Origin of the sequence: Sulfurospirillum sp. 1612 (genome assembly GCF_036556685.1) — a bacterium.
Classification (GTDB): domain Bacteria; phylum Campylobacterota; class Campylobacteria; order Campylobacterales; family Sulfurospirillaceae; genus JAADIZ01.
On sequence record NZ_CP140614.1, the window covers coordinates 517,664 to 748,349 of the forward strand.

General features: G+C 36.6%; 217 protein-coding genes, 10 tRNA genes and 1 other RNA gene (1 of these 228 only partly in view). 164 read left to right on the forward strand and 64 right to left on the reverse strand.

All coding sequences use genetic code 11. The features are described 5' to 3' along the window. The 4 genes from SFB89_RS02630 to SFB89_RS02645 all read right to left on the reverse strand — a co-directional run. A protein-coding gene (locus SFB89_RS02630; RefSeq protein ID WP_331775398.1) for a hypothetical protein crosses the window boundary here: on the reverse strand, nt 1–43 show its 5' portion. 197 nt of this gene lie to the left of the window's left edge; the window shows 43 of its 240 coding nt (coding positions 1–43); the start codon lies at nt 41–43; its stop codon lies off the left edge, out of view. Between the two features lie 102 nt (nt 44–145). Then, nucleotides 146–1,849 carry an ATP-binding protein gene (locus tag SFB89_RS02635; RefSeq protein WP_331775399.1) on the reverse strand — a complete coding sequence of 568 codons (1,704 nt, stop codon included), beginning with the start codon at nt 1,847–1,849 and terminating at the stop codon, nt 146–148. Further along, nucleotides 1,837–3,846 (reverse strand): EAL domain-containing protein, encoded by a 2,010-nt coding sequence (locus tag SFB89_RS02640; protein WP_331775400.1) that lies wholly within the window; start codon nt 3,844–3,846, stop codon nt 1,837–1,839. The genes SFB89_RS02635 and SFB89_RS02640 overlap by 13 nt, the downstream gene beginning before the upstream one ends. A 113-nt stretch (nt 3,847–3,959) precedes the next feature. After that, on the reverse strand, nt 3,960–4,700 hold the full coding sequence (locus SFB89_RS02645; RefSeq protein WP_331775401.1) for a YaaA family protein: 741 nt from the start codon (nt 4,698–4,700) through the stop codon (nt 3,960–3,962). A gap of 113 nt (nt 4,701–4,813) precedes the next feature. On the opposite strand from SFB89_RS02645, the gene SFB89_RS02650 reads away from it, so the two are divergent. The 21 genes from SFB89_RS02650 (at nt 4,814) to SFB89_RS02750 (ending at nt 22,614) form a co-directional block, all read left to right on the forward strand. Continuing rightward, nucleotides 4,814–4,889 (forward strand) — tRNA-Thr (locus SFB89_RS02650). A gap of 52 nt (nt 4,890–4,941) precedes the next feature. Then, nucleotides 4,942–5,027 (forward strand) — tRNA-Tyr (locus SFB89_RS02655). Nucleotides 5,028–5,037: 10 nt separating this feature from the next. Further along, a tRNA-Gly gene (locus SFB89_RS02660) sits at nt 5,038–5,114 on the forward strand. A 133-nt stretch (nt 5,115–5,247) separates the two neighbouring features. Beyond that, a tRNA-Thr gene (locus SFB89_RS02665) sits at nt 5,248–5,322 on the forward strand. Between the two features lie 187 nt (nt 5,323–5,509). Beyond that, nucleotides 5,510–6,709 (forward strand): elongation factor Tu, encoded by a 1,200-nt coding sequence (gene tuf, locus SFB89_RS02670; RefSeq protein WP_331775402.1) that lies wholly within the window; start codon nt 5,510–5,512, stop codon nt 6,707–6,709. 55 nt (nt 6,710–6,764) lie between these two features. Further along, nucleotides 6,765–6,923, forward strand: coding sequence for a 50S ribosomal protein L33 (rpmG, locus tag SFB89_RS02675; RefSeq protein ID WP_331775403.1), 159 nt, complete (start codon nt 6,765–6,767; stop codon nt 6,921–6,923). 28 nt (nt 6,924–6,951) lie between these two features. Then, nucleotides 6,952–7,028 (forward strand) — tRNA-Trp (locus SFB89_RS02680). Nucleotides 7,029–7,047: 19 nt separating this feature from the next. Next, on the forward strand, nt 7,048–7,227 hold the full coding sequence (gene secE / locus SFB89_RS02685; RefSeq protein WP_331775404.1) for a preprotein translocase subunit SecE: 180 nt from the start codon (nt 7,048–7,050) through the stop codon (nt 7,225–7,227). 9 nt (nt 7,228–7,236) lie between these two features. Next, entirely contained in the window at nt 7,237–7,770 is a 534-nt protein-coding gene (gene nusG, locus SFB89_RS02690) for a transcription termination/antitermination protein NusG (protein ID WP_331776045.1), read from the forward strand. Between the two features lie 148 nt (nt 7,771–7,918). Continuing rightward, nucleotides 7,919–8,341 (forward strand): 50S ribosomal protein L11, encoded by a 423-nt coding sequence (rplK, locus tag SFB89_RS02695; protein WP_331775405.1) that lies wholly within the window; start codon nt 7,919–7,921, stop codon nt 8,339–8,341. A 61-nt stretch (nt 8,342–8,402) separates the two neighbouring features. Next, complete coding sequence (rplA, locus tag SFB89_RS02700) at nt 8,403–9,107, forward strand: 50S ribosomal protein L1 (RefSeq protein ID WP_331775406.1); 705 nt, start codon at nt 8,403–8,405, stop codon at nt 9,105–9,107. Between the two features lie 35 nt (nt 9,108–9,142). After that, on the forward strand, nt 9,143–9,289 hold the full coding sequence (locus SFB89_RS02705) for a hypothetical protein (RefSeq protein WP_331775407.1): 147 nt from the start codon (nt 9,143–9,145) through the stop codon (nt 9,287–9,289). Nucleotide 9,290: 1 nt separating this feature from the next. After that, complete coding sequence (locus SFB89_RS02710) at nt 9,291–9,422, forward strand: hypothetical protein (RefSeq protein WP_331775408.1); 132 nt, start codon at nt 9,291–9,293, stop codon at nt 9,420–9,422. 78 nt (nt 9,423–9,500) lie between these two features. Further along, on the forward strand, nt 9,501–9,980 hold the full coding sequence (gene rplJ / locus SFB89_RS02715) for a 50S ribosomal protein L10 (protein ID WP_331775409.1): 480 nt from the start codon (nt 9,501–9,503) through the stop codon (nt 9,978–9,980). A 138-nt stretch (nt 9,981–10,118) separates the two neighbouring features. Then, nucleotides 10,119–10,490, forward strand: a complete 372-nt coding sequence (gene rplL / locus SFB89_RS02720; RefSeq protein ID WP_331775410.1) for a 50S ribosomal protein L7/L12 — start codon at nt 10,119–10,121, stop codon at nt 10,488–10,490. A 121-nt stretch (nt 10,491–10,611) separates the two neighbouring features. Further along, on the forward strand, nt 10,612–14,763 hold the full coding sequence (gene rpoB, locus SFB89_RS02725) for a DNA-directed RNA polymerase subunit beta (protein ID WP_331775411.1): 4,152 nt from the start codon (nt 10,612–10,614) through the stop codon (nt 14,761–14,763). Nucleotides 14,764–14,840: 77 nt separating this feature from the next. Next, a complete protein-coding gene (gene rpoC, locus SFB89_RS02730) occupies nt 14,841–19,358 on the forward strand; it encodes a DNA-directed RNA polymerase subunit beta' (RefSeq protein WP_331775412.1) in 4,518 nt (1,505 codons plus the stop codon). A gap of 97 nt (nt 19,359–19,455) precedes the next feature. Next, nucleotides 19,456–19,827 (forward strand): 30S ribosomal protein S12, encoded by a 372-nt coding sequence (gene rpsL / locus SFB89_RS02735; RefSeq protein ID WP_331775413.1) that lies wholly within the window; start codon nt 19,456–19,458, stop codon nt 19,825–19,827. Nucleotides 19,828–19,901: 74 nt separating this feature from the next. Further along, on the forward strand, nt 19,902–20,372 hold the full coding sequence (gene rpsG / locus SFB89_RS02740; RefSeq protein ID WP_331775414.1) for a 30S ribosomal protein S7: 471 nt from the start codon (nt 19,902–19,904) through the stop codon (nt 20,370–20,372). A 12-nt stretch (nt 20,373–20,384) separates the two neighbouring features. After that, nucleotides 20,385–22,463, forward strand: a complete 2,079-nt coding sequence (fusA, locus tag SFB89_RS02745; protein ID WP_331775415.1) for an elongation factor G — start codon at nt 20,385–20,387, stop codon at nt 22,461–22,463. Between the two features lie 74 nt (nt 22,464–22,537). Then, nucleotides 22,538–22,614, forward strand: a tRNA-Arg gene (locus tag SFB89_RS02750). Between the two features lie 49 nt (nt 22,615–22,663). Here SFB89_RS02750 and nosD read toward each other — a convergent pair. The 5 genes from nosD to SFB89_RS02775 all read right to left on the reverse strand — a co-directional run bounded on the left by nosD (nt 22,664) and on the right by SFB89_RS02775 (nt 26,569). Beyond that, nucleotides 22,664–23,890, reverse strand: coding sequence for a nitrous oxide reductase family maturation protein NosD (gene nosD, locus SFB89_RS02755; RefSeq protein WP_331775416.1), 1,227 nt, complete (start codon nt 23,888–23,890; stop codon nt 22,664–22,666). A 55-nt stretch (nt 23,891–23,945) separates the two neighbouring features. Next, on the reverse strand, nt 23,946–24,578 hold the full coding sequence (locus SFB89_RS02760; protein ID WP_331775417.1) for an amino acid ABC transporter permease: 633 nt from the start codon (nt 24,576–24,578) through the stop codon (nt 23,946–23,948). A gap of 40 nt (nt 24,579–24,618) precedes the next feature. Then, on the reverse strand, nt 24,619–25,344 hold the full coding sequence (locus SFB89_RS02765; RefSeq protein ID WP_331775418.1) for a transporter substrate-binding domain-containing protein: 726 nt from the start codon (nt 25,342–25,344) through the stop codon (nt 24,619–24,621). After that, nucleotides 25,341–25,892, reverse strand: a complete 552-nt coding sequence (locus SFB89_RS02770) for a CD3072 family TudS-related putative desulfidase (RefSeq protein WP_331775419.1) — start codon at nt 25,890–25,892, stop codon at nt 25,341–25,343. Before SFB89_RS02770 ends, SFB89_RS02765 begins: the two co-directional genes overlap by 4 nt. A 236-nt stretch (nt 25,893–26,128) precedes the next feature. Further along, nucleotides 26,129–26,569: a heme-binding domain-containing protein gene (locus tag SFB89_RS02775; protein ID WP_331775420.1), complete on the reverse strand. Its 441-nt coding sequence runs from the start codon at nt 26,567–26,569 to the stop codon at nt 26,129–26,131. Between the two features lie 232 nt (nt 26,570–26,801). Here SFB89_RS02775 and SFB89_RS02780 point away from each other — a divergent pair, with 232 nt between their 5' ends. Beyond that, on the forward strand, nt 26,802–28,688 hold the full coding sequence (locus SFB89_RS02780; RefSeq protein ID WP_331775421.1) for an AMP-dependent synthetase/ligase: 1,887 nt from the start codon (nt 26,802–26,804) through the stop codon (nt 28,686–28,688). A 472-nt stretch (nt 28,689–29,160) separates the two neighbouring features. Here SFB89_RS02780 and SFB89_RS02785 read toward each other — a convergent pair whose 3' ends face one another. From SFB89_RS02785 to ovoA, 6 genes are all read right to left on the reverse strand, one after another. Beyond that, complete coding sequence (locus SFB89_RS02785) at nt 29,161–30,420, reverse strand: DNA cytosine methyltransferase (protein ID WP_331775422.1); 1,260 nt, start codon at nt 30,418–30,420, stop codon at nt 29,161–29,163. Between the two features lie 78 nt (nt 30,421–30,498). Beyond that, nucleotides 30,499–32,565: an AIPR family protein gene (locus SFB89_RS02790; protein WP_331775423.1), complete on the reverse strand. Its 2,067-nt coding sequence runs from the start codon at nt 32,563–32,565 to the stop codon at nt 30,499–30,501. Next, a complete protein-coding gene (locus tag SFB89_RS02795; protein ID WP_331775424.1) occupies nt 32,558–33,523 on the reverse strand; it encodes a PD-(D/E)XK motif protein in 966 nt (321 codons plus the stop codon). The genes SFB89_RS02790 and SFB89_RS02795 overlap by 8 nt, the downstream gene beginning before the upstream one ends. Then, complete coding sequence (locus SFB89_RS02800; protein ID WP_331775425.1) at nt 33,513–36,215, reverse strand: Z1 domain-containing protein; 2,703 nt, start codon at nt 36,213–36,215, stop codon at nt 33,513–33,515. Before SFB89_RS02800 ends, SFB89_RS02795 begins: the two co-directional genes overlap by 11 nt. Then, the gene (locus tag SFB89_RS02805; RefSeq protein WP_331775426.1) at nt 36,212–37,675 is read right to left on the reverse strand and encodes an ATP-binding protein; all 1,464 of its coding nucleotides are present in this window, start codon (nt 37,673–37,675) and stop codon (nt 36,212–36,214) included. The genes SFB89_RS02800 and SFB89_RS02805 overlap by 4 nt, the downstream gene beginning before the upstream one ends. A 690-nt stretch (nt 37,676–38,365) precedes the next feature. Beyond that, nucleotides 38,366–40,477, reverse strand: coding sequence for a 5-histidylcysteine sulfoxide synthase (gene ovoA / locus SFB89_RS02810; RefSeq protein ID WP_331775427.1), 2,112 nt, complete (start codon nt 40,475–40,477; stop codon nt 38,366–38,368). 242 nt (nt 40,478–40,719) lie between these two features. Between ovoA and SFB89_RS02815 the strand changes: the two genes are divergently transcribed. Continuing rightward, nucleotides 40,720–41,286 (forward strand): YceI family protein, encoded by a 567-nt coding sequence (locus tag SFB89_RS02815; RefSeq protein WP_331775428.1) that lies wholly within the window; start codon nt 40,720–40,722, stop codon nt 41,284–41,286. Nucleotides 41,287–41,296: 10 nt separating this feature from the next. Here SFB89_RS02815 and SFB89_RS02820 read toward each other — a convergent pair whose 3' ends face one another. Beyond that, nucleotides 41,297–41,773, reverse strand: coding sequence for a hypothetical protein (locus tag SFB89_RS02820; protein ID WP_331775429.1), 477 nt, complete (start codon nt 41,771–41,773; stop codon nt 41,297–41,299). A 181-nt stretch (nt 41,774–41,954) separates the two neighbouring features. Between SFB89_RS02820 and SFB89_RS02825 the strand changes: the two genes are divergently transcribed. From SFB89_RS02825 to SFB89_RS02860, 8 genes are read left to right on the forward strand one after another with little or no spacing between them, the layout of a single operon-like run. Then, a complete protein-coding gene (locus SFB89_RS02825) occupies nt 41,955–43,472 on the forward strand; it encodes a 2Fe-2S iron-sulfur cluster-binding protein (protein ID WP_331775430.1) in 1,518 nt (505 codons plus the stop codon). Continuing rightward, a complete protein-coding gene (locus tag SFB89_RS02830; protein ID WP_331775431.1) occupies nt 43,469–44,752 on the forward strand; it encodes a complex I subunit 1/NuoH family protein in 1,284 nt (427 codons plus the stop codon). Before SFB89_RS02825 ends, SFB89_RS02830 begins: the two co-directional genes overlap by 4 nt. Before the next feature lies 1 nt (nt 44,753). Then, nucleotides 44,754–45,260 (forward strand): NuoI/complex I 23 kDa subunit family protein, encoded by a 507-nt coding sequence (locus SFB89_RS02835; protein WP_331775432.1) that lies wholly within the window; start codon nt 44,754–44,756, stop codon nt 45,258–45,260. Then, nucleotides 45,253–45,759 (forward strand): NADH-quinone oxidoreductase subunit J family protein, encoded by a 507-nt coding sequence (locus tag SFB89_RS02840; protein WP_331775433.1) that lies wholly within the window; start codon nt 45,253–45,255, stop codon nt 45,757–45,759. Before SFB89_RS02835 ends, SFB89_RS02840 begins: the two co-directional genes overlap by 8 nt. Further along, the gene (gene nuoK / locus SFB89_RS02845; RefSeq protein ID WP_331775434.1) at nt 45,756–46,076 is read left to right on the forward strand and encodes an NADH-quinone oxidoreductase subunit NuoK; all 321 of its coding nucleotides are present in this window, start codon (nt 45,756–45,758) and stop codon (nt 46,074–46,076) included. Before SFB89_RS02840 ends, nuoK begins: the two co-directional genes overlap by 4 nt. Continuing rightward, entirely contained in the window at nt 46,073–47,956 is a 1,884-nt protein-coding gene (gene nuoL / locus SFB89_RS02850) for an NADH-quinone oxidoreductase subunit L (protein WP_331775435.1), read from the forward strand. Before nuoK ends, nuoL begins: the two co-directional genes overlap by 4 nt. Nucleotides 47,957–47,960: 4 nt before the next feature. After that, complete coding sequence (locus SFB89_RS02855) at nt 47,961–49,442, forward strand: complex I subunit 4 family protein (RefSeq protein WP_331775436.1); 1,482 nt, start codon at nt 47,961–47,963, stop codon at nt 49,440–49,442. Then, on the forward strand, nt 49,443–50,942 hold the full coding sequence (locus tag SFB89_RS02860; protein ID WP_331775437.1) for an NADH-quinone oxidoreductase subunit N: 1,500 nt from the start codon (nt 49,443–49,445) through the stop codon (nt 50,940–50,942). On the opposite strand, the gene nuoF is transcribed toward SFB89_RS02860, so the two are convergent. The 5 genes from nuoF to SFB89_RS02885 are packed head-to-tail and all read right to left on the reverse strand — an operon-like array spanning nt 50,943 to nt 55,212. Continuing rightward, complete coding sequence (gene nuoF / locus SFB89_RS02865) at nt 50,943–52,187, reverse strand: NADH-quinone oxidoreductase subunit NuoF (RefSeq protein WP_331775438.1); 1,245 nt, start codon at nt 52,185–52,187, stop codon at nt 50,943–50,945. After that, nucleotides 52,184–52,675: an NADH-quinone oxidoreductase subunit NuoE gene (gene nuoE / locus SFB89_RS02870; protein ID WP_331775439.1), complete on the reverse strand. Its 492-nt coding sequence runs from the start codon at nt 52,673–52,675 to the stop codon at nt 52,184–52,186. The genes nuoF and nuoE overlap by 4 nt, the downstream gene beginning before the upstream one ends. After that, nucleotides 52,672–54,333 (reverse strand): NADH-quinone oxidoreductase subunit D, encoded by a 1,662-nt coding sequence (locus tag SFB89_RS02875; RefSeq protein WP_331775440.1) that lies wholly within the window; start codon nt 54,331–54,333, stop codon nt 52,672–52,674. Before SFB89_RS02875 ends, nuoE begins: the two co-directional genes overlap by 4 nt. Next, nucleotides 54,326–54,859 carry an NADH-quinone oxidoreductase subunit B gene (locus tag SFB89_RS02880; protein ID WP_331775441.1) on the reverse strand — a complete coding sequence of 178 codons (534 nt, stop codon included), beginning with the start codon at nt 54,857–54,859 and terminating at the stop codon, nt 54,326–54,328. The genes SFB89_RS02875 and SFB89_RS02880 overlap by 8 nt, the downstream gene beginning before the upstream one ends. Beyond that, nucleotides 54,850–55,212: an NADH-quinone oxidoreductase subunit A gene (locus SFB89_RS02885; protein ID WP_331775442.1), complete on the reverse strand. Its 363-nt coding sequence runs from the start codon at nt 55,210–55,212 to the stop codon at nt 54,850–54,852. Before SFB89_RS02885 ends, SFB89_RS02880 begins: the two co-directional genes overlap by 10 nt. Before the next feature lie 162 nt (nt 55,213–55,374). Between SFB89_RS02885 and SFB89_RS02890 the strand changes: the two genes are divergently transcribed. From SFB89_RS02890 to SFB89_RS02960, 15 genes are all read left to right on the forward strand, one after another. Further along, nucleotides 55,375–55,611: a hypothetical protein gene (locus SFB89_RS02890; protein ID WP_331775443.1), complete on the forward strand. Its 237-nt coding sequence runs from the start codon at nt 55,375–55,377 to the stop codon at nt 55,609–55,611. A gap of 4 nt (nt 55,612–55,615) precedes the next feature. Continuing rightward, entirely contained in the window at nt 55,616–56,644 is a 1,029-nt protein-coding gene (locus tag SFB89_RS02895; RefSeq protein ID WP_331775444.1) for an alanine racemase, read from the forward strand. A 107-nt stretch (nt 56,645–56,751) separates the two neighbouring features. Then, nucleotides 56,752–57,381: an NAD(P)H-dependent oxidoreductase gene (locus SFB89_RS02900; RefSeq protein WP_331775445.1), complete on the forward strand. Its 630-nt coding sequence runs from the start codon at nt 56,752–56,754 to the stop codon at nt 57,379–57,381. A 203-nt stretch (nt 57,382–57,584) separates the two neighbouring features. Continuing rightward, complete coding sequence (locus SFB89_RS02905; RefSeq protein ID WP_331775446.1) at nt 57,585–57,857, forward strand: type II toxin-antitoxin system Phd/YefM family antitoxin; 273 nt, start codon at nt 57,585–57,587, stop codon at nt 57,855–57,857. Next, nucleotides 57,824–58,090, forward strand: a complete 267-nt coding sequence (locus SFB89_RS02910; protein ID WP_331775447.1) for a Txe/YoeB family addiction module toxin — start codon at nt 57,824–57,826, stop codon at nt 58,088–58,090. The genes SFB89_RS02905 and SFB89_RS02910 overlap by 34 nt, the downstream gene beginning before the upstream one ends. A gap of 571 nt (nt 58,091–58,661) precedes the next feature. Next, the gene (locus tag SFB89_RS02915) at nt 58,662–59,072 is read left to right on the forward strand and encodes a hypothetical protein (RefSeq protein ID WP_331775448.1); all 411 of its coding nucleotides are present in this window, start codon (nt 58,662–58,664) and stop codon (nt 59,070–59,072) included. A 50-nt stretch (nt 59,073–59,122) separates the two neighbouring features. Beyond that, complete coding sequence (locus SFB89_RS02920; RefSeq protein ID WP_331775449.1) at nt 59,123–59,356, forward strand: hypothetical protein; 234 nt, start codon at nt 59,123–59,125, stop codon at nt 59,354–59,356. A gap of 109 nt (nt 59,357–59,465) precedes the next feature. Further along, nucleotides 59,466–59,924, forward strand: a complete 459-nt coding sequence (locus tag SFB89_RS02925; protein WP_331775450.1) for an RDD family protein — start codon at nt 59,466–59,468, stop codon at nt 59,922–59,924. Between the two features lie 326 nt (nt 59,925–60,250). Next, the gene (locus SFB89_RS02930) at nt 60,251–60,943 is read left to right on the forward strand and encodes a hypothetical protein (RefSeq protein ID WP_331775451.1); all 693 of its coding nucleotides are present in this window, start codon (nt 60,251–60,253) and stop codon (nt 60,941–60,943) included. Then, nucleotides 60,940–61,845 (forward strand): hypothetical protein, encoded by a 906-nt coding sequence (locus tag SFB89_RS02935; protein ID WP_331775452.1) that lies wholly within the window; start codon nt 60,940–60,942, stop codon nt 61,843–61,845. Before SFB89_RS02930 ends, SFB89_RS02935 begins: the two co-directional genes overlap by 4 nt. Before the next feature lie 78 nt (nt 61,846–61,923). After that, nucleotides 61,924–62,835, forward strand: a complete 912-nt coding sequence (locus SFB89_RS02940) for an ankyrin repeat domain-containing protein (RefSeq protein ID WP_331775453.1) — start codon at nt 61,924–61,926, stop codon at nt 62,833–62,835. Nucleotides 62,836–62,976: 141 nt separating this feature from the next. Beyond that, nucleotides 62,977–63,237 (forward strand): AbrB/MazE/SpoVT family DNA-binding domain-containing protein, encoded by a 261-nt coding sequence (locus SFB89_RS02945; protein WP_331775454.1) that lies wholly within the window; start codon nt 62,977–62,979, stop codon nt 63,235–63,237. Continuing rightward, complete coding sequence (locus SFB89_RS02950; protein ID WP_331775455.1) at nt 63,231–63,557, forward strand: type II toxin-antitoxin system PemK/MazF family toxin; 327 nt, start codon at nt 63,231–63,233, stop codon at nt 63,555–63,557. The genes SFB89_RS02945 and SFB89_RS02950 overlap by 7 nt, the downstream gene beginning before the upstream one ends. Nucleotides 63,558–63,889: 332 nt before the next feature. Beyond that, nucleotides 63,890–64,573, forward strand: a complete 684-nt coding sequence (locus tag SFB89_RS02955) for a hypothetical protein (RefSeq protein WP_331775456.1) — start codon at nt 63,890–63,892, stop codon at nt 64,571–64,573. Between the two features lie 26 nt (nt 64,574–64,599). Then, a complete protein-coding gene (locus tag SFB89_RS02960) occupies nt 64,600–65,859 on the forward strand; it encodes a DUF2075 domain-containing protein (protein ID WP_331776046.1) in 1,260 nt (419 codons plus the stop codon). A 115-nt stretch (nt 65,860–65,974) separates the two neighbouring features. Here the strand turns inward: SFB89_RS02960 and SFB89_RS02965 are convergent, their stop codons facing one another. Continuing rightward, a complete protein-coding gene (locus SFB89_RS02965; RefSeq protein WP_331775457.1) occupies nt 65,975–66,817 on the reverse strand; it encodes a DMT family transporter in 843 nt (280 codons plus the stop codon). 234 nt (nt 66,818–67,051) lie between these two features. Here SFB89_RS02965 and SFB89_RS02970 point away from each other — a divergent pair, with 234 nt between their 5' ends. After that, complete coding sequence (locus SFB89_RS02970) at nt 67,052–68,530, forward strand: DUF2779 domain-containing protein (RefSeq protein ID WP_331775458.1); 1,479 nt, start codon at nt 67,052–67,054, stop codon at nt 68,528–68,530. An 8-nt stretch (nt 68,531–68,538) separates the two neighbouring features. Then, the gene (locus SFB89_RS02975) at nt 68,539–71,229 is read left to right on the forward strand and encodes an AAA domain-containing protein (RefSeq protein ID WP_331775459.1); all 2,691 of its coding nucleotides are present in this window, start codon (nt 68,539–68,541) and stop codon (nt 71,227–71,229) included. A 30-nt stretch (nt 71,230–71,259) separates the two neighbouring features. Here the strand turns inward: SFB89_RS02975 and SFB89_RS02980 are convergent, their stop codons facing one another. Continuing rightward, nucleotides 71,260–72,576 carry a DEAD/DEAH box helicase gene (locus SFB89_RS02980; RefSeq protein ID WP_331775460.1) on the reverse strand — a complete coding sequence of 439 codons (1,317 nt, stop codon included), beginning with the start codon at nt 72,574–72,576 and terminating at the stop codon, nt 71,260–71,262. A 70-nt stretch (nt 72,577–72,646) separates the two neighbouring features. Next, nucleotides 72,647–73,846, reverse strand: coding sequence for a cation:proton antiporter (locus tag SFB89_RS02985; RefSeq protein WP_331775461.1), 1,200 nt, complete (start codon nt 73,844–73,846; stop codon nt 72,647–72,649). Between the two features lie 277 nt (nt 73,847–74,123). On the opposite strand from SFB89_RS02985, the gene SFB89_RS02990 reads away from it, so the two are divergent. Further along, nucleotides 74,124–75,515: a hypothetical protein gene (locus tag SFB89_RS02990; protein ID WP_331775462.1), complete on the forward strand. Its 1,392-nt coding sequence runs from the start codon at nt 74,124–74,126 to the stop codon at nt 75,513–75,515. Nucleotides 75,516–75,718: 203 nt separating this feature from the next. On the opposite strand, the gene trhA is transcribed toward SFB89_RS02990, so the two are convergent. The 6 genes from trhA to ribA all read right to left on the reverse strand — a co-directional run bounded on the left by trhA (nt 75,719) and on the right by ribA (nt 79,092). Next, entirely contained in the window at nt 75,719–76,423 is a 705-nt protein-coding gene (gene trhA, locus SFB89_RS02995) for a PAQR family membrane homeostasis protein TrhA (RefSeq protein ID WP_331775463.1), read from the reverse strand. Then, nucleotides 76,384–76,743: a hypothetical protein gene (locus SFB89_RS03000; RefSeq protein ID WP_331775464.1), complete on the reverse strand. Its 360-nt coding sequence runs from the start codon at nt 76,741–76,743 to the stop codon at nt 76,384–76,386. The genes trhA and SFB89_RS03000 overlap by 40 nt, the downstream gene beginning before the upstream one ends. After that, on the reverse strand, nt 76,743–76,970 hold the full coding sequence (locus SFB89_RS03005) for a PP0621 family protein (protein WP_331775465.1): 228 nt from the start codon (nt 76,968–76,970) through the stop codon (nt 76,743–76,745). Before SFB89_RS03005 ends, SFB89_RS03000 begins: the two co-directional genes overlap by 1 nt. Then, nucleotides 76,967–77,548: a 16S rRNA (guanine(527)-N(7))-methyltransferase RsmG gene (gene rsmG, locus SFB89_RS03010; RefSeq protein ID WP_331775466.1), complete on the reverse strand. Its 582-nt coding sequence runs from the start codon at nt 77,546–77,548 to the stop codon at nt 76,967–76,969. Before rsmG ends, SFB89_RS03005 begins: the two co-directional genes overlap by 4 nt. Before the next feature lie 7 nt (nt 77,549–77,555). After that, nucleotides 77,556–78,455, reverse strand: coding sequence for a DMT family transporter (locus SFB89_RS03015; RefSeq protein ID WP_331775467.1), 900 nt, complete (start codon nt 78,453–78,455; stop codon nt 77,556–77,558). 73 nt (nt 78,456–78,528) lie between these two features. Beyond that, nucleotides 78,529–79,092: a GTP cyclohydrolase II gene (gene ribA, locus SFB89_RS03020; RefSeq protein WP_331775468.1), complete on the reverse strand. Its 564-nt coding sequence runs from the start codon at nt 79,090–79,092 to the stop codon at nt 78,529–78,531. Between the two features lie 163 nt (nt 79,093–79,255). Here ribA and SFB89_RS03025 point away from each other — a divergent pair, with 163 nt between their 5' ends. The 14 genes from SFB89_RS03025 to SFB89_RS03090 all read left to right on the forward strand — a co-directional run bounded on the left by SFB89_RS03025 (nt 79,256) and on the right by SFB89_RS03090 (nt 97,781). After that, nucleotides 79,256–80,824: an HD-GYP domain-containing protein gene (locus tag SFB89_RS03025; RefSeq protein WP_331775469.1), complete on the forward strand. Its 1,569-nt coding sequence runs from the start codon at nt 79,256–79,258 to the stop codon at nt 80,822–80,824. A 220-nt stretch (nt 80,825–81,044) separates the two neighbouring features. After that, complete coding sequence (locus SFB89_RS03030; RefSeq protein ID WP_331775470.1) at nt 81,045–82,613, forward strand: HD-GYP domain-containing protein; 1,569 nt, start codon at nt 81,045–81,047, stop codon at nt 82,611–82,613. A gap of 134 nt (nt 82,614–82,747) precedes the next feature. Then, nucleotides 82,748–83,728: a porphobilinogen synthase gene (gene hemB / locus SFB89_RS03035; protein ID WP_331775471.1), complete on the forward strand. Its 981-nt coding sequence runs from the start codon at nt 82,748–82,750 to the stop codon at nt 83,726–83,728. Continuing rightward, the gene (argF, locus tag SFB89_RS03040; RefSeq protein ID WP_331775472.1) at nt 83,725–84,645 is read left to right on the forward strand and encodes an ornithine carbamoyltransferase; all 921 of its coding nucleotides are present in this window, start codon (nt 83,725–83,727) and stop codon (nt 84,643–84,645) included. The genes hemB and argF overlap by 4 nt, the downstream gene beginning before the upstream one ends. Before the next feature lie 334 nt (nt 84,646–84,979). Further along, on the forward strand, nt 84,980–85,471 hold the full coding sequence (locus SFB89_RS03045; protein ID WP_331775473.1) for a DUF2603 domain-containing protein: 492 nt from the start codon (nt 84,980–84,982) through the stop codon (nt 85,469–85,471). A gap of 26 nt (nt 85,472–85,497) precedes the next feature. After that, the gene (gene hemN, locus SFB89_RS03050) at nt 85,498–86,871 is read left to right on the forward strand and encodes an oxygen-independent coproporphyrinogen III oxidase (protein WP_331775474.1); all 1,374 of its coding nucleotides are present in this window, start codon (nt 85,498–85,500) and stop codon (nt 86,869–86,871) included. Beyond that, entirely contained in the window at nt 86,871–88,136 is a 1,266-nt protein-coding gene (locus SFB89_RS03055) for a (Fe-S)-binding protein (protein ID WP_331775475.1), read from the forward strand. The genes hemN and SFB89_RS03055 overlap by 1 nt, the downstream gene beginning before the upstream one ends. Continuing rightward, entirely contained in the window at nt 88,137–88,703 is a 567-nt protein-coding gene (locus tag SFB89_RS03060) for a CopD family protein (RefSeq protein WP_331775476.1), read from the forward strand. A 55-nt stretch (nt 88,704–88,758) separates the two neighbouring features. Continuing rightward, nucleotides 88,759–89,577: a prolipoprotein diacylglyceryl transferase gene (gene lgt / locus SFB89_RS03065; protein WP_331775477.1), complete on the forward strand. Its 819-nt coding sequence runs from the start codon at nt 88,759–88,761 to the stop codon at nt 89,575–89,577. 145 nt (nt 89,578–89,722) lie between these two features. After that, a complete protein-coding gene (locus SFB89_RS03070; protein ID WP_331775478.1) occupies nt 89,723–90,508 on the forward strand; it encodes a fumarate reductase cytochrome b subunit in 786 nt (261 codons plus the stop codon). 3 nt (nt 90,509–90,511) lie between these two features. Next, a complete protein-coding gene (locus SFB89_RS03075; protein WP_331775479.1) occupies nt 90,512–92,491 on the forward strand; it encodes a fumarate reductase flavoprotein subunit in 1,980 nt (659 codons plus the stop codon). Nucleotide 92,492: 1 nt separating this feature from the next. After that, a complete protein-coding gene (locus SFB89_RS03080; protein WP_331775480.1) occupies nt 92,493–93,212 on the forward strand; it encodes a fumarate reductase iron-sulfur subunit in 720 nt (239 codons plus the stop codon). Nucleotides 93,213–93,381: 169 nt separating this feature from the next. Then, entirely contained in the window at nt 93,382–95,763 is a 2,382-nt protein-coding gene (locus SFB89_RS03085; RefSeq protein WP_331775481.1) for a dynamin family protein, read from the forward strand. Further along, nucleotides 95,760–97,781 (forward strand): dynamin family protein, encoded by a 2,022-nt coding sequence (locus tag SFB89_RS03090; protein ID WP_331775482.1) that lies wholly within the window; start codon nt 95,760–95,762, stop codon nt 97,779–97,781. Before SFB89_RS03085 ends, SFB89_RS03090 begins: the two co-directional genes overlap by 4 nt. On the opposite strand, the gene SFB89_RS03095 is transcribed toward SFB89_RS03090, so the two are convergent. Genes SFB89_RS03095 through panB form a run of 3 tightly spaced genes read right to left on the reverse strand, consistent with a single transcriptional unit; the run spans nt 97,778 to nt 100,622 of the window. Further along, nucleotides 97,778–98,821, reverse strand: a complete 1,044-nt coding sequence (locus SFB89_RS03095) for an AI-2E family transporter (protein ID WP_331775483.1) — start codon at nt 98,819–98,821, stop codon at nt 97,778–97,780. The two genes, SFB89_RS03090 and SFB89_RS03095, sit on opposite strands and share 4 nt — an antisense overlap. Beyond that, a complete protein-coding gene (gene ruvB / locus SFB89_RS03100) occupies nt 98,818–99,840 on the reverse strand; it encodes a Holliday junction branch migration DNA helicase RuvB (RefSeq protein WP_331775484.1) in 1,023 nt (340 codons plus the stop codon). Before ruvB ends, SFB89_RS03095 begins: the two co-directional genes overlap by 4 nt. Further along, nucleotides 99,840–100,622, reverse strand: coding sequence for a 3-methyl-2-oxobutanoate hydroxymethyltransferase (gene panB, locus SFB89_RS03105; protein ID WP_331775485.1), 783 nt, complete (start codon nt 100,620–100,622; stop codon nt 99,840–99,842). Before panB ends, ruvB begins: the two co-directional genes overlap by 1 nt. Before the next feature lie 104 nt (nt 100,623–100,726). On the opposite strand from panB, the gene SFB89_RS03110 reads away from it, so the two are divergent. Both SFB89_RS03110 and trpA read left to right on the forward strand, forming a co-directional pair. Next, nucleotides 100,727–101,137: an Hpt domain-containing protein gene (locus tag SFB89_RS03110; protein ID WP_331775486.1), complete on the forward strand. Its 411-nt coding sequence runs from the start codon at nt 100,727–100,729 to the stop codon at nt 101,135–101,137. Continuing rightward, entirely contained in the window at nt 101,134–101,871 is a 738-nt protein-coding gene (gene trpA, locus SFB89_RS03115) for a tryptophan synthase subunit alpha (RefSeq protein ID WP_331775487.1), read from the forward strand. Before SFB89_RS03110 ends, trpA begins: the two co-directional genes overlap by 4 nt. Before the next feature lie 7 nt (nt 101,872–101,878). On the opposite strand, the gene SFB89_RS03120 is transcribed toward trpA, so the two are convergent. From SFB89_RS03120 to ssrA, 4 genes are all read right to left on the reverse strand, one after another. Then, nucleotides 101,879–104,311, reverse strand: coding sequence for an efflux RND transporter permease subunit (locus SFB89_RS03120; RefSeq protein ID WP_331775488.1), 2,433 nt, complete (start codon nt 104,309–104,311; stop codon nt 101,879–101,881). Nucleotides 104,312–104,317: 6 nt separating this feature from the next. After that, nucleotides 104,318–104,899, reverse strand: coding sequence for a Tgt2/MlaC family protein (locus SFB89_RS03125; protein WP_331775489.1), 582 nt, complete (start codon nt 104,897–104,899; stop codon nt 104,318–104,320). 9 nt (nt 104,900–104,908) lie between these two features. Next, nucleotides 104,909–105,646 carry an MlaA family lipoprotein gene (locus tag SFB89_RS03130; protein WP_331775490.1) on the reverse strand — a complete coding sequence of 246 codons (738 nt, stop codon included), beginning with the start codon at nt 105,644–105,646 and terminating at the stop codon, nt 104,909–104,911. A gap of 19 nt (nt 105,647–105,665) precedes the next feature. Beyond that, nucleotides 105,666–106,037: a transfer-messenger RNA gene (ssrA, locus tag SFB89_RS03135) on the reverse strand. An 85-nt stretch (nt 106,038–106,122) separates the two neighbouring features. Between ssrA and SFB89_RS03140 the strand changes: the two genes are divergently transcribed. Both SFB89_RS03140 and SFB89_RS03145 read left to right on the forward strand, forming a co-directional pair. After that, nucleotides 106,123–106,650, forward strand: coding sequence for a hypothetical protein (locus SFB89_RS03140; protein ID WP_331775491.1), 528 nt, complete (start codon nt 106,123–106,125; stop codon nt 106,648–106,650). Between the two features lie 214 nt (nt 106,651–106,864). Further along, on the forward strand, nt 106,865–107,857 hold the full coding sequence (locus tag SFB89_RS03145; RefSeq protein WP_331775492.1) for a DctP family TRAP transporter solute-binding subunit: 993 nt from the start codon (nt 106,865–106,867) through the stop codon (nt 107,855–107,857). Here the strand turns inward: SFB89_RS03145 and SFB89_RS03150 are convergent. After that, nucleotides 107,844–109,406 carry a cache domain-containing protein gene (locus SFB89_RS03150; protein WP_331775493.1) on the reverse strand — a complete coding sequence of 521 codons (1,563 nt, stop codon included), beginning with the start codon at nt 109,404–109,406 and terminating at the stop codon, nt 107,844–107,846. The two genes, SFB89_RS03145 and SFB89_RS03150, sit on opposite strands and share 14 nt — an antisense overlap. Nucleotides 109,407–109,525: 119 nt before the next feature. Between SFB89_RS03150 and SFB89_RS03155 the strand changes: the two genes are divergently transcribed. The 13 genes from SFB89_RS03155 (at nt 109,526) to SFB89_RS03215 (ending at nt 124,576) form a co-directional block, all read left to right on the forward strand. Next, entirely contained in the window at nt 109,526–110,200 is a 675-nt protein-coding gene (locus tag SFB89_RS03155) for a response regulator transcription factor (protein ID WP_331775494.1), read from the forward strand. 150 nt (nt 110,201–110,350) lie between these two features. Further along, nucleotides 110,351–111,343 (forward strand): TRAP transporter substrate-binding protein, encoded by a 993-nt coding sequence (locus SFB89_RS03160; protein ID WP_331775495.1) that lies wholly within the window; start codon nt 110,351–110,353, stop codon nt 111,341–111,343. Nucleotides 111,344–111,370: 27 nt separating this feature from the next. Next, entirely contained in the window at nt 111,371–111,949 is a 579-nt protein-coding gene (locus SFB89_RS03165; protein ID WP_331775496.1) for a TRAP transporter small permease, read from the forward strand. Then, nucleotides 111,943–113,226, forward strand: coding sequence for a TRAP transporter large permease (locus SFB89_RS03170; protein WP_331776047.1), 1,284 nt, complete (start codon nt 111,943–111,945; stop codon nt 113,224–113,226). The genes SFB89_RS03165 and SFB89_RS03170 overlap by 7 nt, the downstream gene beginning before the upstream one ends. A 190-nt stretch (nt 113,227–113,416) precedes the next feature. After that, entirely contained in the window at nt 113,417–114,622 is a 1,206-nt protein-coding gene (locus SFB89_RS03175) for an OprD family outer membrane porin (protein ID WP_331775497.1), read from the forward strand. 215 nt (nt 114,623–114,837) lie between these two features. Continuing rightward, on the forward strand, nt 114,838–116,070 hold the full coding sequence (locus SFB89_RS03180) for an OprD family outer membrane porin (RefSeq protein ID WP_331775498.1): 1,233 nt from the start codon (nt 114,838–114,840) through the stop codon (nt 116,068–116,070). A 230-nt stretch (nt 116,071–116,300) separates the two neighbouring features. Beyond that, nucleotides 116,301–117,413 carry an ABC transporter substrate-binding protein gene (locus tag SFB89_RS03185; RefSeq protein WP_331775499.1) on the forward strand — a complete coding sequence of 371 codons (1,113 nt, stop codon included), beginning with the start codon at nt 116,301–116,303 and terminating at the stop codon, nt 117,411–117,413. Nucleotides 117,414–117,479: 66 nt separating this feature from the next. Next, nucleotides 117,480–118,373 carry a branched-chain amino acid ABC transporter permease gene (locus tag SFB89_RS03190; RefSeq protein ID WP_331775500.1) on the forward strand — a complete coding sequence of 298 codons (894 nt, stop codon included), beginning with the start codon at nt 117,480–117,482 and terminating at the stop codon, nt 118,371–118,373. A gap of 8 nt (nt 118,374–118,381) precedes the next feature. Continuing rightward, nucleotides 118,382–119,389, forward strand: coding sequence for a branched-chain amino acid ABC transporter permease (locus SFB89_RS03195; RefSeq protein WP_331775501.1), 1,008 nt, complete (start codon nt 118,382–118,384; stop codon nt 119,387–119,389). Beyond that, entirely contained in the window at nt 119,386–120,153 is a 768-nt protein-coding gene (locus SFB89_RS03200) for an ABC transporter ATP-binding protein (protein ID WP_331775502.1), read from the forward strand. Before SFB89_RS03195 ends, SFB89_RS03200 begins: the two co-directional genes overlap by 4 nt. Continuing rightward, nucleotides 120,146–120,841, forward strand: a complete 696-nt coding sequence (locus SFB89_RS03205) for an ABC transporter ATP-binding protein (protein ID WP_331775503.1) — start codon at nt 120,146–120,148, stop codon at nt 120,839–120,841. Before SFB89_RS03200 ends, SFB89_RS03205 begins: the two co-directional genes overlap by 8 nt. 71 nt (nt 120,842–120,912) lie before the next feature. Then, nucleotides 120,913–124,056, forward strand: coding sequence for a cytochrome c biogenesis protein CcsA (gene ccsA, locus SFB89_RS03210; protein ID WP_331775504.1), 3,144 nt, complete (start codon nt 120,913–120,915; stop codon nt 124,054–124,056). Nucleotides 124,057–124,132: 76 nt separating this feature from the next. Then, on the forward strand, nt 124,133–124,576 hold the full coding sequence (locus tag SFB89_RS03215; RefSeq protein WP_331775505.1) for a hypothetical protein: 444 nt from the start codon (nt 124,133–124,135) through the stop codon (nt 124,574–124,576). A gap of 15 nt (nt 124,577–124,591) precedes the next feature. On the opposite strand, the gene SFB89_RS03220 is transcribed toward SFB89_RS03215, so the two are convergent. The 5 genes from SFB89_RS03220 to SFB89_RS03240 all read right to left on the reverse strand — a co-directional run bounded on the left by SFB89_RS03220 (nt 124,592) and on the right by SFB89_RS03240 (nt 126,152). Then, a tRNA-Asp gene (locus SFB89_RS03220) sits at nt 124,592–124,668 on the reverse strand. Nucleotides 124,669–124,713: 45 nt separating this feature from the next. Beyond that, nucleotides 124,714–124,789 (reverse strand) — tRNA-Val (locus SFB89_RS03225). Nucleotides 124,790–124,820: 31 nt separating this feature from the next. Further along, nucleotides 124,821–124,896 (reverse strand) — tRNA-Glu (locus SFB89_RS03230). A gap of 10 nt (nt 124,897–124,906) precedes the next feature. After that, nucleotides 124,907–124,982: transfer RNA gene (locus SFB89_RS03235), tRNA-Lys, on the reverse strand. Nucleotides 124,983–125,063: 81 nt separating this feature from the next. Then, nucleotides 125,064–126,152 (reverse strand): CinA family protein, encoded by a 1,089-nt coding sequence (locus SFB89_RS03240; RefSeq protein ID WP_331775506.1) that lies wholly within the window; start codon nt 126,150–126,152, stop codon nt 125,064–125,066. A gap of 136 nt (nt 126,153–126,288) precedes the next feature. Between SFB89_RS03240 and ileS the strand changes: the two genes are divergently transcribed. The 39 genes from ileS (at nt 126,289) to SFB89_RS03435 (ending at nt 167,634) form a co-directional block, all read left to right on the forward strand. Then, a complete protein-coding gene (ileS, locus tag SFB89_RS03245; RefSeq protein WP_331775507.1) occupies nt 126,289–129,048 on the forward strand; it encodes an isoleucine--tRNA ligase in 2,760 nt (919 codons plus the stop codon). A gap of 113 nt (nt 129,049–129,161) precedes the next feature. Continuing rightward, nucleotides 129,162–130,523, forward strand: coding sequence for an Asp-tRNA(Asn)/Glu-tRNA(Gln) amidotransferase subunit GatA (gene gatA, locus SFB89_RS03250; RefSeq protein ID WP_331775508.1), 1,362 nt, complete (start codon nt 129,162–129,164; stop codon nt 130,521–130,523). A gap of 117 nt (nt 130,524–130,640) precedes the next feature. Continuing rightward, nucleotides 130,641–132,089, forward strand: a complete 1,449-nt coding sequence (guaB, locus tag SFB89_RS03255; RefSeq protein WP_331775509.1) for an IMP dehydrogenase — start codon at nt 130,641–130,643, stop codon at nt 132,087–132,089. 14 nt (nt 132,090–132,103) lie between these two features. After that, the gene (gene metX, locus SFB89_RS03260; RefSeq protein WP_331775510.1) at nt 132,104–133,207 is read left to right on the forward strand and encodes a homoserine O-acetyltransferase MetX; all 1,104 of its coding nucleotides are present in this window, start codon (nt 132,104–132,106) and stop codon (nt 133,205–133,207) included. Then, on the forward strand, nt 133,200–133,430 hold the full coding sequence (xseB, locus tag SFB89_RS03265; protein ID WP_331775511.1) for an exodeoxyribonuclease VII small subunit: 231 nt from the start codon (nt 133,200–133,202) through the stop codon (nt 133,428–133,430). The genes metX and xseB overlap by 8 nt, the downstream gene beginning before the upstream one ends. A 24-nt stretch (nt 133,431–133,454) precedes the next feature. Beyond that, the gene (locus tag SFB89_RS03270; RefSeq protein ID WP_331775512.1) at nt 133,455–134,249 is read left to right on the forward strand and encodes a carbon-nitrogen hydrolase family protein; all 795 of its coding nucleotides are present in this window, start codon (nt 133,455–133,457) and stop codon (nt 134,247–134,249) included. Then, nucleotides 134,246–134,920 (forward strand): HesA/MoeB/ThiF family protein, encoded by a 675-nt coding sequence (locus SFB89_RS03275; RefSeq protein WP_331775513.1) that lies wholly within the window; start codon nt 134,246–134,248, stop codon nt 134,918–134,920. The genes SFB89_RS03270 and SFB89_RS03275 overlap by 4 nt, the downstream gene beginning before the upstream one ends. Next, nucleotides 134,921–136,057 carry a succinyldiaminopimelate transaminase gene (locus tag SFB89_RS03280; protein WP_331775514.1) on the forward strand — a complete coding sequence of 379 codons (1,137 nt, stop codon included), beginning with the start codon at nt 134,921–134,923 and terminating at the stop codon, nt 136,055–136,057. It begins immediately after the preceding gene. Next, the gene (gene murC, locus SFB89_RS03285) at nt 136,054–137,364 is read left to right on the forward strand and encodes a UDP-N-acetylmuramate--L-alanine ligase (protein ID WP_331775515.1); all 1,311 of its coding nucleotides are present in this window, start codon (nt 136,054–136,056) and stop codon (nt 137,362–137,364) included. Before SFB89_RS03280 ends, murC begins: the two co-directional genes overlap by 4 nt. Before the next feature lie 13 nt (nt 137,365–137,377). After that, the gene (locus SFB89_RS03290; RefSeq protein ID WP_331775516.1) at nt 137,378–137,722 is read left to right on the forward strand and encodes a hypothetical protein; all 345 of its coding nucleotides are present in this window, start codon (nt 137,378–137,380) and stop codon (nt 137,720–137,722) included. Next, nucleotides 137,719–139,917, forward strand: a complete 2,199-nt coding sequence (locus SFB89_RS03295) for an endonuclease MutS2 (RefSeq protein WP_331775517.1) — start codon at nt 137,719–137,721, stop codon at nt 139,915–139,917. The genes SFB89_RS03290 and SFB89_RS03295 overlap by 4 nt, the downstream gene beginning before the upstream one ends. A gap of 57 nt (nt 139,918–139,974) precedes the next feature. Beyond that, the gene (locus SFB89_RS03300; RefSeq protein ID WP_331775518.1) at nt 139,975–141,459 is read left to right on the forward strand and encodes an EAL domain-containing protein; all 1,485 of its coding nucleotides are present in this window, start codon (nt 139,975–139,977) and stop codon (nt 141,457–141,459) included. 11 nt (nt 141,460–141,470) lie between these two features. Then, nucleotides 141,471–142,565, forward strand: coding sequence for a succinyl-diaminopimelate desuccinylase (dapE, locus tag SFB89_RS03305; RefSeq protein ID WP_331775519.1), 1,095 nt, complete (start codon nt 141,471–141,473; stop codon nt 142,563–142,565). Between the two features lie 9 nt (nt 142,566–142,574). Further along, on the forward strand, nt 142,575–142,952 hold the full coding sequence (locus SFB89_RS03310; protein WP_331775520.1) for a RidA family protein: 378 nt from the start codon (nt 142,575–142,577) through the stop codon (nt 142,950–142,952). A gap of 90 nt (nt 142,953–143,042) precedes the next feature. Beyond that, on the forward strand, nt 143,043–144,383 hold the full coding sequence (locus tag SFB89_RS03315) for an FAD-dependent oxidoreductase (RefSeq protein WP_331775521.1): 1,341 nt from the start codon (nt 143,043–143,045) through the stop codon (nt 144,381–144,383). Nucleotides 144,384–144,386: 3 nt separating this feature from the next. Then, nucleotides 144,387–145,076 carry a class I SAM-dependent methyltransferase gene (locus tag SFB89_RS03320; protein WP_331775522.1) on the forward strand — a complete coding sequence of 230 codons (690 nt, stop codon included), beginning with the start codon at nt 144,387–144,389 and terminating at the stop codon, nt 145,074–145,076. Between the two features lie 106 nt (nt 145,077–145,182). Beyond that, on the forward strand, nt 145,183–146,511 hold the full coding sequence (locus SFB89_RS03325; RefSeq protein ID WP_331775523.1) for an ATP citrate lyase citrate-binding domain-containing protein: 1,329 nt from the start codon (nt 145,183–145,185) through the stop codon (nt 146,509–146,511). A gap of 1 nt (nt 146,512) precedes the next feature. Continuing rightward, nucleotides 146,513–148,327: a citrate/2-methylcitrate synthase gene (locus tag SFB89_RS03330; protein WP_331775524.1), complete on the forward strand. Its 1,815-nt coding sequence runs from the start codon at nt 146,513–146,515 to the stop codon at nt 148,325–148,327. Nucleotides 148,328–148,504: 177 nt separating this feature from the next. Next, nucleotides 148,505–149,953, forward strand: coding sequence for a pyruvate kinase (gene pyk / locus SFB89_RS03335; protein ID WP_331775525.1), 1,449 nt, complete (start codon nt 148,505–148,507; stop codon nt 149,951–149,953). 24 nt (nt 149,954–149,977) lie between these two features. Continuing rightward, on the forward strand, nt 149,978–150,727 hold the full coding sequence (locus SFB89_RS03340) for a TerB family tellurite resistance protein (protein ID WP_331775526.1): 750 nt from the start codon (nt 149,978–149,980) through the stop codon (nt 150,725–150,727). After that, complete coding sequence (locus SFB89_RS03345) at nt 150,724–151,515, forward strand: M23 family metallopeptidase (protein WP_331775527.1); 792 nt, start codon at nt 150,724–150,726, stop codon at nt 151,513–151,515. Before SFB89_RS03340 ends, SFB89_RS03345 begins: the two co-directional genes overlap by 4 nt. A 13-nt stretch (nt 151,516–151,528) precedes the next feature. Further along, the gene (locus tag SFB89_RS03350) at nt 151,529–152,185 is read left to right on the forward strand and encodes a response regulator transcription factor (protein ID WP_331775528.1); all 657 of its coding nucleotides are present in this window, start codon (nt 151,529–151,531) and stop codon (nt 152,183–152,185) included. Further along, nucleotides 152,136–153,326: a sensor histidine kinase gene (locus tag SFB89_RS03355; RefSeq protein WP_331775529.1), complete on the forward strand. Its 1,191-nt coding sequence runs from the start codon at nt 152,136–152,138 to the stop codon at nt 153,324–153,326. The genes SFB89_RS03350 and SFB89_RS03355 overlap by 50 nt, the downstream gene beginning before the upstream one ends. Nucleotides 153,327–153,495: 169 nt before the next feature. Then, entirely contained in the window at nt 153,496–153,879 is a 384-nt protein-coding gene (locus SFB89_RS03360) for a DUF302 domain-containing protein (protein ID WP_331775530.1), read from the forward strand. A 36-nt stretch (nt 153,880–153,915) separates the two neighbouring features. Next, nucleotides 153,916–154,149 (forward strand): SHOCT domain-containing protein, encoded by a 234-nt coding sequence (locus tag SFB89_RS03365; protein WP_331775531.1) that lies wholly within the window; start codon nt 153,916–153,918, stop codon nt 154,147–154,149. 19 nt (nt 154,150–154,168) lie between these two features. Further along, nucleotides 154,169–155,659, forward strand: a complete 1,491-nt coding sequence (locus SFB89_RS03370) for a multicopper oxidase family protein (protein ID WP_331775532.1) — start codon at nt 154,169–154,171, stop codon at nt 155,657–155,659. 10 nt (nt 155,660–155,669) lie between these two features. Further along, the gene (locus tag SFB89_RS03375; RefSeq protein WP_331775533.1) at nt 155,670–155,981 is read left to right on the forward strand and encodes an SHOCT domain-containing protein; all 312 of its coding nucleotides are present in this window, start codon (nt 155,670–155,672) and stop codon (nt 155,979–155,981) included. A gap of 9 nt (nt 155,982–155,990) precedes the next feature. After that, on the forward strand, nt 155,991–158,309 hold the full coding sequence (locus tag SFB89_RS03380) for a copper-transporting P-type ATPase (protein WP_331775534.1): 2,319 nt from the start codon (nt 155,991–155,993) through the stop codon (nt 158,307–158,309). A gap of 10 nt (nt 158,310–158,319) precedes the next feature. After that, nucleotides 158,320–158,742: a c-type cytochrome gene (locus SFB89_RS03385; RefSeq protein WP_331775535.1), complete on the forward strand. Its 423-nt coding sequence runs from the start codon at nt 158,320–158,322 to the stop codon at nt 158,740–158,742. Nucleotides 158,743–158,769: 27 nt separating this feature from the next. Continuing rightward, a complete protein-coding gene (gene dsbD / locus SFB89_RS03390; protein WP_331775536.1) occupies nt 158,770–160,707 on the forward strand; it encodes a protein-disulfide reductase DsbD in 1,938 nt (645 codons plus the stop codon). 52 nt (nt 160,708–160,759) lie between these two features. Further along, nucleotides 160,760–161,392 (forward strand): response regulator transcription factor, encoded by a 633-nt coding sequence (locus tag SFB89_RS03395; protein ID WP_331775537.1) that lies wholly within the window; start codon nt 160,760–160,762, stop codon nt 161,390–161,392. Further along, on the forward strand, nt 161,379–162,431 hold the full coding sequence (locus SFB89_RS03400; RefSeq protein ID WP_331775538.1) for a sensor histidine kinase: 1,053 nt from the start codon (nt 161,379–161,381) through the stop codon (nt 162,429–162,431). The genes SFB89_RS03395 and SFB89_RS03400 overlap by 14 nt, the downstream gene beginning before the upstream one ends. A gap of 83 nt (nt 162,432–162,514) precedes the next feature. Beyond that, nucleotides 162,515–163,090 (forward strand): Spy/CpxP family protein refolding chaperone, encoded by a 576-nt coding sequence (locus SFB89_RS03405; RefSeq protein WP_331775539.1) that lies wholly within the window; start codon nt 162,515–162,517, stop codon nt 163,088–163,090. A gap of 45 nt (nt 163,091–163,135) precedes the next feature. Next, nucleotides 163,136–163,516 (forward strand): c-type cytochrome, encoded by a 381-nt coding sequence (locus SFB89_RS03410; RefSeq protein WP_331775540.1) that lies wholly within the window; start codon nt 163,136–163,138, stop codon nt 163,514–163,516. A gap of 87 nt (nt 163,517–163,603) precedes the next feature. Continuing rightward, the gene (locus SFB89_RS03415; protein WP_331775541.1) at nt 163,604–164,416 is read left to right on the forward strand and encodes an FTR1 family iron permease; all 813 of its coding nucleotides are present in this window, start codon (nt 163,604–163,606) and stop codon (nt 164,414–164,416) included. Between the two features lie 456 nt (nt 164,417–164,872). Then, nucleotides 164,873–165,226: an ArsR/SmtB family transcription factor gene (locus SFB89_RS03420; protein ID WP_331775542.1), complete on the forward strand. Its 354-nt coding sequence runs from the start codon at nt 164,873–164,875 to the stop codon at nt 165,224–165,226. An 88-nt stretch (nt 165,227–165,314) separates the two neighbouring features. Next, on the forward strand, nt 165,315–166,931 hold the full coding sequence (gene merA / locus SFB89_RS03425; RefSeq protein WP_331775543.1) for a mercury(II) reductase: 1,617 nt from the start codon (nt 165,315–165,317) through the stop codon (nt 166,929–166,931). 10 nt (nt 166,932–166,941) lie between these two features. Then, nucleotides 166,942–167,328, forward strand: coding sequence for a hypothetical protein (locus tag SFB89_RS03430; protein ID WP_331775544.1), 387 nt, complete (start codon nt 166,942–166,944; stop codon nt 167,326–167,328). A 9-nt stretch (nt 167,329–167,337) separates the two neighbouring features. After that, nucleotides 167,338–167,634, forward strand: coding sequence for a heavy-metal-associated domain-containing protein (locus tag SFB89_RS03435; protein WP_331775545.1), 297 nt, complete (start codon nt 167,338–167,340; stop codon nt 167,632–167,634). A gap of 267 nt (nt 167,635–167,901) precedes the next feature. Here SFB89_RS03435 and SFB89_RS03440 read toward each other — a convergent pair whose 3' ends face one another. The 5 genes from SFB89_RS03440 to SFB89_RS03460 form a co-directional block, all read right to left on the reverse strand. Continuing rightward, nucleotides 167,902–168,417 carry a TlpA family protein disulfide reductase gene (locus tag SFB89_RS03440; RefSeq protein ID WP_331775546.1) on the reverse strand — a complete coding sequence of 172 codons (516 nt, stop codon included), beginning with the start codon at nt 168,415–168,417 and terminating at the stop codon, nt 167,902–167,904. A 68-nt stretch (nt 168,418–168,485) separates the two neighbouring features. Next, on the reverse strand, nt 168,486–169,166 hold the full coding sequence (locus SFB89_RS03445; protein ID WP_331775547.1) for a copper resistance protein B: 681 nt from the start codon (nt 169,164–169,166) through the stop codon (nt 168,486–168,488). 14 nt (nt 169,167–169,180) lie between these two features. After that, the gene (locus tag SFB89_RS03450) at nt 169,181–171,031 is read right to left on the reverse strand and encodes a copper resistance system multicopper oxidase (RefSeq protein ID WP_331775548.1); all 1,851 of its coding nucleotides are present in this window, start codon (nt 171,029–171,031) and stop codon (nt 169,181–169,183) included. Next, nucleotides 171,018–171,212, reverse strand: coding sequence for a hypothetical protein (locus SFB89_RS03455; RefSeq protein WP_331775549.1), 195 nt, complete (start codon nt 171,210–171,212; stop codon nt 171,018–171,020). The genes SFB89_RS03450 and SFB89_RS03455 overlap by 14 nt, the downstream gene beginning before the upstream one ends. Nucleotides 171,213–171,399: 187 nt before the next feature. Further along, on the reverse strand, nt 171,400–172,080 hold the full coding sequence (locus SFB89_RS03460) for an SDR family NAD(P)-dependent oxidoreductase (RefSeq protein ID WP_331775550.1): 681 nt from the start codon (nt 172,078–172,080) through the stop codon (nt 171,400–171,402). 115 nt (nt 172,081–172,195) lie between these two features. Here SFB89_RS03460 and SFB89_RS03465 point away from each other — a divergent pair, with 115 nt between their 5' ends. Next, nucleotides 172,196–172,597, forward strand: a complete 402-nt coding sequence (locus SFB89_RS03465; protein ID WP_331775551.1) for a TerB family tellurite resistance protein — start codon at nt 172,196–172,198, stop codon at nt 172,595–172,597. On the opposite strand, the gene SFB89_RS03470 is transcribed toward SFB89_RS03465, so the two are convergent. After that, a complete protein-coding gene (locus tag SFB89_RS03470; protein ID WP_331775552.1) occupies nt 172,581–173,831 on the reverse strand; it encodes an SPL family radical SAM protein in 1,251 nt (416 codons plus the stop codon). The two genes, SFB89_RS03465 and SFB89_RS03470, sit on opposite strands and share 17 nt — an antisense overlap. Next, nucleotides 173,771–174,304: a nucleoside phosphorylase gene (locus SFB89_RS03475; protein ID WP_331775553.1), complete on the reverse strand. Its 534-nt coding sequence runs from the start codon at nt 174,302–174,304 to the stop codon at nt 173,771–173,773. Before SFB89_RS03475 ends, SFB89_RS03470 begins: the two co-directional genes overlap by 61 nt. Before the next feature lie 53 nt (nt 174,305–174,357). Between SFB89_RS03475 and amrA the strand changes: the two genes are divergently transcribed. Then, nucleotides 174,358–174,906, forward strand: coding sequence for an AmmeMemoRadiSam system protein A (amrA, locus tag SFB89_RS03480; protein WP_331775554.1), 549 nt, complete (start codon nt 174,358–174,360; stop codon nt 174,904–174,906). 59 nt (nt 174,907–174,965) lie between these two features. Continuing rightward, the gene (locus SFB89_RS03485) at nt 174,966–175,283 is read left to right on the forward strand and encodes an EF-hand domain-containing protein (protein WP_331775555.1); all 318 of its coding nucleotides are present in this window, start codon (nt 174,966–174,968) and stop codon (nt 175,281–175,283) included. Nucleotides 175,284–175,317: 34 nt separating this feature from the next. On the opposite strand, the gene SFB89_RS03490 is transcribed toward SFB89_RS03485, so the two are convergent. Continuing rightward, nucleotides 175,318–175,809 (reverse strand): DUF2062 domain-containing protein, encoded by a 492-nt coding sequence (locus tag SFB89_RS03490; RefSeq protein WP_331775556.1) that lies wholly within the window; start codon nt 175,807–175,809, stop codon nt 175,318–175,320. Nucleotides 175,810–175,961: 152 nt separating this feature from the next. Here SFB89_RS03490 and rplU point away from each other — a divergent pair, with 152 nt between their 5' ends. The 27 genes from rplU (at nt 175,962) to SFB89_RS03625 (ending at nt 196,867) form a co-directional block, all read left to right on the forward strand. Next, nucleotides 175,962–176,270, forward strand: a complete 309-nt coding sequence (gene rplU / locus SFB89_RS03495; protein WP_331775557.1) for a 50S ribosomal protein L21 — start codon at nt 175,962–175,964, stop codon at nt 176,268–176,270. A 98-nt stretch (nt 176,271–176,368) separates the two neighbouring features. After that, a complete protein-coding gene (gene rpmA / locus SFB89_RS03500; protein WP_331775558.1) occupies nt 176,369–176,623 on the forward strand; it encodes a 50S ribosomal protein L27 in 255 nt (84 codons plus the stop codon). Nucleotides 176,624–176,736: 113 nt separating this feature from the next. Beyond that, nucleotides 176,737–177,822, forward strand: coding sequence for a GTPase ObgE (obgE, locus tag SFB89_RS03505; RefSeq protein WP_331775559.1), 1,086 nt, complete (start codon nt 176,737–176,739; stop codon nt 177,820–177,822). Further along, nucleotides 177,812–178,582 (forward strand): glutamate 5-kinase, encoded by a 771-nt coding sequence (proB, locus tag SFB89_RS03510; RefSeq protein ID WP_331775560.1) that lies wholly within the window; start codon nt 177,812–177,814, stop codon nt 178,580–178,582. Before obgE ends, proB begins: the two co-directional genes overlap by 11 nt. A gap of 1 nt (nt 178,583) precedes the next feature. Then, entirely contained in the window at nt 178,584–179,504 is a 921-nt protein-coding gene (fmt, locus tag SFB89_RS03515) for a methionyl-tRNA formyltransferase (RefSeq protein WP_331775561.1), read from the forward strand. Next, nucleotides 179,455–180,120: a biotin--[acetyl-CoA-carboxylase] ligase gene (locus tag SFB89_RS03520; RefSeq protein ID WP_331775562.1), complete on the forward strand. Its 666-nt coding sequence runs from the start codon at nt 179,455–179,457 to the stop codon at nt 180,118–180,120. The genes fmt and SFB89_RS03520 overlap by 50 nt, the downstream gene beginning before the upstream one ends. Next, nucleotides 180,117–180,902, forward strand: coding sequence for a ParA family protein (locus tag SFB89_RS03525; protein WP_331775563.1), 786 nt, complete (start codon nt 180,117–180,119; stop codon nt 180,900–180,902). The genes SFB89_RS03520 and SFB89_RS03525 overlap by 4 nt, the downstream gene beginning before the upstream one ends. 34 nt (nt 180,903–180,936) lie before the next feature. After that, complete coding sequence (locus SFB89_RS03530) at nt 180,937–181,803, forward strand: ParB/RepB/Spo0J family partition protein (protein WP_331775564.1); 867 nt, start codon at nt 180,937–180,939, stop codon at nt 181,801–181,803. A gap of 98 nt (nt 181,804–181,901) precedes the next feature. After that, a complete protein-coding gene (locus SFB89_RS03535; RefSeq protein ID WP_331775565.1) occupies nt 181,902–182,327 on the forward strand; it encodes a F0F1 ATP synthase subunit B family protein in 426 nt (141 codons plus the stop codon). A gap of 11 nt (nt 182,328–182,338) precedes the next feature. Beyond that, nucleotides 182,339–182,860, forward strand: coding sequence for a F0F1 ATP synthase subunit B (locus tag SFB89_RS03540; RefSeq protein WP_331775566.1), 522 nt, complete (start codon nt 182,339–182,341; stop codon nt 182,858–182,860). Next, complete coding sequence (locus tag SFB89_RS03545; protein ID WP_331775567.1) at nt 182,861–183,391, forward strand: F0F1 ATP synthase subunit delta; 531 nt, start codon at nt 182,861–182,863, stop codon at nt 183,389–183,391. 28 nt (nt 183,392–183,419) lie between these two features. Next, nucleotides 183,420–184,937, forward strand: a complete 1,518-nt coding sequence (gene atpA, locus SFB89_RS03550) for a F0F1 ATP synthase subunit alpha (RefSeq protein ID WP_331775568.1) — start codon at nt 183,420–183,422, stop codon at nt 184,935–184,937. Between the two features lie 10 nt (nt 184,938–184,947). Next, nucleotides 184,948–185,838, forward strand: coding sequence for an ATP synthase F1 subunit gamma (atpG, locus tag SFB89_RS03555; protein ID WP_331775569.1), 891 nt, complete (start codon nt 184,948–184,950; stop codon nt 185,836–185,838). A gap of 30 nt (nt 185,839–185,868) precedes the next feature. Beyond that, complete coding sequence (gene atpD, locus SFB89_RS03560; protein ID WP_331775570.1) at nt 185,869–187,269, forward strand: F0F1 ATP synthase subunit beta; 1,401 nt, start codon at nt 185,869–185,871, stop codon at nt 187,267–187,269. A gap of 20 nt (nt 187,270–187,289) precedes the next feature. Continuing rightward, the gene (atpC, locus tag SFB89_RS03565) at nt 187,290–187,682 is read left to right on the forward strand and encodes an ATP synthase F1 subunit epsilon (RefSeq protein ID WP_331775571.1); all 393 of its coding nucleotides are present in this window, start codon (nt 187,290–187,292) and stop codon (nt 187,680–187,682) included. A 150-nt stretch (nt 187,683–187,832) separates the two neighbouring features. Next, complete coding sequence (locus SFB89_RS03570) at nt 187,833–188,294, forward strand: MotA/TolQ/ExbB proton channel family protein (protein WP_331775572.1); 462 nt, start codon at nt 187,833–187,835, stop codon at nt 188,292–188,294. After that, complete coding sequence (locus SFB89_RS03575; RefSeq protein WP_331775573.1) at nt 188,287–188,676, forward strand: biopolymer transporter ExbD; 390 nt, start codon at nt 188,287–188,289, stop codon at nt 188,674–188,676. The genes SFB89_RS03570 and SFB89_RS03575 overlap by 8 nt, the downstream gene beginning before the upstream one ends. Before the next feature lie 2 nt (nt 188,677–188,678). Beyond that, nucleotides 188,679–189,431 carry a TonB C-terminal domain-containing protein gene (locus tag SFB89_RS03580; protein WP_331775574.1) on the forward strand — a complete coding sequence of 251 codons (753 nt, stop codon included), beginning with the start codon at nt 188,679–188,681 and terminating at the stop codon, nt 189,429–189,431. Further along, on the forward strand, nt 189,424–190,695 hold the full coding sequence (gene tolB, locus SFB89_RS03585; protein WP_331775575.1) for a Tol-Pal system protein TolB: 1,272 nt from the start codon (nt 189,424–189,426) through the stop codon (nt 190,693–190,695). The genes SFB89_RS03580 and tolB overlap by 8 nt, the downstream gene beginning before the upstream one ends. 55 nt (nt 190,696–190,750) lie before the next feature. After that, nucleotides 190,751–191,314 carry a peptidoglycan-associated lipoprotein Pal gene (gene pal, locus SFB89_RS03590; RefSeq protein ID WP_331775576.1) on the forward strand — a complete coding sequence of 188 codons (564 nt, stop codon included), beginning with the start codon at nt 190,751–190,753 and terminating at the stop codon, nt 191,312–191,314. Nucleotides 191,315–191,416: 102 nt separating this feature from the next. Beyond that, on the forward strand, nt 191,417–192,313 hold the full coding sequence (locus SFB89_RS03595; RefSeq protein ID WP_331775577.1) for a tetratricopeptide repeat protein: 897 nt from the start codon (nt 191,417–191,419) through the stop codon (nt 192,311–192,313). Between the two features lie 75 nt (nt 192,314–192,388). After that, nucleotides 192,389–192,961, forward strand: a complete 573-nt coding sequence (locus SFB89_RS03600; protein WP_331775578.1) for an FKBP-type peptidyl-prolyl cis-trans isomerase — start codon at nt 192,389–192,391, stop codon at nt 192,959–192,961. After that, nucleotides 192,870–193,715, forward strand: a complete 846-nt coding sequence (locus SFB89_RS03605) for a Fis family transcriptional regulator (protein ID WP_331775579.1) — start codon at nt 192,870–192,872, stop codon at nt 193,713–193,715. Before SFB89_RS03600 ends, SFB89_RS03605 begins: the two co-directional genes overlap by 92 nt. Next, nucleotides 193,712–194,638: an ACP S-malonyltransferase gene (gene fabD / locus SFB89_RS03610; protein WP_331775580.1), complete on the forward strand. Its 927-nt coding sequence runs from the start codon at nt 193,712–193,714 to the stop codon at nt 194,636–194,638. The genes SFB89_RS03605 and fabD overlap by 4 nt, the downstream gene beginning before the upstream one ends. Beyond that, a complete protein-coding gene (locus SFB89_RS03615; RefSeq protein ID WP_331775581.1) occupies nt 194,635–195,399 on the forward strand; it encodes a nitrilase-related carbon-nitrogen hydrolase in 765 nt (254 codons plus the stop codon). The genes fabD and SFB89_RS03615 overlap by 4 nt, the downstream gene beginning before the upstream one ends. Next, a complete protein-coding gene (locus SFB89_RS03620; RefSeq protein ID WP_331775582.1) occupies nt 195,400–196,125 on the forward strand; it encodes a 5'-methylthioadenosine/adenosylhomocysteine nucleosidase in 726 nt (241 codons plus the stop codon). Further along, complete coding sequence (locus tag SFB89_RS03625; RefSeq protein WP_331775583.1) at nt 196,112–196,867, forward strand: ATP-binding protein; 756 nt, start codon at nt 196,112–196,114, stop codon at nt 196,865–196,867. The genes SFB89_RS03620 and SFB89_RS03625 overlap by 14 nt, the downstream gene beginning before the upstream one ends. On the opposite strand, the gene ppsA is transcribed toward SFB89_RS03625, so the two are convergent. Continuing rightward, entirely contained in the window at nt 196,856–199,288 is a 2,433-nt protein-coding gene (gene ppsA, locus SFB89_RS03630) for a phosphoenolpyruvate synthase (protein WP_331775584.1), read from the reverse strand. The two genes, SFB89_RS03625 and ppsA, sit on opposite strands and share 12 nt — an antisense overlap. A 171-nt stretch (nt 199,289–199,459) precedes the next feature. Further along, complete coding sequence (gene recO / locus SFB89_RS03635) at nt 199,460–200,077, reverse strand: recombination protein RecO (RefSeq protein ID WP_331775585.1); 618 nt, start codon at nt 200,075–200,077, stop codon at nt 199,460–199,462. A gap of 153 nt (nt 200,078–200,230) precedes the next feature. On the opposite strand from recO, the gene gltB reads away from it, so the two are divergent. The 9 genes from gltB (at nt 200,231) to SFB89_RS03680 (ending at nt 212,457) form a co-directional block, all read left to right on the forward strand. Further along, on the forward strand, nt 200,231–204,655 hold the full coding sequence (gene gltB, locus SFB89_RS03640; protein WP_331775586.1) for a glutamate synthase large subunit: 4,425 nt from the start codon (nt 200,231–200,233) through the stop codon (nt 204,653–204,655). Nucleotides 204,656–204,661: 6 nt separating this feature from the next. Next, nucleotides 204,662–206,044, forward strand: a complete 1,383-nt coding sequence (locus SFB89_RS03645; RefSeq protein ID WP_331775587.1) for a glutamate synthase subunit beta — start codon at nt 204,662–204,664, stop codon at nt 206,042–206,044. Nucleotide 206,045: 1 nt separating this feature from the next. Then, nucleotides 206,046–206,771: an inositol monophosphatase family protein gene (locus tag SFB89_RS03650; protein ID WP_331775588.1), complete on the forward strand. Its 726-nt coding sequence runs from the start codon at nt 206,046–206,048 to the stop codon at nt 206,769–206,771. Between the two features lie 4 nt (nt 206,772–206,775). Further along, entirely contained in the window at nt 206,776–207,693 is a 918-nt protein-coding gene (gene accD / locus SFB89_RS03655) for an acetyl-CoA carboxylase, carboxyltransferase subunit beta (RefSeq protein ID WP_331775589.1), read from the forward strand. Then, nucleotides 207,653–208,108, forward strand: a complete 456-nt coding sequence (locus tag SFB89_RS03660; protein WP_331775590.1) for a 23S rRNA (pseudouridine(1915)-N(3))-methyltransferase RlmH — start codon at nt 207,653–207,655, stop codon at nt 208,106–208,108. The genes accD and SFB89_RS03660 overlap by 41 nt, the downstream gene beginning before the upstream one ends. 29 nt (nt 208,109–208,137) lie before the next feature. Beyond that, complete coding sequence (gene dksA, locus SFB89_RS03665) at nt 208,138–208,497, forward strand: RNA polymerase-binding protein DksA (RefSeq protein WP_331775591.1); 360 nt, start codon at nt 208,138–208,140, stop codon at nt 208,495–208,497. Nucleotides 208,498–208,508: 11 nt separating this feature from the next. Beyond that, nucleotides 208,509–209,522, forward strand: a complete 1,014-nt coding sequence (locus tag SFB89_RS03670) for a fatty-acid--CoA ligase (RefSeq protein ID WP_331775592.1) — start codon at nt 208,509–208,511, stop codon at nt 209,520–209,522. A gap of 3 nt (nt 209,523–209,525) precedes the next feature. Continuing rightward, a complete protein-coding gene (locus tag SFB89_RS03675) occupies nt 209,526–210,458 on the forward strand; it encodes a tRNA dihydrouridine synthase (RefSeq protein WP_331776048.1) in 933 nt (310 codons plus the stop codon). Nucleotides 210,459–210,582: 124 nt separating this feature from the next. Then, entirely contained in the window at nt 210,583–212,457 is a 1,875-nt protein-coding gene (locus SFB89_RS03680; protein WP_331775593.1) for an aldehyde ferredoxin oxidoreductase C-terminal domain-containing protein, read from the forward strand. 49 nt (nt 212,458–212,506) lie between these two features. On the opposite strand, the gene SFB89_RS03685 is transcribed toward SFB89_RS03680, so the two are convergent. The 6 genes from SFB89_RS03685 to fliN form a co-directional block, all read right to left on the reverse strand. After that, nucleotides 212,507–214,684: a heavy metal translocating P-type ATPase gene (locus SFB89_RS03685; protein WP_331775594.1), complete on the reverse strand. Its 2,178-nt coding sequence runs from the start codon at nt 214,682–214,684 to the stop codon at nt 212,507–212,509. Beyond that, a complete protein-coding gene (locus tag SFB89_RS03690; RefSeq protein WP_331775595.1) occupies nt 214,666–215,034 on the reverse strand; it encodes an ArsR/SmtB family transcription factor in 369 nt (122 codons plus the stop codon). The genes SFB89_RS03685 and SFB89_RS03690 overlap by 19 nt, the downstream gene beginning before the upstream one ends. Before the next feature lie 2 nt (nt 215,035–215,036). Continuing rightward, on the reverse strand, nt 215,037–215,243 hold the full coding sequence (locus SFB89_RS03695; RefSeq protein WP_331775596.1) for a heavy-metal-associated domain-containing protein: 207 nt from the start codon (nt 215,241–215,243) through the stop codon (nt 215,037–215,039). Between the two features lie 67 nt (nt 215,244–215,310). Next, the gene (locus tag SFB89_RS03700; protein WP_331775597.1) at nt 215,311–215,664 is read right to left on the reverse strand and encodes a hypothetical protein; all 354 of its coding nucleotides are present in this window, start codon (nt 215,662–215,664) and stop codon (nt 215,311–215,313) included. After that, a complete protein-coding gene (locus SFB89_RS03705) occupies nt 215,664–216,545 on the reverse strand; it encodes a hypothetical protein (RefSeq protein ID WP_331775598.1) in 882 nt (293 codons plus the stop codon). Before SFB89_RS03705 ends, SFB89_RS03700 begins: the two co-directional genes overlap by 1 nt. After that, on the reverse strand, nt 216,545–216,853 hold the full coding sequence (gene fliN / locus SFB89_RS03710) for a flagellar motor switch protein FliN (protein ID WP_331775599.1): 309 nt from the start codon (nt 216,851–216,853) through the stop codon (nt 216,545–216,547). The genes SFB89_RS03705 and fliN overlap by 1 nt, the downstream gene beginning before the upstream one ends. Nucleotides 216,854–217,063: 210 nt before the next feature. On the opposite strand from fliN, the gene SFB89_RS03715 reads away from it, so the two are divergent. The 4 genes from SFB89_RS03715 to polA are packed head-to-tail and all read left to right on the forward strand — an operon-like array spanning nt 217,064 to nt 224,078. Continuing rightward, nucleotides 217,064–217,801 (forward strand): sulfite exporter TauE/SafE family protein, encoded by a 738-nt coding sequence (locus SFB89_RS03715; RefSeq protein WP_331775600.1) that lies wholly within the window; start codon nt 217,064–217,066, stop codon nt 217,799–217,801. Beyond that, a complete protein-coding gene (gene uvrA, locus SFB89_RS03720; protein WP_331775601.1) occupies nt 217,801–220,608 on the forward strand; it encodes an excinuclease ABC subunit UvrA in 2,808 nt (935 codons plus the stop codon). Before SFB89_RS03715 ends, uvrA begins: the two co-directional genes overlap by 1 nt. Nucleotides 220,609–220,629: 21 nt before the next feature. Beyond that, on the forward strand, nt 220,630–221,430 hold the full coding sequence (locus tag SFB89_RS03725) for an HDOD domain-containing protein (protein WP_331775602.1): 801 nt from the start codon (nt 220,630–220,632) through the stop codon (nt 221,428–221,430). Further along, the gene (polA, locus tag SFB89_RS03730) at nt 221,427–224,078 is read left to right on the forward strand and encodes a DNA polymerase I (RefSeq protein ID WP_331775603.1); all 2,652 of its coding nucleotides are present in this window, start codon (nt 221,427–221,429) and stop codon (nt 224,076–224,078) included. Before SFB89_RS03725 ends, polA begins: the two co-directional genes overlap by 4 nt. On the opposite strand, the gene SFB89_RS03735 is transcribed toward polA, so the two are convergent. The 3 genes from SFB89_RS03735 to SFB89_RS03745 all read right to left on the reverse strand — a co-directional run bounded on the left by SFB89_RS03735 (nt 224,070) and on the right by SFB89_RS03745 (nt 227,233). Then, nucleotides 224,070–224,573, reverse strand: coding sequence for a hypothetical protein (locus tag SFB89_RS03735; RefSeq protein ID WP_331775604.1), 504 nt, complete (start codon nt 224,571–224,573; stop codon nt 224,070–224,072). The two genes, polA and SFB89_RS03735, sit on opposite strands and share 9 nt — an antisense overlap. A 123-nt stretch (nt 224,574–224,696) precedes the next feature. After that, nucleotides 224,697–225,422, reverse strand: coding sequence for a thioredoxin fold domain-containing protein (locus SFB89_RS03740; protein ID WP_331775605.1), 726 nt, complete (start codon nt 225,420–225,422; stop codon nt 224,697–224,699). Nucleotides 225,423–225,529: 107 nt separating this feature from the next. Further along, entirely contained in the window at nt 225,530–227,233 is a 1,704-nt protein-coding gene (locus tag SFB89_RS03745; protein ID WP_331775606.1) for a lysophospholipid acyltransferase family protein, read from the reverse strand. A gap of 83 nt (nt 227,234–227,316) precedes the next feature. Here SFB89_RS03745 and ppk2 point away from each other — a divergent pair, with 83 nt between their 5' ends. Then, nucleotides 227,317–228,129, forward strand: coding sequence for a polyphosphate kinase 2 (ppk2, locus tag SFB89_RS03750; protein ID WP_331775607.1), 813 nt, complete (start codon nt 227,317–227,319; stop codon nt 228,127–228,129). Here ppk2 and SFB89_RS03755 read toward each other — a convergent pair. Further along, nucleotides 228,110–228,733, reverse strand: a complete 624-nt coding sequence (locus SFB89_RS03755) for a M48 family metallopeptidase (protein WP_331776049.1) — start codon at nt 228,731–228,733, stop codon at nt 228,110–228,112. The genes ppk2 and SFB89_RS03755 overlap by 20 nt on opposite strands. After that, nucleotides 228,729–229,859, reverse strand: a complete 1,131-nt coding sequence (dnaJ, locus tag SFB89_RS03760) for a molecular chaperone DnaJ (RefSeq protein ID WP_331775608.1) — start codon at nt 229,857–229,859, stop codon at nt 228,729–228,731. Before dnaJ ends, SFB89_RS03755 begins: the two co-directional genes overlap by 5 nt. Nucleotides 229,860–230,042: 183 nt before the next feature. Here dnaJ and SFB89_RS03765 point away from each other — a divergent pair, with 183 nt between their 5' ends. Beyond that, the gene (locus SFB89_RS03765; RefSeq protein ID WP_331775609.1) at nt 230,043–230,522 is read left to right on the forward strand and encodes a Spy/CpxP family protein refolding chaperone; all 480 of its coding nucleotides are present in this window, start codon (nt 230,043–230,045) and stop codon (nt 230,520–230,522) included. Nucleotides 230,523–230,686 lie beyond the last annotated feature (164 nt).

Consider the following 230,686-nt stretch of genomic DNA (forward strand, 5'->3'; position numbering starts at 1 on the left):
AAATAACATAGACTAAAATAGCTACGATAATCCATTGTAACATTTCATCCTCCTATTATGATGATAAATTTGAAGTGGCATTCTACTATAAATATGCAAAACAAATCAATGGCTTTTATATTAACATGATAGTTTAAACCTAACTTCAATTCTCGCACACAGGCAAGACAATGGTAAATCTTGCGCCTGTTTCTATATTTTTGGCATCTAAGGTGCCTTGCATATTTTTTTCTATGATGAGTTTTGACATATAAAGCCCCAATCCAGTGCCTTGTTGTTCTTCTTTGGTTGAGATATAAGGTTCAAAAATCTTTTGAATCACCATCGCATCAATACCACCTCCATTGTCACTGATTTGAAGGGTGATATTGTCTTTTGTGCGACTCATTTCTATCTCAATAATACCTTTTATATCACTCTTTGTTTGGACTCTTTTGACAATCGCATCGCATGCGTTGGTAAGAATATTGATGATGACTTGTCGTAGCTCATTTTCATATCCACATGTTTGGTAGGCTTGGTCTTGATGATGATGTTGATCGGTGATGATGGTTTGTATATTCTGCTTTTTAAGTTTTGTTTTAACGATGGCGAGGGATTGGTGGATGGTGTCTCTTATATCAAACTTTTCTTTGCTTTTTGAGGGTTTAAAAAAGTCTCTAAAATCATTGATGGTGTTAGACATATAATCCAAGTGTGTTTGGATTTGCTCTGTCAATGGGTCAATTTCACTCTCTTTTAAGAGTCCCCTTTTGAGTTTAAATTGTACCTCTTGAGTCAGGACACCAACGGCATTGAGCGGCTGTCTCCATTGGTGGGCGATGGATGCGAGCATCTCTCCCATGGCGGCGAGTTTGGATTGTTGTATCAACATTTTTTGCTGCTCTTCAATAGCATCAAAAAGTCTTTTTGGGATTCGAGATAAAAAATAAGCCAATATAAAAGAGAGCGGGATGAGAATAAGACTTAAGATGATGATGGCATCTTTAAAGTCATGAATCTTAAAAGGATTACTATTCATAAGTCCGACCCCAAGATAGATGGGTTCATTTTTCAGTTTTGGAAATATCACATCACTGTCAATAAGCGCATGGACATCAAAATGACAGGGGGCGCCTAAGTACTGAGACCATGAAGGAATCTTGGGGTTATTAGAGACAAGCAGGCATTGTTTTTTGTCATAAATATAAAAATAAAACATATCTGAGCGTATTAACATCGTAAGATATTCTTGCATAAAGATATTGACAATCACGATTCCTTTTGCTTTGCCTTTTGAAAAGAGAGGCATAGCAAAGCGAATAACGGGTTTGTAGGGAATCTCAATCTTGTTGTGTTCTACATTTAAATCCAGTTTGGATATATATAGTTGAGATTCTTTTCGTTGCATCGCTGCTTTAAAATAGTTGCGTGATGCTTTGTTTTGGAGTTTGTTTTTTGCTATCTCTTTTGGTTTTGCATTGATATGTGAGCGATCAAATCGTATTTTCTCGTTACCATTTTCATCAATATAACGCAATTGCATGATGTGAGGATTGCTCCATGTGATAGTACGAAAAGACTCAATCGCATCATGATAATTTGTAGCTGATGGATGGAGAAGATACTCTTGGAAAAATCGGTTTTCAATTGTGGCGGTGAGTAAGTTCTTAAATTGTAAAGAGAGATCATGACTCGTCTCTAATTTCAGGGCTAATTCACTAATGGCTTCTTTTTGATCTAGAGATTTTTGTAATCGGGATTGTTCAAAATAAAGGATGGTAAGACTCATAAGAGAGAGTGAAAAGCTTACCAAAATAAACAGTGTCGTAAAGCGTCTAAAATAGTTAACCTTTTTTAAGACTCCCATGATAATTCACTAAAGGGTTTGGGCTTAGCAAAATAGTACCCTTGAAACATGTCGATACCGAGATTTTTGAGCTGTAAAAATGCCTTTTCATCTTCGACATATTCTGCTACGGTTTTGACGCCGATATTCTGAGAAAAATTGACAATAGACTCTAAGATTTTATAGCCTCTGTATTCATGGACGTGTTTGACCAAAGAGCCATCTATTTTGAGAATATCAAGCGGAATATCCAAGAAATAGGCAAAGCTTGAATATCCACTACCAAAATCATCAATGGCGATTTTTGCACCATAATTTTTGACTTCATTACAAAACTCTAAAGTCCGCTCAATATCGATAATCCCCTCGCTTTCAAGTAGCTCAATAGTGATGTTTGCCTCTGGAAATTGCTGCATATAGGAGATGAGAAAAGATACCGTTTCTGGGTTCATGATATCTTCAAAAGAGAGATTGATACTAAATTCTGAGCTGCCATTACCAAAATCTCTAAAAGCATTTTCGATGACTTTTCGCGTGAGCATCGGATAATCTTTAGATTGTTTTGCAATATCCAAAAAATAATATGGCGTTAGGATTTTATCGTTTTCATAAGGGTCTTTAATACGAATTAAAGATTCATATTTGATATGACGCTCATTTTGATCTACTATGGGTTGATAGTAGTTTATCACACCATCTTGTTCCAATGCTTTTTTGATTTTTCTTTGCGTATTGATATTGTGTTCAAAACGTTCTTTGAGATTGCTGAGGTCATTAAAACAGGCAAAAGAGATTTTGCGACTCTTTGCAGCACTCAAAGAGATGAGTGCTTCTGTAAAGATATCATTTTTGCCCAGGCAACTTGCTCCAATAGTCGTACTAAGATTGATAGAAATGTCATTTTTAATTAAAAAAGTGTGCGCTTTTATTTTGTTATTAATCTGCATGGCTAACTGCTTGACAGTTTTTGGATTGGTGCGTGTTTTATCATTGAGAAGGAGCACAAAATGGTCCATATCAGAACGATACAGTAGTTGAGAGGATTGAGACGACCAATATTGTTTGAGGAGATTTGCGAGTTGGACGAGGATCTCATCACCGCCATCAAAACCAAAGAGATGATTGATATGAGAAAAATGGTCAATATCGACAATCAAAATCGCATTTTTTGATTGATTGTCTAAGAGGTCTTTGAAAAGTTTTTGGCGATTTGGCAGCTGGGTGAGGTCATCAGTATAAAGTTTTTGGATTGTATTGTCTTTGTCTGTCACAATAGGAGATATATCGTTGAGAATCAAAGTGATTTCATTAATATCATGATGATGAAATACTGATGCAAATCCGGTGACAACAACCATAAAAGAGTCTCCCGAAAAATACAAAGGAATGGTTTTATTATAGATATTCAAGGCGGTCGTGGTTGTGAGTATTTCCTCGATATCTTTCTCTTGGAAGAGATCACTCGCTTGGTTGATGATGTGATTGTTTTCTATTGGTTTGATATGAAAGTACGTCGCAAACTCTTTGTTGATAGAGGTCAGCACTCCGTGGCGATTGAACGTGAGTATGAGATTCGTTTGTTCGATGGCTTTTTTATAATTTTCTAACTGCTGTTGTTTGATTTTGAGTTCTTTTTTGTTTTGAATGATTTCGCTAAAAACCGTAATGACGTCGATTAATTCAGAAATTTTAATAGGTTTGTTAATAAATTTATCTACTTTGAGTTCTAGTGCATTGATGATGTATTCGGTTTCATTAAATGCTGAGGTAATAATCACAGGGATTTGCATCTTTAAATCGCGGATTTTTTGGATAAGCGTGAGCCCATCCATCTGTGGCATTTTAATATCAGTAATCAAAATATCAATCTCATGAGATTTGAGAAATTCAAGCGCTTCTAGGCCATTTTTGGCAACAGCAATCTGCTTGAAAATTAGCGACAATGATCTCGCGATTGAATTTCGCACCGCATCATCATCTTCAATATAAAGAAGAGAAGTCTCTATAAGTGTGCCCACGTGACGACCTTTGTTGGTAATATATCGTTAGCAAACACAATAGTATCATATTTTCAAAGATATCCCATGATTTTATTATTGATACTTATAATTTGTTGCTATAAAGTACCATTTTAAGTGATTTGGTAACATACCTCAGTTCGCAAGCCTTGTTTTTTTATCTCATAAATATGTAATCCGTCTATATCCATGTGCATGAGTGCGTCAACCGTGTCAATATTTTTCAAAGCAAGCATACGAAGCACGATACCCCGATAGGCCTTAGCCCAATGACTCACGACTTTGCCATTTTTGATAAATTTCAAAGAAAGAAAGGGTTGTTTGATTTTATAAAATTTTTCATAAAATCCGGCTCGAAGGTCCAAAATCTCTTCATCTTTTAAAAAATCATCTAATGCTGGAGTCAGATGTTCTTTGTAAAATTGTTCGAGACGCAGGGCTCCTAATTTCTCTCCTTGTTTTAATTTATAGTCAGGGAGGCCTCTATCACCTGCGAGAATCGGACCGAAAAGATTTGAAAAAATAATCGTATTGTGATCGAGATAATCCTTTGAAGTTGCATTTAATGAAGCATAATCGAGATATTGGAATGCCACACCATCATAACGTTCGATGGCTTTGCGTGTCTTTTGTGTGTAGAGATTAGCCCGATAATAGTCAATCATTTTTTTATCTTTGATGCCAAAAAGTTTTGAGAGTGTGTTAATATCTGCATTATTTATAACATCATGATACAAATCAATCATCTTTTTTCTGTATTGGAAACATTCTGGAAAGAGAAAACTTTGCTTGTGAAATGGGGCATCTGTGCCCCCTTTTTGCTTTGATTCGCTAGGTGAAAAGAGAATTTTCATGAGTTGATACCACCCCTTGTTTTTAGGATATTTAATTTTTTTGATATTGTACCTAAAAAAGTATTGACATTGGCATTTAATTGAGATATAATTTCACCTCACAAATATTGGGTGCTGGTGTAGCTCAGCTGGTAGAGCAGCTGTCTTGTAAACAGCAGGTCGGCGGTTCGACTCCGTTCACCAGCTCCATATTTTTTGTGTTGTAACAGTGTTTGACCAGACAAAAATGGTGTAAATATTAGGTGAGATACTCAAGTGGCCAACGAGGGCAGACTGTAAATCTGCTGGTTTTTACCTTCGAAGGTTCGAATCCTTCTCTCACCACCATTTAACATTTGCGGGAGTAGCTCAGTTGGCTAGAGCATTAGCCTTCCAAGCTGGGGGTCGCGGGTTCGAGTCCCGTCTCCCGCTCCATGTTTATTTACTGGGAGCTGTTGAATTTTTTCTGTTTTTAACTCTTCAGGACAAGTTCATTGCTCACAGACTTAGATATGTAATCAATTTGTTATTTTTTGTATGGTAAACTAAAGCGGTTATTGAGCATTTTGCTCATATGGCTCAGAGGTAGAGCACTTCCTTGGTAAGGAAGAGGTCGAGGGTTCAAGTCCCTCTATGAGCTCCATAACTAATATTAATTATCGACTACGGTCGAAGCTTGAGAAACATGAGTGATACCTGGATTTATCTAGGTTATAAAAGTCGAAAATTTTTCTTAGCAACACCCAAAGCTTAGTGCAATCATTTGCTTCGAGCTTTGCTTGAAGTGAAGAAAACAATCAAATCAAAAACAAACCCACACGGAGGAAGAAATGGCAAAGGAAAAGTACACAAGATCTAAACCACATGTTAATATAGGAACAATCGGTCACGTTGATCACGGTAAAACTACATTAACAGCAGCAATATCAGCAGTTCTATCAGCAAAAGGACTTGCAGATTTTAAAGACTTTGACGGTATCGATAACGCACCTGAAGAGAGAGAAAGAGGGATTACGATTGCAACGTCTCATATTGAATATGAAACAGACAATCGTCACTATGCTCACGTGGACTGCCCAGGTCACGCGGATTACGTTAAAAACATGATTACAGGTGCTGCTCAAATGGACGGCGCTATTTTAGTTGTTTCTGCAGCTGATGGTCCTATGCCACAAACTAGAGAGCACATCCTATTGTCTCGCCAAGTTGGTGTTCCATATATCGTTGTATTTATGAATAAAGCCGATATGGTTGATGATGAAGAATTGTTGGAACTTGTTGAAATGGAAATTAGAGAACTTTTAAGTGCTTATGATTTTCCAGGTGATGACACTCCAATCGTAGCAGGTTCTGCACTTAAAGCGCTAGAAGAAGCAAAAAGTGGTACACTTGGCGAATGGTCAGAAAAAATCTTAGAGCTTATGGCTGCTGTTGATTCATACATCCCAGAACCAGTTAGAGAAACTGACAAAACATTCCTTATGCCAGTTGAAGACGTATTTTCAATCTCAGGCCGTGGTACAGTTGTGACCGGTAGAATTGAAAAAGGTACTATCAAAGTTGGTGAAGAAATCGAAATCGTTGGTATCAAAGATACACAAAAAACAATTGTTACCGGTGTTGAAATGTTCCATAAAGAAATGGATCAAGGTGAAGCAGGTGATAACTGTGGTATCCTTCTTAGAGGAACTAAAAAAGAAGATGTTGAAAGAGGTATGGTACTTTGTAAACCAGGCTCAATCACACCACATACAAACTTTGAAGCTGAAGTTTATATCCTAAGCAAAGAAGAAGGTGGTAGACATACTCCATTCTTTAATAACTACAGACCACAATTTTATGTAAGAACAACAGACGTTACTGGTTCAATCACATTGCCAGAAGGCACTGAAATGGTTATGCCAGGTGATAATGTTAAAATATCAGTAGAATTGATTACTCCAATTGCATTGGATGAAGGTACAAGATTTGCTATCCGTGAAGGTGGTAGAACTGTTGGTGCCGGTGTCGTTTCTAAAATAAACAAATAAATATATAGAAAAACAAGGGATGATTATCCCTTGTTTATTTCAAAAGGACAATTGAATGAGAGTAAAAATCGGTTTAAAATGTAGTGAGTCTGGTGATATTAACTATACAACTACAAAAAATAGCAAGACAACTACTGAAAAAGTTGAATTAAGTAAGTATTGTCCACGACTTAAAAAACACACAGTTCACAAAGAAACAAAGTTAAAAAGTTAAATTCTTTTTGAATTTGATTTTTGATTGTAGGGCAGTAGCTCCAATTGGTAGAGCGTCGGTCTCCAAAACCGCAGGTTGTGGGTTCGAGCCCCTCCTGCCCTGCCACTAGTCTAAGGTATGCGTAATGGAAAAAATAAAAAATTATTATCAGCAAGCAAAATCTGAATTAACGAAAGTAATATTTCCTACAAAAGATCAAATCAGAAATGCATTTGTATCAGTATTTGTTGTTGTGGCTGTTGTTTCATTGTTCCTCGCAATGATAGATATGATTATGTCATATACATTATCAAATATCATATAAGCAGGGTCAATTATGTCACACAAATGGTATGCGATACAAACATATGCAGGTAGCGAACAAGCTGTAAAACGAGCGATAGAAAATCTAGTCAAAGATAACGGTATAGAAGAAAAACTTAAAGGCGTGCTTGTGCCTACAGAAGATGTTATGGAAGTTAAAAACGGAGAAAAAAAGATCAGTGAGAGAAGTTTGTATCCTGGATATGCCTTTGCAGAATTAGATCTTGATACGGCGTTATGGCAACAGATACAATCTCTTCCTAAAGTAGGACGATTTATCGGCGAATCAAAAAAGCCAACACCATTAAGCGAAAAAGACATCAATGTCATATTAGAAAAAGCAAACAAGAAAGGTGCCCCACGACCTAAAATATTTTTTGAAAACGGTGAAAATGTTAGAATTACTGAAGGGTCTTTCGCAAACTTTACTGGAATTGTTGAAGAGTATGACATGGAACATGGCAAGCTACGACTAAATGTCTCTATTTTCGGTAGAAGTACCCCTGTGGAGATTTTATATTCACAAGTTGAAAAGATAGTTTAAAAGAAATTAACGTGAGCAACAAGCAGGTTTGTTGAAGTTGCTTCGATCGATATATCGTGTAGATTGAATTAATCTGCGCTTTTTTTGATCAATTGATTTGGAATCATCTAAGTCAAATAAGATAAATATTGTACAAAGGAATTATAAAATGGCAAAGAAAGTAATTGGTGAAATAAAATTACAAATTGCAGCTACAAAAGCAAATCCATCTCCACCGGTTGGTCCAGCTCTTGGACAAAAAGGTGTCAATATTATGGAATTTTGTAAAGCTTTCAATGAAAAAACAAAAGATATGGTAGGTTACAATATCCCTGTTGTTATTACCGTTTATGCTGATAAAAGTTTTACTTTTATTACAAAGCAACCACCGGCAAGTGATTTGATAAAAAAAGCAGCTGGTATCAAAAAAGGTAGTGACAATCCTCTGAAAAATAAAATTGCTAATTTGACAAAAGAACAAGTACTTGACATTGTTGACAAAAAAATAGCAGATCTTAATACCAATGACAGAGAACAAGCTTCTAAAATTATTGAAGGAAGCGCAAGAAGTATGGGAATCACTGTTTCATAAAAATTGATCAACCCTTTACCGCCAGGTTTCAGGCGGAAGCAAAAAAATGCGGAGATATATAATGGCAAGCAAAGTTACAAAGAGATTTAAAGAATTATTGACTAAAGTAGATACAACTAAAAAATATGCAGTTGAAGAAGCTTTAGCAAATATAAAAAATTTAGCGAGTGCAAAGTTTGATGAAACAATCGAAATAGCACTAAAATTAAACGTGGATCCACGACACGCTGATCAAATGGTAAGAGGCTCAGTGGTGCTTCCAGCGGGTACGGGAAAAACAGTGAGAGTTGCAGTGGTTGCAAAAGATGCAAAAGCTGATGAAGCAAAAGCAGCAGGTGCAGATATTGTAGGTAGTGATGATTTGATTGCTGATATTCAAGCCGGTAAAATTGATTTTGATGTTTTAATCGCGACTCCTAACATGATGGGTATGGTTGGTAAAGTCGGTAGAATCTTGGGACCAAAAGGTATCATGCCGAACCCAAAAACTGGTACGGTTACTATGGACGTTGCAAAAGCTGTTGAAAATTCTAAAGGTGGACAAGTTAATTTTAGAGTTGACAAACAAGCTAATATTCATGCAGGAATTGGTAAAATCAGCTTCACACCAGAACAAATAAAAGAAAATTTTGAAACATTTATAAAAGCTGTCAATAAACACAAACCAGCATCAGCAAAAGGTAAATACATAAAATCAGCAGCTATTTCTTTGACCATGAGTCCTGCGATGGCGCTTGATAATCAAGAATTAATCGATTTAAAATAACACGTTTCACAATGCGAAAGCTTTAGTGAGATGAATTGGGATTGGGCTTTGCTCAAACCCAAGAAGAAAAAGAGGCATCTTCGCAACGCGAAAGCTTTAGTGAGATGAATTGGGATTGGGCTTTGCTCAAACCCAAGAAGAAAAAGAGGCATCTTCGCAACGCGAAAGCTTTAGTGAGATGAATTGGGATTGGGCTTTGCTCAAACCCAAGAAGAAAAAGAGGCATCTTCGCAACGCGAAAGCTTTAGTGAGATGAATTGGGATTGGGCTTTGCTCAAACCCAAGAAGAAAAAAAATAGAACAGTAAATCTTTGATTGGAGATAGTCGAGGTCTTTGACTTAATTTGGAATTTTCCAACTCTGCTTGAAATCACCGGTCGGAAAGGAGAAAAATTGACAAAAAATGAAAAAGTTGACATTGTTAACGCGTTAACTGAAGGATTCAAATCTTCCGATGCATTGATCGTTTGTGACTTTAAAGGTCTTGATACTAAGACTGTAGAAGGTCTAAGAAATAGTGCAAAAGACTTGGATGTTAATGTTCAAGTTGCAAAAAATACTCTTGCTGCTATTGCGCTAAAAAATGCTGACATTGATGGCATTGATTTAAAAGATACTAATATATTCATTTGGGGCGAAGATCAACTCAATGTCACAAAAGTAGTGGCAAAATTTGCTGAAACCAATAAAGTATTCCAAATTAAATGTGGATTTGTTGCTGGTGAAGTTGTAGATGAAGCTAAAATTGATGCGTTGTCTAAGCTACCGTCTCGCGACGAGCTTATTGGTATGCTTTTACAAACATGGATGGCTCCTGTTACCAATTTTACAATTGGCTTGGATGCATTGCGTGCTAAAAAAGAAGAAGCATAAGTTTTGTGTAGAAATACACATTTGAGTTTACTCAGATAGTGAAAATGATATAAATTCTGCACAAAGCGCAAGCTTTCGTGCAATGAAGTTAATATGGGCTTTGTCCATATTTAAGAAAACAATGAAGGAAACAAAAACATGGCAATTACAAAAGAAGATGTATTAGAATATATTTCAGGTCTTACAGTTCTTGAACTTAGTGATTTAGTTAAAGAATTTGAAGAAAAATTCGGTGTATCTGCTGCTCCAGTTATGGTTGCTGGTGCTGCTGGTGCTGCTGGTGCTGCTGCTGAAGAAAAAACAGAATTTGATGTTATTCTAAAAAGCGGTGGAGAAAAGAAAATCAATGCTATTAAAGTGGTTCGTGCAATCACTGGCCTTGGTCTTAAAGAAGCAAAAGAAGCTGTTGAAAGTGCACCAACTGTACTTAAAGAAGGTGTGGCTAAAGACGAAGCAGAAGATCTTAAAAAACAAATCGAAGAAGCAGGCGCAGAGGCTGAAATCAAGTAACGCAATGATTTGGGAGTGTGACACTCCCAAACACACAACGGAAACCAATTGGTCGACTAATTTTCTGTTACAAAACAGACAAACTACATATCCTTTTTATACAACTACACGAGGGTGACTCATGTTAAATAATTTAAATTCGGGAAATCGCCTAAGGGTTGATTTTTCCAAAGTTCCAAAAAAAATTGAAGTTCCAAATTTATTGCAACTACAACAAAAAAGTTATGAAAACTTTTTAGATGTGGGTGAAAATGCAGAAGGCGGTATAGAAAAAGTTTTTAAATCAATTTTCCCAATACATGATCCACAAAATAGACTTACTTTAGAGTATGTCGGATCAGAAATCGGAAAACCTAAATATAACGTTAGAGAATGCATGGAAAGAGGTTTGACATATTCTGTTGGCCTTAAGATGAACATACGCCTTATTTTATGGGATAAAGATGAAAAAACAGGTGAAAAAACAGGCGTTAAAGATATTAAAGAACAAGCGATATTTATAAGAGATATCCCTATGATGACGGATCGCACGTCATTTATTATCAACGGAGTTGAACGCGTTGTTGTCAATCAATTGCACCGTAGTCCTGGTGTAATTTTTAAAGAAGAAGAAAGCACAACGGTTAATAACAAACTAATATATACAGCACAAATCATACCCGATCGTGGATCATGGTTATATTTTGAATATGACGCAAAAGATACACTTTTTATGAGAATCAACAAAAGAAGAAAAGTTCCTATTACTATATTGTTTCGAGCATTAGGCTATAGCAAGCAAGACATCCTAAAATTATTTTATCCTGTTCAAACAATTAGAATAAAAGACAATAAATTTTTTATGGAATATGTACCTGATGATTTTGTAGGAAGAGTAGAATTTGATTTAAAAGATGAAAATGGTAACCAACTAATAGCAGCCGGTAAAAGATTGACCAAAAAACGGGCTGAAAAATTCAAAGAAGACGGTGTCAATTTTATTGAATATCCTGTCGATGTATTGACAAACCGATTCCTCTCATCTCCAATAATTGACCAAGAAAGTGGTGAAGTCCTCTATGATACTCTATCACAACTGGATGAAATTAAACTGGCTAAGATTGTTGAACAAGGCTGCACTTCTGTTGAAATCGCAAATGATTTAGCAAGCGGCGTTGATGATTCGATTATTAATTCATTTTTAGCTGATTATGAAACCTTGAAATTGTTACGACAAACCGAACAAATTGAAGATGAAAATGATTTGGCTACGATTCGTATTTATAAAGTTATGAGACCAGGTGAGCCTGTTACAAAAGAAGCAGCGAAAATATTTGTAAGAGATCTATTTTTTAATCCAGAACGTTATGATTTAACCAAAGTCGGTAGAATGAAAATGAACCACAAACTTGGTCTTGATGTACCTGAGTATGTGACGATTATGACAACCGATGATATTATCAAAACAGTAAAATATCTTATTAAAGTCAAAAATGGACAAGGTCATATCGATGATCGTGACCACTTGGGAAACAGACGTATTAGAGCCATTGGCGAACTCTTAGCCAATGAATTGCACTCCGGTCTCATCAAAATGCAAAAAGCAATCCGAGACAAATTTACAGCCCTTAGTGGAAGCATCGATGAAATTATGCCTCATGATATGATTAATTCTAAGATGATTACCAGTACCATTTTGGAATTCTTCTCAAGCGGACAATTGTCACAGTTTATGGATCAAACCAATCCTCTAAGTGAAATTACGCACAAAAGAAGACTCTCAGCACTCGGTGCGGGTGGTTTGGTAAAAGAGCGTGCTGGATTTGAAGTCCGTGACGTTCACCCTACTCACTATGGTAGAATTTGTCCGATTGAAACGCCAGAGGGACAAAATATTGGTTTGATTAATACGCTTGCGATGTATGCGAAAGTCAACGATTTAGGTTTTGTTGAAGCCCCATACCGAAAGGTAGAAAACGGCGTCATTCAAGATGAAATTGCATATATTACAGCTACGCAAGAAGAGGGACTTGTCATCGCGCCAGCGAGTACCAAAATTGGACCTAATAAAGAAATTGTAGAAGATTTAATTGAAGCTAGAATTGATGGTGAAATTGTTTTGGTCGAAAAAGAAAAAGTCAATATGATTGACCTCTCTTCGATGATGGTAGCCGGTGTGGCTGCTTCTTTGATTCCATTCTTGGAACATGATGATGCCAACCGTGCGCTGATGGGCTCGAACATGCAACGACAAGGAGTACCGTTGATGATTTCACAAGCTCCAATGGTCGGTACTGGTATGGAGGCAATCACAGCCAGAGATTCATGGGAAGCAATCAAAGCCAAACGTGCTGGTGTGGTTGAAAAAGTAGATAATAAAAACATTTATATTTTAGGTAAAGATGAAAATGGTTCTTTTATTGACCACTACATTTTGCAAAAAAATATGAGAACCAACCAAAATACAACCTTTACCCAAAAAGTCATCGTCAAAAAAGATGATGTGATTAAAGCAGGTCAAGTCATCGCGGATGGTCCGAGTATGGACAGAGGTGAGTTGGCTTTGGGTAAAAACGCCATGGTTGCGTTTATGCCATGGAATGGTTATAACTACGAAGATGCGATTGTCATCAGTGAAAAGATGATTCGTGATGATGCTTTCACAAGTGTTCATGTTTATGAAAAAGAGATAGAAGCAAGAGAATTAAAAGACGGTGTGGAAGAGATCACAAAAGATATCCCAAATGTCAGAGAAGAAGAACTCTCTCATCTTGATGATAGCGGTATCGTAGAAATTGGAACGTATATCAAACCGGGCATGATTTTAGTCGGTAAAGTATCTCCAAAAGGTGAAGTAAAACCAACTCCAGAAGAGCGATTGTTACGTGCAATCTTTGGTGAAAAAGCAGGTCATGTGGTCAACAAATCACTGTATGCTTCTCCATCACTTGAAGGGGTTGTTATTGATGTGAAAATCTTCACGAAAAAAGGATATGACCGCGATCCAAGAGCTTTGAGATCCTATGAGGAAGAAAAAGAAAAACTCGATCATGAACATCATGATAAACTTTTGATGCTAGATCGTGAAGAGATGATGAAAATCAACTCATTGCTATCAAAACATGCTTTGGAAAAAGATCAAGAGATCAACAAAAAACAGTACCATGCAGGTGAAAAAGTAGCATCGGAAGATTTAGATCAAGTCAATCGTTTTGCTATTAATAGTATTATCAAATCCTTTTCTAGTGAAGTGGAAGATGAGTATAAACAACTTAAAAATCATTTCCAAAATGAAAAGAAAAAGCTCAAAGAAGAGCATGACGAAAAACTCAATATCCTTGATAAAGATGACATTTTACCAAGTGGTGTTGTCAAATTGGTCAAAATCTATATTGCGACGAAACGAAAACTAAAAGTCGGTGATAAGATGGCCGGACGTCATGGTAATAAAGGTATCGTGTCAAACATCGTTAGAGAAATTGATATGCCTTACCTTAAAAATGGAGAGCCCGTTGATATCGTCTTGAATCCTCTAGGGGTTCCAAGTCGTATGAATATTGGACAAATCTTAGAAGTTCATCTCGGACTTGCTGGTCGAAGATTGGGTGATCAAATAAAAGAAATTTTTGAGACGAAACAAGGTGATTGGATCAAAGAGTTAAGAAGTAAAATGATTGCGATAGCTGATGTTGCGAAGCTCATGAATGCCAAAGAATTTTTAGCTCAAATTGATGATAAAAAACTTTTGGATTATGCCAGAGACTGGTCACGTGGCGTGAAATTCTCTACTCCTGTATTTGAAGGGGTAGATGAAGAAGAATTCAAAAAATTATTTGAACTCGCCAAAATTGATAGCGATGGTAAAAGCGAACTTTACGATGGTAAAACAGGTGAGAAGATGGAAGAGCGTGTCAATGTCGGATACATGTACATGCTAAAACTTCACCACTTAGTTGATGAAAAGATGCATGCAAGAAGTACCGGACCATACTCACTAGTCACACAACAACCTGTCGGTGGTAAAGCACTCTTTGGTGGACAAAGATTTGGTGAGATGGAAGTATGGGCACTTGAGGCCTACGGTGCGGCTCATACATTGAGAGAAATGTTAACGATAAAATCTGATGACGTAGAGGGAAGAGTATCTGCCTACAAAGCGTTGACACGAGGTGAAAACGTTCCTGAAACCGGTGTCCCTGAGACTTTCTTTGTGTTAGCAAATGAATTGAAGTCTTTGGCTTTAGATGTTGAGATATATAACGAGGTAGATGATGATGACAAAACATTATCTTAGTAATAGCCAAGCAACGGTTTTTCTTCGAGCAAGAAAAATTTCGATAGATACAAAATCTTTGAAGAGGGGATTTTAATATGAAAAATTTAGTACCGGTTGAAATATTAGATGATAATAGACCAAGAGACTTTCAAGCGTTTCAATTGCGACTTGCAAGTCCTGAAAAAATCAGATCATGGAGTTTTGGCGAAGTCAAAAAGCCAGAAACCATCAATTATAGAACATTAAAGCCTGAGAGAGACGGGCTTTTTTGTGCGAAGATTTTCGGTCCTGTAAGAGATTATGAATGTCTTTGTGGTAAATACAAAAAAATGCGATATAAGGGCATTAAGTGTGAAAAATGTGGGGTTGAAGTCACAAGTACCAAAGTGAGACGCTCTCGCATGGGACACATTGAATTAGTAACTCCGGTTGCTCATATTTGGTATGTCAATTCTCTTCCAAGTAGAATTGGAACGCTTCTTGGCGTGAAAATGAAAGATTTAGAGAGAGTATTATATTATGAAGCGTATATCGTCAAAGAGCCTGGTGAAGCTTTCTATGATGCCGAAAATACAAAAAAAGTAGAAAAATATGATGTTCTCAATGAAGAACAATACCAATCACTGTTTCAACGATTTGAAGACAGCGGATTTGTAGCGGACATGGGTGGACAAGTGGTCAAAGACTTGTTGGCTGATCTTGATCTTGTTGAGATTTTGGGTACATTAAAAGAAGAGATGTCTTTGACAAATTCTGAAGCAAAAAAGAAAACGATAGTAAAACGTTTGAAGATTGTTGAAGCATTATTGCACAGTCAAAATAGACCAGAATGGATGATGATTACCGTCCTTCCAATATTGCCACCAGACCTTCGTCCTCTTGTCTCACTAGATGGCGGTAAATTTGCGGTCAGTGACGTCAATGACTTGTATCGTAGAGTTATTAATAGAAACTCAAGACTAAAACGTTTGATGGAGCTTGACGCGCCACAAATTATTATCAGAAATGAGATGCGAATGTTGCAAGAGAGTGTGGATGCACTCTTTGATAACGGACGTCGCGCCAATGCTGTCAAAGGTGCCAATAAAAGACCTTTGAAATCGCTCTCTGAAATCATTAAAGGGAAACAAGGACGTTTTCGTCAAAACCTACTCGGTAAGAGGGTTGACTTCTCTGGTCGTTCTGTTATTGTCGTAGGACCAACACTGAGAATGGACCAATGTGGTCTTCCAAAATTAATGGCATTAGAATTATTTAAACCGCATTTGATCGCGCGACTGGAAGAAAAAGGGTATGCGACGACGATTAAACAAGCGAAAAAGATGATTGATAATAAAACCAATGAAGTGTGGGAATGTTTATCTGAAGTCGTTGAGGGATATCCGATTATGCTAAACCGTGCACCATCACTGCACAAACTCTCTATTCAAGCCTTTCATCCGGTTTTGATTGAAGGAAAAGCTATTCGTTTGCATCCGCTCGTGTGTTCTGCTTTTAATGCGGACTTCGATGGGGATCAAATGGCCGTACATGTTCCTTTATCCCAAGAAGCGATTGCTGAGTGTAAAGTCTTGATGCTAAGTTCTATGAATATCCTCTTGCCTGCATCAGGTAAAGCAGTCACCGTACCGACACAAGATATGGTCTTGGGTCTTTATTATATGTCTTTGGAAAAAGTCAATGCTAAAGGGTCTAATAAGATTTTTTCAAATATCAATGAAGTCCATATTGCATTAGATTCAGGTTACTTAGTACCTCAAGCTAAAATCAAAACCGTTGTCGATGGCAAAGTGATTTTTACGACCGCAGGACGCCTTATTATCAAATCAATTTTACCAGAGTTCGTACCGCAAGAGTATTGGAACAAGGTAATGAAAAAGAAAAATATTGCTGAATTGGTTGATTATGTTTATAAAGAAGGCGGTTATAACGTGACGGCTGAATTTTTAGATAATCTAAAAAATCTCGGTTTCAAATACGCAACCAAAGCGGGTATTTCAGTCTCTATTGATGATATCAAAGTCCCTGAAACAAAGGTAGCTAAAATTGGTGCTGCTAAGAAAAAAGTACGAGAAATTCAAAAACAATACAGCTCAGGACTTTTGACAGAACAAGAGCGATATAACAAAATTGTCGATATTTGGACAGACACGAACAACGACCTTGCCAAAGAGATGATGAAGCTCACGGAGAGTGATAAAGATGGCTTTAACTCAATCTACATGATGGCAGACTCTGGTGCTAGGGGTAGTGCGGCACAGATTCGTCAGCTAGCAGGTATGCGGGGATTGATGGCAAAACCAGATGGTAGTATTATTGAAACACCGATTATTTCAAACTTTAGAGAAGGTCTAAACGTCCTTGAATACTTTATCTCAACGCATGGTGCTAGAAAAGGTTTGGCCGATACCGCGCTAAAAACGGCGAATGCGGGTTACTTGACAAGAAAACTTATCGATGTTTCTCAAAATGTCAAAGTAACGATGGAAGATTGTGGTACGCATGAAGGTGTTGAAATCACAGAAATCAGTGAAAGCGGTGAACTCATCGAATCATTGACTGATCGTGCTTTTGGTAGAGTATTAGCAGAAGATGTCATCGATACTATCACTAATGAAGTGCTCTTTACAGAAGGTACTTTGATTGATGAGAAAAAAGCCAAAACACTCGAAGAAGCAGGCGTCAAATCAGTAGTTATCCGAACACCAATCACATGTAAAGCCAAAAAAGGTATTTGTGCAAAATGTTATGGTATTAATCTGGGTGTCGGTACTTTGGTAAAACCAGGTGAAGCTGTGGGTATTATCTCAGCACAATCAATCGGTGAGCCAGGAACGCAACTAACACTAAGAACATTCCACATCGGGGGAACGGCGTCTACTGAAGCACAAGACAGACAAGTCATCGCACAAAAAGAAGGTTTTATCCGATATTACAATGTTAAAACTTATGTCTCAAAAGAGAGTAGAAATATTATTGCAAACCGTAGAAATGCATCGATTCTCCTTGTTGAGCCAAAAATAAAAGCCACTCATGATGGTATTTTGAGTATTGATAATTCTCATGATGAAGCGATTATTACCATCAAAGCCGCAGATGGTGAGAGCAGCAAATATGTGCTTAGAAAAAGTGATCTTGCAAAATCAAACGAACTCGCGGGTGTTAGTGGTAAAGTAGAAGGTAAGTTTTATCTACCATATGGCAATGGTGATACGGTCCATGAAAATGAAAGTATTGTCGAAATCATTAAAGAGAGTTGGAATATTCCAAATCGTATCCCATACGCGAGTGAAGTACGCGTACACGATGGTGATCCGATATCTCAAAAAATCCTCTCAGAAGCATTAGGTACGGTGAAGTATTACAAATTAGCAGGGGATTACCTAGAACGCTACAATGCGGTAGAAAAAGATCATCAAGTTGATGAAAAAGGTCTATTTGCTGTGATTGCGGATGCTGAAAATAGAGAAGCGATCCGACATTATATTCCAAGAGGTTCAATTATTGACCTAGAAGATAATACCGTAGTAGATACCTTGGACACTGTTTTGGCACATCCAAGCAGTGCCGAACAAATCGTGATTGCAGAGTGGGATCCATATTCGGTTCCGATTATATCAGAAGAGTCCGGTGTGATTACGTTCGAAGATATTGAACCTGGTGTGAGTGCGACAGAACAATTTGATGAAATGACCGGTGAGAGCCGACTCGTTATCAATGAATATCTCCCAGCAGGATTGAAGCCGACATTGATTATCGCAACAGATTCAGGTAAGATTATTAAATATCAATTAGAACCAAAGACTGCGATATTTGTCAAAGACAATGAGCACGTCAATATTGCTGATATTATCGGTAGAACACCAAAAGCTGCTGCAAGATCAAAAGATATTACCGGGGGTCTTCCTCGTGTTAGTGAACTCTTTGAAGCCAGACGTCCAAAAGATGCGACGGTTATTGCAGAGATTGATGGAACGATTCGATTTGGTAAGCCACTTCGTTCAAAAGAGCGTATTATCATCGATGCCGAAGATGGCACGAGTGTTGAGTATTTGATTAATAAAAATACGCAAATCCACGTGCATGCGGGCGAGTTTGTTCATACGGGTGAAAAATTAACTGATGGTGTGGTATCAAGTCATGATATTCTAAGAATTATGGGTGAAAAAGCACTGCATTATTATTTAATCAGTGAAATCCAACAAGTCTATCGAAGACAAGGTGTTGCGATTAGCGATAAACACATCGAAATTATCGTCTCTCAAATGTTGAGACAGATTAAAATCGTAGATAGTGGGGACACTAAATTTATCGAAGGTGATTTGATTAGTAGAATTCGATTTAACGAAGAAAATGAAAAAATTATCAAGATGGGTGGTGAACCTGCAATTGCTGAGCCAATTTTATTGGGTGTTACCCGTGCGGCAATCGGAAGTGATAGTATCATCTCTGCTGCATCATTCCAAGAGACAACTAAAGTCTTGACAGAAGCGAGTATTGCTGCGAAAATGGATCACTTGAGAGATTTGAAAGAAAACGTTATATTGGGTCGAATGATTCCAGTAGGAACCGGTTTGTATAAAGATAAATCAATCAAGATAAAACAACAATAAGGTGTTAGAAGGTTAAATTAAGCTTAATTTAACCTTCTTATAAGCTATTTTTAAATAAAATAGCGCGTATTTTTGTAAAAATAGTAAAGGAAAGAATGTGCCAACAATTAACCAATTGGTAAGAAAAGAAAGAAAAAAGGTGATTAAAAAATCAAAATCACCTGCGTTAGTCGGATGCCCTCAAAGAAGAGGCGTTTGTACGAGAGTTTATACTACAACTCCAAAAAAACCAAACTCAGCTTTGAGAAAAGTTGCAAAAGTTCGGTTGACAAGTGGATTTGAAGTTATTAGTTATATCGGTGGTGAAGGCCACAACTTGCAAGAGCACTCTATTGTTCTAGTACGTGGCGGTAGAGTCAAGGATTTACCGGGTGTTAAGTATCATGTCGTCCGTGGTGCACTCGATACAGCAGGTGTTGCAAACCGAACGGTAGCAAGAAGTAAATACGGTACTAAAAAACCTAAATAAATTTAATCCACAGGTATTGTCCGTTTCGATTTGACAATATTTGAGTAAAATTTAAAATTTGAAGGAAACATAAAATGAGAAGAAGAAAAGCCCAAGTTAGGGAAATACTCCCAGATCCAATATACAACAGTAAAATAATCACAAAATTTATCAATAGTTTAATGTACGATGGTAAAAAAAGTATCGCAGCCAAAGTTTTTTATGGCGCTCTTGAACTTGCCGAAAAAAGAAGCGGTGAGATGAAAGGGATTGAAGTATTTAATGCTGCTATCGAAAATGTAAAACCGATTATGGAAGTTAAAAGTAGAAGAGTTGGTGGCGCAACCTACCAAGTTCCGGTAGAAGTAAGACCAGTACGACAACAAGCGTTGGCACTAAGATGGCTTGTTTCATATGCTAGAAAAAGAAGCGAAAGAACTATGGTCGAAAGACTAGCAAATGAATTGCTTGATGCTGCTAACAGCAGAGGTGCTACATTTAAGAAAAAAGAAGATACATATAAAATGGCTGAAGCAAATAAAGCTTTTGCTCACTACCGCTGGTAGGAAGGAAACATTATGGCAAGAAAAAACCCTATTGAAATGGTCAGAAACATTGGAATTGCTGCACATATTGATGCCGGAAAAACAACAACAACAGAAAGAATTCTTTTTTATACCGGTATTTCACACAAAATTGGAGAAGTTCATGATGGCGCTGCTACTATGGACTGGATGGAACAAGAAAAAGAAAGAGGTATTACCATTACTTCTGCGGCTACAACATGTTTTTGGAATAACCACCAAATTAATATCATAGACACTCCGGGCCACGTTGACTTTACTATTGAAGTGGAACGAAGTATGCGTGTTCTTGATGGTGCTGTGGCAGTATTTTGTGCCGTTGGTGGTGTTCAACCACAAAGTGAAACCGTTTGGAGACAAGCGAATCGATATAAAGTTCCAAGAATGGTTTTTGTAAATAAAATGGACCGAACGGGTGCAGATTTTTATGAAGTCGAACGTCAAATCAAAGAGAGATTAAAAGCAAATCCAGTGGCCATTCAAATTCCTATCGGTGCTGAAGAAAATTTCAAAGGGGTGATTGATCTCGTCCAAATGAAAGCATTGGTATGGGAAGACGAAGCAGCAATGGGATCTCACTATGAAGTAGAAGAAATTCCGGCTGATCTTCTTGAAAAAGCACAAAGTTATAGAGAAAAACTCGTCGAAGCAGTTTCTGAAACTGATGATGAACTTTTGGAAAAATATCTTGGTGGTGAAGAATTAACTGAAGAAGAAATCAAACGTGGTATTAAACAAGGATGTTTGGACCTTAAAATTGTTCCGATGCTTTGTGGTACTGCCTTTAAAAACAAAGGGGTACAACCTCTTCTTGATGCTGTTGTTGATTACATGCCAGCTCCAACTGAAGTTGCGGCAATCCGTGGTGAATATGAAGATGGTACTGAAACTATAGTTGAGTCAACAGATGATGGTGACTTTGCTGCATTGGCATTTAAAATTATGACCGATCCATTTGTGGGTCAATTGACATTTGTAAGAGTGTATCGCGGTAAAATGGAAAGCGGCTCTTATGCGTATAACACAACAAAAGATAAAAAAGAAAGAGTCGGTAGACTTCTTAAGATGCATTCTAACAAACGAGAAGAAATCAAAGAATTGTATGCTGGTGAAATCGGCGCGGTTGTAGGATTGAAAGATACCCTAACGGGTGATACTCTAGCTGGCGAAAAAGATCACGTAATCTTAGAGCGAATGGATTTCCCAGATCCTGTTATCTCTGTTGCGGTTGAACCAAAAACAAAAGCGGATCAAGAAAAAATGGGTATTGCTTTGCAAAAACTTGCACAAGAAGATCCAAGCTTTAGAGTTGAATCTGATGAAGAAAGCGGACAAACTATCATCTCAGGTATGGGTGAATTGCACCTTGAAATCCTTGTTGATAGAATGCTTAGAGAATTTAAAGTTGATGCGGAAGTTGGTCAACCACAAGTGGCGTACCGTGAAACTATCAAGAAAACAGTGGAACAAGAGTACAAATACGCAAAACAGTCAGGTGGTCGTGGACAATATGGTCACGTTTATCTTAGACTTGAGCCTAGAAAACCAGGCGAAGGTTATGAATTTGTGAACGATATCAAAGGGGGATCAATTCCAAAAGAGTTTATTCCAGCTGTTGATAAAGGGCTCAAAGAAGCAATGCAAGGCGGTGTTCTTGCAGGTTATCCTGTAGAAGATGTTAAAGTAACACTTTATGATGGTAGTTATCATGATGTGGATTCATCTGAAATGGCATTTAAATTGGCTGCGTCAATGGGTTTCAAAGAAGGTGCTAGAAAAGCTGATGCGATTATACTAGAACCTATGATGAAAGTTGAAGTGGAAACTCCAGAAGATTTCATGGGGGATGTTATCGGTGATCTCAATAGAAGAAGAGGACAAATCAACTCTATGGACGATCGTGCAGGACATAAAATTGTCAATGCATTCTGCCCACTCTCTGAAATGTTCGGATACTCAACTGACTTGAGATCACAAACTCAAGGACGTGCTTCTTACTCTATGGAATTTGATCATTATGAAGAAGTTCCAAGAAATGTTGCAGAAGAAATTATCAAAAAACGAAACGCGTAAATTTAAAAATATAAAAAGCTAGGCACCTCATCACTGAGGTGACCTAGCTTTTTTTTTCTCCATATACCAGATGTGACCCGGTAGCTCAGCTGGATAGAGCACTCGATTCCTAATCGAGAGGTCATGCGTTCAAATCGCATCCGGGTCACCATCACAATTAATTTCCTTCCTTTTAATAATACTTTAAATTATCGCTGTTTTTATAATCTCACCGGTTTGGTTTTGGGTTTGGTATCTTCTATGAGAAGTACCGGCTGGCTAAAGGGGGCAAGGCGCTCTAGAAGGTCGATAACACTCAGTAAAGGGGTAGCATAAAAAAATTTGAGATGTTGCTCAAACTGCCACAGTTGGTCTGCATAGATGAGCACTTGATAGGGAATATCGCTGATTCCATCTTTATCTTTATCAAATCCAACATATCGATCCCAATAATTCATCTCGATGTCATTGTGATAATACTGCCCACCTCTTATGTCTTTGACGACATCTTCAAGATTGCCGATGACATTATTATATTTGATAGTGTTATTTTTGATGGCATTATAAAAATGAAACGCGACATTGTTATTGATGATTTTGTTATATTTTATATATCGTTGCATCCCGATTTCTGCACTGCTGGCATTGATAAAAAATGCCTGAGAATGTCCAGTCAATACATTGTGCGTGACATGTATATTTTTGCCCCCTTCGAGCATGATACCCGTACCGGTTGTGAGGTGAGTTTTGACGATTTGATTGTTTGTAATATCAATATTTTTACTTCCCACACAGCGCACTCCTGCATAATTTGAGTAGATGTTATTGGCGTTGATGGAGACATCATGACTCATATTGATGAGGATACTAAATCGACCATATTCCAAAGTGTTGTGATTGATTTTATTGTGGTTCGACCGATTCAAAGACAAATCTCTGCTTCCTATGAGATGGTTTTTGGCTATGAGATTGTTGTGTGAATTCCACAACCTTATCCCATCGCCTCGATTATCAATGACGCTGTCTTGGTATGATTTTATAGTATTGTTGATGATTTTAGAATGTGAGGTATCAAAGAGGATGATGCCAAAGAGGGTTTTGTAAATATGGCAGTTTTCAATCGTCACATGGTGAGCTTGATCGACTTTTATCCCACTATCAAGGCGATGTCTTTGATGGCCGCTGTTTGTGATGCTGAGATTTTGTATCGTGACATAAGAGCTTTTTATCATGATGACCGTGCCGTTGCCATCGCCTTGGATGATGCTCTCTTTGCCTGAGCCTTCTAATATCAGTGGCTTATCAATCACAATAGGACCTCTAAAGACTCCTTTTGGGAGCGTTATCTTTGATCCTGCTTGGGCATGAGCGATGATGTGATTGATGCTTTGATCTGCAAAGAGGGACAATGTGCAAAAAAGAGTGATAAAAAAGAGAATTTTTTTCATAAAACTACAATCTTTCTGTTGTTTATTTTTTGCTATTGTAGCATATCTTGAAGATTTAGTTTTTGGTATTGCCGTTAATTTTGTATTGCATTCTGCGCTCTAAGTGTTTGGATACAAACGCAATCGTATAGGTCATGATAAAATAAAAGACACCTAAAGTCAGATAGATTTCAAACGGCTCATAGGTTCTCACATAGATGAGTTGTCCCGCTCGTGTGAGCTCTGTGATGGAGAGTACTGAGACCAGGGAGCTGTCTTTGAGTATGGCCGCATAAGAATTCGTCAGCGGCACCAAAACCAGTCGCAAGGCTTGAGGGTAGAGAATGTGTATCAAAGCGGTGAGGGTATTCATCCCCAGGGATTTAGCTGCTTCGTGCTGCCCTTTATCAATCGATTCCATGCCCGAGCGTACAATTTCTGATATATAAGCGGCGTAATTGAGTGATAGTCCTAAAATCGCCGCCTCATGACTGGACATCGTAATATGAATTTGGGGCAAACCATAATAGATAAAAAAGAGTTGAATCAACAATGGTGTACCCCGGAAGATTTCAATATAAACGACAAAAATCTTGTCAAGAATCCATGGGATTTTATAGCTTCGCGCTGTCCCCATCACAATCCCGATACATAAAGCCAACACAAACGAGATGAATGAGAGATAAACCGTGAGCCATGAGGCCTCCAAGAGGAAGCCGATGTTATCCCATATGATACTGAAATTCAAATTATTTTACAGCCAACCATTTTTGGATCAATGCATCATAAGTGCCATTTTTCTTGAGCACATCCAAGGCATGATTGATTTGTTGTGTCAGTTCATCTTGTCCTTTTTTCATGACGACAACCAACTCAGCAGGAGCCAATTTATCGATGATTTTGTATTGTGTTTTAAAATCTTTTTGATTGATGGCATAAGTATATCCGACAACAACGGCATCAATTCGGCCATTTTTTAAATCCAAAAATGCTTCGGGATTATAGTTGTATCGTGCTACTTGTTTGAGACCTTTGAGTTTATCGACGATTTGCTCACTCCCACTTCCTAGTTGTACTCCAACACGTTTGCCTACCAAATCTTTTTTCGATTTGATGGTGTCATTGTTTTTGTTGACGACAATGACATCATTGAGCAAATAGTAAGTATTAGAGAGATTGACATTGTTTTTACCTGCTTCTTGTCGTGCCATCGCACTGATGATGACGTCGAATTTATTGGTTTTTAAACCCCCTAGTAATGCTTGCCACTCTGCATCATGAATGACGATTTTTTTACCGATGATTTGACCGATTGCATTGGCTAAGTCAATATCAAAACCGACGATTTTTCCATTTTTTGCATCGCGTGATTCAAAGGGCGGATAAGCCGCACATAATCCTACATTAATCGTATCTTGGGCCGCATGGGCCAACAATCCAAAAGCCAACATGGCCAGGAGTAATAATTTTTTCATAATAGTTCCTTTAAAATACCCTCTACACTGATTGATGGATTTGCTTCATCAATCGCATAAAAGTTTAATTTGAGATTATTTTGCGCTAATAATTCTTGAAAAATTTCAATAAAAACACCCGCCTCAGGGCTCTCTTTGAGTGTTCCCATAATCTTGGGAAGTTGTGGATTATTACTCAATTCGCCTCCCCAAGCAGCGCTACAGGTGAGATTGACGCCACAGTTTGGACTACCATCCACGCCGATACAGCCGCTAAGCTCATAACCGTTAGCGTGATAATCAAGCAATTGATCGATGATGGGCTCTAAGAGGGCACGACAATGTTTGCGATAATAAGGGGTGTTGTATTGCTCTTTTACCTGTCCCCAGCGCGTCAAACCTTGTGCGAGCAGTTCAGGGCAGGGAAGTTGCACCAGCCCATAACCTCGCGAGATAAGAGGTACCACCAACTCTTGAATGGCTCCTTGATACAGAGCAATACCCTCGATTTTAGAGTTTGCATTGAGAATGCAGTGACTTAAGAGTATTATTTTTTTATTGCGTTGCACGTTGTGCCTTTGGATTGAGTTATTAAGCGGAGTGACTCATGCTAGAAGCAGTCTTGTCGTCCCAAATCTTGGGAATGTGCTTTAAAGATTGTCGGCATTATATTCAGTTTTTTCTTAAGTCATACTTTAAGCAAATACCCCAAAATATCGCTTGAAATACTAGGGTAGATGCAAAAATAGTGTGGAGCAGTAAAGAGACTATTGTATCATGACCGATATAAATCGGTCACGTAGATTTATGATTTTTTTAATTTTTGTATTTGTTTATCAAAAAATTCTTCAAGCAGCTTTTTTTGTTTTGGCTTGAGTATGGCATTTTTATGCATCCATGTGTAATTACTAATCGGCATCAAATCGCGTTTGATGAGATGGTTGACCCGTTTGAGTCTTGAGAGTTTTACTTTTGGATCTATCATGGCCCAATTGGAGAAATTTAGTGCTTTACGCCCTCTGTTGATATGATCGGCCATGAACCAAGATACTGGTGCGATGTTACTATACCATGGGTATTTTGTCTCATTGGAGTGACAATCATAACATGAACTTTTTAAAACCTTCATGACTGGCACACTCGCGTGGAGTTCTTCTTGTGGATTGACTTTGGGATTTGTAAAATCCGGTCTGATAACCTGTATAACCAGTAAGATTCCAAGCACAATAAAAATAGCGTATTTCATCTATATTCCATCCTTTTTTCTAAAAATTAAGGTGAAGATTATATCCTTAAAGATTAAATATTAATAAAACAGATATCCTATTGTTATTAATAATGTGTAAGCTTTAATACAATATCATGATAAGACACACCACGTCTCATCAGCATGACATGAGTATAAAAGAAGAACGAAAATAATAATGAGGTATACTGTCCTTTAAGACAGTAAGATTTATATCAGGGATTATGGAAACATGCAAAACAATACGCTATTTCATATGTTCTTAGATACATGTGAAAAAAATAAAGAACAAATAGCATTTATATATAAAATCAAAAATCAAAAATTTGAAGTCAGTTATGCAAAACTTTTTGATGATGTTGTGATACTCTCACGAGAATTAAAATCTAAAAAAATCACGAAAAACTCAAAAGTGATGTTCGTGTGTGATAATAGATATGAATGGATGGTAACAGACTTAGCGCTTATCTCCCTTGGTGCTATTAGCATACCAAGAGGTAGTGATACCCCTACGCAAGAGTTAGAATTTATCATGAATCACAGCGAGTGTGAATTTTTGATTTTGGAAACAGAAAAATTGTACGAGATGCATGAGGCGATGATAAAAAAATTGTCGTTAAAAGCGATTTTTATCTTAGAAGCTGAAAAAATACATACGATTTTTGACAATCGGTACTCCTATCAAGATATGCTAAAAGAAAAAATCATTTTTAAAAAAGATATCGAACAATTTTATGAGCGTAAAAACAACTTAAATGAAGATGATATCTTTACGCTGATTTACACATCAGGCACTACAGGGACTCCAAAAGGTGTCATCTTGACGCATAAAAATATCATGTACAATGTGCGAGAATTACCCTATCTTATCGGTTTGACACGTGAGGATTTATGGGTGAGTATTTTGCCTTCTTGGCATATATTTGAGCGAGCGGCTGAGTATCTAGCGGTCTCAAAAGGATGTTGTGTTGTGTATTCAAGCATCAAAACATTTGCGGATGATTTGATAGAATTCAAGCCGACTTTGGTTGCAACCGTACCGAGACTTTGGGAATCAATGTACACCAAAATCAACACCAAACTCAAAAAAGAGAATCCTAAAAAAGCAAAAATATTCAATAAATTAGTAAACATATCTTCTGCTTACAATTACAATCTTCGTGTACTCAAAGATGAATTACCCATCTTTTCAAAACAAAATTGGCTGTTGCGATATGGTAAAAAAATCCTAAGTGCCATCAAGCTTGGCTTGCTCTATCCTTTGAATCGTTTTGCAAAAGATAAACTCAAAGCTGTTCAGGAAAAATTTGGAGGGAGACTCCGACTCGCTATCAGTGGGGGAGGAACGCTTCCGGATTTCTTAGACAATTGGATTGATGCCATTGGCATCAGAATCGTCAATGCTTATGGGATGACAGAATGTGCTCCAGCCATCACAGGTAGAGCGCTCAATTGTAATACTTTTTCTACTTTGGGGACACCCATCAAGGGAACTGAGTTAAAAATCATCGGCGAAGATGGCAGTGAGCTACCTCGCGGGAGCGTTGGAGAGATTATCATCAAAGGGGAACAAGTCACTCCTGGGTATTATAAAAATGAAGAAGAAAATAAAAAATCATTTACCAAAGATGGGTACTTTAAAAGTGGGGATTTGGGCAAAGTCACTCTGAAAAATGAGCTTGTCATCACCGGACGCTCCAAAGAGATTATCGTGCTTGCAAGTGGTGAAAATGTTGATCCAAGCAGAATTGAATCGATGATATCCAAGCTCCCTTTTATAACCGATACCGTACTTGTGGGGCAAGATAAAAAAGGTTTGGGTATGTTGGTGGTCCCAGATTTTGAAGAGTTGAAAGAGTACATCTTCAAGCATTTTAATAAAGTGGTTCAAAATATGGAACATGTACTAGAAGATAAGAGTATCGTGAGCAAGATTAAAAATGATATGAACAAACAGTTGAATCGTAAAACGGGATTTAAGCCTTTTGAAAAGCTTCAAAATATTCATTTTTTGAGCGAAGAGTTTAAAGTGGGCGAAGAATTAACCAATACTTTAAAGAAAAAACGCCATATCATAGAGCAAAAATACAAAGGAATCATCGATAAATTTTTGCATTAAAACGTGCTTACAATCACACTCCCTATAGCTTAAAAGCCTTAATATAGGGGCTTTTAAATATCTGTTTTTAAATTGTTTTAAAACTGAACCAAGAGTGGTTAGTGTCGTAAAAAAGTTAAGAGATAAACTATGAGACCGAGAGCGTGCCATTTGTGAAAAAGGCTTTGTAGGCGTGGATTTAATTGCTTAGAATAGGACCGATATTGAATGAAACTTCAAATATATAATTGAAAGTTTATTTTTTTTCATAATCTCTTAAGGTTTGTTGGACTTTGTAGTTTTTTCTTTTTGAACACTTTGTAAAATATACAAAATTAGTATGAATGTTTGGCGTTTCAAAACCTAGAAATTTAGAAGAGACTGCTCAGTATTTTATGTCATATTCAGTGTAATCCGAGCACATTGTTATATTTGGCATTGTTAACCTTTGTGTTTTAATTATGATATTTAATATATAGAGCTAATTGAAGCTCTATAGTAAATCAGTAATTTTTTTTGCAATTTGCTCCGCCATTTTAGGTGGTACAGCATTACCAATTTGTCTAAATATAGATGTACGTGGCCCTTCAAAATAAAAGTCATCTGGAAAACTTTGTAACCTTGCAGCTTCTCTTATAGATAACGACCTTAATTGTTTAATATCTGGATGAATGTAATAATGTCCATCCATAGCCATATGAGCTAAAATAGTATGCGAAGCTTTTTGATCTGATTTAATTACATTAAATCTATTTGTAAAAGTAGTTTTATTTTTATGAGTGCACAAATCAGGTCTTCTTCTTGATAATTCACTATAGCAAAGTCTTTCTTTTCTCTCATCCCATGCAATAATTGCTTCTTGATATATCTCTCTGTCTCTATCATTATGAGGTCTTGTTTCATGTTGAGTTAAAATATTAAAATCCTTTTCCCTTATATGACTTAATTCCAAATATTTATTTGTATTCTCTACATAGAGATTTTCGCCTTCAATTTTATTACCAGGAAGAGTGAAAGGCAAATCCCTTAATACATCATTTACGGTGATATCTTTATCTAAAATGATTTTACTAAAAATAACTTTTGGAAAATTCTTTTGATTTTTTCTCTTTCTTATTCCAACAATTATAATTCTTTTTCTAGTTTGTAAAACACCATAATCACTAGCTACCATTTCTTGTTCTTCAAGATGATAACCAGCATTTTCTAAAGCAATTTGTAAATGTCTATAATATTCACCATTGCCTGCCGTTTTGAGTCCAGGAACATTTTCAAAAACAAATATTTTTGGTTTATATTTTTCTAAAAACTGTACATAAAATTTATATAAAAAATTTCTATGATCATTTTTTACTGACTCTTTCATTCTTGCTCTTCCAACAATAGAATACGCTTGACAAGGAGGTCCACCAATTATAACATCAATCTTTTTTACTTTATTTCTTTTAATATTAATTGATATATTTTTATATATATCATTCATTGTATCTTCTGAAATTGCTTTATTTATAATTTCATGTTCCTCGTCGATATTAGCTAATCTCAATAATTCAGTGTTTGATATTTTATTTAATAAATAATCATAATAAATATCAAGTTTATTTTGCTTTCTTAATTTCCAATATGCTTTTCTTGTTTTTAACGTTTGGCATGCATAGTTATCTACTTCTACGTGTCCAACAAATGTAGCACCTTGTCTAAAAAAACCTTCTGACAAACCACCTGCACCAGAAAACAAATCTAAAACTACCATAATTCTCCATTTTTAAATGAATATTTTTTTTGAATTATAACAGGGGCTCTCTTAATAAGACCTGTATTTAATAGATTATTAAAAATCAATAGAAGACATTCCTTCATCTACAAGTTTATTTATTATTTGTATTATTCTTTTTTGTTCCTTATCTGTGGGTATTTTACCAGTTATATTTACATCTCTAATTTTTTGAAGTAATTTTATTTCTGTTTCAATTAACATTCTTTTTTCATTTCCCCAATTAATTATTTCATTCCAATTATCTGTAGAAATATGAAATAATTTTTTTAGTAAGTGTAATTCATTATCTATCTTTTGTTCTTTTTTAGCTTCTTTATTCTCATAATTTAATTGTTGTTGAGAAATCATATTTTCTTTAAATTCTTTCGATAGAATCAAATCATCAGTATTATTAATAATATCTTTTAATTTAGTCCAACACAATTCTTTTTTACACCATTCAGATATATTTGTAAAATTTTCAGGTGTTTTTGAAATATAAGTATTTATATATTTGCTTATATTCTTGATTTCATCCTCAAAATATTGATCAATTCTTTGATTTTTCCATATATTAGAATAATCAATGCTTAACTTCTCTTTTGAAAGTAAATATGAAATTGTCGATAATGTGTATGCTACAATATTTGCTTTATACCCGCCATACCATGGTTCTTTAAATACAATTTTATCACATGTTTTAAAAATTATAATTTTTGCTATTGCATGCATATAATAGAGATCATTAAACTCTTTATCATTTTTATTCCACATTGGAACAATAATATTACCAAAAGCTAGGAAATTTTTTTGAGCACCTTGACTTACTATATGAGGTTTTTCTTCCCAAACCATTAAATATTTAGCTAAATCAGTTTTAGAGAATAATTGATTTTTTGGATTAATTTCCTTAAATTCTCTTTTTTTTGCATCTGTTAATTTAGATTGTAATTCAAGATATTGACCTCTAGCTCTTTCATAAAACCATTTAGTTTTATTTAGTTGTCCTTCTTGTGCTGGTGCCCAAATTCTTCTTGATTTTTCCTCCATTCGAATATGATAAATATCATTTGAGAAAAAATCAGCATCACTTACTTTATTTTGAGTATTTGCAAATCTTGAAATATTGGGGACAACCTCATTGACATTTTCATCATCGATTATTGTTAACTTCATTTGTACAAATATGTCAGATAAGTCAACTTTATCCATCTTCATAGTATTAAATAATGAAGCTGTAGTTTGTCCACCATTAACTATTTGAAAATTTTTTAGAGATTTAATTTCATTCTTATCGGTAAGTTTAATATCTTCAGCAGTTGCTGTTAATCCATTATTGTAAGCAAAAAACATACTTGGATTATCATTAATAGTTTTTCTAATACCTTTGTTTATTTTAGCTCGGAATTGTAAAAAACTTCTAACATTTGATTCTAATAATTTAGCACCATATTTTTCGTAAAGGCTTGCCAAAACTTTTCCATTGATAACACACAAATATGAACGATAAGGTGAAGAAGAAATATGTGCAGGTAATGATGGTATTAAGCTATTGAAATCTTCTTCAAAATTTATAATCAGTGTTTCATTCTTATTTTTTGAAGTATCAATATCGAAAAATCTTTTCATTTCCCAAATATCATATAAAACTTTATAGTCTTTTATTTGTTCCTTAGGTAATTGTTTAACACTTTTACTTAATAATTTATTACTTATATAAATGATATTTATAGTTTTAAATCTATTTTGATTTTGATATAAAAAATAAGATATTGCATAACCAGGAGATGTTTCTTCTAAATCTTCATATAGTTTTTTTTCTATTGATTGATTGAAAAATTTAATTAATCTTTTGATATTTAACTCAATATCTGAGTTCCTCAATGATTTTAGCTCACAATCATCCTCAAAATCACAAATAAATAAATTTAAAATCTCTCTATCTTCAATAAACTCAAATCCATCTATTTTCATTCCAATTTTTTTAAAGGGTAAATACGTATAATCTTCTACACTACCTTCATCTATTATATATTCTAAAGCTTTATCAAAGAATTGGCTTTCTTTAAAGTCTTCTCCAACATCAGCAGATGTGTAAACTTGTTGCATAAAATCATCATAAAATTCTTCTAATTCATTCATATTTATCTCCATTAAAAATGATAGGAATATCTTCAACCAAAAATTCTTTGCAAGTATCTAAATTTATTTTGTAAGTTAGTTTTTCTACTCCATAAGGAATATTTTTTATTTTAGGAAAATTATCTCTAACATTATAAAACTCATCTTTAATGAATAAGAAATAATATTCGGAGTATTCCTCAATATCCAAAAAACCATAATCCATTAAAAGACTATTAAATTTTTCTTCAAGTAAACTATTTTTCTTTTTTATAATGTTTTTAATATCATTAATAAGGTCAAAAATATTAAAAGATTTATCTTCTTTATCTGTACTTTCATTTAATGTAACCACGTATAGTAATAAATTCTTGTATTCACTATACAATTGTTCAAAAGAAGAAATAGTAATACTATTAACAGAACCTTTAGTTTTAACCTCAACTGCTAAATTATTAAATTCAAAATCTTGAACCGATTTTAAAGGAGCTTTCCAAAAATTTAATGATTCATCAATACTATACCTATGCAGTAAATGTTCTTTTATAAAGATAAGTTCTCCAACTAAACCTTTTAATTGTCTTTTGTCTATGATTTTTTTTGAATTTTTTAAAAAATATTGCCATTTTTCTAATCGTCTAAAAATTATTTTAACTGCTATCTCTTCATTAGTGCTATTTTTAGAAGATTTTATAAGATCTTTACATAGTGTATAAAAGATATCTTTATCTTCACTTGATGAAAGTGTAAATATCAATTGTTCAATATTATTGTATGTCCCAATTTTTAAAGATATTCCATTTAATTTAGGAAGCTTATTAATTGTAAGTTTTGAATTAGTTTTCATTACAAACAATAAACTGCCATTAATATCTTTGGCCCAATAGAATTCTAAGATATTATTTTTATCAGCTAAAATACCATTAATATTACTTTTTTTCCCTGAATTTTTAATTTTTTTCCAAGGGTTATTTGTCATTTTCTTCCTCAATTTCTTCAAATTCATCCCAATAAGGTTTAATATATTCCTCCCACCATTTTTGATTTACTTTATATAAACCTTTTCTGTTACCATCACAAGAATCTCCATTAGAAATTTTTGGAAAACTTATAGCATAAGCAGGAACATTTTTAAATTTTTCTGAATCTTTAACTTCAATGATATATAAAATTAATAATGGTTTTTTTCTAAATTCTCTGTAATGATTACCAATAGGTTTTACTTTAATTAAATGTTCTTCTATTTCTTCATCAGATAAACCATCTCCTTTTAGTTTGTCTTTTTTAAGGCTTATTGCAAATTCAGTGGCTTTTTGAATATCGTCAGGAGTTAAACCTATTTTTTCATCGCTTGGTTGTCCTACTCTATGATTTTTACCACTAATAACTAATACATCATCTTCTTGAGGTGCATTCCTTCTAATCTTTCCCGTCTTAAAACCATTTTTAAATGTATAATTTTTATTGTTTGATATATTTATTAAAGAAACATCCCATATTTTTAATTCTTCAGTTTTTCCTTTTTCAATATAATTAACTAAAGCTTCTGTATCTGTGCTTTGATTTAAAGGATGATTTTTAAAATTATTTAAAAAGTTGATCACATAATCTACAGAAACATCATTCCATAAATAATTATTGGAATTAGGTATTTTATCTTCTCCAAGAATTAGAATAAAATTATCAAAAGATTCAAGATTACTTTCAATTACAGTCAGATTACTGCTTAACACCCTAGTTTCAATAAGCTTATTTGAATAACAAACTTCAACAATTGCATCTCTAGCATTGTGCATTTTGTTTCTAGCTGTTACAATCAAAGATGCAGGATGATCTTTGATTTTTAATCCATAATCACGAGGACTACGCCTATAATATTCCATAATTTTTAGTTCTTCTTTTAATTCTTCAACTACCTCTGCAATATATCCATACCAATCAATTGCTTCTGCTCTCATAAATACTTTACATAAATCCTCGTATTTATCTCTGTATCCAAACCATCTTCCCATTTGTAATAATGTATCATACATCTGAGTATTTCTTAAAAAATAACTTATAGTTAAACCTTCTAATGTAAAACCCCTTGAAAGAGAATACCCACCTATAGCAATAACATTTAATCCTGTGTCATCATAATCACTATATCTTAAAGGTTCATTTCTACTATTAATTACTAATACTTTAGTTAATTGTTCATAATTTACTATTTCTTTAAGAACTTCTTGAAAATCAAATTTATCTAAATTTGAATACTCACCTTCCCATAAGCGATACATTGAGGAAAGTATGTCATTTTTTAGGATTTCTTTTAGAGTTTTGTTATGATTATATTTTATAAAACGTAGCATGGATTGAACATCTTCATAAAGAATATTTTTTATCTGTTCTTGAATATCAATACGAAAAGAAACATTAATTAACATTGAATGATGTTTATTTTTGATTCCTCTTAAGCGCTTTATAGCACCTGATAATAAAAATAAATAAACAGCTTTATACAAACTTTCTGGAAGATATTCAACAATAAAATCTTTAGTATGTTTAACAGGTAAAAATTTTTCATTATCATCAATTTCTATTAAAATATTAGAACTATCATCTAAAAATATTTTTTTAGCCCCTACATAATTAGATGGAGCCTCAAGTGCAATAATGAAATCTTCTGGAAATAAATCTTCGCCTAAAACTTTATCATCATTTTCAGGGTTAATAAATATATTAGCAAATGGTGTTGCTGTATAGCCAACATAACATCTTCTTACAAAAAGTTTTAATATTTCTCTAATTTGTTTATTAATTTTTGTCGCTTCATCTAAATTTTTTTTAGTATTAACAGATGCATTATCTGCTTCATCATCAATAATTAATAATGGATATTCTGATAGTCTTTCTTCTGTTGTTGTACTTCTTAACCATTTTAAAATATTATCAAGTGTTCTATAATTTTTTTTAATAACAAGAATCATTGGTTCTTTATAGTCTTTTGGATCAATACCAAGAGAACGAAGATTTGAAGTTTTAAAATCATTTAGTGTACTTGTCAAACTTCCAGGTCTTCTTTTACAATTTATTTCACCTACCCCGATAATTTCCTTTTCAAGATTATCAAAGCCTATAAAACCTTCATTAATCCTTTTCTGAGTTTGTTCTCGCAAATTATTATGAATACCCGCTATCAAAATTATAAGCTTATAACCTACATCAGCAGCTTTGTTAATCAATGAAATATAATTTGCAGTTTTACCAGATTGCACATATCCCATAACAAGACCTTTTTTAATCCAAGAACCTTCTCGATGGGGGTTCTCTAGATAATCTAGTATTTTTTCATTTTTTTCAAAAATACTATTAACTACTTTTGGTGGATAATTTTCATAATAAAGTAAATAATCTTTGTATCTATCTTCATAGTATCTACTTCTTGTTTCAATTTTGTGTAACCAAGGTTCCCAACCTTTTTTTATTACTTCGGTTCCTAGTGGTATAGAAATTTGATTTTCTGATATAATTTCTTTGATCAATTGTTCTCTATCTAAATCTGATAAATTGCAATTTAAAACTTGCTCAAATAATGGTATTTTTAAATTTAATTCTTCTTTTGTGGGTATCTCTTTATTACTTATAATCAACGTTTTAAGCTGACTTTTTATTTTTTCAAAACAATTCATTTAATATTGCCTTCTTCTAGCTTATTATCAAAAAATTCTTTCCAATCTTTTGTATATTTATTGAAAGGTTCCATTTTATTGAGAACATCTATATTTTCCAATTTAAAGATATTATTTTCATATAAAACTATTGCCTTTTCTTCTAACTCTAAATCTGAAATACCATTGTCTAAATTTACTTCTTTAGGATTATTCCCTAAATCTGAATATAATACATCTTTTGGGAAAAAGCTTGATATCAAGTCTAATATCTCATTTAAATTATGTTTTTGTTCAGTACTTAGTTCTTTAATAAAATTTTTAATCAAAGGATGTTCTTTATTTATTAAATATCTTATTTTCCCTCGGGCTGTTATCCGTTCCCAAAAAGCAACATCTGTTGAAATAGCTTTTGTGCCTCTAGACTTATAAATTCTTGAGGAACTACCAGCAATTTTATCTATAATTTTTTTTAGTCTTTCTCTAATTATCGATGGAGGAGAAGCATAAGATTTTTTTACATCAATTTTCCATAAGTAATCTAAACTATTTGGTAAATCAATTTGAATTCGTGCTAGCTTAAACATTTCTGATTGTGGAATTAATCTAAACCAAGTACCTGAAATCAATAATCTTTTGTTTCTATAAACATAAAAGCCTTGATTTTTTAAATAACCACCTTCTCCTGCATAATAATCATACTCATGTACTGATACTTTTGTATAATGAGGTAAGATATATGGTCTAATTATTATTTTTTTATTATCAATTTGTATTGATTCTTCTGATAATTCTTGAGTTGCAGGATGATTTATATGAAAAGGATCAAAAGGTTTTAGCTGTAAATCATTGATATAAATATTTATTTTATCTTTACCTTTTAAAAACCTATGAAAAACTAATTCTAAATGTTTTTGAAGTAAATTAATCTTTTCATAAACTATATCTTCAGTTAGGGAAGTTACAGTAGTATCAATAATTCTATCTGTTTCTTCCCATAAAACTAAAGTTCCATGTTTATTCAATGATTCAATTTTATAAATATTATTTATCTCATCATCTTCTAACAATTTTAAAGACCAATCTTCAGTTTCTGCAACATAGTCTAAATCCCATTGTGCTGCAACATTTATTGAATAATTTGAAGAGATTACCGTAAGTTTTCTACATTGTGAAAATGAAGCAGTTTTTAAACCTAATCCAAATCGTCCTAAATCATTTTCATCTCTATCATCTAATGGATTTTGACTTCCAGGTCTCATAGCTTCTATTAATTCATCTTTGTTCATACCAATACCATCATCAATAATAGCAATTGACAATTTTTGATCATAAAAGTCAAAATAAATTTTGATATTTTTAGCATTAGCTGTAATACTATTATCAATAATATCAGCAATAGCACTCTCAAATGAATAACCTATATCTCTCAAAGACTCAATAAGTGAAGATGCTTTAGGTAATAGTCTAATTGAATGCAAGCTTTTCCTTATAAAATAAACTTAAAATATATTATTTAAATATCTCTGACAAAGAACTGAAATAAATATAATTATCTCTTAGTAAACAAGATTTTGATTCTCTCTATTTATCTATTAACTTCATTATCAATAGTATTTTCATTTAATACTTGAGTGTTTTTAAAATATTTATTATCATTTTCTCAAGTCTTACAGACATCACTATTTATATCAAGTGGCTATTTTGTATAGAATCTTTTGATTCATTGCTTAAAAAGTCTATCTCTATTTGTTTTACTACTATAAATCTCTCTCCAATATTCTATAATCACGTTAATATCTAAGAAAGCATCTTAACTTATTATAAAATTTCACCTATTCTTCAACATCATGTATTTTCATCAATTTCTCATCTTCCAACAGCTCTAATATTCTTACTAACTGTACGTTTTAGAACTTTCTCTAAATTTCAAACTAAATTGTTCAACTATGATATAATTTTAATTACTATCGACTACAAATGCAAGACTCAGAGATGTCTCGTTTAATTATCAATAGGTTCAAAGTTTCATTTAGATAAAAATAAAACTCTTCCAATTTTGTTCCAACTGTCTCAAAGCTAGACAAGAACTAGATTATTTATAATGGTTACTAAGTTGCCTTTCAAAGGCATATAGTAGTTATTTACTCATTATCAGATAAAATTTACACTTAGGCGCCTTTTTTCTTTTTCCAAACCGAAAATTTACTCAGTGTGTGTTGGAATTTTCTCACATGTTCTTGTATGACAAAGGCGACATCAAAAGGCTCGCTTAATGGCTCAAAATGTTCTTGTAAGATTTCACTGAGCCTATCTTGTGAGTAAATCGCTTTGCCATTTTCCACTTTTCCTCCAAGCCAATTTTCTTTTTTGACATACTCCTCACTCCAAGTAAAAGGGCTTGCTACGATGAAAATCCCCTCATCATTGAGTCTTTTTGAGACATCTTGTAAGAAGAGTTTTGGGTTGTACAACCGATCAAGCAAGTTGATGGCAACGATCATATCATAATGCTCAAAGTGCGGTTTGAGATTGCACGCATCGCCTTGCCAAAATTCCAGTTTGTTAAAATCAACTCGATCTAGTCCCAAATCCTTTAACGTGATCTCTTTTTGTTCTTTGATATCGCCTTCGATTTTCTTCTCATATCTTAAAAATCCGTTTTCTTTCAAAGATTGGGCGACATTGATAAATCTGGCACTAAAGTCGATGCCCGTCACGCGCTCAAACGTTTTGCACAATTCAAACGAAGTTCGCCCGACACTACAGCCGATATCTAAAACGCTTCCCTTGTTGATGGCATATTTCTCGGCAATCTCGGCAATCTTTTTAGCAAAATTTTTGACACCAAAGTGCTCATCCCCATAGTGAAACTCACAATACTGCGAGATGATTTCATCTTTTTCATAATATAATTTATCAAAAGTATTGGTGTAATTGCTTTGTACATAGCGAAATCCGGCATGTTGAAAGAAGTGTCGTCTAAATGCGTAGCGGCTGTTGGTGAGCACTTCATTGCCCGTGCTAGCCCAAGAGCCTCCTTTCATGATATTGTGTCTGGTATCAAATGTTGGCACAGAGAAATCATCATAAAGCGGATGGACTTGAAACCCTTCAAAGCCATCGATTGGAGTGGTTGTCCACTGCCAAACATTGCCTATAACATCATAAAATTTTCCCTGTTTAAATCTGTCAACCGGAGTGGATGAGGTAAAATGCTCAAAGTTTAGATTGGCATCGACTTGAGGTTCGTTTGCGATCTTGCAAGCATCAACGAGACATCGATACATCGCTTCATTGGGGAGTGTGATGTTTTTGTTAAGCTTTTGACTTTTGTAATTGCAAAATGCTTCGGCTTCGAGGAAGTTCACATCAACGGGCCAATTCAGAGGCAAAGGCAGGACTTTGGTGATGCTTTTGTATTGAAAATCTTCGCCATCTTTGATCCAAAATGTGGGGAATTTCGCATTTTTGTACGCTTTCCATTGTTTGCCCTCATCACTCCAATAGCTATCATTTTCATACCCGCCATCACGCACAAATTCCAGGTATTCACCATTGCTAACCAAGTATTTTGAAGCTTTAAAATCTTCGACTTCTTCTTTATAAGTGCCGTATTCATTGTCCCAGCCATAAAAATCAAATAGCTCTCTTTCTTTACCCAGTTTTACTGTTTTGCCTTTGACACTAAGAAGTTCATTTTGGGGATATTGGGTGCTGATGTCTTCACAAATTGGAAAATCAGGATGCTCTTTGACTTTGGCGCTATCGAGTTGTCGGTGCAACACTGAAGAAGTCTCGATATGGATGCGCTCATGTTCGATGCCCATCAAGATGACCCACATGGGGCTATCCCATCCGATAGGAGAGGAGAAATTCACGGAGTCGATGTAATCAAGCACAACTTTCTTGACCGCTTCTCGATACACGCGCACGTCATCAACACTCGGCCAATTGTATTCTACCTTGTCCAAATCATCCCAACTCATCTCATCGACACCGATGGAAAAAATCGATTCAAAAGTAGGATTGATGCGTTTTTGTATCTGTTTGCCAAGGAGTAATTTATTCATAAAAAAAGTGGCGGTGTGTCCAAAATAAAAGATTAATTGATGCCTGAGGGGTTCGGGTTTTTCGTAAAAGACGCTATCATCTGTAAAGATCTCAAATTGCTTTTCAAAGAGAGTATACGTCTTCAAAAAGTATTCTCTAATTTCTGCTCTTTTTGCGGAGGTATCGTCAAATTTTAGTGCGATATTTTTTGTTATTAAGTTTTTTTGCATCATGATCCTTTGTACATCTTTCGTGACTTGATGGTTTTAATCATAACGAAATTTATTAAACAAGCACCGCAATTGTATTTATTATGTATTTAAAATTCTTATATATCTTGACATTGTTACTAATTAGTAATATAATCTTGGAATAGAATTTTAGTTGAACACAAAATCGTAGTCTAAATGACAGCCTTTGTGTTTTCATTGTCAATAACAAGATTAGCTCATGCTAGAAAAAGGGGAGAAAGATGAAGAAGATAAGAGTATTTTTGATGATAATCGCGATGGCTAGTACGCTGTTTGCGAGTCATTATAATTTGGACAAAACCCATTCACACGTCTCATTCAAAGTCAAACACATGATGATATCTACAGTAGAAGGTCAGTTTAATAAATTTGACGGGAGTTTTGTTTATGATGAAAAAACCAAGAAACTCATCTCTATAAAAGGAACAGCCCAAACCGCTTCAATCGATACCAAAGTTCTCAAAAGAGACAATCACTTACGAAGTGCCGATTTCTTTGATGCGACCAAATATCCTACGTTGAGTTTTGTATCGGATAAGATTCAAGGGGATAAAGTCTCCGGAAAGTTGACGATGCACGGCGTGACCAAAGAAGTGACTTTTAAACTCAATGTTGCAGGAACCATCACCGACCCTTGGGGCAATGTCAGAACGGGATTGACACTAAGTGGTGAAGTGAATAGAAAAGATTACGGCTTGATGTGGAATAAAGCAATGGAGGCCGGTGGCGTCCTTGTCGGAGATGATATTAAGATTAATATCGGATTAGAAGGTATCAAAACCAACTAAGACGCAGTGGTTATTTTGTCTTAAATTCAAATATCGCGCCGACACTTCGGTCTGTTTTGTTGGCGATGATATTTGCATTCCATATCATGTTGCCCACGATACAAGAGGGTAGGGTGATATTTCCCTCATAAAGATTTTCTTTGACTTTTTTCAGTGTCGATTCATGAAAGCCCATGTTCATATTGGTTGCATAAACTTTGAGTGCGAGTTGGTCCGTATGGATGCCTTGTGTTACCACTTGAAACTGTAAGGGTTTCATCAAAGGGATGGAACGTGGCGTGATTGAGAGGGTCATCTCGCTTGAATCTTGAAGGGTGACATGACATTTTTCATCATGTAGGTCACAGTTTTTACTTTGTTTTACAAAATTTGTATTACCGACATACCATCTATAAATATCGCTCGAATCTATCAAAAAGTACGCAGATATCAATCCTAGAGCAACAATCTCCAATAAAAGTAATGTATAAAATCGTTTTGTTTTCATGGCAAAAGTCTATCATTATATCGTTAAATATGTATTAAAAATAAAAGCGATATTTTTGTAATATTCTTAGATTAATTATGAATTCTATCATAGATTTGACAGCTAGTTTAAAGTTTGTGCATTGTAGAATACACACAATATTTGAAATACAATACCAAGCTAAACAAGGTTTTAAAATCATATGGTAACGATTACAGTTGACGGAAAAACAATAGAAACTGAGGATGGAGCATTGCTCATAGAGGTGCTACTAGCAAATGGCATCAACATTCCTCATTTTTGCTACCATCCCGCTCTTGGAAAAGATGGAAATTGTAGGATGTGCATGGTGGAGATAGAGGGGAGTAAAAGACCCCAAATCGCATGCGATACTCCAGCAAAAGAGGGCATGGTCATACGAACAAAGGGCGAAAGTATTGAGAGGGTCAAGCGCTCAATCTTGGAGTTAGAACTCATCAATCATCCGATTGACTGTCCTATTTGTGATCAAGCAGGAGAGTGCTCCTTGCAAAACTACTATATGGATGTCGGCTTGTATGACAGTCGGCTTGATACTCCCAAAGTTCATGGTAAAAAACATGAAGATCTCGGTGCCAATGTCGTGCTTGACCAAGAACGCTGTGTCTTGTGTACACGCTGTGTTCGCTTTACTTCCAATATCACCAAAACACACGAACTCGGTGTTCTGCAGAGAAACGACCATTCGGTGATTTCAACATTTCCTGGCACAAAACTCAGCAACCCTTATGCGATGAACGTGATTGACCTCTGTCCGGTGGGCGCACTCACAAGTAAAGATTTCAGATTTCACAAACGTGTTTGGTTTTTAGAACCAGCTGAGGCAATATGTGATGGTTGTGCTCGCGGTTGTTCTTTGTATGTAGATCATCATCGTGATAAATACAAAGATGATATTATCTATCGTTACAGACCCCGGTTTAATGATGATGTCAATGGATACTTTATCTGTGATTATGGAAGATTGAATTACAAAAAAGAGAATGAAAATAGACTGCTAAATGCCTACATTAGGGGAATGGAAAGTGAATTTGAATATGCTAAATTAAAATTAGAGCGCATCATCAAACGATACGGCGCAAAGACGTTGATAGTGCTCTCTAGTAATCTGAGTCTAGAAGAGTACTACCGGTTTAAAAAACTCTCCACAAAACTGAACTTAGAACTCAACGCATACGATAATAATATTGACGAAAAATTTGGAGATGACTTTCTTAAGAAAAACGATAAAACAGCCAATAGAAAGGCCGTTGAACTTTTAGAAATTCCTCATACGCTCAGTGAATTAGAAGCGAGCCTTAAAGATAAGGAATTTGTCATGTTGGTAGGGCGTTCTGATTTCAACATTATCAATAATCTTAATTACAAAGGCTCCATCGGCGTGCTGTGCTCACACGATTTCCAACAAAAAGACAAACTCGATATCGTCTTTCCAATCGTTTCCCACACCGGAAGGGCGGGTTCTTTTATCAATTGTGATGGTTTTGTACAGTTTAGTCAATGTGAAATTAAAAAAGATATATTATCCGCAAAAATATTAGATTTGCTTGCTAGTATCCTCAATGACGGTATTGTCACATGTGAGGATGTCTGGGAAAAAGGTTTGGGAGATGAGCCTTTTTTGAAATCCATTCATTTTGATTTATTGCAAACAAAAAGTCAAAAGATCGAGATGCTATGAGTTCAGTCTTGGTAATTATTGTAACGCTAAATATTCTCTTAGCGATTATATTCTCGTTAGGATTAGTGCCTGTTATGGTCTGGATTGAGCGTCGTGTGGCAGGATTTATTCAAGACCGATTGGGCCCTAATCGTTGTAATATAGGCGGTTTTCGTTTGGGTGGTTTGATTCAGTCTTTTGCTGATATGCTCAAGCTTGTATTTAAAGAAGATTTTAGCTCAAAAAGTATCAAAGAGCGTTTTATTTTCAAATTTGCACCTGCGATTGTGTTTAGTTGTGCTTTTTTATCCTTTATGGTGATGCCATTTGCTGATAATCTCACAATAGGCGCTCACAGTTATATCATGCAAGCCTTACCGGTTGATTTTGGAATCTTATGGTTTTTGGCTTTTGCTGGTTTGGGCGTGTATGGCATTATGCTAGGGGGTTGGTCAAGTAACAACAAGTACAGCCTCTTAGGCGCCATTCGTGCTGGAGCCCAAGTGATTAGTTATGAGGCATCCATGACATTGGCATTGATATCGCTGCTCATCTCATACGGTTCGATTCATCTTGTAGAGATTGTGAATTTTCAATCGGGTACTTTTTGGGGTGTTATTCCTGCTTGGGGTATTTTTATACAACCTTTAGCCGCACTTATTTTTGTCATCACAGCATTTGCAGAAGCCAATCGTACGCCTTTTGATATCGCAGAAGGAGAGAGCGAGATTGTTGGGGGATTTCACACCGAATACAGTGCGATGAAATTTGGTCTATTTTTTGTCGGTGAATATGTGGCGATGAGTGCTTCGAGTGCCTTTATGGTGACGCTATTTCTAGGAGGTTATAATCTTCCTTGGGTCGGAACGGAGCTATTGAAAAGCAATATGGATATCGTGATGGTTGCGATTATTATCATCTTGCCACTGTTAAGTTATAAGTTTAAAAATTGGATTTTTAAAAATAATACCTGGCCAGATGTCGAAGATAGTCGAAATCGAGAAAGTATCTGGCTGGTGCGGATTTTGGCAGGGTTGAATATCGTGATTATTGTACCTCTGGCCTATTTCTTAGTAGTGGGTCTCTCCCCAAATGCGGTGAGTATTGCGGTCATGATCATACAGATTGCGACATTTGCAATCAAGCTCTTGCTGGTGAACTTCTTCTTTGTTTGGGTGCGCTGGACACTACCGAGATTTCGATATGACCAACTACAAAATCTTGGATGGAAAGTATTGTTGCCATTATCGCTTGCCAATATTTTTATCACCGCGACGGTTGTCGTCGTATTTGGAGTATGATATGGGTGTAAAAATAGTACCACGACATGGCAATAGCCTCAAAGAGAAGTTATATTTGCCTGCCATTTATGGTGGGTTAAAAACAACGATATCGCATTTTGTGACCAATTTAAAAGATACATCAAATATCAAAACGATGGCCTATCCTGAAGTGATGCCTGATGATATTACCGATCGATATCGGGGAATTCACAGATTAACAAAACGCAAAGATGGCAGTGTTCGATGTGTCGCTTGTTTTATGTGTTCGACCGCTTGTCCTGCTGATTGTATCTTTATCGAAGCGACGGAGCGTCATGATGGCGTTGATGAAAAGATGCCAGAAAAATTTTCGATTGATTTATTAGAGTGTGTTTTTTGTGGCGGTTGCGTGGAAGCATGCCCTTGTGATGCCATTCGTATGGATACGGGGATTTTCTCATTCATCGCAGAAAAACGAGAGGATTTTGTATTGGATAAAGAGGCACTTTTGGATAATAATGCTTTTGAGGAAAATGGCAATGACTGATGTGATGTTTGGAATACTGGGTCTTTTCGCACTCATCGGTGCCATTGGAATGATATATTTTGCTAATACAGTACACTCAGCTTTGAGTTTTATCGTGACAGTGTTATCGCTAGCTGGGTTGTATGCGCTACTTAGTGCACCATTTTTATTTATGGTTCAAATCATCATTTATGCCGGGGCTATTATTGCATTGTTACTTTTTATTATCATGTTTTTAAATATTCGAGAAGAACACCGTCCCAAAGAGCCCAATAAACTCATATTTATGCTGATAGCCGCCATGGTGCTCGCTCCTATGGATGTCTTATTATTTAAAGCGTTTTCCACGATATCAAATGTGAGTAATTTTGATAAATTAACGGATAATTTTGGATCAATCAAGCGCTTGGGTGATGAATTATTCAACGGATGGCTGTTGCCATTTGAAATGATTTCCTTGCTACTTTTGGTGGCATTGGTGGGATCTATTGTATTGGCACGAAAAGAGGAGAGAGAATGATAGTCGTATCTTTTATGTCTTACATCCTTTTGGCAATATTGCTTTTTAGTATCGGGTTAATCGGTGTTGTGAGTCGGAAAAATATCTTTGTTATTTATATGTCCATTGAGTTGATGCTCAATGCCATAAATTTGATTCTTGTGACACTGAGCCGTCATTTTGCGACGATGGATGGTCAAATCATCTCCATGATGGTGATGGCAATCGCTGCGGCTGAAGCGACGGTATTTTTATCATTAATTGTGAGTCTTTTCAGGGTTAAGCGTTCGATTAATATCGATGATTACAACTCCTTGAAACAAAAGGATACGCTATGAGTTCACATTTCTTAGCTTGGATTATATTAATCCCTCTTTTAAGTGCTTTGCTCCTTGGCGTGTTGTATCTGTTATCTATCAGCGTTAAAAAGCTCCCCAACAAAGTATTTACGCTTTTTGCGATTAGCGCACCACTGATAAGTTTTTTGATTGGTTTATTGTATTTTATCCAATTATATCATGGCAGTGATGTCTTTATCTATGAGCCTTATACCTGGCTTGATATCAACGGACATAGTATTAGCATGGGATTTCTTGGTGATAAACTCTCTATTTTTATGGTGATGTTTATCACATTTATCGGTTTGATGATTCACATCTATGCAAGTGGTTACATGAAAGATGATGAGGGCTATGGCAAGTTTTTCTCATATTTTAATCTCTTTATGGCCTCCATGTTATTGTTGGTGTTAGGGGATAGTCCGATTATCATGTTTATTGGCTGGGAAGGCGTAGGATTGTGTTCTTATTTGCTGATTAGTTTTTATTTTACAGAGCCTCTTAATGTGGTTGCGGGAAATAAAGCTTTTATTGCCAATAGGGTCGGGGATTTAGGATTTATTATTGGTCTGATTGTATTGTTCTTTTATGCCGGTCAATTGGGTTTTAATTATGCTGCATTGGAAGATTACATTCCTTTGGTACCGGTACCGGTTTTGACATTTATCGGCGTGATGTTATTTATCGGGGCGATGGGAAAATCAGCGCAGATTCCACTGTATGTCTGGTTGCCCGATGCGATGGCCGGCCCGACACCCGTTTCAGCTTTGATTCATGCTGCAACGATGGTGACCGCGGGTGTTTATATGGTGGCACGATTTCATTTTTTATATGATTTGATTCCTGATGTGGGTGTGTTTATTGCTTATATTGGTGCGGCCACGGCGCTTTTTGCAGCGGTCATTGCCACCAAACAGACCGATATTAAGAAGATATTGGCTTATTCAACGATGTCGCAACTAGGTTATATGTTTATAGCTGTGGGATTGGGTGCTTATTCAAGTGGACTTTTTCATGTCTTCACGCATGCTTTTTTCAAAGCGCTTCTTTTTATGGGAGCAGGTGCGGTGATTGTGGCCTTGCATCATGAGCAAAATATTTTCAAGATGGGTGGCTTGCGACAACGACTGCCTTTGATTTATATTGTGATGCTGGTTGCTAATCTTGCTATTAGCGGTATCCCTCCATTTGCAGGGTTTTTTAGCAAAGATGAGATTTTGCTCAAAGCATATGAACACCATCAATATTTGATTTACGGTATTGGATTGTTTACAGCGGGATTGACCTCTTATTATATGTTTCGGCTCTTTTTTGTGACCTTTGAGGGCAAAAATTATACGCATCAACATATGCATCCTCTAACTTGGAGCATGAAAGCACCGCTGATTGTCTTAGCTCTGGGAGCGACCTTTGCTGGGTTTGCCGGTTTGCCTGAGATATTTGGTGGATCTAATCAGATAGACGCATGGTTAGAGGCCTGGAGTGGCGCAGCTATGAGTGTGTCGCACCAACAAGAGCTTATCTTGATGGCTTCTAGTGTTATCGTGGGTTTGGCGGGAATATTTGTGGCATATATCAAATTCTATCGATACGATTTCACACAAAGTGTGGAGTATACCGGTCTCATCTATAATAAATTTTATATTGATGAAATCATTGACTTTTTGATTGTCAAACGTTTGCGACAGTTTAGCTCTTTTGTTGCTTTTACTTTTGATGATGGCATTATTGATGGCATTGTCATGGGACTCTCTCATGGATTTATTAACCTAGGTAGGAGAGTTGGGAGGTTGCAGTGTGCCAATACACGAGCGTATGCCTTTTTTATGTTGTTGGGCTTGAGCTCTTTTAGTTTATATTTAATTTACGTGTTAGGATAGTTTGATGGATATTGGGCTTTTATCGATTATAATATTTTTACCATTATTGGTCTCTGTAATACTTTTAATACTTCCCATCAGTATGAAAGTGACGCGAAACATAGCATTTGCCACCACCATTGTCATCTTCTTTTTGTCACTCAGTATCTTTTTTAGATTTCAGCTTGAGGGTTATATGCAGTTTCGAGAGTTTCATCCTTGGATTAAAACCTATGGTATCTATTATAGCCTTGGAGTGGATGGTTTTTCTCTCATGATATTGATGTTGATTACGACTTTGATACCGCTGGCCTATCTCTTCTTGTGGAAAACAAAGAAAGCCAAAGGATATTGGGCGAGTATGTTGATGATCCAAACTGGTGTCACAGGGACGCTACTCTCACTGGATATGGTGCTCTTTTACTTTTTTTGGGAAGCGATGCTATTGCCGGTCTTTATGATTATTGGGATTTATGGCACCGGCAATAGAATATTTTCAACCATCAAAATTACTATCTATACGATTATGGGATCGCTATTTATGTTGGTCTCTATCTTGTATTTAGGTGTGAAATTTTATCAAGAGTTTGGCATTTGGAGCTTTCAATTGAGTGATTTGGTACAGATTACCACACTCTCAAATACAGAGCAAGTTTTGTTATTCTTTGGTTTTATGATTGCCTTTGCTGTTAAAATTCCGCTCTTTCCTTTTCATACTTGGCTGCCTCAAACCTACTCCAATTCACCCACTGGTGGGGTGTTTTTACTCTCTGCTATTATGGCGAAACTTGGGATTTATGGGATTGTGCGTTTTGTATTGCCACTCTTTCCGAAACAATACGTTGAATTTGCGCCATACTTTGTGGCTCTTGGGATTTTTGGATTGATTTATTTTGGAATTGCTGCTTTGATGCAACAAAATATCAAACGGATGTTTGCCTACTCTTCGGCGTCGCATTTGGGATTTATTACGGCGGGTATTTTCTCTCTCAATGCTTATGGTATGATGGGAGCCGCATTTTTGATAGTCGCGCATGCGATGGCTACGGGCGGACTGTTTTTGCTGGTGGGAACCATGGAGTATGATTTGGGAACGCGCACGATTTCAGGACTTGGTGGTATCGCAAAAAAAGCACCTTATTTTACCGTCGCTTTTGCTTTGATGCTCCTCTCCATCGTCGGACTTCCTGGCACCAATGGTTTTGTATCAGAATTGTTGATTATCATGGGAGTATTTAAATACAGCCATCTCGCTGGTGTTATCTCTGCGATTACCGTATTGGTCGCCGCGAGTTTTATGTTTTGGTTATTTCAACGCGCGATACTAGTGAAAACGGATAATGATGTGAGCGGTATGAAAGATTTAGATAAAAAAGAGATTATCGGTATCTTTGCTTTGGCCGCCATTGTCATCGCGATGGGTATTTATCCTCACTGGTTTTTGTATAAGATTGAGCCGACGATACAACACTATTTAGTTGATATATTAAAAGTAGGATTACATTAGATGAAATACGATGATATTATATATTTATTACCGCTTTTATCCGTAGGAGTCGGTGCTGTTGTCTTGATGTTGCTCAGCCCTATTAAAAGATTTGGTATTGGCAAATTGGCAGTAGTGACGATATTTTTCTTGGGGTTTGCACTCTTTTTCAATGCTTTAAATTATGGTGTTTTGTATTCGGTTTATCCTTATAAAGATCTCCTATCTTCGATGTTGATTGAAGATACATTTTCTGGCTACTTTACTACGATTATATTGGCCGGTGGCGTGATTACAGTGCTAGTGGGAACACACTATTTTGAAAAGTCAAAAATGTTGCGAGGAGAACTCTTTTCTTTGCTTCTGTTCTCTGTTTTTGGGATGCTCTTATTGGTACAATCATCAGAATTATTTACATCCTTCATCGCTTTAGAAATTGCATCAATTTCTTTGTATGTCATGATAGGCTTTCAAAAGAACGATCTCAAAAGGGTCGAAGGAAGTTTCCGCTATTTAGTATTAGGCTCTTTGGCGGGAGTGGTGATGCTCTTGGGTATTACTTTGATTTATGCTCGCACGGGAAGTACCAATTTACTAGCAATAGGTCACTATATCAATGCCCATCCTGATGAAAATATGCTCTTAGTAATCACCGGCGGTACTTTGATCATGATCACATTTTTGTTTAAAATATCAGCCTTTCCATTTCAAAATTGGTCTATGGATGTTTATGATGGCGCACCCCTACCGGTGACAGCGTTTATGGCCTCAACCTTTAAAGTGGCCATTTTTGGTTTTATGTTGCGAATAATACTGGTGGACTTTCAACAGTTTAAACCATTATTGAATCATATTTTGATTTACATCACGATACTGACACTACTGTATGGTAGTTTCTTGGCAATCTTTCAAACCAGTATCAAAAGAATGCTAGCTGCATCAAGTATCGTCCACACAGGATATCTCTTGATTGCTTTTGTCTCCATTGGTAGCATTGGAGAGGCATCTGCTACTTCGATTATCTTTTATCTCATCGCTTATTTTCTCTCCTCCATGGGAGCTTTTGGGATGCTCTCTTATATCGCATCAGATGATCATGTACGGGTGACGTATGAAGATTTTAGAGGATTTTCACACATTAGACCTTATATGGCGGCGATGATGGGGATTTTTATGCTCTCGCTTGCAGGTATTCCCTCCACGATAGGATTTATCGGGAAGTTTTATATCTTTGTGGGTGCAATCGAAACAGGCAATACCATCTTGGCTGTGGTAGGGATACTCGCAACGTTTGTATCGGTTTATTACTATTTTAAACTGATTGCGTTGATGTATTTTTATCCAAGTTCTGAGATGACCAATGTCCCACCACTCAAGGGATTACCGCCACTTATCATCGGATTGATGGCCATCGCTGTTATTTGGGGCGGTATTGGTAATAGTATTATTTCCTATTTTCCGGGTGTTGATTTCTTGATTGATACGGCAAAACTGGCTTTTGAATCGCTATTTATTCACTGATTATTTAACCAATGAATAAAACTCATCTTTGAATTTGCTAATATAGCTATCGATGATAAAGGCAACTGATGGGGCGAAGACACAGATGGTTTTGCCATTTAAAACATCACTGAGAGAAATCAGCGTATCCAAATCTTTTTTGGTCCCATGTCCATCTAAGATTTTGCCCATCAATTTGTCACTCCAGCCCACACCCTCACGGCATGGGGTGCATTGTCCGCATGATTCATGATGATAAAATTCAAAGAGATTTTTGACTACACTGGGCATAAAAACCGTATCATCCATCAAAATCATACCACCAGTTCCCAGACTTGAGCCATGTTGTTTGAGGGATTCATAATCGAGCGTGATATCTTCGATTTCATCACCTCTTAAAACCGCACAGGAAGAACCACCAGGAATAATGGCTTTGAGTTTTCTACCATCTTTCACGCCTTTTCCTACTTGATTGATAAAATCCAACATTCCCACGCCAAAAGGAATTTCATAAATACCAGGATGTTCCACATGGCCACTCATCCCAAAGAGCATGGTACCCGGACTTTGTTTGGTTCCAAATGCACGATACGCCTCATATCCTTCTTTGATGATGTATGGCACGCTTGCAATTGTCTCGACATTATTCACAACAGCGGGACAGCCATAAAACCATTCGGGTTCTTTGCCTTTTGGTTTGAGTCTTGGATGGCCTCTTTTGCCCTCGAGTGATTCGAGCAAGGCGGTTTTTTCACCACAGATATAAGCGCCCGCACCACGATGCAAGGTGATATCAAGTGCATAATCATGATCTAAAATCTTCGCTCCTAAAATCCCCGCTGCATACGCCTCATCGATGGCCTCTTGCATCCTTTTTGCCCAGAAAACATACTCACCACGGATATAAATATAAGCATGATGCGCGTTGATGGCATAGCTTGAGCAGATAATACCCTCAATCAAAAGATGCGGATCGAATTCGAGTATTTGCCTGTCTTTAAAAGTTCCCGGTTCACTCTCATCGGCATTGATGATGAGATAGGTGGGTTTGTCACTTGGATTGGGGATGAGATTCCACTTATCGCCAGCACTCGCTCCCCCGCCACCTTTTCCTCTTAGTCCACTTTTGCCAACTTCATTGACGACCTCTTTGGCACTCATACTAAAGAGCGTATCTAAAGAGGTATATCTTCCATTTGCTTGGGCTACTTTGAGTGTGTGTGAATCTGCAATATCAAAATTTTTACTGACTATTTTTTGTATCATTTTGGTGTCTCTTCATGGGTTAAATTATCTAAAATCTCATGGACTTTTTGTTCGTCCAGATTTTGGACGTAATCATCATTGATGCAGATGCACGGTGCCGTTCCACAAGAACCCAAACACTCTACTTCTGTAATGGTAAATTTCATATCTTTTGTGGTTTCTCCTGCCTTGATACCGAGTTTGTTTTCGATGATGTGTTTGATATTTTCACTCCCTCTTAACATGCAAGAGAGTGTTTTACAAATTTGTATGTTGTATTTTCCTACCGGCTCGAGATGAAACATCGTATAAAAGGATGCGATAGAATAGATATCCATTGGTGAGAGTTCCAATCTTTTGGCCAGATATTGCATGGCATCTTGTGAAATCCACCCCTCTTGATATTGTATCATCCAAAGCGCGGGGAGGGTGAGAGAATTTTTATTTGGGTAGCGCTTTAGAAGGTTGTTAAATTTTTTTTCATTCTCTTCATTAAATTCAAAATTCATCGATCCAATTCTCCTGCGATTATATTGAGACTTCCAAGTGTCAAGATAGCATCTGCTAGCATTGCACCTTCTATGATGTCGGGGTATGATGCCATAGCGTTAAAGCATGGTGGCTTGACTTTGACTTTATAAGGCGTACCGGTGCCATCACTGATAATATAAAAGCCTAATTCGCCATTTCCGCCCTCAATCGCACGATAATACTCTTGTGCGGGGACTTTGACTCCTTCGTAGATGAGTTTGAATTGATTCATTAACCCTTCGATATTGTTATAAACATTGTCTTTATCTGGCAATGAGATGGCATGATTATCGACCTGATATCGACCTCCGGGTATAACACTCATCGCTTGATTGATAATTTTGATACTTTGACGGATCTCTTCAAATCGCACCATGATGCGATCATAGACATCACCCGTGCTGCCTAGGGCAACATCAAAATCAAAGGTTTCATAATAATAATACGGTTTGGCCACTCGAAGATCATAATTAACGCCGCTGGCTCTCAAGTTTGGACCGCTATAACCCCGATTGATAGCTTCTTCTTTTGTGACGACACCGACGTTTTGGGTGCGATCATGAAAGATTCTATTGTGTTCGATTAATTTCAGTGAATCCGCAATTCCCTTTTCGACTTCTTTGATGCAAATACGTAAATCTTCTTCAAAATTATAGTAAAGATCATGAGTCATCCCGCCGATTCTCATGTAAGAATTAGTCAGCCTCGCTCCTGTGAGTTTTGAGAGGAGTTTATACGCACTCTCTCTTGGATTGTAAAGATACCAATAATTCGTCAGTGCGCCCATATCGACTAAAATAGCTGCTAGACAGACCAAATGGTCGATGATTCGGGAGAGTTCACCGATGATAACTCGGATAAATTGACCTCGATCGGGTAATGTAATATCGAGCATGCCCTCTACTGTGTGAGCAAAAGCGATATTATTCAAAATGGCAGAGCAGTAATTGAGCCGATCGGTATAGGGTATGATTTGATTGTACGTGTGATTTTCACAAGATTTTTCAAAACCACGGTGCAAATAACCGATTTCGCTCACGGCTGTGACGATACTCTCACCCTCTAATGCGACAAAAGTACGAATCGTACCGTGGCTTGCAGGATGCGCAGGACCGAGATTTAAAAGCATCAAATCTTCGGCACTGTCATAACCTTTTTCTTTGAGTCTGGGATTCATCTCATCCATCAAATCATCGGTTTGGGTGCAGAGTTGGCCTTTGGTGATAGGATAATCTTTGCGTAGTGGAAATCCGATAAACTCTTTATGGTTGAGAATTCTTTTGAGGTTGGGATGACCTCTGAATTTTAATCCGTATTGATCCCATACTTCGCGTTCAGCCCAATTGGCTGCTTTAAAAATATCGGTAATTGATTCTATGATTTCATCTTCATTGATGTAGGCTTTTAGAGTAACGAGATTGACAAAACTCTCATCCCTCAAAAGATAAATGATAGCAAAACGTTTCGTTTTTTTTGTGGGATATTTTAGATAATCTACGGCGGTGATATCAACTAAATAATTAAAATTGAGATTGTTTTTGAGGTAAATTATCGCTTCTTTCATATGCTGTATATCTAGGATATAGTGGCCATCTTCTTGTTTAAAAGCAAATAATTTTTCAAATTGACTAAGCATCCAGCCTTCCTTTAAATTCTCTTTTCGCTCTATTTTGGTGATATTTAGCCGGTTTGGCTTGGAGTTCTTGGATACGCATCAATCCATCCAAAAAAGCTTCAGGTCGCGGAGGACAACCAGAGACATAAACATCGACAGGAATAATCTCATCGATGCCTTGAAGGGTGGTGTAGTTGTCATAAAATCCACCACTACAAGCACAAGCGCCTGCGCTGATGACCCACTTGGGTTCGGTCATTTGATCGTAGATTCGCTTCAAAATCGGTGCTTGTTTATAACTCACGGTTCCTGCGATTATCATGAGGTCTGCTTGTCGGGGTGAAAATCGTACGACTTCAGCACCAAATCGTGAGATGTCAAATTTGCTTGATGCTACACTCATGAACTCAATTGCACAGCACGCAGTACCGAAGATATATGGCCACATTGAAGACTCTCTAGCCCAGGAGATTGCACTATCTAGTTTTGTCGTGATGACGGTATCGCCAAAGATCACATCTTCTTGTTTTGTTGAATTTATTGCCATTTCAAAGCCTTTGCTTGATAAATATAAATAAGTCCTGCAATTAATAGTCCCATAAAAGTGAACATTTCTACAAGGCCAAAAACACCTAAAGATCGAAGATTGACAGCCCAAGGGAACATGAAGACAATCTCCACATCAAAAAGCACAAATAAAAGGGCCACAAGATAAAATTTGACACTAAAGGCTTTATCACTTTTACCTATGGCTTTGCTGATACCACTTTCATAAGGAATGTTTTTATTTTTAGAGATTTTTTTTCTTGGACCTAGCTTACTAGTCGTCAAAAAAAGTATCGGAATCATGATGGCCAAAACCGCCACGATAACAGAGGATAAGAATAATTGTGAAGACATGTCGCGCCTTATTTTTATGAGATTAAAAACAGTGAACATCATAACAAAAGAAATTTAAAACAAAAGTAAAAAAAAAGAGTCAATTTAATAAATAAGGTGTCTATGAATCGTGAAAATATAGTATAATTCCATTAAAAATATTAATATATAAAAAGGTACATCATGATAGATAAAGAGACTATAGCAAAAGAGTTGGATACTTTGATTGAAATAAGAACAGATTTTTATGATTTTCTCGATGCAAATATCCCTAAAGATAAGCGTGAGATTAACTACGATTTTTCCAATAATCCGACACTAGATGCGCAACGGGTTTATGAACATTTTCACAAGCTTGATTATCAAGCTAGAAAATTGCGAGGGTACCTTGTCCAAGCTTATGATTTAAAAGCAGAGTGATATCATGTCAAAGATACGCATAAACAAACAACATTTTTTTCACAATTTGGAATATTTGACACAAAAAGCAGGTGGCAAAGAAAAATTGATGGCGGTGTTAAAAGACAATGCTTATGGTCATGATCTGCTTATTATGGCAGGGCTTGCACGTGAGTTTGGCATCAAAAAAGCAGCGGTGAAGAATCTCGATGAAGCGTTGCAGATACAAGAGTATTTTGATGAGATTTTGATATTGGCCGATCATCCTCCTCACAGATTATATCCTGATAATATCTCGTTTGCTGCGCTTTCATTTGAGTTTCTCAAGACGTTTCCAAAACATGCCAATATCCACTTAGCAATCGACACAGGAATGCACCGAAATGGGGTGCAGATGGATGAAATCGAAGCGGCACTGGCGTACATCAAAGCAAACGAACTCAATCTCAAAGGTGTCTTTACACATTTTAGAAGTGCCGATGAGATGAATGGTGAGCTGTTTTGGCAAAAAGAAAATTTTAAAGCAAGTAAAGCAAGAGTGCAACAATGGATAGATGAACACAAAATGCAAATGCCAAATTTTCACTGCTGTAATTCAGCAGCACTTTTGCGCCAAGAGGGTGCACTTGAGGATGATTTTGCTAGATGTGGTATTGCGATGTATGGATATACGCATATCGATAAACGCATTGGCACGTATGATCTCAAGCCTGTGATGTCATTGGTTGCTAATAGACTCAACACGCGAGTGCTACAAAAGGGGCAAAGAGTTGGTTATGGTGGAGTTTATGAAGCAAGAGAAGATACGGTGATTTCGACTTATGATATCGGATATGGGGATGGATTTTTCCGGTATGATGGCAGAGGAGATCTAAAAATCGCCAATGGGCAGAAAATTTTAGGACGCGTTTCTATGGATAGTATGTGTATTGCAGGAGATGCCGATGAGGTGTGTCTGTTTGATGATGCTACTGAGCTAGCAGAGTATTTCAGCACCATCACCTACGATGTCATCACCAAATTGATGCCATGGATCAAGAAAGAAGTGATATAACGCATCTCAGATAAATCGTTTATGAATCCATTACTTACCTAAAGTATCGTAAGAGAGGGTTAAGTATATTATGTATATAATCTTCAAAACAAAACAAAGGTGATAAGATGAGAAATGATTTTATGAAAGCCATGGATTTTAGACATGCATGCAAGGTGTTTGATGATACGAAAAAAATCTCTGATGAAGATATGAGATACATCCTAGAAGCGGGTAGAAAATCGCCGTCTTCTTTTGGAATGGAAGCATGGAAATTTTTGGTAATTACCAATGATGCATTAAAAGAGAAGCTAAAACCCGCGTGCTGGAATCAAGTACAAATCACATCGTGCTCACACCTCGTACTTGTATTAGCAGGTATTGATAGTGTCAAGGTAGAATCAGGAGTTGTCGCCAAACGATTTAAAAGAAGAGCCATGCCTCAAGATAAACTTGATTTTTATCTTGGACTTTATGCTGAACATCTCAAAGATGTGTTGAATACGGATGAAAATATCTACGCATGGACAGCAAGACAAACCTACATCGCAGCGGCTAATATGATGACAGCCGGAGCCTTTATCGGTATCGATTCGTGTCCGATAGAGGGATTTGACAAAAAACAAGTCGAAGAAATCTTGGGTCTAGATACAACCAAATATCAACTTGCAATGGTATTGCCTTTTGGATATAGAATCAATCCGCAATCTGAACAATTGCGCCTCCCGTTTGATGAAGTGGTGGAATTTATCAAATAAACTCAAGCGTCACTTTATATTTCTTCATTTGTGAAACATTTGCACTTTGGCAAATGTTTCCTCCACCGTTTTTCACTCTTTAAAACTAGACTGATTCATCACGAAAAGTTTCTCTCCAGAGCATAAGCCAATGAACAAATAGCATATCTTGACAAAGCGTACGATATTCAGTACAATATAAAAAATATAGTAAAGGGTTAGTTATGACAAAAGTTATGTCGGTAAGTCAAGTTAGAGCAGATATTTACAATGTTATGGATGAAACGGCACAAACTCATGAACCTGTACTTATTACGGGAAAAAGAAACAATGTCGTGATGCTTTCTCAAGAAGACTGGAATGCAATAGAAGAAACACTATATTTAAACTCTATACCAAATATGGCATCTTCAATTCAAGAATCAATGAGTGCAGATGACAGTGAGTTTAGTGAAACTGTTGAATGGCAGAGTACAAAGTACTTTATAGTACGTTAGCATTAAAAGATGCCAAAAAACTATCAAGTGCATCTTTAGATAAAAAAGCAAAAGAGCTTATTGAGATCATCAAAAAAGACCCGTTTCAAAATCCACCTCCTTATGAAAAACTAGTAGGAAATTTACAAGGTTCATATTCAAGAAGAATAAATATACAGCATCGACTGGTTTATGAAGTAAAAGAAGATAATAAAGTAATAAGAATTTCTAGAATGTGGTCGCATTATGAATAATAGGTTATTGCCAATATCTGAGCTCTTTATGCCATATATGTGAGAATATTGTTCTACCTCTGACTTTCCCATCTGCTCAGGATGTTTTTTATCATGATACAGTATATACTGTTTTGCCCAATTAGGTATAGGCTTTTTCTGTTTTGAGACTATAGCGCTTCACTCTGATCTTATCTCGTAAAATATCAAGTAACTTTTTGTCTTTCTGCAAAATATTTTCCCTAGTTTTAATGTCTTTTTATCACAAAATTATAGCTTATTTATTAATAGAATATTAAACATAATTCATATAATGCAAACATCGCATATCATTGTATTTATAGCAAAATTAAGTGTAGCATTACTATAATATTGGTATTAATAAATAGTTGTATGTTGCCGCTTTGCCTCAACATACAACGGTCGGACTGAGCTCTAAACGAGCCACCAACCAATTGTCGTGCTCCGCTTCGCTACACACAACAATTGGCAGGAGTCTCACACCAAGGTATCTTCAGAAAATCACAAGTGAATTTTCTGAAATATACATTAGTGAAGCTCAGCCCGACCGTTATATTAAAAAGGGAAATTGATGACACTTTCAGACTATGCTTCAATCGCGACCATAGGAGCATTTTTAGTAACACTAATATCACTAGCATTTTCAGCAAAACGTTATTTAGATATTAGAACAAGAGAGGAAGAGGTATTTAGATTTAAAACATATCATAGGCTATTAAAGACTATCAGTAAAGGTAGCGATGAAAATGGTATTTTAAAATTAGTAAGTCAAGTTGCATATATTTATGAACTCCGAAATTTTCCTGAGTATAAAGATTTGACAAAGAAAACTTTAAATCAATTAAGAAAAGAATGGTCACATGATGAAGCATCAGATATTAAACCATTACTAAAAGAGGCGATAGATGATACTATTTCCGTTATCGAAGCTTCTTCAAAATATAACAAAACCTGGAGACAAATAGTTTACTTTAACGGGTAAACTATTTCTCAAGACAACCGTTATGAATATAAATATTCAAGGAGATAATTATGGAAAGTAAATTAAATTTAAATGCTGGTGATACACTTAAACAGACTGAACATAAAATGAAAGGTCCTATGCAGGAAACCGATATATGGACATATGAAATACTTAATCAAGATGGAGAAGTTGTTGGTTCAGTAATACACAAAGACCACACAGCAATAAAAGGTTTTCGTAGAACTCAAAGTGTAGAACAAAAAGATAGTTCAGGAAATGTTATTGTAAGTACATCGTGGTAGTGATTAAAATTCATACAAGTACTAGGAGAGAAACAAGTAGCCTAGTGGTGACTTATTTCTCAAGGTAACCGTTATGTGAACAAGAAAACTATTATATATGGAGGGAATTTTGGAAAAAATAGATTATGAGTATGCAGGTTTTTGGGTTAGAGTTGGAGCAACATTGATAGATGTTGCTTTATTATTAATGATTACATTACCGTTAACATTAATGATATATGGAAGCGATACAGTATGGAATAGCGAAGATATGATTTTAGGTCCAGCGGACTTTTTAATAAATTATTCTTTGCCATTTTTTGCAACAATAATTTTTTGGATGTATAAATCAGCTACTCCAGGCAAAATGGTTTTACACTTAAAAGTTCTTGATGAAGAAACAGGACATAAATTAACAATAGGACAAAGTATTGGAAGATACTTTGCATATATACCTGCTATGCTAATTTTTATGCTTGGGATATTTTGGGTGGCTTGGGATAGGAAAAAACAAGGTTGGCATGATAAATTAGCTAGAACTGTCGTTGTGAGAAATAAAAAACGAACAGAAGATGTCAAGTTCACATAACAATTACTAGGAGATAAATAAGTAGCCTAACGGCGACTTATTTATCAAGATAAACGTTAAATGAAAAAGGAAACTTAAAATGTCAAAAACATATAGATTGTTTATCAGTCATTCATGGGCATATGGAGATGCATATGACAAGGTAGTAAATATGATAACAAGCCAAGGAATTAAATTTTATGATCATTCTGTCCCACGCCATGACCCAATTCATACAAATTGAACAGATAAACCACTATTTGGTATAACAAAAACTAGGAAAGAAATATGAAGCCAAAGTGCGGCTTCATATTTTTCAAGACACCCGTTAGGTAATAAGGGAACAAATGCATAATATCGAAGATAATATAATGAATTTTTTTCAGCAGTTAATTAGTGATGAAAATCATAGATACAAATCATGGGAACATTGTTTTTTGTATTTTTCACAAGATGTTAATCAAATTGACAAAGAAATAGCTTGTTTACATCTATCATTTTATCTTGCAAGTTGGGGTATGTATAGAGGTTCAAGTTTTCTTCTATGGCAAGATTATCTGATTCATGATAAAGTTGTTGAAGAGATATTAAAGTATAAACATCTGCAAAATATTGATTTTGATAATTTTGATGTAAAAGATAAAAATTTTAAAGATATTTTTGAGTTATCAAATTTTATAGAAAATTGGTATCCATCCAATATTAAAAATATTCCAGAGAAACCTGACAAAGTTATTAATGTGACAGACACTTTATTAACTAAAATTTTATTGGGAACGCTTGGTTGTATTCCTGCATATGATAGATTTTTTAAAGATGGATTAAAAATAAAAAATATACAACCATATACTAAATTATCAAAAAAAAGTTTTTTAGAAGTAGTTAAATTTTATCAAGAAAATAAAAATGACTTTTTAATAGTTCAAGAAAACATTGAGGAGAAAATTCGAATAAAATACCCTATAATGAAATTGGTTGATATGTATTTCTTTACTCTAAGTTTTGCATCATATAACAAATCATTGGAGAGAAATATTTGAAAGAAGATGAACTTATAGAAAACTTTACAGATATTATTCAACCAAATATTGATGATATAAAAAATATGATTAATAGTACAAACAACAAACTGTTTACCCTTAATTCCATTCTATTTATCATAGTTCTCGGTGCACTCTTTTTAACTAACCATTTTAACTTACACATTATATTTTTTATTATGACATTATTTATTTCAGTAATGATTTCTTATCTAGGAAATTATACATTTAACTATGAATATCATGATATTTTAGAAAGAACTATTTTCCCAAAAATTTTAAATATTTTAGTCAAAGATGGAAGTTTTACTATTAATACACATTTAGAAGAAGATGCTAAAAATTCAGATATTTTTTCTATATATGAATATTTCATTGCTTCTGCAACTATTCAAAGTAAATGGTCTATCCAATTTGCTTTGAATAACAGGCAGATACATATTTCTTCTACTTATATTGATTTATCAGACATCAATAATCCAGCAGTACCCTTTTCAGATAAAAACAAAGGTTTATTTATAACTATTGAAAATATTGACTTTTGTAATTCAGAAATTTATATTTTTGAAAATAAATTATTACATTCTATGAAAGAAGTTTCAAAAATATTAAAAAAAGATTTGACTAATGATAATTCTTTATATGATAAATTTACAGTTGTATCAAAAACCTTAAACAAAGAGTCCAAAAACAAGATAGTTCAAATACTAAACTTGTTTAATCAAGATGTGTCAATTACACTGAGAAAAAATAAAATGTATATATTTGTACACAAAGAGTTTACTTGTTTTGATGCAAATTATTATACAAATGGTAGAATACCTAGTTATTTTGATTATATTGAACTTTTAAAAATTAAAAATTCAATTGAAGAGGTTATAGCAATAACTAAAGAAGTTTAACAAAACATAGTAGCTAATAAATTATCTAGCGGCAATTATTAGCTATCTTCAGTCGTTAAACACACAAAAGGGTTAAAATTGAAAAATAAATTTACTTTATATATAAAAATATTTCTCTTCATATTTTTTATATTTTCTAACGGATATGCAAAAAGCAATACAAATTCACCGAACAATGAACTTGAAATTTTTAAAGCAATCGATTCAAAAGATTATGAAAAAATTAATAATCTTTTAAAAAATGGAGTAAGCCCTTGTTTAAAAAGAGAGAAAAAATATGAAACATATACAAATGTAGATTTTGCTTTTAATCATGCAATTATCACAGGTGATATCAAAATTGTAAAATCTTTTTTACCATATATTGAAAATATCACAAAACCTTCTTGTTTATATAATCCTTCTCTCTTTTATGCGATCAAAAATGATGATGTCAAAATGATCCAATTTTTAATAGATAGTGGAGCTGATGTTAATTTTCCAACTAAACTATATAGAAAAGAGACACCTATTCAAGAAGCATTATTAGAAAGAAAAATACATTCTGCTCAGAAACTCATAGATAATGGTGCGAGTATAGATAAAAATATAGGTTTTCAATCATTAGAACTTGCCATAAAAAATTTAAATATTAAAGTTGTACAATTTTTAATTGATAACAAATATGATGTAAACTTTCAAAATAAAGACGGAAATACTATACTACATCTCATGGCGATGGGGATCGTAGAAAAAAATTTACAAAGTATCGAAACATATATTGAGAAAAAAGAATATATTAAACGATTCCCTGATACTTATGTAAAAGCTCAAGAACAGGTAAAAAGACTAAAAACTAATTTTAAAAATTATTCTAAAATAGCGAAACTTCTGTTACAAAACGGAGCCGATACTAAACTAAAAAATAATGCTGGTAAAACACCATTAATGATTGCCAATGAAAACAATACCGATACAATGCTTGAAGTTTTAAAAAATGCAAAACAATAAATACATAAAATGTCTAACAAAAACGAGGAGACCAATAATTTACCCTAGCGGGAAAATTATTGCTCACGATAAACGTTATCTAATCAAATACAAATTGACATCCCAATGTAATTACAATATAATTACACAAAGGAGTTTATTATGACAACACTTACAAAGATTGGAAACTCACAAGGAATTAGAATTCCTAAACCATTAATACAACAAGCACACCTTGAAAATGTAAATTTAGAACTAGAAGTTTTAGAAAATGGTTTATTAATAAAACCAATAAATAATACAGATAGAAGCACATGGAAAGAAAATATTGAAAAAGTTATTTCTAATCATAAAGGAGTTGAAGACGAAGGTGTTTTAGATGACTTACTTAATGATAATGACTTGGAAGACTGGCAATGGTAGTAGATATCAAAAGGTTTGAAATACACTTGGTAAAGTTAAATCCTACAGTTGGTTCTGAAATTCAAAAAACAAGGCCATGCATTGTAGTTTCTCCAAACGAGATGAATGTTTTAAAAACCGTAATAGTTGCACCTATGACCTCTAAAGGTTTTGATTTTATATTTAGACCCAAAATAAAGTTTGACAAGAAAGATGGATTAGTGTTACTAGATCAGATTAGAACAGTTGATAAAACAAGACTTGTAAAAAAGCTTGGAGATGTTGATACAGCAACATCAAAAGAAATTTCAAAAATGCTTATTAATATGTTTGAATTGTAATCAAATGATAGAAAATATGATATATTACAAAGCGTTCAGTTTAAAACAAAATATACTCAAGAAAATGAAACCGTAAAAAGCTAAAACAAAAAGGACTTAATGAATATTTTGATACAATGACATCTTTACAGCAAAGAGATAAAAGCATAAAAGAAGCGGTGCAGGGTGGCTATAAGCAAAGTGAAATCGCAGAGTTTTTGCAACTCTCAGGAACAACGATATCTAAAATTATGGCAAAGCTTAGTCCATGAAAAATAGGTTATTCCCAATACCTAACCCCTTTTTTATTAGCTCATTTTAACCGTTAAACCAACACAAAGGAATATAGTAAATTGCAAAGATCTTATTACTCCAATACAATTAGTAAATTTATTACAGAGAATACAAACACAATTCTTGGTGAACTAGCACGACATCACAATCATGCCTTAGAGGATTTACAAAGAAATGCATGGATAAAACAAATTGATATATTAAAACAAGCATTTTACAATTATAAAGATGGTCATATTTTCTTTGAATTTGCAATTCCTAGAATGGGAAAGCGTGTTGATAATATTATAATTATTAATGATTCAATATTTGTTATTGAATTTAAAGTTGGTTCAACAACATATGACAATAATGCGATAGAGCAAGTTATAGACTACTCACAAGACTTAAAAAACTTTCATGAAGGTAGTCATACTCAAAAATTATTTCCCATACTTATTGCAACTGAAGCAAAAAGTTTTGAAAGTAAAATTGAGCCATTACAAGATAAATTATATAAACCTCTTTTTGCAAATAAAAACTCTATTTTAAGCACAATAGAAGAATGTCTAAAGTTAGAACGAGTAGATAATATAGATCCGTTAATATGGGAAAACTCAATCTATAAACCAACTCCAACTATTATTGAAGCAGCTCAAGCATTATATAAAGGTCATAATGTTAAAGAGATTTCTAGATCAGATTCTGGTGCTATAAATTTGTCTATTACAACAGATAAAATTAACCAAATTATAAATAGTTAGAAACAAATAAGAAATCAATTTGTTTTATTACAGGGGTTCCAGGTGCAGGCAAAACACTAGCAGGCTTAAATATTGCAAATGAAAGGATGAATATTGATGAAAACGAACATGCAGTTTTCTTATCAGGAAATGGTCCACTAGTTGATGTATTAAGAGAAGCTCTCACAAGGGACGAAGTTAATAATGCAAAAAAGAAAGGGCAAAAGCTAACAAAAAGAGAGGCTGCAATTAAAACACATGCTTTTATTCAAAATATTCACCATTTTCGCGATGACTCATTAGGTACAGCTAAAGCACCAATTGAAAAAGTAGTAGTATTTGATGAAGCTCAAAGAGCTTGGAATCAAGGGCAAACAAGCTCTTTTATGAAAAGAAGAAGAGGACTAGATAATTTTGAGTCATCAGAACCAAGATTCTTAATTGATGTAATGAATAGACATCAAGACTGGTCTACAATCATTTGTTTAGTAGGTGGCGGACAAGAGATAAATACTGGTGAGGCAGGATTAGAAGAATGGATTAGTTCGTTAAAAAATCATTTTCATGACTGGAATATATATTTATCAAATTCGATAATAGAAGATAAAAACTATTTGAAAGATAATGCATTAAAAGAGTGGTTACACGAAAATGCCACTATAGATAAAAACTTACACTTATCCGTTTCAGTTAGATCTTTTCGCTCAGAGAAGCTATCCGACTTTATTCACTCTATTTTAGATATTGACACAACAAAGGCTAGACGTTTATATAATGACTTTTTAAAAAATGATTATCCTATATTGGTTACAAGAGATTTTGAAAAAGCAAAAAAATGGTTAAAATCAAAAGCAATTGGAAGTGAAAGAAGTGGTGTAGTTGCATCATCTGGAGCATATCGTTTAAGGCCATTTGGGATAAATATAAAAAATCAGATTGATGCTCCCGTTTGGTTTTTAAACAATAAAGATGATATTAGATCTTCGTATTTCAATGAAGAAGTGGCAACTGAATTTGACATTCAAGGACTTGAACTTGATTGGACATGTGTATGTTGGGATGGAGACTTTTATTTTCACAACAACCAATGGATGTTTAGAAAATTCAAGGGTACAAAATGGCAAAATATAAATAAAGAGATCATAAAAAATTATTTATTGAATGCTTATAGAGTTTTACTTACGAGAGCCAGACAAGGGATGATTATATTTATACCTAATGGATCATTAGATGACCAAACAAGGTTACCAGAATTTTATGATGAAACCTATGAATATATTAGGAAGATCGGTATACAAGAGCTTTAACAAAACATAGTAGCTACTATCTATCTCAAAAGTAGAACCGTTGATGTTCCCAAATATATCAATAAAACTCATAGCCTCATGATAATCTTTGATAAGTTCATCGATACATAAAAAATCAAGCTGCTTTGGTCTTTTTTATTTGTGAATAGCCATTGACAAAAATCGCCGAAACGACAAATGCGCCACCGATAAGTGTGCTGCTAGGGACTACTTCTCCTATAAAAAGCCAGAGCCAGACGGGAGCTAGTGTGGTTTCTACCGTAGAGAAGATGCCAACTTCAGCAGAGCTTATATATTTTGTAGCCCCATAGATAAAATACATTGCGACAACTTGCATCATGCCCATCAAAAAGAGCCAGAAAATGCTCATAAGCGGTATGTCAAAGGGATTTTTTGCTATGAAGCCCATGACCGTCATCAAAAAAAATCCACTCAATGAGATGAGTAAGTAATGAGAAAAATGAGGAAATTTTCTCAGAAGCGTAAGCTGAAGCCCCATTGCCACAGCTAAAAGAATACCCAAAAAATCACCAAGCAAATTTCCCCCAAGATTGACAGAGTTTTGCACGATGAGAAATACTCCAAAAAAAGATAAAAAGATGGCTAAAAGGGTCTCTTTCTTCACTTTTTCTTTTAAAATAAAATATGAAAAGATAGCGGCAAAAAAAGAGGAGGTTGCCAAAAGAACGACGGTATTAGCGGCGATTGTGTATTTTACTGAAAATACAAACAAAGAAGTACCAATTCCCGATATCAAAGAGATGCAAATGATAATAAAGATGCTTTTTTTATCTTTAGGGATCACATCTTTTTTGCCTTTTATGAGCATGAAAGAAAACATGATTAAGCCCATAAAAAGACCTCTATAAAAAGAGATGATAGAAGCATCTGTGTTGGCCAACCGGACAAGAAGCGCATCAAAACTTATAATTCCAACACCAAAAGCGGCAAAAAACATGCCTTTTAATCTAGTATTTAACATGAAAGTATAGGGAGTGTAAAGTTCATTATTTATCCAATTATCTATGAGATGTATGTGTTTTATTTGAGTGAAATTATACCATTATTGACTCTTTTATCCCTTTAATCATTGTTTCATAGTTTTGTGGTTACAATATAATTTCTAAATATAAACTTATAGGATTGTGATGGATAGCTTAATTTCAACATTTTTTAAAAGGTTACGATTTCAATGAATCTATCAAAATCCCTCTACACCAAAGCCATCCAATGCCCCAAATCCTTATGGCTCAAAAAGTACAAGCCAGAGGTTTTAACCCCGCCAGATGCCAGTGCACTTGCACGGTTTGAGACGGGCAATGTCGTGGGCGATTTGGCGTGTGAGTTGTTCCCAGGTGGTCGAGAGATTCCTTATGATTCACGGGATTTTAAAAGCATGGCACAACGGACGCAAGCATACTTGGAAGAGGGCGTTGAAAACATCTATGAGGCGACATTTATCTATGATGGTATCGTGGTGATGGTGGATATCCTGCGCCAAACGCCTGAGGGCTTGGCGCTTTATGAGGTGAAGAGTTCCACCGATGTGAAGCCAATCTATCTACATGATGTCTCCATCCAGCTTTATGTTTTGGAATCTCTTGGCTATACGGTACGTGCTTGTCATGTCGTGCATATCAATTCTGGTTACGTGCGAGATGAAATGCTAGAGTTGGACAAGCTCTTTATGGTGGTGGATGTGAGCGATGCGGTGCAACAGATGCAAGCCTCGATTCCACAAAAGTTAGAGGAGTTTAAAACATACCTAAGCGATAGTCTCCATGAACCTGACATCGACATCGGCAAACACTGCAATCATCCCTACGAGTGCGATGCAAAGGCGTATTGCTGGAAAACCCAGCGCCATATTCCAGAGTATAGCGTCTTTAATATCTTCAATCTCGGCAGTAAAAAACAACAACAACTCTATGCCCAAAACATCATCATGATAGAAGATATTCCCGATGATTTTGCGATGACATCTATCCAAAAACAAAAGGTTGACAACTGGAAAATGCAGCGCACATTTATAGATCATGATGCGATTGCTGAGTTTTTGGAAACACTGAACTATCCGCTATATTATCTAGATTTTGAGACTTTTGTGCAAGCTATCCCTTTGTGGCGTGGTGTGAGTCCCTACCAACAGATACCGTTTCAGTATTCACTTCATATAGAAGATGCTGATGGTACTTTGGCACATCGAGAGTTTTTGGCGCAATCTGGAAGTGACCCAAGACGTGCTTTGGCAGAGAAGTTGGTGGCAGACATACCGTGTCATGTCGATGTGTTGGCTTATAATATGAGTTTTGAAAAACGGGTGATTGCTTCACTGGCTACGCAGTTTGAGGATTTGTCAGAACCGCTGATGTGCCTCCATGACAATATCAAAGACTTGATGATACCCTTTCAAAAAGGACACTACGCCACTCCGCTTATGAAGGGTAGCTACTCGATCAAATATGTCTTACCAGCCCTCGTCCCACAGATGGAGCAAGCCTACAAACAATTAGAAGGCATCCAAAATGGCGGCGATGCCATGAATGCTTTCGCATCGCTACATGACAAGAGTGAACAAGAGCAAAAAAAAGTGCGCGCGCAGTTGCTAAAATACTGCGAACTCGATACTCTGGCGATGGTGCGGGTACTGGGGAAATTAAAAAAGATATAGGACCCTTGATGAATATCGACAAATACTTAATATTGATCAACGATAAGGATAAAACACAAGAGATTGAGAAGATTGATGTTGAAGCAAACAAAATAAAAATTAAATACACTACGAACAATAAAATCTATTTATACAATAAACACAAGGTTTCAATACTACAAGATCCTAAGCCAATTGATCCTAATGCTTATTTGATTTATTTAGGAGAGGTGTGTTTGTTTAATATTTCTAAAATATTAGATTTTAAAACTCATCTGAGAATCTTTCATGATAATGGGAAAGTTTTTACTTACAATAAAGCGAATCTACGTTTTGAAAAAAATGCTCTTATGTATGTAAATACAAAAAATACACTGCTATATTTAAAAGAATTGGCTAAAAGTATAAAAAATGAAGAGAATGATTTTTTAGATAAGCAATATGAAAAGATTGATTATATTAGCGAAGATAGTATCTTTGCAAAATATTTACGACGTGAACCTATCCAAAAAAATAATTTTAATCGGGTAAAAATATTTCCATTTGGATTGAATTTGAGTCAAGAGATGGCGGTAAATCAGGCATTGACGAACCAAATGAGCATTATCGAGGGACCACCAGGCACAGGAAAAACTCAAACTATTTTGAATATCATTGCAAATTTAATGATGAATAATAACACAGTTGCTGTTGTTTCCAACAATAACGCAGCCATTCAAAATATTTTTGATAAGTTAGATGCCAAAGATTTATCTTTTTTTACGGCGATGCTCGGCAATAAAGATAATCAAGAAGCTTTTTTTCTAAATCAAAATGAAGATTATCCTAAAATGCAAAATATTTCTAAAACAGATTTCGTTCTTGAGCAAAAAAAGCTTGAAGAGGATATCGAACATATAAAAACTTTATTACATGCTCACAATCAGCTTGCAAAACTCTCGCAAGAATTAGATTCTCTGCTAATAGAACAAAAATATTTTATGAGATTGTATACCCTCAAAGCTATTAGTATTGATGATGAGCAGTATTTTCTAAATTACACTTTAGAAGAGATAATATCATTCTGGGCTGACTTGGAAGATTTGCAAAGTCAAAACAAAACAGTCAATCTTTTTTTTAAAATCAAGGCTATATGGAAATATAGACTATTTCATTTTTCTATTTATTCGCATCCTATAGATGATATTATTATATTTTTACAAAAATGTTTTTATATTATTAGAGCAAGGACGTTAAACAAGGAGATTTTAGAATTAAAAAACCTTTTGAAGAATTCTAACTTTGAAGCGCTACTCGAACAACATAGAACGAAATCAATGGCATTATTTAAGTCATATTTATCGAAAAGATATGATTATAAAATGAAAAGAACAAGATTTGATAGTGATATTTTGTGGAAAGATTTCAATAGCTTTATCAAAGAATATCCCGTGATTTTAAGTACGACACATTCTTTGAAAAATTGTACAGGAAAAAATTTTTTATACGATTATCTGATTATAGATGAAGCGTCACAGGTTGATATTGTTGCCGGTGGACTTGCCTTGTCTTGTGCCCGAAATGTTGTTGTTGTTGGTGATTTAAAGCAACTGCCTCATATCATACCTCGTGAATTAAAAAATCAGATTGACAGTATTTTTGATCATTATTCTTTAAATCCCTCCTATCATTACGCAAACAATTTACTTTTATCTGTTTCAAAATTATTTAATGAAGTGCCAAGAACATTGTTAAAAGAGCACTATAGGTGCCATCCAAAAATTATAGATTTTTGTAATAAGAAATTTTATAATAACGAGTTAATTATCCTAACAAAAGATACAAAGAAGACGTCTTCGCCTCTGATTTTATATAATACAGCAGAGGGAAATCATGCGAGGGGAAAATATAATCAGCGTCAAATTGATATTATTAAAAACGAAATATTAACACGTTTACATGTTGATAGTTTGGGAATTATTTCGCCTTTTCGCAAGCAAATCGATAAATTATGCGAAGAAATTAATCAAAACGCAAATATCGAAATTGATACAGTGCACAAATACCAAGGAAGAGAAAAAGATGTGATTATTATCACAACAGTTGTTGATCAGGAAAACGAGTTTGCCGATGATCCAAATTTGCTAAATGTAGCTATTTCAAGAGCGAAAGATCAACTTTATGTTGTCATATCTGATGATCAAAAAAATAAAAATATGAAAGATTTGGTTTCTTATATAAAATATAATAATTTTGAGATCAAACAAAGTAAAATTTACTCTATATTTGATCTACTATATCAGAGTTATGCTCCCGTTTTGACAAAGTATCGCTCTAAAATAAAAAATATTTCTAAATACAAATCAGAAAATTTGATGAATATTATAATCGAAAATATATTGAATAATGAGCATTATAATTATTTGGACAAAGTTCTTAATTTCCCGTTGAATCATTTAATCCAAGATACCAGTATCTTAAATGAAAAGGAATTGAAATTTGTACAAAATCCTTTAACTCATATAGATTTTTTGATATATAATAAAATCTGCAAAGAAGCTGTACTGGCGGTCGAAGTAGATGGCGTTGCTTTTCATGAAAATAATCCCATCCAGTTAGAAAGGGATAAATTAAAAGATCTCATTTTAGAAAAATATAATATTCCAATGATACGATTTGCCACCAATGGCAGTGAAGAGGAAAAAAAATTACTTCGCAAGTTACAAGAGATAAATGCTTAAGGCAAAAGGGGATCTCCCCTTTTTATAATCTTATCTTTTGGCTTTTTTCTCTTTTCTTTTTTTCATGGTTGCTTTTCTTGCAGCGTTTCTGTCGTTTGCCTTTTTCTTTCTCATGCCTGCGACATTGTTGGCTGTTTTACTTCTTTTTTCAGTACTTCGTTCGATTTTGCCTTGGATGGTGTTTTTTCTGGCTTCTTTTTCTACCCAATCTTTGGGCTCATAACCTTCAAAAAATTCGACTTTTAGTCCATATTTGAGGAGGCGCTCAATATTTTTCAAAACACTTTTTTCCTCTTTGCAAACCAAAGAGATAGCCTCGCCCTCATTGCCCGCTCGACCGGTTCTACCGATTCGATGGATGTAATCTTCTGCCTCTCCTGGGAGCTCATAATTGATGACATGAGGGAGCTCTTCGATATCCAAACCTCGAGAAGCGATATCGGTGGCGACGAGGACACGAATGGTTCCGGCTTTGAAATCTTTGAGTGCTTTGGTGCGCTTGGTGTGCGCCTTGTCCCCATGCAAAATCAGTGTTTTTAAGCCACTTTTCTCAAGGTATTCTCCTACTTCATCAGCACTTTTTTTCGTTTTTGTGAAAACCAACACTTGATGCCAATTTCGAGAACCTATCATGTAAGATAACAATGCAGCTTTTTTATCTTGGTCACATATATAAATCGTTTGTTTTACTTTTCTTGCCAAATCGCCTTGATTGTTGATTTCCACTTTGATTGGCTTATTCAAGGCAAGTTCTGAGAATCTTTTCACTGCTTTGCTCAGTTCCACGGAAAAAAGCAAGGTTTGGCGTTTTTTAGGAATCATGCCAGAGAGCGTCTTGATCTCTTCCCAAAATCCCATATCTAAAATTCTATCAGCTTCATCATAGACGAGGGTTTCTACTTTTGAAAGATTGAGATTTCCCTGTTCGATATGTTCTAGTAAACGCCCCGGTGTTGCCACCAAGATATCGATGCCACGAGCGAGTTTTCTGATTTGTGGTGCAAATTTGACGCCACCAAAAATTGCGCAACTCTCTAGGGCAAGATTTTTGCCATAAACCTCAATACTGTCTCCCACTTGTGCCGCCAACTCTCTCGTGGGTACTAAGATGAGGACTTTGATGGCTCTTTTTGTTTTTTCTTTGGTCTGTTTTTTGGATAGTAATTGCAAAATAGGGAGTGCGTATGCGGCGGTTTTGCCCGTCCCTGTTTGTGCTGTGGCCATCACATCTTTTCCCTCTAAGACCAAAGGGATTACTTTTTTTTGTACTGGTGTTGGTTTTGTATAGCCTAATTCACCGATAGTGGTGAGCAATTGCGGCACTAAGCCTAGTTTTTCAAACGACATCAATATTTCCTTATTTTTTTGTATTGTATCTAAAAAATTATATAAGGAGTGAGAATTGAAATGATAGAATCTAAACGCATTCACCTTTAAAATATATTTTGAGTAAAAATGGCGGCACAATCGTCGTGATAATGATGACAAATATAAGCATCGCATAGATCTCATTAGGGAGTATCCCACTGACCCTTCCCATCTCCGCAAAGATGAGACCGACTTCACCTCTTGGTATCATCGATATACCGATTAGCGCATTATTCTTTGCACATTTTTGTATGATGAAAAAAGCACCTAGAAATTTTGAAATAAATGCAATCGAGATAAATGAGAGTCCCATAATCCAAAAGGAGGTGGAAGTAAAATCTATAACTCTGAGATTGACAGATAGACCCACCATCACAAAAAATATTGGTGTGAAGATTTGAATGATTGGTTTCATGTTTTTCTTCACATCCTCAAGCAGCAATTCATTCGCTCCCAAAAATGAGCCAAAAGGCAAGAAAAACCGGCGAGAAAGTGCGATTCCGGCTGCAAAAGAACCTAAGATTGCCGGTGCTCCGACTAAATGTGACAGATACGACAATAGCAATATCAGTGAGATGATAATCGTAGGAATATATCCAGGGACCAGTTCTTTTCCATGAAATTTATGTATCAAAAAGGAGAGTGCTTTAGCAAAGATTGGCGCTAGGATTAAAAACATGAGTATCATGCCCGCCACGGAGATGGTGTGACTAAAATCTGCTTGACGAGAGATTGAAAAGTCATAAATAAAGACCAATAAAATAATTCCAATAATATCATCGATTACCGCAGCTCCGATGACGATTTGTGCGATATTTGTCTTTTCCATGTGGATGTCTCTTAGTACGCGTAGCGTGATTCCAATACTCGTCGCGGTGAGAGTTCCCCCGATAAACAAAGCGATGTCAAATGATAATCCAAAAAGATAAAAAGCAGTCAAAATTCCAAAACAAAAAGGCAAGATAACACCCAGTACCGCGACGATTAATGAGCGCATCCCCGCATGTTTTAATCGTGTAAAATCTGTTTCGATTCCGACTTCAAATAGAAGCAAGATGATGCCGATTTCTGCTAATATTTTCAATATTTCATTGGGTTGTACGATGCCCAAAATAGACGACCCGAGAAATATCCCGGCAAAAAGCTCACCAAGAACAGAAGGCACACCAAGCCTAGCAAAGAGTTCACCAAAAATTCTAGCTACTATCAAAATCAAGAAAAGGGTTAAGAAAAAATTATGTGCTTCCATGCCATATTATACTATTTTTTAGCCAAAGAATCGTCTCATGATACAAGATTTGCACACGATCTTTTGTTTTTATGAATAAGGGTGTTACGAAGGGTGAAGGCGTTCATGGTTTTAGGCACACTGTGCTATAATACTCTGATATAGTGAGACTCTTGTCTGTTATAATACTCCACAAAGGAACCCATCAAATGTTTGAATTCACCAATCAATCAACCCCTGCAATACTACATCATACACCCCTGGTCATCGCTACTATTGATGTGAAAAGAAGCCAAATATGAATAAAAAGCTTATCTTCTTTATTCTCATCATCATAATAGTAGCATTGGCATTTCCGGCGTATGAAAATCAGCGCGTCGAGCAGATTATCGCACAAAAAAAGGCCGTGCTCCATGCGGAAGGGATTGATTTGAGTATTGAACCTAAAGAAGGCTATTTTGTCAGTATCAGAAAATTCAACCTGACCCTTCAAAAGGGAGAAGTCATAGCGTTGATGCTGAAAGAAAATTTAGTGAGATTCTACCCTTTGTATAAAGATTCAATAGAAGCTTATTTTAAAAAGAATCAAACAACGATTGCCCAGAGCTTAGAAGGTATGCGATTTTCAGGTTTTATTACTGTGGATAATTTGATGCTAAATAAGCCAAAATTACGGATAGTGCTGAAAGAATTACCAACAATTTTGATGCAAGATATCAAAAATGACCCCTCAGCTTCTTCTATTGTATTGCCTTGGTTAGACCATGGTCTCATCGCATTTAAAGTTGTTTTCAACCAAGATGGTTCACTTGAGCACATTGCGATGCGAAATTTTGATGAAAAATTCACATCAGGCATAAAAAAAGAAGCAAATCATATCCAACTGCTAGGAAATCAACTCATGGTTTTAGATAAAAATAGTGGTGAATTTCAGATGCAAAAGGCATCAATAGAAAGCAAAAATAGAGCACAAAAACAAACCGTGTTGATGCAACTCAAAGATTTAAAATATCAATTTCAATATGATGATATGCTCCATGAATCTTCCAATCTCAATATCGGTGATTTTGTCATTAACCTCAATGACACACAAAAAAGCACCAAATTTTCAATAAATAATTTTACCGTTAATAGTCATAGTGATTCAGACAAAGAGAAGACAAATTTTATGGCAGAGTACAAGATTGGCGCGATGAACTTTTTGGGATACCAACAGCTTCTTAAACTACACCAATTAAATCTCAAAGTGACGTTTAGTGGTCTCAATACGCCTGCAGTAAAATCATTTATCCGCACATATGGACATAAAATAACCCAGCAACCACCCAATCAAATGTTTTTACAAAATGATGTGATGGCAATAATAAACCAGGGATTTAATCTAAAAGTAGATGGCGGTATCAACGAGACTCAGTATGCAATTTTTGCGCTAAAAGCTTTTGATTTTTCAATCAATCTAAAAGTCGCTCCAAACACGCTCAATAGCAATTCTCAACCTGAGGAATTTGAGCAATTTATATCGATTAGCTCAGATATCATGATAACACAAAATGATATCGATCAACTCTCTGTCATCAATCCAAAGTTAGTAGAAGAACTCAAAAAATATGCCAAAAAAGATGGGGATCATCTCTTGTTTCATATCGTATTGGATAAATCAAAAATTTCCATCAACGATAAAGAGTTATAACTAAAATCACATAGGGGCACGATTCTTGCCTCTATGCTTTGGATGGACAAGAACGGCGAGAGAGAAATCTAGATTTTAAAAATGCCAGTGGTATATTTTATAATAGTATCATGATAGATTGTACGCTTGCAAAAGAAAATTCTAGATTTTGCAATTGAGAGTATTTATGGTACCGGGAAGAATGTTAGAAATGGTGTTGATGGCTATTGTAAAATAATATAAAACAGTACCATGAAGTAGTGCGAGATACTGCCTGCGAGTACAAAAAAGTGCCAGATTGTATGGAAAAAATGTTTTTCATCCTTGACATAAAAAATGATACCAAAGGTATAAAACAATCCCCCTAAGAGCATCAGTAGTAATCCGCCTATTGGCATCGCATGGACAATAGGATTGACCGCTACGATAATCAACCATCCCATGATAACATACAAAATCAACGAAAGCATTTCAAATCGTCTAGGATAGAGAAATTTTAACGCCACACCAAAGGCCGCAATCGCCCAATTGATACCAAAAAGGCTCCAGCCCCAAGGTCCGTGAAGCGTGATAAGTGTGATGGGCGTATAGGTTCCTGCAATCAAAAAGTAGATAGAAGCGTGGTCAAAGATTTGTAAAATTTTCTTTACCTTTCTTTTCCTGGCCGCATGATAAAAGGTAGAAGAACCATACATGATAATCAAAGTCGCACCATATATCGCCGATGCAGTGATGCCAGTCGCATTGGAATGATAGGCCGCTATGATGACCAATATGACTAAGCCTGCGATACTAAATAACAGACCAATGCCATGGCTTATGGCATGCCAAATCTCTTCTGTGATAGAAAAATTATTGATATTTGTCTCAAAAAAGGTTTGGTCTTTTTTTAAAGAAAGATAATCCCGTCGATTCCGTTTAGTGCGCAAAATTCTATATCCTCTTCACTGTTTCCGATGAGTAAAATCTTGGCATCATACATATAATCATCGGCTATTTGTTGTGCTATGGTTGAAAAACCTTTACTCACCAAAAGAAAAGATGCCTGCGATGCAGCCGCCAAAACCAACTCGACTATTGTCGTCACTTGGATGGCAAAGGTGAGCTGTTGGTCTTTGGCGTAGGTGATGATTGTTTTGTCAAAATCACTTAAAATGATGGAGTTTGGTGGTGTGTTTTTGATCTCATCTATAGAAGTCACTTTATAAAACTGTTGATTTTCGATGAAAGAGTGGTGAAATATTAGCATTATTTGAGACCGGCACACTCTTTAGAACAGTAAAATTTACCATCTTTGATGATGGCATCTTTTTCACTGACAAAAACCGAACACTTTGCACATTCTATCATGGTGTCCCCATCTATTTTTTTCTTTTTATCATTTTTTGGAGGGACAGATTTTGTCCTTGATGCTTTAAAAAACACTATATATATAAACCATGCAATTGCTGCAAAGAGTAACCATTTCATAATCATTTAAAAGTTCCTTCGGTTTTCATGAGGAGGTAATTTCGATTACCATTTTCATAAATCCTATAATTTTCAAGATTTTTAATCTCGTCTTGGACACGCGTCCCTTTGTAAAATAGCAGGGTGGTTTTGGCTGAGATAAAGTTTTGGCAGAGTTTCAAAAGCATCTCTGTTTTTGTGACGGCTCGTGAACAAACCAAATCTGCCTCAAAAGGCGCAACCGCTTCAACGCGTTGTGAAATTATATCAACATTTTTTAAATATAACGAAGTTTTGGCCAGATGTAAAAAAGCACTCTTCTTTTTGATGGGTTCAAAAAGAGTAAAATGAATCTGCGGTAATGCCATCGCCAAGATGAGTCCAGGAAACCCAGCGCCGCTTCCCACGTCGATAGCCTGTTCGATATGAGGTGGCAAAAAAGGTATCGGATAGATACTGTCTTCGATATTAAAACGGATACTATCGGAGTCTTTGGCTCCGGTGATATTGTGTATTTTATTGTAGCTTAAGATGAGTTTTGTGAAATTTTCACATTTTTTCGTAAAATCATCGGCTATTTCATAGTTGTTTTTTGTTGCGCTCATGATAAAATTATAACCGATGTTTGATTGATTTAAACTTTATATTGTTTAAGATCTTCACAGCATAAAGTGTCATCACCGTACCAATGATGATAGAGATACCGATATGCTCATGTAGAAAAATTGCACTGAGCAATATGGCAGAAAAAGGCACTAAGAATATAAATGAGCTCACATTACCCGCACCCAATCGCTCAATTCCCAGAAAATATACGGTATTGGCGAAGGTGGAGGCGACAATTGAGATGACCAGCATATTAATCCAAAAAATCGTATCAAATCCACTGTAATGAATAGCATGAAAATCAACAAAAAATATACCATCGAGTACGACTGTAATCACATAAATATAAAAGCTAAAGACAATAGGTGAAATCTTTCTTGATTTGGAACTGATGATGGTAAAAATAGGCCATAAAATTGATGCAAATAAGAAATAAAGGTTTTGAATCACCAAGATGTCTTTGAGGTGTGAATCCCAGATATCCAACATCGTCAAAACTCCGATTGCTCCCAAAGATAAGGCAAAGTAATCTTTTTTCTTGGCATCTCTTGAGCCAAATATAGCTAAAATCACAAAGGTGTTGATTGGAATCATCGATGTGACAAGCGCCCCACCGAGTGCCGCGGTTCCAAATTTGGTCCCCAAGAAAAAGTACTTCATATAAGCGATAAATGCTATCGAAGCGAAGAGTGCTAGCATGAATGTTTTGAGATCAATTTTCAGAGATTTTTTGAGTATCATGATGACGGGAAGCAGCGTGATAGCGGTGATTCCAAAGCGTATAAATATCATATCAAATTCATCGATATAGGAACTGAGAACTTTGACATTAACCCATGATGCACCCCAGCTGAACATGGCGAAGAACAGCATGATATAAAATATATTTTTGTCTCTTTGTTCCATTAAGGTTCCTTAAAAATTAGAATTTGAGCTAGCGCGCTCTTATTTGAACATAGTATGTAAATAATACGGTCTTTTAAAATAAGTGTCCCATCTCATCTTTTTTTGTTTTGAGATATTTATCATTGTATTTGTTAGATTTGATGATGATTGGGATACGTTCTGTGATTGTGACATTTTTCAGGCTGGCTATCTTTTGTGGATTATTGGTCAAGAGTCTGATAGATGTAATATTAAAATGTGCCAAAATCGTCTCCACCACCTCATAATGCCTTTGGTCGGCTGCAAATCCTAGTTGATGGTTGGCCTCTACTGTATTGAGTCCTTTATCCTGTAAGGCATAGGCATTGACTTTATTCAAAAGACCAATATCACGTCCCTCTTGTCTGAGATAGATAATCATACCGGTGTTTTCATTGATGGTGTGAAGCGCGGTGGTGAGTTGGTCGCCACAGTCACACTTCAAACTGCCGATGGTATCGCCCGTTAGACATTCACTGTGAATACGCACGATAGGGTTGTCACTCAAAGGCTCTTTGAATATGACAAGGTGCTCTTTGATACCTTCTTTGAAGGATTGAATTTTAAAATTTCCATATTTTGTGGGAAGATTGGCTACTTCTGATATCTCGATTTTCATTGTTTCTTGACCTTTTCTAATTAACTTCTATAACTCTTATAATTATTAAGCTTAATATGTTAGAATTTTTATTTTTTAGATATATGAAAATGTATTTTATCGAATAATATAAAAAAAGATGTTTAAATCAAAAATGAGTATTTAAAAAGTTTTGGGGTAGATGATGAATATTACAAATAGAGTGAGATTAAGTTTCTTGCTTATTACGGTTATTGTCATTTTTTTGGGCGCGATTAATTCGATTGTTTGGCTTCAAATCAAAGACAACCATCTCTCTCGTAAACATTTAGCGAGTCTTATTTTTATACAAGAACAGATGGATGCATTCACGAAAGATTTAATTGATTCAACAACTCTCAAAGAGATTGATGTGATCAATCAACACTATTTGGAACACAAAAAAAAGTTTGATAGAACAAAAACAATGTTTTTAGATCATCACTATTTTACTTTGAGAAAAACTTTTATTGATGAGAGCAATAATAGTATCTTGCGTCAAAATATGCAGATACTCTTTCAGAATGAAAAAAAGATTGAAACAGCATTCAATCAGCTTGTCAATTTGCATCAAAACAAGATTTATCTACGCAAAGATTTTAACAAAAGCTATCTCCAGGAAGCACAATTAAGAAAAAAGATAAAAAAAGCAGTTTTGCAAACAAAAGATTTTAAAGCGATTCAAATTTTTGGTGAGATTGCCGTGTACAGCAAAGAGACACTATATCAGAAAAAAGACCATGCCTCGCTTGATCATTGGCTCTTTTATATTGATGCCTTAAAAAAATATCAAAAATCTTCCTCTTTGAGTCAATATGAGTCGGTCGTCAAAACACTAGGTTCGAGTGCTATTAATATTGCGATGATTGATAAAAAAATTAATCGACTCTCGCATGAGATTTTTCACACTATCCATCAAAATAGAAAAGTCAATGCTTTTATGCGCACGAAGATTGAAAATATTACGATGCATTTTATTGATTCGACGAGCATATTCATCTTAGTCGTGCTTATTTTCCTTCTTTTTTTTATTGTCTTTTTTGAATATCGTACGAGTCATGTTGTCGCGTTATCAGTGGATGAGATTGAAGCAAAAGTTCAAGAGGGATTAAAAGAGATTACCAAACTGGATAAAGAGATTATCGAAACCCAAAAAGAGGTCATTTTCACGATGGGAACCATCGGGGAACAACGCAGCAAGGAGACGGGTAATCATGTCAAAAGAGTGGCGGAGTATTCCAAACTTTTTGCTAGATTTTATGGTTTGAGTGAAGAAGAGACAGAGATGATAGGTCAAGTCTCTCCGATGCATGATATTGGCAAGGTAGCAATTCCTGATTCGATTTTGAATAAACCGGGAAAATTAAGTGATGCAGAGCGCGAGATCATGAACACCCATACAACTTTGGGATATGAAATGCTAAAAGGCTCCAACAAAGCCCTGCTAAAGATGGCTGCCATCGTAGCGAAAGAACATCATGAGAAGTGGGATGGGAGTGGCTATCCTGAGAAAAAAGCGGGCGAGGAGATTCATATTTTTGGTCGTATTACCGCGATTGCTGATGTCTTTGATGCACTAGGGAGTGATCGGGTCTATAAAAAAGCATGGAAGGATGAGGATATTTTCACACTTCTCAAAGAGGAGCGAGGACGCCACTTTGAACCCAAACTGGTGGATATCTTCTTTGAGCACATGGATGAATTTCTCAAAATCCGTGATACTTTCAAAGATTGAAACCTCTCAAAGATGCCATGATTTTTCTCTGATGTTTCGCCTTGTATTCATAAGTATTAAGAATACTATGGTAAAATTTTTATAAATTTACCAAAAATGTATTTTATCTATCATATTAAAAACGTTTTCAACATCAATATTTAAGTTTTAAAATAGCTTCTTAAAGTGCGCGTGACATGTGATATAAATAACATCAATCCAATAAATTGTTGAGGATTCCATGGACATCAAAAAAATAGTCAAATTAAGTTTTCTACTGATATTAATACTCATCATATTGGTAGGAATTCTTAATTATGTCGTATTGCGCCAAATTAAAAATAATAGTTTTTCCCAAAAATATATCTCCGAATTGGTTCTGTTACAAGAGCAGATGAATCTATTGTCCAAAGATTTGATGAATACCAATGAGCTCAACAAACTGAAAACCGTACAGGTACAGTTTACACAAGCGGAGCAAAACTTTGAATCGGTCAAAAAGATTTTTCTAAATAACCCGAGCGCTCTTTTAGATGAACTATTTTTTGATATTCACAGTGACAAAAACCTAAGTCAAAAACTTCACATGCTTTTTAAAAATGAGAAAGATATAGAAAAAGCGTTTCGACAAGCCTACACCCTGCACCAAGAGAAAATCCATCTGATGAATCAGTACAAATCCGAATACCCAATAGAAATACGAATCCGACAAGAACTTGAAAACAAGGTATTGCAAACAGGGGATTATGTCTTGATTAGTGATTTTGGAAACCTTAAATATTACAGTAAAGAAGCACTCTATCAAAACAAAAGTCTCATGCCTTTAGACCAATGGCTGATTAGAATAAACGACATCAAAAATAAAACCAATATCAAACAATTTGATGCATATATTAACATAGTCAAATCACTACGTTCAAAAGTCTATCGTATTCATCAAATCAACTTGAGTGAAACTAAAATATTAGAAAATATTTTTAAAATTCTTAAACAAAACAATCGTGTTAATGCTCAAATCCAACATCGAATAGAGACCATTTCTTCGGGGTTTATTACCTCTTCAAACTTTTTTGTACCCATACTTCTAGGTGTGGTGATTTGTTTCATTTTGTATTTGGCTTATCGTGTTAATAAAAATGTTGGCTTGTCGGTAGATGAGATTCAAAGGCGCGTTGAGATGGGATTGGATGAGATTAATAAACTGGATAAAGAGATTATCGAAACCCAAAAAGAGGTCATTTTCACGATGGGAACCATCGGGGAACAACGCAGTCGTGAGACGGGTAATCATGTCAAAAGAGTGGCGGAGTATTCCAAACTTTTTGCTAGATTTTATGGTTTGAGTGAAGAAGAGACGGAGATGATAGGTCAAGTCTCCCCGATGCATGATATTGGCAAGGTAGCAATTCCTGATTCGATTTTGAACAAACCCGGTCGTCTTGATGAACAAGAACGCACCATTATGGATACCCACGCGACGCTAGGATATGAGATGCTAAAAGGCTCCAACAAAGCCCTGCTGAAGATGGCTGCCATCGTAGCAAAAGAGCATCATGAGAAGTGGGATGGGAGTGGTTATCCTGAGAAAAAAGCGGGCGAGGAGATCCATATTTTCGGTCGTATTACCGCGATTGCTGATGTCTTTGATGCACTAGGGAGTGATCGGGTCTATAAAAAAGCATGGAAGGATGAGGATATTTTTGTGCTATTCAAACAAGAAAAAGGTCGACATTTTGAACCCAAATTGGTGGATATCTTTTTTGAGAACTTGGATGAATTTCTCCAAATCCGCAATCGTTTAAAAGATTAAAATCAAAACCCTCAAATAGTGCTATGAAGCGCTTTATATTCAATATCTTCATGGATGTTTTAAAAGTATTAAGTATATTATGGTAAAATTCCCATTTTTACAAAACTGTATTTACGCCAAGATAAGGAAACAAGATGTTTAAAAGATTTAGAAGATTACGAATGAATAAAAATTTAAGAGATTTAGTAAGAGAAAACCATCTCTCAATTGATGATTTTATTTATCCTTTATTTGTCAAAAACGGAAAAAATTTAAAAAAAGAGATTGATTCAATGCCCGGAGTTTATCAAATGAGTATTGATGAAGTCCTCAAAGAGTGTGAGGTGTTGAAATCCTTGGGTATTTACTCTATTGTTTTATTTGGAATCCCTGATGTCAAAGATAGTATTGGAAGTGATGCTTTGTGTGAACACGGAATCATCGCCTCGGCGATCAAAGCGATCAAAGAAGCCCATCCTGATATGTTTGTCGTGAGTGATTTGTGCTTTTGTGAGTTTACCGACCACGGACATTGTGGGATTTTGGATATGGAACACGAAACGGTTGATAATGACGCAACCTTAGAAATTTTACAAGAACAAGCACTCGTCCATGCGCGCGCCGGTGTCGATATGATAGCCCCAAGCGGTATGATGGATGGCATGATTGAAGCACTCAGAATGGCTCTTGACAATGAAGGATATATCAATCTTCCGATTATGAGTTATTCTACAAAATTTGCCAGTGCCTATTATGGTCCATTCCGTGATGTAGCAGAATCAGCGCCGAGTTTCGGAGATCGTAGAAGTTATCAAATGGATCCAGCCAATCGCAGAGAAGCGGTGGCAGAGTCGATTGAAGATGAAGCACAAGGTGCCGATATTTTGATGGTAAAACCCGCTTTAGCGTATTTGGATATTATCCGTGATGTGCGAGATAATACTAGCTTACCATTGGCCGTTTACAATGTCAGTGGCGAGTATGCGATGCTGAAAGCTGCCGCAAAAGCCGGTGTGATTGATTACGAACGTGTCATGATGGAGACGATGCTAGCTTTCAAACGTGCGGGAGCCGATATTATTATTAGTTATCATGCTAAAGAAGTTGCAGCAATTTTAGGGAGGAAAGACTCATGAGACATTTTCTATCATTATATGATTTTACAAAAGAAGAGATACTAGAGATTATGGAGCTTGGCATCAAAATCAAACGCGAAGCCAAAGTGAAAAATTATATCCCTTATCTTCAACACCAATCCCTTGGGATGCTTTTTGAAAAAAGCAGCACACGAACACGGGTAAGTTTTGAAGTCGGCATTCACCAACTCGGAGGACAAGGTCTATTTTTATCCTCAAATGACTTACAACTTGGTCGAGGAGAGCCGATGAAAGACTCCGCTCGCGTCATTAGCCGTATGGTTGATATGGTGATGATACGCACCTATTCGCAAAAGATTTTGGATGAATTTGCGGCCTATTCCAAAGTGCCCATCATCAATGGATTGACCGATAAATACCATCCCGTACAACTTTTAGCTGATTATTTGACGATGATTGAATATGGTAAAGACAAAAATCCAATCGTCGCTTATGTCGGTGATGGTAATAACATGACACACTCATGGATGATGTTAGCTGGTAAATTGGGATTTGAACTCAGAATCGCCACACCAAAGGGGTATGAACCTCTCGAAGAGATTAAAAATGATGCCAAAGAATTGTGTGCGAAAAGCGGCGGTAAAGTGAGCTATCATCTAGATCCAAAAGAAGCAGTCAAAGGTGCCGATATCGTGACAACAGATACATGGGTGTCGATGGGGCAAGAGTCGGAAAAAGAGAAAAAAATGCGAGATTTCAAAGGCTTTATCGTGGATATGGATTTGATGTCTTTAGCCAAAGATGATGCGATATTTTTGCATTGTTTGCCGGCGTATCGAGGATATGAAGTCAGTGAAGAGGTATTTGAAAAATACGCAGATGTGATTTTTGATGAAGCAGAAAACCGACTGCATGCTCAAAAAGGTTTAATGGTTTGGCTAGACAAAGAGCGATAAATATACTATACTAAAAATATAGTAATAAAGAAAATCTCTCGATAAGGTCGAAGCACAAGTTCGAGGAATTTTGTTGGATTTGATTCAGCAAAAAGGAGATAGATCAAATAACTCTCGACAAGGTCGAAGCACGAGTTCGAGGAATTTTTGTTGGACTTGATTCAGCAAAAAGGAGATAAATCAAATAACTCTCGACAAGGTCGAAGCACGAGTTCGAGGAATTTTGTTGGATTTGTTCAACAAAAAGGAGATAAATCAAATAACTCTCGACAAGGTCGAAGCTTTAGTGAGAGGAATTTTTGTTGGACTTGTTCAACAAAAAGGAGATATTAATATGAAACAACAAGTAAATATATTTGATAAGATAGAAGATATAGAAGAGTATATTGGCGATAAAAATAGAAAATATGAAACGGTGATAGAGATTGCAAAGACTGATGATCCCAGTGTCAAGACATTGAGTCTTAAAAGTGGCAGTTGGGATGGAAAAGAGCCGTGGTTTATCATCGACGAAGACCAAAAATTACATACGATGATCTCTATCGATTCGATTCATAAACTGATTGATAATTTTAAGCAATTACAACAAGACAATTTTGATTTGAAACTGGAAAAGACGATTTTGCAACATGTTCCGATTGATTTTCAAGATGTTTGGACTGTGGCGATGGATGAGATTAAAAAAATGGCGATTAAAAATAGCAAAGCAAAGAGTCTAAATATTGATTTGGAAAAATTGCTACGAAAGATCAAACGAGAGCATCCGAATTTGTTCTTGAATCTCAAAGATTTATTCATGGGACAAGATATGTCCACCAATGCATAACTAACTGATAATAAGGTTTATATAAAATGATAGATTTTGAAATGTTTTCCAAGTATTCCAAGCCCGGACCTCGCTATACGAGTTATCCGACGGCACCTGAGTTTAATGAAAGTTTTAATGCTGAGAGTTATGTGAAAATTTTAGAGAATCAAGATAAAAAGAGAAAGCTTTCACTATATTTTCATCTTCCTTTTTGTAGGAGTGCTTGTTATTTTTGTGGATGCAACGTGGTCTTTACGAGCAAAGAAGATAAAAAAGAGCGCTATATCGGGTATCTCGAAAAAGAGTTAGCGATACTCTCTGGTCATCTCGATACCAACAGAGAAGTAATCCAAATGCATTTTGGTGGAGGGACGCCGACGTTTTTCAGTGCAGAACAGTTAGAGCGCATTATTGCATTAATCCGAAAACATTTCCCTAATTTTGCTAAGGATGCAGAGATAAGTTGTGAGATTGACCCGCGATTTTTGACGCAAGAACAGGTGAGCGTTTTAGTAGCGGGTGGATTTAATCGTGTGAGTTTTGGAGTACAAGATTTCAATGAATCAGTACAAAAAGCCGTGCACCGAATCCAACCTTTTGAAGTGACAGACAACGCGGTAAAAATGGCACGTGCTGCGGGAATAAAATCAGTGAATATGGATCTCATTTATGGGTTGCCGTATCAAACGTTGGAAACCTTTAAAAAGACTTTGGAATTGTCACTCAAACTGAACACCGACCGTTTTGCTGTGTTTAATTATGCGCATGTGCCATGGATGAAAAAGACCATGAGAAAAATCGATGAAACCACACTTCCGACTCCCAGTGAGAAACTGGCTATTTTGAAATATACGATTGATTATCTCAGTTCAAATGGATTACGTATGATTGGGATGGATCATTTTGCTAAACCTGAAGATGAACTTTTCTTGGCGATTGACAAAGGTGAATTACACCGTAATTTCCAAGGGTATACCACAAAAGGTGGTGCTGATTTAGTGGGTATCGGACTCACAAGTATCGGCGAAGGGGTTCATCATTATGTTCAAAACTACAAAGATATGAGTCTTTATGAAAATGCGATTGATGCGGGTCAATTACCCGTTCATAGGGGATTAATATTGAGTGACGATGATGTGCTGAGAAAAGCCGTCATCATGGAGATGATGAGCAACTTCAAACTTGATATCGCAAAAATCGAAAAAGAGTTTGGTGTCGATTTCTTTGATTATTTTCAAGATGCTATCGATGAATTATCCCCTTTTGTTGAAGAAGGATTGGTCGACATTCACAAAAAGAAGAAAAAAATCACGGTCAATACCACCGGAACACTACTAATCCGAAATATTGTGATGCCATTTGATGCCTATCTCAAAAAAATACCTGAATCAAAACGACGTTTTTCAAAGACGGTATGATGTTTGAATTTAAAACGACTACTGATGACTGCATCAAATGCGGTAAATGCATCCCCACGTGTACCATTCATAATGTCAATATGGATGAGGTCACCTCTCCCCGTGGTTTTTTAGATCTCTTAGGCGCCTATCAAAGGGGTGATTTAGAACTCGATAAAAATGCCAAAGATATCTTTGAAAGCTGTTTTTTATGTACCAATTGTGTAGATATTTGTCCGAATGATTTACCGGTAGATATGGTGATTGAACAAGTGAGAAATGATATCCGCAAAAAATATGGCTTGGCATGGTACAAGCGACTGGCTTTTTTCCTACTTCGTAATAGAAAAATTATGGACATAGCTGCCAAATTTGGTTTTATGTTTCAAACATGCGGTTTCAAAAAAGTAGAATCTCAAAGTGCTATGGTGACACGAAAATTTCCGATTATCAAGATGGATAGAATGGTACCAAGTTTGAAGCGCAAAAGCTTTTTAAACTCTCATCCTGATGTCATCAAAAACGGAGGCAAAGGCAAAGTAGGTATTTTTATCGGATGTCTGGCCAATTACATGTACACCGATATCGGTAAGGCCCTTTTAGAGATTTTAAAAGTACTCGAAATTGATGCGTATTTGATTAAACAACAAAAATGTTGTGGTGCCCCTTCTTATTTTACTGGTGATTTTGACAGTGTGGATAAACTGGCTAAATTTAATATCGAGTATATCGAAGGGTTTATGGATGATTTAGATGCCATTATCATCCCTGAAGCAACTTGTAGTGCGATGATCAAAGAAGACTATGCACACTTTTTTCATGATCAACCCGAATGGAAAGCACGAGCAGAGCGCATTAAGCCGCATATTTATATGGCCAGTGAATATTTAGAAAAGAAAACAAACTTGGCTGAAGTGTTATCAAAAAAAGCCAAACAAAAATTCTCTGTCACCTATCATGATCCTTGTCATGCTAGAAAAATGCAAGGCATCTTCCAAGAACCACGCCATCTTCTTGCTCAAAATTATGAGATGAGAGAGATGAGTGACCCCAATCGCTGTTGCGGTTTTGGCGGCGTTACGATGCAAACTGAAAAATATCATTTAGCAAAAGCTGCGGGATTACCAAAGGCGGCGATGATAAAAGAGACAGAGGCCACTTATGTGAGTGCTGAGTGCAGTGCCTGTCGGATGCAAATCAGCAACTCGATGTATTTATCTGATGTCAATAATGTGACATTCAAAAATCCAATAGAACTCATCGCGCAAGCGTTAAAGGAACAATAGATGGAATACTACCAATATATCTTAATCTTTCATATTATGTCTTTTATGTCATGGATGGCGGGACTGTTTTATCTTCCGAGACTTTTTGTTTATCATGAGGAACATTTAGATAAGCCGGATTTTAAAAAAGTAGTAGAAATCCAAGAATACAAACTCTACAAATACATCGATGCTCCAGCGATGATTGCGACAGTGCTCAGTGGGGTGACGATGTTTGTCCTCAATCCGGCACTTTTTGAAAGTGGCATGTGGGTGTATGCTAAGATTATAGCAGTTATTGCTTTGATTGGATATGACCTCTCTATGAATCACTACCGCAAGCAATTATTGCTAGATACGTGTACAAAAAGTGGAAAATTCTTTCGTGCTTATAATGAGTTTCCTACACTATTATCCATTTTGATTGTGACCTATGTCGTGCTAAAATCAGTACCGGTTATCTTCACGGTGTTAATGCTGATTGTTTTTGCTATTATTGTCTTTGTTTTGTTTAAACATGCCAAAGCCCCTAATCTAAAAGTAGCAGAAGAGGAACGCTTAGAACTCAAAAGGGATGAAGCGTTTTAAAAATTCATCAATATCGCGGTGCGATGGGATGAAAACGCTTGTGTAAAGGAAGATTATGACCTATTGGAATCACATTTATGCTCACCTTGATCCCATAGCATTTTCAATCGGCAGTGTTGGCGTACATTGGTATGGCATCATGTATGTTTTAGCACTGCTCACCGCCCTTGGTGCGGCGAAGTATTTTGTCAAAAAAGATAAGATGGGCATCGATGATAAAACGCTGGATAATTATTTTATTTGGGTGGAAATCGGTGTCATCCTCGGTGCAAGATTGGGCTATATCCTCTTTTATGATCCTCGTACTACTTATTATGTGACGCACCCATGGCAAATTTTTAATCCATTTTTAGATGGCACGTTTGTTGGAATTAGCGGGATGAGTTATCATGGCGCCATTGTAGGATTTTTGTTGGCGACGTGGCTTTTTGGCAAAAGACATAAAATTAAAACTTTGATTTTATTGGATTTAGTGGCTATTAGTGTTCCTTTTGGTTATATATTTGGAAGAATCGGCAATTTTTTAAATAAAGGATTGGTGGGTAGAGAGACCGATGTGCCATGGGGAATTTATGTTGATGGCACGTTAAGACATCCATCTCAGCTTTATGAAGCAGTGTTGGAGGGATTTTTAATCTTTGTTTTTTTCTACTTTTATAGAAAGAAAAAACATTTTGATGGAGAGCTGATTGCCCTTTATGGAATGCTCTATTCTCTTGCTAGATTTATCGCCGAATTCTTTCGCCAACCCGATGTACAGCTAGGTTTTGTGTTAGAAGGCTGGATGAGTATGGGGCAAGTATTGTCTATCATGATGGCATTGATATCACTCGTTTTATATGTTTATCTCGCACAAAAAGCAAAAAAAACATAAATATACTTTACCTTTTTGATTAAAAACTCCTTTCTTTTTTATCATAATTTATTTTTTTATTAAACAGTTGTGTTATAAAATGACATAATTTCGGTTTAATAAAAAAAGTTGTAACATAATAATAAATTCATCAAAAGGATTAAGCGTGAGTGACCTTATCGAAGGCTTTTTGGGTAAAAGTGTGGAGGGTAGAAAGAGTAGAATACCAGCGAAACTTGACTATTTGCAAAGTGCAACGGGATTGTTTCTAGCTCTTTTTATGTGGGGGCATATGTTCTTTGTCTCTTCCATTTTAGTAAGCAAAGATTTTATGTACACCGTGACTAAAATGTTTGAAGGTTCTTTTTTTATAAAAGGCGGCAATCCCTTTATTGTTTCCGTGATCGTGGCTATTGTCATCTTGATCATTGTGATTCATGCGGGACTTGGGATGCGAAAATTCCCTGCAAACTTTAGACAATATCAAGTCTATAGAACGCACATGAAGATGATGAAACACGAAGATACCACATTGTGGTTCATCCAAGCATTTACAGGTTTTGCGATGTTCTTTTTGGCATCTGCTCATGTATTTTTGATGTTGACACGACCAGAAACTATCGGGCCATACGGTTCAGCCGATAGAATGGTGAGTGGTTGGATGTGGCCAATTTATCTATTACTTCTTTTAGCCGTTGAGTTTCATGGAAGTATCGGACTTTATAGGTTATCTGTCAAATGGGGTTGGTTCGAAGGCACGGATGCAAAAGCAACACGGGCAAAACTTAAAAAATTCAAATGGGCCATCACGATATTCTTTTTAGTGCTAGGGCTTGCAACGTTGGCAGCTTATATGAAAATAGGTTACGAACACAGAGACCAAGTTGGCCAGAGGTATCACCCTGTCGCACAAATAAACATGACACAAAATAATATCAAGATTGGGGCATAAAAGATGAACATAAAATATTGTGATGCACTAGTTATCGGTGGCGGTCTTGCAGGTTTACGAGCGGCTGTTGAAGCGCAAACAAAAGGGTTAAGTACTACAGTTTTAAGTTTAGTTCCGGTTAAAAGATCGCACTCAGCAGCGGCACAAGGCGGTATGCAAGCGAGTCTTGGAAATTCAAAAATGGGACGTGGTGATAATGAAGATGTCCATTTTGCAGATACCGTAAAGGGAAGTGACTGGGGATGTGATCAAGAAGTCGCACGAATGTTTGTGACCACAGCACCAAAAGCAATCCGTCAACTTGCTGGTTGGGGTGTGCCGTGGAGTCGTATTTCAAAAGGTCCTAGAGAAGCGGTTATCAATGCACAACGCACAACCATCGTCGAAGATGATGAGACACATGGTTATATTCAGTCTCGTGACTTTGGTGGTACGAAAAAATGGAGAACCTGTTTTACTTCAGATGCAACCGGACATACCATGTTGTACGGTGTGGCGAATGAGGCATTAAAACGCGATGTTAATATTGAAGATAGAAAAGAAGCCATCGCTTTGATCGTGGATAATGACCAATGTTATGGTGCTATTGTGCGTGATTTGATTACCGGTGAATTGAGTGCGTATGTTGCCAAAGGTACTCTCATTGCTACTGGTGGATATGGTAGAATTTACAAACAAACTACCAATGCGGTTATTTGTGAAGGAATTGGCGCGGCGATTGCGCTTGAAACGGGTATCGCAAGATTGGGTAATATGGAAGCGGTACAATTTCATCCGACTCCAATCGTACCTTCAGGGATTCTTTTGACAGAAGGATGTCGTGGGGATGGTGGAATTTTACGAGATGTCGATGGACACCGATTTATGCCAGATTACGAACCTGAGAAAAAAGAATTAGCGAGCCGTGACGTTGTGAGTCGTCGTATGATGGAACACATCCGAAATGGTAAAGGTGTTCACTCTCCTTATGGCGATCATCTTTGGTTGGATATCTCGATTTTAGGAAGAGAACATATCGAGAAAAACCTAAGGGATGTTCAAGAAATCTGTAAAATATTTAATGGTATTGACCCAGCAGATGAAGGTCCAAAAGGTTGGGCACCGGTGCTTCCGATGCAACACTACTCTATGGGTGGTATCAAAACAAAACCGACCGGTGAATCTCCTACATTGAAGGGACTATTCTCTTGTGGTGAAGCGGCATGTTGGGATATGCATGGATTTAATAGACTCGGTGGAAACTCTGTGGCTGAGACCGTTGTCAGTGGTATGATTGTCGGAGATTATTTTGCTGATTATTGTGCCGATACTGAGATTGATATTAGCACAAAAGTGGTTGAAGATGCATTGGAAAAAGAACAGAATTATTTGAATTCTCTTTTAGAAAAAGAGGGTAAATACAACATCTATGAAATTAAAAATAAGATGAAAGACATCATGTGGGAAAAAGTGGCTATTTTTAGAGATGGTGAAACACTTGATCTTGCTGTCAAAGAGTTGCAAGAGTTATATCGTGAGGCCAATAACATTACGGTAAAATCAAAAACTCTCAGTGCTAATCCTGAGCTTGAAGAAGCTTACCGCGTTCCTAAAATGCTCAAAATCGCATTGTGTGTTGCACTGGGTGCCCGTGAGCGAACAGAGAGTCGAGGGGCACATTATAGAGAAGATTATCTCAAAAGAGATGATGCTAACTGGCTGAAACGAACATTGACTTCTTGGAAAGAGGGCGCTGACCTACCAACAATCGAATATGAAGAGTTGGATATCATGAAGATGGAAATGCCACCAGCGTTTAGAGGGTATGGTGCTAAAGGGATGATTATTGAAAATCCACTAAGCCTCAAACGACAAGAAGAAGTGGATAAAATCAAAGAAGAGATGGAAGCGGCTGGAAAAGACAGATATGAGATTCAAGAAGCTTTGATGCATTTTGAATTGCAACCACATTATAAAGCTAAAAATGAAAGATTTGGAGATTAAAATGGGAAGAGAAATAACGATAAAAGCACTAAAGTATAATCCAAATTCAAAGGTATCAAAAGCTCATTTCGCGGAGTATAAATTAGAAGAAACTGATGGGATGACCCTGTTTATTGCCTTGAGTAAGATTCGTGAGACACTTGATGCGGATCTCTCCTTTGACTTTGTATGTCGTGCGGGTATTTGCGGAAGTTGCGGTATGATGGTCAATGGTACTCCAAAACTGGCATGTCGTACTCTGACTAAAGATTATGAAAGTGGCGTGATTCAACTCATGCCAATGCCGGCATTTAGACTCATCAAAGATTTATCTGTCAATACCGGTGAGTGGATGGATGGTATGAGCAAGCGAGTGGAAAGCTGGGTACATTCAAGCGAAGAACCTGATTTTTCAAAATTGGAAAAACCAATCGAACCTCAAGTGGCAGAAGACACCTTTGAACTTGACCGTTGTGTTGAGTGTGGTATTTGTGTTGCTGCTTGTGGTACAAAACTCATGAGACCTGATTTCGTCGGAGCGGTTGGCTTAAACCGTGTTGCACGATTTAGAATGGACCCTCATGATGAACGTACTGATGAAGATTTTTATGAGTTAGTGGGTGATGATAATGGTATCTTTGGATGTATGAGTTTACTCGCCTGCGAAGATAATTGTCCAAAACATTTGCCACTACAAAGCAAAATCGCTTATATGAGACGAAAACTCGTCGCCCTACGTTAATCAAGTATAAGAGAGTCACCTCTTTGATGGCTCTCTTAAATTTTCGTTTTAATATTTAAAATATTCCTATTACATAACTTTTCTTGATATAATACTATCATCATGATCTCGAATTTCAAATACAATATTTTGAAAATCAGCGTGAATAATCTCTGTGGGAACGGTACGCGTGTATATATTAAATGATTTTTTTCTCTTGGCATGGAATGAAGAAAGTGATGCCATTGAAGACTTGGCAGAAACATTACAAAACAAAATAGCAGTGACCTATCAAAATCACTATGAAGATTTTTGTGATAGTTGTGTGATTTTATTTATTATCAATCATGACAACATCGACAAAATCACACAAATTGATACCTTTTCTTCTTTGTTCGGTGGTATGTTTGCCAACCAAGAGGTGAATCAAAACCTGATTTTAAAAGCTCAAAAACAGACATTGAAATTTGTAGAAGAACAGGGCAATTTGGAATTGAACCAGCAAATCAAATCACGCTTTGAAATATTGAGAAAAGAGGGCATTATCTCCTATTATATTAGTCGTCGATTGATTGGACTCTTTTCACTTATCAAAGAGAAAAAACGCAAGGTTGAAACCCTCGCGATTAAAACAGCACAAAAAGATGACCTATTTTATAAAAATGCGCTCAATATTTTAAACACCGGTATCGAAAATCTCAAAATTTGTATGCAAGATGAATATTTTATCAATCGATTGGATTTGTGTCAGCAAAAATTAAAAGATGAAAAACTCTCCATCGGTATCACCGGCGTGATGAATGCTGGAAAATCTACCATGTTAAATGCTCTCTTAGGAGAAGAGATTCTTGGGACATCGGTCGTCCCAGAGACGGCGAATCTCACCATTTTAAAATATGACAAGAGACGACACGCAAAGGTTTATTATTGGAATCAACACGAATTTGAGAAAATTGTAGAATCAGCCGATGACTCGCCTAGCATTAAAAAATTCGTGCAAGAAACGCAAGAGGCATTTGGTGATAAACTGGATGATTACATCACCAAGAGTGGAAAAACCGAAGAGATAAAAATCGAAGATTTGCATTTTTATACCTCGGCAAAAGCGTCAAAGAAAAAGTGCAATCTTGTCAAAAGTGTGGACCTTTATAGTGATTTGGAATTTTTAAAAGATGGCGTAGAGATTGTCGATACACCGGGTTTAGATGACCCGATTATCCAAAGAGAAGAGATTACGCTGCAATATACGCTTGATTGTGATTTGATGATTCATCTGATGAATGTGAACCAATCTGCAACCAAGAAAGATGTCGATTTTATCATTGATTCGATTGTGTATCAAAATGTTGCGCGACTTTTGATTGTCATCACACGCATTGATACGGTGAGTGAAGCAGAACTCAAAGAGGTGGTGGCGTATACAAAAAGAGGCATCAAAGAGCGATTGGAAGCACAAAATAAATCAGCAAAATTGCAATTGATTTTAGACAAGATAGATTTTATACCAATATCGGCCAAGATGGCGCTTTTCCATAAACAAGGAAAGGCTGATATTGCGCTAGAAAAAGGTTATGATTTAGAGAAAACAGGCTTAGGTCAGATTGAGGCCTATTTGACAAAAGTTCTCTTTTCACAAGAGAGTGCCAAAGCCAGTCTTGTTATCGATAGCAATTTGATTGAGATTTTAGCTGTTCTTGCGCAAAGTGAGAAAAATTTCCGCGAAGAGATTGAACTCTTAGGCAAATCCAAAGAGGAAATTCAAGAAGAATTTGATGCCTATCAAAAGCAAAAGGCAGAGCATTTATCTATATTAGAACAGATTGAAACTACGATAAAAGAGAGTCAAATTGAGCTTAAATTGTATTTTAAAACGCTTGAGCAATTCTCTCATGATGCCCTATGGAATTTGAAAAATATCATCAAAAGACGGGTGGTTGATGATGTCTCTTATGAGTTGCGAAAAAATAAAAAACTTCCAAAAAATGAGCGAATAGAGTACTTTGTGCAAACGGGTATCAAAGATGGATTGGTTGATTTAGCACGAGATTATCGTTTTGAATTTCAAAAGAAGATGCAAGTATCTTATGAACATCTTAAAGAGAGTTTTTCAGGTATTGAGGATCATGATAATATCCAAAATGACGCTTTTGATTCACAAGACTTTTTTGATAAATATCTGAAACAATTTATGATTTTTCAAAACAGTGATGCCTTGCTTAGTGCTATCAATACGGCTATCAAAAAATACGCTAACAAAAATCTAGAAGCATTGGATTTGGCGCTTGATGCTTTATTGAAAGAGGCATTTGAAACGATTCAAATCTCATTAGATGACCGCTTGATGGATCTCAATCATGAGTTATTAGAACATTTTGTAATCGTAGCTACCAATCGGGTCGATGTGATTAAAAATCAGATCAATATGAAAGATAAAATTATTCAAGAAAGCCAACAATTAATCGCGCGCTCTTCTGCTGAAAAAGCACAAAAAACCGAAGCCCTAGAGAGCCGACTTGATGTATTGGGAACCATTAAAAAAGATTTATTACGTTTGCGTGAGAGGGTGAGATGAGTATTTTCAATCAATTTATAACCACATACAAAACAGAGTTTCTAAGTGAAAAACCGGTCTTTGATGCCTCCTTGCTTGGGTTATTAAAAAAGGTGAGTTATCTCTTGCTTGATGATACACTCTCTCCTTCTGTGCAGATGAAACAGGCATTGGACAAATTGAAAATCAGAGTAAAAGAGCCTATGAAAGTGGCGATTACGGGGCAATTTTCCAGTGGTAAATCAACCTTTCTCAATGCCTTGCTTGCCAAAAGTGTTTTGCCCACCGGTATCACTCCGGTAACCTCAAAAGTCAATTATATTCGCTATGGCGAAGAGTTGCGGATTCGAGTAAAATACAAAGATGGACGAGATGAGTATCATGATATTGATAGTATCCATCGCTTTACAGATCAACGCATTGGTGTAGAAGATATCGATTATTTGATACTCTATTCGCCTTTGAACATGCTCAAAGATATTGTATTTGTGGATACACCAGGACTCAATTCCGGCGCCAATGCTGACACACAAACGACGATCAAGGTGCTCAAAGAAGTCGATGGTATCATTTGGCTGACTTTGATTGATAATGCGGGTAAAATGAGTGAAGCGGCTATTTTGGAACAGTACCTCTCCAAATACAAAAATAAATCTTTGTGTGTGTTAAATCAAAAAGATAAATTTTCACCTCAAGAAGTCGCCCAAAGCGTGGCCTATGTCCAAGAGACATTTCAGCAATTTTTTAGCCAAGTCGTTCCGATTTCTGCAAAACAAGCTCTGGCTTCAAGAAGTCATGATAAAAATGCTCTGATGGAGGAAGCGCTCGAAGAATTTTTGGCTTCCATTGACACAAAACTGCATGAGAATATGCAAGCCTCTTCTTTGGAATTTTTAGAAGATGCTTATCGCCGGTATGAGGAAAAGTTAAGTGGTATCAGGGCGATGGATTTGCGTGAAAATATCAAATTATCACAAGAATCAAATATCCAAAATGTTATCGATTTTATTAAAAATGAAATCCAACCCAAGGCGATTGAATCCAAAGAGTTTGCCATCAAAAAAGAGTTGAAAAATATTTGTCAAAAAGTGACCCAACAGTATGAATTGTTCTTGGATATTTATGACGAACTTATCGCCAAAATCGAGCAATTTGATGCCGAAATCAAAGTAGAATTTAGCAAGGCCAAAAATATTTTTGCACAAGAGTTGCTAAAAGCATATCGAGAGATAGAACAAATTATCGAAACCATCGCCGGAGAGATTTATGCCCATGTTGAGGAACAAACTCGTGTGCGATTTGCGAAAGAGAAAAAAGGCTTTTTAAAACAAGAAGAGTATTATAAAAAAATCGAATACAAATACAAAAAAATCAATGCAGATTCGGCATATAAAACACTCTTTTATGATGATGATTTGGTCGGGAAAAAATTCAAAAGATACGTGCGAGATATAGTGGCGATAGAAGAAAAGGTTAATAAACGAAACCAAGAAGTCTATCAGGATTTTGAAGAGCAAATTTTTAGATGGCACAGCTCATATAGTATCATCCGAAAGAAAGAAGAGGTACATTCTGATATTGAGTTTGCCAATATGAGGAAATTTGCCGCACGGGTGTATGAACATATTTTGAAACCCTATCATGATGAAGTGCTTGACTCAGCTTCTCATGTTAGCTCAAACTTCACACATATACGCAGTGCTATCAAGTTTAATTATCAAAATGCCACCGAGGCCTGTATCTCATTTTTGAATAATAAAATAGAGAGTTTTGCCCTGCTTTATGAATCCAATCCGACGCGTTTTTCACTCTATAATCCAAATTTGGACGAGATTAAACAAAAACTTTCAGAGAGTTTTTATATGTATGAATTGAAAAATCTCATGAGCTCAAATCGTACCTTTTTGAGTCAAGAGTATGAGCGACTCTCTCATCGTTTTGAAGAGATTAAAAATCAAAAGATAGACTTTATCAACAGTCGCAAGAATCGACATGAAAAGATCATCGAGCGACTCAATCAATGTCGAGAAGAGCTCTAAATATCTAAGCCCTTTTCTTTGATGGTTTTAAACATCGTCATCAAAGAGATAAAAAGTGTGGTAATAGCAGGTCCTAAAATCATACCCCAAAACCCAAACGTGGTAAGCCCTGCGAGGATTGCAAAAAAGACTAATAACTCGTTAATATTGGCTTTGACGGTGGAGAGCTTTTCATTGATAAATTTGATAATGAGCGGCTTGATAAAGGTATCGGCGACGATAGAAATCACGATGATAGAGTATATGGCGATACTAAAACCTGCGAGATAGTTGCCATTGGCAAATTCATAGGCACTCAAAGGAACCCACATCAAGGCGCCCCCGACGATAGGAATCAAAGAGGCAAAGCCGTAGAAAATACCGAGTAACAATCCATTGTATCCAAAGATGACACCGATAATCGCAAACAAAATACCTTCAAAAATAGCTGTTGCTAAAATAGAATAAAAGACGACACTCATGACGTTGGAAACTTCACCAAATACCAAATCAATCTCTTCTTCTTTCATCGGAAGCAGGGTTTTGAAATAGTTGCCCAGTTCATAAGAGCGTAAGGTCACAAAGAAATAAAACACCAAAATCAAGAGCATATCTTTTAAGAAATTGGCACTATTTTTCCCAATAAGTCCTAAATAAGAAATCATGTTTTTAGTAATATTGGCCAAATCAATGTTGTTGATAAATTCATCAATACTGGTTTTCAAAAACATCAAACTTTTAGGCAGCGTGTAGTGGAGATTTTGAATATAAGCGATGGTGCTATCTACGATTTTAGGATTAAAGTTATTAATGACTTCGCCCGCTGATGTAATGATATAGATAATCGGAGCGAAAAATAACAAAAATAAAAAAATTGTCGAGATGGTGGCAGATAAAACTTGGTGATGAACGTATTTGTTGATATACGTGTTGATTCTATACGTTGCGATGGAGAGTAGAGATGCGACGGTAATCACCACCAAAAAGGGCTGATAGAGTCGCAATATCCAATAAAGAACAGCCAAAAAAATACCAATCAAAAACAATCTTTGTAAATTCATAGTAAGGTTTCTCCAAAGAGCCCATCTGATTCTAGGGGCGTGAGTTTAAAAAGTTCGTAACACTTTCTACTTGCGATTCTTCCTTTTGCGGTGCGTTGCATGTAGCCATTGGCTAACAAATAAGGCTCAATCACATCTTCGATTGTCCCCTCATCTTCGCTCAAAGCAGCCGCTATGGTGCTAAGACCGAGTGCTTTACCTCTGGATTCCACTAAGAGTTTCAAAAATTTGATATCCAGTTCATCAAAACCCAGCTCATTGACACCCAGTTCACTGAGCGCATAATCGGTGCGTTCTTTGCTGATGGTCTCTTCGTGTTCTACATCGGCAAAATCTCGTACTCTTTTTAAAAGTCTCAATGCGATTCTTGGTGTCCCTCTTGATCTTCTAGCAATTTCAAGCGCACCCTCTTTGAGGCACTCTTTACCCAGATGATGGGAGGCTTTGGTGATGATTTGAGAGAGTTCTATTTTGTCATAAAATTGCAGTCTAAAATGCATTCCAAAACGATCTCGAAGCGGGGAGCTAATCATCCCTGCACGGGTGGTCGCTCCGATTAGCGTGAACTTTGGTAGGTCGATTTTGATTGTTTGTGCGGCTGGTCCACTGCCGATGATAATATCCAATCGAAAATCTTCCATAGCCGAATAGAGAATCTCCTCAATAGCAGGAGAAAGTCTATGAATTTCATCAATAAAGAGGATATCGCCCTCTTCAAGATTGGTAAGAATAGCGGCTAAATCGCCACTTTTATCAATCATCGGTGCAGCCACCATCTTAATATTGGTCTCCATTTCGTTGGATATGATGTAGGCTAATGTGGTTTTACCCAAGCCCGGAGGTCCGAAAAACAATACATGATCAAGACACTCTTCTCGTTGTTTGGAAGCTTTGATAAACACCTTCAAATTTCTCTTGATTTGCTCTTGACCGATATAGCCTTCCCACGATGTAGGTCTGAGTGATTTTTCGTATTCATTTTCAAATGATATTTTGTCAATCTCTACAATGCGTTCCATTAGTATGTATGCTCTTCTGCTGGGAATTTTCGGGTTTTGACCTCTTGGACATAAGCATCAAGCGCTTCTTCGATGAGGCGATGTCCATCAAGATAGCGTTTGACAAATTTGGGTTGAAATTCATTGAAAAAACCAAAAGCATCACTCCATACTAACACTTGGCCATCGGTACCAGAACCCGCACCTATGCCAATAGTCGGAATCGTGATACTACGACTGATTTCTTCAGCAACAGAGGCGATAACCCCCTCAATGACGAGGCAAAAGGCACCGGCTTCTTCTACGGCTTTGGCATCTTCTATGAGTTTTTTGATTTCCTCTTCTTTGCGCCCTTTGACTTTATAGCCTCCCTCGCTTCTAACAAATTGTGGCATCAATCCAATATGCCCCATAACAGCGATTGAGTTATCCGTGAGGGCTTTGATGATGGCGGCACGCTCTTTGCCTCCTTCGATTTTCACAGCATGAGCACCACTCTCTTGATAGACACGGGAAGCATTTTTTAGCGCAGTTTTAGCATCGGTATACGTACCAAAAGGCATATCGCAGATGATAAAGGTATCTTTGGCCCCCGCACAGACTGCTTTGGTATGATAGATCATGATATCCATCGTAGCGCTGAGGGTATCGGCTGCTTTGTTGAAGCTCATATTTAAACTATCTCCGACTAAAATCATGTCGACTTTTTTATCAAATATTGAAGCAAAAAGTGCATCATATGCTGTAATCATGACAAGGGGAGTTTGGGACTTTGATGCTTTTATGGATGTTATGGTTTTCATATATAATCACCTAACGGTTTTTATATTATTTTATCAAAAAAATGGTACAATTGTACTTAACTAACAGCTTAAAATAAGTATTTGTAACATTTTGAGGGAGTTTTATGGGTTTGTATTCGCAGTTGGAATTGGATTTTGATATTGATATTGTCGATGATTTTATCAATCACTATTCTATCATGTGCGAAAATATGGAACCCTTGATTATTAATCTCTCAAAATCAGAATATTATGAAGACAACATCAAAGAATTATTTCGGATATTTCACAACTTAAAATCAGCAGGGAGTTTTCTGAAGCTTGACCCGATTGTCAAACTCGCTTCATTGTGCGAAGATGTCACAGAAGAAGCACGTGTTTTAAAGGGGCCAGCAAGTGAAGCATTTGTCGATTGGTTGTTGCTTGTGAGTGATCAATTTAATATTTACCGAAAAGATGTCGAACACGATGCAGAATATTTTAGCCTGTTTAATCCACTTATTATTAAAGTGCCCTTAACATTGGAAGTATCATGAAAAAACTCATAGCCTATATCACAGCCGGATATCCTGATCCGAATTTTACAACTGATTTGGCGCTCTCTTTGCAAGAAGCAGGTGTCGATATACTGGAACTCGGAATTGCCTTTTCTGACCCTGTGGCCGATGGCCCGGTTATCGAAGAAGCCAATCTAAGATCGTTACAACAGGGTTTCAAGATGAAGAAACTCTATGACATGACGCAAGAAATTGCGCCCAAAATGGAGACGTTTTGGATGGGGTATTTTAACTCATTCTATGCGCAAGGAGTACAAAATATCTCCCAAATAGCACGAGATTTAGGTGTAAAGGGTTTTATCATCCCAGATTTACCTCATGAAGAATCCCGTGTATATCAACCGATTTTTCAACAACACCAACTCTCTCTTGTCAATTTTGTCGCTCCCACAGATGGAAAAGCACGGATTGCAAAAATCATCGAAAAGAGTCAAGGATTTATCTATCTAGTCGCGTATGCGGGTATTACCGGTTCAGGTACAGCAGAAGATCTCAGTAGTGTCATCTCTGAAATCAAAGCCACCAGCCAGACGCCACTTTATATCGGTTTTGGTGTTGATGAAAAAAGTGCAAAAGAAAAATCAAAAGGTGTTGATGGCGTCATAGTCGGTAGTGCTTTTGTGAAAGTCTTGCTCGATGATTCTCTCTCACACAGTGAAAAAATTAAAAAGATTTGTGCCAAGGCACGAGTGATTAAAGAGGCGATTAACTAGAGAAAATCTAGTTAAACGCTTTAAATTTTATCAATAACTTCGGAAGCAACAACAAGGCACTAAGCAGTGCTGAGAACATCACTAAAATCGTCAATAAACCAAAATAAATCGTCGGTATGAAATTGGAAAATACCAAAATCGAAAATCCCAAAATAATGGCAAGCGAAGTATAAAACATCGCAAAACCAATACTATTGTGGGAGCGTTCCATCGCTTGGATATAATCATGATCTTTGGCATACTCTTTTTTAAACCGGTAAATATAATGAATCGTATCATCCACCCCAATACCAATACTAATAGAAGCGATAGTGATGGTCATGACATCCAATGGGATATTAGAAAATCCCATAACAGCAAAGATAATACTCACAGGAATCAGATTGGAAATGATTGCAATCGTTGATATTTTGATAGAGCGAAACAAAAGGATAAACATCAAAAAGAGGATGATGACCACCGCACCGAGGGTGAGTATTTGTGATTCAAACAAAGATTGCAACATATTGTTATACAATACCATGAGACTAGTCAGTCTAAATTTGATCTCTTTGTTATCGATGACTTTTGGGAGCTCTTTTTGTAATTTTTTCAAAAATGCATCGCGACGTAAGTCAGGATTTGAGTCAATGACTCGCATCGCAAAGCGCACTTCATTGTCTTGGATATTGACAAACGGATTGAGGATGATATCACGAAATTTTTGAGGAATTTGTTTGTAAAGTACCGCCAATTCAAAGGTATCAAGATTTTTGTTATCGTTGAGTTTTTTAGCGACTTCTAAAACAGTACCAAATGATTGCACACTACCGATTTCTTTCAATGATTCCAAATAGTGTTGTATGTTGCGAATGGTTTCCATTTTATTGGGGGAAAACCAGTATTGATTTTGATTTTCACTCTGTCGAAATTCATTTTCAAATTCATCAAATGAATCCGCAGAAGGTGCAGGCTTTTTCTCGGTTTTGAATTTGACAATCAAATCAAGTGGAGTGGTACCTCCTAATTTTTGATCGATGACTTTCATGCTTTGGTAAATTTGGGTGCTTTGTTTGAAATAGTTGATGAAACTATTCTCAACTTTTAATTTCGTCGCACCATAGAGGGACAAGAGTGTCATCACCACAGCGGATATCAAGATGGCGTTGCCGTGATTTTTAACCAAAGCAGCGCAAAAATGTGTGATACCAGAGCCTATACTATTTTGGCCTGCTGCGTTTGCATCTCTTTTGAAAAGCATCATCGCAGCAGGAAATAATATAAAGGCAATAAAGAGTGACGTTGCCACGCCAATACTCATCATATAACCGAGATTAATAACTGGCTTAAGGTCAGCTAAGATTAAAGAGCCAAATCCTGCAATGGTTGTGATGATAGCATAAAAAGAGGGCTTTGCTTTGGAGGTGACGGTCTCTAGGAGCAACTCTTTTTGAGACCAATCATAGGCATTGGCAAGCTCACGATAGCGTACGATTAAATGCAAGATGATGGAAATCGTGATGATGAGTTGCAGTGAGATGTAGTTGGAAGATATCACCGTGACATCCCAGCCAAAGAGTCCAAGGAATCCTGTTGTAAATACCACAGAAACGATGGAGACAAACACGGGAATGAGGACGAATTTGATTTCTTTAAAGATAATAAATAGCGTGGTGATTAAGAGCAATAATAAAACGCTACCATAAATCATCAAATCATTTTTAATAAAATGAATCATATCATTGGCAATCATATTGACCCCGCCTAGAAAAATCTTGGCATGATTTTGATATTTTGCGATGATGTGACGAATGTTGACAATAGTATCATGATCGATATTCCGGCGGAGATCTTTGTATTTTTTAAAGTTTTTATTGAGCTCTTCAAGTGCGGTACTATCGCCTTTTGCACGCAAAATATTACGCTTTTTTATAAAATCCTCATATTTGATATCGGGCTTGAGATTGATGAGGAGTGCGGTCGTTTTAAAATCCTTGCTGAGGAGATTATTCTTGTAAATAGGACTGGTTAAAAACTCTTTTTTTGCTAAGGTTTTGTTGACGTCTTTATCACTCAAGGTGGGTATCTTTTCGAGTAACTCTTTGAGTGGGCGGGGTGGACTTTGTAGGAGCGGCACATTGAGCATGGAAATAACACTAGTAATCTCAGGTAATTTTTTCAAATCTTCACTCATTTGCTTCAACGTATCTAAAGAGCGCTTTGAGAGTAGGGGGGAATTAGGTGTGTAGGTGATGACTAAAAAATTTGGCATATAATAGCGTTCACTTACAGCACGATAAAAAGCGAGATCTTTATCATTGTCCAACAAAAGACTGTCAGCGGAAGCATCGATACTCAGTTTGGTCGAAAAATATCCAAAGACTACTGTAAAAATCGCCAATAAAAACAGGACGATTTTCGGGAATTTTAGTATGACATTACTATAAAAAGAGCGAATCATAAAAATCTAATTTTTAATATCTGCGAGTTTGGCTAATAGTTCATTAAAACTCTGTTTTTTTAATTCATCTGAAAACTGAGAGCGATAAGTCTGTATGATGCTGACACCGAGAACATCGACATCATAGATATACCATTGATCATGAGCGGCTTTGTAAAATTTATAGATTACATCAAACTTCTCTTTGTCTCCTTTGATCTGTGTGAGGAGGTGGATTCTATTTGGTTTGATTTTATCAATTGCATCGACGATGATCTTTTGGTTGTCATATTTGTCAAGTTTGGATTTGTAAGAGGCTTTGAGGCGGGTTGTAAATTTTGTGGTGAATTCTTCTTGTTGTGCGCTATTGAGATTTCTCCACGTTCCACTGCCAAGTGAGAGTCGTGCCATCAATTTGTAATCAAAAATTTTGTCAAAAAGGCGGAAAATCTTCTCTGAGATGACTTCTCTGCTCGTATTGTTATCTTTACCACTTTTGATAATCTGAATGGCTTCATTGATATTACTCTTCATAAAAGGCTCAATTTGATTCTCCTCTAATGCAAAGAGATTGGCAACTATTAATAAACATAAAATAAATATTTTCAAATGAAACTCCTATTCTTCTATCAGTTTTTTGCGTCTTTGTTCATAGATGTTTTTCAAAAAAGGATACAACTCAATAGCATCATTTTTTAATTTTTTGTACTCTCCAACATGAAAAGAGCTATAGTTTATCATCTCCAATGCACCGCTTGCATAAGCCTGCGTGCTATTGTCAAAGATATTATATCCACGATTTTCAAAATAATTCAAGGGATTGATGAGAACATCGGTGACCAATCCAAACGTATCACGTAAGTTTGATGGGCCCAATATCGGTAATACCAGATAAAAGCCACTGCCTGCGCCATAGTATCCAAGGGTTTGTCCAAAATCTTCATCATGCGCTTTGATATGAAAATTATTGGTCGCTACATCGCTCAATCCGGCGACTCCTAACGTGGAGTTGATGAGAAAACGTCGGGTTTCATCAAAAGCGTTATGAAATTTCAATTGTAATGTATTGTTTAAAAATCGCAAAGGAAAGAGTAAATTGTTAAAAACATTATAAATCCCTGTCCTCAGTGGTGTTGGCACGACTGTTTTATAACCTTTTGCCACAGGGTCTAAAATATTAAGGTAGAAAAAATCATTGAAATTTGTCATGATCTTATTGTATCCGCTGAGAGGATCTGCTACTTGATTCTGTTGTGGGGTTTGAAACTCTGCATCAAAGTCATCAAGCGACTGGGTATTGGGATTAGCTGCATACAAAAATGATATGCAGTACAATGTTAATATTAAAAAACGCAATTATTTATCCTATTGTTTATGGTGGAGTTGTCCGGAATCGAACCGGAGTCCAAAAATAGCCACTCTCAGCGTCTACATGCTTAAAATAGTTGTTAAAATTTCATTTTGCTTCATACAACTAACAAAACTACGCAAAACTAACCTCTAATTTCATCTTAAGCCGAGGTAAACTTAAAATATATCTATCAAGCTATGATACTTCCAAATTCCCTTTAGATAGAATCAAAGGAGGAAGCAGTCCTTAGTTTTACTAAACTTACGCTACAGCGTAAGCAGGACGATAGTTACTGTTATTAGCAGTTATTGTTTTGAAGGTTTGGTAACGCAAGACCCTCACTTGCGACATGCAGCCAAAAGATGACACTATTCCTGTCGAAGCCTTGTCAACCCCATAAAGTCTCTTTTAGAATCAAGATTATACCATAAAAATCAAAATTTAGATAAAATACGCCAAAAAGAACAAAGCAAAGGCAGATATGAAAACGATTAAGATAGGGATTGCCATCAGTATATTATTTTTATTTCAAGGTTGTTTGACGCAACAGTACCAGACGATTAACATCCATAAAGGGGACCAGCGAAAACTCTCAAAACCGATTTCAAAAACATATCGAGATTATAATCATCATGAGGTCAGAACCTATCAGTTTGAAAAACCTGCACAGAACAATATTTATAATGGGAGTATCAAAGGACGCGTTACGATTATCCAATACGATCAACCTAAAAAATCGTGGTTTTATGAGATCAAAGGTACCGATACAAAAAACTATAAATTGCCCTATGCACGGTTTTATAATAAGAAAAAATTAGTCAATCGCGGTGATCGGGTTTATGTGATTTTGAAAAATTCACACTTGCAAAAGTTGTACTTTATCGACAAAAGCAATAAAATGCATCATGATGCCCCTGCGCATAAGACAAAACGCGTGATTTACAAGGGAGAAAGAAAAGTAAGGTCCACAGATATTGCATTGCCACAAGAAGAGCGTATTAATTTCTAATCCTACGGGATGTTAACCGCTCGTTTACTTTCGTTTCATACAATTTCATTAAGCGAATTTCAAAATACTCCGAAAATATATAATATTTGGAGGCGGTATCAGCCAAGCGCCTCCTCCATTTTTTATATGCATCATCAGCTACTTCACTTTTTTAATACGATGTTTAAAAAGATTATACTATGATTTGAAATCAAATTTTTTTCTAGGATACATCATGATGTTTAAAATAGCGCTACTTATCTCTTTTGTTTGTTCTTTCTTGTCTGCGGCTCCTGAGTATACAATACGTTTTTCTCACGTCGTCTCACCTAAGACACCCAAAGGAAAAGCAGCACTTTTTTTTAAAGACAAACTCGAATCCCTAACGCATGGCAAGATTGCGGTCAAAGTCTATCCTAACTCCAAACTCTTTAATGATTCACAAGTCTTACAGGCGATGAAAAAAGGGCAGTTAGAAATGGCGGTGCCGAGTCTCTCAAAACTCTCTACTTTAGTACCTCAAGTTGAAATTTTTGATTTGCCTTTTTTGTTTGACAATATGGAACACATCCATAGGGTGATGCGGGGTACAGTAGGAAATACTCTCAAACAATTGATTACCAACAAAGGTTTTATTGCGCTTGATTATTGGGACAATGGATTCAAACAGCTCTCCTCTTCTAAGACTCCGCTTTTTTCTCCTCGGGATGCGCAACACCAAAAATTTAGGATTATGAATTCTGAAGTACTAAAAGAACAATTTAATGCTGTCGGTGCCCAAGCAGAGGTCTTGCCATTTTCAAAAGTCTATGAAGCACTCAAATCGCATCAAGTAGATGCAGCTGAAAATCCTCTTTCAAATTTTTATACCAAAAAGTTTTATGAAGTTCAAAACAGTTTGGTTTTGAGTTCGCATGGATATTTGGGATATATTATGCTCATGAGCAAAAGTTTTTGGGATAAATTGCCAAAAAATTTGCAAAAAGATGTAAAACAAGCCAGTGATATGGCAACGCAGTATGAGAGAAAATTGGCAAAAGAGATGGAGAGTTCTTACCTAGATAAACTTCAAGAGTATGCAAAAACACATCCAAACTTTCATATTTTACGTTTAAATAAAAATGAACGTGATGCGTGGAAACGTGATATTAGTATCATCTACCCAAAATTTTATCCTAATATCGGATTAAAATTGATTGATGAGGTCGAAAAGGCTAGATATCAATAGGGATGACGATTGTAAATCGTGCTCCCATATCGCGGTTGGTGGCTAGTAGTTTGCCGCGCATATTCTTTTCAATAATCATTTTAGACATGTAAAGCCCAATGCCTGTGCCATTGGCATTCCATTTGGTGCTGAAGTAGGGTTCGAATATTTTTTCAATCGGTCTGGTTTTGATGCCAGGCCCATTATCATCTATATTGATAGTGGCTTGGTCTTCCATTTTATTAATCGTAATTTCAACTGCTTTATTCTCGACATCAGATTCGCTCAGCGCATCTTTGGCATTGGAGAGGATATTTAAAAGCACTTGCTCAAATTCGTTTTGATATCCTAATATTTGGGCGTCTTCTTTGATAGTGATAGCGAGTTCAATCTTCTGATTTTGGATGGTTTTACCGATAATTTTGAGGACATTTTCTAGCGAATTTTTAATACTAAAGTGTTTTTTATCTCTTTGTGGATTAAAGAAATTTCTAAAATCATCAATCGTATTGGACATATAATCCAACAATACTTCAGCATCTTTGCTCTTTTCATCCATGATTTTTGAATCCAGTTTCCCCATAACATAGCGAAATTTGATGTTCATGATAATCGCAGAGAGTTCAGACAGCGGTTGCCTCCATTGATGCGCAATATTGCTAATCATCTCTCCCAGTGCGATAAATTTGGACTTTTCGATTAAGAGTCGCTCTTGTTCCCCTCTTTTGGCGACTTCTTTTGCTACTCGTAGTTCTAGTGTTTTATTAAGCTGTTCTAATTCGACGGTTTTTTCTTTGATTTCTTGATTGTATTGTTTGAAAAATCGATCGATTTGTTTTCCTAGTATAATCGCCAAAATATTAGCAATGAGTGAGAAAAACAAGAAGATGGCGATTGATGAGGTGATATCTAAACTCATCTTGCGTTTTAGATTGGCCTTTTTTTGTGCTATTTTGGTGTCGATATTGTCCAGATATGTTCCTGCTGCTACGACCCAATTCCACTTTTTGTAGAGTTTAAAATACGATACTTTCGGACGTATTTCATGGGTGTCTGGTTTTTTATAGAGGTACTGGACAAAAGAATAGCCTTGTTTTTTTATGTCTTGGAGAAAAATCTTGCGAAACGTTTTGCCATTGGCATCTTGGTAGTTGGCTGAGATAAATTTACGAATTAAATCTTGGCGATTTGGATTGACGAGCATTCTGGCAAATTGGTCTCCCCCTTTGTAATCTAAGACTTCATACACAAAAATATAGTTGCTTTGATCTTCACCAAATTTTATATGTTTGATGAGTTCAAGGGTGTCTTGCTTGAGTGCTTTTTCACTGAGTCCGTGAGAAGATGATCTTCGGTATTTTATGTATTCGATGACGGAGTCTACTTCTCTTTGAATTTCATTTTTTTTGACATTGACAAAGGCTGTTTTCATATCTTTGATTTCTCGATCCAAAATCGCATATTGTTTCGAGATAAAAAAGTAGCTAATCACAATAACCAAAGAGCTGATGATAAACATCGAACTTAAGATAATGACAGTGGAAATGTTGTCTTCTTTGAGTATTTTCAAGGCAAATCCATTTTTTATTGAATATAATTATAAAATTAAGCTAAATTATATTATCATAACACAAATTTTAGGCTTAATTTATAAATGAACCAATGGACTATATGTTAAGGGGAAGCGATATGGATGAAAAAATGCTTGAGAAACTCTCAAAATATTCTGTACTTTATGCAGAAGATGAAGCCGGTATTAGACAAAACGTTGCAGAGATGTTATCACTATTTTTCAAAGAGGTTTATCTTGCAAAAGATGGTATGGAAGCGTATGAACTTTTTGTAGAAAAATCTCCAGATTTAGTGATTACAGATATTAAAATGCCCATACTTGATGGGATTGAACTCACGAAAAAAATACGAGAACAAGACTCCAAAGCACAGATTTTAATCCTCTCTGCCTACACTGAGGTTGATTATATGTTGGCCGCAGTCGAACTCTCTTTAGTGCGTTATATTGTGAAGCCGATTACCGAGACAAAACTAGTAGATGCATTAAATAAATTTCTAGAATCAAAAGAGAGCAGTGGTATGATTGAGTTTCATGATGGTTGGTTTTATGATACGCATAAGAAGCAGATTATTCATGAAGACCAAGTATTTGAATTGACGAAAAAAGAAGTCAAGTTTCTCGAGCTCATTTTTGAACGTGATAGTGTGATTACTTACGAAGAAATTGAACGTGAACTGTGGGAAGATGAATACATGAGCCTCAATGCTTTGCGTTTGATGATGAAAAACTTAAGAAAGAAGCTACCAAAAGGGAGTTTAAGAAATATACAAAGTGTTGGTTACAAGTTGTAACAAGAATTTTTTGATTTTTTCTATTTGTTACTAATTGTAATAAAATTTTCACAATAACTGCTTTGTTTCTCAATTTTTATTCACCTACATAATATAGACACATCTTTTTATTATAATCAATTTGAATACAAAATTTTCAAGGAGATTGTTATGACAAAATTTGTTAAAATTGCTGCTGTTGCAGCACTTTTAGTTTCTTCAACTTTTGCGGCGGATTATACTATTAAATTCTCGCATGTTGTAAGTCCAAATACACCAAAAGGTAAGGCAGCTGACTTTTTTGCTAAGCGTGTCAAAGAGTTGACCAACGGCAAAGTGAAAGTGATTGTTTTCCCAAATTCACAACTTTATACTGATAAAGCGGTTATGAAAGCATTGAAAATCGGTAATGTTCAAATGGCATGCCCAAGTTTTTCAAAATTTACTTCTTTAGTGCCTCAACTACAACTTTTTGATCTACCATTTTTATTTAAAGGCAATGACGGCCTTCACAAAGTTATGGATGGTAAAGTGGGACAAAAATTGAAAGATTTAGTGACAGCAAAAGGTTTTGTCGCACTTAACTATTGGGATAATGGTTTCAAAGATATGTCATCAAACAAAAAACCGATTCTTTGGCCAAAAGATGCAGATGGACAAAAATTTAGAATCATGAGCTCAAAAGTACTCGAAGCACAATTTAAAGCAATCGGTGGTAATCCACAAGTACTTCCATTCTCAGAAGTTTACTCAGCCCTTCAACAAGGTGTTGTGGATGCAGCAGAAAATCCACTCTCAAATTTTTGGACTAAGAAATTTTATGAAGTACAAACTTCTTTGACTTTGACACAACACGGTTATCTTGGTTATCTTGTTGTTATGAGCAAGAAATTTTGGAACAAATTGCCAGCTGATTTAAAACCTAAAATCATTCAAGCGATGAATGAAGCAACAATCTATGAGAGAAAAGAAGCGCAAGCACTTGAAGATTCATTCTTGAAAAAGATTGAAGGCTATGCCAAAAAAACAGGCAAATTGAAAGTCTATACTTTGACACCAGAACAAAGAGCAGCTTGGGTCAAAGCACTTGAAGTTATTTATCCAAAATTCTATGGAACGATTGGAAAAGATTTGATCGAAGAAGCGAAAGCAGAACAAAAATAGTCACAACAAAAAATAGGGGTAGTTAAAATGGGAAAATTCTTTTCTTTGCTTGATTTGGGAGTTGCCACACTCAATAGAAACTTAGCAGTACTCGGCATGCTTTTAGGCGTGACGCTTGCTTTTGTCAATGTTGTATTGCGGTATGCTTTTGATGAGAGTTTAACGTGGGCTGGGGAGCTTACCAATTACTTATTTATGTGGGGGGCACTCTTTGGTGCCGCCTACGGGTTTAAAAGAGGCATTCATATACAAGTTACTATTTTATTAGCAAAACTTCCGGCATCTCTTGCAAAGGCATTTATGATATTTGCCCATACGCTATCATTCATATATTTATGTGTCATGGCATATCTTGGCTATCAATCTGTCGTGGTACTGATTGAGCTCAATGAGATGAGCGTGGATCTGAATATCCCAATGTGGGTTCCGACATTAGTCTTGCCTTTGGCTTTTGGAGGTGCTGCCTATAGAGCGGCTGAAAAAGTATATGAAGTAACTAAAGAAGATGCAGATCAAGTACTCTCAAATTCTGAGTCAGAGTTGATTCATGATACTTCTGAGCGAACGGGAGTCGATGTCAAAGTAGAGAAAGGAGAACAATTATGATTGCTACTCTTTTTATATTACTTTTTGTACTGATGTTAATTGGAGTACCCGTCGCGGTGAGTTTGGGTGCGAGTACGATGATCACAGCACTCTTGTTTACCGATATGGATTTGATGGGGATTCCAGATAGTGTTTTTAATGGACTCGATCAATACTCTCTCATGGCGATTCCAATGTTTATCTTAGCGGGGGCACTGCTATCAAAAGGGAGCGCTTCGGGTCGAATTATCGAATTTGCCAAATCCATCGTCGGACATCTCCCGGGTGGTTTACCTATCGCTGCGATTTTTGCTAGTGTCATCTTTGCCGCTGTTTCAGGGAGTTCTCCTGCTACGGTTGTGGCGATTGGCTCGGTGATGTATGGTGCGATTAAAGAAGCCGGCTATCCTACTAAATATGCCATTGGAACAATTGCAACAGCAGGGAGCCTGGGTATCTTGATTCCCCCTTCTATCGTCTTTATCGTTTATGGTGTGACTGCAGACCAATCAATCGGTAGATTATTTATGGCCGGTGTTGTACCGGGGTTGTTGATTGGTTTTATGTTGATGGCCGTAACCTATATAGGTGCAGTAAGATTGGGCTTTAAGCGAACCAAAATGGCACCGTTTAAAGAGCGCTTGATTGCGTTTAAGCGAGCTTTTTGGGCTTTGATGTTGATCGTCTTGGTTATCGGTGGAATTTACGGTGGTCTCTTTACCCCGACAGAAGCGGGAGCTGCGAGTGCTTTTTATGCATTTTTTGTCTCTTATTTTGTATATCGAGATATCAAGATTAAAGACTTGTACAAAATCTTGCTTGATTCTGCGATGACCAGCTCGATGATTTTCTTCATTATTGCCAATGCGATGATTTTCTCACATTTCTTGACATTGGAAAGTATTCCTCAACAAATCACGCAATTGATAGTTGAGGCGCATGTGGGGCCGATTATGTTTTTGGTCATTGTCAATATTCTGCTTTTCCTTATGGGGCAGTTTATGGAACCAAGCTCAGTGGTCATGATTACCGTGCCTTTGTTGTTGCCAATCGCGACGACTTTGGGAATTGATCCGATACACTTAGGGGTTATCATGGTTATCAATATGGAAATCGGTATGATTACACCACCAGTGGGGCTCAATCTGTTTGTCGCTAGCGGCATCACAGGGCTCAGTCTCAAAGATGTCGTGGTCGCATCATTGCCATGGGCGATGACGATATTGCTAGGATTGTTGTTGATTACCTACATTCCTATCATCTCGCTATGGCTTCCAAATATCATGTACGGATATTAAAAGTAACATATACCAGCAGGCTACCGATTTTTTGGTGGTCTGCTGTTTGATTTGTCCGACGCATTTACCGTTGGTTTACTCTTTTTTGTAACAATTTTGTAATATTACTCTCATTTCTGCTTTTTTTATTGATTTCTTCTAAACTTTTTGCTACAATGCTTGCGTAAATAAAATTTTTCAAGGAGATTATATGAAATTAGCTAAACTTAGCTTGGCAGCTATTACAGTAGCAAGTCTTTCTGCGAGTGCATTCGCAGCAGATTCACTTGCAAGCATGTTCAAAGACGGAACCGTAAATGGTACACTATCTGCGTATTATTTTAATAGAGATAGAGGTAATGGTGGTACTCCAGATAGTGCTAACATCCTAGACTTTGGTCTTGATTTGACTTATAAAACTGCAACTTTCAATGGCTTTAGTGCTGGCGCTACAGTTCAAAGTACACACTCTCCATTTGCAAATGATGATGCAGCTGTAATGTTCAATGGTGACATGAATGGTGGTGGTGAAGTTTTCTCTGAAGCGTATGTTCAATATACAAATTCAGGCGTATTCTTCAAAGCAGGTCGCCAATACATCTCTACTCCAATCGTTGCGGGTTCTGGTTCTAGAATGACAAAAGAATCTTTTGAAGGTTACTTATTAGGTTATACTGGCCTTCCTAACACTACTTTAGTAGCAGGTTATGTTGCCCAATTCCAATCAAGAACTGATGGAAATGGTAATATCGGTAAATTCACTAAAAACTTTGTTGTTCCTGGTGCAGGTTCAGTAGCATTAGATAAAGGTGCTTATACATTATATGCAGTTAACACTTCAGTTCCTGGCTTGAAACTTCAAGCACAATGGGGTGATGCTGTTGATGTTGTAAATATTTATTATGTACAAGCTGATTATGCTAGCAAAACTGATAGTTTCAGCTACAACTTGGGTGGACAATACAGTGTATCTGATTATGATAGCAGTATAAGCAATGACAATGGTGGTTACTATGGTCTTAAAGCCGGTGTTGCTATGAATGGTATCAGTGCTGCTGTTGCTTACTCTAAAGTAGACAGTGATATAGGTGCTGTTTCAGGTTTAGGTAATGGTTCTGATAATATCTTTACTGCTCCAGCTATTGCAGGTGGTGATTATACAGCAGATAACAAAGCATGGAAAATTGATTTAGGCTATGCTATCAATAAAAATGCAAATGTTAATGCATACTACAACACAACTGATATGCAAGCAGCAAATTCAGATTACGATGTTTATGGAGCGGGCGCTGGTTACAAATTCGAAGGCACTCTAAAAGGTCTTGGTGTTGTAGCTCAATATGAAATTAAAAGCTTTGATGATAGTTCAAAAGACGATGACAAAAGATTTAGATTTAAAGCAACTTACGCTTTCTAGTCTTTGTTAAATCTTTTTTAAAGCCGGGTCCCACCTTTGTGGGCTCGGCTTTTTTTATGCCCAAAATTCTACTTTTTTGTCAAAACCTTTTGATGTGTTACTTTTTCTTACATAATTCTTCTAAATTTTTCATTGTTCAAAATTTAATCACATTTTTTTAGAATCTGAAAAAAAAGCTGGTAAAATTATCTCGTTCTTAAATTAAAGGAGATTATATGAAATTAGCTAAACTTAGCTTGGCGGCCATCACAGTTGCAAGTCTTTCTGCGAGTGCATTCGCAGCAGATTCACTTGCTGGAATGTTCAAAGAAGGTACTGTAAATGGTACACTATCTGCGTATTATTTTTCTAAATCAGGTCAAACACCTACGAGCAATGCCTTATATGGTGGTGCTACATATGATAGTGCAAGTATTCTAGACTTTGGTCTTGACTTGACTTATAAAACGGCATCTTTCAATGGTTTCAGTGCAGGAGCTACTGTTCAAAGTACACATTCTCCATTTGCAAATGACGAAGCAAAAACGATGTACAATGGTGATATGTATGGTTCTGGCGAAGTTTTCTCTGAAGCGTATATCCAATATGATAACTCTGGATTTATGTTCAAAGCGGGTCGTATGTACTTAGGTACTCCATTGGTCGCTAGTTCTGGTTCTAGAATCACAAAAGATTCTTTTGAAGGTTACTTACTCGGCTACACCGGTCTTCCTGACACTACTTTAGTAGCAGGTTACATTACAAAATGGCAAGATAGAACCGATGGTGCAGGAAATATGGGTACATTTGTAAATGTTAATACAGCACTTTCCACTGGAAGTGATAGTAATGGTGCTTACACATTGTATGCGGTAAATAAATCAGTTCCAGGTTTAACACTACAAGCACAATGGGCTCAAGTTGTTGATGCTGTAGATTTATACTATGTACAAGCAGATTATGCTGGTAAGACAGATAGCTTTACTTATGCTTTAGCGGGTCAATTCCAAATTACTGATTATGATGCATCAGGTGTGAAAGATAGTGGATATTATGGCTTGAAAGCTAATGTTGGTATGGATGCATTTGGCTTAACTGTTGCCTATTCTAAAATAGACAGTGACAATGATGCCGGAATCGGACTTGGTAATGGTCCTGACCCAATCTTTACAGCAGGTACTATAAATTGTGGCGATGACTATACAGCTGATGAAAAAGCTTATTTAGTACAATTAGATTATGCATTTAATAAAGCTACAAATTTTAATGTTTATTATGTCAAAGCAGAGACACCAGATTCTACTAGTACTACAGATGACTATGATGCATATGGTGCAGGGGCAGATTATCAATTTGATGGTGCTTTAAAAGGCTTAGGCTTAGTTGCTCAATATGAAGTTAAAAGTTTTTCAGAAGGCACAAATGCTGATGACAAAAGATTTAGATTTAAAGCAACTTACGCTTTCTAATCACTGCTAAATCTTATTTCAAGCCGGGTTCACATTGTGTGGGCTCGGCTTTTTTTATGCTCAAATTTTCTTCTTTAATTATTAATTTTTATTATTCAAAATCCTTAATTTGTTACCATTTTGTACAGAATGAAACTCTATTTTCAATTGTTTAAAAATTAGGCATATTTTCTTGCAATCTGAAAAAAAAGCTGATAAAATAATTTCTGTTATAAACTTAAGGAGAGTAAATGAAAAAGATTTCTACTATTGCAGCAAGTGTTGCATTGATTGCTAGCATGTCGTATGCTAAAGAAGTGAAAATAGGTGTGGTACTTCCTATTACAGGTCCTCTTGCAGCTTTTGGGCAAACCAGTCGAGATGGCTTGATGATAGCGTATGATCAAAATCATAAACTAAAAAATGGCGATACTGTGAAGCTTGTCATTCTCGATGATCGAGGTGATAAAGTAGAAGCCGCAACGGCTACTAAAAGATTGATTGACAAGGATAAAGTCACTGCAATTTTAGGTGAAGTAGCAAGTAGTAATTCTATGGCGATGGCTCCAATAGCAGAAAAATCAAAAACTCCGATGATTACTCATGCATCTACCAATCCAAGAGTTACAAAAGGCAAAAAATTTGTCACTCGTGCATGTTTTATTGATCCATTCCAAGGAGCTGTTGAAGCAAAATATGCATTACAAAATGGTTATAAGACAGCCTTTATGGTAACCGATGCAAAACAAGACTATTCAGTAGGGCTTTCAAAAGCATTTAAAAAAGCTTATTTAGCCGGTGGTGGTAAAATCTTGGGACGCGCGCTTATCAACTCAGGTGACAAAGACTTTAATGCGCAAGTTTCTGCGATTAAAGCAAAAAATCCAAGCATTGTATCTTTTACTGGTTATTATCCAGAAGGTGCTTTGATGGTAAGACAAGCCAGAGCTGTTGGTGTTAAAGCACCATTTATCGGCGGTGATGGTGTTGGTTTTCCAGAACTTATCAAAATTGGTGGTAAAGCATCAGAAGGATTCTTGTACAGTGATCACTACAATGAAGCAGCCGCAACATCTGATGTTGCAAAAGCATATGTTGCAGCATTTCACAAGAAATACAACAAAACATCAGATTCAATGGGTGCTCTAGCCGCCGATGCTTATAATATGATTTTGGCAGCTATGAACAAATGTGATGACCCAACCAACAAAATTTGTGTCAATACAAATCTTAGAAATACCAAAAACTTCCAAGGTGTTACAGGTATTATCAATATAGACAAACGCGGTGACGCTGTGAAATCAGCTGTCGTCAATGTGGTTAAAGATGGCAAACTCGCCTATTCAGCAACTGTAAATCCATAAAATTTTAGATAGAGGTGAGAGCCTCTATCTACTTCTACAAAACTACAAATAACTAAAGGTACTTAAATGGATTTATTAACTTTCACACAACAGATGATAAATGGAATAAGCTTAGGTAGTATGTACGCGCTCATCGCCATAGGTTATACATTGGTATATGGTGTATTGCGATTGATTAACTTTGCTCATGGTGATATCATGATGGTGGGTGCTTTTGTTGCATACGTGGCACAATCTCATGGCGTCCCTTTTGAATTAGCTGTTATATTAGCCATTATTGCTGCTATGGTAACAGGTATTTTAACAGATAAGATCGCCTATAAACCACTGCGAAATGCACCAAAAATCTCACTACTCATCACGGCAATTGGTATCAGTTTCTTTTTAGAGAATCTTTTCAACGTTCTTTTTGGTGGTGTTCCTCGAGCATTTGATGCACCAAATTACTTGACAAAGGTGATACATGTAGATGGTATCATTATTCCTGTTACCGTGATTATCATCCCTATTGTCACTATTGCGCTACTTTTTGTATTGCTTTGGATATTGGGACGCACAAAATACGGTATGGCCATTCGCTCACTTGCTTTTGATATTCCGACGGTCAAGCTCATGGGAATTAATGCTGATGTCATCATCATGTTGGTTTTTGCTATGGGTTCTGCACTCGCGGCAGTCGGGGGTGTTTTTTATGCGGTGAGTTATCCATCTATTGATCCTCTGATGGGGGTTATTGTGGGACTGAAAGCTTTTGCAGCTGCGGTACTTGGTGGAATCGGAAGCGTGACCGGAGCGGTATTAGGAGGATTTATCCTCGGATTTACAGAGATAGTTGTTGTGGCATTTATGCCAGAACTTGGTGGATATAAAGATGCTTTTGCATTTGTTTTCTTGATTTTAGTCTTATTGTTTAAGCCAACAGGCATCATGGGACAAGATTTAGAACGAAGTCGATTTTAGGAGCAAATATGAAAATAATAAAATTATCATTTTTAGTCATTGCGATATTATTTGTGTTGTTTGCTCAAAACAATTTAGACCCTTATACTGTTAGCATACTCAATAATATAGCAATTTTTGCAATTTTAGGTTTGAGTTACAACCTAATCAATGGGGTTACGGGGCAATTTTCACTTGAGCCCAATGGCTTTGTTGCCATCGGTGCGTATGTGACATCACTTTTGTTGTTACCTGCTGCTACAAAAATAGATATGTTTGCACTCGAAGACCCAGCACCCATTATTTTGGCACTTAATAGTAACTTTTTTGTAGCATTGCTAGCCAGTGGCGTGGTCGCGGCCATTTTAGCTTTTATTCTCTCAATCCCGGTTTTTAGGGTTCGAGGTGATTATCTTGCGATTGTCACTTTAGGATTTGGTTTTATCATTCGAATTGTAGCAATGAACTCTCCTGAATACACCAATGGTGCGATGGGACTCAATGATATACCAAGTGTTGCCAATCTATATTGGACAGGCTTTATTGCAATTGTTACTTTTGTCATCATGCTCAATATTATTTATTCAAAATATGGAAGAGCGATGAAGGCAGTAAGAGATGATGAAGATGCTGCTACAGCGATGGGAATTAATACATTTTGGATTAAGACTTACGCATTTATGACCAGTGCATTTTTTGAAGGTGTTGGTGGTGGATTGATGGCCTCACTCTTGACAACCATTGCCCCAGATCAATTTACATTCTTACTGACATTCCAACTTTTGATTATCATCGTTTTGGGTGGACTTGGATCGATGAGTGGCACAATAATCGGTGCAATATTAGTCATGGGAGGTACTGAATGGTTGAGATTCTTGGATCAAAATATGGATATATTCGGCTATAACACAGGAGCACATCCGGGGCTTCGTATGGTAGTATTCTCCATCTTATTGATTATCTTGATGCTTTTTGCTCGAAGAGGACTTTTTGGCAATAAAGAATTAACGGATTTTTTTAGAAGGAGAAATCGATGATCCTTCAATTACAAAACATTACCATGAAATTTGGTGGAGTAACAGCGATAGATGATTTGTCCTTTAACGTCAAAACCGGTGAAATCTTTGGTTTGATTGGTCCAAATGGTGCTGGAAAAACGACACTGTTTAATATCGTGACGGGGAATTACACGCAGACGAGTGGAAAAGTAATCTTTAATGGCAATGAACTCTCCGGTATCAAGCCCAATATGATTGTGAAAAAAGGGATTGCGAGAACTTTTCAAAATATTCGATTATTTAAAAGTATGAATGTTTTAGAAAATGTTCTGATAGGATATCACAATCAGGCAACGTATAATTATTTTGAATCGATTTTGAGATTACCTCGACACTTTTCTTATGAAAAAATGATCAAAAAATCAGCGATGGAAATGCTAGAAAAATTTGGAATTGCAGATTTAGCTATGGCAAATGCTTCAGCGCTCAGTTATGGAAATCAAAGAAAAGTTGAAATCGCTAGAGCGTTGGCTACTAACCCTCGATTATTATTGCTCGATGAACCAGCAGCAGGGATGAATCCAAGTGAAACTGAGGATTTGTCAAATATTATCAAAAAAGTTAAAGATGAGTATGCTTTGAGTATTTTATTGATTGAACATGATATGAAGTTTGTCAATAACATGTGTGACAAAGTACTGGTACTTGATTATGGAGAAGAGATTTTTGAGGGAAAACCAAGCGACGCTATTGTAGATGAAAAAGTTGTTGCAGCGTATTTGGGGGATTTTAAACATGCTTAAAGTCGAAAATTTAGAAGTTTATTATGGCGTTATTGCTGCAGTACGGGGCATTAGTTTTGAAGTGACAGAAGGAGAAATTGTCTCATTGATCGGCTCAAATGGAGCGGGTAAAACCTCTACGCTTGAGGCGATTTTAAACAGTACTAAAAGAAAAGGTACGGTCTCTTTTGGTGGTTATGATACCAAACATCATAAGACTCATACGATGGTGCAAAGAGGACTCTCTCTGGTACCTGAGGGACGTCGGGTATTTATTAATCTTACGGTAGAAGAGAATTTACGTATGGGTGCTTTCAATAATGATGAAAATTACGAACACCTTAGAAAGCAGATGTACAAACTTTTTCCTAGAATTGAACAAAAAAAACGACAACTTGCAGGCACGCTAAGCGGTGGTGAGCAACAGATGCTAGCGATAGCTAGAGCCTTGATGTGTGAGCCAAAACTATTGATGTTAGATGAACCAAGTTTGGGTCTCGCGCCGAAAATTGTCGGGGAAGTATTCGATACGATTGTGAGACTAAGAGATGAGGGAATCACCATCTTGCTAGTAGAACAAAATGCCTTTGCTGCATTGAATATTTCAGATCGAGCTTATGTTCTGGAAAATGGACAAATCGTTATGGATGGCAAGGCTAGTGATATGATTGGTGATGACTCTATCAGACAAAAATATCTCGGTGGATAAGCATTACTAATATTTAAACAATATTTACTTTATTGCGTTAAAATCCCTTATATTATAACATAGGGGATTTTATGAATAAGCTTTTTAAATCATTAATGTCTATGAGGACAGTGATTTTACTTCTTTTTATTTTTGGTGTCGTAAGTGGTGTTGCCACTTTTGTAGAGAACGATTTCGGTACGGAAGCTGCATGGTCGATTATCTACACAAGCTGGTGGTTTGCTGCGATACAAGTCGCTCTTGCAATTTTACTGATTTATAATATTTTTAAATATAAAATGTATAAATTTGAAAAGTTGCCGGCCTTTTTATTTCATCTTGGCTTTATTGTCATTTTGATTGGAGCAGGGGTAACGCGCTATTTTGGATACGAAGGTATCTTGCATATCAGAAATGGCATGAGCGCAGATCGTATGCTCTCCAATACGCCTTATGTCACCGTCAGCGCTATCAAAGGTGACAAAAAATACGAAACCAGTCTCAAAAAACTTTTATCTACGATTAGTAACAATCAGTTTGATATGAAGTTAGATGTCGCCGGTGATGTGGCCAATATCAGTTTTAAAAAATACATCCCTAATGCGGTCACAAAGTTGGTTTCTGATCCAAAGGGAGTCGCGACAGTTACCATGTTGGTCAGTGTCAATGGACGACCTGATAATGTGACATTGCGAAAAGGACAAGTCTACGAAGCGGGAAATAATCTCATTGCTTTTGATGCCCCTGTGGGACAAACGACTAAAAATGTCATTCAAATTTATGTAAAGAATAATAAATTTTATATTGATTCTGCGAAAGCTATCGGTTGGTTTAGGATGGCAGATCGTGCGCGGGGAGGTTTTGCGGCCAATCAAGAAAATGAATGGACAACAGGCAAACTTTATACCGTCGGTGCGATCAATATTGCACCACGTCAGATGTTAGTGCATGCCAAAGAAAAAATTGTGAGTGAAACCAATCCGATGTTTAATCGTCCTGGCATGAAACTCTCAGCGCTCACCATGAACGTCACATACAAAGGAAAATCTGAAGATGTGACCGTATTTGGCCGGGGCAAAGGTGCCAAAGGAATTGCCAAAAAAGTGGTGATTGCCGGAACACCATTTGAATTTGAATGGGGCAGTCGCACCATTAAACTACCTTTTAAAATCAAATTATTAGAATTTCAACTAGAACGCTATCCTGGTTCTATGTCGCCGATGTCTTATGCCAGTGAAGTAGAAGTATTAGACAAAGCGAATAATGTTCATATGCCATATCGGATTTATATGAATCATGTGTTAAATTATGGTGGTTACCGATTTTTTCAATCATCATATGACCAAGATGAGATGGGAACCATCCTTTCTGTCAACAAAGACCCAGGTAAATGGCCAACCTATTTGGGGTATTTCTTGTTGGGACTTGGATTGTTTTTCAATCTCTTAAATCCAAAAAGTAGATTTAGAAAGTTGGCAAATATGGTACAAAGGGATGCAAACAAAATGAAATCGCTTCTTATGGCATTTTTTATCGCCTTGAGTTTTTTTGGTGCGAATCAAGCCAAAGCAGATGATCAAATCTGGAAAAGTCTAACACAATTTCAAAAACAGAGTGCCGATAATTTTGGTACGATATTAGTACAAAGTGCCGATGGTCGAATCAAGCCTATTGATACGCTCTCTACCGATATTCTCAACAAAGTTTATCGTGGTACCAATTACAAAGGTTTAGATTCAAATCAAGTGATTTTGGGGATGATTGCCAGCCCACAAGAGTGGCAAACTCAAAAAATGATTTATGTATTTCATCCAACAATCAAAAAAATATTAGGAATGAAAGCAGACGAAAAATATGCAACATTTAATCAATTTTTTGTGACTAATAACGATGGAGGCTCTTATAAACTTGCCAAATATGCAGAAGAGGCGAGCAGAAAAAAACCAAGTGCACGAAATAAATTTGACAAAGATGTCTTGAAAGTCGATGAACGTCTGAATATTTGTTACATGGTTTATACGGGAGATTTACTGAAAATTATTCCAAAGATTAATGACCAATCAAATAAATGGTTTAGCCCAAAGCAAGCATTAACGACGTTTCCAAAATCTGAAGCGAATGATGTTCGAAAATTATTATCAGAATATTTCAATGGCATCGCTATTGGTTTAAAAAGTGGCAATTGGAGTGATGCTGATGATGCGATTGGCGCGATTAAAAAGTATCAAGTCATGTATGCCTCTGAAATCATACCAAGCAAAAGCAAAATAGCCGCCGAGATGTTTTTTAACAAGGCGCGAATTTTTCAACGATTGACACCGGTATATTTGTTGAGTGGATTAATTTTGTTGATGTTCGTGTTTGCAAAAATGCTCAAACCAAAACTTAACATTAAAATTGTGACAAAAATTATGTTTTGGATTATCCTTTTGGGTTTTGCAGCACATACAATCGGCTTAATTTTGAGAGGATATATCGATGGACACGCCCCATGGAGCAATGGGTATGAGTCGATGATCTACATCGCTTGGGCGATTACGCTCTCTGGGATATTTTTCTCACGCCAAGCCGTCATTGCACTCTCGTTGACCTCCATACTCGCCGGTGTGACACTCTTTGTGGCACATCTTAGTTGGATGGACCCACAGATTACAACCTTGGTTCCGGTGCTAAATTCTTATTGGCTAGATATTCATGTCTCGGTCATTACGGCAAGTTATGGTTTCTTGGGATTGTGTGCACTTTTGGGATTCTTTACTTTGATTTTGTTTATTTTCAGACAACCAAAAGCCGATACCATACGAGCAAAAGAGATCGATAGAAGTATCATAGAAGCGACAAGGATTAACGAAATGGCGATGATACTTGGTCTTAGTTTACTGACTATCGGAAACTTTCTTGGTGGTGTTTGGGCCAATGAATCGTGGGGACGATATTGGGGTTGGGATCCAAAAGAGACTTGGGCTCTTGTCTCGATTTTGATTTTTGCCTCAGTGGTGCATTTTAGATTTGTTCCAAAACTCAGTAATCCATTTGCCTTTGCTGTGGCTTCTACCTTGGCATACGCTTCAATCATCATGACCTACTTCGGGGTGAATTTTTACCTCTCTGGTATGCACTCTTATGCCACCGGGGATCCCGTTCCGATTCCGACATTTGTCTATTATACTGTCGCGACAGTATTTGCTGTGATTGTGTTAGCTTTTAGAAACCGACACATGGACAAAAAACTCTAATACATACTGCCGCTAAGCATAAAGCTTGGCGGCATTTGCTATAATAATACTTATCTTATCTTGTAAAGGGTTGAGGTTGCAAGAAAAATATTTGATTATTGGTGTTATTATCTTTATTGTTGTCTGCATTTTTATTGCGATTGTATTTATTACCATCCGAAATAACAATTTGGTTGTCGAGACTAAAGTTGTAAAAACTCCGCATGAGGATACCCCTCAGTTTACGATTAAAGACATGAATGAGATTGCTGCTAGCCGAAAGAGTACCCGAGAGGATCTCCAAAAAGCGGTTGATATGGTGATATCAGATTTTCCTTTTCCCAAAAAAGTAAAGTACAAGCTGCCAAAAGGAATTAAAGTCTATCTTAATTTTATACTCTTAGTGGCCAGTCATAAAAATGCTGATGCTAAGTTGATTGCCTATATGGATGAAAATTTGAAAGAAAAAAATCCACAATACATCACAGAAATTGATATTTATGAAAACCAAGGGTTAAAAGAAAGAAGTAATAGAATTTAATATGATAAAATGAAGTGGCGCGGCGGACGAGACTCGAACTCGCGACCCTCGGCGTGACAGGCCGATATTCTAACCAACTGAACTACCGCCGCACATAAATAATTTGCTACAAAGTTTAGAGACTAAACTTTTAGAAATGGTGGTCGTTAGAAGACTCGAACTTCTGACATCCACCTTGTAAGGGTGGCGCTCTACCAACTGAGCTAAACGACCGATACTGTCCAGGAACGATTCAAACAAAAAATGGCGACCCCAAGGGGATTTGAACCCCTGTTACCGCCGTGAAAGGGCGGGGTCCTGGACCACTAGACGATGGGGTCGCATTATTAATGGTGACCCGTGTTGGATTCGAACCAACGGCCACCTCCTTAAAAGGGAGATGCTCTACCAGCTGAGCTAACGGGTCGTTCATTTTGTAATGAGGTTGAAATTATAGAGAAAAAAGATTTATTTGTCAAGAGAAAAATTAAAAAAATTGAAATATTTTTCAAAAGAGTGTTTTTTCAATCTGTAATAGCAATTTAAATGCATGATAAGCGCTCTGTTTTTGGATGTATATTCGGTCTCCATGAAGCAACAATCTTTCAATGCGCGTGAGACCACCCGCAATTTTGGCGCCAACAAAAACCGTGCCGACTGGTTTTTGTGCACTGCCGCCACTAGGACCAGCGATGCCACTTGTCGCAAGTGCATAATCTGCATGACTGGCTTGTAGGGCGCCATCTAACATCTCTTGCACACAAGCCTCACTGACCGCCCCGTATTTTTCTAAAGTTTGTGCGCTGACTCCGAGCCATGATTCTTTAATCGTATTGGCATATGTGACCAATCCACCATCAAAAACAGAAGAAACACCCGCTTGCTTGGTGAGCATAGAACTAATCAATCCACCAGTGCAACTTTCTACGGCGGTGATTTTTTTCTCGTTTTTCTCTAAACGCTCCGTAATATGTTGAATTACATTATCGGTTTCAATGTATTTGTGAGCAAAAAGAGATTTGACAGCTTTCAAGAAATTTTCTAAATTTCCATATTTATTGGCTTTGGCATTCACACAAGTCCATCCGGCGATAATCGCCGTCGCGTTGATTTTGATTTCATAAGTTTCACAAAGAGGCTCAAGTAATACATTGATAGAATCCATATCAATATCAACAATAGTAAAGGTTCTTGATGTAAAGGCCGTATTGATGAGAACTTGAGGGAGTGTTTCATTTTCATTGACACACATGACATTAATAAGATGCTCATCTTTCTTCATGATATAAGAATGCGCCTCATAAACGAGCGTTTTTGACGGAATCAACATATTGTCTTTCAACACTAAGTTATCATTGTCAAGAGTCGAGAATATTTTGTTGACAAAATTAAAAGAGTCCTCTTGTGCAATGACGATGGTTTGTTCATATTTGTGAATCATCTCTTCTAATTCTATGAAAAAATTACTATCATTTTTGTCAATCAGTTTAATGGAATTAAAGAACGAAACGTGCTGTTTTAAAGTCCGCATTATATAATCCATAAATGAGGGATTGTAGAGGATGGATTCTCCGACAATAATCAGTGAACTGCTCATGTGATGCTCCTAAAATAATTGATACACTATGCTTGTAATTATACCAGATAAGTGCTTCTTAAATAGATTTTAGATAAAATCTTCTAATTTTTAAGATTGCAAGAATTTTTTGTGATTATTCAAGGAGTATTCGATTATGGATTATAAAGATTCATTGCTATTGCCACAAACAGATTACCCAATGCGAGGGAATCTCCCTAATAAAGAGCCGTTGCGGTATAAAGCGTGGTTTGGCGAAGAAAATAGTGCTTACAACAAAATGATAAACAACAGAAAAAATGCTACGAAAAGCTTTTTCCTACATGATGGACCTCCGTATGCGAATGGACACATTCACATCGGACATGCTCTCAATAAAATTTTAAAAGACATGATTGTCAAAACACACTATTTTTTCGGTGAAAATGTGCGATACGTTCCCGGTTGGGATTGTCATGGACTTCCGATAGAACAACAAGTTGAAAAAAAGATAGGCAAGCCTAAAAAAGATGCCATGCCTAAAAGTAAATTTAGAGAGCTGTGTCGTGAACATGCGCGAAAATTCATCGATATCCAAAGAGAAGAGTTCAAATCGCTAGGCGTGATTGGGGATTGGGTTAATCCTTATATGACGATGAAGTTTGAATTTGAAGCTGAAATTTATAGTGCTTTGTGTGAAGTGGCCAAAAAAGGCTTATTGGTTGAGCGAAGTAAACCAGTGTATTGGTCATGGGCAGCACGAAGTGCGTTGGCAGAAGCAGAAATCGAATACCAAGATAAAGAAGATTATTCTATATTTGTAGCATTTCCACTCCAAGAAGCGGCTAAAAAAGTCTTAGATGTAGAAGAAGCGAGTGTCGTGATTTGGACCACGACACCATGGACTTTGCCCGCTAATATGGCAATTTCCTTTAATCCAGAAGAAGATTATGTTCTCACTGATGATCATTATATCGTGGCTAAGGCATTGTATGATGATCTTATCGCGCAAGAGATTATTCGTGGTAAAATCGTCAAAACGTTTAAAGCAGATATTTTAGAAAATCTTTATGCAACATCTCCTTTGAATGATCGAGATTCCAAATTGATTTTAGGCGATCATGTCACCATGGATGGTGGTAGTGGTTGTGTTCATACAGCACCTGGACACGGAGAGGATGATTATAAAGTCGGTCTAAAATATAATCTAGAAGTCATGATGCCTGTGGATGATCGTGGTTGTTATGATGAAACGGTAGTACGAGAGGGCTTATTGCCAGATGCGCAAAGTTTTGTGGGTGAGCATATCTTTAAATCAAACGAACGCATCCTTGAACTCTTAGGAGATTCTCTGTTAAAATGTTCAAAATTTGTTCACTCCTACCCTTATTGTTGGAGAACGCATAAACCGGTTATTTATAGAGCGACCAAACAATGGTTTGTCGCGATGGATGAGGCGACTCATTATCCACAAACACTACGCCAAATGGCAACACAAGAGTTGCAAAAGGTACGTTTTTATCCATCAACAGGGATTAACAGACTCGGAACGATGATTGAAAATAGACCCGATTGGTGTATTTCAAGACAGAGAGATTGGGGAGTTCCTATCGCCTTTTTTAGAGATAAAAGTACTGGAAAACCGATCTTTGATGACAATGTCTTAGCTTATATTACTGCTATTTTTAAAGAGCGTGGTGCAGATGCTTGGTGGGATTTAGAGATCAAAGATTTACTAGATCCGCAAAGTGGGTATGATCCTGAAAATCTTGAAAAAGTCATGGATATTTTGGATGTGTGGTTTGATAGTGGTAGTACGTGGAAAGCCGTACTTGAATCAGGGGCTTATGATGCGGGAAGTTATCCTGCGAGTATGTATCTAGAAGGCAGTGATCAACATCGAGGTTGGTTCCAAAGTTCTCTTCTCGTTTCCACAGCCGCACGTGCTCATGCCCCATATCAATCCATCCTCACTCATGGTTTCACTATGGATGCCAAAGGTGAGAAGATGAGCAAATCCAAAGGCAACGTGGTAGCCCCTCTTGAGATTGCCAAAAAATACGGAGTTGAAATCTTACGATTGTGGGTTGGTTTGAGTGATTATATGAATGACCAAAAGATTAGTGATGGTATTTTGAAGCAAGTCAGTGAACAATATCGAAAAATTAGAAATACATGTCGGTTCTTGTTGTCCAATGTTTATGATTTAGAAACTCTGCTCCCTGCTGAAGAGATGGGTACGCTAGATCGTTGGATTCTTTCTCATGCTAAAGAGGTTTTTGACGAAGTGGAGGTCAAATTTAGAGAATATGATTTTTCTAAAGGATTTGGACTTCTGTCACACTTTATCACTGTAGAGTTGAGCGGTATTTATCTTGATATCTCCAAAGATCGTCTCTATTGTAATGACAAAGATGACCGATTAAGACGCTCAGCACAAACAGCGATGGCGTTGATAGCGCGTCGTTTGATTGCCCTGCTAGCACCGACTTTGACTTATTCGATGGATGAATTATTAGAATATGCACCTAAAATCATCAAAGAAGAAGCACATGATGTTTTTGATTTGGTCTATAAACCGCTTGATGATATTAGTGTAGACTTTGATGAGGCGTACATGGTCAGTGCGAGAGAAAAATTCTTTGAAATCGTTGATACATTGAAAAAAGAGAAAAAAATCAAATCTACCTTAGAAGTTGTCATTTCGACAACATCCGCTAAAATCGAAGCACTTGAAAAAGTCGATGCAGAAGATTGGTTTACCGTAAGTCGTATATTTGCGCATAAAGAAGAGCAAGCCCTTGGGACATTTGAGGTTGATGGTGATACTTTTACAATCTACAACACTTCAAAACATAAATGCCCTAGATGTTGGAAATATAGAGCACAGAATGAGGATGAGTTGTGCCACAGATGTGCTGAGGTTGTCAATGTTTGATATGACGCAACACACACATCTTGGTATGATCTTTGGGACTATTGGCGTCATATTTGTTATGATTGCAATAGGCATATTTTTGGTAAAAAATAGAAAATTTGAGGAGAAATAAGTTGATAACTTTAAAAGAATCACTGAAACTTCCACAAGAAGAGATTGCGGAGATCAGAAGAGAATTATTGCGAGAAATCGAAGAGAGAAGAGAGATCGGGGCTTATGTTGAACAATTAACCGACCAGGAGATATCTCAATATATGGATGGAATTCCTATCGCCATTAAAGATAATATTCAAGTCAATGGATGGGAAGTAACCGGTGGTTCTAATATTTTACAAGGATACATCGCTCCTTATAATGCAACGGTTATCAATAAAATGCTCAATAACGGATTGGCTCCTATGGGTAGAACCAATATGGATGAATTTGCTATGGGAAGTTCTACAGAGAGTTCGTTTTATGGCGTGACGAAAAATCCTCATGATTTTTCAAGAGTCCCTGGTGGCAGTAGTGGCGGAAGTGCCGCTGCGGTAGCCGCTGGTTTGGCGATTGCCGCACTAGGAAGTGATACGGGTGGTAGTATTAGACAACCGGCATCATTTTGTGGATGTGTGGGAATGAAACCGACTTACGGAAAGGTGAGTCGATATGGTTTGGGAGCATATTCTAGCTCACTTGATCAGATCGGACCCATCACGCAAAACGTAGAAGATGCTGCGATTCTTTATGATATTTTAGCCGGTCATGATCCAAAAGATTCCACAAGCGCCAATATCGAACATGCTAAAGTCTCTGATTGCCTAAACCCTGATAAAAAACTCACCATTGCGGTGATTGAAAATTATCTTGCTGAGGCGAGTGATGATGTTCGTGAAAAGATGCAAGAAGGTATCAAAGCATTAGAAAAAGCCGGACATAAGATTATCTATAAAAATTTTATCAATTCCAAATACGATATTGCGACGTATTACGTCATCGCAACGGCAGAAGCAAGTGCCAATTTGAGCCGTTATGATGGCGTGCGATATGGCAATAGAACGTCTAATGAGAGCTTAAAAGAGATGTACCTCTCTAGCCGAAGTCAAGGCTTTGGAGAAGAGGTCAAAAGGCGAATTTTATTGGGGACATTTGTCTTAAGCAGTGGGTATTATGATGCCTATTATATCAAAGCTCAAAAAGCCAGACATTTTATCAAACACCAATATGAAGCGATATTTGAAGAAGCAGATTTGATTTTCACACCCGTAGCCCCAACAGCAGCCTTTGAGTTTGGCAGTAAAAAAGACCCTCTTGAGATGTATTTGAGTGATATTTATACGATTTCACTCAATCTAGCGGGTTTGCCAGGAATCTCCGTGCCTTTGGGCAAAAACAATCAAGGATTGCCAATCGGCGGTCAATTGATTGCAAAAGCATTCTATGAGCAAGATTTGTTTGATGGAGCGATGAGTTTAGAGAGAGAATTGGCTTTAAAATAGGCACAAGAGTACGCGTTGCAATGATATTGCCTATACAGTTATACCGATACTATTGACAAGAATGAAATCGGATTTTGAGAGAGTGTCTTACTTCTCTTAAATTAAAGGAGACATTGAATGAAAATAAAAAAAAGAGCGTTGACATTTGAGGATGTCTTATTAGTGCCACAATATTCTGAAATTTTACCAAAAAAAGTTGATGTACGTTCAAAATTGACGAAAAATATATCTTTAAATATCCCTTTGATAAGCGCGGCGATGGATACGGTCACCGAGCACAGAGCGGCTATCATGATGGCACGACTCGGTGGTATTGGGATTGTTCATAAAAATATGGATATAGAATCTCAAGCACGAGAGATTAAAAGAGTAAAAAAAAGCGAGAGCGGTATTATTATTGACCCGGTGTCGATTCACATTGATGCGAGTGTCAAAGAAGCACTTGCTATCATGAGTGAATATAGAATCTCCGGTGTACCCGTTATCAATGATAAAAATATATTGATTGGTATCTTGACAAATCGAGACCTTCGATTTGAGACAGATTACACAAAAAAAGTCGGCGAAGTGATGACTCCGATGCCGTTAATCACTGTATCTGTTGGGACAACACTTGATCAAGCTGAAGCGATATTTAAAACCAATAAAGTAGAAAAACTTCCAATTGTCGGCAAAGATAATGTTTTGGAAGGCTTGATTACGATTAAAGACTTAAAGAAACGAAAAGAGTATCCTAATTCCAATAAAGATCAATACGGACGACTTGTCGTAGGTGCGGCTATTGGAGTAGGACAAATGGATCGAGCCGAAGCATTAGTGGAAGCAGGTGTCGATGTCTTGGTTCTTGATTCTGCTCATGGTCACTCCAAAGGTATTATTGATACGGTTAAAAAACTAAAAGAGACATTTAAAGTAGATGTTATTGCTGGTAATGTCGCGACAAAAGATGGAACGATTGCATTAATCGAAGCCGGAGTCGATGCGGTCAAAGTAGGAATCGGACCGGGAAGTATTTGTACGACAAGAATCGTCTCAGGTGTTGGTGTTCCACAAATTTCAGCAATCGATGAATGTTGTGAAGCAGGACGTGCTTATGGGGTGCCTATCATCGCAGATGGTGGGATTAAATACTCCGGAGACATCGCAAAAGCCCTTGCTGTGGGAGCAAGCTCTGTGATGATTGGAAGCTTGATGGCAGGTACTGAAGAGAGTCCCGGTGAGATTATTACCTATCAAGGACGTCAATACAAAACATACCGTGGTATGGGAAGTATCGGCGCGATGGCCAAAGGAAGTACGGATCGATATTTTCAAGAAGGAACAGCTGCTGATAAACTCGTACCAGAAGGAATTGAAGGTCGAGTTCCATATGTGGGATCCATCAAAGATGTCGTACATCAACTTGTCGGAGGATTGAGATCTTCTATGGGATATGTAGGCGGTCGTGATATTATCGATTATCAAGAAAAAGCAGAATTTGTAGAGATTACTAGCGCAGGCCTCAAAGAGAGCCATGTTCATGATGTTCTCATTACGCATGAAGCGCCAAATTATAGAATTAATTAAAAGAGGAATATTCTTTGAAAATCGTAACGGCGGTTGAGCATTTTGATAATCAACTCTATCTCGAGAGTGGTCGTATCCTAGAAGGGTATGATCTCGCTTATGAGACTTATGGGACATTAAATCATGATAAATCCAATGCGATTGTTGTATTTCATGCTTTGACAGGCAGTCATCATGCAGCCGGAAGATATGAGGGCGATTCCAAACCGGGTTGGTGGGATCCTTTGATTGGTGATGGTAAAGTCATCGATACACAAAAATATTTTGTTATCTGTGTGAATATTTTGGGTAGTTGTTTTGGCTCTAGTGGACCAACTTCTATGGATAAAAAATCAGGTAAAATGTTTCGTCTCAATTTTCCTGTTATCACCATTAGCGATATGGTGAGTGCGCAAATGTCTCTTTTTAAGCGCTTGGGCATAGAAAAAGCGTATGCGGTTATTGGGGGCTCACTAGGTGGCATGCAAGCGTTATGCGTGGGAGTTGAGTATCCTGAATTCACAGACAAAGTTGTCATGCTAGCCTCAACATACGCCACCTCTGCTTGGGCCATTTCTTTTAATAAAATCGCGATTGAAGGTATTGTTAATGACCCGCGTTTCCAAAATGGTAATTATGAAAAAGAAGAATTTGCAGAATTGCCACTAAATAGTTTTGCTATCGCCCGTATGGCAGGGCATATTAGCTTTTTAAGTCCGCGTTCTATGGCCAAAAAATTTGGAAGAAATTATGTAGAAACGGATGGTTTGTATGAACTGTTCGGACGTTTTCAGGTGGAGCGTTATTTAGAGTATAATGCGTATAACTTTGCCAAGAGATTTGATCCGATGAGTTATATCTACATTGTCAAGGCCATGAATATTTTCGATGCCGCTCGCAATTATGATTCTCTAAAAGCATCGCTGGCGAATATCAAAGCCAAGATGACGCTTATATCCTTTCAAGGTGATTTACTTTTTATGCCAGAAGAGATGAAGACCATCCAAAATACGATGATTGATATGGGACGTGGGGATCGGGTTGAGTATTTTTGTGTGGATAGTAGTTATGGGCATGATGCCTTTTTGGTGGAGTATGATAAATTTGATTTTTATATAAGGAAAGCACTCAATGGCTAAAGAATTAATCAATGAAACAACGGATAATCAAGAAAATGAAGGTTTTGAAGAGAAGCTTGTCAAAGCAAAAAAGATATTAGAAACATTAGGAAATCCCGAGATTCCTTTAAAAGATGCGATGTTGGGATACAAACAAGGTATTGCCATATTAAATGAAGCATCCGAAATCATTGAAAATGCAAAATTAGAATATGAACAACTCCAACCGAGTAACGAAGACTAATTGCGTGATACAAGGAGCACTATAATGAAATTGGCGGCATTACAACTCTCAACACTACCGATGAGTCATGCGAAACTTGATTATTATTTTAGAATCTGCCAACAAAAAGAGGTGTCACTGGTTCTGATTTGTGAATATGCACTCAATAGTTTTTTTAAAGAGCTTGAAACCATGCCACCGCTCATGATAAAAGAACAATCGCTCCATAAAATCAAGGTGCTCAAAGAACTCTCCAAAAAATATAATCTCAATATTGTGGCTCCGATTGTACATCTTAAAGGGGGGAAATTGTTGAAATCTGTTGCGAGATTTTCACCCCTAAGCGTACATTATTATCAACAACAATTATTGATAAATTATAAACATTGGAATGAAGCAGCATTTTTTGACAATGATGCAGGTGATATTTCAATACCGACATTTTTAGTAAATAAAATTCGTTTTGGAATTATCAACGGATTTGAAGCACATTTTGATGTCGCTTGGATGGATGCCATGCGAAAGAATGTGGATGTGGTCTTGATGCCCTCATCCTCGACGTTTGATTCTGCACTTAGATGGCAAGAGATGATCAAGACCAGAGCCTTTTTAAATTCGATGTTTATTTTGAGGGCAAATCGTGTCGGAAGTTATACTGATGAGACGACTTCTTGGAAGTTTTATGGACACAGCGCACTGGTGAATCCTTATGGAGAGGTGGAGGTCTCTTTGGGGCATAAAGAAGAGATTTTGTTATGTGATATTAATAAATCTGATGTCACTGAGGCCAAAAAACTGTGGGGTTGGAAGAGGACACTGGATAAAAAGGGTCTCTTATGATGGAATATTTTCATAGGCAATTAAAACTATGGGGTGAAGAGAAACAGAACAGTTTACAAAATAAATCGATTGCTATAATCGGAGCCGGTGGCCTTGGGAGTTCTTTGGCAATCGGTCTTGGAAGTAGTGGGATTGGGACCGTGCATTTGGTCGATTTTGATACTGTTAGTGTTCACAATATTCATCGTCAAATTGCATTTAAAACGGGAGATGATGGTCAATATAAAGCCCAAATTGTCGGGGATTTATTGCAGCGACGTTGTCCTTTTGTGAAAACAATCGTCCATATTTGCAATGTTCAGGAGTTTGCTGAGAAAAACATCAAAGTTGATTTAATTTTGGATGCTACAGATAATCTCTTTGCACGTGCTAATATCGACTCTTATGCTAGAAAATCACGGACTCCTTGGATTTATGGTTCTGTTGAAGAGTTCAACGGACAAGTTTGCTTTTTTGAAAAGAGTGATTTTAAATCCTTTAAAGTTTTTAAGAAAGAACCCGCAGGAATCGCGGCGCCCATTGTCATGTTTGTTGCGTCATTGCAAGCTAATTTGGCGTTGAGATTTTTGGTGGGAATGGCAGTGAAAAAAGATTTATTATATTATTTGTATATTGACAAAGAAGGCGAATTAATGACGCAAAAATTAAAAATGCCACAGAAGGAGAATTGATTGAGATTTGAACCTTATCCGTTTGAAAAACTTACGGATTTATTAAAAGACACGATACCAAATCCTGCGTTAGAGCCGATTGCTTTGACGATAGGAGAACCGCAATTTGAAACACCTATTTTCATTCAAGAGGCGCTTCAAAACAGTGCAAATTTGCTAAAAAAATATCCAAAAACAGCAGGAGAGACATATCTCAAACAAGCGTTGCATGATTTTTGTAAAAAAAGATTTGATGTGACACTCAAGCCCGGTGAACTTATCCCTACTTTTGGTACCCGCGAAGTGCTGTTTAATTTTCCTCAATTCTTTCTTTTTGATAAGCCCAATCCTCTGATTGCTTATACTAATCCTTTCTATCAAATTTACGAAGGAGCTGCCATTGCGTCAAGAGCGCGTCGTTTGCATATCAATCTTGAGGCGTCCAATCATTTTGCTCCGTATCTGAGTGATGCAGAACTTAAAGATGTGGATTTGGTCATTTTAAATTTTCCGAACAATCCAACAACCGCAACATTAAATATAGAGGAGTTGGGTTGGTGGGTCAAAAAAGCTTTAGAATTTGACTTTGTTGTCATGAATGATGAGTGTTATAGTGAAATCTATCATGATGAGCCGACACGCTCTTTGTTGGAGGCCAGTATTCATGTGGGCAACGAGTCGTTCAAAAATGTCCTTGTGATCAATTCGATTTCCAAAAGAAGCAGTGCACCCGGTTTGCGATCTGGCTTTATTGCAGGGGATGCAACGATCCTAAAACAATATGCAAAATATCGAACCTATACCGGCACGGCCAGTCCTTTGCCGCTTCAAGTAGCAGCAGCTGCGGCATGGAGTGATGAAGAACATGTCGAAAAAAATAGAGAAAAATATAGAAAAAACTTTGAAATTGCCAAAGAAATATTGGGGATTGAACCGCCAAAAGCTACGTTTTATGTGTGGTTGCCTGTCGATGATGATTTAGAATTTACTAAAAGTTTGTATGAAAAAGAGCATGTGAGTGTATTGCCAGGAAGTTTTCTCGGTCGAGATGGAATGGGAGATGCTTATGTTAGGATAGCCTTAGTAGAAGAAGCCAAAAAAACGAGAGCTGCATTATTGCGATTAAGGGATTTTATGAAAAATAGGAAGCCAATATGAAAAAAATTCATTTTGTAGGAATCGGGGGCATTGGATTATCCGCATTGGCGAGATATTTGAAACAAGAAGGTTTTGAAGTGAGCGGTTCTGATGTCAAAGCGACCAAAATCACAGCCAAATTGGAAGCTGAAGGTATTGGTGTTCATTTACCTCATGATCGCCATAATATCACAGATCAAGATTTAGTCATCTACTCTGCGGTTATCAAAGATGACAATGTCGAACTTCAAGAATCAAGACGCAAAGGTATCATGACACTCTCTCGCAAAGATGCGCTTCCTTTGATACTCAAAGACCGACGTGTGTTTTCTGTGTGCGGTGCTCACGGCAAAAGTACGACCAGTGCGATGCTTGCCTCATTGGTCGAGGGGACGGTTATTATTGGTGCTGAGAGCAAACAGTTTGATACGAATATGTTCTATCGTGCTGGTAATAATATTATTTTTGAAGCCGATGAGAGTGATGAGAGCTTTTTGAATTCCAATCCTTATATTGCCGTGGTAACCAATGCGGAGCCTGAGCATATGGAACATTATAATTATGATTTGGTACGATTTCACAAAGCATATGAGCAATTTTTACGAAGTGCGACGATTCGCGTCATCAATGCAGAAGATGAATTTCTCGCCTCCTTAAATGATTTAGATGCGATTCGATTATATCCTAGTGTTGATATCAAAGAAGTCAAAACGGTGATTCGAGATGCGGAACCTTTCACCTCTTTTATCCTCAAAGATTTGGGCAGATTTGAAGTCTGGGGGATGGGTGACCATATCGTGGTAGATGCTTCGTTGGCAATTTTAGCGAGTTTGAATGAAATCGATTTGGAAAGTGCCCGAAAAAAGATAAAAAATTATCGAGGTATCAAAAAACGATTTGATATTATAGAAAAACAGAATAATTTTACTTTGATTGATGATTATGGACATCATCCCACAGAGATTAAAGCGACCATTACATCTGCTAAAAAATACGCCAAGATGATGGGTCTGAAAACAATCACGGCGATTTGGCAACCGCATAAATACTCTCGAACGCATGACAATTTGGAGAGTTTTGTAGAGTGTTTTGAATCGGTTGATCGATTGATTATCTTGCCGGTTTGGAGTGTCGGAGAGCCTTATGTGGAGATAAATTTTGAAAAAGAATTTCAAAAATACCATCCCACGTTTGTTCAATCTCTCAAAAAGAATCTGAATTCTTTGGAACTCATTGATAATGATAAAATTGTCGGTGCACTTGATGATGGATTGGTCATCGGTTTTGGTGCTGGCGATATCACTTATCAATTACGAGGTATATCATGATAGGAAAAAACAGATGCAAATAGTGTTACTTTTATTATTTATTTTGGCCATTTTGATTGCTTTTGTATCCAAAAAAGATACACTCTCTACGAGTATCAAGATTTATATTATTGTCTCAATTGCCTTGATAATGGCGCTTGGCTGGGGTTTTAACTTTTACAATACCCAACAAGCAGACAAACAGCGTGAATTAATCAAGATATTTGAACAAGGAAATGATTTGAAATGTGGCGATTATATTGTGAATGCAAAAGATTTTACATTTGTGACCGGTACCCTCTCGTTTGTCTCAAAGGGCAACATTCAAAGTTTAAAAGGTGTGGTCGTCGATATTTCAACATGTAAAAAAGCTCCATGAACGCACTCTCATCAAAACTTGATTTAGAAGAGTACCTTCACGTACTCTCAGGATATTTTGCCCGCAAAAAACCCCTGTTTATAGAGGGGGATTCTAAAATACATTATAAATTTATCAAGGAATTAATGCACATCACCGATATCAAAGCCTCGCCTGAAGTGGCAAATTTGGATGTTCCTTTGGCGCATTTAAGCAAGCAAGGGGTTTTGAAAATTTATGAAATTTATACTTTTGTGCAAATTATTAACTATTTTACGTATCTCAAAAAAATCCTAGTAGAAGATCGTCTAGGCGAATGGATGCGCAAAATTGAAATTCCTGATGAGATTGCTGAAATCTGCCAATACTTTAATGAAAAAGGGGAGTTAAAAAGTACCATAGATGATACCTTTCTCTCTATAGAACAAGCCCTTTCTAGAATCAAAGAAGAGACCGCACAAGCGCTTAGAAGGATTATGTCAAATACCAAACTCTCACTTTATCTTGTCGATAGACAAGTGCATTATATCAACAATCAAGAAGCCCTTTTACTGCGCGGTGGCTTTAATCATGTGATTAAAGGGAGTGTTTTGGGACGAAGTAGTAGTGGGTTTTTTTATATTTTCCCTGATGCCATAGCCTCATTGAAATCCAAAGAGAGTGCCTTGATTGACCGAAAAGAGGAGTTGATTTACACTTATACAAAGAAAATATCCACTATCTTTTCAAAATATGTAAAATTTTTATCGTTTGTTAATAGAGAATTTGACCGATTTGATGCTTATTATGCCCGTGTTATGTTGGCAAAAGAGAAAGATTTAGAGTTTGTACTAGCAAAAAAAACCAACACGATTACATTACATAAATTTTCACATCCCGCACTCAAAGATCCCAAACCTATCAGCATTGATTTTTCAAAACATGTTTTGATGATCACCGGAGTCAATGCCGGTGGAAAAACCATGTTCTTAAAATCGATACTGAGTGCAGCGTTTTTGAGTAAATATTTGTTGCCCATGAAAATTGATGCAAATCACTCAGAAATAGGTGCATTCAAAGAGATTAATGCTATTTTAGATGACCCTCAAAATGTCAAAAATGACATCTCAACTTTCGCAGGAAGAATGGGTGAATTTAGCAAATTATTTTCCAAAAAAGATACCTTGGTGGGCATCGATGAGATTGAGTTAGGTACTGATGCTGATGAAGCGGCGAGTTTGTTTAAAGTCATCATTGAAAATTTAATCAAAAAAGATATTAAAATCATTATTACGACGCATCACAAACGTTTGGCATCCTTGCTAGCTACTCATGAGAGTGTGCAACTTTTAGCCGCTATTTATGATGAAAAAAATCAAAGGCCGACGTATGAGTTCATCAATGGAACCATTGGAAAATCTTATGCTTTTGAGACCGCACTGCGATATAAAATTCCTCCTGCGATTATCCAAGAAGCACGCACGATTTATGGAGAAGATAAAGAAAAGCTCAATGAATTGATTCAGAAAAATATTGATTTAGAATTGCAAATGCGAGCACAATCTCGCGAACTTGATGAAAAGCTCAAAGATGTCCAAAAACTAAAATCAGCGCTTCAAGATGAAAAAGAACGCTCACAAAGAGAGTTTGAAAATTCAACGCTTAAAATGCAAAAGAGTTTCAACAAAGCAATTCAAGAGGCAAAAGAGGCGATTAAATCAAAAGATGTCAAAGAAGGGCATCGTTTCTTAAATAAAGCGCATGAATTCAAAAAAGCAGCAAAAAATGTTACTTTAAGTCAAAAAAGTGAAGATTTAAAAATCGGGGATCGTGTCAAATATGGTAATTCCAAAGGGGTGATTCAATCCATCAAAAAAGATATTGCGATGATTGATTGTGATGGTATTACGATGCGGGTTCCTTTAGTGAGTCTTCGAAGAAGTGGCAATCCTCCTACAAAACCCAGTCGCGTGATGATTACTAAGCCTCGTTCAAATAGTGGCGTAACACTTGATTTACACGGCCTTCGTGCCGATGAAGCAATCGAAAAATTAGACAAATTTTTATCAGATGCTTTGATTAACGGATTTGATGAGGTGCTTGTTTATCATGGTATTGGCACGGGAAAACTCGCGTATGCTGTCAAAAATTTTCTTTCCACCTATCCGAGTTTGGTCTCTTTTGGAGATGCTCCGGCTAAGATGGGAGGATATGGTGCTACATTGATACGGTTATGATTCTTTTAATATAAGAAATATTATAATAGAAAATTGGCAAATATAACAAGGAAGGGCATGGATTATAATAGAAAAATTATTGATATTTTATTCGTCACCTTGTTTTTTAGTATTGTCTTATCTGTGGTTCTAATCCAACAAAATATTGCACTTTTTACACTAGAGATTGATCGTAAATATTTTGATACTATCGTTTTAATCATGATGCTACTTTTTGTTTGGTTTTTTTATCGAAAGACCAATAAAGCAGTGGCGCTACTGTTGCAAAAACAACGCATTGTATTTCTTCGCAAGGAAAATGAGTTGGTTCATATGAATCAAGAACTTGAAATCCAACTCTATACCGATTCACTCACACAGCTTAAAAATAGAACGGCCTTTGTACGAGATGCTGCTAAGATGGAATCCCCAAAACTCATTCTTTTAGACATTGATGCTTTTAAAAGTATTAATGAATATTACAGCAATGCAAGTGGTGATTTTTTGCTTTGTGAGATAGCCTCTATGTTGGAGGTTTTTGCTCGTGATTATCATTTAGAAGTGTATCGTGTGGGAGGAGATGAATTTGCGCTCTTAGAAGACAATATGTTAGACTTAGAACGCTATGAAGAGATAGCAGATGCTCTTGTTGAATTATTTGCTACTAAAGTTTTTGTCCTCTCTGGAACACATCAAGAAGTAGAAATCAATGTGACATTAGGGATTTGTCTGGAAAAAGAAGCGATTATCGAAAAAGCCAGTACGGCCTTGAAAGAAGCGAAAAGAAAACAGATAAACTATTTATGTTATTTTAAAAATATCGATAACTCAAAGGCATATGTAAATCAAGTACATTGGTCAAATGTCATCAAAGATGCCATTGCTGAAGACCGTGTGATTCCTTACTATCAGCCCATTTTTGATGGCAACAAAAAGATTATCAAATATGAATGTTTGGCTCGGATTGTGAGTCATGATAAGGAGAGTATTGCACCCATTAATTTTTTAGATATATCAAAAAAAATAAAAAGATATATTGATATTGAGAAGATTATAATCCAAAAAAGTTTTGCGGCGATTGAAGAGAGTGATAAAATTATCTCTGTGAATCTTTTGGCTCGTGATATGAGTGATGGGGATGTGAGTAATTTTCTGATTGCCATGTTAAACAAATACAAAGTAGCCAAACGAGTGATTTTTGAGATACTAGAAGAAGAAAATATCATCCATTTTGATCGAGTCATTAACTTTGTGTCAAGGCTCAAAAAGATGGGATGTAAAATTGCTATTGATGATTTTGGGTCAGGCTATAGTAATTTTGGATATTTGTTATTGTTGAAACCTGATTATCTTAAAATTGACGGTACCTTGGTGAGAAATGTAGGCCGGGATAAAAGTTCCTTGGCTATCATGAGTGCTATTGCTGTTTTTGCGAAAAAATCTGGCATCAAAACCATTGCTGAGTATATTCATGATGAAAAAGTTTTTCAGATATGTAAAGATCTCGGTATCGATGAATTTCAAGGTTTTTATTTGGGTAAGCCATCTCAAAATTTAACATAAAGAAAAAGATAATGAAATTAGAAGAATTATTAGTAAGATTGTTGCAGTGCCAATCGATTACCCCCGAAGATGATGGGGCGATGGATTTGATTCGCGAGCATTTAAGTGATTTTGACGTCATCAGAATCGACAAAAATGGCGTCAAAAATATGTTTTTGTACAAAAAGTTTTCTGAGGGAAAACACCTCTGTTTTGCGGGACATGTTGATGTCGTGCCTCCTGGAGAGGGCTGGGAATATGACCCTTTTTCTGCCACGATTAAAGATGGGTTTGTTTATGCAAGAGGCGCCCAAGATATGAAAAGTGGCGTGGCTGCATTTGTACAAGCCTGCAAAGACGCCAAAGACTTTCAAGGAACGCTCTCTCTTCTTTTAACCAGTGATGAAGAAGGCGAGGGACGTTATGGTACGATTGAAGTGTTGAAATATCTCAAAGCGCATGCTTTTTTACCAGATTATGCCATCGTAGCAGAACCAACATGCGAGCGCACGTTTGGAGATAGTATCAAGATAGGACGGCGAGGGTCGATTAACGGCGTGGTGGAATTATTCGGACAACAAGGACACGCAGCATATCCTGAAAAATCACGCAATACCATTAATCTCATCGCCCCGATACTGCCATTATTGAGTGGTTACTTTTTTGATGAAGGGGATGAAAATTTTGCACCCAGTCAGCTGGTGATTACCGATATTCGAAGCGGTATGGAAGTGACCAATGTGACACCAGGATACCTCAAATTAATGTTCAATGTGAGAAACTCTACAAAAACAACCAAAGAGGATATTGAAAGGTATATCAAAAAAGTGTTTGAGGGACTTGAATATCAGTTGAAGCTATCTCAAACAGCGAAACCTTTTGTCACAGAAAGAGAGTCTAAAATTGTCAAACTTGTCACAGAAGCTACAAAAGAGAGTGTGCATATCAAGCCTAAGTTGACAACAACAGGGGGAACGAGTGATGCTAGGTTTTTATCTGAGTATGGCGTCAAAAGTATCGAATTGGGTGTGATCAACGATAGAATTCATGGATTAAATGAACGTTGTGCTTTGAGTGAAGTAGAAAACTTAAAGAAAATATTTGATAAAGTTATAAAAAATTTTTAAGGAGATATGATGGAATATATTGCAAGTAGCAAAGCCCCATCTGCATTGGGCCCTTATTCTCAGGCTATCAAAGTCGGAGATTTTATCTATACATCAGGACAAATTGGACTCGATACACAAGGAGTATTAGCGGAGGGTTTAGAAGCCCAAGCAAAGCAAGTATTAAACAACCTTAGCGCGGTATTGCAAGAGGGTGGCAGTGATCTTGGGCATGTTGTAAAAACAACGATTTTTTTAGCAAATATGGAAGATTTTGCCAAAGTTAATGCTATCTATGCAGATTTCTTTGGGGAACACAAACCGGCACGTTCGACTGTGGCTGTCAAAACATTACCACTCAATGCTTTAATCGAAATTGAAGTAGTTGCAATTCAAACTAAAGTTTAAATTTAATTTTAGATACTAGTTCTATTATTTTATGATATTTTTTCAAGTTATATAATAATATTTAAAATAATTTAATATAAGGAATTTTCAATGATGAGAAATCATTATGAAGTGTTGGTCATTGGTGGCGGCATATCAGGAGCGGCTCTTTTTTATGAATTGGCAAAATATACAGATGTTAAGAAAATTGCATTATTCGAAAAGTATGATTGTTTGGCGAAATTAAACTCAAAGGGCACGAGTAATTCGCAAACAATACACTGTGGGGATATTGAAACAAACTATACGGTTGATAAGGCGAAACTTGTCAAAAGAACGGCGAAAATGGTCGAAAAGTATTGTTTGCAACATGGGTATGAGGACAAGTTTATGTTCGCTAATCAAAAAATGGCGATTGGTGTTGGCGAAAAAGAAGTAGAATACATGCGCAAACGCTATGAAGACTTTAAAGAACTGTTCCCTTATTTGGAAGTATTTGAAAAAGATAAATTGGCGGAGATTGAACCCAATTTGATTTTTGATGAAAATGGTAAAGAGCGAAAAGATGATATTGTGGGTGTCGGTGTCGAAGGCGGACAATACAGCACGGTCGATTTTGGTATGATGACGGAGAGTTTGGTAGAAAATGCGATTAGAAACGATGATAAAGAGACCGATATCTACTTAAATGCTCAAGTCAAAAATATCAAGCGATTGGGTAGTATGCATATCGTACAAACGGCCACACATACCTATACCGCAGATTTTGTTGTTGTCGATGCGGGAGCACACTCATTGTTCTTAGCACATCAAATGGGCGAAGGTTTAGATTTTAGCTGTCTTCCGGTAGCAGGAAGCTTTTATTTGAGTACCAAAAAGATTTTGAGTGGTAAAGTTTATATGGTACAAAATCCTAAATTGCCATTTGCCGCACTCCACGGAGATCCTGATATTTTAGCCAATGGTTACACAAGATTTGGTCCGACTGCTTTGGTGCTTCCAAAACTTGAGCGCTATACAGGCGGTACTTATATGGACTTCTTTAAAACATTGCGATTTGACCATAACATCGCCAAAATTGGCGCTGATTTGCTTGGCGATCGTGATATCCGAAATTATATATTTAGAAACTTCTTGTTTGAAATTCCTTATCTGAATAAAAAGTTTTTCTTAAAAGACGCACGAAAAATTATTCCTTCTTTGCAATTATCTGATATTGAGTATGCTCATGGTTTTGGTGGTGTGCGACCTCAAGTATTGGACAAAAAAAATCAAAAGCTTATGCTAGGAGAGGCGAGTATCAATTCTGGCAATGGTATTATTTTCAACATGACTCCAAGCCCAGGAGCGACAAGTTGTCTCGGTAATGCAGAACGTGATGTTAAAATCGTATGTGATTATTTAGGAAAACGATTTGACCAAGAGGCATTTGAACACGATTTGGTAGATTAGATTTTGCTTAATGCGTTAGATTTATATGCCAAAATAGAACCTTTAATCGGTTTTTATGATGAATACGAGCAATTGTATTCATCATACCTTTATTTGATGCAGCCCTTAGAGATTCAAACCGTCTTAGATGTGGGATGTGGCAATGGAAAATTAGCAAAACTTTTACTTGAAAATGGGTATGACGTTTTAGGAATTGACCGTAGCGAAGCGATGATTGAAAGAGCCAAATCCTTAGGCATTAATGCTCAAAATATTGAACTCTCTAGCCTGCCATCAGAATCTTTTGATTCTCTTTTGTGCGTCGGAGATGTTCTTAATTACATGAAACAAGACGAATTAAAACGCTTCATGATAGAAGTCTCGCGTGTTTTAAAAAAGGGAGGATACCTACTAGCAGATATCAATACCCTCCATGGTTTTGAAATATCAGATGGTTCTGTTATAAAAGACCAAACAGATAAATTTTTGGCGATTGATGCAAGTTTTGAAGATGACATACTTCGGACAGAAATGACATACTTTGAAAAAGAAAATGCACATTACCAAAAATATTCTAACATTATTTACCAATATTATCATCCTCATGATATTTTTACAAAATGTGCCACACTAACGTTACTTCGCACGGTAAATATCACGATGTTTAGTGATGAAAGTGACAAAAATCTACTCATTCTTCAAAAAGCAACATAATTTAATCCTTATTTTTTCATAATTATAGATAAAAAAAGAATTTTTTGATACAATTATAATAAATTTTTAGTACTAAAAATTTATAAGGAAAATTAAAGGATTAGCTATGGCTCAAAGAGCGATTCGAGAATATAATGGAAAAACACTTTTTTCAAAACATTGGGGAAAGTATTTTAGTGGGTTTCACTACAGTTTTAAATCCGTACTAGTTAGTAGCGGAGAGGAGTTGAAACAAATATCAGAGACGCATGGTTTTGAATGGTTAAAACGTGAACCTTTGGTTGCAAAACCCGATATGCTTTTTGGAAAACGTGGTAAAAATAATCTAGTCTTATTTAAAGATAAAGCACCCGGAGATGTCACACTCGATGTCGCCGCGCAATGGATTGATGAAAAAATTTCACATCCTACTACTTTGCTCAGTGGGCAACACGGTACGTTGTCACACTTTATAGTTGAGCCATTTACCCCGCACACCGAAGAGCAAGAATATTACATTTCAGCGACCACAGTGGGTGAAGATGATGTCTTGTATATGTCCACAGAAGGTGGGGTTGAGATTGAAGAAGGATGGGATGCTAAGGTGACAGAAGTCGTGTTGCCTATCAAACTCAGCGATAAGGATATTGAGTATATTATCAGAGCCAATGCTCCAGTAGATTTACCGGCTAACCGCAAAGAATCTTTTATATCATTTGCCATTGCATTTTATAAATTTTATAGAGATATGAATTTTGCTTACTTGGAAATTAATCCGCTTGTTATGTTAGATAATAATGAAATGGGCATCTTAGATCTGGTCTCACGACTTGATGATACGGCAGGATATTTGATGGAAAATTCTTGGGGTGAGATAGAGTATCCAACAGCCTTTGGTATGGAAGATCAATCTCCAGAAGAGAAGGCCATCGCAGAAGCGGATGCAAAAAGCGGGGCGTCGCTTAAATTGACTATTTTAAATCCGATGGGACGCATTTGGACGATGGTAGCCGGAGGGGGTGCCAGCGTGGTGTATGCCGATACGATTGCAGACCTCAGTGGCAATGTTACTGAATTGGCAAATTATGGTGAATACAGCGGTGGTCCAACGACAGGTGAGACGAAATTTTATGCGGATACAATTTTTGATCTCATGACCCGTCATAAAGATACTAAAGGCAGAGACAAAATACTCATCATCGGAGGAGCCATTGCAAATTTTACCGATGTAGCCAAAACGTTTACGGGGATTATTCAATCATTAGAAGAGTATGCGCAAAAGCTCAAAGAAGTAGGCGTTAAAATCTACGTCAGACGCGGTGGTCCAAACTATAAAAAAGGATTAAAAGATATAAAAGAAGCAGCAGATAGACTGGGGCTCTATATGGAAGTGTATGGGCCTGATACTCATGTAACGGATATCGTTAGAATGGCTTTAGCAGAGAAAGGAAATTAAGATGAGATTATTTACAAAAGATACACAAGCCATATTTTGGAACAATAATAGAAGTGCAATTCAAAGAATGCTAGATTATGATTATACTATCAAAAGAGAGAAACCTTCTGTTGCCGCCATTGTAGCACCAACAAGTACGGCGACCTTTGATAAATATTTTTATGGTGGCGAAGAGATCATGATACCCCTTTATCGTAGTACTCCTGAGGCCGCACAGAATCATCCTAATGCTGATGTTTTACTCAACTTTGGTTCTTTTAGAACTGCCTATGATGTGGTGATGGAAGCCATAGAATTAGAAGGACAATTTCGTACGATTATGGTGACGGCTGAGGGAATTCCCGAGCGACGTGCACGCTTTATGAATGCCATGGCACGGGAGAAAGGGGTCACGATTATTGGACCAGCAACGGTGGGTGGTATTGCACCGGGTGCCTTTAAGATAGCAAATATTGGGGGAACACTTGAAAATATCATCAACTCAAGATTGCACCGATGTGGGAGTTGTGGTCTTGTGACACGAAGTGGTGGTTTGTTCAATGAGATGGCCAATATTATCTCCATCAATGCTGATGGTATTGCAGAAGGTCTTGCTATTGGGGGTGACCGATTTGTCGGGTCGGTGTTTATTGATAATCTTCTTAGAATGCAAAATAATCCTGATGTAAAATATATGATTTTATTGGGTGAAGTAGGTGGAGTTGAAGAGTACAAAGTCATTGAAGCGGTAAAAAGCGGTAAAATCACCAAGCCAATCATCGGTTGGTGTATCGGTACCATCGCCAAACATTTTGAAAGTGGTGTACAATTTGGTCATGCCGGTGCCAGCGCCAATGCTGACCGAGAGACCGCAGAGGCTAAAAATATTGCAATGCGAGAAGCAGGATTTTATGTCCCTGCCTCTTTCAATGAAATGCCATTAGTGATTAATGAAGTCTATCAAGAACTGCTTGCAAAGGGTGTGATTAAAGTCATCGAAGAGCCGGAGGTTTCTCCTATTCCAGCAGAGAGAAAGGCGCGAAATTTTATCTGTACGATTAGTGATGACCGAGGAGAAGAGGCCACGTATTGCGGTATTCCGATATCCAATGTTGCGACCCCGGATACGGGATATACATTAGGCGATGTCATGAGTATTTTGTGGTTTAAAAAACGTTATCCAAGATGGGCAGTTGATTTCATCGAAACCGTCCTTAAGACAGTGGCCGATCACGGTCCTGCTGTGAGTGGTGCACATAATGCCAAAGTCACAGCACGTGCTGGCAAGGATGTGGTCAGCTCACTGATATCAGGTCTGTTGACAATTGGACCACGATTTGGTGGTGCTATTGATGGTGCAGCCAAATACTTTAAATATGGTTATGACAACAATCTCTCACCTAAAGAGTTTCTAAAATATATGAAAAAAGAGGGGATACCGATACCGGGTATCGGGCATCGTATTAAGTCAGTGAGAAATCCAGATTTGAGGATTACAGGCTTGAAAAAGTTTGTAGCAGAAAATTTTCCATCGAGTCCTATTCTTGATTATGCTTTAGAGATTGAGAAAGAGACCACGTCGAAAAAAGATAATTTGATTTTAAATGTGGATGGCACCATTGGTGTCTTGATGGTCGACATGTGGAGAGAATTAGGCTATGATGATGATGAAATCAATACTTTTATTGATGCCGGGGCATTAAACGCGTTCTTTATTTTGGGACGTTGTATTGGATTTATTGGACATATCTTAGATGAAAAGAGACTCAATATGCCGATGTATCGACATCCGTGGGATGATATTTTATATGATATTGACCCTATAAAAGAATCTTAAAACATGGCCAAGGCGAGGATATTCTCGCCTTGGTATCTCACTTATTAACCACTTTGTAATAAGATTGTTACCTTCAAAATGTTATAATACCTCTTTATACTAGTTACCAGATTCTATCATGATAATAACATTGTCCATATTTTTTAAAATCATGATTGACTATAAGAGGAAATAGAAATGAATAAAAAAACAAAAATTTTAGCAACCGTAGGTCCTGCTAGCGATAGCGTAGAAGTTTTAGAAGGTTTAATCAATGCTGGTGTCAATGCCTTTCGACTTAATTTTAGCCATGGTACGCATGACTATCACTTGAATATTCTGAAAAATATCAAAATTGCAGAGAAAAATACCAAAAAAAGAGTGGGTGTTTTGCAAGATATTTGTGGTCCAAAAGTGCGAATTGGCACATTAAATGACAATTTTTACTTAAAAGCCAATGATAGACTTATCTTTGTCAAAGAAGAGATTATCGGCTCACAAATTGACACTCATGTGTATCAACTTTGCATCAATCAACCCGAAATTCTGGATATGTTGCAAGTGGGGGAATATATCTACTTGTATGATGGCAATATCAAAGCCAAAGTGATTGAAGTAGGAGATACCATCGTCACGCTAGTAGAAAACAATGGGACACTCTCCTCAAACAAAGGGGTCAATTTTCCTAATACGCGTATTAATGTCGATGTGATTACTCCAAAAGATGAGCAAGATTTGCTTTGGGGTGCTCAAAATGGTGTTGATTTTGTCGCGGTTTCATTTGTCCAAAGTGCCAAAGATATCCTACGTGTTCGGAAAATACTCAAAAGTTTCGAGTCAAAGACTAGTATCATCGCAAAAATAGAAAAATTTGATGCTGTTGAGAATATTGACGAAATTTTAGAGGTGAGCGATGGCGTGATGGTAGCGCGGGGTGATTTAGGGATTGAAGTGCCTTATTATAAAGTACCGAGCATCCAAAAGAGAATCATTCGCAAGGCAAATGCCGCCTCTAAACCCGTCATTACAGCCACACAAATGTTGCTCTCTATGGCAGAAAAAGAGACAGCAACACGGGCAGAAATTAGTGATGTTGCCAATGCGGTTTTAGACGGTACGGACGCGGTCATGCTCTCAGAAGAGAGTGCTGTGGGGAAAAATCCTATCAATGTGGTCGAAGTCATGTCTAATACGATTATTGCAACAGAGGAGGTATATCCTTATAATAAATTTGACCGATATGAATTTTTAGATGAGACTGATATTATCTCTTCTTCTGTGGCCAAATTGGCATTTCAGCTTGGGGTTGATTCGATTCTCTCGATTACAAATTCAGGAAAATCAGCAAAAAAATTAGCACGTTACCGCATACGCAACAATATTCTAGCCGTGACGCTTGATGAGCGTGTCGCCCGATCGTTGACATTGGTATGGGGTGTGAAACCGGTGATGCGGATGCAAGAGGCAAACCTCAATCTTCTCTTGGCCAATATGTTGAAAAATGCCTTAGATGAGAAGATTATCAACAAAAATGGTACCTATATTGTCACCGCAGGATTTCCAACTGGATTGCTTGAGGGAAGTACTAACTTTATACGAATACTCAAACGTGAGCAAATGGAATATTATGCTAATATTGCAATATAAAATAAGACAAAGAGGAGCGTGTACGTGAAGTTTATTTTATTTGTTATTGTTGCGGGGATATTTTATCTCTTGACCCGTAATTACAAGAGTGATGGCTACAATATTCATGTCAATACCAAGCAGAAATTTGAGGGAAATTTACAAGATCATGAGGCCGGTCTAATCGTCGCGATGATGGCAAAAGTCGCCAAAGCAGATGGACGTGTTTGTGAACTTGAAGCCGAACTTTTGAGCAATACGTTCACCCAGCTCTCATCTGTTTTTGAAAATCAAAGTGAAATACGAGAAAAACTCAAAGATATTTACAAAGAAGAGTTGAAGAGTTTTGCGAATACTTTAGAAATCTCCCAAAAGTATTTTAAACTCACCAAAAACGACTATAATAAGCGCTATGCGACCCTGGAATATCTTCTCAATCTTGCCTTTATTGATAATGAATTTACCAATGAAGAGTACATGATATGTGAGGATATTGCCCAGACGCTAGAGATTAATAAGGCCGATTTTGAAAAACTCGTGGCAAAATTCCGAGAGTTTTATGCGAGTCGATACAATCAGCAAGTCGATTCGTTGAAACAAGCTTATGCTATCATTGGCGCGAATGAAAATGATGATATGCCTACGATTAAAACAAAATATAAAAAATTAGTGCGTGCCAATCATCCCGATCTTTTGATGGGCAAGGGTGCGGAGCAATCGATAATCGACCAAGCGACACAAAAACTACAAGAGATCAATGAAGCGTATGAAATCATCAAGAAAGCACGTGCGTGAAATCACTCCTACTGATTTTTGTACTCGCGCTTTACGTGCATGCGATGAGCATCTTCAACGGTGATGTTGCACTTTTGCAGTTTGATAACAATGTTACGGTACAATTTGAAGGAAAGAGACTGCCTGTTTTGAGACATCCTCGTGAAAAAGGGAAATTTTATGCCCTCGTTCCGATTGCCTATTGCACCAAAAAGGCAGAGACTTATCTTTTAATTGATCAGAAAAAAGTACCTTTACAGATTAAAAAAGGCGCGTATAAAACCGAAAAAATCCATGTCAGTCAATCCAAAGTGACACCGAGTAAAAAAGCTCTGGCACAAATCCACAAAGAGTATCAAGAAGCCTATAAAATCTATAATACCATAACACCCAAACGATATTGGAATAAGCCTTTTATCTTGCCATTGCATTCTCATATCACCAGTGCGTATGGCAATGCCCGGATGTTTAATAATACATTACAGAGTTTTCACTCCGGCACAGATTTTAGAGCAAAAATCGGTACCAAAGTACATGCGGCTAATGATGGTGTGGTCGTGATTGCTAAAAAGCGCTATTATGCCGGTGGTTCTGTCGTAATTGACCACGGTCAGGGAGTGTATAGTTGCTATTATCATTTGAGCCGTATCACTGTTCATGTGGGGGAGAAGATTACCCAAAATGAAGTGCTCGGATTAAGTGGGCAAAGCGGCAGAGTCAATGGTCCGCATTTGCATTTTACCATCATGGTCTATGCCCATGCTATCAATCCGTTGCAATTTGAGAAGCAAATCAACGCACTATTTTAAATAAGGCACCACAGTGAAACTATTATTGTTAGAAGATGATGATATCTTAAATGAGGTCATTTACGCATTTTTAACTTCTAAAGGCTATGATGTAGTGGTGGCTTATGATGGTGAAGAGGCGCAGGAATTGTTATATAAAGAGCTCTTCGATTTGCTACTTTTGGATGTCAACGTACCCAGTGTCAATGGCTTTGATTTATTGCGAGATTTAAGAGACCATCAAATATTAACGCCAGTAATTTTTATTACCTCACTCAATGATACCCAAGATTTAAAAGAGGGATTTGACAGCGGATGTGATGATTACATCAAAAAGCCTTTTGAGTTTGATGAATTAGAGCTGCGTATTAACAATATAAAAAGATTATACAAATTAGACAATAATCAAACGGAAATACTAAAACCCGGAATCTTGTATGATTTCAAATCTTCTAGTATTCTTATCAATGATTGTCCCACTGTGCTTTCCAAAAAAGAGTCTACAGTGTTTGAATATTTTCTAAAAAATAGAGACAGAATCATATCAATTGAGGAGTTGATCGCAAATGTCTGGACGTATGAAGATGCCCCAACACATTCAACAGTGAGAACGTATATAAAAAATTTCAGGAAAATCCTCGGTGAAACATGCATCGAAACCATCAAAGGAGTCGGCTATCGTTTTAACTAAAGATGAGAAAAGAACATTTTTGGGTTTTTTGGGGTTGTATTTGGGCTCTTCTTTATTGTTGATTATTGTTATTGGATATTTTTTTTATGACATACAGATGAAACAATACAATGAATTAGCACTTTCTAAAGTCGAAAACAATGCCAACATAATTACCCGGCAAATCATTCAATCTCAAATGCAAAATACGTCCTTACATCTTGAAAATATGAAAATTGAGAAGGGGTTTAAATATGGACTTTATAATGACAAAAAAAAGCCCATATACACACAAATTAAAGGGCAAATTGATTTTGCTAAGAAATTTTACCGAGAGAAAAATAATATATTTTATGTCGACAATGGGGCAGTTGGACACTTGGGTGTTTATTATGTCGTGGTAAAAGATTCTGATTTTAATATCAGTATTTCAAACCTTTTAAACGATGTTATTGTCGGTATTTTAGTACTTTATATTATCATTGCATTGATTGGATTTTTCTTGGCAAAAATCTTTATTCATCCGATTCAAATTCAGAGAGAAAAATTAAATAACTTCATAAAAGATACAACACACGAACTCAACACACCACTCTCTGCCATACTTTTGTGTGTGGATACGAAAAACTTTTTTAGTGAAGAAAATAGAGAAAATATCAAAATTAGTGCCAAAAAAATCTCAAATATCTATAAAAACCTCACGTATCTCTTCTTAAAGGAGCATCAAGAAAGTCTCATCCATAATACTAATGTGGCCAAGATTTTACAAAGTGAACTGCCCTATCATGAACAACTTGCAAAGAAAAAAAATATCATGATTAATTCTAGCATTGAGCCAACTTTTTTCACAATAAACGATGAGGATTTTTCAAGGCTTACGAGTAATCTGATCTTAAATGCCATTAAATATACAAGAAGAAACGGCGCTATTGCCATTACTTTAAAAGATAAAATATTGATGATAGAAGATAATGGTATCGGTATCGAAAAATCGCAACAAGATAAGATATATGAACGCTATTATCGTGCGACTCAAAATGAAGGAGGCTTTGGATTAGGCTTAAATATCGTCTACACAATCTGCCAAAAATACAAAATCAAAATTGACTTCAATTCAAAAATAAAAAAAGGCACCACCTTCACTCTTGATTTTAACGCTTAAACTGTAAAAGCCAAAGTGCCATCTCTCCACACTAATTACACACCGTTGTTGTAAAATTCAACCTAGAAACTCTAATACTTAACTAATACTTTTATCTTATAGTTTCATTATTAAAAAAAGGTGCTCTAAAGAGCGTGAAAATATAAAAATATTACACGAAGGATATAAAATGCTTTATACAATTAATACGAAAAGTAGTATTGATAGCATAAAAGAAGATATGGCAAGTCGAGCTAAAGAACAAGGCTTTGGCGTCTTGAAAGAGTATCATTTTAAAGAAATTCTTAGCTCAAAAGGCTGTCCCATAGAAAAAGATATCACGGTGTTTGAAGTTTGCAATCCAGGTGCTGCTCAAACAATCTTAGATACTTATCCGGAAGTTTCAGTTTTTCTTCCTTGTCGTATTTCTTTGTATGAGATAGATGGTGAAACAATACTAAGTACAATAGGTATCGATAATATTATCGATAATTTTGCATTAGATAATGAAATTAAAAATTATATGAATACAATATTTGAAAAAGTCAAGAAGATTATGAATACTTGGCAGTAAGTTTTATTAAACAATATCAACAAGAAAGGATATAAAATGTTTGGACAAGGATATATGGGGTATATGGGTGGAATGGGATATTTCCCTTGGATGGGATTAATGTTTTTTATAGTTTTTGCTATCGTTATTTTTCTGTTCGTGAGTTATCTTAAGAAAGATAATTACAGAGAAACAAAGAGCAATAATGCACTCGAAATTTTAGAAGAAAGATTTGCAAAAGGTGAAATTTCAAAAGAAGAATTTTTGGATATGAAAAAAACGATAAGATAGTTATGATATAGGAATGATTATGCAAAGAAGAAATTTTTTAAAATCGAGTACTCTCGCTACTGCTGGTGTAGCGATCTTTGGTTCCAAAAGTTTATATTCTGATGATATTTTTGAACAAAAAAGAGAATTTGTAGTCCCACCTTTATATGAAGGCAAAAAAATTGATGGCAAAAGAGTCTTTGATTTGAATCTTCAAAAAGGTGAGATGGAATTTTTCCAGGGGCTAAAAACACAAACTATCGGTATAAATGCACCATTTTTAGGACCAACTTTACGAGCTAGCCAAAATGATACAATAAAAGTAAATATTAAAAATTCTCTTGGATATGATTCTACTATACATTGGCATGGGTTTGAGCTGCCGGCAAAGATGGATGGAGGACCTCACCAAATCATTAGAGACAGCTCTATTTGGAGTCCTGAGTTTGCAATAAAAAACAGAGCTTCTATGCTTTGGTATCATTCCCATCTTCTCCATCAAACAGGCGCACAAGTATATAAGGGTTTGGCCGGACTATTTATCATAGATGATATTGAGAGCCAAAATTTAAACTTGCCTCATGAGTATGGGATAGATGATATACCTGTAGTATTGCAAGATAGGAATTACAATAACGATGGCTCTTTTAGATATGTAAGCTCGCAACAAGAGAGCATGATGGGAATCCATGGAAATTATGTCTTGGTAAACGGTGTAATAGCTCCAACTCTAAGAGCTAAAAAGAAACTAACAAGATTTAGGATATTAAATGGCTCAAATGCCAGATATTATCTTTTAGGTTTTAGCGATAATAGAAAATTTCAATTTATCGGTAGCGATGGCGGTCTTTTAGAGCAACCAGTAGCCCTTAGCCAAATCAAGCTAGCTCCTGCTCAGAGAATTGATATCGTTGTAGATGTAAGTGATGGTAAAGATGTTGTTCTCAAAAGTTACAGAGGAGCAAATAGCCAAAATATGGGAATGATGGGGATGATGATGCGAAATATGGGTTTTGATAGGGAATTTGATTTGATGAAAATAAAATCAAAAGATGCAAAAAACAGTACCGCAACAGTACCGCAAAATCTCATAAAACATCCTGTTTGGGATCCTAAAGATTCTGTTGGAGTGCGAAATATTGTGCTGCAAATGAGGATGGGAATGGGTATGATGAATAGAGGAAATGGGGATGATAATTTCTTTATAAACGGCAAAAGTATGGATATGAACAGAATTGATGCGATTGCCAAGAAGGATACCTTTGAGATTTGGAAAATTATCAATAAATCACCGATGTCGCACCCTTTGCATATACACAATACTCAGTTCAAAACTTTAGCGATAAATGGAAGAAAACCAAATCCTAGTGAATCTGGCTTTATGGATACTGTAAGCGTAGATCCTATGGGGATAGTTTATATTATGGTGCCTTTTAGATATTATAGTGACAATAAAGTGCCTTATATGTTTCATTGCCACATACTTGAACACGAAGATGGCGGTATGATGGGGCAATTGTTGGTCACATAAGGAAAATGAGATGAAAAATAAGTTTTTAGTAGGGATATTTTTAGTAGGTTCTATGGCGACAGATATATTTGCACATGGCGGAGAAACAGATAGCGGATATGGAATGATGGGGTATAACATGATGGGAGGATTTGGCATGGGATTTAGTTGGTTGATATTAATTTTAATAGGTATTTTTGCATATTATATGGTCAGTAAAAATAATAATCAAAATGAAAACAATGGAGATAAGCCAACGGCTAGAGATATACTCGATCAAAGATTTGCCAATGGTGAAATAGATAAAGAAGAGTATCAAGAAAAAAAAGAGATGTTAAAATAGGAAATTACAATGCAAAAACATAAACATGAGCACAACCATGAAGAGCATAATCATCAAGAAAATGAATATTGTGCAGATGACTCTTGTGATATTGTAGGGCATGAGTTTTATACTTGTCCCATGCATCCGGAAATTCATCAGGATCATCCGGGAAATTGTCCGAAATGTGGCATGGCATTGGAAAAAGAGGTGGAAGCGCTACCAACAGTAACTACTAAATACACCTGTCCTATGCATCCAGAAATCGTAGAAGATGCCCCGGGTAATTGTCCAAAATGTGGAATGGCACTTGAGCCTGTCACCGTTGAAGCAGAAGAAGGTAATGAAGAACTGGAGTATATGAGTAAAAGATTTTGGATCAGTGTGGTTTTAGCACTTCCTGTTTTTCTCATCGCCATGATTGCCGATTTGATTCCAGGCTACTTGCCTACAAGTTTCACACATCAAGGCATACAATGGTTTGAGTTTATATTTGCAACGCCTGTTGTACTTTGGGCTGGATGGCCATTTTTTGTACGCGGATATAACTCGATTAGAACTTGGAATTTAAATATGTTTACTCTCATCGCCATTGGGGTAGGGGCAGCTTATACCTATAGTTTGGTGGCACTCTTTTTCCCTGGAATTTTCCCACCATTGATGAGAAATAATAATGGATTGGTTGCTGTCTATTTTGAAGCAGCATCTGTCATCACAGCACTGGTTCTTTTAGGCCAGGTTTTAGAACTCAGAGCCAGAAGTAAAACCAATACAGCCATAAAAACGCTACTAAATTTAGCACCAAAAACTGCGCATCTCATCATAGATGACTCTGGCAATGAAAAAGAGGTCAATCTGGAGCAAGTCGTAGTAGGCGATAGGTTAAGAATCAAACCAGGAGAAAAGATACCGGTTGATGGAGTTGTAATAGAGGGCAATAGTAACATTGACGAATCCATGATCACAGGAGAGCCGCTGGTAGTTGAAAAAAGAATAGGTGATACGGTTATTGGAGCGACGATAAATAAAAATGGAACCATAATCATAGAAGCTAAAAAAGTTGGAAATGATACGATGCTTTCTCAAATTGTCCAAATGGTATCACAAGCACAGCGATCTCGCGCACCAATTCAGAAGTTAGCAGATACGGTTTCAAGCTACTTTGTACCGGCCGTTGTTATATCTTCTGTTTTAGCTTTTGCAGGCTGGTGGTTTTTTGGACCATCACCCCAACTAGCCTATGCTGTTGTTGCAGCGGTTTCTGTGCTTATTATCGCTTGCCCTTGTGCACTGGGTCTTGCCACACCTATTTCTATCATGGTAGGAACAGGTAGAGCTGCACTTTCTGGTATATTGATAAAAGATGCAAAAACATTAGAGAGAATGGAGAAAGTTGATACCCTAGTCGTTGATAAGACAGGAACGCTAACAGAAGGAAAACCAAGGGTTACGAGCCTAAATATAGAAAATGGATTTAATGAAAAAACTATTTTGGCATATGCCGGAAGTTTGGAGCGAGTAAGCGAGCATCCTTTGGCTGAAGCTGTCATCGAATACGCAAAAGAGAAAAACATCAAATTTTTAAATGTAGAGAATTTTCAAGCAATTACAGGCAAAGGAATTATCGGTGATATTGATGGTAAACGCATTGTGATTGGAAGTGAAGATTTCTTACAAAGCTTGGATATATCTACATCACACATAAAACAAGTTGCCGATGATTTAAGAAGAGAGGGAAAAGGCGTCATATACATGGGTATAGAAGGAAAATTTGGTGCTATCATAGGTATAGAAGACCCGATCAAATCAACTTCTATAGAAGCTATCAAAAAATTAAGAGCTGAAGGTATAAAAGTTGTAATGCTTAGCGGCGACAACCAAATGACTGCAAATGCAGTGGCTAGAAAACTAAATATAGATGAAGTTTTTGCAAATGTCTTGCCTGATGGAAAAGCAGAAGTTATAAAAAAACTTAAAAACACCGGAGCGATTATTGCTATGGCAGGAGATGGGATAAATGATGCCCCCGCCTTAGCCAGTGCTGATGTCGGGATTGCTATGGGAACAGGAACGGATGTCGCTATAGAAAGTGCCGGCATTACATTGATAAAAGGCGATTTGCTTGGCATATTAAAAGTATTAAAACTCAGTCGTGCTACCATGAAAAATATAAGACAAAATCTATTTTTTGCTTTTATCTATAATAGTGTAGGAGTTCCTATAGCTGCTGGAGTCCTTTATCCGATATTTGGGATACTTTTATCGCCCGTGATTGCTGCTGCCGCTATGAGTTTTAGTTCGGTTTCAGTTATCACAAATGCATTGCGTTTAAAAAATGTAAAAATTTAAAAGGAGAAAGATGAAGTGGTTAATTTTAGGTACTGTGGTAATTTTGTTTGCTATGGGGTATTACTTTGAGAACGCAAAGGGTAGCAATGAGAGGTGGTATACGAAAACTCAAGTAGCAAAAGGTGAGAAATTGTTTGCGGCAAATTGTGCCGTTTGCCATGGTTTAAAAGCTCAAAAAACTATCAATTGGAGGCAAAAACTTCCAAATGGACATTATCCACCACCACCTTTAAATGGTAGTGCACATGCCTGGCATCATACTTTTGCACAATTTATCAATCAGATTGATAATGGCGGAGTTCAATATGGAGGTACAATGCCTGCTTTCAAAGGTGTTTTTACTGATGAAGAAAAAAAAGATATCATCAGTTATTTTCAATCATTTTGGAATGATAAAATTTATAAAGACTGGTATGGCCGTAGTGGACTGTAACAAAAGTTATTGAGAAAGGTATAGTGTATGAGAATGTCCCATTTTGATATGAAAAATTTAATAAAAATATTTCTGATAACAATTTTTTTCAATATTTCGCTTTTTGCTGCATTTACGCAGCAAAAAGTACTGAGTCCTGATGAGGCTTTTCAGGTGAGTTCATCAAAGACTGGTAAAGGCATTATATTAAAAATTAAACTTGGCGAGAAGATGTATGTTTATGATAACAAACTGCATGTAGAGTTGATCTCACCCAAAAAAGCTTTATTGGACAAAGAGACAGAACGTCCAAAGCCTGTCTCTTTTCATGGATTTATAGTTCATAGAAAAGATATCAAAATTCTCATTCCAAATCGCGTTATAAAAAAATATATCAATAGCGGTAAATTTAAGATAAAACTTTCATATCAAGGGTGTTCAGAAATGGGTCTTTGTTATCAACCAATGAGTAAAGATTTTATATTTACATCTGCAAAAGTGTTGAATACTGCATCCAGCGATAAGAAGGATATTGTTTTGCCATTTGCTTCTTCCAAAGTATTTAATAACACAACTAATGCTCAAAACAATATTGCAGCACCTCTCGTGTCAAAAAAGTCATTAAACAAGACGACAAAAGTTCAAAACCATTCAACTTTATCATTATCTGAAGAAGATAAAATTTCTAATACTATAAAAAGTAACAGTATTTTCATGGTACTACTTATGTTTTTTGGGTTTGGTCTTTTACTTGCATTAACGCCTTGTGTTCTTCCTATGATACCAATACTTTCTTCAATCATAGTGGCTCAATCAAATAAAGGTATCAATACTAAAAGAGCTTTTTTACTCTCTTTGGTTTATGTTCTAGCTATGTCTTTGACTTATGCTGTTGCTGGTATTATTGCAGGATTATTTGGAGCAAACATCCAAACAGCAGTTCAAAATCCATGGGTAATTTCTACTTTTAGTCTGATCTTCGTGCTCTTGTCTCTTTCAATGTTTGGTCTTTATGAGTTGCAGATGCCAAGCTTTATCCAGTCAAAATTATCAAAAAGCTCTCAAAGCTCAAAAGGTGGATTTGTTGGTGTTGCTATTATGGGATTTTTATCTGCTATTATTGTTGGGCCTTGTGTTTCAGCACCGTTAACCGGAGCATTGATCTATATAGGACAAAGTGGAAATGCCTTGCTCGGTGGATCTGCTCTTTTTGTTATGAGTTTGGGTATGGGAGTCCCACTTCTGATGATCGGTGCGGGAGCTGGGAAATATTTGCCAAAACCGGGCAAATGGATGGATAATATAAAAGCAATATTTGGCGTTTTGATGCTCAGTGTTGCCGCTTGGGAAATGTCTCTTATCATATCTCCATTCGCTTCAATGTTGTTGTGGATGGTATTGATACTTATTTCTTCGATTTATATGGGAGCGCTGGAGCCTTTAGGAAAAAATGTAACAGGCTGGAAAAAACTTTTGAAGGGCATCGCTGTTATCTTTTTTATTTACTCCGTTATGCTTTTTATCGGTGCCATGCAAGGAGCCACAAATCCTTTAAATCCGTTGGCATCAAATAACAGCAATGTCACAAAAATTACTAGCCAAACAAAGCAACAGACAGTCGAGAAAAAATCCGAATTTAAGATAGTCAAAACACTAAATGAGCTCAACAAAGAGATTAAAAACTCAAAAAAGCCGGTTATGGTTGATTTTTGGGCCCAATGGTGTGTGAGTTGTAAAGAGTTTGATGAATATACACTTAAAAACCCTTCTGTGGAAAAAAGATTGGCAAAGTTTCGCTTGATTCGAATTGATGTTACTAAAAATGATGCTAAAGACAAAGTCCTATTAAGAAGGTTTCATGTTTTTGGCCCACCAGTAATTATATTTTTTAAACAAAAGAAGGAATTAAGAACATTTCGAGTTGTAGGTCTCAAAGATGCCACATTTTTTGCAAAACAATTAGATAAGGTGCTTGCTTATCAATGAAAGTAACTTTAGTTTTATTAGTTTTTTGTTTTAAAAATAGTATTCTACGTGTATGAAAATTTTATTACTTGAAGATGACATCGCTTTAGGCGAAACCATACAGGATTTATTAGAAGAGAACAATTACAAAGTCGATTATGTCATAACGGGCAATGAAGCCATAGACTCTAGTTATGACAACAAATATGATTTATATATTTTTGACATCAATGTGCCTGATATTGATGGGCTTGATATACTCAAAGCCCTAAGAGAGGCAGACGATAAAACTCCTGCTATATTTATCAGTGCGATGACTGATTTAAAAACAGTTTTAAAGGGTTTTGAAGTGGGAGGTGATGATTTCATTAAAAAGCCATTTTATCCTGAAGAGCTGTTGGCTAAGGTCAATCTCAAACTTGCTAAAGAAGATAAAACTATCATCTTCGGTAATATAACATTCTTCACAAAAGATGAAAAAATGGAAAAAAATGGAAAAAGTATCTACCTTGGTGGCATACAACTCAAACTCTTCAAACTCTTTATCAACAATACGAACCGCATCATCACCAAAGATGAGCTATATGAGTGTTTGGAAAAACCTAGCGAAAGTGCTTTGCGTTTTCACATAAATAGACTCAAGAATTCTACCGGATTTGATATTAAAAACATAAGAGCAAGTGGGTATATCCTTGAGAAGAGTTGAGATTGAATCTTTTATCAAAAGCTTTCTTTTGTTTTTCATATCTATCTCTAGTGTCATAGGATTTATGTATTATCAAGCATATCAAACAAAACTTCAAGAATTAAAAACTACTATATTTTCACAGATGCAGCTTACAAATCTAGGCGGAAAGACATTAGGTTTTACCAAACAGATCGTTCAAAAAGAGGGTGGCATCGCTCTTGATACTTTCTATTCTGATAGTAAAGACATATTTGTATTTTTTAAAAACAGAGATTCAAATAACTCTCTTGTAAAGATATCTTATCCATTAAAAAATCTTGATAATGATGATAAAATCATTTTTCATAGAAATCTTAAAATATTTTTGCAGAGCCTTGTTATCATCGCCTTTCTTTCAATTCTTTTTTCTTTGTACACACTCTATCCGTTTAAAAAATATCTCAAATTAACAGATGAATTTATAAAAGATATTTTGCATGATTTTAATACTCCGATTGCCACCATAAGATTAAATGCGAGCATACTCAAAAACAAACAAAACAATAAAAATATACAACGCATCGAAGGTGGTATTGAGACGATACTCAATCTACAAAACAATCTCAAAGAATATCTTGAAAATGATATAAAACAGAGTCAAGATTTTAGTCTTAAAGAAGTAGCGATGCAACGAATCCTTTATATGCAAGGAGCGTTTCCTCATATCCACTTTCACTCTGACATAAAAGATAAAACATTGCACTGTTACAAAGATGGTTTTATAAGAATCATCGACAACATCTTATCAAACGCTTGCAAATACAATAAAAAAAATGGAAGTGTTACAGTGAGCCTCAAAGAAAATATGATTTTGGAGATACAAGACACAGGAAGTGGCATAAAAAACCCTAAAAAAATCTTCAATAGATTTTACAAAGAAACCTCCAGAGGTCTAGGCATTGGTCTTCATTTAGTCAAAAAACTCTCAAAAAAGATGCATATACCTTTACATGTGGACTCCGAGGTTGGCATCGGAACAACTTTTAAGCTGGATCTAGAAAATCTAATACTTAACTAACACTCTTATCTTATAATTTCATTATAAAAAAAAGGTGCTCGAAAGAGCGAGAAAATATAAAAATAATCTATAAGGAAAATCAAATGAAAAAGACAACTTTACTAGCAGTAGTATTAAGTGGAGCATTAGCAGTAGGAGCTTTTGCTCATGGTGATAATAATCAACAAGGTATGATGAACGGACAATATCAGCAAAACATGCAAAGAGGTCAAGGTATGGGTATGATGGGTGGTCAACAAGGTATGATAAATAGACAATATGATGGTGATTATGGCTGTAGCGGTAATGGCATAATGGGTGGCGCTATGATGGGTGGTCAAAGTAGAATGGGTATGATGGGTGGTCAAAGTAGAATGGGTATGATGGGTGGTGGCATGCAGATGTTCTCACAATTAAACCTTACTAATGAACAACAGTACCAACTTTCTATTCTCAGAGATGAAATGCGTTTGAAGATGAAAAAACAAATACACAATGGACAACCAATGAGACAAATGGGAGCCTTTTTAAAAGGGGATAATTTTGATAAAAACGCTTTCAAAAAACAGATGAAAAAACAATTTGAAAGGATGTTAAATATCATGGCAGACAATATGGAAAAATCTTTTAAGATACTAACTAAAGAACAAAAAAATCAACTTGAAGCAAACATGAAATAAGGATAAAAAATGTACAATAAAGTAAAATTTTAAAAGGATAATGTGATGAGAAGAGCAACTTTAGCACTCGTACTAATCGGGCTGATAAACTCTTCTCTTTTTGCCGAAAGCGCGCAAGAGATTCTAGCTAAAAATGGATGTATGAAGTGTCATAGCATAAATGGTATGAAATATGCACCACCATTTTCTATGATAATCGGGATGAATGAGGGTTGGTTTGGATTAAATGAAAACGATATCAAAAATAGCATAAAATATGGCAGCCAAGGTAAATATCCAATGTTTTCAAACACTAAAATGCCTGCTTATAAAAACTTGACAAATAAAGAAATAAATACTCTTGTAGCTTGGCTAAAGTCACTAAAAGGGATGAGAGATAATATGATGAACCGCCACATGATGCAACATAATATGATGAAATTCTAGCTTGTTTCTTATCTGCGCGAGGCAACGAAGCATACTTTAAGAGTATTTGTATTATGATACTGATTATCATTATAAAGGTTAACAAAAATGGAAGAGTTTATCATAACATTTAGAGAATCATTAGAGGCGGCACTGATCGTAGGTATTGTATATAGTTATCTAAAAAAAATAGATAAAAGTGAATACAATAAGTTTGTCAATTTTGGACTGTTTTTGGGAGTTTTTGGGAGCATCCTCGGTGCCATTGGCTTTGAGATGCTCTTAGGCGGGTTTACAGGGATTAGTGAGCAAATCTTTGAAGGTATCACGATGAGCGTAGGCGCTATTTTGATCGTATATCTGATTGTTTGGATGTCTGACAAAAAAGATACTTCACATCAGATCAAAAAACAAGTCGCCGATGCGATGAACTCCGACAGAGGAATGGGATTAGTTTTTTTAGTTTTTATTCTAATATTGCGAGAGGGCATTGAGACGACACTCTTTTTAAGCTCCGTCGCATCAAGTCAAAATGGAATCTCTCAAATATCATCCATACTAGGTATTTTAGCCGGGATTTTAGTAGGATATGGCGTTTATTCTGGTTTAAAAGTTATGAATTTAAAGTATTTATTTAATATCAGCAGCACCCTCTTAGTTGTGTTTGCAGCAGGCCTATTTGCGCAAGGAGTTCATGAATTTCAAGAAGCAGGCATTATCCCGACCTTAATCGAACATATATGGAACACCAACAATATACTAAACGAGAACGGCATAATGGGCATTTTTATGAAGTCTTTATTCGGTTATAACGCAAATCCCTCTTTACTTGAAATATTGACATATATTACTTCTATCATGATTATGATTTTGCTATATAATAGAAAAAGTATCGAAACGCATAAAACATTAAACCCATAAACATCATAATTTAAGGCTATTAATTGATTAAGTGACCTTGCACACTATAACGGCTAAAGCCCATAAAAGCGGCAGGGTCTAAAGTCCCTACAACCCCATAAAGCCGCGATTTGTAGGACTTTTCGAGAAAAAAGTGCGTAAGGTTAGTGATTAATTTGCAACACTCTTTTTCTTCCCTTTTGAGAAGATTTGTCGAGTTTAATATTAGAGGTATCCTTATCTTTCAATTATTTGCTCGTAGAGGCAAGAATTAGGAATTTTATTGTAAAAGTAGCCTCTCCCTATTTGTGGACAATTTTATCACATTCACTATAGCCTTAACAATCCAGTGGGTTTGCTAATTTATTACTAATATCCGGAGGATTTTTAGAAAATGTAATTTATTAATAAATTATTTAATATCTCAATATATAATTACATTAGAACATACTAATATACTAATTAATGGTGAAAGTAATGACAAATACAACACAATGCCTCAGGCAAAATGTAGATATAGAGTTGATAAACAACGCAAAAGAAGCGTTGTGTCATATGGGGGAAAGATTGGAAAAAGATGCAAATACTTTTTCTCTTTTAGGTAGTGCCGTAAGGTTAAAGATATTGTATCTATTTTTGAAGTTTGATAGGATGTGCGTTTGTGATCTAAGTGATGTATTAGAGATGAAACAGTCGCCAATATCTCAGCATCTGCGAAAATTAAAAGATGCGGGATTGTTAGAAAACAGACGAGAGGGATTGACTATATTTTATTCTATTCCATCAGATAAAAAAGAACAATTAAAAGAGATAATTGAGAATAACATATAAGCCCAGTGTTACGAATAAGTTTGATAATAAAAACAATAAGCAATTAAGTGATTTTGAAGATGAGCTAAAATTACATGAGGATAATAAAATGAAAAAATTAAATATAACAGGTATGACTTGCAAACATTGTGCCATCACTGTTGAAAAGGCATTAAACAAAGTGGATGGCATTCAAAAAGCAACGGTCTCTTTTACAAACAATAGAGCATCTATAATTACCAATAAAGATATCGCAGACAAAGATATTTTGGATGCGGTTAAAAAAGTTGGATATGGGGCATCTGTGATAGAAAACCAAGAGAGTGATAAAGAGGTGCATATTGCCATCATAGGCAGTGGAGCGGCAGCTTTTGCAGCAGCGATTAAAGCCAGCGAAGGTGGAGCAAAGGTAACGATGATAGAGCGTGGAGTCACCGGTGGCACTTGTGTTAATATCGGCTGTGTTCCTTCAAAAATCATGATTCGCTCAGCCCATATCGCACATTTAAGACGAAACTCTCCTTTTGATGATGGCATCTCACCTTGTAATCTTGAGATAGATCGTGAAATGCTTTTGGAGCAACAACAACAAAGAGTCGATGATCTTCGTCATGCCAAATATGAAAATATACTTGAAATCAACCCTTCTATAAATCTCGTGCATGGATTTGCAACTTTTAAGGATGCGCATACTCTGCAAGTAAAATTAACTGGCGGTGGAACACAGGAGATAACATTTGATAAAGCTTTGATTGCAACAGGTGCTTCGCCTTTTATACCGGATATTGAAGGTTTAGACAAGACGCCTTTTTGGACATCAACGGAAGCTTTAGTTGCACGAAAGATACCACAAAGACTCGTAGTATATGGAAGCTCTTCCGTGGCGCTCGAGTTGGCTCAAGCCTATCAAAGATTGGGCTCAAGTGTTACTTTGATTGCAAGAAGCAGACTTCTCTCTCGCGAAGATGATTTGATAGGAGAAGAACTTGAAAAGATTTTAAAAGAAGAAGGGATGCAAATCATAAAAAATGCAAATTTTCAAAGCGTCTCTTATGAAAATCACCATTTTCATTTCAACATCAATGATAAACAAATTCTAAGTGACGCGCTACTCATAGCAACAGGCAGGAAGGCTAATACTGCAAAGCTTGGACTTGAAAATATCGGCGTTAAAACAAATACAAATGGCACGATAATCGTCAATGCTCACTTACAAACGAGCGTAGAGCATATATATGCAGGAGGAGATTGTACTAGCAACCCGGCTTTTGTATATGTAGCAGCAGCTGCTGGAACCAGGGCTGCTGCAAATATGTTAGGCAAAAATGAAGTTTTAGATACCTCTATAGTGCCAGCAGTCGTATTTACTGAGCCTCAAGTCGCAACAGTAGGGCTTGATGAAAAACAAGCAAAAGAAAAAGGCTATGAAGTGGATACGAGAATTTTAGACTTAGAAAATGTGCCAAGAGCCCTTGCCAATTTTGATACAAATGGCTTTATAAAGATGGTAGCGCAAAAAGATACCGGTTTGCTTTTAGGAGTTCAAGCCTTATGTGACAATGCAAGTGATGTCATACAGAGCGCTGCTTTGGCACTAAGAGCAAAGATGAGTGTACAAGAACTTGCAAGCGAACTTTTCCCATATTTGAGCATGGTTGAGGGTTTGAAGCTTTGTGCTCAAACATTTAATAAAGATGTAAAACAACTATCTTGCTGTGCGGGGTAAAGGAAAAAATATGAAATTAAAAGTTACAGATAATTTAAAATGGCTGACACTGTTGATAACAGGAAGTACTTTATTGTGCTGTGCTTTACCTATACTCTTGGTCTCGCTAGGATTGGGAGCTACGGTCGCAAGTTTAAATTTTAATGTACCGGGACTCTACTTTTTAGCAGAACATAAAGTGTGGACATTTAGCATATCTGCTGTACTGCTGTTATTTTTAGTATTGATTATATGGCGACCAAATCAAAGTTGCCCAAATGATCCTGAGTTGGCAAAGTATTGTGAAACTTCAAAAAAATGGAATAAAAGAGTTTTCTTTTTGAGTGTCGCGATATGGTTGACTAGCTTTTTCGCTAGTTATTTACTTTTGCCTTTGCGAGAGTTTCTAAATCTATAAGAAATGATTATGAAAAAGTTATTGATAGTTAGTTTGCTATTTGGAGCATTTATGGTGCCCTCAACCTTTGCAAGAACCGTTGAAATTGATGTGTATGGGATGACATGTGCATTTTGTGCAGATAGTTTGGATAGAAAATTTAAAAATATGGAACATGTATCCAAAGTTACAGTTAGTTTGAAAAACAAAAAAATACGCCTTGAAACCGACAGTGCTTTGCCAACGGTTAAAGCGATTAAACAAGCTGTTTTAGACACGGGATTTACCCCTACGAAAGTAACGGTAGTAAATGGGGAGAAGAAATAAAGATAAAATTTTTGCGAGTGCTGGTGCTCTTTTTATTCTTTTTAGTGCCGCAAATAGTGCTTATGGTTTAAGTTCTAAGTAAACCTTGCTAACGACGCAATTTGATGCAAATTATATCATCGAAGATAAAAAGATAAAGTATCATCTGAGGGTGTTAGGTTTTCACTACCAAAGACAGGGCTATGCTAATAAAAACCTGCCTTGCATCTTTGCATCTGACACTTTCTCTTTTTGCTGGAGATTATGTTTGGAGCGTTTGGTCAGTTACTATAAAAGTGATTTAATATCTTTTATCAAAGTTGTCTCAGATTGCCTTCCGAGATAAGTTTTTACAGCATTTCCTTCTTTGTCAAATAAAATAGAGTAAGGAATCTGTCCTCCCCATCCTGTTTTTTGAGTGATGAAATTTGAAAAACCAAAGACTTTCTTTGAGGTTGGGATCACAATATAGTTGATCTTATGAAGAGTAATAAAGTTGTTAAGTTCACTTTTTGACATTTTTTGTTGTACATGCATCGAAACGATTTGAAAGTTTTTGCCATACTCTTTTTGAATCTTTACAAATCCTGGTATTTCTGCGATACAAGGTGGACAGTCTTTTCCAAAAAATGCCAAAAGAACAACCTTACCTTTTAATCCGGGAAAGTACACACCGCCACTCATCGTTTGAAGTTCGACATTTTTTTCATTTGAATCTTTAAAATTGTATGTTTTTAAAATATCTCTAGCCTGCAAACTAATACTTAAAAATGTGATTATTATGAGAATTGTTATTTTTTTCATATTTTTCCTTTTATTTTAAACAAGTCTTGAATTTTATAGAGGTTTTTACACCTCTATAAATCATACATTTAGAACCAAAATTTAACACCTGCGACAAAATATGTCTCATCTGTCGGGTTGAAAATATTTGTATTCCCATAGTTTTTAGTCCATTGAACTCCAATATATGGTGCAAACTCTCTTGTAATCTCATAACTTAATTTTAAACTTGCAGTTATGTTCGATAAGCCTTTTCCTAGCTCCATACTTGGTATATCTTTTGAATAGAGTGCCGTAGAGATTTTTGGAGTGAGTGAAAGTTTTTGCGTTATCAATGCTTTATATTCTGCTTCAAGCCTTAATCCTAATGTGCCACTGCCTGCCAAAATTGTTGCACGCGTTTCGATGAAGTAGGGCAACATGCCTTGAAAACCTACGACTCCCCATGTTTGGTGCGCTCCCTTGTCTATATCATATTCGACTCCTAGTTGAGCATCCCAATAAGGAGAAATAGCATGGCTAAATACAAGCTGATTTTCGCTACTACTGGAGCTATGTTTTGGTTTTTCACCCTCACTATATAGATATACTTTATTCAACTCAGTCCCAACCCAAAAATTTCCACTCCAACTGATAGATTTATCTTTATTGTTTTGTGTTTCTAGCGAATCTATTGTCAATTTTTCATAGAGTGGGCTTTGCGCGGATGCTGCAAAACTAGATATCGTAATACTTGATAACAACAATGTTGCACTTAATATTTTTTTCATGTTTATTTCCTTCATTATGCTACCACCACTTTTCTGAACATTCCTGCCATGTGGTACAATAGATGACAATGATACGCCCAAGAACCCATAGCATCAACAGTGACTTGTACGCTTATCTTTGAGCCAGGTTGAACGATAACCGTGTGTTTCCTAACAAACTGATTCGCTCCACTTTCCACATCTTGCCACATACCGTGCAAGTGCATAGGATGATTCATCATGGTATCGTTGATATATGTGATCCTGAGTCTCTCGCCATAGTGAAATTTCAATGGCTTAGCATCTGGATATGCAATGCCGTTTATAGACCACATGTAGCGCTCCATATTACCGGTTAGATGCAATATAATCTCTCGATCGGGCTGTTTATCATGCATCGTAGATCTTAGAGATTTGAGATTGGAGTACCTTAAGACCTCTCTTCCATTATTTCTGAGTCCAACACCCGGATCATCAAGTCGATATTGAGGGTTCGCAGCTTTCATCGTGCTTTGTGGACCATCTGCGTGTTCTAGCGGAGTGATAGGTATTGTTTTATCCATTGAAGAAGACGACATGTTGGTCATAAAAGATTTTTTGTTCATATCCATATTCATAGACTTCTTCTTGTTCTCTGTAGGCATATTATCCATTTTCATGTTAGCCATAGGAGTTTTTTTGTTCATATCCATAGGCTTTTTGTCATTTTTCACGGCCATATTGTCCATCTTCATGCCACCCATGTTCATCTTGCTCATGTCCATCCCCATATCCGTCATACTGAGTATCGGCAAAGGATCCATTTTTGGAATAGATGCTGCTATATTCTCATCATAGGTTAAAGAACCAATGGCATAACCTGTTCTATCAAGACTTTGTGCAAAGATAGCGTATGCTTTGTTTTCCAAAGGTTCCACTATTACATCGTAAGTTTCAGCTACTCCGATTCTAAACTCTTCTATATCAACAGGGTGTATGTTGTTCCCATCGGCGGCAACAACTCTCATCTTTAAGCCAGGAATCCTTACATCAAAAAAAGTCATAGCAGAACTGTTGATAAATCGAAGACGGACTTTTTGTCCTCTTTTAAATAGAGCTTTCCAATTTGTTGCAGGGTTATCACCGTTCATAAGATAAGTATAAGTATATCCTGTCACATCAGAAAGATCTCTATCTCCCATATCCATCTCATTCCACATCTTTCTTTTGTTAAAAGCATTTATGAAACCATCTTTTTTTATTTCATCTATAAAATCTCCAATAGTTCTTTGTTTGATGTTATAATAGTTTCCTGCGACTTTTAGTTTTCTATAGATGCTTTTAGGGTTTTCATCACTCCAATCAGAAAGTGCCACAACATAATCAACATCATAGTCATATGGATCTTTCACCTTTGGCTCGATAATGATTGAACCATGAACTCCTGTTTGTTCTTGAAAGCCTGAATGACTGTGATACCAGTAAGTTCCGCTTTGTTTAACCGTGAATTTATAAGTAAAAGTTTCTCCTGGCTTGATACCCTCAAAACTTATACCCGGAACTCCATCCATATCGGTAGGGATAATGATTCCATGCCAGTGGATAGAAGAATCCTCTCTGAGATTATTTGTCACATTAATCGTGATATCATCACCTTCTTTCCATATAAGTGTTGGCGCGTGAAGTTTTCCATTGATTGTTGTAGCAATTGTTGGTGTTCCTGTGATATCAACAGCACTATATCCGATGCTTAAGTTAAATACTTTGCCAGATAAAATATCTCCTTTTTCAAACTCTTTTTGTACCTCTTTTGCATTAAGGTTGATACGGGTTGAGGCGAGAACAGAGGCAACAGCTAAACCTTTGACAAAAACTCTCCGTGAGATTTGATTTTTAGTTGTGCTCATGATTTATTTCCTTTTCATTGTGACTCATTTTTCTCATTTGCTCATTTGTCATACCATTGGAGTTTGAGTGATTTGTCATCTTTCCCTCATGCATATGATCACCTTGATGATCTCCACTAGCATATAAATTGCTCATAATTATAAAACTTAAACCTAAACTTATTGTAAGTATTTTTGTCATTTTATTCCTTTTTGTAAACTTCAAAAGTCATTATAATGTTTTCATGTGGAGGTAGTGTGGAAAAATTATTGCGTAAGGGAATTAATGAAAAATGTGGATATTCAAATAATCATTTTCTTTTATGGCTAGCTAGTTATTTATTTTCTATATGAGAATCCTGAGTAAAATGGAAGATCATGTAAGCGTATTATTTATGTTTTTTTGAAGGTTGAGGTTTTTTAATGATAGCAAATTTTTGAGGTTGGATAGTTATATCTGTGACTACATAAGGTGCGTGAATGATTTCAACGATTTGAGTCGCTAAGTCATCAGGATCAATCACGGTCTCTTTTTGTTTCGTGGGCTCAAAGGCTAATGTGTCAAAAAAGGGAGTTTGCGTAAGGTCGGGGTTGATATTGGTGACTCTAACTTTGGCATTTCGCAACTCTTCAAACAGACAGAGACTAAAACTTCTCAACCCTGCTTTGGTTGCAGAGTAGAGGGCTGAGAATTTGGAGTGTTTGGTTGCTTCAATAGAGGCGACATTGATGATGTGCCCTTGTGTTTTTTTGAGACTTCTAAGGCAAAGATTTGCAAGGAGAATCGGAGCTTTTAAATTGGTGTCAATCAACGTCTCTATTTTTTGGAGCGAGAGTTCTTCATGCGGTCTAAAAATTCCTAATCCGGCACAATTGACAAGAAGGTGTATCTCATGCGTTTTCAAGATTTTTGTTATATGATGCTCTAAGGCTTTCGTGTCTGTGATATCGCAAAAAATCTCCGGTCCTCTGCGACTGAGACCCAAAACATCGTAACCTTCATTTTTTAATTGATGGCTTATGGCTTTGCCGATGCCGCTACTCGCACCCGTCACAATCGCTGTTTTCATATCCATTTTCTCCGATTTAATTCAAATTTATGAATAATTATACAATAATGTTAAACAAACATTTACTTATTTTGAATATACTTGAAATATAAATTAATTGAACGAGGGTGGTTTAATGTTTTTGATGGAATTAGAATCGATAGAAAAGTTTGCATTTTTAAAAATCGCAAATTATTTAGCAAAATTAGATGGAATATTTGCAAAAAATGAAAAAGAGATTATCAAAGAGTACTGCTTGGAGATGGGAATCGATAATATCGATTTTGATGAGGAGTCCTTTAATCTAGCAGAAACACTAAAAACATTTCGTTCCAAGAAAAGTCAAAAGATTTTGTTACTTGAATTGATGATTTTAGTGCATGCAGATGATGAGTTTCAGTTTATAGAAAAAGAGTTGATTTCAAAAATCTCAACTTTTTTTGATATGAATGATGACGAAGTCAAACGATCATCGACTTGGGGCAAATCCATAGCCTCACTGAGACATCAAGCACTCGATTTTATCGCGCGAGCTTAGCTACTTTATTATTATAAGAGGTGACCATATCGTGTTCCATCTCGTCATTGCTCTCATATTCATAGCCAAAGACCGGCTTCCATAAGCTTTGGTCTTCCATGCACAAATAAAAATAGACTTTTTGGTGCCATGGCGCAAAAGCTTGATAAGCATTTTGAAACATTTCAAGTTTTGTCTCTAGGGGATAGGAAAATTTTCCGCTGGCATCAACTAGAGGCATCTGTAAAATTTTGCTTTTAAAATCTCGATTTCTCAGCTTTTTGATAACGGGTTTGATGAAGGTCAAGGTTCCAAAAGAGACCAAAGCGACTTCTTGATGGGAAAATTGTGACGTGATGGTTTCGATAGTTTCACGATACTCATTGAGGTAATTCTCATAGACGACAATCGGATGAAAATGAAATCCCACCAATACCCCTTTATCTGCAAGCGCACGTGCACTTTTGATACGATTTTCCAATGACGCGCTGAGGTGTTCTTCGTTTTTTATAATTGTTGGCGTATTGATAGACCACGTACAGAGGATATTTTTGGGAACATCATGATCCAAGAGGTATTTGATATTGTCAGATTTACTCTTGAATTCCAAAATGACATTAGGATTTTCTCTTGCAAAGTCAAACAGCGCGTCCATAATACCGGCTTTATTTCCCCAAAGCAGTGAATCAGAACTCTGTCCGGTACCAATGTGATAGTTTTTGTTGGGGTCGAGTTTGAGATTTTTCAATTTTTGTGCAAAATTTTTGTCAAAACCAATTTTATTTTCATTATAAAAAGATTGAATCGAACAATACGAACAATCAAATCCACAACTCTCCACCGCATCTAAGGTCATGAGATTGCAACATCGCGTTTTTGGGGAGGCCACAGGGCATGACCCTAGTCCAAGCTCTTCTTTCTCAAATTCTGCAAAATGGATTTTTCTGGAGAAATTATAAGGGGCTTCTTTTTCAAAATTTGCATAACTTTTTGGTTTGTTTTTAAGTGCTTCCCAAATCTGTTTGATATGGGCAAAGGCTTGTTTTCGGTTCTCTTTATCGGCCCAAATTTCATAAACACTCTTTTCATGCCACATTTCAAAATCAATACTCATATCCACCAATTGTTTCAACTCTTGAAAAGAAAACCGATAATGGTAGGCTTTGTGTCTTAAAAAATCTTGCGTTTTATCATCTAATCTTGTGAAGTGACAACGTTGACTATCTCGTTCAAATTTTTCTTTATAATTTTCCATACAAACTCTTTCTTTGGTATTGTGGTGTCTAAATAATCCGATACTACTTTAAGGATATAGATCTGATTGGAATTTAGATATTGTTGTGTGATTTCTAAAAAAGTATCTGATTCCATATCGACAAGCATGCTGCGCACTTTAGTGGCGTCATCAATAGCACTCAGATGCGATGATAAAGAGGCTTTTTTGATAAAACCCAAATCATGATTACTACAAAAAAGTGATCCAATGGGAACCTTGGTGTCACTACAGCCTGCAATACCTAGATTGATTGCTTTTTGAATTTTATAATGCTGAAATATTTCATGCAAATGTTGCGTATTTTTTCTCCCCATCCCCAAGATTGCGATAATAATATCAGAATTGGCATAGATCTTATAAGGTTTTTTTTGGATACAAGGCAACTTAAAATACTCAATCAGCGCTCTCGCTTCGCACTCAAAGGCACTATGGATTAAAACTTTTTTAGACATCTTAGAATTATAGCGATAATTTGATAAAATATTTTAAAAACGAAAGGATGGCGATGAAAGAGGCCGTGTTACGATTGGCAAGAGCAGCGATTGGCGAATCTTTGGAGGTCCCACAACATGTCAGTTTGGAAACTTTGATAGCGGACAATCCCGCGCTCAAAGAAACAGGGGCTACCTTTGTGACGCTCACATATCAGGGTGAATTAAGAGGGTGTATCGGTTCCTTGGTCGCGTATCGACCCTTGTATGAAGATATTATCTACAATGCAAGAAGTGCCGCATTTAAAGATCCTCGATTTGAGCCATTGTGCCAGGAAGAGTTAGAAGATATTGTGATTGAAGTCTCCATCTTATCACAACCCCAACATCTTGAGTATCATGATGCAGATGACTTGAAGAAAAAAATCAAAAAAAATCATGATGGCGTAGTACTACAATATGGTACGCATCATGCGACATTTCTCCCTCAGGTTTGGGAGCAATTGCCAACATTTGAGCTCTTCTTTTCATATTTATGCCAAAAGGCGGGTTTGGGGGCGGATTGTTTAGCCTCCCATCCTGAGATATCAGTCTATTCGGTACAAAAATACAAAGAATCATGATGTTGCATTATATTAACAAATGAGTGTTATAATATACCCCAATATACAAGGAGGAAATCATGAAAAAAGTTACAATCATGATGCTTTTTTTCAGTGGAGTAGTCTTTGCCGCAATGGGCCCTAATATGCAATCATTTAGTGATTTTGATACCAATCATGATGGTAGTATCACGAAAAATGAATTTGAGACGACGCAACAACAGCATATGAAACAAAGAGCCGAAGCGGGATACCCGATGCGTAATGTTGGAAATGCACCAACTTTTAGCGATATGGATCAAAATAAAGATGGTGTCGTAAATCAAGTGGAGTTTAAGAACTTTCAACAAAAACGAATGATGAACAGACCCGGTCCGATGCGAGGTAAAGCGCAATAATGCATTCTTTGTCTTGGCATATCAATCTGATATGTCAAGACCTCTTGTTGTCATTTTGTTTTTTTTCCATCTGAACGGAGCGAATCCAAAGATAATTGATAAAAAAGTAAGTTAAAATTGATAAGACAATAGCATAAAACATTGCTCCCACATAAAGGGGCACAAAAATCTCTTTTAGATTATCGCTAAACCACTGTATACTTAGCTCTACCGTACCGACTTTTGTCCCCAAGAAAAAACTTCCGGTTAAATACTCTATATAGTAGATAAAGGGCATCGTAAAGGGGTTACTAATCCAAACGGTACCGATTGCAATGGGGGCATTAAAGCGAAAAAACGGAACCATCGCGATGACCGCTACCATTTGAAATGGCATGGGAATCATACCAAAAAATACTCCAATCAAAAGCGCATTGGCCACATTTCTCCTATTGGTTGAGAGGTGTGCTCTTGGAATGTTATATTTTTCTATGAGCGCATCAATTTTTGTGTTTGAATTGTTTTTTTTAAAAATCTTTTTTACCATAATTCAGCCTATAATTATAAAATACAAAGTACAATTATAGCAGGTATAAGTTACTTTTGATAACACTATATGCAAAAAACTTTAATCTTAACTTAATGAAATATTTGATAAAATCCCACTCTTTAATAAATCTCTCAATAAAGGACATACTAATGTATGCAGTAATCAAAAATGGAGGGAAGCAATATAAAGTTCAAGAAGGAGATTATATCAATCTCGATAAGCTTGACGCTTCGCCAAAAGAGACAATCGAAGTTACCGAAGTTCTTGCAGTCAATGCAGGAGAACTTAAGGTCGGAACACCATTCGTAGATGGTGCTAAAGTAGAGCTAGAAGTCGTAACAAGCGGCAAAGATAAAAAAGTTATTACTTTCAAAAAAAGAAGAAGAAAAGATTCTAAAGTCAAAAGAGGCTTTAGACGAGAATATACTAAAGTGAAAGTTTTAAGCATCACAGCTTAATCCGAAAAAACAATACTTCGCAAAGCAACAGCTTTCGAGGGTGAATTTTCAAGTGACAGGTTCCTTGAAAAGAAGAAAGTCAATAAAAGGAAAAACTAATGGCACATAAGAAAGGTCAGGGAAGTACTCAGAATAATAGAGACTCAGCAGGAAGAAGACTAGGTGTGAAGAAATTTGGTGGTGAATTTGTTAGAGCTGGAAATATCATCATTCGACAAAGAGGGACAAAAACACATCCTGGTAGTAATGTTGGATTGGGAAATGATCACACAATCTTTGCATTGATAGACGGTTATGTAAAATTTGAAAGAAAAGATAAAATCAGAAATAAAGTCTCTGTTCTACCCGCATAATTTATAGGTGGACATCGTCCACCTCCTCTTTTTTGTATATTTAAGATGTTCTTAAGTACTATTTGTCCAAATTTATTCTAAAATACAGTTCGTTATAATTAAAAGGCTTTTAAATGTTTATAGATAATGTAGAAATTACACTAAGCTCAGGCAATGGTGGTGCAGGAAGTGTCTCTTTTCGAAGAGAAAAGCATGTCATACAAGGCGGCCCTGATGGTGGCGATGGTGGCAAAGGTGGTGATGTTTATTTTAAAGTAGATAATAATACACACACGCTGTCGCATTTTAGAAAAAAACAGCATTTAAAGGCGCAAAACGGTCAACCCGGAATGGGACGAAAAATGTATGGGAAATCGGGTGAATCTTTGGAAGTGATTGTCCCTCCTGGTACACAAATCATCGATCAAGAAAGTGGTGAGGTGTTGTATGATTTGGTTCATGATGATGAACGTGTTCTCTTCTTAGAAGGGGGCAAAGGAGGATTGGGAAATGTTCACTTCAAAAGTTCAACCAATCAAAAACCAAACTATGCCCAACCAGGCATTCCTGGTATCACCAAAGAGGTCAAATTAGAGTTGAAATTGATTGCCGATGTGGGATTGGTTGGTTTTCCTAATGTCGGAAAATCTACACTGATCTCAACCGTATCAAATGCCAGCCCTGAAGTGGCAAATTATGAATTTACAACGCTAACACCAAAACTTGGTGTCGTCGATGTCGGAGATTATCGCTCATTTGTGATGGCTGATATCCCCGGTATCATAGGTGGAGCTAGTGATGGTAAAGGTTTGGGATTGGAATTCCTCAAACATATTGAGCGTACAAAATTTTTACTTTTTATGTGTGATGTCTCTAGCTACCGTAGCTTAGAAGAGCAATATCTGACGTTGAAAAAAGAGGTGGAGAATTTTTCTTCATCACTGATGAAGCGGGAATATGCTATTGCCCTCACACGGTGTGATACGCTTGATGCTTCAAGTGTCAATGAAAAGTTATCTGAAATGATGGAATTAGTGGGTATTGATAAAAAAATCAACCAAGACGATACGGTATGCCAAAGCTTTGTCCAAGATCTTTATGATCGCGATAGTGCTTTACCTTATTTTATTATCCCGATATCGTCGGTGGCAAAAATCAATATACAACCTTTGAAATATGCACTAGCAGATATTGTTTATGAGGTCAAAAATGAAGAATAGAGTGGTCGTCAAAGTGGGAACCCATGTTTTAAGCGAGCACAACCGATTGTACAAGCCAAGAATCTTAAATTTGATAGAGTTTATTGTCGATTTGATGAAAGATTATGAAGTGATTCTTGTCTCATCCGGTGCAGTAGCGGCAGGATACTCCTTTTTGAAGATTGACAAGAGCAATCTCAATAATCGACAAGCCATCGCAGCAATCGGACAACCTCAGTTGATTGCAACTTACAACAAGCAATTAGAAAAATTTGGCAAAATAGGCGCACAGCTTTTGCTCACTGCGGGTGATTTTGATTCACGAAAAAGATCGTATTATGCTAAATGTACCATAGAGACACTGATTAAAAATAATATTCTGCCTATCATCAATGAAAACGATGCTACGGCCACAGAAGAGTTGGTTTTTGGTGACAATGACCAACTCTCCGCTAGAGTAGCACACTATTTTGATGCACAGATGCTTATTTTACTCTCAGATATCGATGGCTATTATGATACAGATCCCAATAAAAATCCTAATGCCGTGATGAAAAAAGTCGTCCGGGAGATTGAGGAGAGTGAATTGGCTGTCAATACCGCTGCAACCTATCAATTTGCAACAGGAGGTATTGTCACAAAGCTCAAAGCCGCCGATTATCTTCTGAAACGTCATCGCAAAATGTTCATCGCGAGTGGTTTTGATTTGAGTGATGTTAAGAGCTATATGTTAGATCATGTTCATCAAGGCGGTACATTATTTTCAAATGAGGAAGCGTAATATGCGTATTATTTTTATGGGGACTCCTGATTATGCAACATGTATCTTATCCAAAATACTAACCCTTCCAGATGTGTGTGTCCCTTTGGTGGTCACACAGCAAGATAAACCCGTGGGCCGAAAACAGGTTTTGACTCCTCCCCATATCAAAAAATGGTTACTTGAAAAGAACATTGAAACCAAAATCTTGCAACCACACTCTTTGCGAGAAGCTGGAGTTAAAGAGACGCTTGCCTCTGTTCATCCCGATTTGATTATCGTGGCCGCGTATGGACAAATACTCCCAAAAGAGATTTTAGACCTTGCTCCTTGTATTAATTTACATGCTTCGATTTTACCCTCATATAGAGGTGCGAGTCCTATTCAATCTTCTATATTACATCAAGACCAGTGGAGTGGTGTTACTGCGATGTTGATGGAAGAGGGCTTAGATAGCGGTGATATTTTGGCCTTACGATATGTCGCATTGGGTGAGAAAAATGTTGGTGAGTTATTTGATGCCTTAGCGACAGCAGCAGCTGATTTAACACTGCGCGTGATTGAAAATTTCCCATCAATTCAGCCCCTACCTCAAGTGAATGCAGATGCGAGTTATTGTAAAAAAATCAAAAAAAATGATGGCTTGATAGATTTCTTTGATGAGGCCAAAACGATTTATACAAAATATAAAGCGTTGACTCCATGGCCGGGGATCTTTCTAGAATCTGGACTCAAAATTAAAGCATTGGCCATAGGCGATGATAAACAGATGCATCATGATAAAGCCGGGATGATTGAGAGTATCTCTGAGGAAGCGGTGAGCGTTTTGTGTCACAAAGGATCATTAAAAATCAAAAAAGTTCAAGCACCCTCAAAAAAAGAGATTTTAGCCAGTGAATATATTAGAGGAAAAAGGCAAACAATTGGTGATTTCCTGGTTTAATACGATTGATTCGACTCATAAATATTTGGTTTCTGAAATCAAGAATAAAAATATAACAGAGCCGGTTTTGATTGGTGCTGATTTTCAAAGTGATGGCATTGGAAGTAGAGGAAATGCATGGATTGGGAAGTCTGGAAATATCTTCATCTCATTTTGTGTAAAAGAGAAACAATTACCAAAAGATTTGCCATTAGCCTCAACTTCTATCTATTTTGCTTGGCTTGCTAAAGAGGTTTTGACCCGCTATGGGTCGAAGGTGTGGATAAAGTGGCCCAATGATATTTATGTGCAGGAGAAAAAAATAGGGGGAGTGCTCACGATGAAAACGGGAGACTTTATTATTGGCTCTATGGGGATAAATGTAACCGAAGCACCTCCTGAATTTGGGGTCTTAGATGTGTTAGTGTCACCACGGGAATTTGCTAATGCATTTCTTGAGTTCCTTGATAAAAAAATAACATGGAAGAAAGTTTTTAGCAAATATAAGATAGAATATGAGAATCATAAAGAATATTTTTTTCATTTGGGTGATGAAATAAAGTCTTTAAAAGACGCAAAATTGTGCCAAGATGGTTCTATAGAGATAGAAAATAAAAGGGTGTATGGTTTAAGATGAGTGAAATAATAACGATTGCAAATCAAAAAGGCGGCGTGGGCAAAACGACAACGGCGATCAATCTGGCAGCATCTCTAGCAGTAGCAGAGAAAAAAGTGCTTCTAATAGATATTGATCCACAATCCAATGCCACAACCGGTTTAGGATTTCACAGAAGTGATTATGAGTACAATATCTATCATGTCTTAATTGATAGAAAAAAACTTTCGGATGTGATTTTAAAAACTTCACTCCCAACATTGCATTTAGCACCTTCAAATATCGGTTTGGTTGGTGTGGAAAAAGAGTTTTACGATGCAAAAACAAAGGGTAGAGAGTTAATCCTTAAAAATAAAATTGCAGAAATCAAAAATGACTATGATTATATCATCATAGATTCACCACCGGCTCTTGGTAGTATTACGATTAATGCACTCAGTGCTTCAAATTCTGTCATTATCCCAATACAGTGTGAATTTTTTGCACTAGAGGGGTTGGCGCAACTTTTAAATACGGTCAAATTGATAAAAAGAACAATCAATCCAAATCTTGAAATCAAAGGCTTTTTGCCAACGATGTACAGCAATCAAAATAACCTCTCCAAGCAGGTATTTGCTGACTTGAAACAACACTTTAAAAATAAGTTGTTTTTAGACAAAAAATCATCATCATACGTCGTGATTCCACGGAATATTAAGTTGGCTGAATCTCCAAGTTTCGGTAAGCCGATTATTTTGTATGATGTGACATCTACCGGTTCGCAGGCGTATCAAAATCTAGCCAATTCTATATTGGCGAGTTGATTTTGTTCACAAGAGAAGTGAAGGAAAGAGATAAATGAATGCAAAAAAGGCATTAGGTCGCGGATTGAGTGCGATTATAGATGATGTAGAAGAGGCATATCGTCAAGACATAGAAGATTCTATAGACGATTCTAATGATTTGGTTCGAGAGATACCCGTTGATCTTATCTCTCCCAACCCTTATCAACCAAGAACGTATTTTAATGAAGAAGCACTACAAGAACTTAGTGATTCCATCAAACAACACGGCCTTTTACAGCCGATTATCGTTGTCAAGAAAGATGACCGATTTATCCTCTTAGCAGGAGAGCGCAGACTTCGTGCTACCAAACTCGCAGGCATTGATAGAATCAAAGCCATTATTGCAGATATCAAATCACAACATCTTAGAGAACTTGCCTTAATCGAAAATATTCAAAGAGAAGATTTAAACCCAATCGAATTGGCGATTTCCTACAAAGAATTAATCGAAGAGTACAATATAACACAAGAAGGTTTAGCCGGAATTATCCACAAAAGCAGAACACAAATTACCAATACGATTCGATTACTCTCTCTTGCCAAAAAAACACAAGAATTACTCTCAAGTGGCAAATTATCACAAGGACATGCTAAAATCATCGTAGGATTGTCTCCCGAAGATGAAAAAGATGTCGTCAATACTATTTTAGGTCAAAAACTTAGCGTCAGAGATACAGAACTACTAGTCAAAAAGATTAAAACACAAGAAAAACCGACAGACAAAAAGAAACGGCCGATTCCAATCGAGCAAGAGAGTTTAAAAAGTCTTAAAGTTAAATTATTTGAATTAGGCTTTAAAAGCAAAATAAGTCACAATAGTATCACTATTACGCTTGATGATGAAGAAAAAATAGAGAGTTTTTTCAAAAGATTATCGTAAAATTTTCTGTTTAATCAAATAATATAAATATTTATGGTAAAATCCGTAAATTTTGAATGTTCTAATCAAATATTATCTCAAAGGGAAGGAGTAAAAATATGCATTTGGATGTTATACCGCAGCTTTTATTAGTGACCGGTGTTATTTTTTTAATTTTATTGGTCGTACTCAATAAGACACTGTATAGACCACTATTGAATTTTATGGAGAATCGGGATAAATCCATAAAAAGAGATTTGGAAAACACGGGCAAAAATAGTAGTGATATTTTAGCGTATCAAGAAGAAGCAAATAAAATTATTTTAGATGCTAAGATGGAAGCGAGCAAAATCAAAGAGGGCGTTATCGGTACAGTAAAAGAAGAGGCTTCAAAGAAAATTGAAGAAAGTAAAGCTTCAATTGAGAAAGAGTATGAAAAGTTTTTGGATGAGTTGCGTGCCCAAAAAACAGAACTTAAAAGTGCACTGATTGCCAATATGCCTGCGTTTGATGAGGGCATCAAATCAAAATTAAGTCAAATTTAGGAGATATGCTAATGAACAAAATACTATACATGATCTTACTAATAGCACCGACTGTTATCTTTGCAGCGACTTCTCACGAGGGTGCTCATGAGTATGATATCATTCCAAGAGCGATTAACTTTTTCATCTTTGCGGGAATCTTATACTATCTTATTTCAGAACCAATTCGTAGCTTTTTTGTAGGAAGAAAAACCTCAATTGCAGATCGATTAAATTCAATTCAAGAAAAGCTTAAAGAAAGTAACAAAGAAAAAGAAGAGGCAAAAGAACTGGTAGCCAAAGCGAAGGTGCAAGCAAAAAATATACTTGAAACCAATCAAGAAGAGATTGAAATCTTAAAATCAAAAATTTTGGCAGATTTAGATGCTGAGATTGAGATCATTCAAAAAGGATTCGAAGACCAAATGCAAATCGAGAAACGGAAGATGACGCGAGAAGTGATTTCTGAAGTCTTAGACGAGATGTTTTCAAAAGATATGGCGTCATTGCAAAAAGATAAGATGCTAGACATCGTGATGAAAAAGGTGGCATAGATGAGTGGAGAAATTGCAAAAAAATATGTCAATGCACTGACTAAAAGCTGTGACTCAAGTGAGTTGGGTTCCATCTCAAAAGCTTTAGATGCTCTATCATTAGTATATCATGATAAAAAATTTATCAATATTATATACTCACCCGATGTTACCAAAGAGCAAAAAGAAGCGTTCCTTCTGTCTTTAGCCGATACTGCTGATACAAAATTAATCAACTTTATCAAGCTACTCAACCAAAACGATCGTTTAAGTCTCATTCCAAAAATTAACGACGAATTAAAATATCAAATCGCAGTGATGAACAATCGCTTTCATGCGGTTATCTCAAGTGATTTTAATATTCCTGCTGAGAAGATTAAAATGCTTGAAACAAGTTTTAGCAAAAAATTTGATTCAGATATACAGTTGAGTGTATCCGATGAAGCCTATCCAGGTGTTAAGGTAGAGATCGATGATTTGGGGCTAGAGATTAGTTTTTCACTAGACCGTTTAAAAGCACAAATGTCAGAGCACATTTTAAAAGCAATATAAATAATATAAAGAATTTAAGGAGTACTTTGTGGGAGTAAAAATGAAAGCTGACGAAATCAGTTCAATCATTAAAGAGCGTATCGAGAATTTTGAATTAAATATAGATATTGAAGAGACCGGAAAAGTTATATCCATAGCTGATGGTGTTGCCAATGTATATGGTTTGAAAAATGTTATGGCCGGTGAAATGGTTGAATTTGAAGACGGTGAAAGAGGAATGGCACTCAACCTTGAAGAATCAAGTGTTGGTATTGTTATTCTAGGAAGCGGAAATGATGTCAAAGAAGGCTCATCTGTTAAACGATTAGGTAAACTACTCAGAGTCCCAGTCGGCGAAGCTTTGATTGGTCGTGTGGTAAATCCTTTGGGTGACCCAATAGATGGTAAAGGTCCGATTGAATCAACAGAAACACGATTTGTTGAAGAAAAAGCATTGGGTATCATGGCAAGAAAATCCGTTCATGAACCACTCCAAACCGGTATTAAAGCGATTGATGCGTTGGTTCCAATCGGTAGAGGTCAAAGAGAGTTGATTATTGGTGATAGACAAACTGGTAAAACAACCGTAGCAATCGATACTATCATCAATCAAAAAGGTCAAGATGTTGTCTGTATCTATGTAGCGATTGGTCAAAAACAATCTACTATCGCACAAATTGTTAAAAAACTCGAAGAGCATGGCGCCATGGATTATACAATCATCGTGGCAGCGGGAGCATCTGATTCTGCGACACTCCAATATCTAGCTCCATATGCAGGGGTTACTATGGGTGAATACTTTAGAGACAGTTCACGACACGGTTTAATTGTCTATGATGATTTGAGTAAACATGCGGTAGCTTATCGTGAAATGTCATTGATTTTGAGACGACCTCCAGGTCGTGAAGCATATCCTGGTGATGTTTTCTATTTGCACTCAAGATTGCTAGAGCGTGCTGCAAAAGTGAGTGATGCACTGGGTGCGGGTAGTTTGACAGCATTGCCTATTATCGAAACACAAGCGGGTGATGTTTCTGCTTACATTCCAACCAATGTTATTTCTATTACTGATGGACAAATCTTTTTGGAATCAGATCTCTTTAACTCAGGAATTCGACCTGCGATTAATGTTGGTCTTTCTGTTTCTCGTGTTGGTGGTGCGGCACAAATCAAAGCCACAAAACAAGTAGCAGGTACCTTGAGACTTGACTTGGCACAATACCGAGAATTACAAGCATTTGCACAATTTGCAAGTGATTTAGATGAATCAAGTCGAAATCAGTTAGAACGTGGACAAAGAATGGTCGAAGTGCTTAAGCAACCTCCATATTCTCCATTACCGGTTGAAAAACAAGTTGCTATCATTTTTGCTGGTGCCAAAGGCTTTTTGGATGATATCCCAGCTGAAGATGTGACTCGTTTTGAAGCAGAACTTGACTCTTTTGTTGAAGCAAAATATCCTCAAATATTCGAACAAATCAAAAGTAAACAAAAAATTGACGATGAAGTTGAAGGATTATTAAAAACAGCCTTGGATGAGTTTAAAGCAACATTTGTAGCAAAATAAGGATTGGGCTATGGCAAATCTTAAAGAGATAAAAAGAAAAATTAAAAGTGTTGAAAACACCAAAAAAACCACTCGTGCTATGAAATTGGTTTCGACAGCCAAACTCAGACGTGCTGAGATGGCTGCTAAGAAATCACGAGTTTATGCTGAAAAGATTAATGAAGTCTTATCAGAAATTGCTCATAAAATAAATCAATACAAAGTAGGCGGAATCGATAGCCGATATTTTGATATTGATAAGACATTCAAGAAAATTGATGTCATTTTTGTCACCGCTGACAAAGGATTGTGTGGTGGATTTAACATACAAACTATCAAAGAAGTACAGCGTTTGATGAAAGAGTATGGAGATGACAATATTGAAATAAGACTCACTGCTGTGGGTCGAAAAGGTATTGACTTTTTCAGATTTCAAGGTATCGCATTACATGAAAGTTATATTGGGGTGAGTTCATCACCGGATTATGAAAAAGCACAAGAGATTATAACCAAAGCGATTACCGATTTTGAAAATGGCGTTACAGATAAAGTCATCTTGGTACACAACGGTTATAAAAATATGATTTCTCAAGAATTGAAAGTTGTCGATGTTGTTCCAATTGCAGAGCCCGATGGTATCACAAAGGAAGAAGATTCTACCTCTATGTTGGAAATCGAGCCGGAAGAAGATGAGACCATCTTGAATTCATTAATTAAAAAATATTTTGAATACAATATGTATTATGCGCTTATTGATTCCTTGGCAGCAGAACATAGCGCCAGGATGCAAGCGATGGACAATGCAACCAACAATGCGGCAGAGAGAGTTCATAAGTTAACACTAGCTTATAACAAAGCAAGACAAGAGTCAATCACCACTGAGTTAATTGAGATTATCAGCGGTGTTGAGTCTATGAAATAAATAGTTGAAAAATTAAAAGGAGAATATTTTATGAATGGAGTAATAAGCCAAATCACAGGCCCTGTTGTTGATGTTGATTTTGACGGCTACCTTCCTAAGATCAATGAAGCGATAGAAGTAAAGTATGAAGTAGAAGGAGTAGAGCAGAAACTGATCTTGGAAGTTGCCGCTCACCTTGGCGATAACAGAGTGCGAACCATCGCGATGGATATGAGTGAGGGTTTGACACGAGGCGTTGTTGCAAAAGCACTAGGAACCTCGATACAAGTTCCAGTTGGAGAAGAAGTACTAGGTAGAATGTTCAACGTCATTGGCGATGTGATTGACTTGGGCAAAGAGGTAGAAGCAAAACACAAATGGTCAATCCATAGAGATCCTCCTCCGTTTGAAGAACAAAGTACAAAAAGTGAAATATTTGAAACCGGTATCAAAGTGGTTGACTTACTTGCCCCATATGCAAAAGGTGGTAAAGTTGGACTCTTTGGTGGTGCGGGTGTTGGTAAAACCGTCATTATTATGGAATTGATTCATAATGTTGCGTTTAAACATAGTGGATACTCTGTATTTGCAGGTGTTGGTGAGCGTACCAGAGAGGGTAATGACCTGTATCATGAGATGAAAGAATCAAACGTATTGGATAAAGTGGCACTGTGCTATGGTCAAATGAGTGAGCCTCCGGGAGCGAGAAATAGAATTGCATTGACAGGTATTACCATGGCGGAATATTTCCGTGATGAAATGGGCCTTGATGTTTTGATGTTTATCGATAATATCTTTAGATTTTCACAATCAGGGGCAGAAATGTCAGCGCTTCTAGGACGAATTCCAAGTGCGGTGGGTTATCAACCAACACTTGCGAGTGAAATGGGACGATTGCAAGAACGTATCACTTCTACAAATAAAGGTTCTATTACCTCTGTTCAAGCAGTATATGTACCAGCAGATGACCTTACCGATCCGGCACCTGCGACTGTTTTCGCGCATCTTGATGCCACAACCGTTCTCAATCGTTCGATTGCTGAAAAAGGTATTTATCCAGCGGTGGATCCACTTGATTCAAGTTCTCGTATGCTTGACCCGCAAATCTTGGGACAAGAACACTATGAAGTAGCACGTGGCGTTCAAGCGGTACTTCAAAAATATAAAGATTTACAAGATATCATCGCAATTCTAGGTATGGATGAGTTGAGTGAAGAAGATAAACTTGTGGTTGATAGAGCAAGAAAAGTTGAGAGATTTTTATCACAACCATTCTTTGTCGCCGAAGTATTTACAGGAAGTCCTGGAAAATATGTCAGCTTAGAAGAAACTATTGCGGCATTTAAAGGGATTTTAGATGGTAAATACGATCATCTTCCTGAAGCAGCATTTTACATGGTTGGAAATATAGAAGAAGCAGTAGAAAAAGCTGAAAAACTAAAAAATAAGTAAGCTTTAAATAAGGTAATATTATGGAAACATTAAAATTAGAAATTGTGACTCCCGATGGTCAAATTTTTGAAGATCTTGTCAAAGGTGTAACGCTTCCAGGTAGCGAAGGTGAGTTTGGAGTACTCCCTCACCACGCTTCTTTGGTCTCTCTCTTACAAGCGGGTATCATCGACATTGAACTTCAAGATGGATCGCATGAAATAGTTGCGATAGATTGGGGACATGCCAAGATAGATGAAAGTAAAGTGATGGTACTTGTTGATGGTGCTGTTGCGATTACAGGAAGTAATGAGGGCGCCATAGCAAAAGCAATAGAAGAGGGCAAAAAGCTAATCAAAGGTATGAGCGACTCTGATGTAGCCATAGCAGTAGCATTTTCTAAGATAGATAATGTTCTCAAAGATAGACATTAGTATTATATGTTAGCGATTGATCTTCTCATTAATTATTTCTCCAGAAGTAGCTATGTGACACTCTTTGTGATTTTTTGGTTATCTTTATACTTTATTATCACATTTGGTATTTTACTTAGCAGATACTTTTTTCTTAACGCGTGGCTTAGAGTGGAAAAAAACTCACTTGAGTCGATGTTGATGGGTGCCAAGAATGTTCGCGATGATTCGATCTTGCGCAAATGTTCCAGAAGTGCTAGCACCCAACAAAAAAATCTTTTAAATGTATGTAAAAGTGTGGCTGAAAAAAGTGCGACCAATGGATTGTGGATGTTATCGATTATTGCATCCACATCTCCTTTTATCGGACTCTTTGGTACGGTTGTTTCGATTCTTGATACCTTTAGTGGGTTGGGACAAAGTGGTAGTGCCTCTTTAGGTGTGATTGCACCGGCCATTAGTGAAGCCTTAATCGCCACTGCTGCGGGTATTTTTGTCGCAATTCCTGCTTATAGTATTCATCTTTTTTTGAAACGAAAAGCCTATGAAGTGCTTGTATATGTGGATAGAGAGATGGAATTGTTGCTCTCTGGTAGCAACAATATAGACAAGGTTCCTCATAACGATGTTTGATTGGGATGATGCTCCCGAGTTAAATATCACCCCTTTGGTTGATATTATGCTGGTGCTATTGGCTATTTTGATGGTCACGACACCGGCAATGGTTTATCAAGAAAAGATTACTTTGCCAGACGGTTCTAAATCCTCTGTTGTCAAAAAACTTCCAGAATTAGAAATCAGAATCAGTAGCGACAAAAAAGTTCATATTAAAAAAGATTCTTTTTTACTAAAAGAGTTTGCAGACAATTTCATCATGATAAAAAATAAATATCCTGCTAATACCACGGTATATATCAAAGCGGATGAATCTTTGAAATATCGGGATGTTATGTATGTGTTAAAAAGTGTGAAAGAAGCCGGCTTTACAAAAGTATCACTTGAAACAAACGGGTGAGTATGTTGCCAAAGTCGCGTTATAATGTAGTAGGCTTTTCATTATCGATTCTACTCTATATTTGTATTGTTGTCTCTTTGGGATTCTATCTACAAAGTCGTATTAAAAACAATATTAATTATGTTGTTTCTAATAAAAATGTACTGGATATTACCTTGGTACAAAATAAAACAAAAAAGAGGCAAACTCCACCCAAAAAAGTACCCAAAAAGACAAAAGTAAAGCCGAAATCTGCTCCAAAACCTAGCCCTAAAAATGTCACAGCAAAGCATGAAAAAAAAGTAGCATTGAGAGGACTTTTTGATAAAATTGATGTCAAAAAAATAGAAAAACCTCATAAGAAAAAAGCTGTGGCTACCAGAAAAATGCCGACCAATAAAAAGAGTGCCAATACGGCTGTAAAAAAGAATGATGCGAAAAAACTCGTGGATGCTTTGACATTTGAAAAACAGTCAAATATCAAATCTGTCAAAAATGGTGTTGTGGATAAATTCCGTGGTACGGTGACACAAATACTAGATACAAATTGGCAAAACACAATCGATACGGTTTCAGGAAACAAAGCGACCGTGATGATTTCTATTGATAATTTAGGAAATTTTAGTTATAAAATAGAAAAACTTTCCTATAATGATGAATTCAATGCCAAATTATTGGATTTTTTAGAAGAGATGAAAGACAAAGAGTTTCCACCCTATACAGAAGGTGGGATTTTTAAACTACCCGTAATATTTAAGGACATAAGAAATGAGTAAAAAAATTATATTGATGTTGATGCTTTCTCTATCATTATTTGCATATGATGCCACTGTGGAGATTGTTAAAAAGATAGATTCATTACCGAAAATTGCAGTGCAAGATGCGAGCAATTCGGATGTAAGTATGACATTGAGAAAGAAGTTTGACAAGATTCTAATCGGAGATTTGAGAGTAAGTGCCAATTTTAATCCGCTCAATGAATACCTACAAAGTAGTTATGATGGTGATGTCAAAGAAAATTTTTTAACTCAAAAAAACGTAGATTTAATTTTAAGATATAAATTAGAACTTGACGGAAAAGCCCTGCTTGCTCATGTCAAATTGATTAATGCCAGCAATGGAGAAATCAAAAATGAGACAAATTATAAGATTCAAAATACCAATAGATATCCCTTTATTGCTCATCGAATTATCGTAGATACGAATGATTTCATAGGGGCTCCTTCAATAAAATGGATGGAACAATTTGTGATTTTTGCAAAATTGACAGGGAAAAAAGAGTCAGAAATTGTCGTCTCTGATTATACTTTGAGCTTCCAGAAAGTCGTCGTAAAAGGTGGCTTAAATCTCTTCCCACAATGGGCAAATGCGAGACAAGACCAATTTTATTATTCGTCTTACAATGGCGTCAAACCAACCTTATATCGTGTTGATTTAAGTAATGGTGAACGACAGAAAATCATCACAAGTAACGGGATGTTAGTGTGTTCTGATGTGTCTCGTGATGGTCGAAAATTATTATTGACGATGGCTCCTAATGATCAGGCAGATATTTATGAGTATGATGTTCTCAATAAAGATTTACGACGCGTGACTAAATACTCAGGGATTGATGTTAGCGGTAAATTTATAGATGATGATACCAAGATGGTATTTATCTCCGATCGCTTAGGCTACCCGAACGTTTTTTCAAAAAAATTGAATTTAAATGCGAGTGTTGAGCAGATGGTCTATCATGGCAAAAATAATAGTTCTGTCTCCGCTAATGATAACTATATTGTCTACTCAAGTCGGGAAAATTCTAGCGAATTTGGACGCAATGTTTTTAATCTTTATTTGATTTCAACCAAGACAGATTTTATCCGTCAGCTGACTGCTAATGGAAAGAATCTCTATCCTCGGTTTTCTGATGATGTAGATACGATTATGTTTATCAAAGAATACAAAAATCAAAGTTCTCTTGGAATCATCAGGCTGAGTGCTAATAAAAGTTTCTTATTTCCCCTTAAAGCGGGAAAAATTCAGTCAATTGATTGGTAATTTAAATAAAATATGATAAAATAACATGAAACTTAATTTTTAGAAGGTGGTAATTATGAAAAAAATGGTACTAGCAAGTATAGGCGTAGCTGTTCTCCTATTTACGGGTTGTAGTCAAAAAAATCCAGATGTGGATATGACGACTAAAAATCAAAAAATGGAACAAACAAGCAATATGAATCAAAATACATCAGGCACCATGGATGCTAACAATATGGATGCCAATACTATGGCACAACAAAAAGCAGATGCCATGAAAATGTTGATTTCTAATTTAGAAAAAAACCTTAAATCTGTATATTTTGATTTTGATAAATATAATATAAAAACAACAATGCAACCAGTCGTACAAGATGATGCAGGGTTGCTAAATAGTGATAAAGCACAAAATCTATCTATCAAAATAGAAGGTAATTGTGATGAATGGGGTACGGATGAGTACAACTATGCATTGGGACTCAAAAGAGCACGAACTGTGAAAAACGAACTCAGTGCACAAGGCGTGAATGCCAGCCGTATGATGATTATAAGCTATGGTAAAAGCAATCCAGTTTGTAATGAACATACAAAAGCATGTTGGTCTAAAAACAGAAGAGCCGATCTTAAGCTACTACCATAAATAATGTAAACTAATAATCCAGGCATATCTTTTGCTTGGATTATCTACTTTGACTCAAATCATTTAACAAACAAACACATAATGAGTAAGGAAGATAGATAGATGACGAAAAGAGTACTATTTCTTATATTGTTACCATGGCTTGCCTTTGCAAATGAGCCTTCTGTATATGGTGCCGGAAATCTTGACAGCCCGAACCCTTATGGATTGAGTCAAAGTGAAAAAAAGATTTTTTCAAACATGCAAAATATCAAACGTTTGGAAAAAGCGATTAAAATATTACAGATTAACTCAAATGATCAAAAAGAGAGATTTGAAGGCATTCGTTCGGTTACTGAATCTATTAGCAATAAAATAGGTCAGTTGGACAAACGACTGTTTACGCTCGAATCACAAGATGAAAACCGAACAGATTCCTTGCGTCATCTAAAAGATGAGATTGCCACGCTGCAATCAGATCTCAATGCCAGCGTTCAAGCACAGATTGCCAATCAGGACAAAGTCAAAAATGTCTTGTCGGAATTGAGCAGTTTAATTGATTCCATTAACTCAACGTATATCTCTAAAGATGAGTTTCAAAAATTTAAAGATAGTGTCAATCAAAAGCTATCGACTTTCAAAAAAAGCACGACACGCCAATCATTTTCTGGAAAGAATAAGGCATCACTAGAGAAAAAAGCCGCGCAACTTGTCAGAAAAAAATCTTATGCTGAAGCCAAAGATATTTATACATTTTTGGTGAAACAACGCTACCATCCAGCTGGTAACAGTTTTCGATTAGGAGAGATTGCCTATGCCCAAAAATCCTACGCTGATGCTATTTTGCATTACAAAAAAAGTATCTCTTTATATGACAAAGCATCTTATGTCCCGGTCTTACTCTATCATACCGGAATCTCGTTGAGCAAACTCAAACGACATAAAGAAGCATCGAAATTTTTCAATGCACTGCAAAGCAATTATCCTAATTCAAAAGAGGCAAAAAGCCTTAAAAAATAATAATTTTATCTTGTATAAGGGCAAGTAAAAATAAATTATGCTAAAATCACTCGTTTTTATTAGCAAGGAGAATTTATGGCTATAAACGAAAATCAAGTTGTTTCTATCCAATATGAACTAAAAGATGTAGACAACGGTGATATTCTAGATTCAAATCTTGAAGGTGCACCGCTATCTTTTATTGTTGGAAAAGGACAAATCATCCCTGGATTAGAAAGTGAAATAAGAAAACTTTCTCAGGATGATACATCAGATATTAGAGTTTCTGCGGCGGATGCATATGGTGAATATGACGAAAAAGCAGTACAATCTTTGCCAAAAGAGCAATTTGCCGGATTAGAATTAAAAGAAGGTATGACACTTTATGGTCAAGGAGAAGATGGCGGCACGGTTCAAGTGACTGTCAAAAGTTTTGACGATGATAGCGTCGTTGTTGATTTTAATCATCCTCTAGCAGGAAAAGATTTACTCTTTTCTCTTAGCGTTCTAGAAGTGAGAGAAGCTACATCTGATGAGTTGCTAAACGGATATGTTGGCGCTCCTGCAGGTGGCGGTTGTGGATGTGGAGCAGGTGACAGTTGTCACGACGAAAAAGATACCCAAGATTCTTGTTGCTCAACAGGTGGCAACGGTGGGTGTTGTGGTTGATAAAAGCTACATTGCAAAATCGAGAGCTTCTGTGGAAGCTCTCAAATCTGCGAATCTACTCAAGAGTTTAAATTTAAATGCGCTCATTCACGGCGAGCGAGGTGTCGGAAAATATAAATTAGCAAACTATGTGATGGATGCCCCTACGATAGATGGATCTAAATTACAAGAATTGTTGAGTGCCATTGAGATTCATGATAAGTTAATTGTCAAAAATTTTGATAAAATATCAAACTATACTAAAGTAAAAAATTCTTTAAATAAACATAAAAATAGGATGATTGCAACCAGCACATCAAGTCTCAATAATAAAATTGAAGATGAATTTTTTAGTCTTAAGATCTATATTCCCCCATTGTCTCAAAGGCCTGAGGATGTGGAGGGTTTATGTGAACTCTTTTATGATGAGGCCAGTGAAATATTTGGTAAGCAAGCCAATCGTATTGATTGTAAAAATACGGCAGTGGATATCAGTGAAAATTGTTATTCTCTGAGAAGATCAATATACTCAGCTTATTTGAAAAACTCTTTTGATGAGACGGATATTATGAATATCATGGAAAATTTTCTACTCGACAAACTTGAGGAAGAGAGCGATTATAGAAATCTTTTGTATCTGTTTGACGTCCCTTTGATCAAAAGTGGATTTGCCAAATTTGGCTCACAACTCTCTATGAGTAAAGCTTTTGGCTTAAATCGAAACACATTGAGAAAAAAAATCAACGAATATCGACTAGATGAGGAAAAGAAATGATAAATTTTGCAGGTATATTCCCCGGACAAGGAAGCCAAAAAGTTGGCATGGGAAAAGACTTTTTTGAGCACTCTAAAATAGCAAGAGAGATGATTGAACGTGCGAGCAATCGATTGGATATAGATTTTGAAAATTTATTGTTTCAAGAGAATGAAAATCTTGAAAAGACACAATTTTCTCAAGCATCTATTTTACTCGTGAGTATGATTGCCTACACGTTATTTAGTGAGCAAGTGCGTACGGCACCGCAATATTTTCTAGGACACTCTTTGGGTGAATTTTCAGCACTCAGTGCCACAGGGTCACTTGATTATCTTGATGCTGTTGAGCTTGTATATCATCGTGGATTATTCATGACAGAAGCTTGTGAGGGACAAAATGCAGGTATGATGGCGCTACTTGGTTTGAGTGATGCGATTTGTGAACGTGTTGTATCAGCAGCCCAAGAATCTGGTAAAAAAATCTGGATTGCCAATTATAATAACGATGGTCAAATTGTTATCGCGGGAAACAAATCAGATCTTGAAGAGATGGAATCTACCTTCAAAGAAGAAGGTGCAAAACGTGCTATTTTGTTGAAAATGTCTGTGGCAAGTCATTGTCCTATTTTGATGACCGCACAACCAAAGCTTAAAGCTTCTCTTGAGAGATGGGTGGGTGAGACGTTTACGACTCCTATTATCTCCAATGTGACGGCGCAAGCGTATCAAAATAAAGCCGATGCTGTGGCGCTACTTGAAAAACAATTGATTATGCCAGTACGCTATAAACAATCAATTAAAAGTATTGAAGATGATGTCGATCTTTATGTTGAATTTGGTGGCAATGTTTTGAAGGGAATTAACAAGAAAATTACCTCAAAAAATACAATATCAATCACAGATATGGCCACGCTAGAGAAGGCAGTCTTGGAATTTGCATGAAAGTCACCATTGCCCAAATTTCACCTAAATTAAAAAAGATTACCCCATTAGAATTTGTCAATCATCTCTCAAAGGTCGATCCTAATACACAATTGGTCATTTTCCCTGAACTGGCACTCAATGGTTACTTACTGAAAGATGCGGTCTTTGAGGATGCTTATACTTTAGAAGAGATTGAGCAATTTGCCGCACTCGCGACGCCTTATGATTTGGTATTTGGAGCCATCATAAAAGAGAACCATAAATTTTACAATAGCTCAATTTATTGTGAATCGGGTAAAATCAAACACATTCATCATAAAAGTGCCTTGCCAAATTATGGTTTGTTTCAAGAAGCAAGATTTTTTTTCAAAGGGACACCTGTTGATGCTTTTGAAACAAGATTTGGTAAAACTTTTGTTGCGATTTGTGAAGAGTTGTATGATGCAAAAACCATTGCAGAGATTACGGAGCATAAGCCCGATTTGGTGATAGTCATATCGAATTCTCCAGCTCGTGGGTTTAGTGATGAGGGATTGTTGATACAAAAACAGTGGGATGCGCTGCTAGGTACGACTGCTTTGTTGAGTGGTGCTAATGTGATATTTGCCAATCGTGTTGGTTTTGAAGATGGTCTTGGCTTTTGGGGAGGGTCTTGTTTTATCTCACCAAAAGGTACCGTTGAATGCCGTGCACCACTCTTTGAAGAAGCATTTCTGATGATGCAAATCAACACAAAATTATCACAAACACAAAAATATTTATTAAGAGGATACGAATAAATGAAAATCGCAATCATGGGTGCAATGATTGAAGAAATTGACCCCTTTTTAGTTACTGATGGCGATGAGCCTCTGTTGCAATTTTTTAAAAAACACAATGAATGCCAATATGGTGGAAATCTGTATCATGAAGCGACTTTTAAAGGTCATGATATTATTTTAGCATACAGCAAGATTGGAAAAGTTAATGCCGCACTCAGTGCTTCTACTTTAATTGAAAAGTTTGGGGCAGAAATGGTTTTATTTAGCGGTGTTGCAGGAGCGGTGAATTCGGAGTTGAAAATCGGAGACTTGGTTGCAGCGACACAATTATGCCAACATGATTTGGATATCACTGCTTTTGGTCATCCTTATGGATATGTTCCTGAGGGGGCTGTCTATGTCGATGCTTCTGCAAAATTGCTTGCTATTGCGACTGAAGTGGCTGAGGAAAAAAATATCAATCTCAAACACGGTATTATAGCCACAGGAGACCAATTTATCGCAGATCATGAGAAAAAAGATTGGATCAAAAGTACCTTTAAGGCAGATGCTCTTGAGATGGAAGGTGCCGCAGTGGCAGTAGTGTGTGATGCCTGTAATGTACCATTTTTTATCATGAGATCGATTAGTGATGCCGCAGATTCTGATGCTGCCTTTGATTTTGATGAATTTTTAAAACACTCAGCACAAAGAAGTAGCCGTTTTATTATCTCAATGTTGGATAAAATTCTTGTCAAAGCTTAGTAAAAAACTCCTAAGAATCACAGGCAAAACCAATGGTCGATATGAGTTAATCAAAGAAAATGACACCATACTACTAGGACTCAGCGGTGGGAAAGATTCTCTTTGTTTGGCTCATGTTCTGCGTCATATGCAGCGTGTTGCCCCTTTTAAATTTAAATTTTTAGCCGTCACTATTAGCTATGGAATGGGAGAAGACCTCGAAAAATTGCATGCGCATTGTGTTGAATATGATATTCCTCATGAAATCGTTGATACTAAGATTTATGATTTAGCCAAAGAGAAAATTCGAGAGAATTCCTCTTTTTGTAGCTTCTTTTCCAGAATGCGACGGGGTGCTTTGTATACGTATGCCCTTGAGCATGGATTTAAAAAAGTGGCATTGGCGCACCATTTAGATGATGCGGTTGAGAGTTTCTTTATGAATTTCTCCTACAATGGTGCTTTGCGTTCGATGCCCCCGATTTATCAAGCAAAAAATGGGTTATGGGTCATTCGACCATTTATACATGTCAGAGAGCGTCAATTAGTTGAGCAAGCGCGGGAGTTTCCTATTGATCCTATTTCAGATGAAGCCTGTCCCGCGATGCGATTTGATGTCAAAATGCCGATAGCAAGAGCAAAAACTAAAGAGATGCTGGCAAAGATGGAAGAGGAAAATCATGATCTCTTCACTTCGTTGCGAAAATCTTTTGAAAATATCAACACCTCTAGTTTTTGCGAGGAAGAATACCTAGACCGGTAGTGGTGGTTTCTTCGTCTGTTGCAATGTATTTAAAGTCTGTATGACATTTAAAACGCTATCGGGATTTAAACTTATAGATTCTATTCCGATATCGAGTAGATATTTGGCAATCTCTGGATAGTCAGAGGGCGCTTGTCCACAAATACCACTATAGCGATGGTTACGTTTTGCTCCTAATACTGCCATTTTAATCATCTCTAAAACGCCAGGGTCTCTCTCATCGTAATCAAAGGCGACGATTTCACTCTCTCGGTCTACGCCTAGGGTTAGCTGTGTTAAATCGTTGCTTCCGATACTAAAACCATCAAAAATTTTGCTAAATTCATCGATTGAGATGACATTATTGGGGATTTCACACATCACATAAATTAAAAGATTGTTCTCTCCTCTTTTTAGCCCATATTGTGCCATTGTATCAAGGACTTGTTTCCCCTCAGCAACGCGTCTGCAAAAAGGAATCATCAAGATAACATTGGTAAAACCCATCTCATCTCGTACTCTTTTCATCGCGCGACACTCAAGTTCAAATCCCTCTTTATAGGATGGGTGTGAATACCTTGCGGCTCCTCTAAATCCAATCATCGGATTCTCTTCTGCCACTTCAAAAACACGACCCCCTATCAAATTGGCATATTCGTTAGATTTAAAATCACTCATTCTGACAATGCAAGGATTTGGATACACAGATGCTGCTATGGTTGCAATTCCCTCCGATAATGTTGTGACAAAAAATTCCTCTTTGGTTTGATATGCGGTGCTTAATTGATCCAGTGCTGCTTTCTCTTTCTTGTTCAGCTTCTCTGGATGTCTGATAGCCATGGGATGCGCTTTGATATAGGTACTGATAATAAACTCCATCCTAGCAAGTCCTACACCATCGACAGGAAGAGAGGTGAGTGAAAATGCCAAATCTGGATTTGCTAGATTCATCATGATTTTTATGGGTTGTTTTTGTACCTCTTTGAGATTGGTACGTGTCACTTCAAAATCAAGAGTACCATCATAAATATTGCCGATTTCTCCCTCTGCACAGCTGACGGTGATCTTTTGTGCATTGTTGAGTACTTCTGTGGCATTTTTCGTTCCCACGATGGCAGGGACGCCAAGTTCACGGCTTATAATGGCCGCATGACACGTGCGTCCACCATGATTTGTGATGATGGCAGCAGCTCTTTTCATCACCGGTTCCCAATCTGGAGTGGTAGTATTAGCAACGAGAATTTCTCCACTTTTGAATTTCTTCAAATCTTGGGTATTTTGGATAAGACGAACACTTCCTGTGCCTATCTTGGTCCCAATCGCATTGCCCGTTGTCACTATCGTACCGGTTTGTTTTAATTTATACGTTTCTAGAATCAGTTTATCTTTGTTAGAGTGAACCGTCTCAGGTCGTGCTTGAACGATATAAATGATACCATCAAGCCCATCTTTTGCCCATTCGATATCCATAGGGGTATTGACTCCTAAAAGGTTTGAATAATGATGTTCTATCTTCATAGTGTAATCTGCGAGCAAGAGAACCTCGTCATCGCTAAGACAAAAGCGATTTTGTTCTTTTTGTGTGACATCTATATTTTTTGTATATTTAGAAGAGGAAAATTTATTATTATTTTTTGCAGCAAAAATCATTTTTTTCTCTTTTTTACCCCGTCTTCTTTTGAGAACACATCGATGACCGGCCTCTAATGTCGGTTTATGTACATAGAAGGTGTCGGGTTCTATCACCCCTTGAACAATATTTTCTCCCAAACCGTATGCTGCGCTGATAAAGACAACATCCTCAAAACCCGTTTCTGTATCAATACTAAAAATCACGCCACTGGTTGCCTTGTCACTTCTGACCATTTTCATGACGACTACGGAAACAAAGACTTTTAGATAATCAAAATGATTGGCATGCTTGTAGTGAATACTTCTGGCTTCAAAATTTGATGCGATACACTGTTTGTATGCCATGAGCAATGCTTTTTTACTGCTGATATTCAGATAGGTTTCATTTTGTCCTGCAAAAGAAGCTTCTTTAGAATCTTCAGCGGTTGCAGATGAGCGGACAGCAAGCCGCAACTTCTCTCCATATTGGGTTTTAAGTTTGGCATAATTATCTAGAATTTCATCAGCTAAATCTGGTGGAATCGTCGCTGCATTAACAAGTTTTTTACATTTTTTACTAATCTTTTGCAGACTGTTAATGTCATCAACAACCAAATCATGATGCAGCAGTTTTTCTAGAGGTTTCCAAAGATTATTGAAGTCAAAAATGTATTGGTATGCTTCAGAAGTAATAGCAAAACCGTTGGGGACATTGACGCCTATTGGTTTTAAATGTTGGTACATCTCGCCAAGATTTGCATTTTTCCCACCTACTTCGGGGATATCTTTGAGACTGATATCCTCAAACCATTTTATATATCGCTTTTCCATTTTTTCTCCTTTGTAAGGCTGTTATGTTGCAACCAAAGGGTTAGATATATAGGGAGACCAAATAATAATTATATTATAGCACTTATTTTACTAGAATGTTCACTCGTAAATAAAAAATACATCTTTCTGTTTTGCAAAGAATCAAAACGAGACTACTAAAATAAGTCGAAGCTAAAATCCTTCACAAAGAATTTGCCATAGATTGTCGATTTCATTATCATCTAAAAATAGGGTGCTTTTGTTTTCAAATAACTCTACAATCGATGCTATTGGGTAACCTGTCTTGTAAACACATCCCGGATGTGCGGGTAAAAATGCGCGTAAGAATGCGACGTGATCTTGAATCACACGTTCACATTGGAAACAAATAAGATCATGATGCAATCTTCCCTCAAACTCTAATAATGAAATATACGCTTCAACCGCAACCCGTTTGGGATTTTGTTGATGCCAAATCTCATGAGATTTTTCAAGCATATTAAAATAAAAGGGATCAATCTCATCAATATCTTTGAGATGGGCATAAAAGAGACGAATGTATTGTTGCCACAAAAACATATGCTCTCTTTGAATATTCCATTTTGAAGCCAAATGGAGGATATTTCTCAACTTTGGTATGGTGGATTTACTGGAGTGCTCCAATTCAAAATCTATCTTATACCCCAGGTTGATGGTGGAGTGGCGTGCTCCATAAAACCGATACGTTGTATATTTGTGTTCGGGTGATAATATGGTGATGATGAGATCCTCATCACGGGCTTTATTGATGTTGATAATGTAACCTTGCATCCTGCTATTATAGCATCATTTAAATTTATTTTAGTTTAAGTAACTATTTGATAAGTGGGGAGTTTAAATGGCCTATTTTACTGTATTTATGGTTTATTAAGTAATTATTAGGTATATTCACCCTCTTAAATATAAATTAAAAAAGGTTGCTAAATGGATCTTATAACAGGGTTTAAAGATAACTGCGGTTTTGGACTTCTTGCAAATATTAATAATATTCCTACATATCAGAATACAAAAGATGCCATTCTTGCTTTAGAGCGGATGATGCATCGGGGCGCGATTGCGGCGGATGGAAAGAGTGGTGATGGTAGTGGATTATTGTTCTCTTTGCCGACAGAATTTATGAAAAAAGAAGCAAGAAAATTAAATGTAGATTTACCAAAACAGTTTGCTGTTGCGATGGTTTTTATGAAAGATGAGAAGGAAAAAGAGATTTTTACGGAAATCTGTGAAAAAAATGACTTAAAAGTGATTTTGTTCAGAGATGTGCCTATTGACACAAAAGCACTAGGAGAACAAGCCTTAGCCCTTTTGCCTAACATTGTACAAATTTTTGTAACCCCATCATCCTTGATAGCAACCAAACGATTTGAAGCCCTTTTATACCTTAGCAGAAAAGAGATTGAAAAAGCACTGGCGACACATGAAGATTTTTATATTGCATCATTTTCCAGCAAAGTGATTTCTTATAAAGGCCTCGTGATGCCTGTTTATATCAAAGCCTTTTTCTTGGATCTCAATGATGAAAGTTTTAAAACAAAATTTGCACTCTTTCATCAAAGATTTTCTACCAATACCTTGCCACAGTGGAAATTAGCACAACCTTTTAGGATGATTGCCCATAATGGTGAAATCAACTCAATTTCCGCAAATCGTTTCAATATCAAAGCACGAACCCGCTCATTAAAAAGTGAAGTCTTCTCAGATGAAGAGTTGCAGAAATTATTTCCAATTACCAGAGATGATGTGAGTGACAGCGCGAGTTTGGATCATATGTTCGAATTTATGATTGCCAATGGTTATGACTTTTTCAAAACCATTCGATCGCTCATCCCAATGCCTTGGCAAAATGCACCGCATATCGATAGTGAATTACGCTCTTTTTATGAGTACTCTAGTATCCACTTTGATCCATGGGATGGTCCAGCAGCAGTCTCTTTTACAGATGGTAGATATATCGCGTGTGTGTTGGATAGAAATGGCTTGCGTCCTGCGAAATACATCATCACTAAAGATGAACGTATCTTGATCTCAAGTGAGTATGGTGTCCTTGATATTGATGATAATGACATCCTAGAACAAGGCCGTTTACAAAGTGGTCAAATCATTGGAATCGATTTAAAATACAACAAGATACTAAAAAATGATGATATTGATGATTATATTAAACGCTCCAAACCTTATGGTACTTGGCTTAACGAAAATCTAACCTATTTACAAGAGTATGTTGAGATGCCTTTTGAGCATATTAGTGATTATGAAATCGAAGATTTAGAATTAAAACAACGTTTTTTTAACATCACACAAGAATTCAAAAATATGGTCATTAGCCCAATGATGCAAGATGGCAAAGAGGGTGTTGGCTCTATGGGTGATGATACGCCAATCGCTGCATTTAGCAAAAAACAAAGAAATTTTACGGACTATTTTAAACAAAAATTTGCACAAGTGACCAACCCTCCGATAGATCCAATTAGAGAAAAAATCGTCATGAGTTTAAATACGGGATTTGGTGAACTGAGCAATATCTTAGATGAATTACCAAAGAATTCACTGCGCATCAAAACCATTTCTCCTATTTTGATGCAAGAGAAAATTGAAGTCTTAAAGTCCTTTGGCGATATCAACAAGCCAAGATTCAAAGAGAGCTATAAAGGTAAAACATTTTCGACACTTTTTGAAGATAACCTCAAAGGTAGTTTGGAAGATTTGGCATATGATGTGGTAGAAGCCGTGGTCAAAGAAAAAGTACGATTGATTTATCTTGATGACCGCTACGTCACCGATACAAAAAAACCCATTCCGATGACTATGTGTGTGGGTAAAATCAATGAAGTCCTCTTAGAACATGGGGTGAGAGATTTGGTGAGTGTTGTCGCGATAACCGGAGAGGCATTGGATTCTCATTCGTGTGCTTGTATGATTGGATTTGGTGCGAGTGCTATTTATCCTTATATGTTATATGCAACAGTACTTGCCGCATCTAAAGAGAAAGATTTAAGTATATATGAGACCAAAACAAATCTCAAAAATGTCAATATTGCACTGAATCAAGGCTTATTGAAAATCATGTCAAAAATGGGAATTTCTACTATATCTTCGTATCGAAATTCAGCACTTTTTGATACGATTGGACTCTCTGAAGAGATCACTGAAAACTGTTTTAATGGAGTGCATGCCCTCTTGCCAGGACTTGGTTTTGATGACATCGAAGCACGATTGAACACCATTCATAAAGAGGCATATAGTGTGAATCTCAACAAGCGATTATTTCCGCTAGAATTGGGAGGCTTTTATAAATATTTGGATAAAAGTGAATATCATGATTACAGTCCTAATGTGGTGCATGCTATTCATAAAATGGCAGAGAGCGGTACTCGAGAAGATTATGATGCTTTTGCCAGCATGATTAATCATCGTGAAAAGAAGATGATTCGAGACTTTTTGAGATTCAAATCTGATCGTGAGCCTATCGATATCGAAAAAGTAGAACCGATAGAAGAGATTTTCAAACGATTTAATTCCGCTGCTATGAGTTTGGGTTCTATTTCTCCTGAAGCACATGAAGCCTTGGCTGAAGCGATGAACCGCATTGGTGCGATGTCAAACTGTGGTGAAGGTGGTGAAGATTCACAGCGTCTAAAATCAAATAAAAATTCAAAAATCAAACAAATTGCATCGGGTCGTTTTGGTGTCACACCAGAATACCTAAGAAGTGCGAGTGAGATACAAATTAAAGTAGCACAAGGAGCAAAACCAGGAGAAGGAGGACAGCTTCCCGGTCACAAAGTTTCTCCTTTGATTGCCAAATTAAGATATACGATTCCGGGTGTGACATTGATCTCGCCACCGCCTCATCATGATATCTATTCTATTGAAGATTTAGCACAGCTGATTTTTGATCTCAAGCAAGTAAATCCAGATGCCACTATCACCGTAAAATTGGTTTCCACAGCGGGTGTGGGTACGATTGCCGCGGGTGTTGCAAAAGCATATGCGGATAAGATTATTATCTCAGGGGGTGATGGCGGAACGGGAGCGGCACCGTTGGGCTCTATCAAATTTGCAGGAAATCCTTGGGAGATTGGACTGAGTGAAGCACACAATGCCCTCAAAGCCAATCATCTAAGAAGCAAAGTACATTTGCAAACCGATGGTGGCTTGAAAACAGGTGTTGATATTGTCAAAGCAGCACTTTTAGGAGCGGAGAGTTATGCTTTTGGTACGGTAGCTCTCACCCTTCTTGGTTGTAAAATCCTGCGTATTTGTCATCTCAATCGATGTTCTGTTGGTGTGGCGACACAAAATGAAAAGCTACGAGAATTTTTTATAGGCAATGCTGATAAATTGGTCAATTTCTTTACTTATATTGCCCAAGATGTTAGAGAGATACTCGCAAAACTCGGGTACGAAAAGCTTGATGATATTATTGGTCGTAGCGATTTGTTAGATGTGATTGATGATGAATTTGCGAAGAAATTCGATTTTTCATCTATTTTGATGCGTGTTGAGGGAGATAATATTTATGAGGGACTTCCCAATGATCCCTTTGATAAAAATGAATTTGAAAAAGAGATTTTGCGAGAGATTTACAAAGTCATCGAAAATCCAGAGCAACTCATCGTTGTCAATCGAACGATTAAAAATACAAATCGGAGTTTTGGAGCACTCATCAGTGGTGAGATTGCAAAATATTATGGCAATACGGGATTAAAAGATAACAGTATTATTTTGAAATTAAACGGTACAGCAGGTCAATCTCTCGGTGCTTTCTTGACCAATGGTGTCTCGATTAATCTGGTTGGTTCTGCCAATGATTATGTCGGTAAAGGGATGAATGGGGGTAAGATTGTCATTACTCCAGCGGTACAAAAAGAAGATTATGCCTGTGCGGGTAATACCTGTTTGTATGGAGCAACGGGTGGTAAATTGTTTGTAGCCGGTGTTGTAGGAGAGCGATTTTGTGTCAGAAATTCTGGTGCCAAAGCTGTCGTCGAAGGTACCGGAGATCATGCGTGTGAATATATGACCGGTGGTGTGGTTGTGATACTAGGAAATACGGGTGTAAACTTTGGCGCAGGGATGACTGGAGGAATCGCTTTTGTTTATGATAAGAGTCGTGATTTTATCGACAAACTGAATCAAGAGTTAGTCGTAGCGGTTCGTGTTGATATCGACGAAATGGATGAAGCCAAACACTTTTTGAAAAAATTGATTCGAACACATATTGATGAAACTGACAGTATGAAAGCCAAACACATTATTGAAGATTTTAGACACAATGTGCGAGATTTTTGGATGGTAATGCCAAAAGATATGACGAAGATTCCATTGAATCCACAAGAAGGAGATTGATATATTATGCAAGATTTTATAAACGTAGAGCGAATATCAGCAAGGAAAAGAGACAGTAGTGATAGAATTGGAGATTTCCATGAAATCTATGAAATCTTTAATAAAGAAGATGCGGCGATTCAAGCCAATAGATGTATCCAATGTGGAGATCCTTATTGCCATAATAAATGTCCATTGCATAACTATATCCCTTATTGGTTAAAATCGACCAGTGAAATGGATTTGAAGTTATCCTTTAAACTCTCCAATGAATCCAATCCCTTCCCTGAAATCACAGGAAGAATCTGTCCTCATGATAGACTTTGTGAGGGAGATTGTACGCTCAATGACGGGCATGGTGCGATTACGATTGGTAATATCGAAACATTTATCTCTGAAGAGGGATTTAAAAAGGGAATGAAACCAGAATTTCCTGGAATTACGACTGATAAAAAAGTAGCCATTGTAGGCTCAGGACCTGCGGGTATTGCCGCAGCTACTTATTTATTGAGAAGTGGAATAGCTGTAGATATGTATGAAAAAGATGCACGAGCAGGCGGACTTTTGACCTATGGCATTCCTAGTTTCAAGCTGGATAAAGAGATTGTAGCCCGACGTATCAAATGGCTGGTAGATGCAGGGATGAATCTACATCTTAATACTAATGTGGGAGTGGATTTGAGCTTTGATGAGCTGGCGAGTACTCATGATAGTATCTTTATGGCAACAGGAGCACAAAATTCTAATAAAGCCAAAATCACTAACGAAAATGCCGAGGGTGTTTTCATGGCCCTTGATTATTTGAGAAATTCACAGCACCTGCTTTTTAACGAAAAAAGTGATGAAAAATATCATGTCAAAGGCAAAAAAGTCATCGTCATCGGAGGGGGTGATACCGCGATGGACTGTGTCAGAACAGCGATTCGTCAAAATGCCAAAGAAGTGACGTGTATTTATAGAAGAGATAAATACAATATGCCAGGGAGCAAAAAAGAGTTTAAAAATGCCAGAGAAGAGGGCGTACGATTTATCTATAATGCCAGTCCGAAGGAAATCGTGGTCAATAGTGAGAATCAAGCCATCGGTATGGTTTTACAACGCACGGTGTTAGGAGAAAAAGATAGCAGTGGTCGGGCGAGAGTAGAGATTGTCAAAGGCAATGAATTCAAAGAAGATGCGACGGTGATTATATTTGCCTTAGGGTTTTCTGCTACGAATACAGATTTCTTCTCATCCAATGGAATTGAGACGAATAAATATGGCAATATTTTAGTAGCACCCAATCATCAAACCAGTAAAATCGGCGTCTATGCAGGGGGCGATTGTAAACGGGGTAGCCATTTGGTAGTCACTGCAGCCAAAGATGGCAAAGAAGCAGCAGCACAAATTATCAAAGATTTGCTCAATTAGAATGCAAGATTTTTTAAACGCAGCGATTTCGGCAAATCAAGAGATTGCTGCGCACATTAGCGCCATGAATTTTGAGGAGCTGTGTCAAACGACAAGTTTGGGCTATGGTGGAGACATGAGCCGTCAGATTGATATTATGGCTGAGAATATTTTCATCAAGAAACTCTCTTCATTTGGTAATATCTATTCTGAAGAGTGTGGTTTTTTGGATAATAATAGTGCGTATGATATCTTTATCGACCCGATTGATGGAAGCAATAATTTTGTCTCAAATTTCCCCTATTATGGTACTTCTGTAGCGTTGAAATACCAATCAAAGCATCTGGCGGCCGTTATTGTTAATCTCGCCAATGGCGATCTTTTTATCAAAGACCAAAAGCGATTTCAAAAAGCCAACCTTCACAATCTAGTCTTTCATGATATCCAGTGCAACCTGCATGCCACCATGGGTATTTTTGAAAAATCTTACAGTCTAAAAACACTCTATCAAACATTAGAAAAAAATCATATCAAATACCGATCTCCCGGAGCCATTGCCCTCTCTTTAGCCTATGCCCATCAAGTAAATTTTGTACTCTTTGGCGGCGTAGCACGCCCTTATGATATTGAAGCTGGTATGTATATGTGTAACGATCTGTACATGATAAAACAAGATGCGCTCTTATTTATAAGTAAAGATAAGGAAACTTTTGATAGAATGAGCGGATTATTTAAAGAAGGCAGTTAATAGTATGAAATTTAGTGAGATTTTTGGTAATTTTCGCAAGACACAACCTTCTCGGGACGAAGCACCACAGCATTGGGTTAAATGTAAGCAGTGCCAGTCTTTGATGTATTATAAAGAAGTAGAAAATCAATTAAGCGTATGCCCAAAATGTGGTTTTCACTTTAGAATTGGTATATCAAAACGAATTGAGCAAATTGCAGATGCTGATACATTTGTTGAGCTAGATTCTAATATTGCACCGGTTGATCCTTTGAAATTTGTGGATAAAAAATCCTACAAAAAACGGATACAAGAGGCTCAAGCCAAGACAAATAGAACTTCTTCATTGGTATCTGGCGTTTGTGAGATTCATGGAGTCGCGGTACAACTTGTGGTCTTTGATTTTAGTTTTATGGGTGGAAGCTTAGGTTCGGTAGAGGGTGAAAAAATTGTACGAGCTACAAAGCGTGCTATCAAAAATAAACAAGGTTTGGTCATTGTCAGTGCGAGTGGTGGTGCGAGGATGCAGGAGAGTACTTTTTCATTACTCCAAATGTCTAAAACATCAGCTGCCATTAAAGAGCTGGCCAATCACAAATTGCCGTATATCTCAATTCTGACTGATCCGACGATGGGTGGGGTAAGTGCCTCTTTTGCGTGGTTGGGTGATATTATCATCGCAGAACCCGGAGCATTGGTAGGATTTGCAGGTCAGCGTGTTATCAAACAAACCATTGGAGCAGAGTTGCCTGAAGGGTTCCAAAGATCAGAATTTTTACTAGAACATGGCTTGATTGATATGATTGTAAAAAGAAGTGAACTGAAAAAAACAATTTCAGATCTTTTAGTTTTCCTTCAAAGCGATAAAAAAGATTTTGAGTTAAAATTAAAGGGTCCGGTTGATGAAAATCAACGTTTACACGATAGAAAAGACGAAGAGTAAATCGGTAGAACATCTGATTGATGAATATCAAAAGATGATTAAAAAGCATGCGCAAGTTGCCGATACTACTTTATTTAATAAAGAGATTGCGCTATCTCAAACTCGAGGAGAAAAGGAGTCAAGAAAAGCCTATACGAAAGTGTATGAGCCCTATTTGAAAGGTTATAATGTCGCATTGGATGTTCGTGGAAAAGAGATGGACAGTTTTGAATTTAGTGCTCTGTTTGAGGGCCATTCAAATATTAATTTTTTCATTGGGGGAGCGTATGGTTTGGAGCAAGATTTTTTGGATAAAACTCAAAAAGTCATCAGCTTAAGTAAGCTGACATATGCCCATAAGATAGCGAAGGTAGTATTATTTGAGCAGATTTATAGAGGACTTTGCATCAAAGCAAATCATCCCTATCATAAATAACTTGTATAATATTATTTACGGAGTATTAAATGCGAAAAAATGAAGTTAAATTTTTTGAAGATATTTTAAACGAAAGAAAAAAACAGATACTTAAAAATATCGATGAATCCATAAGAGGTATTACCTCATTGAAGCAAGATGATGTAGGCGATGAAGCAGATCATGCTTCTGTTAGTACCGATCGCTTGATTGAAGAGGCAATTAACCAGCAGTTGACAAAAGAGTTACATGAGATAGATTACTCTTTGGGCAAAATCAAAGGTGGGACGTATGGTATTTGTGAAATGTGTGAGGAAGATATCAGTTTTCAAAGACTGAAAGTAAAACCTCAAGCAAAATATTGTATCACATGTCGTGAAATTATGGAAAAATCAGCAAATAAGAATTAAGGTAGGAATCAATGGGAATCAAGCGTTATGTGTTGTTATCGATTATATATTTATTGGCCGTAGGACTTTATGTTTATAGTTTTAATGGAAGTAATTATGCTCTAAACATTTATACATTTTCTTTAAATTTACCGATAGCAGTATGGATTGTGATACCCGCAATTTTCTTATTTTTAGCTTCGATTGCACATTTGACCTATTATAATATCAAAGACTTTTTTTACAAAAGAGCTATCAAAAAAGACTTTGACACATTTATAAACGTATCAAAAGGATCTATTCTTGGAGAAAAAAGTAATCTAAAATTTAAAACAGATTTTTTTAAAATTCCGGGTTTTGTGCTTTCTACCTTGAACTATGCAAAAAAATGTGACGTTGAAACACTGGAAAATGAAGAGTTAAAAGAGTATTACTATCTTGTTGATAAAATTCGTGCAGGAGAGATTCAAGATCTGAAAAAATACAAAATTTCAGAGACCAATGAACTCTTTATTGCCAATGAGAAAAACAAATTAAAAGAAGATCCAAAATATGCGATGACCATACTCAAAAAATGCGATAGTTTGGATGATGAGTTATGCAAAAGCGCTTATTATGAAGTACTAAAAATCGCTTCATTTGCTGAAATCAAAAAATATCCTTTTGCTATTGATAAAGATATTTTTAGAAAGATGATGGAGCGTTATTTAGATCCTGAAGATGATTTTGAAATTGATATTGATTCCATTAAGCAGATGTTAGAGCAATTTAATGCAACCAGTGAAGATTATCTTGAACTGGCTGAAGAGATTCGTATCAAACTCTCACCTGATGAGTTGATTGACCTATTTGGTAAATTGTACAATGAAAAAGGACAAATTGCGGCCAATGCTTATCTCTTTACTTTATATGAACTCCAAATGATTGATAAGGTACGTGAAATTCTTGAAGATTCTGAAGAAGAAGATTTCTTGAAATTTAAAACCCTTCTTTTCTTACGAGATCATGGAAGAAATATCAATACCATAAAATTTTTAAAGGTTTGATTCATTAAAAAGATAGATTTCAGTCAAGGCATCACCGCCTTGGCTCCACTCGCAGGATACACCGATCTTCCCTTTCGTTCGTTGGTGAAAAAATTCGATGCAGATTTGACATTTTCTGAGATGATTAGTGCCAATGCCCTCGTTCATAATTCAAAAAAAACCTTTGAAATGCTCAGAAAATCACCACTTGAGACACCTTATATCGTGCAAATTGCAGGTTCAGATTTGGAGGTCATCAAAAAAGCAGTGGAGATTTTAAACACCATCGATGGAATTGATGGCATTGATCTCAATTGTGGTTGCCCTGTCCCCAAAGTCGTCTCACAATGTGCAGGCTCCTCACTGCTGCAAGATTTACCACTATTGCAAAGTGTGTTGGAAACGATTAAAAAACATTCAAACAAAGAATATTTAAGTGCAAAAGTTCGTTTGGGATTTAATGAAAAGATTCCAGAAGACATTGCACGAGCTTGTGAGCGTGCAGGGGTAGATTTTATGAGCATACACGGGAGAACAAGAGCAGGGAAATATAAGGCCGAAGTGGATTATGATGCGATCCGAAGAGCTAAAGCTGCGGTCTCGATTCCGGTGATTGCCAATGGAGATATCACCAGTCTCCAAAAGGCCAATGAGGTCAAAAAAATAACCGGTTGCAAATCTATCATGATAGGCCGAGGGGCGGTGGGTAATCCTTGGATATTTTATCAACTCAAAAATAATCTTGAATTTGTCAATAAAGATAAAATCAAAGAGATTGTCTTGGAACATTATGACAATATGATAGATTTTTATGGGCACAAAGGGGTGAGTATCTTCCGAAAACATTTGCATACGTATTCCAAAGGCTTTCCTGCCGCATCAGCTTTTAGAGACACTATCAATAGAATTGAAGAGATCGATGCGATGCGACATCATATCGATAGCTTTTTCTCCTAGATTAACAGACTACAATACTCAATAAATAGGAAATATCACATCTTTATGCTATTTTTTTGTGCATATTGTTTAATTTAAGTTGTCATTGTTATGTTAAAATAATAACATATATAAGGAACTCATTATGAAAACAAATCAAAAAACTCTTTTTGTTGATGCTAGAACATCATTTTATCGTATTAATCGTTATGAAGTGGGAGAATTTTTTGGCCCGGTAGATTTAGGACTTCATCTCTCAGGCAAATATAATAGTTTAAATATTGGAACAGGACTACTGGCAGGTTCTATTTTCCCTGGATCAAATCGTTTGATTTTTACAGGTTTTTCCAATGCCTGGGGTGGTTTTTATATTTCATCGATGGGAGGAGCGAGTTTGGTCTTTGATAATCTCGGCATCAATATGCTCTCTATTGTCGGCAAAGCACCAACCCCTTCAGTTATGTATCTAAACCGAAATGAAGGCGGAGAGATTCAAGTAGAGATTGAGCCTGTGGATGTAGATACCGTCTGGTATGAAGGACGGGGTGGATTCTACTCGATGATGGATTATACGATGGAGCGTTTTGGAGATCGATACAGTAATGACCCTAGAATTTTAGCAACCGGACCGTCTGCAAGATCGACAGATATCGGAGCGGTGGGATCGGTGCCTGTAAAACACAAAAAATTGACCTATGTCGATACCTGGGCAGGGCGTGGTGGTTTTGGAAGCAAGATGTTTCAAGAGCACGGGATTGCTGCTATCATTTACGGAGGAACGTTTGTCGATGATGATTTCCGTGACCGTAAAGTCGCCGATCAGTGGTTTATTGATAAATACAAAATGAAACTGATGGCCAAAGATATAGAATCTACGAGTAAGTACCGTTTTAATGCAGAATTAGGAACGGGGGGAACTTTTGGGTCAAACTATCATGGATTGGCTGGAAAGCTCTTTTCTTTTAATTATAAGAGTATTTATATGAGTGAAGAAGAGCGTTTAGAAATCCATGAAAAATTTATCATGAACCACTATCTCAAACAGTTTAATGATGAAACCGTGGCAACAAAAAGCGAACAAAATTGTGGTGAACCGTGTGCTGCGGTTTGCAAGAAAATGAATGGCACCTTTAAAAAAGATTATGAACCTTATCAAACGATGGGACCGTTATCGGGTATCTTTGATCAAAGAGCTGCGGAGCGCTTGAATCATCATGCGGATATGTATGGTTTTGATGCCATCTCGATTGGAGGTACCATTGCGTGGCTTATGGAGTGTTTGTCAGAAAAACTTTTGACGCCAGAAGAGTTGGGTATCAAAGGGATACCGGAATTTGATCCGAAAAATTTTGATGTTGTCAAATCTTCACTGCACAATGCAGAGATTGGGGTGCAATTGCTGGATTCAATTATAGAAAAACGGGGTATTTTGGATTTGAGCGAGGGGACGCGAAAATTTGCCCAAGATATCTCACGAGCCAAAAATAAAAACCTGATTGACTCCTTTGTTTATACCGCGTATGCAAGAAAAGGCTGGATGGTCCCTAACCAATACTGGACACCCGGAGCGCTTTCTCCTATGGCGATTATGGGCAAATACTATATGTATTATGGCTATGATTTTATGCCTCCAAGAGAACTAGGACGCAAGGGGGCAGAGCGACTCAGAGGCGAGCTTATCTTGGATAATATGGGAATGTGTCGTTTCCATCGAGGCTGGGCTGAGGAGATGATTCCTGAGATTATGGAATCTTTATATGGCATGAAAGAGGAATACCTCAAAGCCATGCATACGACAGCCAGTCGCATTAATGGTAGAAATTCATCGGTATTTTGGGAATCAGAACGTAATATTGATTATGTTTATACTTTTCTCAAGCGCAAACATGAAATTGAAAAAAACGACGATCCTGAATTGATGAAATGGTTGGAACTTTTTGATAAAGACAAACGAGAAGCGGGTATGAAGTTTTGGTATGAAATGCACCAAGGGATACAAGAATCACTATTAGAGTTTTAAAAATCTTAGGGCGACGTCAAAGAGGTTATCGTGACGTCACCCTAAGAAATTAAATCTTCTGCATTTTGAGTCTCAGTGAATTTAGCACCACCGTAACAGAGCTAAAGCTCATGGCGATACCTGCATACATAGGGGTCAACATGATGCCCATCACAGGATAAAAGATTCCCGCAGCAAGAGGAATACCAATAGCATTGTAGATAAAAGCCCAAAAGAGATTTTGTTTAATAGTCCGCATTGCTTTTTCGGATAAATTGATACTTTTGAGTACAGAGTGTATATTGTTGTTGATGAGAATAATATCGCCGGCATCTTTGGTAATATCCGAACCTGAATTGAGGGTGATTCCGATATCAGCTTGTTTGATGGAGGGTGCATCATTGATACCATCTCCGATAAACATCACTTTTGTGTTATGGTGCTGTAATTTTTTGATAACCTCAAATTTTTCATCGGGCAGGACCTGTGCATAAAAAGATTCGATTTTCAAATCATCGGCAATCTTTTGTGCTGTGATTTGATTGTCCCCGCTCAAGAGTACAGGGGTAATCCCTTTGGCTTTGAGCTCAGATATCAATTCATGAGCACCGACGCGTAAACGATCTTCTAGAGAGATAACCCCCACACAAGTATCTTCAACACTCACCAATACCGCACCATTTCCTTCTGTTAGAGCTTTTGTAAAGGCTGCTTGATACTCTGGCGCAATGGTGACTTTCGATTCTTGCAAGAATGCCATGCTCCCAATTCTCACGTTTTTATTTTGATAAATAGCACTGATACCATAACCTGCTATGATGTTGACATCTGTGACCTTTAGCGTGGTTTTGGCATTATGTTTCTTGGCATAAGTGACAATAGCTTTGGAGATGGGATGTTCACTATGCGTCTCAATTGAGGCGACAATATCAAGATAACCGCTTTCTATCATGATATCTTTGATAGATATTTCCCCTTTTGTGAGGGTGCCGGTCTTATCAAAAACAGCATATTTTATCTCTTTGATAATTTCTAAGATTTCAGGATTTTTGATTAAGATGCCCTCTTTAGCACCTTTTCCCACCGCACTGACGATGGCGATTGGTGTGGCGAGACCGAGTGCACAAGGACAAGAGATAATCAATACGGTGATAGAGGTGAGGATTGCATGCAGTGAATCACCAGCGATAAAATACCAGATGAAAAAGGTCATGATAGAAATTCCCACAACAGTAGGTACAAAAATACTCGCAATCGTATCGGCCAATCTTGCAATGGGGAGCTTTTTGCTTCCCGCACTACTAAGGAGTGCGATGATATTAGAAATCCTATTCTCATTGGCCCTCTTGGTGACTTTTATCTTTAATACCCCTTGGGTATTAATCGTACCGGCTACGACGTCATCGCCTATTGTTTTAAAAACAGGCAAGGATTCACCCGTAATCATAGAGGTATCAATATCAGCGGTTCCCTCTATGATAATACCATCGGCTGATATCTCTTCTCCTTGTTTGACTAAGACGAGATCATCCACTTTCAGTTCTTCTGCTTGAATATGAGAAATCTCTCCATTTTCTTCGATTTTATTGGCCTCTTTGGGTGCCAAATTCATCAATTTCTTCAGATAATCCGTCGCTTTTGCGCGTGATCGCTCCTCTAAAAGTCGCCCTAATAAAATAAAGGTGATGATGACACTCGCCCCATCAAAATAGACAAATCGCAAATGTTGCGGGAAGAAGTGAGGAAATAAAACAACAGCAGCAGAATAAAAATAAGCCGCACTCGTGCCCAGTGCTACGAGGACATTCATATCGCTATTTTTATTGCTGAGTGCCTTATAAGAGAGGATATAAAATCGAGCACCAGGATAAAATTGTACTATAGTACCGATGGCAAACATCAGATACAAATTGATCTCTTTGAGGGGGAAGAGGGCAAAATAAAACATCAAAAGTGTCAAAATAGCCGCAATGATAAACGAACGCTTTAGTTGATTGTAAGCTAAGCGTTTGGCTTTTTCTAGTGCTTTGAGATCTTCTTCGACTCCATAACCTAGTTTTCTGATTTTCTGTATGATGGTATTCTTGTCTAGTTTTTCCGAATTGATGGTAAATTCACCTCGGTTTTCGGTGAAACTCACTTTTGATGCTTCCAGTCCATCGAGTCTGTTGACAACACGCTCGATGCCATTGGAGCAATTGACGCACGTCATTCCTGAAATATTAAGTTCTATTTTTTCTTTTGACATTTTACATGTTCCAATGCAGTATTTAATAAGGCTTTGATCGCGTCATTTTTGATTCTATAAAATGACATCTTTTTATCTTTTTGATAGGTGACAATATCATATTTTCTCAAGATTCTCAGTTGATGGGATACATGAGATTGGGGAATCTCTAAAAGATTGACCAATTCTCCGACACAAATTTCGTATTTTAAAAGAGCAAACAAAATCTTCACACGCATGGGATCATTGAGTGCCTTAAAGATATGTGTCATATTTTTGAGCTCCTCATCATCGGGGAGAATCTTTTTGATATCGGGTATATGGCTGACGCCCTCGCAACAAGAACGAATCAGCCCATGGGTCTCTTTCATGATTATTCTTCTATAACATCAAAGCCTATTTCAGCCATCTCTTGTTTAAATTGTTTTTCTTGATTCTCATCTGTAATGTCTAGAGTGACTTCTTTGGGTGAGGCCTCGAGGTTGACTTCTATGGGACCAAAATCATCTTCAAGAGAGCCTTTGATCATGTTGGCACAGTTTTGACAATTGATTTTGTCTGATTTAAACGTTTTTTTCATTCTTTTTCCTTATATGATAAATTTAACATATGATGATAATATCATATAAGAAATAATGTGTCAAGTTTTAGTCATCATAGAGTTGTTTTTTATGTTTTTCTTTTTTGTAGGAAGTGCTGTTTTTTTGCTTGCGCGTTTGATTGACCTCTTTTAAGAGCAAGATACGCTTCTCTTCGGTTGTCATTTTTTCGTTTTCTAAGATTCTAATCGTAAAGTCTGTAAATGATTTGAGTGTATTGAGATAAGTAGAATCGAGGTGTAAATCATCAAGTTTTTGAATTTGTTGGTAGATTTTGGTGATTTTCTTCTCAAAAAGCAGGTAATTAAAGTCTTCCAATTTGAGTATGGTTTCACAACTTTTGACAAATTTTTCTAGGAGTCTCATATATTTGACTCGCAATGCTTTTTCGTTAAATTTCATTAATCTGGTACGTTCATATCGCTAGAGGCTTTATCTTTGTAACTTTCTAATTTATGTTCTTGCAATTTAAGATAGTCGTCTAATTTTTTTCTATTATCTTCAAAGGCTTGTTCAAAATCAGAGGTATTCTCAAAATCTTGACTGCCAAAAGTATCCACGACGACATTTGAGTTTCCGCTCATGACGAGATATCGTTTGTTTTGATATTCAAAAACCAAAAGAGAATTTTTAGGATCGATAGGCTTTTTATGCAAAATTTTGATATCAATGGATTCTGGAGAGATGGATTTAAAAAGCCAAGATTTTTTTTGTAGGGTGATTGGATTTTTGGCGACGCGTTTTTTGACCCACATCATGACCAATAACAAAACAAACAAAAAGGCGACCACAGTGATGTACCTGGCATCAATGAGACTGCTGTCTTGAAAGGGTTTGATATTTTGTAGTGTGTCATCTGCCTTGGGTGTTGCCGCTTGTACGGTTGTAATGGGTGCGGTTGTGATGGGTGCGGTGTCGGTGATGGGAGTTGCAAGACGTGTTCTAATGCGCAGACCAAAACCATCGGTCGTTTTAGAGGCACTGACGAGGATCTCTTTTTGGTTGTGTAGTGTGATGAGCAGATTGCCATTATTTGGGCGGATTGAGAGCTCCTGGACGATTTTTGAGTTAATATTTTTTTCAACCGTTTTGTCAAAATTCAAATGCGCAAGTTTTAAAGTGGTCGCATGGGCATTTTTATCTTGAAATATCGTACCCGTATATGGGGAATCAAAGGAGAGCATAATATCGACACGGTCTTCTCTATCATAGATATTATGGGTCAAGAGATTGGTCGCATAGGAGAGGCTAACAAAGACAAATAATAAGAGTAATTTTTTCATCATGATTCTTTTTTGAAATATTGTATGACACTTTTTGAATCTAAAATTTCATTGATTCTGATAGCAAGGTTTTTTTCATAAACCATCACTTCACCTTTGCCAAAAATCTTTTTATTGATAAAAAGTTCAACACTTTCTCCTGCGGGTTTTTTTAAATCGATTACAAATCCTTTTTCGAGTTTTAAAATTTCTTCAAGAGTTAAGTAAATCGTACCCAAATCAGCTATAAATTCGACATTAATATCCAGTAAGTTTTCATATCCGGAAAGTAGTTTTTTTTCTAGGTATTCTTTATCTTCTTGATTCACTGATAGTCCCTTTTGCCGATTAATCTTATTGTCATTCAACCCCTATGGTGCTTTTGGAGGCATCAATAACAAATAAAAAAGATGACACATCACTCTGTGAGAGCGTGTCACTGCTGAATTATAAATACTATTGTATTATAGTTTAAATTTTTTAAATTGTTTATTAAGAGCCAATAAAGTAAAATACGATTTTAATAGAAAGCAGGTAACATGTTTATAATTTTAGGGATTTTAGGAATCGTTGTCGGTTTTGCATCAGGCTTTTTTGGAATTGGAGGCGGTACGGTTTTAGTGCCGATTTTGCTCTATTCTGGATTCAGTGTCAAGTCAGCAATCGGTATCTCCATCATGCAGATGGTCTTTAGCTCGATATTTGGGTCATTTGTTAATTACAAAAACAAGATGCTTCGTCTTCAAAATGGCCTTGTATTGGGAGTAGGCGGATTTATTGGTGCGCAATTTAGCGGCTATATCGTCTCATTGGTTCCTTCGTGGGCTTTACTCTCATTTTTTGCGGTGGCTTTGGTTGTAGCAATCTATAAGTTTTTCAAAACACCAACAGAGGCCCTCGGCGTTCCAAATGAATCCAAAATATTGTTGTTCGTGATAGGATTTTTTGTCGGTATGGCCGCCATTAGCATCGGGATTGGTGGGGCTTTATTCTTGACACCGATTATGGTTGGTTTTTTACATTTTGATATTAAAAAAGCCATTTCGACCTCTTTGCTTTTTGTTGTTTTTTCTTCCGTATCGGGATTGATAAGTTTTTCTATGCATGGATTGATTGACCATAAGGCAGGTATTATATTGGGGTTAGGCTCTCTACTTGGTGTCTATTTTGGGGCCAAACAATCACACATTATTCGTCGTGACCTCCAAAAAAGACTCTTGCTGATCCTTTATGTCGTCTTGCTCATTTTAACAGTGAATAAACTAATAGGTTTTTAATGATAAAAATATACGGTGCCAAAGAGCACAATCTAAAAAATATCAATTTAGAAATACCCAAAAATAAACTGGTCGTCATGACCGGACTCAGTGGTAGTGGAAAAAGTACGTTGGCGTTTGATACGCTTTATGCAGAAGGACAACGACGCTATATTGAGTCGCTCTCTTCATATGCCCGACAATTTTTAGATCGTGTGGGCAAACCTGATATCGATAAAATCGAAGGGTTAACTCCCGCGATTGCCATCGATCAAAAGACAACCAGTAAAAATCCAAGATCAACAGTCGGGACGATTACTGAGATTTATGATTATTTGCGACTTTTGTATGCCAGAGTGGGGACACAGTATTGTCATAAATGTGGCAAACCCATATCGCAGATGAGTGGGGCGGATATTATCGAGCAAATCCTCAAATTACCAGAAGATTCCAAGCTTATCATGATGGCTCCTTTGGTCAATGAAAAAAAAGGTTCTTTTGCAGATTTGATAGAATCCCTGCGTCTGAAAGGGTATGTCAGAGCGATGGTCGATGGCGTGATGATTCGTCTGGATGAAGATTTTGATTTAAGTAAAACTAAAAAGCACAGTATTAAAGTGGTCATTGACCGTGTGGTTGTGCGAGAAGATAACAGACAGAGAATCGCCAGTGATGTTGAAAAAGCACTCAAAGAGAGTTATGGTGAATTGGAAGTTGAAGTGCTGAATTATGAAGCCGTTGGGCTAGATTCCTCCTCAGTGCATTATAGTGTGCATCGTGCATGTTTTGATTGTAAGATTAGCTTCGATGTGCTTGAGCCGTTGTCTTTTTCTTTTAACTCTCCCAAAGGCGCTTGTCCGGTTTGTGATGGATTGGGCATTCGTTATACGCTTGATTTAAGCAAGATTATTGATGAAGAGTTGAGTATTGATGAGGGTGCTATCAAGATATTTTATGGCTTTAACAAAGGGTATTATGCCAAATATCTCAAAGCGTTTTGTGAGGCCAGCAAGATAGATACGAGTGTCCCTTACAATACGTTACCGATGCACCAACAAAAAGCAATCTTACACGGAGGTGTGGATGAGGCTGTTTTCTTGTGGAAACGTCACAAAATCAAAAAAAGTTTTGATGGTATTATCAAGATTGCGTATAACATGCTCAAAGATGAGAAAGATGTCGCAGAATATATGAGTGAGAAAGTCTGTGATAATTGCTCAGGACACCGCCTAAGACCCGAACATTTGGCCGTAAAAGTCGGAGGCGAGACAATCGGTACGCTTTTAGACCTACCCATTGACAAATCTTTGCAATTTTTCAATAATGAGAAGAATTTTGAGTATCTAACAGAATCCCAACTCATGATTGCCGCACCAATTCTCAAAGAGGTACGCGAACGATTGTACTTTTTATATAATGTAGGATTGGGCTACATCTCTTTGGGGCGTGATGCTAGAAGTATCAGTGGGGGCGAAGCCCAACGTATTCGTATCGCTTCACAAATAGGAAGTGGGTTGACTGGCGTGATGTATGTTTTGGATGAACCTAGTATCGGATTACATGAGCGTGATACATTGAAACTCATCAGCACATTAAGAGATTTACAAAGTAAAGGCAACAGTGTCATTGTCGTAGAACATGATAAAAAGACCATCGAAGCAGCGGATTACATCGTCGACATTGGTCCTGGTGCTGGAAAATACGGTGGAGAGATTATCTTCAAAGGTACGTATGACGAATTGAAGAAAAGTGACACCTTAACCGCACAGTATTTAAGTGGAAGAAAAAAAATCGAATACAAAAAAAAGGCATTGAGTGATCAATGGATTGAACTCAAGCATGTCAATGTGAATAATATAAAAAACTTAGATGTGAAAATTCCTCTAGGCAATCTTGTCAGTATTACCGGTGTGAGTGGCAGTGGTAAGAGTTCTTTGATTTTGCAAACGCTACTACCTGTGGCCAAAGAGCTTTTAAATCATGCTAAAAAAGTCAAAAAAATCTCAGGTGTAGAGTGTTTGGGATTGGAACAACTTGATAAAGTAATCTATCTAGACCAAAGCCCAATCGGTAGGACTCCAAGAAGCAATCCTGCTACTTATACAGGAGTGATGGATGAGATTCGTACTCTGTTTTCCAAAACAAAAGAAGCACAACTCCGTGGCTATAAAATCGGCCGTTTCTCTTTCAATGTCAAAGGTGGTAGATGTGAAAAATGCCAAGGAGAGGGAGAGATTAAAATCGAGATGCACTTTTTGCCAGATATTTCTGTTAAATGTGATGGATGTGATGGGAAACGCTACAATGCTCAAACTTTAGAGATTTTGTATAAAGGCAAATCGATCGCCGATGTCTTAGAAATGAGCGTGGAAGAGGCATTTGACTTTTTTAAAGCAATCCCTAAAATCAAGCAAATTCTTAGCACACTGATAGATGTAGGCTTGGGCTATATTACCTTAGGCCAAAATGCTATCACACTCAGTGGTGGTGAAGCACAAAGGATAAAACTTTCAAAAGAATTGAGTAAAAGAGATACAGGAAATACCCTTTATATTTTAGATGAACCTACCACGGGCTTGCATTTTGCCGATGTGGATCGCCTGACGAAAGTCTTGCACCATCTCAGAGATTTAGGCAACAGTGTTTTGGTAATTGAGCATAATATGGATATAATAAAAAATAGTGATTATGTGATTGATATGGGTCCAGAGGGTGGCAATTATGGCGGGAAAATTATCGCTGTGGGCACACCAATGGAACTGGCCACAAATTATAAAAAAACAAAAAGTTTTACGGGTAAATTTTTAGCACAAGAATTTGATGTTTGAGATGTATGTTAAGGAGAAAAAATGTTAAATGACATTGTAGATAGAATACGCGCATTACCGCCGTTGCCTCGAAGTTTTCAAAAAATCAATGCGATTTGTGATAATCCAGACAGTAGTATCAATGAATTGGCAAAGGTTATCGAAACCGACCCGATGTTGGTGGCCAATCTACTCAAGATTGCAAACTCTCCTCTTTACAATTTTCGTCGTGAGATTAAAAGTGTCTTGCAGGCCATATCTCTTTTTGGTATGTCTTCCACACGTTCACTGGTGACGAGTATTTCAGTCAAGAAACTCTTAGGCGTGGATATGGAGCCTTATGGTGTCACACCTGAAGAGTTTGTGGCTATTTCAACCATACAAAGTGCATTGGTCAATAAATGGTACAGTCACATTAACCCAGCCGGTGTGGATGATCTCTTCTTGGCGGCGTTGCTTCAAGACACGGGCAAAATCATGATTGCTGATGAGGTGGTTAGAAATGATGAGGTGTATCAGTTTAAATCAGAGATTGAGATGAGTCATGATATCGCAAGCGTGGAGAAAATGTACGTGGGTGTTACGAGTGCCGAAGTCACAGCAGAGATTTTCAATCATTGGGGATTTAGCGATAAAATGGTCAAAATGATTCAATTTTCTGATCATTATGAGGAGGCAGAAGATTTGCAAGAATATGCAAAAATTCTGAAAATACTCAAAACAGCCGTACCAATCAATAGCCCTTTATCAGAAAATAGTATTAACCGTGCCGTAAAAATATTAGAAAAAGAGACGATGTCCGTAGAACTTTTCTTAGATGCCGTGAAAGAGATAAAAAATTGAAAACATTAACCGTCATAGATACATTTGGTTTCTTCTTTAGAAACTATTATGCACTTCCAAATTTGCACAATAAAGAGGGATTTCCGACAGGACTTTTAACCGGTTTTGCGAATTTTATTTATACGATAAAAAGTGAACTAGAGAGTGATTATATTCTCTTTGCTCTTGATGCTAAAGGAAAAAATTTTAGACATGATATTGACCCCAATTACAAAGCCAACCGACCTGAGGCACCTGAGGATCTCAAAAAGCAGTTGCCTGTGGCCATTCATTGGATTGAAAAGATGGGGTTTAAATGTTATAGTGAGGAAGGCTATGAGGCTGATGATGTCATCGCATCAGCTGTAAAATTTGCCAAGCAAAATGATATACGAGTGCGAATTGTCACTCATGATAAAGATTTGTATCAGTTGATTGATGATGATCAAATCACGGTGTATGACCCCACGAAGAAGATTGATATCAATGAAGAAAAATGTTTTGAAAAATTTGGTGTTTATCCAAAAAGGATTCAAGATTATCTAGCGTTAGTGGGCGATGTTGCCGATAATATACCCGGGGTCAAAGGAATCGGACCAAAGGGTGCTAAAAAGCTCTTTGATCAATTTGCCACACTGGAAGAGATTTATGAAAATATAGACAAAGTCGCCAATCCGAGATCTCAAAAACTTTTGCTAGAAGGCAAAGAAAATGCGTTTATGAGTAGAAAGTTGGCAGCCCTTCATCCCCATCTTGATGTCTCAGATCGGTTTGAAACATTTTATTTTCCAGAAGAACAACCTTTGCTCGGAATTGTGGATGAATTAAAACGCTACGATTTACGCCAGATGCTATCGCGATTAAAGATGCCACAAGAGCCTAAAAAAGAGACGGAGAAGATTCATTTTGAGGCTATATTGCTCGATACCAAAGAGAAGCTTTTCTCTGTCATCGATGCGATAGAGTCCCATGCCATCGTAGCGTTTGATACTGAAACCAATTCTCTAGATGCACAACATGCTCACATTGTAGGATTTTCCTTTTGTGTGCAAGAAGATAAGGCCTATTACGTCCCGATACATCACAACTATTTAGGTGTAGGCGCACAAGTGGCGATGGAGGATGCAAAAGAGGCAATCAAAAGACTCTTTAGCCACAAAATTGTAGGGCAAAATTTGAAATATGACTTAGCAATCATCGAGAATAATTTTGATTTTGAGGCCTTACCTATTCATGCGGATACCATGATTATGGCGTGGCTTTTAAATCCTGAAAAAAATGTCGGCTTGGACACGTTGTCTAAGAGATTTTTCGATCATGATATGGTGAAATTCAAAGACACCGTCAAAAAAGGTGAGACCTTTGCATCGGTTGATATTGAATCGGCTCTTTTGTATGCCAGTGAAGATGCTTGGATGACATTGAAAGTTTATAATAAGATTCAAGACCTCTTAGAGCCTGAATTGCTCGATTTAGCCAAAGAGTTAGAATTTCCTTTTATCCAAACACTTCTCAAAATGGAGCGCGAAGGTATTGGTATTGATGTGCGATATTTCAAGGCGCTTTTGGATAACGCACAAATTACAATAGAAACATTAAGACAAAATATTTATCATGATAGTGGTTGTGAGTTCAATGTCAATTCTGTGCAACAATTGGGCAAGGTATTGTTTGAAGACCTTGGCTTGAGTAGTGGAAAAAAAACAAAAACAGGCTATAGCACGGATGAAAAAGTGCTCAGTGGTTTGATTGATGCGCATCCAATTATCGCTAAAATCTTAGAATATCGAGAGATTCATAAATTAAAATCAACCTATATTGAACCGTTGTATAAATTGGGCTTAAAAGAGGAAAATGCCAGGATTCACACCTCGTTTTTACAAACAGGAACGGCCACGGGACGCTTGAGTTCTAAAAATCCGAATTTACAAAATATTCCTGTCAAAACCGAACTTGGAAGAGGGGTGCGGCGTGGTTTTGTCTCCAAAAAGGGTTTTAGCTTGATTGGGATTGATTATTCTCAAATTGAGCTGCGACTGTTGGCGCACTTCAGTGAAGACCCCGCTTTGGTGCATGCTTTTGCCCAAGACAAAGATATTCATTATGAAACAGCGGTGAAAATTTTTGGTGTGGCTGATGCTAAAGAAAAACGTGGTATTGCCAAGAGTATCAACTTTGGACTTTTATATGGCATGGGGGCTAGAAAATTATCACAAACGATTCATGTCTCTCAAGCGGATGCAAAACGTTACATTGAAAATTATTTTGCATCTTTTCCTACGGTGAAACAATTTTTGCATCATGTAGCCGAAGAAGCAAAAGAGCGAGGTTATGCCCAAACCCTACTAAAAAGGCGCCGTTACTTTGATTTTGAAAATGCCAATGCCATGTTGCATGCCACGTATTTAAGAGAGGCGGTTAATACAGTTTTTCAAGGAAGTGCGGCTGATCTCATCAAGATGGCGATGAATCGCATTGCCGATGTGCTACAAGATGATAATTCAAAATTGTTGCTTCAAATACATGATGAATTAATCTTTGAAGTCAGAGATGAAGATGTGCCAGAATTTTCAAAAAAAGCACAAGAGATTATGGAGCATATTTATAAACTCAAAGTGCCGCTAAAAGTCTCAGTGAAAATAGGAAAAAATTGGGGAGAATTAAAGTGATGAGAGTTGATCCATCACATATTGCTGGAGGTCATTTTTCTTGACCTCTTTTTTCATCGCTTCATTGAAGATTTTTTCGACTTCTTTATTATATTTTTCATAAGCAAAATAGGGAAAATGTATCGTCCATGCTTCTTTGATACGCTCTTGTGTCATCTTGTCTCGGATACACGAATAAAAATATTGATATCCGATAAAAATGGTAGACGTGACGATAGCCGTCCCTAATATTGAAATATGAAAATCGATGCGTTCCACAAAGGTGTGCAAGAGTAACAATGCGGGTATCAACAACATCAAACAAAAGGATGTGTATAAAATATAGGTATGCTTGATGATAAGACGAAAGCCCAAGATTGCAGGGTCAACGTGCATTCCTTCATTGTATTGTGCATTAGCGAGTAATAAGTCTTTGAGCCGAACAGGTCGGTTTGATGTTTTAAAAAGGTAGTTTAAAATTTTATCTTTGTATTTTGTTTTTTCTATAAATTTCATAATGACATCATAGCATAAATTTTTTAATCTTGAGACTTATTTTTGCTATTTTTAGGCCAAGTGACTCAAAAATTTTATGAAACAAGCCCTTTGAAGACCGCGATAGTTGCGGCCTTGAATATTTTACTTGAGAGGTTTTTTTGTCAGAAGACTTACCCAACTGATGGCAGTACCATCTTGCGTATATACAGAAGGAGTTCCCTTGACTCCAATCGTCTCTGCAATTTTTTTATAGCGATTCAAAAGGGTTGAAAACTGTTTCAGCTCAGCTTGTGAGTAGGTCATCGTTTTATAAGCCGTATTACCTAAGGCAATAGAGGCAATGGCTTTGGCTCTTTCTTCACTTGTTTTTTTGCTTAATATATAATGGGACATCGCGATGGCATGTTTGTGAAAGGGGAGTGGATACAAAAACACATGCAAGGTGGCATCTTTTTTGAGATTGATTAAGTTCTTCTCAAAAGTTTGGCAAAACGGACATTCGGGGTCTGTAAATACATAATAATTTTTTGCGCCATTTCCATAAGTATAAGCAGCCTCTTTGGCATATGGTTTCATATCAACGGGAAATGAAATACGCTGACCGCTATCATTCATAAAGCCTGCACCAATGACGACGACTTTCATATCTTTGGAGACAAAAAGTGTTGCTTGTGGCATTTTGGGATGGGTGGCCTTGATGGCATAGGTATCACCAATCGCCTTGATATCTAAGATTTTAAAACCGGCTTTTTTGATAAAGGTAAGATTTTTGATCTCATTTTGTATTTTCATCGGTAACGTACTACTTGCAAATAACGAACACGTTATCAGCGCACTCGCAACGATACCCAAAATATTTTTTTTCATTGATGCTCCTATTGAGGTTAAATTGTTAGTATCATGATACTAGATTATAACAATATACTATAAGAGGTTAAACAACAAGCAAACCAAACAGTACCGAGCATGGCATCTTAGCTTAAATATTTTTTCTTGGATTCTTTGATTTTTGAGATTTCTACCATAATAAAGCCATCGACGCAATTTGAAAAATTTGGATCGATATTAAAATCATGAAAACAGACACCGCCATCTTCACATAATTCACTGTATTGTTTATATAAAACCGGAATCGCAATATTCATATTTCTGAGTGTTTGGCGTAAAATTTTCAAATCTTCTTGATAATTGTTTTTTGTGAAAATATCAATGAGTTCTTTATTTTCTATTGTGGGTTTGTAAGGGTTTGTCGGGGTAACAAAATGCGAATGGGTTCCAAAATAGTGGCGATAAAAAGAGATAATTAACTCTTTGGCAACCAAAGGAAGTGAGGCGCTTAAACTCACCGGCCCATACATATATTTTATTTGGGGATTGTTTTTGAGATACGCACCAATACCATACCAGAGATAATCGAGGGCACGGCTTCCCCAATATTTTGGTTGCACAAAACTTCTTCCCAACTCTATGGCATCTTTGAGATAGGGCAAAAAAGAGTCGTTGAAATTAAAAAGCGTGTGCGTATAAAATCCTTCAACACCATATTGCTCCAAGATTTCAGCCCCAATGGCGATGCGATACGCACCGATAATCTCCAAAGCCTCCTCATCCCAGAGTATGATGTGTTTGTAGTGGGTATCATAGATGTCAACATCACGTTTTTTGTTTACGCCTTCATTGACTTTTCTAAAACTGATTTCTCTCAGCCGTCCAATCTCTTTGATGATGGCAGAATCGGCTCGATAATCATACAGATAAATCATCTTTCCATCGGCTGTTTGTCCTAATATATGGGCCTCTTTTAATTCATGTTTTAAATCTTCTTTTCGCTCACCATGGGCGATGGCATTGTGAGTCTGAAAGAGGAGTCGTTTCTCTTTTTTGAGTCCATAGAGATGTTTTTTGTATAAATTTGGAAGATAACGCTCTGCCATACCCATAGGAATGATATGTTCGTGAGGAATTATTTTCCCAATTTTTATATTGATATTTTTATGATGTTGTTTAAACATCTCATCAGAGAGTAACAGTGTGGAAAAAGTTTTGTTGAGCAAGGAGAGCGTATAAAAGGTTTTGGAATTTTTAGCATCAATCAAAATAGGCACGATGGGACTGTTCGTTCTGCTTGCAAATTTCAAAAATCCCTTTTGCCATTTGCCATCTCGTATCCCATAAGGTGAGATACGACTGACTTCTCCTGCTGGAAATATGATGATAGCCTCTTCATGATGTAAGGCTTCGTAGATTTTTTTTACTATGGCTTTGGGTTGTTTTCTTTTGAAATTGTCGATTTTTATAAAAACGGAGTCTAGGGAATCTACGCCTGCTAAAAAGTCATTGGCGATAATTTTGACGTCTTTTCGAATTTTTCCAAGCAATTTCAATAAGCACAGGGCATCTAATCCTCCTAGGGGATGATTGGCAATAATGACAACACGACCAACAGAGGGAATATTTTCCAAATCATTGTGCGCATATGAAAAATCAAATTTGAAGTATTCTAACACCGCTTCTACAAATTCAAACCCTTTTAAATGTTTGTAATCATTGAGAAAATCATTGATTTTATCTTCATGTACAATTTTTTGTGCGATTTTAATGAGAGGTTTTTTGATAATGGAAGGTCGTGTCTCTAATTTTGGAAATTTTTTCATAATCTCGTGTGCTACATCTATCATCAGAACTCCTCTTGTGAATCATTTTTTATATGATATAATAAATCCATAACAAGATGATTACAACTTTAATATGAGGAAATACCATGGCAAAAAATAATGAAAAAGTTCAAATTTGGGTCAAAAAAGAGACACTTGAGTATGAACAAGAGTTGAAAAAATTACAGGTAGAATTACTGAAATTTCAAAATCATGTTAAAGATGCAGGATTGCGATATTTGATGTTATTTGAGGGACGAGATGCCGCAGGGAAGGGGGGAACCATCAAGCGAATCACAGAACATCTCAATCCACGAGGCGCACGTGTTGTGGCACTTGCGAAGCCCGATGATAGGGAAAAATCTCAATGGTATTTTGAACGCTATGTCAAACACTTGCCCAGTGCCGGTGAGATTGTATTGTTTGATCGGAGTTGGTATAACCGTGCGATGGTTGAGCCGGTGATGGGGTTCTGCACCGAGCGAGAACATCATAAATTTTTGAAAGATGCTCCTTTGTTTGAGCGTATGATTTTAGAAGAGGGATTGAAAATTTTCAAATTTTATTTTTCTGTTTCAAAGAAAGAGCAAGCCGCGCGGTTTAAAGAAAGAGAAACCGACCCACTAAAGCAGTATAAACTCTCTCATGTGGATAAAGAGTCACAAAGATTATGGGATGAATATACCTTGGCAAAATTCATGATGTTAAGTGCTACGCATACGAATATCGCACCGTGGACGGTTGTGAAAAGCGACAACAAGAAAAAAGCGAGAATTAACACCATCAAACACATATTAAATTTTGTAGATTATCCTAATAAGATCGATGCCAAAGAGATTGAGGTCGATAAGGATATTATCGTGTATGGAAGAGATGAAACCATTCGTATGGAAAATAATCTTACGTTTTCAAAGAAATAGCGGGAAAATAGTGTCGGATTTGTTGTATTTGTTGCTTATAATCTGGCATAAAATGTGCCACCGTGTGCCAAAATGATTGTTGATGATGTTTGTGAGAGATGTGTGCTAATTCATGGATAATGACGTATTCGATACATCTTATTGGGAGCTGACAGAGGCTTGAATTAAAGCTAATATCATTGCGACTACTACAGCTTCCCCAGCGCCTTTTTGCCTTTCTAAATGCCACACGTCTTGGGTAAAGTGACATGATTTGTGCATGTTTTTGAACCAAGGGAGTGACGATTTCTACACTTTTTTGTTTATAAAAATGATTTAAATCTTTGATGTTGTCTACTGAGATTTTCTCGCCCAATAGTAGCAGCTTTTTCTCTTTTTCATAAATTTGTTCGATAGTTTGCTTGGTGCTAAGAAGGGTTATTTTTTTATCAATCCACGCAGCTTTTGAATCGAGAATTTTTTCAACAGTATCATGAGAACCATAGGGGCTTTTCACGATTACCCCCTCTTGGGGGTGAATCGTGATATATAAATGCTTGAGTTTTTTATTGGTAATGAGAGTATAGAAAATCTTCTTATTGTTGAAAATAAAAAATTTTTTAATTAAACCAACCTTTTATTTTATCAAAAACACCACTGAAAGTCTCATCTTGTTGTTCTGTTTTATAGCCAAAACTTTCACCTAATTTTTCAAGTAACTCGCGTTGTTCGGCGTTGACTTTCTTAGGATATTTGATATTGATTTGTGCAATCAGGCTACCTTTGCGATGGTTGTGGACATTTTTGATACCTTCATTTTTAAAGATAAACTGTTGTTTGTCTTTGGCCCCAAGAGGCAATTCTAATGTCGTTTTACCTCGAAGGGTTGGAATTTCGAGTTTATCACCCAAGGCGATTTGCGTAAAAAAGACAGGGATTTCGATATAAACATCATCATTGTGTCTGACAAAATGCTCATCTTCGTTGACTTGAATAAGGATATAAAGATCACCTCTTCTTCCCAGTTGATCGATATTTCCTTTGTTGGCCACGCGGATTCGGTTGTCATTGTCCACCCCTTCTGGGATATCAATGGTCATACTCTCTTTAAGTTCTTCATAACCTTTTCCAGAACATTTGGAGCATTTGTTTTTGATGATTTTACCCTTACCACCACAAGTTGGGCATGTTTGTGAATAGGTCATAAACCCTTGTCTATAAAAAACTTGACCCTTTCCATTACAGTCGGGACAATTTTTTACCTCTTTATCTTCACTACCCGTTCCATCACAATGTTTACATGGTGTTTTGTATCTGAATTTGATCTCTTTTTGACATCCAAAGGCTGCTTCGTTGAATTCTAATGTCACACTTTCTTCTTGATCAAGAGGGTATTTTTGATCACTTCTTCTGCTAGAACCGCCAAATCCTCCACCGAAACCACCGCCAAATACGGATTCAAATATAGAGCCTAAATCGCCCATAATATCTTCATAATTCATATCTGAGAAATGACTAAATCCTTGAGAATCTAATCCTTCTTTTCCGTATCTATCATAAGTAGCTCGTTTGGTCTCATCACTCAAAACTTGATAGGCTTCATTGACAAGTTTAAACTTTTCTTCTGCTTCTTTATCCCCTTGGTTACGATCGGGATGATATTTTAAGGCTTGTTTTCGGTAGGCTTTTTTAATCTCACCACTATCTGCATTTCTATCTATTTCAAGTATTTCGTAGTATTCTAAGTCCAATTTATGCTCTTTCTTGTATGTTTTAGTTGATTTATTTCTAGATTGTGAATTCTAGCAAAATTTTGGTTATTTATCAATGCTTGTTAAGGTGTATTAACAAACTGTTCAAGGGTGATTATATTAAGTTATTTATAATTTCAATATCAAAAATATCGCAATGATATTTAATCTAAGGAGATGACGATGAAAACAAAAATTTTACTAGGAACACTTTTAGCAGGTGCACTCAGTGCCAGTCTCTACGCCAGTGGATATAATATGCCAAATAACAATCCCGGTATGATGGGACCACAAAATATGCAACGCGGCAACATGATGAATTGTAACCATAAAAAAGGTATGAAGGCGATGCATAAAAGAGGTGGTAGGATGATGATGTTTGCCAATCTCAATCTAAGCCCAGAACAAAGATATCAACTCTCAATCCTCAGAGATGAAATGAAACTTGATATGAAAAAAGCACGAGGATTTAAACGACAGGGCAAGATGGTACAATTTATAAAAGGCGATCATTTTGATAAAGATGCTTTTATAAAATATTCTAACAAAATGCATGAAAAAATGGTGGAAATACGAGCCAATCATATGGAAAAAGTTTTAAAAGTCTTGACCAAAGAGCAAGTCACACAACTCAAACAAAATCTCGCACAACCACGTCGTTAGTCATAGGGGGATTTCCCCCCTATGTTTCTTTAAAATCCTTACTTCATATATAAAATATTCTTATTAATCTATAAAAAAATAGATGCGATAAAAAGAGAATTTTTATTCATTGAAGACTTTCAAATTCTCTTTTTATGATATAATTATTTAGAAAATTCCATATT

Bases quoted from the DNA above. Each gene is read 5' to 3' on its own strand.
- SFB89_RS02635 (WP_331775399.1), bottom strand. From the start codon at position 1,849: ATGGGAGTCTTAAAAAAGGTTAACTATTTTAGACGCTTTACGACACTG.
- SFB89_RS02645 (WP_331775401.1), bottom strand. From the start codon at position 4,700: ATGAAAATTCTCTTTTCACCTAGCGAATCAAAGCAAAAAGGGGGCACA.
- tuf (WP_331775402.1), top strand. From the start codon at position 5,510: ATGGCAAAGGAAAAGTACACAAGATCTAAACCACATGTTAATATAGGA.
- rpmG (WP_331775403.1), top strand. From the start codon at position 6,765: ATGAGAGTAAAAATCGGTTTAAAATGTAGTGAGTCTGGTGATATTAAC.
- secE (WP_331775404.1), top strand. From the start codon at position 7,048: ATGGAAAAAATAAAAAATTATTATCAGCAAGCAAAATCTGAATTAACG.
- rplK (WP_331775405.1), top strand. From the start codon at position 7,919: ATGGCAAAGAAAGTAATTGGTGAAATAAAATTACAAATTGCAGCTACA.
- rplA (WP_331775406.1), top strand. From the start codon at position 8,403: ATGGCAAGCAAAGTTACAAAGAGATTTAAAGAATTATTGACTAAAGTA.
- rplL (WP_331775410.1), top strand. From the start codon at position 10,119: ATGGCAATTACAAAAGAAGATGTATTAGAATATATTTCAGGTCTTACA.
- rpoB (WP_331775411.1), top strand. From the start codon at position 10,612: ATGTTAAATAATTTAAATTCGGGAAATCGCCTAAGGGTTGATTTTTCC.
- rpoC (WP_331775412.1), top strand. From the start codon at position 14,841: ATGAAAAATTTAGTACCGGTTGAAATATTAGATGATAATAGACCAAGA.
- rpsG (WP_331775414.1), top strand. From the start codon at position 19,902: ATGAGAAGAAGAAAAGCCCAAGTTAGGGAAATACTCCCAGATCCAATA.
- fusA (WP_331775415.1), top strand. From the start codon at position 20,385: ATGGCAAGAAAAAACCCTATTGAAATGGTCAGAAACATTGGAATTGCT.
- nosD (WP_331775416.1), bottom strand. From the start codon at position 23,890: ATGAAAAAAATTCTCTTTTTTATCACTCTTTTTTGCACATTGTCCCTC.
- SFB89_RS02765 (WP_331775418.1), bottom strand. From the start codon at position 25,344: ATGAAAAAATTATTACTCCTGGCCATGTTGGCTTTTGGATTGTTGGCC.
- SFB89_RS02775 (WP_331775420.1), bottom strand. From the start codon at position 26,569: ATGAAATACGCTATTTTTATTGTGCTTGGAATCTTACTGGTTATACAG.
- SFB89_RS02780 (WP_331775421.1), top strand. From the start codon at position 26,802: ATGCAAAACAATACGCTATTTCATATGTTCTTAGATACATGTGAAAAA.
- SFB89_RS02785 (WP_331775422.1), bottom strand. From the start codon at position 30,420: ATGGTAGTTTTAGATTTGTTTTCTGGTGCAGGTGGTTTGTCAGAAGGT.
- SFB89_RS02790 (WP_331775423.1), bottom strand. From the start codon at position 32,565: ATGAATGAATTAGAAGAATTTTATGATGATTTTATGCAACAAGTTTAC.
- SFB89_RS02795 (WP_331775424.1), bottom strand. From the start codon at position 33,523: ATGACAAATAACCCTTGGAAAAAAATTAAAAATTCAGGGAAAAAAAGT.
- SFB89_RS02800 (WP_331775425.1), bottom strand. From the start codon at position 36,215: ATGAATTGTTTTGAAAAAATAAAAAGTCAGCTTAAAACGTTGATTATA.
- ovoA (WP_331775427.1), bottom strand. From the start codon at position 40,477: ATGCAAAAAAACTTAATAACAAAAAATATCGCACTAAAATTTGACGAT.
- SFB89_RS02815 (WP_331775428.1), top strand. From the start codon at position 40,720: ATGAAGAAGATAAGAGTATTTTTGATGATAATCGCGATGGCTAGTACG.
- SFB89_RS02820 (WP_331775429.1), bottom strand. From the start codon at position 41,773: ATGAAAACAAAACGATTTTATACATTACTTTTATTGGAGATTGTTGCT.
- SFB89_RS02825 (WP_331775430.1), top strand. From the start codon at position 41,955: ATGGTAACGATTACAGTTGACGGAAAAACAATAGAAACTGAGGATGGA.
- SFB89_RS02830 (WP_331775431.1), top strand. From the start codon at position 43,469: ATGAGTTCAGTCTTGGTAATTATTGTAACGCTAAATATTCTCTTAGCG.
- SFB89_RS02835 (WP_331775432.1), top strand. From the start codon at position 44,754: ATGGGTGTAAAAATAGTACCACGACATGGCAATAGCCTCAAAGAGAAG.
- SFB89_RS02840 (WP_331775433.1), top strand. From the start codon at position 45,253: ATGACTGATGTGATGTTTGGAATACTGGGTCTTTTCGCACTCATCGGT.
- nuoK (WP_331775434.1), top strand. From the start codon at position 45,756: ATGATAGTCGTATCTTTTATGTCTTACATCCTTTTGGCAATATTGCTT.
- nuoL (WP_331775435.1), top strand. From the start codon at position 46,073: ATGAGTTCACATTTCTTAGCTTGGATTATATTAATCCCTCTTTTAAGT.
- SFB89_RS02855 (WP_331775436.1), top strand. From the start codon at position 47,961: ATGGATATTGGGCTTTTATCGATTATAATATTTTTACCATTATTGGTC.
- SFB89_RS02860 (WP_331775437.1), top strand. From the start codon at position 49,443: ATGAAATACGATGATATTATATATTTATTACCGCTTTTATCCGTAGGA.
- nuoF (WP_331775438.1), bottom strand. From the start codon at position 52,187: ATGATACAAAAAATAGTCAGTAAAAATTTTGATATTGCAGATTCACAC.
- nuoE (WP_331775439.1), bottom strand. From the start codon at position 52,675: ATGAATTTTGAATTTAATGAAGAGAATGAAAAAAAATTTAACAACCTT.
- SFB89_RS02875 (WP_331775440.1), bottom strand. From the start codon at position 54,333: ATGCTTAGTCAATTTGAAAAATTATTTGCTTTTAAACAAGAAGATGGC.
- SFB89_RS02880 (WP_331775441.1), bottom strand. From the start codon at position 54,859: ATGGCAATAAATTCAACAAAACAAGAAGATGTGATCTTTGGCGATACC.
- SFB89_RS02885 (WP_331775442.1), bottom strand. From the start codon at position 55,212: ATGTCTTCACAATTATTCTTATCCTCTGTTATCGTGGCGGTTTTGGCC.
- SFB89_RS02890 (WP_331775443.1), top strand. From the start codon at position 55,375: ATGATAGATAAAGAGACTATAGCAAAAGAGTTGGATACTTTGATTGAA.
- SFB89_RS02895 (WP_331775444.1), top strand. From the start codon at position 55,616: ATGTCAAAGATACGCATAAACAAACAACATTTTTTTCACAATTTGGAA.
- SFB89_RS02900 (WP_331775445.1), top strand. From the start codon at position 56,752: ATGAGAAATGATTTTATGAAAGCCATGGATTTTAGACATGCATGCAAG.
- SFB89_RS02905 (WP_331775446.1), top strand. From the start codon at position 57,585: ATGACAAAAGTTATGTCGGTAAGTCAAGTTAGAGCAGATATTTACAAT.
- SFB89_RS02910 (WP_331775447.1), top strand. From the start codon at position 57,824: ATGGCAGAGTACAAAGTACTTTATAGTACGTTAGCATTAAAAGATGCC.
- SFB89_RS02915 (WP_331775448.1), top strand. From the start codon at position 58,662: ATGACACTTTCAGACTATGCTTCAATCGCGACCATAGGAGCATTTTTA.
- SFB89_RS02920 (WP_331775449.1), top strand. From the start codon at position 59,123: ATGGAAAGTAAATTAAATTTAAATGCTGGTGATACACTTAAACAGACT.
- SFB89_RS02930 (WP_331775451.1), top strand. From the start codon at position 60,251: ATGCATAATATCGAAGATAATATAATGAATTTTTTTCAGCAGTTAATT.
- SFB89_RS02945 (WP_331775454.1), top strand. From the start codon at position 62,977: ATGACAACACTTACAAAGATTGGAAACTCACAAGGAATTAGAATTCCT.
- SFB89_RS02950 (WP_331775455.1), top strand. From the start codon at position 63,231: ATGGTAGTAGATATCAAAAGGTTTGAAATACACTTGGTAAAGTTAAAT.
- SFB89_RS02965 (WP_331775457.1), bottom strand. From the start codon at position 66,817: ATGTTTTTTGCCGCTTTTGGTGTTGGAATTATAAGTTTTGATGCGCTT.
- SFB89_RS02970 (WP_331775458.1), top strand. From the start codon at position 67,052: ATGAATCTATCAAAATCCCTCTACACCAAAGCCATCCAATGCCCCAAA.
- SFB89_RS02975 (WP_331775459.1), top strand. From the start codon at position 68,539: ATGAATATCGACAAATACTTAATATTGATCAACGATAAGGATAAAACA.
- SFB89_RS02980 (WP_331775460.1), bottom strand. From the start codon at position 72,576: ATGTCGTTTGAAAAACTAGGCTTAGTGCCGCAATTGCTCACCACTATC.
- SFB89_RS02985 (WP_331775461.1), bottom strand. From the start codon at position 73,846: ATGGAAGCACATAATTTTTTCTTAACCCTTTTCTTGATTTTGATAGTA.
- SFB89_RS02990 (WP_331775462.1), top strand. From the start codon at position 74,124: ATGAATAAAAAGCTTATCTTCTTTATTCTCATCATCATAATAGTAGCA.
- SFB89_RS03000 (WP_331775464.1), bottom strand. From the start codon at position 76,743: ATGCTAATATTTCACCACTCTTTCATCGAAAATCAACAGTTTTATAAA.
- SFB89_RS03005 (WP_331775465.1), bottom strand. From the start codon at position 76,970: ATGATTATGAAATGGTTACTCTTTGCAGCAATTGCATGGTTTATATAT.
- rsmG (WP_331775466.1), bottom strand. From the start codon at position 77,548: ATGAGCGCAACAAAAAACAACTATGAAATAGCCGATGATTTTACGAAA.
- SFB89_RS03015 (WP_331775467.1), bottom strand. From the start codon at position 78,455: ATGGAACAAAGAGACAAAAATATATTTTATATCATGCTGTTCTTCGCC.
- ribA (WP_331775468.1), bottom strand. From the start codon at position 79,092: ATGAAAATCGAGATATCAGAAGTAGCCAATCTTCCCACAAAATATGGA.
- SFB89_RS03025 (WP_331775469.1), top strand. From the start codon at position 79,256: ATGAATATTACAAATAGAGTGAGATTAAGTTTCTTGCTTATTACGGTT.
- SFB89_RS03030 (WP_331775470.1), top strand. From the start codon at position 81,045: ATGGACATCAAAAAAATAGTCAAATTAAGTTTTCTACTGATATTAATA.
- hemB (WP_331775471.1), top strand. From the start codon at position 82,748: ATGTTTAAAAGATTTAGAAGATTACGAATGAATAAAAATTTAAGAGAT.
- argF (WP_331775472.1), top strand. From the start codon at position 83,725: ATGAGACATTTTCTATCATTATATGATTTTACAAAAGAAGAGATACTA.
- SFB89_RS03045 (WP_331775473.1), top strand. From the start codon at position 84,980: ATGAAACAACAAGTAAATATATTTGATAAGATAGAAGATATAGAAGAG.
- hemN (WP_331775474.1), top strand. From the start codon at position 85,498: ATGATAGATTTTGAAATGTTTTCCAAGTATTCCAAGCCCGGACCTCGC.
- SFB89_RS03055 (WP_331775475.1), top strand. From the start codon at position 86,871: ATGTTTGAATTTAAAACGACTACTGATGACTGCATCAAATGCGGTAAA.
- SFB89_RS03060 (WP_331775476.1), top strand. From the start codon at position 88,137: ATGGAATACTACCAATATATCTTAATCTTTCATATTATGTCTTTTATG.
- lgt (WP_331775477.1), top strand. From the start codon at position 88,759: ATGACCTATTGGAATCACATTTATGCTCACCTTGATCCCATAGCATTT.
- SFB89_RS03075 (WP_331775479.1), top strand. From the start codon at position 90,512: ATGAACATAAAATATTGTGATGCACTAGTTATCGGTGGCGGTCTTGCA.
- SFB89_RS03080 (WP_331775480.1), top strand. From the start codon at position 92,493: ATGGGAAGAGAAATAACGATAAAAGCACTAAAGTATAATCCAAATTCA.
- SFB89_RS03090 (WP_331775482.1), top strand. From the start codon at position 95,760: ATGAGTATTTTCAATCAATTTATAACCACATACAAAACAGAGTTTCTA.
- SFB89_RS03095 (WP_331775483.1), bottom strand. From the start codon at position 98,821: ATGAATTTACAAAGATTGTTTTTGATTGGTATTTTTTTGGCTGTTCTT.
- ruvB (WP_331775484.1), bottom strand. From the start codon at position 99,840: ATGGAACGCATTGTAGAGATTGACAAAATATCATTTGAAAATGAATAC.
- panB (WP_331775485.1), bottom strand. From the start codon at position 100,622: ATGAAAACCATAACATCCATAAAAGCATCAAAGTCCCAAACTCCCCTT.
- SFB89_RS03110 (WP_331775486.1), top strand. From the start codon at position 100,727: ATGGGTTTGTATTCGCAGTTGGAATTGGATTTTGATATTGATATTGTC.
- trpA (WP_331775487.1), top strand. From the start codon at position 101,134: ATGAAAAAACTCATAGCCTATATCACAGCCGGATATCCTGATCCGAAT.
- SFB89_RS03120 (WP_331775488.1), bottom strand. From the start codon at position 104,311: ATGATTCGCTCTTTTTATAGTAATGTCATACTAAAATTCCCGAAAATC.
- SFB89_RS03140 (WP_331775491.1), top strand. From the start codon at position 106,123: ATGAAAACGATTAAGATAGGGATTGCCATCAGTATATTATTTTTATTT.
- SFB89_RS03145 (WP_331775492.1), top strand. From the start codon at position 106,865: ATGATGTTTAAAATAGCGCTACTTATCTCTTTTGTTTGTTCTTTCTTG.
- SFB89_RS03155 (WP_331775494.1), top strand. From the start codon at position 109,526: ATGGATGAAAAAATGCTTGAGAAACTCTCAAAATATTCTGTACTTTAT.
- SFB89_RS03160 (WP_331775495.1), top strand. From the start codon at position 110,351: ATGACAAAATTTGTTAAAATTGCTGCTGTTGCAGCACTTTTAGTTTCT.
- SFB89_RS03165 (WP_331775496.1), top strand. From the start codon at position 111,371: ATGGGAAAATTCTTTTCTTTGCTTGATTTGGGAGTTGCCACACTCAAT.
- SFB89_RS03175 (WP_331775497.1), top strand. From the start codon at position 113,417: ATGAAATTAGCTAAACTTAGCTTGGCAGCTATTACAGTAGCAAGTCTT.
- SFB89_RS03180 (WP_331775498.1), top strand. From the start codon at position 114,838: ATGAAATTAGCTAAACTTAGCTTGGCGGCCATCACAGTTGCAAGTCTT.
- SFB89_RS03185 (WP_331775499.1), top strand. From the start codon at position 116,301: ATGAAAAAGATTTCTACTATTGCAGCAAGTGTTGCATTGATTGCTAGC.
- SFB89_RS03190 (WP_331775500.1), top strand. From the start codon at position 117,480: ATGGATTTATTAACTTTCACACAACAGATGATAAATGGAATAAGCTTA.
- SFB89_RS03195 (WP_331775501.1), top strand. From the start codon at position 118,382: ATGAAAATAATAAAATTATCATTTTTAGTCATTGCGATATTATTTGTG.
- SFB89_RS03200 (WP_331775502.1), top strand. From the start codon at position 119,386: ATGATCCTTCAATTACAAAACATTACCATGAAATTTGGTGGAGTAACA.
- SFB89_RS03205 (WP_331775503.1), top strand. From the start codon at position 120,146: ATGCTTAAAGTCGAAAATTTAGAAGTTTATTATGGCGTTATTGCTGCA.
- ccsA (WP_331775504.1), top strand. From the start codon at position 120,913: ATGAATAAGCTTTTTAAATCATTAATGTCTATGAGGACAGTGATTTTA.
- SFB89_RS03240 (WP_331775506.1), bottom strand. From the start codon at position 126,152: ATGAGCAGTTCACTGATTATTGTCGGAGAATCCATCCTCTACAATCCC.
- ileS (WP_331775507.1), top strand. From the start codon at position 126,289: ATGGATTATAAAGATTCATTGCTATTGCCACAAACAGATTACCCAATG.
- guaB (WP_331775509.1), top strand. From the start codon at position 130,641: ATGAAAATAAAAAAAAGAGCGTTGACATTTGAGGATGTCTTATTAGTG.
- xseB (WP_331775511.1), top strand. From the start codon at position 133,200: ATGGCTAAAGAATTAATCAATGAAACAACGGATAATCAAGAAAATGAA.
- SFB89_RS03270 (WP_331775512.1), top strand. From the start codon at position 133,455: ATGAAATTGGCGGCATTACAACTCTCAACACTACCGATGAGTCATGCG.
- SFB89_RS03275 (WP_331775513.1), top strand. From the start codon at position 134,246: ATGATGGAATATTTTCATAGGCAATTAAAACTATGGGGTGAAGAGAAA.
- murC (WP_331775515.1), top strand. From the start codon at position 136,054: ATGAAAAAAATTCATTTTGTAGGAATCGGGGGCATTGGATTATCCGCA.
- SFB89_RS03290 (WP_331775516.1), top strand. From the start codon at position 137,378: ATGCAAATAGTGTTACTTTTATTATTTATTTTGGCCATTTTGATTGCT.
- SFB89_RS03295 (WP_331775517.1), top strand. From the start codon at position 137,719: ATGAACGCACTCTCATCAAAACTTGATTTAGAAGAGTACCTTCACGTA.
- SFB89_RS03300 (WP_331775518.1), top strand. From the start codon at position 139,975: ATGGATTATAATAGAAAAATTATTGATATTTTATTCGTCACCTTGTTT.
- dapE (WP_331775519.1), top strand. From the start codon at position 141,471: ATGAAATTAGAAGAATTATTAGTAAGATTGTTGCAGTGCCAATCGATT.
- SFB89_RS03310 (WP_331775520.1), top strand. From the start codon at position 142,575: ATGGAATATATTGCAAGTAGCAAAGCCCCATCTGCATTGGGCCCTTAT.
- SFB89_RS03315 (WP_331775521.1), top strand. From the start codon at position 143,043: ATGATGAGAAATCATTATGAAGTGTTGGTCATTGGTGGCGGCATATCA.
- SFB89_RS03325 (WP_331775523.1), top strand. From the start codon at position 145,183: ATGGCTCAAAGAGCGATTCGAGAATATAATGGAAAAACACTTTTTTCA.
- SFB89_RS03330 (WP_331775524.1), top strand. From the start codon at position 146,513: ATGAGATTATTTACAAAAGATACACAAGCCATATTTTGGAACAATAAT.
- pyk (WP_331775525.1), top strand. From the start codon at position 148,505: ATGAATAAAAAAACAAAAATTTTAGCAACCGTAGGTCCTGCTAGCGAT.
- SFB89_RS03360 (WP_331775530.1), top strand. From the start codon at position 153,496: ATGCTTTATACAATTAATACGAAAAGTAGTATTGATAGCATAAAAGAA.
- SFB89_RS03365 (WP_331775531.1), top strand. From the start codon at position 153,916: ATGTTTGGACAAGGATATATGGGGTATATGGGTGGAATGGGATATTTC.
- SFB89_RS03370 (WP_331775532.1), top strand. From the start codon at position 154,169: ATGCAAAGAAGAAATTTTTTAAAATCGAGTACTCTCGCTACTGCTGGT.
- SFB89_RS03375 (WP_331775533.1), top strand. From the start codon at position 155,670: ATGAAAAATAAGTTTTTAGTAGGGATATTTTTAGTAGGTTCTATGGCG.
- SFB89_RS03380 (WP_331775534.1), top strand. From the start codon at position 155,991: ATGCAAAAACATAAACATGAGCACAACCATGAAGAGCATAATCATCAA.
- SFB89_RS03385 (WP_331775535.1), top strand. From the start codon at position 158,320: ATGAAGTGGTTAATTTTAGGTACTGTGGTAATTTTGTTTGCTATGGGG.
- dsbD (WP_331775536.1), top strand. From the start codon at position 158,770: ATGAGAATGTCCCATTTTGATATGAAAAATTTAATAAAAATATTTCTG.
- SFB89_RS03395 (WP_331775537.1), top strand. From the start codon at position 160,760: ATGAAAATTTTATTACTTGAAGATGACATCGCTTTAGGCGAAACCATA.
- SFB89_RS03405 (WP_331775539.1), top strand. From the start codon at position 162,515: ATGAAAAAGACAACTTTACTAGCAGTAGTATTAAGTGGAGCATTAGCA.
- SFB89_RS03410 (WP_331775540.1), top strand. From the start codon at position 163,136: ATGAGAAGAGCAACTTTAGCACTCGTACTAATCGGGCTGATAAACTCT.
- SFB89_RS03415 (WP_331775541.1), top strand. From the start codon at position 163,604: ATGGAAGAGTTTATCATAACATTTAGAGAATCATTAGAGGCGGCACTG.
- SFB89_RS03420 (WP_331775542.1), top strand. From the start codon at position 164,873: ATGACAAATACAACACAATGCCTCAGGCAAAATGTAGATATAGAGTTG.
- merA (WP_331775543.1), top strand. From the start codon at position 165,315: ATGAAAAAATTAAATATAACAGGTATGACTTGCAAACATTGTGCCATC.
- SFB89_RS03430 (WP_331775544.1), top strand. From the start codon at position 166,942: ATGAAATTAAAAGTTACAGATAATTTAAAATGGCTGACACTGTTGATA.
- SFB89_RS03435 (WP_331775545.1), top strand. From the start codon at position 167,338: ATGAAAAAGTTATTGATAGTTAGTTTGCTATTTGGAGCATTTATGGTG.
- SFB89_RS03440 (WP_331775546.1), bottom strand. From the start codon at position 168,417: ATGAAAAAAATAACAATTCTCATAATAATCACATTTTTAAGTATTAGT.
- SFB89_RS03445 (WP_331775547.1), bottom strand. From the start codon at position 169,166: ATGAAAAAAATATTAAGTGCAACATTGTTGTTATCAAGTATTACGATA.
- SFB89_RS03450 (WP_331775548.1), bottom strand. From the start codon at position 171,031: ATGAGCACAACTAAAAATCAAATCTCACGGAGAGTTTTTGTCAAAGGT.
- SFB89_RS03455 (WP_331775549.1), bottom strand. From the start codon at position 171,212: ATGACAAAAATACTTACAATAAGTTTAGGTTTAAGTTTTATAATTATG.
- SFB89_RS03460 (WP_331775550.1), bottom strand. From the start codon at position 172,080: ATGAAAACAGCGATTGTGACGGGTGCGAGTAGCGGCATCGGCAAAGCC.
- SFB89_RS03465 (WP_331775551.1), top strand. From the start codon at position 172,196: ATGTTTTTGATGGAATTAGAATCGATAGAAAAGTTTGCATTTTTAAAA.
- SFB89_RS03470 (WP_331775552.1), bottom strand. From the start codon at position 173,831: ATGGAAAATTATAAAGAAAAATTTGAACGAGATAGTCAACGTTGTCAC.
- SFB89_RS03475 (WP_331775553.1), bottom strand. From the start codon at position 174,304: ATGTCTAAAAAAGTTTTAATCCATAGTGCCTTTGAGTGCGAAGCGAGA.
- amrA (WP_331775554.1), top strand. From the start codon at position 174,358: ATGAAAGAGGCCGTGTTACGATTGGCAAGAGCAGCGATTGGCGAATCT.
- SFB89_RS03485 (WP_331775555.1), top strand. From the start codon at position 174,966: ATGAAAAAAGTTACAATCATGATGCTTTTTTTCAGTGGAGTAGTCTTT.
- SFB89_RS03490 (WP_331775556.1), bottom strand. From the start codon at position 175,809: ATGGTAAAAAAGATTTTTAAAAAAAACAATTCAAACACAAAAATTGAT.
- rplU (WP_331775557.1), top strand. From the start codon at position 175,962: ATGTATGCAGTAATCAAAAATGGAGGGAAGCAATATAAAGTTCAAGAA.
- rpmA (WP_331775558.1), top strand. From the start codon at position 176,369: ATGGCACATAAGAAAGGTCAGGGAAGTACTCAGAATAATAGAGACTCA.
- obgE (WP_331775559.1), top strand. From the start codon at position 176,737: ATGTTTATAGATAATGTAGAAATTACACTAAGCTCAGGCAATGGTGGT.
- proB (WP_331775560.1), top strand. From the start codon at position 177,812: ATGAAGAATAGAGTGGTCGTCAAAGTGGGAACCCATGTTTTAAGCGAG.
- fmt (WP_331775561.1), top strand. From the start codon at position 178,584: ATGCGTATTATTTTTATGGGGACTCCTGATTATGCAACATGTATCTTA.
- SFB89_RS03525 (WP_331775563.1), top strand. From the start codon at position 180,117: ATGAGTGAAATAATAACGATTGCAAATCAAAAAGGCGGCGTGGGCAAA.
- SFB89_RS03530 (WP_331775564.1), top strand. From the start codon at position 180,937: ATGAATGCAAAAAAGGCATTAGGTCGCGGATTGAGTGCGATTATAGAT.
- SFB89_RS03535 (WP_331775565.1), top strand. From the start codon at position 181,902: ATGCATTTGGATGTTATACCGCAGCTTTTATTAGTGACCGGTGTTATT.
- SFB89_RS03540 (WP_331775566.1), top strand. From the start codon at position 182,339: ATGAACAAAATACTATACATGATCTTACTAATAGCACCGACTGTTATC.
- SFB89_RS03545 (WP_331775567.1), top strand. From the start codon at position 182,861: ATGAGTGGAGAAATTGCAAAAAAATATGTCAATGCACTGACTAAAAGC.
- atpG (WP_331775569.1), top strand. From the start codon at position 184,948: ATGGCAAATCTTAAAGAGATAAAAAGAAAAATTAAAAGTGTTGAAAAC.
- atpD (WP_331775570.1), top strand. From the start codon at position 185,869: ATGAATGGAGTAATAAGCCAAATCACAGGCCCTGTTGTTGATGTTGAT.
- atpC (WP_331775571.1), top strand. From the start codon at position 187,290: ATGGAAACATTAAAATTAGAAATTGTGACTCCCGATGGTCAAATTTTT.
- SFB89_RS03575 (WP_331775573.1), top strand. From the start codon at position 188,287: ATGTTTGATTGGGATGATGCTCCCGAGTTAAATATCACCCCTTTGGTT.
- SFB89_RS03580 (WP_331775574.1), top strand. From the start codon at position 188,679: ATGTTGCCAAAGTCGCGTTATAATGTAGTAGGCTTTTCATTATCGATT.
- tolB (WP_331775575.1), top strand. From the start codon at position 189,424: ATGAGTAAAAAAATTATATTGATGTTGATGCTTTCTCTATCATTATTT.
- pal (WP_331775576.1), top strand. From the start codon at position 190,751: ATGAAAAAAATGGTACTAGCAAGTATAGGCGTAGCTGTTCTCCTATTT.
- SFB89_RS03595 (WP_331775577.1), top strand. From the start codon at position 191,417: ATGACGAAAAGAGTACTATTTCTTATATTGTTACCATGGCTTGCCTTT.
- SFB89_RS03600 (WP_331775578.1), top strand. From the start codon at position 192,389: ATGGCTATAAACGAAAATCAAGTTGTTTCTATCCAATATGAACTAAAA.
- fabD (WP_331775580.1), top strand. From the start codon at position 193,712: ATGATAAATTTTGCAGGTATATTCCCCGGACAAGGAAGCCAAAAAGTT.
- SFB89_RS03615 (WP_331775581.1), top strand. From the start codon at position 194,635: ATGAAAGTCACCATTGCCCAAATTTCACCTAAATTAAAAAAGATTACC.
- SFB89_RS03620 (WP_331775582.1), top strand. From the start codon at position 195,400: ATGAAAATCGCAATCATGGGTGCAATGATTGAAGAAATTGACCCCTTT.
- ppsA (WP_331775584.1), bottom strand. From the start codon at position 199,288: ATGGAAAAGCGATATATAAAATGGTTTGAGGATATCAGTCTCAAAGAT.
- recO (WP_331775585.1), bottom strand. From the start codon at position 200,077: ATGCAAGGTTACATTATCAACATCAATAAAGCCCGTGATGAGGATCTC.
- gltB (WP_331775586.1), top strand. From the start codon at position 200,231: ATGGATCTTATAACAGGGTTTAAAGATAACTGCGGTTTTGGACTTCTT.
- SFB89_RS03645 (WP_331775587.1), top strand. From the start codon at position 204,662: ATGCAAGATTTTATAAACGTAGAGCGAATATCAGCAAGGAAAAGAGAC.
- SFB89_RS03650 (WP_331775588.1), top strand. From the start codon at position 206,046: ATGCAAGATTTTTTAAACGCAGCGATTTCGGCAAATCAAGAGATTGCT.
- accD (WP_331775589.1), top strand. From the start codon at position 206,776: ATGAAATTTAGTGAGATTTTTGGTAATTTTCGCAAGACACAACCTTCT.
- SFB89_RS03660 (WP_331775590.1), top strand. From the start codon at position 207,653: ATGAAAATCAACGTTTACACGATAGAAAAGACGAAGAGTAAATCGGTA.
- dksA (WP_331775591.1), top strand. From the start codon at position 208,138: ATGCGAAAAAATGAAGTTAAATTTTTTGAAGATATTTTAAACGAAAGA.
- SFB89_RS03670 (WP_331775592.1), top strand. From the start codon at position 208,509: ATGGGAATCAAGCGTTATGTGTTGTTATCGATTATATATTTATTGGCC.
- SFB89_RS03680 (WP_331775593.1), top strand. From the start codon at position 210,583: ATGAAAACAAATCAAAAAACTCTTTTTGTTGATGCTAGAACATCATTT.
- SFB89_RS03685 (WP_331775594.1), bottom strand. From the start codon at position 214,684: ATGTCAAAAGAAAAAATAGAACTTAATATTTCAGGAATGACGTGCGTC.
- SFB89_RS03690 (WP_331775595.1), bottom strand. From the start codon at position 215,034: ATGAAAGAGACCCATGGGCTGATTCGTTCTTGTTGCGAGGGCGTCAGC.
- SFB89_RS03695 (WP_331775596.1), bottom strand. From the start codon at position 215,243: ATGAAAAAAACGTTTAAATCAGACAAAATCAATTGTCAAAACTGTGCC.
- SFB89_RS03700 (WP_331775597.1), bottom strand. From the start codon at position 215,664: ATGAAATTTAACGAAAAAGCATTGCGAGTCAAATATATGAGACTCCTA.
- SFB89_RS03705 (WP_331775598.1), bottom strand. From the start codon at position 216,545: ATGAAAAAATTACTCTTATTATTTGTCTTTGTTAGCCTCTCCTATGCG.
- SFB89_RS03715 (WP_331775600.1), top strand. From the start codon at position 217,064: ATGTTTATAATTTTAGGGATTTTAGGAATCGTTGTCGGTTTTGCATCA.
- uvrA (WP_331775601.1), top strand. From the start codon at position 217,801: ATGATAAAAATATACGGTGCCAAAGAGCACAATCTAAAAAATATCAAT.
- SFB89_RS03725 (WP_331775602.1), top strand. From the start codon at position 220,630: ATGTTAAATGACATTGTAGATAGAATACGCGCATTACCGCCGTTGCCT.
- SFB89_RS03735 (WP_331775604.1), bottom strand. From the start codon at position 224,573: ATGAAATTTATAGAAAAAACAAAATACAAAGATAAAATTTTAAACTAC.
- SFB89_RS03740 (WP_331775605.1), bottom strand. From the start codon at position 225,422: ATGAAAAAAAATATTTTGGGTATCGTTGCGAGTGCGCTGATAACGTGT.
- SFB89_RS03745 (WP_331775606.1), bottom strand. From the start codon at position 227,233: ATGATAGATGTAGCACACGAGATTATGAAAAAATTTCCAAAATTAGAG.
- ppk2 (WP_331775607.1), top strand. From the start codon at position 227,317: ATGGCAAAAAATAATGAAAAAGTTCAAATTTGGGTCAAAAAAGAGACA.
- SFB89_RS03765 (WP_331775609.1), top strand. From the start codon at position 230,043: ATGAAAACAAAAATTTTACTAGGAACACTTTTAGCAGGTGCACTCAGT.